Origin of the sequence: Pseudomonas taiwanensis, assembly GCF_013393345.1 — a bacterium.
In the GTDB taxonomy this organism is placed as follows: domain Bacteria; phylum Pseudomonadota; class Gammaproteobacteria; order Pseudomonadales; family Pseudomonadaceae; genus Metapseudomonas; species Metapseudomonas resinovorans_C.
On the sequence record NZ_QJRF01000060.1, the window covers coordinates 112,456 to 290,089 of the forward strand.

Consider the following 177,634-nt stretch of genomic DNA (forward strand, 5'->3'; position numbering starts at 1 on the left):
CTTAGCGAATTGCATCTGATGGACTTCGAATCGCAGCACCTGCTGCGGCATATCCATGAGCGCGATAGAACCCTGGCGAACTACCTCAAGGTCATCAACAAGCGCATCGACCTGCTTGGCCAGGCGCTTGCGCAGAGCTTGCTGCGCGACATCGGCCCGGCACGCCAGATCACCCTGTCCGAAGGCGGCCTCGGCTTCACCAGCGACCAGCCCATCGAACTCGGCACCCACCTGGCGATCAAGATGGTGTTGATGCCGCAGGCGCTTGGCCTTTTGCTGAGCGCCATCGTCATCCACAGCCAGGTCCGCGATGACGGCCGGTTCGATATCGGCACGGAATTCGACGCCCTGACCGACGCCCAGCGCCAGCTGCTGGCGCGCCACATACTGCAGAAGCAGGCCCAGCAGCGACGCCAGGCCCGTGAACGCGCCTCTCCTTCCACCTGAGAAACCCGCATGAAGCGTCCCGGACTGCTGCTGACCTGCCTCCTCCTTGCACTGCCCGTAGGCGCGGAAACCATCGAGATTCCTGTCGGCGAGCAAGGCGACCTGGGTCTTCGGCTGCCCGTGCGCGGCGAAAGCCAACGCGCGGTACTGGAACGCTTCGGCCTTCCCGATAAAGAACATCCCGCAGTAGGCAAGCCACCGATCAGTCGCTGGGACTACCGGGAATTCTCGGTCTATTTCGAAAGCGGACAGGTCATCGACAGCGTTCGCCACCATCAACCCAGAGCACCAAGGGAATAAACGTGACCCTGATCTACGGCCATCGAGGCGCCAAGGGCGAATGCCCGGAAAATACCTTGGCCAGCTTCAAGCACTGTCTTTCACATGGCGTGAAGCGTTGCGAGCTGGACCTGCATCTCTCCCGTGACGGCGAGCTGATGGTAATCCACGACCCCAGCCTGAAGCGCACAACCGGCCGCAGGGGCAAGGTGGCGGAACACGACGCCGGGGAGTTGGAGGGATATGACGCCCGCCTGGGCGGACCCGGCTGGCACCAGCCCTGCCCCATCCCACGCCTGGCGAGCCTGTTCGAACACTGCGACTTCGATCACTGGCAACTCGAAGTGAAGAGCGCTTCGCGGGTTCGCGCAGCGCGGACCGTGCTGGCGATCCAGGAGCTGGCTGAACGCCACGGCCTGCTGGACAAGGTGACCGTCACCTCCAGTTCCCGTGAGGTCCTGCGTGCCCTCAACCGGCTGACACCGAATCTGTCGCGCGGGCTGGTGGCGGAGTACGCCTGGCTCGACCCGCTGAAAGTAGCCAAGCACCACGGCTGCAATCTGCTGGCCCTGAACTGGACGCTCTGTACCCCGGAGCGCCTGCTGAAAGCACAGAAGGAAGGCCTGCACGTTTCAGTCTGGACAGTAAACGAGCCAGCCCTGATGCGGCGTCTTGCCGACTTTGGCGTAGACAGCATCATCACCGACTTCCCCGGTCTGGCCAGCACCTCCATCGGGGGGCGGTGATTCCCGCCGCGACCTCATTCGCCACCATGAAAAAACCGGCCACAAGGGCCGGTTTTTTCTTTTAGGCGTCGCCTGATCAGAAGCTCTCCCGGTTCGGCCAGCGCCATAGGCGCGTGTCACCGAGAGGGTCCTCCCCGGCCGGTTCAGGCGCCCGGCCGGTGCCGCTCAAAAAAGCCGGTTGAGACCGTCGAACGCCGCCACGCGATAGGCTTCCGCCATGGTCGGGTAGTTGAAGGTGGTGTTGATGAAGTACTTGATCGAGTTCGCTTCACCCTTCTGGTTCATGATCGCCTGACCGATGTGGACGATCTCCGAGGCCTGGTAGCCGAAGCAGTGGACACCGAGAATTTCCAGGGTCTCGCGGTGGAACAGAATCTTCAGCATGCCCACCGGCTCATGGGAAATCTGCGCGCGCGCCATGCCCTTGAAGAAGGCCTTGCCCACTTCGTAGGGGATCTTCGCCTGGGTCAGCTCGCGCTCGTTCTTGCCGATGGAGCTGATCTCCGGAATGGTGTAGATGCCGGTCGGCACGTCATCGACGAAGCGCCAGCTGTCGTTCTCCACCGCACTACCCGCGGCCGAGCGACCCTGGTCGGCGGCGGCACTGGCCAGGCTTGGCCAGCCGATCACATCACCGGCCGCGAAGATGTTGCTGACTTCGGTGCGGTAGTACTGGTCGACGTTGATCTGGCCACGGCTGTTGACCTTGATGCCGATGTTCTCCAGACCCAGCTTGTCGGTATTGCCGGTACGGCCGTTGCACCACAGCAGGCAGTCGGCCTTGATCTTCTTGCCGGACTTGAGGTGCAGGATCACGCCGTTCTCCAGACCCTCGATGCGCTCGTACTCTTCGTTATGGCGAATCAGCACGTTGTTGTTGCGCAGGTGGTAGCTGAGGGCGTCGGAGATTTCGTCGTCGAGGAAGCTGAGCAGCTGGTCGCGGTTATCGATCAGGTCCACCAGCACGCCCAGGCCGCTGAAGATCGAGGCGTACTCGGAACCGATCACGCCAGCTCCGTAGATAATGATGCGGCGCGGCGTGTGGGTCAGGCTGAGGATGGTGTCGCTGTCGTAGATGCGCGGATGGTTGAAGTCGACGTCCGCGGGACGGTAGGGGCGCGAGCCGGTGGCGACGATGACCTGCTTGGCCACCAGTTTCTCCACCACGCCGCTGGCGCACACCACTTCCACGGTCTGCTCGTCATGGAAGCTGGCGGTACCGAAGAACACGTCGACACGGTTACGGGCATAGAAGCCGGTGCGCGACGCGACTTGCTTGGAAATTACCCGCTCGGCGCTCTTCAGCACGTCGGGGAAGGAGAACCAGCGCGGCTCGCCGATCTGACGGAACAGCGGGTTGGTGTTGTACTGCATGATCTGCCGAACGGAATGACGCAGTGCCTTGGACGGGATCGTCCCCAGGTGGGTGCAGTTGCCGCCGACCAGGGGACGGTTGTCTACCACCGCCACCTTGCGTCCGGCCTTGGCGGCGTTCATTGCCGCGCCCTCCCCCGCCGGGCCCGAACCCAGCACCACTACGTCGTAGTTGTAGACAGCCATGCTTACTCCTCATAACGGGCCGGGGCGCCCTCTGGCGCCCCCGGCAAGGTCCGCGGCAATCGACACCGCGGAAATCGGAACCTGTTTCGGCGATCCTGGACGGGACCTTGAACTGGCGTGCAGCTTAGTCCAGCCGCCTGGCGCTGCACATTAGCGCTTGGTCGCGTCGTAGGCGAGAGCTGAATCCACTACATCACACGCGCGGCACACTTCCGGGACTCAGTTGCCCTCTTGGCCGAACAGCTCGCGGAAGCGGCTACTGCCATGACTGCGAAAGCCCTGGTGTTCGCGGATCACGAAGAACGCGGCGATGCCATGGCGTTCAGCGTAGACCCGGCCCGCCTCCGGCCCCAGCACCAGCAGCAAGGTGGACAAACCGTCCGCCCTCAGCACCGACCCATCCACCACGGTTACCGCCGCGAGGTTGTGGCTGATCGGCGCTCCCGTGGCCGGATCGAGGGTGTGCGAGTAGCGCCTGCCGTCCTTCTCAAAATAGTTGCGATAGTCGCCCGATGTGGAAACGCCGAGTCCATCGAGCTGGATGATCTTCTGCGCCACCTGGCGATCATCTCGCGGCGCTTCGATAGCGATGCGCCAGGGCGAACCATCGGGCTTGCGCCCCACAGCCTTCAACTCACCGGTGATTTCCACCAGGGCACTGCCGACGCCCAGTTCACCGAGGCGCGTCACCACGCGATCAACCGCATAGCCAGCAGCGATGCTGTTGAAGTCCAGTTGCACCGGCGCGTCCTTGCACAGCTCCTGGCCACGAATCGACAGGTGCTGCTGGCCTATCTCGGCTTTCGCAGCGGCGATGGCTTCGGCGCTGGGCACCTGATCGCCGCGGGACTGCGGGCCGAAGCCCCAGAGATCGAGCAGCGGTTCCACCGTCATGTCGAAGGCGCCACCGCTGTCCTTCGACAGGTCGCTCGCGAATGACACCAGTTCCAACATCGGACCCGGCAGTGCCGTACAACTGCCCGCTGGCAAGGCATTGAAGCGCGCCACTTCGGAATCGGCGCGGTAGGTGGACATCTGGCTGTCGACTTCCGCCAGGATGCCTTCCACCTCGCGGCGGGCCTGCTCCACCGAGGGGCCGGACGCGCTGCGCACGTACTTGACGGAGTAGCTGCTGCCCATGGTAGGGCCGCCGAACTGCTCCAGGCGATCACCGCACCCGGCCAGCAGGAGGCTGGCCGAGAGCAGCACGATGAGCCTGGTCATCGAAATCAAGCGTCAGAGAGCGGTGACCCGCGAGGTAGAGCGCTTGAAGTAGTAGCAGACACCGATCAGTGCCAGCCAGAACGGAATGGCGTACACCGAAACGTTGATGCCCGGAATCATCAGCATCACACCGAGGATCAGCGCCACGAAGGCCAGGCACAGGTAGTTGCCTACCGGGTACCAGAGGGCCTTGAAGAACGGCTGGATACCCTGGGATTGCATGGACTTGCGGAACTTCAGGTGCGACAGGCTGATCATCGCCCAGTTGATCACCAGCGCCGCCACCACCAGGGCCATCAGCAGCTCCAGCGCTTTCTGCGGGGCCAGGTAGTTGACCACCACGCAGAGGAGCGTGATCAGGGCCGAAACACCGATGGCCAGAACCGGCACGCCGCGGTCGTCGACCTTCATCAGCGCTTTGGGCGCATCGCCTTGCTCGGCCAGGCCGTAGAGCATCCGGCTATTGCAGTACACACCACTGTTATAGACAGAGAGCGCCGCCGTCAGCACCACGAAATTGAGGATGTGCGCCGCGGTATCGCTGCCGATCAGCGAGAATATCTGCACGAAGGGGCTACCACTGTAGGGATCGCCAGCGGCGCCCAGGGTTTCCAGCAGCTTGTCCCACGGGTAGAGCATCAGCAGCACGCTGAGCGCGCCGATGTAGAAGATCAGGATGCGGTAGATCACCTGGTTGATGGCCTTGGGAATCACCTTCTTCGGCTCGCTGGCCTCGGCGGCGGTAATGCCTACCAGCTCCAGGCCGCCGAACGAGAACATGATGATGGCCAGCACCATCACCAGACCTTCGATGCCGTTGGGGAAGAAGCCGCCATGGCTCCAAAGGTTGTCCACCGCCGCCTGGGGCCCGCCCTCACCGCTGACCAGCAGGTAGATACCCAGGATGATCATGCCGATGATGGCGACGACCTTGATCAGCGCGAACCAGAACTCCGCTTCGCCGAATACCTTCACGTTGGCCAGGTTGATCAGGTTGATCAACACGAAGAACACTGCGGCCGACACCCAGGTCGGCACTTCCGGCCACCAGAACTGGATGTACTTGCCCACCGCGGTCAGCTCGGCCATGCCCACCAGGACGTACAGCACCCAGTAGTTCCAACCGGCGAGGAATCCCGCATAGCCACCCCAGTACTTGTGGGCGAAGTGGCTGAAGGAACCGGCGACCGGCTCCTCGACGATCATCTCGCCCAGTTGGCGCATGATCAGGAAAGCGAAGAACCCGGCAATGGCATAGCCGAGAATCATCGATGGCCCCGCCGACTTGAGCACCCCGGCCGAGCCCAGGAACAGGCCGGTACCGATGGCGCCGCCCAGCGCGATAAGCTGGATGTGGCGGTTTTTCAGGCCCCTTTTGAGTGGCCCTTGGTGAAGGTGATGTCCTTCCATCTGGGTAATCCCCAAGCGATTCTTGTTATCCGATTACAGACCCAATAAATGAAAAACGGGAGCCCGAGAGCTCCCGTTTTTCAATTTCATACGCTTAGCGCGGGAAAGACGGCGGGTTGACCCCTGCCATGTCTTCCATCACGCGAACCACCTGGCAGCTGTAACCGAATTCGTTGTCGTACCACACGTACAGGACAACGCGGTTGTCATTGCAGATGGTGGCCTCGGCGTCTACCACGCCGGCATGGCGGGAGCCGACGAAGTCGGTGGAGACCACTTCCTGGGAAGCGACGAAGTCGATCTGCTTCTGCAGGTCAGAGTGCATGGCCATCTGGCGCAGGTACTCGTTGATCTCTTCGCGGTTGGTGGCCTTTTCCAGGTTCAGGTTGAGGATGGCCATGGAGACGTTCGGCGTCGGAACGCGGATCGCGTTGCCGGTCAGCTTGCCCTTCAGAACCGGCAGAGCCTTGGCGGCGGCGGTAGCAGCGCCAGTCTCGGTGATCACCATGTTCAGCGGCGCGGCGCGGCCACGACGGCTGCCCTTGTGGAAGTTGTCGATCAGGTTCTGGTCGTTGGTGAACGAGTGAACGGTTTCGACGTGGCCGTTGACGATGCCGTACTGGTCGTTGACAGCCTTCAGCACCGGCACGATGGCGTTGGTGGTGCAGGAAGCGGCCGAAACGATCCGGTCGTCAGCGGTGATCTCGCCATGGTTGATGCCGTGAACGATGTTCTTCAGGGCACCCTTGCCAGGAGCGGTCAGGATCACGCGGTCGATGCCGGCGCACTTCAGGTGCTGGCCCAGGCCTTCGGCATCACGCCACTTGCCGGTGTTGTCGACCAGCAGGGCGTTCTTGATGCCGTACTGGGTGTAGTCGATCGACGCCGGGTCGTTGGAGTAGATCACCTGGATCAGGTTGCCGTTGGCGGTGATGGTGTTGTTGGCTTCATCGATGGTGATGGTGCCATCGAACGGGCCGTGCACGGAGTCGCGACGCAGCAGGCTGGCACGCTTGACCAGGTCGTTGTCGGCACCCTTGCGGACAACGATGGCGCGCAGGCGCAGGCCGTCGCCGCCACCGGTCTTCTCGATCAGGATGCGAGCCAGCAGACGACCGATACGACCGAAGCCGTACAGGACGACGTCAGTGCCTTCACGGGCGCCGCCGTTCTGCTTGCCAACCACGTCGGCCAGTTCGTCCTTGGTGAACTGCTCGATGCTGCGGCCGTTACCTTCAGCCTTGAACTTGGCAACCATCTTGCCCAGGTCCACGGAAGCGCTGCCGAGCTTGAGCTCGCTCATCGCCTTGAGGATCGGGAAGGTTTCGTGAACCGAAAGCTCGGCTTCATCCGCCAGGCGGTGGCGAGCAAAACGGTGAGCCTTGAGGATGGCGATCACGGAGCGGTTGATCAGGCCACGGCCATAGATCGAAGTCACAACATTGTTGTTGCGATACAGCTGGCCAATCATCGGAATCATGGCTTCCGCGAGGGCTTCACGATCGATCCATTCACCGAGACACTGGTCGGGCTTCTGAGTCACGGGCAGTACCTTCCACATGTAGGGGATGAAAAAAGGGGCTACATTATGACGGCGCACGCAGGCGCCGGCAATCAGCAGCGGGCTCAACACTGACATCCGCTAGTCGGGATAGTTACAATCCGCCGATCTTTTTCCGACCGGAGCCTCTTGCCCGTGTCCGTATTGCGCCTCCCACCCCTCCCCTCCGCCGCCGGCAAGCAGCATTGGGGCAACCTGCCCGGTGCCGCACTGAGCCTGGCCATCGCCGAAGCGGCCAGCGCCGGCAAGCGTTTCACCCTGCTGCTGACCGCTGACAGCCAGACGGCCGAGCGACTTGAGCAGGAACTGGGTTTCTTCGCCCCGGACCTTGACGTCCTGCATTTCCCCGATTGGGAAACCCTGCCCTACGACCTCTTTTCGCCGCACCAGGACATTATTTCCCAGCGCGTCGACACCCTTTATCGGCTGCCGGGGGTCAAGCGCGGCGTGCTGGTGGTCCCCATCACCACGGCCCTGCACCGCCTGGCGCCAACGCGTTTCCTGCTGGGCTCCAGCCTGGTGCTGGATGTCGGCCAGAAACTGGATGTGGAGCAGATGCGCCTGCGCCTGGAAGCAGCCGGTTATCGCTGCGTGGACACCGTCTACGAGCATGGCGAGTTCGCCGTGCGTGGCGCGCTGATCGACCTGTTCCCCATGGGCAGCGACCTGCCGTACCGCATCGATCTGTTCGATGACGAGATCGAAACCCTGCGAACCTTCGATCCGGAAACCCAGCGTTCGGTGGACAAGGTGGAGTCCATCCGCCTGCTGCCGGCACGCGAGTTCCCGCTGGACAAGAAGGCGGTCACCGATTTCCGCGGCCGCTTCCGCGAGCGTTTCGACGTCGACTTCCGCCGCTGCCCGATTTACCAGGACCTGACCAGCGGCATCACGCCGGCGGGTATCGAGTACTACCTGCCGCTGTTCTTCGAGGAGACCGCAACCCTCTTCGACTACCTGCCGACCGATACCCAGGTGTTCTCCCTGCCGGGCATCGAGCAGGCGGCCGAGCAGTTCTGGACCGACGTACGCAACCGTTACGAAGAACGCCGCGTCGACCCGGAACGCCCACTGGTGCCGCCTGCCGAAGTGTTCCTGCCGGTGGAAGACTGCTTCGCCCGCCTGAAGGGTTCGCCCCGTCTGATCCTCAGCCAGGAGGACGTCGAGCCCGGCGTCGGTCGCGAGCGCTTCTCCGCCCGCGCCCTGCCCGACCTGGCGATCCAGGCCAAGGCCAGCGAACCGCTGGCGGCCTTGCGCCGCTTCATCGAAGAGTTCCCCGGACGGGTGCTGTTCAGTGCCGAGTCCGCCGGACGCCGTGAAGTGCTGCTGGAAATGCTCGCACGCCTGAAGCTGCGTCCGCAGGAAGTCGAGGGTTGGCCGGATTTCGTCAGCAGTTCCGAACGCCTGGCCATCACCATCGCACCGCTGGATGAAGGCCTGCTGCTGGACGATCCCGGCCTTGCACTGATCGCCGAAAGCCCGCTGTTCGGCCAGCGCGTGATGCAGCGCCGCCGTCGCGAGCGCCGCGGCGATGCCGGCGACAACGTGATCAAGAACCTGGCGGAACTCCGAGAAGGCGCCCCCGTCGTGCATATCGATCACGGCGTGGGGCGCTATCTCGGGCTGATCACCTTGGAAATCGAAGGTCAGGCCGCCGAGTTCCTCGCCCTGCAATACGCCGAGGAAGCCAAGCTTTACGTCCCGGTAGCCAGCCTGCACCTGATCGCGCGCTACACCGGCAGCGACGATGCCCTGGCACCGCTGCATCGTCTCGGCTCCGAAGCCTGGCAGAAAGCCAAGCGCAAGGCCGCCGAGCAGGTCCGCGACGTTGCCGCCGAGCTGCTGGACATCTACGCCCGCCGCGCAGCACGCGAGGGTTATGCGTTCAAGGACCCGACGGTCGATTACGCCACCTTCTCAGCCGGCTTCCCCTTCGAGGAAACCCCGGACCAGCAGTCCGCCATCGAGGCCGTGCTGGCCGACATGCTCGCCCCGAAGCCGATGGACCGGCTGGTTTGCGGCGACGTCGGCTTCGGCAAGACCGAAGTGGCCATGCGCGCCGCCTTCGTCGCCGTACACAGTGGCAAACAGGTCGCGGTGCTCGTGCCCACAACCCTGCTCGCCCAGCAGCACTACAACAGCTTCCGCGACCGCTTCGCCGACTGGCCGGTGACCGTGGAAGTGATGAGCCGCTTCAAGTCCGCCAAGGAAGTGGAAGGCGCGGCGCAGCAGCTCTCCGAAGGCAAGATCGACATCATCATCGGCACCCACAAGCTGCTGCAGGACGACGTGCGCTTCAAGAACCTGGGACTGACGATCATCGATGAGGAACACCGCTTCGGCGTCCGCCAGAAAGAGCAGCTGAAGTCCCTGCGCAGCGAAGTCGACATCCTCACCCTCACCGCCACACCCATCCCGCGCACCCTGAATATGGCGGTGGCGGGCATGCGCGACCTGTCGATCATCGCCACGCCGCCGGCGCGTCGCCTGTCGGTGCGCACCTTCGTCATGGAGCGGCAGAACACCGCCATCAAGGAAGCCCTGCTCCGTGAGCTGCTGCGCGGTGGCCAGGTCTACTACCTGCACAACGAGGTGGCGACCATCGAGAAATGCGCCGCCGAACTGGCTGAACTGGTACCGGAGGCACGCATCGCCGTCGGCCACGGACAGATGCGCGAGCGCGAACTCGAACAGGTGATGAGCGACTTCTACCACAAGCGTTTCAACGTGCTGGTAGCCTCCACCATCATCGAAACCGGTATCGACGTGCCCAGCGCCAACACTATCGTCATCGAGCGCGCCGACAAGTTCGGCCTGGCCCAGCTGCACCAGTTGCGCGGCCGTGTTGGCCGTAGCCACCACCAGGCATACGCCTACCTGCTGACGCCACCCCGCAAACAGATGACGCCGGACGCCGAGAAGCGTCTTGAGGCCATCTCCAACGCCCAGGACCTGGGCGCCGGTTTCCTCCTCGCAACCCATGACCTGGAAATCCGCGGCGCAGGCGAACTGCTTGGCGACGGTCAGAGCGGTCAGATTCAGGCCGTCGGCTTCACCCTCTACATGGAAATGCTCGAACGCGCCGTGAAGGCGATACGCAAGGGTGAGCAGCCCAACCTGGAGCAGCCGCTGGGGGGTGGACCTGAAATCAACCTGCGCGTGCCGGCGCTGATTCCCGAGGATTACCTGCCGGACGTGCATGCCCGCCTGATTCTCTACAAGCGCATTGCCTCGGCAGCCGACGAAGACGGACTGAAGGAACTGCAGGTGGAGATGATCGACCGCTTCGGCCTGCTGCCCGAACCTACCAAGCACCTGGTGCGCATGACCCTGCTCAAGCTGCAGGCGGAAAAGCTCGGTATCAGGAAAGTCGATGCCGGTCCGCAAGGCGGCCGCATCGAGTTCGATGCAACCACCAGTGTCGATCCGCTCGTGCTGATCAAACTGATCCAGGGCCAGCCCAAGCGCTACAAGTTCGAAGGCGCCACCCTGTTCAAGTTCCAGGTGCCCATGGAGCGCCCGGAAGAACGTTTCAACACCCTTGAAGCCCTGTTCGAACGCCTGACCCCGCAGTAGTCTGCGGAATGATTGCCCCTATTAAGGAACAACCCATGCGTGCCATCCGTAACTTCGCCCTGTTGCTCGCCCTGCTGGCTCCGGCTGCCTTCGCCGACGGCCTCTACTCGGTGGAGATGATCATCTTCCGCCAGGCCGGCGACCCCATCCCCGCCAGCCAGCCGGCGCCGGACGACTGGGCGGCGGACAGCCAATCCATCGCCGGCAGCGAGCGCGGGACCGCACTGGATGGCGAAGCAGCCAAGCTCAACCCCAATGCGGGCTACGAGGTGCTGCTGCACAAGGCCTGGTCGCAGAACCTGTCGGCCATGGAAAACAAGGTTTCGGTCACGTCCGGCGAGCAGCAGTTGGGGCACTTCCCGGTCGAAGGCACCCTGGCGCTCACCCTCGATCGCAGCGTCGATGCCCAGGCGGACTTCTGGATCAACCAGTTCGACGGCAGTGGCCTCATCAGCAGCAGCGAGCGCCTGCGCCAGGGCACCCGCCTGAAGAATGGCGAGCTCACCTACCTCGACCACGGCAACCTGGGCATTCTGATTCGCATCAGCCCGCTCTAAGGCGCCATGAGTGCCCTGCTCGACCAACTGAGGCAACTGGATTGGCGCCTGGATTTCGATCCAGGCGCACTTTCCCGTGGCCTCAAATACTCCACGGAAGACCGCATCCGGTTGCTCAGCCTGAGCGACAAGGCCATCGAAACCAGCTGCGAAGGCTCCGAAGGCCACTTCTACACTCAGCGAATCCGCCTCGCCCCCAAAGGTCTGGGCGTGGTCGGCAATTGCAGTTGTCCGGTGAACTACAACTGCAAGCACTGCGTCGCCGCCATCATCGTTCTGCTGGCGCAGCCCGCCGATGGCTGGCAGCCACCGCCCCCGCCAGCCGAGCGCCTGGTGGATGACCTGCAACCCATTCCACACCTGATCCTCGGCAGTCACGCGCAGAGCCAGTACGACCTGCGCAGCGGGCGTATGGTCGGTAGCCAGCAGCATCGTGCCGGACTGGTGTTCGACTACGGCGGCGCCCATACCCACGGCAAGATGGCGAAACCGGAGCGATTGCATCACCGCAGCAATGGCGAACGACTGGCCATTGCGCGCCACCCGAAAGCCGAACAGACCCTGCGTGACACCTTGCGCCAGCACGGTTTCAAGGAAGCCTTGCGACAGAGCCTGGCGCTGCCCGCCAACAGCGCGGAGATGTTCGAACTTCCGAGTGACGAGCAATGGCTGCACTTCATGCGGGAGCAATTGCCGGCACTACGTGAGCAGGGCTGGCAAATCGATATTCGTCCGGGCTTCCAGTTCGATCTATCCCAGGTCGAAGGCTGGTACGCCGAAGTGGAAGAAGCGCCCGGCCGTGAATGGTTCGACCTGGAACTGGGCATCGTCGTCGAAGGCCGCCGCATCAGCCTGCTTCCGGTGCTGCTACGCCTGATCCAGCGCAACCCCGAACTGCTCGATCCGCAGAACCTGCAGCGCCGCAAAGACGACGAACAACTACGCCTGCAACTGGATGCCACCCGCGCGGCGGATGGGCGCCCCCTGCAGGTGATGCTGCCCTTTTCCCGCCTCAAGCCGGTGCTGACGACCTTGGGCGAGCTCTACCAGCGGGACCAGGACCCGGCCCAGAGCCTGCGCCTGGCACGCCCCGATGCAGCCCGCCTGAGTCAGCTCGAAGGGCTGGACCTGCATTGGCAAGGTGGTGAAGAACTGCGCGACCTTGCACGCAAGCTGCGTGACAGCAGCACGACTGCCAGCAGCCCGCCGAAGGGCCTCAATGCCGAGCTGCGCCATTACCAGCTGGAAGGCCTGGCCTGGCTGCAAACCCTGCGCGAAGTGGGAGCCGGCGGCATCCTCGGCGACGACATGGGCCTGGGCAAGACCCTGCAGACCCTCGCCCATCTGCTGCTGGAAAAAGAAGCCGGCCGACTCGACCGCCCGGCCCTGGTGGTCATGCCCACGAGCCTGATCCCCAACTGGCTGGACGAAGCGGCACGCTTCGCGCCGGACCTGCGCGTCCTCGCCTTGCATGGCCCGGGTCGGAAGAAGGCCTTCGCACGGATGGCCGAGCATGATCTGTTGCTGACCACCTACGCCCTGCTACCACGGGACCTGGAACAGTTCACCCAGTTGCCGCTGCACGCTCTGATCCTCGACGAAGCGCAGTACATCAAGAACCACGCCAGCAAGGCCGCCCAAGCCGCACGCCAGTTGGAAGCACGCCAACGCCTGTGCCTCACGGGAACGCCACTGGAGAATCACCTGGGCGAACTCTGGTCGCTGTTCCACTTCCTGATGCCCGGCTGGCTGGGTGACAGCCAGGGCTTCCTGCGCAATTACCGGACGCCCATCGAGAAGCACGGCGACGCCACCCGCCTGGCGCACCTCAATGCCCGCCTCAAGCCTTTCCTGTTGCGCCGCAGCAAGGAAGCGGTGGCCACCGAGCTACCCGCCAAAAGCGAAATCACCCAGTGGGTCGAGCTCAGCGACCGCCAACGCGACCTCTACGAAACCGTGCGCCTGGCCATGGACCACAAGGTCCGCGACGAGATCGATCGCAAAGGTCTGGCCCGCAGCCAGATCGTCATACTCGAAGCCCTGCTGAAGCTGCGCCAGGTGTGCTGCGACGCGCGCCTGATCGAGGAAAGCGGTTCACGCTCACGCGGCAGCAGCTCGGGCAAGCTCGACAGCCTGATGGAAATGCTCGAGGAGTTGATTGCCGAAGGCCGCAAGGTGCTGCTGTTCTCGCAGTTCACCAGCATGCTGTCGCTGATCGAGGACGAGCTGCACAAGCGCTCGATCGAGTACGTGCAGATCACCGGCGACACGCGCGACCGCAGGACACCGGTCCAGCGCTTCCAGAATGGCGAAGTCCCGCTGTTCCTGATCAGCCTGAAAGCAGGCGGCACCGGCCTGAACCTCACCGCCGCCGACACGGTGATCCACTACGATCCCTGGTGGAATCCGGCAGTGGAGCGCCAGGCGACCGACCGCGCCTATCGCATTGGCCAGGACAAGCCCGTGTTCGTCTATCGGATGATTTCGCGCGGAACGGTGGAAGAGAAGATCCAGCTGCTGCAGGCGCAGAAAGCCGCGCTCGCACGCGGGATTCTCGACGGCCGTGAAAAGGAAGGCTGGCGGTTGGCGGAAGAGGACATCGACGCCCTCTTCGCCCCCTTGCCCCGCTTCGCCTGAGCCGGGGCACCGCAGGCAGGCATCACATCGAGATGCCGACCTGCGGAAAGCGACGCATCAGGCTTTCAGCACATGGGCCAGGACACTGCGGACCTTGCCGATACCTTCGGCCAGTGCCGCTTCGATCTCGGCCATGGTGATGATGCCGTCGGACTTTCCGGCGGCAGGATTGACCACCAGCGACAGGCACGCATAAGGCAGGTTCAACTCGCGAGCGAGCGCCGCTTCAGGCATGCCGGTCATCCCGACGATGTCGCAGCCATCGCGTTCGAGACGGTTGATTTCGGCAACGGTTTCCAGGCGCGGCCCCTGGGTGCAGCCGTAAACACCGAAATCGCTGTGCGGGTAGTCACAGGCATTCAGTGCGGCAAGCAGCTGGCCACGTAGCGCTTCGTCGTACGGGTGGCTGAAATCGATGTGGGTGACGTGGTCCAGGTCGCCCTCGAAGAAAGTGCCGATGCGACCCTGGGTGTAGTCGATCACCTGATGCGGTACCACCAGATGGCCGCTCCCCATGGCTGGGTGAATGCCACCCACCGCGTTCACCGCGATCACCGCCTCGGCGCCGGCATGCTTGAGGGCCCAGAGGTTGGCCCGGTAGTTCACCTGATGCGGAGGAATGCGATGCGGATGGCCGTGGCGCGCGAGGAACAACACATCGTGCCCAGCGTACTCACCATGAACGATACCGGCCGAGGGCGAGCCGTAAGGCGTGTCAGGGTGAAGCAGCGCTTTCATGCTCAGGCCTTCGAGCTGGGTCAGGCCTGTACCACCGATGATGGCGTAGACGGTCATGTCGGTTCCTCAATCGATCAATTGGGCTTCACGCAAGGCAGCAGTCGCCTGCAACCAGCGGGGGTCCTGGCGGTACTCGGTGCCGGGGAACGCGCGGCGGCGCATACGCGCGAGGCTGGCGGGCGGAGTTGCGCCCAGGCGCTGCAAGCGCTCCAGGGCCAGCTCGGCAGCGGCGCGGTCATTGCACACCAACCCCATGTCGCAACCAGCGGTCAACGCGGCTTCGATACGCTCGGCGGCGTCGCCCACGACATGGGCACCGGCCATGGACAGGTCATCGCTGAAGATGACGCCGGAAAATTTCAGTTCGCCACGCAGAATGTCCTGCAACCAGCGCCGGGAAAAACCGGCCGGCTGGCTATCCACCTGCGGATAGATGACGTGGGCCGGCATCATGCCGTCGAGTTCGGCTGCCAGGCTTGCGAAGGGAATCAGGTCGCTCGTGCGGATCTGCTCCAGGCTGCGCTCGTCGGTGGGAATCGCAACATGGGAGTCGGCCTCGGCCCAGCCATGCCCCGGAAAATGCTTGCCGGTAGCAGCCATACCTGCCTGGCGCAGTCCACGAATGAACGCACCCGCCAGTCGCGCGGCACGCTGGGGATCACCTTCGAACGCGCGACTGCCCACCACGGCACTGCGCTGGTGGTCGAGATCGAGGACCGGGGCAAAGCTGATATCCAGCCCTACTGCCAGCACTTCGGTCGCCATCAACCAGCCGCACTGCTCGGCCAACTGCTCGGCGTTATCGTTGTCGGCCAGTGCCCGCATCGCGGGAAGGCGCAGGAAACCCTGTCGCAGGCGTTGTACGCGGCCGCCTTCCTGATCGACAGCCAGGATCAGGTCCGGACGAACGGCACGAATGGACGCACAAAGCTCACGCACCTGGCGCGGGCTTTCGATGTTGCGGGCAAAGATGATCAGGCCGGCAACTTCCGGCTGACGAAGGATCTGCCGATCCTCAGCGGTCAGCCAGGTGCCGCCGATATCCAGCATCAGGGAACCTTGCATTAAAAATCCTTAAGAGAGTTGCGTCGCTGCCCAATCCGGGCAAGGCGCTTCGTCAATGCGTACCGCACAGTGGACGGGTACTCGATCGAAGAGTTCCAGCACATCCGTATTGCGCAGACGAATGCACCCGTGAGAACGGGGAACGCCCATGGGCTCGGTGTCGGGCGTACCGTGCAGGTAGATATAGCGGCGGAAGCTGTCCACGCTGCCGAGGCGATTGCGGCCGGGCTCTCTTCCGCTGAGCCAGAGGATGCGGCTCAGGATCCAGTCCCTTCCCGGAAAGCGCTCGTGCAGCTCGGCGCTCCAGACCTCACCCGTCCAGCGCCGACCACGCAGCACCGCCCCCAGGGGCAAGGCGGCGCCAATCTTCGCGCGAACCTGGTGCAAGCCACGGGGCGTGCAATTGGAGCCGTTGGTTTCACCCGCACCGTTGAGCGCGGTGGAGACAGACATGCGCAGCACCAACCGCCCCTCGGCAAAGCCGTAGAGCTGTTGGTCAGCGATGGAAATATGCAGAAGATCGAGGTTTTGCATGGGCCGCAAGCTTAGCTGATCAGCCCGCTCGCGCCCATAGGGGATTAAGCCTTGGCGGGAGACGCCGGGGCCTTGTTGCGCGGTTTCAGCATGGCGCTCGCCAGCACCTCATCGGTCACGCCAGTCTCGGCACGCATGCCGGCTGCCAGGAATGGCACCATCAGGCGCATGACCTGCTCGATCGAGGTGTTCACGCCGAAGTCGTTCTCCGCCATCGCACGCAACGCCTTGATCCCGGACATGCTGAACGCCGCGGCGCCGAGCATGAAGTGCACCCGCCAGAACAGTTCCAGCGGTGGCACCCTTGGTGCGGATTCGTTCACCAGCAGCATGTATCGACGGAAGACCTTTCCGTAAACCTCTTCCAGATACTTGCGCAAATGCCCCTGGCTCTGACTGAATGCGAGACCGAGCAGACGCATGAAAATAGAAAGGTCGTTGCCACTACGAGGCTTTACCGCGAGGGCCTGCTCAACGAGCATTTCCAATAGCTCTTCGAGGCTGGCCTTGCTTTCGGCCTTGGACTGGCGTCGATCCAGTTCACGCTCCAGACTCTGGCAGAATGGACCAAGAAAGCGCGAGAAGACCGCCTGGATCAGCGCTTTCTTCGAGCCGAAGTGATAGTTCACCGCTGCCAGATTGACCCCAGCTTTGCTGGTGATAAGGCGCAACGAAGTCTCGGCGAAGCCCTTCTCCGCGAACAGCTGTTCCGCAGCATCCAGAATGCGTTCTACGGTTTCCGACTGGGCCATGGCTCCTCCGCCTGACAAACACTTGTTTGAAACATACGTTTCAGCCGGTCAGCTTGTCAAGCCGCGTTCACCACTATCTGACGCAACGGTCATTCTTGCCGCGCAGCCACGGCATGAAGCTTTGTCGCTCTCTCTGCGCCCGCCTTCTGCCCTCCCCCCAAAAAAGAAGCGTTGCCAAGGCCGAATCACTGTATATAATCCCAGCAACTGTATAAAAAAACAGAGCGCCTCCATGCTGAAACTGACGCCCCGCCAAGCCGAGATTCTCGCATTCATCAAGCGCTGCCTTGAAGACAATGGCTTCCCGCCTACTCGCGCGGAGATCGCCCAGGAACTTGGCTTCAAGTCACCCAACGCCGCTGAAGAGCACCTCAAGGCTCTGGCACGTAAAGGTGCGATCGAGATGACGCCGGGCGCTTCCCGGGGCATTCGCATCCCCGGCTTCGAACCCGGCAACAACGAAGAAGACGGCCTGCCGGTGATTGGCCGGGTCGCTGCAGGCGCGCCGATCCTCGCACAGCAGAACATCGAGGAATCTTGCCGCATCAACCCCGATTTCTTCCATCCCCGCGCCGACTACCTGCTGCGTGTTCGCGGCATGTCGATGAAAGACATCGGCATCTATGACGGAGACCTGCTCGCCGTCCATAGCACTCGCGAAGTCCGCAACGGCCAGGTGGTCGTAGCTCGACTGGGCGAAGAAGTCACGGTCAAACGTTTCAAGCGTGAAGGCGACAAGGTCTGGCTGATTGCCGAGAACCCGGAGTTCGCCCCAATCGAAGTCGACCTGGATGAACAGGATCTGGTGATCGAAGGTTTGAGTGTCGGCGTGATCCGCCGCTAAAGGAGGCGTTATGCAGTTCCCGCAGTCGCTTGGTCGGTCGCAGCTCCCCCTGTTCCACGACGCCATCCTGGCAAATCCCGTGGCGCCGTTGCTGACCGATGTGGTCGAAGAACCCAGCAAGGAAGAACCCGAAGCGTTCAGCGAATTGTCGCTACGCGGTGCAGCCGGGCATTGCCGCAGCCTGCTCGCGTCGATATTGAGGGAACTGAGCGAAGAGAAAGACGCGCGCTGGCTGACATTGATCGGCGCACCCGCGGGCCTGTCCCGTGACTGGCTGCGCGAGTCCGGCCTCAACCGCGAACGCATTCTGATTCTTCAACCACGGGGAGAACAAAGCGCTCTCGAGCTGGCTTGCGAAGCCCTGCGTCTGGGCCGCAGCCATACCGTTGTGAGCTGGCTTCAATTGGGGCAACGAGCCAAACGCCAACTGGCCCAAGCAGCACGCCAGGGAGACGCGCAAAGCCTGAACATACTTCTTGGCTAAAAAGTTACGGGGCGCCTGGCGATTGCTGCGCCCATCTGACACAAGACGGTAACCGGATCAGTGGAAGATCTGGCTCCAGAGATCAGTGCAGGACGCGCGGACCATCCTGATGGTCCATCTCACCTTCAGCCAGTCGACCCGCCATCTGAACACCCACATTCAGCATGGCCTTGGCGACTTCCAGGTGATGCCCCTGAAGGAAAGCCTTGGCATCAGCGGAGAAGTCCAGCGTCACCAACGCCTCCTCGTCCTCAGCCCGGCGCAGAATGATGCGGCCATCAGGCAGTTCGACTATTTCCAGAAAGGACGTAGGCATAATTTCATATCTCCACGAAAGGCGGCCATTGTAGCAGCCAGCCGCCAGCACGCCCTAGCCCGTCGATCAAATCAGCACTCGCTTAGTGTTTCTCGGAAGCGCAATGCAAGCGATTTCAGATTCTGCCGCCACGATTCCAACACTTCGCGCGACAGTGGCATCTCTTCCTCATCTACGCTGACCGCGGTGATCAACGGTAGAGTCGGGTCGATCTTGGCCTGCTTCGGCGCCTGCGGCGGCTGGAACAATGCGCGATAGGCCGAAAGCAGTTCAGCCAACCATGTTTCACGTTGCTGGGCCAACTCCACCAGCTCAGCCAACTCGGGGCTGGGTGCGGCAGCCAATACTTCCGGCGTCAGCAGCAACTCGACGCGCGGCGCGCCGGCCTCGGGAAGACGGTAGTAGCCGGCGATTTCATGACACAGGCCGAGCAGCGCGCCATAGAGATGGAACAACACCGCCTCGCGCTGGGACTGCACCAATGCCTGGGCATTCATCGCCCTGCTTTCTTCCACCTTGCCCCATGACTCCAGGGACAGGCCAGCGAAGAAGATTTTCTGATTGGTGCGGGTGTAAAGCTCATGGGCCATGACGGCGCCCTCCACAGGTGACCCGGGCAGTATAAGCGCGCCCGGAACCGGGCAGTATAAGCGCGCCCGGAACCGGGCGCGCTACGGTCGGTCAGCGCTTGTCCTCGACCTTCCACTTGCCGCCATCGAAGAAAGCGCGCCAGCCGGTGGGCTTGCCTTCGACCTCGGTCTGCACATATTGCTCCTTGGTCTTGCGACTGAAGCGGATCACCGCCGGGCGCCCTTCCGGGTCTTTCTTCGGCGCATCCAGCAGGTAGTGGTACTTGGCATCCAGCTCGTCCTTGTGGGGAATCAGCTCCTGCACCAAGGGTGCACGGGTTTCGCGATTCTTCGGGAACTGGCTGGCCGCCAGGAACAGGCCGGAAGCGCCATCACGCAGCACATAGATGTCGTCGACCTTCTCGCACTTCAGCTCGGGCATGCGGATCGGATCGATCTTCGGCGGCGCAGCCTCGCCGCTCTTCAGCAACTTGCGAGTGTTCTTGCAACTGGCGTTGGTGCAACCGAAGAACTTGCCGAACCGACCCGTCTTGAGCTGCATCTCACTACCGCATTTGTCGCATTCCAGGCTCGGACCTTCGTAGCCCTTGATGCGGTACTGGCCCTGCTCGATCTCGTAACCCGAGCAATCCGGGTTGTTGCCGCAGATGTGCAGTTTGCGGGTTTCATCCAGCAGATAGGCGTCCATCGCAGTCGCGCAGATCGGGCAGCGGTGCTTGCCACGCAACACACGGGATTCCGACTCACCTTCGTCGTCCGCGGCGATCTCGTCGCCCGGGACCAGGTTGATGGTGGCCTTGCAACGCTCTTTCGGCGGCAGGCTGTAGCCCGAGCACCCGAGGAACACGCCGGTCGAGGCGGTACGGATCATCATCGGACGACCGCACTCGCGGCAGGGAATATCGGTCAGCGTTGGCTGGTTGGCACGCATGCCCTTGTCGGCGCCTTCGGCCAGCTCCAACTTCTTCCTGAAGTCACCGTAGAACTCGTCCAGCAGGTGCTTCCAGTCGCGCTCGCCCTGGGCGACGTCGTCCAGGTGCTCTTCCATGCCGGCGGTGAAGCCATAGTCCATCAGGTTGGCGAAGCTTTCATTCAGGCGCTCGGTAACGATGTCGCCCATCTTCTCCGCGTAGAAACGACGGTTGTGCACCGTGACGTAGCCACGCTCCTGAATGGTGGAGATGATCGCCGCGTAAGTGGAGGGCCGGCCAATACCACGTTTTTCCAGCTCCTTGACCAGGCTGGCTTCGGAGTAGCGCGCCGGCGGCTTGGTGAAGTGCTGGCTGGGTTCGAGCTTGAGCAGCTCGAGCAGTTCGCCCTCGCTCATTTCCGGCAGGACATCGTCCTCGCCCGGCTTGCTCTGCTGCGGCAGGACGCGGGTGTAACCATCGAACTTGAGAATACGACCCTTAGCGCGCAGCTCGAACTTGCTGGCAGCGACGCTAACGCTGGTGGACAGGTACTCAGCCGGCGGCATCTGGCAAGCCACGAACTGGCGCCAGATCAGGTCGTACAGGCGCTCGGCATCACGCTCCATGCCAGACAGCTGGGTGGGACGCAGATTGACGTCGGACGGGCGAATGGCCTCGTGCGCTTCCTGGGCGCCTTCCTTGCTGGAGTAGACGTTCGGCTTGGACGGCAGGTACTTCTCGCCGAACTCACCCTCGATGAAGCCACGCACCATGGTAATGGCGTCAGCCGAGAGGTTGGTCGAGTCGGTACGCATATAAGTGATGTAGCCGGCCTCGTAGAGACGCTGGGCCATCATCATGGTCTTCTTCACCCCGAAGCCCAGGCGGTTGCTCGCGGCCTGCTGCAGGGTGGAGGTAATGAAGGGCGCGGACGGGCGACTGGAGGTCGGCTTGTCCTCGCGCTTGGCCACGGTGTAGCTGGAAGCCTTGAGCTTCTCCAGCGCCGCCATGGCCTGGGCTTCGTTCAGCGGCTTGAAGGCCTCGCCGTTCTCGCGCGCCACTTCGAAACGCACCTTGGCGCCCTTGGCGGTGCCAAGATCGGCATGAACTTCCCAGTATTCTTCCGGAACGAATGCGCGAATTTCGCGCTCGCGCTCCACAACCAGCTTCACCGCTACCGACTGCACACGACCGGCCGACAGGCCGCGGGCGATCTTCTGCCAAAGCAGCGGCGACACCATGTAGCCCACGACGCGGTCGAGGAAGCGGCGCGCCTGCTGCGCATTGACACGGTTGATGTCGAGGTCGCCAGGCTGGGAGAAGGCTTCCTGAATGGCCTTCTTGGTGATTTCGTTGAACACCACGCGCTTGTAGCGGCTGTCATCGCCGCCGATGGATTCCCGCAGGTGCCAGGCAATGGCCTCCCCTTCGCGGTCCAAGTCGGTTGCGAGATAGATGGTGTCGGCATCCTTGGCCAGGCGGCGCAGTTCGTCGATCACCTTTTCCTTGCCGGGCAGGATCTCGTACTTGGCCTTCCAGCCGTGCTCAGGATCCACCCCCATGCGTGCAACCAACTGACGCTTGGCCTTCTCCTTGGGGGACAGAGCCGGCGCTTCACCAGCGGTCTTGCCACGCTTGGCCGGCTCCTTGGCGGTACTGGCCGAACCGCTGGTGGGGAGGTCACGGATGTGGCCGATGCTCGACTTCACCACGTACTGGTTGCCCAGGTACTTGTTGATGGTCTTGGCCTTGGCCGGGGATTCCACGATGACCAGCGATTTGCCCATGGATCGGTGTGTTCCTGATTGAAGAATGTAAAAGGCGGGTGCCGCCTGTCGCGGCACCGCTATATATAGTGGCCAGCGCGACGCGGTCAAGCGCGCCCCGGCTGCCTCGATGCCCGTCAGGGCTGAGAAAAGAGATTCGGCTCCGCACTCACCAAGGCGAAGCGCGCAATCTGCTCGCCATCCACCTGGACCGTTTCGGTGAACATGCTGAGCGGTCGCACCCAAAGGCCGAATTCGCCGTAGAGGGCCTGGTACACCACCAGCTCCTCCTCCGTCTCGGAATGTCGCGCAACACCGACGACGCGGTACTGCTGACCCTTGTAGTGACGATAGAGACCCGGTTGCAGGCTCATGATTGCCTCACAGTGATGAATGCAGGCTATCCCGCAAAGGTTGCGCATGGTGCCGCGTGATGCGACTCGAAACCAGCCCTTGCATGAAAATTCCTGAGAAGTATCTCCACATAAAAGCAAAAACCGGGGCACTAGGCCCCGGTTTTCTCATCTTGCGTGCGCTCAGACGCGCTCAAAGATGGTGGTGATGCCCTGGCCAAGGCCCACGCACATGGTGGACACGCCCAGATTACCGCCGTTCTGTTTCATCACGTTCAGCAGGGTGCCGGAGATACGGGCACCGGAGCAGCCGAACGGGTGACCCAGGGCGATGGCGCCACCGTGCAGGTTGACCTTCTGCTCCATCTTGTCGAGGAGCTTGAGGTCCTTCAGCACCGGCAGGGCCTGGGCGGCGAAGGCTTCGTTGAGCTCGACGAAGTCGATGTCGTCCATAGTCAGGCCAGCGCGTTTCAGTGCTTTCTGGGTGGACGGCACAGGGCCGTAACCCATGATCGCCGGGTCAACACCGGCAACCGCCATGGCACGAACGACGGCCATCGGCTGGATACCCAGGTCCTGGGCACGCTGGGCGCTCATCACGATCATGCAGGAAGCGCCGTCGGTGATCTGCGAGGAAGTACCCGCAGTCACGGTGCCGCCTTTCGGGTTGAACGCCGGCTTCAGGCTGGCCAGGCTTTCCAGGGTGGTCTCCGGACGAATGGTTTCGTCGTAGTCGAACACCTTCAGGAAGCCATTCTCGTCGTAGCCCTGCATCGGGATGATTTCATCCTTGAACTTGCCTTCGACGGTGGCCTTGTGGGCCAGTTGGTGCGAACGCACACCGAACTGATCCTGGGCTTCGCGGCTGATGCCGTGCATCTTGCCGAGCATTTCAGCGGTCAGACCCATCATGCCCGAGGCTTTCGCGGCGTACAGGGACATGTGCGGGTTCGGATCGACGCCGTGCATCATGCCAACGTGGCCCATGTGCTCCACGCCACCGACCACGAAGACGTCGCCGTTACCGGTCTGGATGGCCTGCACGGCGGTGTGCAGGGCGCTCATGGAGGAACCGCACAGGCGGCTGACGGTCTGGCCAGCGCTGGTGTGAGGGATCTGGGTCATCAGCGACGCCATGCGTGCGATGTTCCAGCCCTGCTCCAGGGTCTGGTTCACGCAGCCCCAGATCACATCCTCGACTTCCGCCGGATCGACCTTGGTGTTGCGCTCCAGCAGCTTGCTGATCAGGTGCGCCGACATGTCCTCGGCGCGGGTATTGCGGTGCATGCCACCCTTGGAGCGACCCATCGGGGTGCGACCGAAGTCGACAATGACTGCATCTCTAGGATTCAGGCTCATATTCTTCACTCTCGCTCAATTAGCCGAAAAACTTCTGGCCGTTCTTGGCCATTTCGCGAAGCTTGGCGGTCGGGTGGTACAGCGCGCCCAGGTCGGCGTACTTGTCGGCCAGGGCCACGAACTCGGCCACACCGATGCTGTCGATGTAGCGCAGCGCACCACCACGGAAGGGCGGGAAGCCGATGCCGTAGATCAGGCCCATATCGGCCTCGGCAGCGGTCGATACGATGCCGTCTTCCAGGCAGCGCACGGTCTCCAGGCACAGCGGGATCATCATGAAGTTGATGATGTCCTCGTCGGTCAGCTCACGCTGCTCCTTGACGATCGACTTCAGCACTTCGTAGGCAACCGGGTCGGTGACCTTCTTCGGCTTGCCGCGCTTGTCGGTTTCGTAGGCGTAGAAGCCCTTGCCGTTCTTCTGACCCAGGCGGTTGGCGTCGTACATGACGTCAACGGCGGTCTTGCCTTCCACAGCCATACGATCCGGGAAGCCTTCAGCCATTACATCGCGGCCATGGTGGCCGGTGTCGATGCCGACCACGTCGGACAGGTACGCCGGGCCCATGGGCCAGCCGAACTTCTCCATGATCTTGTCGATGCGGACGAAGTCGACGCCGAACTCCAGCAACTTGGCGAAACCGCCGAAGTACGGGAACAGCACGCGGTTCACCAGGAAGCCGGGGCAGTCGTTGACCACGATCGGGTTCTTGCCCATTTTCTTGGCAAAGGCAACGGTGGTGGCGACAGCCACTTCGCTGGACTTCTCGCCACGGATCACTTCAACCAGCGGCATCATGTGCACCGGGTTGAAGAAGTGCATGCCGACGAAGTTCTCCGGACGCTTCAGGGCCTGGGCCAGGTAGCTGATGGAGATGGTGGAGGTGTTGGAAGCGATGATGGCGTCTTCGCGAACATGGCCTTCCACCTCGGCGAGCACAGCGTGCTTGACCTTCGGGTTCTCGACCACTGCTTCAACCACGATGTCGACGTTGCCGAAATCACCGTAGGACATGGTCGGGCGAATCGCGTTCAGCGCTTCAGCCATCTTCTCGGGCTTCATGCGGCCTTTCTCGACGCGCTTGCCGAGCAGCTTGGAAGCTTCGTTCAGACCCATCTGGATACCCTCTTCGCGGATATCCTTCATCAGGATCGGAGTGCCCTTGGAAGCGGACTGGTAGGCGATGCCGCCACCCATGATGCCGGCGCCGAGAACGGCAGCCAGTTTCACGTCTTTGGCAGCTTCGTCGTACTGCTTGCCCTTTTTCTTCAGCTCCTGATCGTTCAGGAACAGGCCGATCAGGCTGGTGGCGACCGAAGTCTTGGCCAGCTTCACGAAACCGGCGGCTTCCACTTCCAGAGCCTTGTCACGACCGAAGTTAGCGGCCTTCTGGATGGTCTTGATGGCTTCGACCGGAGCCGGGTAGTTCGGGCCGGCCTGACCAGCGACGAAGCCCTTGGCGGTTTCGAAGGCCATCATCTGTTCGATGGCATTGAGCTTCAGCTTCTCCAGCTTGGGCTGACGCTTGGCCTTGAAGTCCAGCTCGCCGGAAATGGCGCGCTTGACCAGGTCCAGGGCAGCGGCCGGCAGCAGCTCGGGAGTGACAACGGCGTCAACGGCGCCGACTTTCAGGGCGTCTTCGGCACGATTTTCCTTGCCGGAAGCGATCCACTCGATGGCGTTATCGGTACCGATGATGCGCGGCAGGCGCACGGTGCCGCCGAAGCCCGGGTAGATACCCAGCTTGACTTCCGGCAGACCGATCTTGGCGACAGTGCTCATCACGCGGTAGTCAGCTGCGAGGCACATTTCCAGGCCGCCACCCAGGGCGATGCCGTTGATAGCGACAACGGTGGGGACTTCGAGGTCTTCGAAGGCGCTGAAGATCTTGTTGGCTTCGAGGTTGCCCGCCACCAGCTCTTCATCAGGCAGCTGGAAGTTATCGACGAATTCAGTGATATCGGCGCCGACGATGAAGACGTCCTTGCCGCTGCTGACGATAACGCCCTTGACCGAAGCGTCGGCCTTGATGGCTGCAACTGCATCACGCAGTTCATTCAGGGTGAGGCGGTTGAACTTGTTGACGGACTCACCCTTGAGGTCGAACTTCAGTTCGACGATACCGCCCTCAAGAGCCTTAACCGTGATGGCTTTACCTTCGTAAATCATCAACTGATCTCCACGGTTTGGGAAACTGGACTGTACGCATCGGAGCCAACCGGCGGACTCGCTTCCCGGCGCTGCCGGAGCATAGTCCCGATCGATCCGGCACACCCACCGATGCGATATTCGGGCTGTATGGCTAGAAACGTCATACAAGACAAACGCTTGATTCATACGCCCGTTTGATTTGGGTGAGCGCAGATTCAGGGAAAAGTCAGCGCTTGTCAATCGCGCAGCGTGACCGGCCGGCCACGATAAAACGGCTCTGCCACCAGCCTCGCCGCAACGCGGGCTGCACGGTCGAGACAAATTCACACTTTTGATTGCATCTCATCACGCTCACCGCGCATTGGCGGAAAAGCCGCCGGGAGGCCGCTGGCAAATTGCCTGTCCCACGGGTACATTCGTGCCACTCGATCCGCGAGGATTCGAACGCCAAAACAACAACAATCAAGGCCAATGGCCCACGGAGTCGTGCCAATGACGAGCCGCCTGCTTGCCATTCTTCTGGGTACCCTGCTCACCCTTCCCGCTTTCGCCACTGCTCAGACTTCCTCGGCTGACAGCCTGCTCAAGCTCCATCAGATGCGCCTCGCCGCCCAGCGCAGCCTTGGCGACTTCTATATGTACAACGGCATGGAGGGCGATCAGCGCTACGCGCGCCTGATCGACGAGTCGGTGCAGAAGGCGGATGCGCGCCTGAAGGAACTGGGCGAAATGCCCGGGGAAGCGTCGAAAGCCCTGCACGCCCAGTTGACCCAGGAATGGCAGCACTACAACAGCGAGCTGACCCGCCTGGTCACCTCACTCAAGCAACAAGGCTATACCGACCTGCAACCGGTGGCTGACCTGACCGCGCGCAACAAGCGCCTGATGGACCTCTCCAACGAGCTCTACGCCAGGATCCAGCAGGAAGGTTCGACCCAGGTCCCGTCCCTGACGCAGCGCAGCCGCGACCAGAGCCTGCTGATGCAAACCATCGCGGTGGACTACGCCTCCCGTAGCGCATCCATTGGCGGCAGTTTCATCGGCAGCAACGGCGGCAAGGGCATTGATGAGCTGGCCGGCCAGTTCGCCAACCAGCTGACCAGCCTGGAACAGGCCCCTCAAAACACGCCGGAGATTCGCCAGGCGCTGGATGGCATCAGCACCAAATGGCGCTACATCGAAAAATCGCTGAAGAACTACAACGAAAACAGCGTGCCGTTCCTCATCAACAAGTACTCGGACCGCATAATCGACGGCCTCGAAGACGTATCTGCCCGCTACTCCGCCGCCCAGAGCTGAGACAGCAATCGGCGCGATGGCATTCGCCCTCGCGCCCTCCCCTCAGGCCAGCGCCTTCAGCGTGTCGGCAATGCGCTGCAGGTCCTCCGCGGTCCCCCGCTCCCCCCAGTAGAGGGCAATCATCTGCGAGCTCGCTTCGACCTTGTAGACATCCTTCGGCAAGCCAGCCAGATGCGCCAGCACCGCTGCATCCTCGCAGGGCTCGCGCCACTGGTTCAGCCAGCTGCCTGGCTCGTTCTGCCAATAGCACCAGGCCTCGCGCCCGCGCAGGCGCGGTCGATGGTACTGCGCGCAGGAATGGGGAGGCTCCTGGACCAGCCAGTGCGGCCAGTCCTGGCGCGACAGCTGCATGGCCAATCCCATTCGCCGCGCTTGCAGCCGCAGTTCCATACGACCTCGCTGCCCCTTGGACGGCACCAGCCAGACCAACGGACTGAGCATCGCCAGAAGCAGCAACAGGACGATCCAGAGGGTCATAACGGTTATCTCCGCGCAAAAGCCTGTGTTAAACGTTTCGGAAAGCCATACTTGTGATCATGCGCAACCTTAAGGAGGAGTCACCCATGACCTACCAGCACATTCTGGTCGCCGTAGACCTGACCGATGAATGCCATCCTGTGGTGCGTCGTGCCCAGGCGCTGGCCCAGGCCAGCAATGCCAAGCTGTCGCTGGTGCATATCGTCGAACCGATGGCCATGGCCTTCGGTGGCGACGTACCCATGGACCTGTCCATGCTCCAGCAGCAGCAGTTCGAACAGGCCCGGGAGCGCCTGCAGGGCTTCGCCGGCATTTACTCCGAACTGAGCGCCGACCAGCGCCATCTGGCGTACGGCCAGCCTCGCCAGGAAATTCACCGCCTTGCAGAGGAACAGGGCTGCGACCTGATCGTTGTCGGCAGCCACGGCCGCCATGGCCTTGCCCTGCTGCTCGGCTCCACCGCCAACGACGTGCTCCACGGCGCGCCCTGTGACGTGCTCGCGGTCCGCCTGAAGAAACCTGAGTAAACCGACGCGACTCCGCGGGCGAAGGCTTCAGTCGAAGCCCTCGCCCGCGCTCATCACTAGCGGTCGAATCTTCTGCAACTGGGTTTCCAGCGAATAGGTCATGCTGGATGCCATGGAGAAGAAGGTCAGGAAAGCCTTGAGGTTGGAGTCCCCTTCGCAGGTATCGTGGATACGCTGCCAGAAGGCCTGATTCACCAACTGCAATTGCTGGAACAGCCGCACCAGCCCTTTCAGCTCCCAGTCCGCATGACGCCCTTCCCGAAGGTTGAAATACTGCCGCGCGAGGTAGAGCGAAACCGCCCGCAGGATGAACTCCTGATTGCTGGCGAATGGCAGGTGTTGCTGCGCCATCGGCTTGAGCTTGCCCAGGACCGGGCAGGCGCTGGTAGCCATGATGACCCCCAGCAGGGCGCGCAGGCCCTCCTCCAACCCGACAACCTTGGCGTATTCACGATCCGGCGTACGCACCCAGACCTGCACCTTCTTGAAGGCCGGCAATCCCTGGAAGTCCTCGATCACCCGGTGCAGGTCCACCGCAGCCGGGCAATGACTGTGGATCTCGCGGCGTAGCGGGCAGTTGCTGCACTGCTGGTGTTCCAGACGCGTCCACTTAGGCGCGCCAACAGCGCGCTCCTGGTCGTACTCACGATCCAGCTCGATGCGATAGCTGAACTCATGTACGTCATCCAGGCTGATGCGGTATTCGATGGCCATGGGCTCTCCGGCTCACTTCCTCAACTGTCTTCCAGTTCCGCCCAGCGTTCGATCAGGCGGTCCAGTTCCTTCTGCAAGCCATCCAGCCGTTCCAGCACCACGCGAGTCTGCTCCGGCGGACGCTGATAGAAGGCCGGGTCGGAAATTTCTTCCTGTAGCTTCGCCTGCTCGGTTTCCAGGGCTTCGATCTGCCCCGGAATCGCTTCCAGTTCGCGTTGAAGCTTATAGCTCAGCTTCTGTTTCGGAGCTTCGGCTACCGCCGCCTTGGCCATCGACGCAGGCTCGGCAGCCTTAGGCGCCTCGGCCTTGGCCTCGCGACCTTCGCCAACGCCCAGCAGACGCGGCGAACCGCCCTGGCGCAGCCAGTCCTGATAACCGCCGACGTACTCGCGCACGCGGCCATTACCTTCGAACACCAGCGTGCTGGTGACCACGTTGTCGAGGAACGCCCGGTCGTGGCTGACCATCAGCACGGTGCCAGGGAAGTTCAGCAGCACCTCTTCGAGCAGTTCCAGGGTTTCCACGTCCAGGTCGTTGGTCGGTTCGTCCAGCACCAGCAGGTTGGCCGGCTTGCTGAACAACTTGGCGAGCAACAGTCGTGCCCGTTCACCACCGGACAACGCCTTCACCGGCGTGCGGGCGCGCTGCGGACTGAACAGGAAGTCACCCAGGTAGCTCAGCACGTGGCGGTTCTGGCCGTCGATGGAGATGAAATCGCGACCTTCGGAGATGTTATCGATTACGGTTTTTTCCAGATCCAACTGGTGACGCAGCTGGTCGAAATACGCCACTTCGAGGCGAGTACCGATCTCGATACTGCCACTGGTGGGCTGGAGATCACCCAGCAGCAGCTTGAGCAGTGTGGTCTTGCCAGTTCCGTTGGCGCCCAGCAGGCCGATACGGTCGGAGCGCTGCAGCACCAGGTTGAAATCGCGGATCAGCGGCTCGCCGCCCGGATGGGCGAAGCCGACATTCTCCGCCACCATCACCTGCTTGCCGGATTTCTCCGCTGCGTCCAACTGGATCGTCGCCTTGCCCTGCCGCTCACGACGCTCTGAACGTTCGACACGCATCGCCTTGAGCGCACGCACCCGGCCTTCGTTACGGGTACGACGGGCCTTGATGCCCTGGCGAATCCAGACTTCTTCCTGGGCCAGGCGTTTGTCGAACAGGGCATTGGCCACTTCTTCCGCCGCCAGCTGCTGTTCCTTGTGCACCAGGAAGCTGGCGTAGTCGCCGTTCCAGTCGATCAGGTGGCCACGGTCCAGTTCGAGGATGCGGGTGGCCAGGTTCTGCAGGAAGGAACGGTCGTGGGTGATGAACAGCACCGCGCCGTTGAAACCAAGCAGGGCTTCTTCCAGCCAGGCGATGGCGCCAATGTCCAGATGGTTGGTGGGCTCGTCGAGCAGCAGCAGGTCCGGCTCGGCCACCAGCGCCTGGGCCAGCAATACCCTGCGGCGCCAGCCACCGGAAAGTTCGGCCAGGGTCTTGTCCGCAGGCAACTGCAAGCGGCTCAGGGTACTGTCCACCAGCTGCTGCAAACGCCAGCCGTCGCGGGCCTCGAGTTCCTGCTGGACGTGGGCCAGCTTGGTCAGGTCGGCCTCGGACTGGATGTGCAGGCTGAGGTGATGATATTCGGCCAGCAGTGCACCAACGCCAGCCAGACCTTCGGCAACCACGTCGAACACGGTGCGGTCATCGGCAAGCGGCAGCTCCTGGGGCAATTCGCCGATCTTCAAGGCGGGTGCACGCCAGATCTCGCCGTCATCGGCGAACTGGTCGCCCTTGACCAGACGCAGCAGGCTGGACTTGCCGGTGCCGTTGCGGCCGATGATGCACACGCGCTCGCCACGGGCGATCTGCCAGGACACCTTATCCAGCAGCGGCATGGCGCCGTAGGCAAGAGATACGTCGGTGAACTTGAGCAGCGTCATGTGGGGCCTCCGGGATAAGGGCGCGCATTCTACCCGACTTGCCACACCGTCTCTCGGGCATTTTTTACCGCTGGTTTCCCCTGCTGGCGCAATGCTTTAACCGGCTCGTCGCAGAAGCTAAGCTAGGCGCTATTCGATGTCCCGAAACGGGGCATTCATAACGATATATCTGCCTCGGAAGTGTCATGCGCGGTCGTCTGCTCAGCCTGTTTTCCTGTTTGCTCCTGTCTACGGTCGGCCTGCAAGGCGCTCAGGCCGCCTCGGCGTCCCTCACACAACAACGACTGATGTACGACGAGGCCAAGCGCGCCCTGGCCAAGGGTGATTCTGGCCCCTACCAGCGTTATGCCAATGCGCTGCGCGATTACCCGCTGGAGCCGTACCTGGCCTATGACGAGCTGACCGCCCGTCTGAAATGGGCGAGCAACGACGAAATCGAGAAATTCCTCGCCGAACACGGCGACCTTCCCCAGGCTGGCTGGATGAAGCTGCGCTGGTTGCGCTGGCTGGCCGAGCGCGGCGAATGGCAGACCTTCATCAACTACTACGACCCCAAGCTCAACTTCACCGAACTGGACTGCCTGTTCGGCCAGTACCAGCTCAAGCACGGCATGAAGAAGGAAGGCTACGCCACCGCCAAGAAGCTCTGGCTGGTAGGCAAATCCCAACCCGAGGCGTGCGATGTGCTGTTCGGCATGTGGAGCGCCGAAGGACAACTGACCGAGGAGCTGCGCTGGAAGCGCGCCAAGCTGGCGGCTGAAGCGCGCAATTACGGCCTGGCCAACCACCTGGTGAAAACCATGCCGCGCCTGGGCACCCAGGGCAAGCTGATGGTAGAAGTGGCGCAGAAGCCGCAGATATTGAGCCAGACCGGGCGCTTCGTTCCCGCCGATCGCCACACGGCCGATGCGGCCGGCCTCGGCTTGCGCCGCCTGGCACGCCAGGACCCGGAGAAAGCGCTGAGCCTGCTGGAGGTCTATACGGCCCGCCTGCCTTTCTCCAAGGAGGAGAAGGTCGCCATCGCCCGCGAAATCGGCCTGACACTGGCCAAGCGTTTCGATTCGCGCGCCCTGAAGGTCATGGCCCAGTACGACCCCGAGCTGCGCGACAACACCGTCAGCGAATGGCGTGCGCGCCTGCTCCTGCGCCTGGGGCGCTGGGATGACGCCTACCAACTGACCCGGCAGATGCCCGAAGACCTGGCCAAGACCAACCGTTGGCGCTATTGGCAGGCCCGCACCCTGCAACTGGCGCAGCCCCAGAGCCAGCAACCGGTTCCGCTGTACCAGCCGGTGGCCCGCGAACGCGACTTCTACGGTTTCATGGCCGCCGACCGTATCCAGGCGCCCTATCAGTTGAACAACAAACCTCTGGCCATTGATCCGAAGGTCATGCAGAAAGTGCGCAACACCGCCGGCATCCGCCGTGCGCTGGAGTTCCATGATCGCGGCGAGATCGTCAACGGTCGCCGCGAGTGGTACCACGTCAGCCGTCTCTTCGACCGCGATGAGATGGTGGCCCAGGCCAAGATCGCCTACGACTTGCAATGGTACTTCCCGGCCATCCGCACCATCAGCCAGGCACAGTACTGGGATGACCTGGATATCCGTTTCCCGATGGCCCACCGCTCGGCTCTGACCCAGCAGGCGAAGATTCGTGGCCTGCATTCCAGCTGGGTATTCGCCATCACGCGCCAGGAAAGCGCCTTCATGGCCGACGCGCGCTCCGGTGTCGGCGCCATGGGCCTGATGCAGCTGATGCCCGGTACGGCCAAGGAAACCGCGCGCAAGTTCGGCATTCCTCTGGGCTCGCCGAAGCAGGCGTTCAACCCCGACGTCAACATCCAGCTCGGCGCCGCTTACCTGAGCCAGGTCCACGGCCAGTTCAACGGCAACCGCGTGCTCGCTTCGGCCGCTTACAACGCGGGCCCGGGTCGCGTGCGCCAGTGGCTGAAGGGTGCTGACCACCTGTCCTACGATGTCTGGGTGGAATCCATCCCCTTCGACGAAACCCGCCAGTACGTGCAGAACGTGCTGTCCTACTCGGTGATCTACGGGCACAAGCTGAACGCCCCGCAGCCCCTGGTGGACTGGCATGAGCGATACTTCGACGACCAGTGAAACAAAGAAAAAGGGCGCCACGCGGCGCCCTTTCTCATCGTAGGGTGGGCTTCAGCCCACCAACACACCCTGCACCGATCCGCTACTCCAGCACTTCGACTTCCATCCCCACTTCCAGCACGCCGGCGCTGCGGTTGATCAGGTTCTGCCCAAAGTAGACCTCGCCTTCCCGCTCGCGGTAGGTCTTGAGGGTGGTCAGCGGTTCACGGTCGGCACTGCGCTCTCCGGTCGCCGGATCGATGGTGGTGAGAATGCAGCGGCTACAACCCTTGGCGACACTGAATTCGATACCACCAATGCGGATACGCTTCCAGCCATCCTCGGCGTAGGCATCGCTGCCCTCCACCACCAGGTTCGGGCGAAAACGCAGCATCTCCAGAGGCCGTCCTACCCGTTCGCTCAGGTCCTCCAGCGACGCCTGGCCAATCAGCAACAGCGGGAAACCATCGGCGAAGCCCACCTTCTCTTCCGGCAACAGACTGCCGGGTATGTCCCGCGCCCGGTGCTCCGGCACATGGACCAGACGGCACGCCTTGCCAAGGAAATCGCTGAGCCATTGCGCCGCTTCGTCACCGGCATCGGGCACATGCATCGGCGCGCCCCAGACGAAGGTGCCGCGCAGATTGTTGTCCGGTTCTGGCAGCGGCACGTCAAGGGCAGGCTGCCCCTGTGTGCTCAGGGTCAGGCCGCCGGCATCGTTCCACCGCGCCGACAGCTGGGACATGTGAGGAAAGGCGCGCTGGGTCAGGAAACGGCCGTTTTCAGCGTCCACCAGCATCCAGCGGCGGTCACCTGCCAGGCCCAGGGCATCCAGCCGGGCGTGTTGCAGGGGTTCGCCAATGGCGGACTTCATGGGGTAACGATAAAGGGAGGAGAGACGCAACATGGCTGGCTTCCTGATCAGCGTTCGAGCGAAACCCACCTTATACGCAGCCGACCCCGCTCACCTCAAGCTCATTGATCGCGCTTGAGGCGGTCCATCACCACGTCCACCAGCCTGTCGGGCTGGAACTTGGAGAGGAAGTTATCGCAGCCGACCTTCTTCACCATGGCATCGTTGAAGCTGCCGGACAGCGACGTGTGCATCACCACGTAGAGGTCGCGCAGACGCGGGTCGTTGCGAATTTCGGTGGTCAGGCGGTAGCCGTCCATTTCCGGCATCTCCGCATCCGTGAAGATCATCAGCAGCTTCTCGGTCATGTTTTCGCCGCTGTCCGCCCAGGCCTTGAGCATCTTCAATGCCTTCAGCCCATCGCTGGCCATGTGCATGCGCATGCCGAGCTGCGAAAGGGTCTCCCGCAGTTGCGTCAGGGCAACGCTGGAGTCGTCCACCAGCAGCACCTCGCGCCCCACGGCCATCTGCAGCAATGGGTTGCCCAGACGATCGGCGGATACCCGAGTGCTCATCGGCACGATCTCCGCCAGTACCTTTTCCACGTCTATGACTTCGACGATCTGCTCGTCCACCTTGGTGATCGCCGTCAGGTAGTGTTGGCGGCCCGCGCCACCAGGCGGCGGCATGATGGACTCCCAGTTGAGATTGAGGATGCGATCCACGCCACCGACCAGGAATGCCTGCACCGAGCGGTTGTACTCGGTGACGATGATGGTGCTGCGCTCGTCCGGCACCAACGGACGCATGCCGATGGCCTGGGACAGGTCGATCACCGGCAGCGTCTGACCCCGCAGGTTGACCACACCGCACACGAAGGGATGGCGTTGCGGGATCAGCGTCATCTTGGGCAGCTGAAGAACTTCCTGCACCTTGAACACGTTGATGGCGAACAGCTGACGACCGCTGAGGCGGAACATCAGGATTTCCAGGCGGTTTTCACCCACCAGTTGGGTGCGTTGATCGACGGTGTCGAGAATGCCGGCCATGGAACTTCCTCTGCTGCGAATGCGATATGGGCAGGACTGCCATGGCAGCGTTTCGGCAAAGCGCCGCAAAACTGAAGACATGGCACCGAGCCATCATGCCGCAGCCAACCCCATGACGCCAGCGCGCCCGGGGCTCAGCCTGGCAGCAGCAGCGGAGAGTCTTCGGGCAGATGCAACCGCAGCGCCCCCACCCGTGCGGAGACGCGCAGGCGCGAGCTTTCCAGCGGTTCGCCATCGAGGTTCAGGTCCAGCCCTTCCGCAGCTTCCACTTCTACCCACGGCAGGCGCGCGCTCACGGAAACCGCCTCCAGACCGAGGATGCCGCCGGACAGCAGTGTCGTCAGGGTGCCCACCACATCCTGGGGAGCCGGGATGATGCAGAGGTCCAGCAGCCCATCGTTCAGCACCGCCTGCGGACACAGCGGATGGCCACCGCCGGCCTGGCGTCCATTGCCGATGCCGAGCGCCAGGAACTCGCCCTCCCAGAAGAAATCCGGACCGCGAAAACGGCCCATGGCCGAATGGACTTCGGCGAAATGGGTAAGGCCCGTGAGGAAATAGGCAGCCCCACCGAGCACTTTCTTCAGGTCTTCGGAGGTGTTGGCCGTGATCTTCGAACCGAATCCCCCCGTCACCATATTGAGGAATAGATGGCCGTCTGCATCGCCCAGGTCGATCGCTCGCGGCGCCACATCCAGCAGGGCCAATGCTTCGACGGGTTCGAGGGGTACTCCAGCGGCACGTGCGAAATCGTTGGCCGTGCCCAAGGGCAACAGCGCCAGGCTGGCATCTCTATCCGCCCGAACCATGGCTTCGGCCACCTCGCGCAAGGTGCCGTCACCGCCCCCGGCGATCAGCGTCCGATAGCCCGCTGCCAGCGCTTCCCCCACGAGTCGGCGCGCATCACCCGCTTCCCAGGTGACGCGCACCGCCAAGTCCCACCCGTCCGCCCGGCGTGCTTCGATCACCGTTCTAACGTCGTCGTTGGTTGCCTGTTTGCCGTGCAGGATCAGCAAGGCCTTGCGCTCGCCCATATCACCTCCATCGATCAGGAATGGCCGGAGTATAGGACCGCAAGACTTCGACAATGACGCCCGTGCCGATTGTTCCAACGCCAAACCAATCGACTATTTAGATATCAATTGCGGAAAAATTGCGCTTTTGCACAGTTATATGATGATTGATCATGCCACCCATTCCTCCGGAGAACTCCCTCCGCGAGCAGACTGGAGAACTGAACATGATCGAAGTACGCCCCTTCACTGAACTGGGTGGAGCCCACCACGGCTGGCTCAATGCCCGTCATCACTTTTCCTTCGCCAGCTATTACGACAGCCAGCGGATGAACTGGGGTCAACTGCGGGTATGGAACGACGACGAGATCGCGCCCCACAGTGGCTTCCCGCCGCATCCGCACCAGGACATGGAAATCATCACCTACGTCCGCGAGGGTGCCATCACCCATAAGGACAACCTCGGCAACCAGGGCCGCACCGAAGCCGGTGACGTGCAAGTGATGAGCGCCGGCACGGGTATCGCCCACAGCGAGTACAACCTGGAAGACGAAACCACCAAGATCTTCCAGATCTGGATCATGCCCACCGAGTACGGTGCTGCGCCGTCCTGGGGCGCCCGTCCCTTCCCCAAGGGAGAGCGTGCAGGCAGCTTCGTCACCCTGGCGAGCGGGATCGATGAAGGCACCGACGCCCTGCACATCCGCGCCAACGCGCGACTCGTCGCCGCGACCCTGAAGGCAGGACAAAGCGCCGAGTACCGCCTGGAGAAAGGCCGCAAGGCCTACCTGGTGGCAGCCAAGGGCAAATACGAGGTGAACGGCGTTGCTGCCGAGGCCCGCGACGGCGTGGCGGTGCACGATGTGGAAGTGCTCAGCTTCACCGCCAGCGAGGACAGCGAAATCGTCCTGGTGGATGTGGCCTGACCAGGCGCTTTCCCTTGTGGGAGCGAATTCATTCGCGAGTGGGCCGCAACGCCCTGCTTCATCGCGATTGAAATCGCTCCCACTGGGGATTCCCAAATGCAGTCTCCCGAACTACGCCGGGTAGCCGGTGATATCCCTGATCCTCCGGTACAACGGCCGCAACTGCTTGTACATCCCCTGGTAAACCTCCCGGTACAACCGGTCATAGGTCCGCTGTGCCTGCGGGTCCGGCTGGAACACCTGACCTACCCGCGTCATGGCGCCAATCGCCGTCGGAAAGTCCGGGTGCAAGCCCAGGCCCACCGCGCAGTCGATTGCCGCACCGAGCCCCGAAGTTTCGTAGACGTGCGGCCGCTCAGCCGGCAGGCCGAAGATATCGGCGGTCAGTTGCATGGCGGCATCGCTCTGGGAACCACCTCCGGATACCCGCAATCGCGTGATGTGAGTGCCGGAACGTTTCTCGATCTGCTCCTTGCCCTGGCGGAGGGCATACGCAAGACCTTCGAGAATGGCGCGATAGATATGCGCGCGGGTATGAACATCGCCGAAGCCGATGATCGATCCCTTCGCCTCCAGACCCGGCTCACGGATGCCCGGCGACCAATAGGGCTGCAGCATCAATCCCATGGACCCAGGCGGCACGCTGTTGACCAGCTCGTCGAACAGCGCCTCCGGCTCAACCCCCAGCTCCTTTGCCCGCTGCATTTCACGCAGGCCGAATTCCTGCTTGAACCAACTGACCATCCAGAAGCCCCGATAGATCATCACCTCAGTGTTGAAGTGATCGGGAATCGCCGCCGGATAGGGCGGAATCAGCGGGATAGTTTCCAGGTACTTGCGCCGCGTGGTGTTGATCGTCGCGGTCGTGCCGTAGGAGAGACAGGCCATGCTTGGCTCCACCCCGCCGGCACCAATCACTTCACAGGCCTTGTCGGCACCCGCGGCAATCAGCGGCAGACCTTCCGGGATTCCGGTATGTCGGCTGGCCTCGGCAGTGATGCTGCCCAAGCGCTCGCCGGGCTTGAAGAGTTCCGGCAACTGCTCGCGGCGCACCGGCATGGACTGCCATTTCCAGTCACGCGGCGCGGCCCACTGCAGGCGCTTGTAATCGAATGGCAGATAGGCGACCTGGCACGCCACGGAATCGACGAAGCGGCCACACAGCCGGTGACTGAGGAAGCCTGACAGCAGCAGAACCTTGTGCGTTCTGGACCAGAGCTCCGGCTGGTTCTGCGCCACCCAGTTGGCCTCCGCCTGGGCACGGAAATAGTCCACCGTGCCCTCCAGACCGATCGCCTTGAACAACCATCCCCAAGGGCCCTTGATCCGCCCCTCCACCTTGGCCTGGCGCTGGTCGAGCCAGAGAATGGCCGGGCGCAATGGCTTGCCCTGCTCATCGACATTGATGACCGTGCCGCGCTGGGTGGTCAGGGACACACCGCGAATCAGGCTGCGGTCGATGTCCACTGACGCCCACAACAGCCGGCAGGCTTCACCCAGGCTGTTCCAGTAGTAGTCAGGGTCCTGTTCGGCCCAGCCAGGCTGGCTGGAGTAATAGGCCTCCAGCGGCACCTTGCCCTTGCCCACCAGGTTGCCTTGCAGGTCGAACAGCAGGGCGCGAACGCTCTGGGTGCCGTTGTCGATGGCCAGCAGATAACTCTTTTCGCTCACGATGCGTCCTTGTTCTTGTTATTCCGGCAGGCTGTAGCAGTGTCGCCAGAGCGCCAGGTAGGCCGCCTCTTCCTCTGCCCAGCGGGAATCGCCCCAACCCAGCAGCGGCTGGCACAGCGAGCGAATGCGCGGCAGCTCCGCGCGGGCCCCTTCCGGCAGCAACAGACCGAGGCGCGTCCGACGCAGCAACAGATCATCCAGATGCAGGACCAATTCGCCCTCCGCCGCCCAGGCCAGTTCGGCCCAAAGCGTATTGCTGCTTCCGACGCGCCCGTTGCCGAGCTTCGCGGCCCAGCGCGCCACTTCGGCAGCACTTCGCCCATGCCGCCCCACCAGACGCAGACGCTGGGCGGGCGACAGGTTCGTCGCGTCCGGAGCTGCGCAAGGCCGAAACACCAGGTCATCGCCCTCCTCCACAGTCCGGTCGACGAAGCCTGCGCAGGCATGCAGCACCTCAAGGGCCAGCAGGCGGAAAGTGGTCAGCTTGCCTCCGGCCAGGGTGACGCAGCCGGGCTCCGTCCAGAGGACGTGCTCGCGCTTCTCATCCGAGGGTTTCAACCGCGCCTCACCATCGCTCACCACCGGCCGAACGCCCGCCCAGGTGGACAGCACATCGCAACGGCCAATCCGGGCTGCAGGGAACTGCAGGGCACAGGCTTCCAGCAGGTAGCTGACTTCCGCCTCAGTGATGCGCGCGTCCCGGTCCAGGTCGTCTCGGTGGTCAAGATCGGTGGTGCCTATCACGGTCGCCCCTTCCCAAGGGAAAACGAAGACCGGCCGACCGTCGGTGGGATGCATGAAGCTGATCGCGTGGGCCAGCGGCAGGCGCCAGGCCGGAAGCAGAAGATGACTGCCGCGCAGCGGGCGAATGTGCTCCGTGCCCTGTGCAGTGCGCAGACGATCAGCCCAGGCACCTGTGGCCTGGGCCACCGCACGGCTGCGAAAAGTGAAGCGCTGGCCAGTCTCCAGGTCCTCGGCTTCCAGGCCGGTCACCCTGCCCTGGTCCCGCCGCAAACTCACCACACGCACACCGTTCAGGGCCTCGCCACCTTCGGCGCGAGCCTCGCCCAGCACTCGCATCACCAGACGGGCATCGTCGGTAACGGCATCGAAAAAACGGGTGCCCCCCTGTAAGCCACCTTCGGCCAGGCCAGGCACCAGATAGCGCAGTTGCTGCAGCGGGTAGTAAAAGTGGTTGCGATGCCCGGCGAGCGCGTCGTACACCGCCAGCAGGCCGCCGAAGATTCGAGGCCCTGGAAAACCGCCGCGGTGCGGCATGACGAAGCTCAACGGCTCCACTAGCCCTGGCGCTTCGGCCAGCAGGCGCTGGCGTTCACGCACAGAGGCACGGGTAAGGCCGAACTGGCCCTTGGCGATGTAGCGCAAACCGCCGTGGACCATCTTCGAGGACCGGCTCGACGTTCCCCAGGCAAAGTCCCGCTGTTCCAGCAGCAGGCATTTCCAGCCACGCCTGGCCGCTTCCCGCAGGATGCCGGCACCACAGATGCCGCCGCCGACCACGATCAGGTCCCACTCGCGGTTGGCCAGTTCGGGCAAGGCAGCGGCGCGCCAACCGGCGTTCCAGGCACCCATGTTCAATCCTCGAGCAGAACGCCGGGAGCGAGACGCTCCTCGGGGTCGAAGTGCTGTGCCAGGCTCCGCAACGCAGACATGCCCAGAGGCCCTTTTTCCACCGGCAACCAGGGGGCGTGGTCGCGGCCAACGCCATGTTGATGGCTGATGGTGCCGCGATTCTGCGCGATCACTTCGCTGGCAACGCGTTTGAGTTTGCTCCAGCGCGCCAGGGCCTCGGCGTAACTCGCACCGGGACGATAGACGTAGGTGGTGTAGATGCTCGATCCCTCGCCATAGACATGGGACAGGTGCGTGAACACGTGGACGCGCTCGCCTTCATCCGCCAGGCCATTGCGCAGGCTTGCTTCGATTTTGCCGAGCAGGCTGTCGACATTGACCCAGTCGGTGGCGGTTTCCAGGGTGTCCACCACATAACCTGCGCTCCACAGCGCGTGGCGTAGGTAGGGGAAACGGAAGCGATTGTGCTCCCACTTCTTGCCCAGCAAGGTACCGGTGAAAACACCACCGAAGTCCTTCAGCAGGCGCTTGGCCTGCTTCAGCGACGCGGCGTTCTGCGTGCGGTTGCCCGTGACGCCGAAGGTCAACATGCATTTCCCCGCGCCAGCACCTCGCAGGGCCAGGTACTTCTCCAGCAGCGCAATCTGCCCCGGATGGCCGGCCAGGGCCAGCTGGGTTTCCGTTTCAATGGCGTTCGACAGGCGCAGCATAGACAGCGGCACCCGCGCCTGGGCAAGGCGGCGGATGCCTTGGAGCGCCTGGCTCCAGCTGGGCAGGAAAACCGCATAGAAGGCTTCCTGATCGGCCAGCGGGGTGACACGCACCCGCACTTCGGAAATCACCCCGAAGCGTCCTTCGGAGCCGAGCACCATTTCACGCAGGTCCGGACCCGCCGCCGACGCTGGGAAGGTCGGCAGTTCCATGGCACCGGCGAAGGTCTCCAGCGTACCGCCGGCAAACAGCTGTTCGATGCGTCCATAACGCAGGGACTGTTGGCCACTGGAGCGACTGGCCACCCAGCCGCCAAGGGTGGACAGCTCCCAGGACTGCGGGAAATGGCCAAGCGTATAACCACGCGCACGAAGCTGGCTTTCCACCTGAGGGCCGTTGGCACCAGGGCCGAAGGTTGCGATCTGGCTTTCTTCGTCCAGCTCCAGCAAGCGGTTCATGCGCGCCAGGGAAAGCGTCAGCACCGGCCGCTCGCTGGCCTGGGGGTTGATATGACCCGCTACCGACGTGCCGCCGCCATAGGGAATCAGTACCAGGTCGCGTTCAGCCGCCAGGGTCAACAGCTCGCGGATCTGCTCCGGGGTTTCCGGGAAGGCCACGCCATCGGGGAACAGGCCGAAATCGCCCTCGCGCATGGCCAGCCAGTCTGGCAGGCTCTGGCCTCGGGCGTGGCGCACGCGGGTCTCGGCATCCAGGCTGATCAGCGGATGCGCCGCCAGGCGCGAGGCCGGCACGCGCGCCAGTACCTGCTCAAGAGTCGCATCAGCCAGCGGCTGGCCCATGCTGATGCGTTCGGCCAGGAAGGCCGCTCCATTGGCCGGCAATTCCACCACCGTCGCCTCATCGCCCCAGCCGTTCCAGCGTCGCATGCCGTTCTCCTTGTTCGGGTTGTTTCGAAGGTCTTGGATGGCTGCATATACTAGCCAGCCGCCCAAAGGCGTCACTGTCGAATCGGGACAGTGGCCATCGCCAATCAGGACATAACAAGAAAACGCATGCACGCCCTCGGCTATACCTCCGTTCCCGCCCTTCTCAAGTACCTGCGCCATGCGGAACAGCTTGGCCTGGAACAGGCCTCCGTTCTCGCTGCGGCCGGGCTCAGCCCCGAAGACCTCGCGGACAACGGGCGACGCCTGCCCAGTGAAGTCCACGAGCGCCTGCTGGGCCATCTGATCCGCGAGTCCGGCGATCCGCTCTTCGGTCTGCATTCAGCGCGCTACGTGCAGCCCGGCTCCTGGAGTGTGCTGGGCTACATAACCATGAACTGCGCCACCCTCGGCGAAGCCATGAGTCGCATCGCGCCTTACGAAAAGCTGGTGGGTGACATGGGCGTGAGCCGCATCGAGGCCGAGGGCGACCTGGTGCGGATGATCTGGAGTTGCCGCCACCAGGACCCGGCCATCCGCCGCCACATGGTGGAAAACGTGCTGGCCTCCTGGCTGCTCTATGCCCGCTGGATCGCCGATATGCAGCGCTCACCGAGGGAGGTGTGGTTCGAACACGCCCAGCCAGAAGGCACCCGCCCCGAAGACTACGAAGCAGTGTTCGGCTGCCCGGTCCATTTCGAACAGCCCTGCAACGCCCTGCTGGTCCCCCTTGAGTACCTCGCCGTACCCCTGCGTCAGGCCGATGCCAACCTGCTGCGCACACTGGAGGAACATGCCCTGGCACTGATGGCTGGGCTGGATAACGACGAGCCGCTGCCGCAACGAGTGAAGAATGCGCTGCGACTGCTGCTCAAGGATGGCCTGCCGCGCAAGGAACGGGTGGCAGAGAAGTTCCATATGACGGTGCGCACCCTGCAGCGCCACCTTCAACAGGCCGGTACGAGCTACCAGCAGATTCTCGACGAACTGCGCCGCGAACTGGCGGAGCACTACCTGCTGCGCAGCGATCTGCCGATCCAGGACATCGCCTGTTACCTGGGCTTCACCGAATCGCGCTCTTTCCACCGCAGCTTCAAGGCCTGGACCGGGCAGACGCCGGGGGAGTATCGGGAGGCGAAGAGGCAGGGCTGAAGGCAGGAACAAATCTGTGGGGGCGATTTCAATCGCTAAGCAGGACGCAGTCCTGCCATATGGGCTTGCATGGGGCAGCTGTGCTGCCCTTAGCGAATAAATTCGCCCCCACAAGGAAAGGCAAAACCCACGCAACTGCTAGGCCTGCAACTCACTCAACGGAATGAAGCGCAAGGTATCGCCCTCGGCCAGGGTGGTACCTTCCAGCACCTCTACCAGTCCCTCGGCCCAGGCAGCACTGCGCAGCACACCGGAGCTCTGGTTCGGGTAGATCACCGCGCGGCCGTTCTCCAGTCGCGCACGCAGGTACTCGCGACGATTACCCGGCTTCTTCCAGGTGAAGCCAGCAGGCACCACGAACCCCAGCGGTTCCACCTCTTCGACGCCGAGACGACGCAGCAGGTAGGGCCGCGCCAGAAGGCCGAAGGTCACCAGGGTCGACGCCGGATTGCCCGGCAGGCCGATCACCGGCACCCCACGGAAATGCCCGAAGGTCAGGGGCTTGCCCGGCTTGATCGCCAGTTTCCACAGCGCCAGCTCGCCCGCTTCGCGCAGCGCTTCACCCAGGAAGTCCGCCTCGCCTACAGAAACCCCGCCGGTGGAAAGAATCAGGTCCACCTGGCCCAGTTCGGCCAGTGCCTTGCGGGTCAGCTCCAGATCGTCGGCGAGGATGCCGGCGTCCACCACCGAGCACCCCAGGCGCTTGAGCCAGGCGATCAGTAGGCTGCGGTTGCTGTTGTAGATCTGCCCCAGCCCCAGTGGCTGGCCGGGTGACACTAGCTCGTCACCAGTAGAGATCACCGCCACAACGGGACGACGGCGTACCAGTAGCTCCGCAGCACCAAGCGAGGCGCACAACCCCATTTCGATGGGACCAAGACGAGTGCCGGCTGGCAGCACGGTTTCGCCGGTGCGAGTTTCCTGGCCACGAGCGCGAACGTTCTGCCCGATCTTCAGCGGTTCGAGGAAACGCACCCGACCATCGGGAAGGACTTCGGCGTTCTCCTGCATCTCCACCAGGTCCGCCCCCTCGGGCAGCGGCGCACCGGTAAAAATACGCGCGCAAGTACCCGGCTCCAGCGGCTCCGGTGCGCTGCCGGCAAGAATGCGCTGGCTCACGGCCAGAGGCTGACCTTGCCAGTCGGCCAGGCGCAAGGCGTAACCGTCCATAGCGCTGTTGTCCCACGGCGGCAGGTCGAGGCCTGCCACCAGTGGTTGCGCCAGCACGCGGCCATCGGCATCGACCAGCGCGACCGTTTCACAGGCTTCGATCGGTGCGGCCTCCGCCAGGTCGAGCAGACGCCGCAGGGCGTCCTCCACCGGCATCAGGCCAGGATGGTCGCAACCACTCATCCGCGACTCTCGCAGGCATTGGCCTGGGTCAGATGCGGCACGAAATTGCAGGGGCGATGACGGTTGTCCAGTTGCTCGGCGAGGATGCCGTCCCAGGCGGTGCGGCAGGCATTGGTGGAACCCGGCAGGCAGCACACGAGGGTGCCGTTGGCCAGCCCGGCCAGGGCGCGGGACTGCATGGTAGAGGTGCCGATATCCGCCACGGAGATCTGCCGGAAGTACTCACCGAAACCATCCACCTGCTTGTCCAGCAGGCAGGCAACCGCTTCGGGAGTGCTGTCACGGCCAGTGAAGCCAGTGCCGCCGGTGATGAGCACCACCTGCACATGATCGTCGGCAATCCAGGTGGCGACCTGGGCGCGGATCTTGTACAGGTCGTCCTTCAGCAGCACGCGCGCGGCCAGGTTGTGTCCGGCGGCGGTCAGGCGATCGACGAAGAGCTGGCCGGAGGTGTCGGTCTCCAGGCTGCGGGTATCACTGACGGTTAGAACGGCGATATTGAGCGGCACGAACACCGCCTCGGCCTTGTGACTCATGGCAGGCTTCCAGTTGTAGGTGTGAATGCCCGGTGTTATATCACAGCGCCGTCCCGGAGACCTTTCCATGACCGACCAGCCCTTGCCGCCCTGTTCCGTACTGCTGCTTTCCGGCGGTCGCGGCCAGCGTCTGGGCGGCCGCGACAAAGGCCTGGTCGAATGGCGCGGTCGCCCCCTGATCGCGTGGCTGCACGAACGGGTCCGCCCACTCACCGACGACCTGATCATCTCCTGCAACCGCAACGGCGAGCAGTACGCGACCTGGGCCGACCAACTCGTGCAGGACGACAGCCCGGACTATCCGGGACCGTTGGCAGGCATCCGCGCAGGCCTCGCAGTGGCCCGCCATGAGCACGTACTGGTCCTGCCCTGCGACGCCCCGCAAGTGGACGACAGGCTGATCGCCAGCCTCCTCGCCGCCGCCTGCGAGCGTCCGGTCATGGTCCGTCAGGGTGAATTCTGGGAGCCGCTGTTCTGCGTCCTGCCCCGTGCCGTGCTGCCGATACTGGAAGCCGGATGGCAGGCCGGAGAGCGCAGCCCGCAGCGCATCCTCCGGAAACTGGACCCAGTCGCGGTGGTCTGCGCGGAAGGCGATCCGCGGCTCGCCAACCTGAATACGCCGGACCTGCTGGGCCGTTCGCATCCTGGGAACTGAGTCAGATTTCTGGAACTTTGCCCGGAAGTTCTTCGTCAGAAGCTCGGTAAACCAGCGTACTCATCAAGGAGATGACGATGAACCAGCGGATAGTCCCCGCTTTCCTGCTCGCAATGGGTCTCTTCACCCTGGCCGGCTGCTCTTCGCCGACCGTGATCACCCTCAACGACGGGCGTGAAATCCAGGCCGTGGACAAACCCGATTTCGACGATGACACGGGCTTCTACGAGTTCGAACAATTGGACGGCAAGCGTGCCAAGGTGAACAAGGATCAGGTCCGCACCATCAAAGAACTTTGATTCTCGCGGCCCGCTCGCACTCTTCCAGCGAGCCGGGCCTTCACCCTCCCCCAGCAATCCCGCGTCATTCTTCGCCTCCTCACCCCGCAATGCAGCGAAATTAAAAAAATTCTCGCTAACCCCTTGTAGGCCAAAAGTTTTTCTGTAGAATGCGCGCCACACAACGGAGCGTAGCGCAGCTTGGTAGCGCGTCTCGTTCGGGACGAGAAGGTCGCTGGTTCGAATCCAGTCGCTCCGACCAAATCCCGAAAAACCCGCCTAAATGGCGGGTTTTTTATTGCCTGCGATTTTTGTCAGCGGCATGCGATGAGGATTCCAGGCGTGGAAGCGGAACGATCTGCGTCGGTCCGCGTGGCGGGTACTACTGGGGAAGAGCTACGTCCGGAAATAGCGGTCAGGACAGGAAGGAAGCCACGGCGGCTGCATCGAAGGGCCAGCCCAGTTCACCGCCGGTATCGCAACGGCGCAGGACCGGAATGCGCAGGCCATAGACTTCGACCCACTCTTCGCGCTCGGCTATGTCCACCAACTCCACCAACAAGCCGCGTTCGACGAAGGGCATGAGCACGCCCTCGGCGACCTCGCAGAGGTGGCAGCCGAGGGTGCCGAAGAGTTGGCATTCAGGAAGCATGGGGACGCGCCTCGAAGATCAGCGAGGCGCGAAGTCTAGCACGCAGTCAGGCGTCGGTGGACCTGCCCTGCCCCTTGTCCAGCAAGGGCTGCAGGCCATCCAGCAGCCTATTGTTCAGCGCCTCGGCCTTGGCCAGTTGAGCCGGATCGAAGCGCTCGTCCAGGTCGAATCCACCCTTGAGCAGCTGCTTCAGCGTGTCACGGCCGTTGTCGACCAGCTCCCCGGCGCTGCGCAGTGCTTCCAGCAGGCTGTTGGCGTAATCCTTGAGATTGCCATTGACCGCACTGGCCGCCCGGCCGCCCTGCTGGGCGACTGCGCCATAAGCATCTGTGGCCTGCATGACCTTGGTCTGGGTGAGGTGCAGTGACATGGACGCCAGTTGCTCGCCATCCATGTCCAGCGCCATGGCACGGTCAAAGGCGCCGGACAGATCACCGGAGTAGAACTTGCTGGAGATGCCCTGGACCTGGCCAAGCAAGTCGCTCAGTGCAGCCTTTTCTTCGTCGTCCAGCTCGCCTTGCACCTCGATCTGCCAGGCGCCGATCTGCAGGCTGGAAGACTGGCTGCTGCCGACCAGCAGTGACGTCTTGCCATCGCTGGCCGCCGCCAGGCTGCTGCGGGAGTAGCTGGCCGATGCCTGGGCGATCGAGATGCGCAGTTTGTCACCGTCACGGGTCTTCACTTCCAGGTCGAAGGTATCCGCCTGGGCCTGGAATCGCTCGCTGTAGCCGGCAACGGCCACGGTGCCGCCGGGCTCGGTCGTTGTCACAGGTTGCAGGTAGGTGTTCTGCAACTGGCCCAGGCCGTCCTGAATGCGGTCGAAGGTGTCATCGATATCCTCGGCCACCTTCCCGCCGAGTACGCCCAGGCCATCGAGAATCTTGCGCGCGTCATCGAAGCCTTTCTGAATCCCGGCGCGGGCCTGATCGAGCAGCCCCTGCAATTTGGCTGGGTCGCCGCCGTTGGCCGATTCGCTGCGCAGGCGCTGGTCGATGAAACCGAGCACTCTTTCCGCGACCTTCTCGGGGGTGTACTTGGAGGCCTTGTCGCTCAGGGCGCCCGGTTCCAGCCCCAACTGCTGGCCGAGTCGACCAGCCAGGGTTTCCTGCGCATCCACCTGCTTTCGCGCCAGGGCAACGGGCAAACCGGAAACAGCGGAACGTTGGGTGGAGGAAGCGAAAGGGGCCAGGGCATTCATAGCGGGGAATCCGGAGTCGGCGGCGTCCCCTGTTTGGCGGCCGAGGACCGAAGAACTTGAGCAGCTGTCGACGAGCGGATTGCGTCAGATACCGGCGGCGCGCATCAGTTGATCAGCCGCCTCCTTGGCCTCCAGTGCCTGGTCGCTCGGTCCCTCGATGTGGGCCATGCTGATCGCCCCCTCCATCAGATACTGGAGTTGGCGAGCCAGGCGCTCGGGCTGGGCAACCTCCAGTCGTGCCAGCGCCTCGCGGAAGTAGCGCTGGGTTGCCAGCTTGTAGGACGCCGCGAGGCGATGCACCGGATGGTCGCGATCATGGAATTCGCCCGCAGCATTGATGAAGGCACAGCCGCAGAATGGCTCCTGCCTCAACCACTCGGCCAGACCATCGAAAACCCGCAGGATGGCTTCCCGCGGCGGCAAATGCTCGAACGCCAAGGCCATGCGCTCGGCTGCCGGCGCAAAGCGTGATTCCAGGGCGGCGATAATCAGCTCGTCCTTGGATTTGAAATGCTTGTAGAGGGTCATCTTGGCCACGCCGGACTCGGCCAAGATGCGGTCGATACCCGTGGCGTGGAAACCTTCGCGATAGAAAAGCGCGATGGCGGTGTTGACCAGTTGATCGCGTTTGCTCGATGCCATTGCTGTCTCCTGAACCGCCGCATTATGCGCACCCGGCCTGATCGACTCAAACCGCGCGGGACGCGAGCCCGGAATGTCGCGAGCTTTGCGCTTGAAATATACAGACAGGTCTGTCTACTATCCAGCGCATTCCAACCAACGCGAGGGACTCGCCATGCAACTCCACGACTTCTATCTCTCCGGCAACTGCTACAAGGTCCGTCTGCTTCTTGGCCTGATCGGTCAACCGGCCGAACTGGTGAACGTCGACCTGCCCCGCGGCGCGCAGAAGCGTCCGGAGTTCCTGGCGTTGAATCCGCGAGGCCAGGTCCCGGTGCTGGTGGACGATGGCCAGCCGCTGGTCGATTCCCAGGCGATACTCGTCTACCTCGCGCGACGCTATGCAGAACCACACTGGCATCCGCAGGACGCCTTTTCCCAGGGGCAGATCGCGGGTTGGCTGAGCCTCACCGCCAACGAAATCCATAACGGTGTGGCACGTGCGCGAGTCGGCCTGAAATTCGGCCGGCCGGTGGACCTGGAGGACGCCCAGGCACGTGGCCGGCAGGTTCTGGAACTGGTGAATGCCCACTTGGCCAATCGCTCCTGGCTGGTCGGCGAGCAGCCCACCATCGCCGACGTGGCGGTGTACCCCTATCTGGCGATGGCCGAAGAAGGTGGCCTGGAGCTTGCGCCCTATCCGCACCTGAACGACTGGATCGCACGGGTCCGCGCCCTGCCTGGCTACGTCGACCTGCCCCGGTTGTAAGGACCCGGACGCCAACCTGACCTTTCCATTCCACCCCGGGAGCCGCCGGGCAGTGATCTCAGAAGCTGCCCGCCTCTATCGCTTCCTGCCTCAAGGACACTGATCAAATGCGCCTGCGTTCGTACTGCCTGCTCTTTCTGCTCGGCACCTTCAGCGCCATCTCCCAGGCCGATGGCCTGCGTTTCGCCCTGGTGAAGACCTCGGAAACCGAAACCCTGGACGCCTTCACCGTGGCGGACGGCAAATGGACGGAAAAAGTGAAGGCGAACCACGTCGCGGTGCTGATCCAGCATCACGCCGCTACCCTGCTGTTCGACACTGGACTCGGCCGCCAGGTGGATAGCCAGTTCACCCGCGAGATGCCCTGGTGGGACAAGCCGCTGATGCAGTACGGCGCCGTGAGTCCGGCCCGCGATCAACTGGACCGTGATGGCGTCCGGGTGGACCGCATCATCCTCAGCCATGTCCACTGGGACCACGCCTCGGCCCTGGCGGACTTCCCCGAAGTGCCGGTCTGGGCGCCTTACGACGAAATCGAATTCACTGAAATCGCCACGCCGCCTGCGGTCCTGCCCAGCCAGTTCGCCCACAAGGTGAAATGGCACCCCTTCACCTTCCTGCCGGTTCCCTTCATGGGCTTCGAGGAAAGCCTCGACCTCTTTGGTGATCGCAGCCTGGTGCTGGTGCCGCTGAGTGGCCATACACCGGGTTCGGTGGGCCTGTTCGTGACCCTGGACGACGGACGGCGCTTCTTCTTCACCGGTGATACCAGCTGGCGCCTGGAAGGTTTTACCGGGCCGAAGGAGAAGTTCTGGGTCAGCCGCAGGATGGTCGACAACGATCGGGAAGCCACCCGCGCTCAACTGCAGAAGGTCCACGACCTGCTCCAGCAGGAACCCGGGCTCACCGTGGTTCCGGCCCACGATGCCAGCGTGCAGGACAAGCTCGGCTACTACCCGCAATGGGTGCAGTAGACGGCCGACCATCGTCTAACAGACAGGAAATGTAACGAAATGCTTTAGTCAAATTGTTGTAACAGGACGACCCGACCGACCTGCAATCCAACGAGGAGACAATAACAATGAGCAATACCTCGCTTGCACGAGCCGTGGCCCTGGCCGCGCTCGGCGCCAGTTTCACTCTGCCGGGCATCGCCCAGGCCGAGTTCATCAAGGACAGCAAGGCCAGCCTGGAGCTACGCAACTTCTACTTCAACCGCGACTTCCGCCAGGACAATGCTCCCCAGTCCAAGGCCGAAGAATGGGCCCAGGGCTTTCTCCTGCGCTATGAGTCCGGCTTTACCGAAGGCACTGTCGGCGTTGGCGTCGATGCCCTCGGCCTGCTCGGTGTCAAGCTCGATTCCAGCCCTGACCGCAGCAACACCGGCCTGCTCAAGCGCGACCGCGAAACCGGCCGCGCCCAGGACGATTACGGCGAACTCGGCCTGACTGCCAAGCTGCGCGCCTCCAAGAGCGTGCTGAGGGTCGGCACCCTGCTGCCCAAACTGCCAGTGGTCCAGTACAACGATTCGCGCCTGCTGCCGCAGACCTTCAAGGGCGGCCATCTGAACTCGCTGGAACTCGACGGCCTCACCTTCGATGGCGGCCAGCTCAAGCAGGTCAACCAGCGTGACTCCTCCGACTACGAGGACATGACCATCGCCAGCGGCGCTGCCCGCGCCATCACCTTCCGTACTGGCACCACCAGCGACGAGTTCAACTTTGGCGGCGCCACCTACAAATGGACCGACAGCCTCTCTACCGGCTACCACTACGGCGAACTCGACGAGTTCTACAAGCAGCACTACTTCACCGTCCTGCATGTACTGCCGCTGGGCGACAAGCAATCGCTGAAGAGCGACCTCCGCTTCGCCCGCTCCACCGATGAAGGCACCAGTAACGTCGACAACAAGGCCTTCGGCGCCATGTTCACCTATGCCCTCGGCGGCCACGCCTTTGGCCTCGGCTACCAGAGCATGAGCGGCGATACCGGCTTCGCCTACATCAACGGTACCGACCCCTTCCTGGTGAACTACGTACAGATCGGCGACTTCGCCAACAAGGACGAGAAGTCCTGGCAGGCCCGCTACGACTACAACTTCGCCAGCATCGGCATCCCCGGCCTTACCTTCATGACCCGCTACCTCTCCGGCGACAACATCGACCTGGGCGTGGGCCGCGAAGAAGGCAAGGAGTGGGAACGCAATATGGACATCGCCTATGTGTTCCAGGAAGGTGCGCTGAAGAACTTCGGCGTGAAGTGGCGCAACGCGACCGTGCGCTCCACCAACTTCGGCAGCGACATCGACGAGAACCGCCTGATCCTCAGCTACGTGCTACCGCTTTGGTAATACCGCTCGCAAGAAAAAGCCCGCCATTGGCGTAATGCTGTTCACATAAGAACGCCGCTAATCCCTCACCGGGTGAGCGGCGTTCTTGGTTTCTGCAGCGGGGAAACGCTGTAGGAGCCAGCTTGCTGGCGAATGGGCGATATCCCGGAAAGCTTCGCGAGCAAGCTCGCTCCTACAACAACCGCGGCACCTCGTTGGCGGGGCTAACTGAACAGCATTACGCCAATCGGCGGGCTTTTTCATGTGCTCACTGTAGGTTGGGCGGAGCGAAGCGAAGCCCAACGCTTCAGGCACAGACCGCGGACCTCAATCCTGCGAAGTCGCCCCGATCTTGTGGATCGACAGGTCCGCGCCGTAGTACTCCTCCTCCTGGCTCAGGCGAATACCCCAGGTCGCCTTGAGCAGGCCATAGACCACGAAGCCGCCTACCAGCGCCACCAGCACGCCGAGGCCGGTACCGATCAGTTGGCTCACGAGGCTGACGCCGCCCAGGCCGCCCAGCGCCTCCTGACCAAAGATGCCGCAGGCGATACCGCCCCAAACGCCGCAAAGCCCATGCAACGGCCAGACGCCGAGGACGTCATCGATCCTCCATTTGACCTGGGTAGCAGTGAACGCCCAGACGAACAGGCCCCCGGCGATGGCGCCGGTCACCAGCGCGCCAACCGGGTGCATCAGGTCGGAACCGGCACAGACCGCCACCAGCCCGGCGAGCGGTCCGTTGTGCAGGAAGCCGGGGTCATTGCGTCCTACCAGCAGCGCCGCGACGGTACCGCCGACCATGGCCATCAGGGAGTTCACTGCCACCAGGCCGCTGACACCCTGCAGGGTTTGCGCGCTCATCACGTTGAAACCGAACCAGCCCACGATGAGGATCCACGAGCCCAGCGCGAGGAAGGGGATATTCGAAGGTGCGAATGCCACCAGACGGCCCTCGCGATAGCGCCCGTTGCGGTGCCCCAGCAGCACCACGGCACCGAAGGCCAGCCAGCCGCCTACGGCATGCACCACCACCGATCCGGCGAAGTCATGGAAGCTGGCGCCAAAGCTGCTCTTCAGCCAGTCCTGCAGGCCGAAGTTGCCATTCCAGATCAAACCCTCGAAGAAGGGATAAATGAAGGCGACGATCAGCAACGTGGCACAGAGTTGCGGGCAGAAGCGCGCACGCTCGGCGATGCCGCCGGAGATGATGGCCGGAATCGCGGCGGCGAAGGTCAGCAGGAAGAAGAACTTCACCAGGGCATAGCCGTGGTCGGCGGCGAGCACGCTGGCCGGCTCCAGGAACGTTACGCCATAGGCGATCCAGTATCCGACGAAGAAATAGGCCAGGGTCGAAACGGCGAAATCGGACAGGATTTTCGACAGGGCGTTGACCTGGTTCTTCTGCCGCACCGTGCCGACCTCGAGGAAGGCGAAGCCCGCGTGCATGGCCAGCACCATCACGGCGCCCATGAGGATGAACAGGGTATTGGAGCCGTGGATGAGGGTCTCCACGGCGCTGTTGAGGTTTTCCATTGGCGAAGGCAACTCCGGCAGCGAGGAAAAAGCACCAAAGCAGTTCAAGTCAGGTTCCGCGCGCACCATCCTGAAGCCGCCCCGCACCGCAACGGATCGCAGCGATCCCCCGATTTGGTGCAGGCCAACTGGCGCAAGAAGTCCCTCGAACGGCATTTCTTTTTGATTTTCATAGCGTTGAACGTCGGATTGACGTGGCGGAAAGCCCTACAGGGCGCCCCGTACCAGCGCATTCCGCCGCAACCGCGCACCAGCCCGATGCAAGCGCTATACCAGAGGTGCAAGTGGAAATTCCCCGTGAACCTTGGCAGATGGCACCTACTCTTAGGCATTGAGTCCTACAAGGAGAATCGACATGCCCCGTAAGACCGCAGCAAGCGCCCAGGACGAACTGCTGGCCGACTTCCAGACGTTGGTCAGCGATACCGAGAAACTCCTCCAAGACACTGCCAGCCTGGCAGGCGAACAAGCCGATGAGCTTCGTCTGCAGATCCACGACAGCCTCAAGCGCGCCCGTGACACCCTTCGCGATACCGAGAAGAACCTGCGTGAACGCGGTGAGGCGGCTTTTCAGGCCACTGAGGACTACGTCCAGGAACATCCCTGGCAGAGCGTCGGCCTCGCCGCAGGCCTCGGCTTCCTGCTTGGCCTTCTGGCCGCGCGGCGTTGACCATGAGTGAGGAAAACCCTTCCGCCCAGGAGGCGGGACGCGGTCCGTCGCCCAAGCGTCTGAGCGCGTCGCTGCTCGGCTTGCTGCACGGTCACGTGGAACTGTTCGGCATCGAATTGCAGGAGCAGAAGGCCAACAGTCTCTATCTGTTGCTATTCGGCGGACTCACGCTGGTCTTTGCCCTGCTCCTGCTGATCTGTCTCTCCGCCCTGGTCCTGGTCATGTTCTGGGATACCTGGCGTTTCGAAGCGGTCGGTGGTCTCTGTCTGTTCTACCTGTTGGCGACCATCTATTGCGGCTTGCGCCTTCGCGCAGCGGTCGACGATGACGAGTCGCCGTTCAGCGCTACGCTCGAAGAACTGGCCCGAGACCGGGAGCGCCTATTGCCATGAGCTTGCCGGAACTGCCCCGCAAGGCGACCCGTCGTGACATGCGCAAGGCGTTGATACGCCTGCGCCTGGAGATGCAGCGCCAGGAATTGCGCCACGAAACCCTGCTGCTGACGCAACCGATACGCCAGGCGCGGGACTTCACCCGTCAGCTGGACATCCCGCACGCCCCGCTTTGGGGCATGGCGGCGGTGGCTGTCCTGGGATTCCTCGTCGCGCGCAAAGGCAGTCTGCGGCGCGGCCTGCGTCTGGGCGGGGCGCTTTACCCCTTGCTGCAAGCCCTGTTGAAGCACCCTCCACGAAGCGGGCCGGGGTGATTCGCCAGGAACAGGAAGGCAACTGGCCACATTCTTGCTACGGGTGAGCGGCCCGTCGCACTCGGGATGGGCAACGCCCTGCGCGATGCGCAATCCCCTGGCCGTCCACTAAGGAGTCAACGTGATCGATGGGCAACCGCTCGCCTGCTTCCAGCCCTTCATCGATACCGCTACGGGGCTGATCGCCGGTGTCGAAGCCCTAGGGCGGCTGCGCCAGCCGGACGGTAGCCTGCAATCGGTCGGCCCACTCTTCGTCGATAACAGAATCTCCCCGGCGGCCCTGCGCCGCCTCGACCGACAACTGCGGGAAGACGCCCTGCGGCGCCTGCATGACGCACCGCCGGACTGGTTCCTCAGCCTGAACATCTCCCCCCGCTGGATAAGCCGCCTGCGCCCCGGCCAACCCTTGCCCAGCCTCAAGCAACTGCAGCGGTACGGTATTCCGGCCGAACGCATCGTCTTCGAAATCACCGAGCTTGGCGGCGCCAGCCAGCGCCTGGCAGACGTCGTCGCACGTTACCGGGAGGCCGGTGCGCGAATCGCCATCGACGATTTCGGTGCCGGCTATTCCCAGCTCGACCGGGTGCTGGCCTTGCAACCGGACATCCTCAAGCTCGACATGCGCCTGTTCCAGGCCGCTGCCCGTGGCGGCCCCAGCGGCGAAGTGGTGAAAGCACTGGCGCAGATGGCCGAGAAGACCGGCTGCTGGATCATCGCCGAAGGGGTCGAAACCGAAGCCGAACTGGACTTCGCCCTGGAATGCGGCTCGCGCTACGTGCAGGGCTACCTGTTTGCCGCACCGCGCCTGGAGTTCTTCGAGCCCCAGGCGTTCGTCCAGCGTTTCGCCCTGCTCCGCGATCGCTACGTGCAAAGCAAATTGGCCGAACGTGCACGACTGATGACACTGCGCCGCGGCCTCAACCAGTTGATGGCGCGGCTACGTGAATGGGCCGAAAGCGGTGCGCCGGCATCGAGCCTGGCCAGCCCGGAGGATTACCCCTGGCTGCTGCGCATCTACCAGTGCGACCGCAACGGTACCCAGATCACGCCCAACCTCCATTGGCAGCCAGGCGGCTGGCAGGAAGATGCAAGCTATCGGGGGCACAACTGGTCCTGGCGGCCCTACTTCTATCAACTGCTGGCCGAAGGCTGGGAAGAGCGCCGCCTGACCCTGTCCACCACGTACCGCGATGCCACCACCAACCAGTACTGCCTGACGGCCGGGCAATTCATTGACAATGGTCGCCGGCTGCTGCTGGTGGACGTGGACGCGGCCGGCCTGGCAATGGACTGAGTCGCCGGCAACCGCTTGGGTTAGAGTAGGCTCTTCGGCCACTGAACGGCGAGGACAGGCCTTGGACTGGCAGACCCTGCTCACCCGCGAACGCCTCGGCAAACCGGTGCACAGCACCGATGAGCTGGGCCGCAGCCCCTTCCACAAAGATCACGATCGCATCGTCTTTTCGGGCGCCTTTCGCCGCCTCGGACGCAAGACCCAGGTGCATCCAGTCTCCAGCAACGACCACATCCATACGCGCCTGACCCACTCGCTGGAAGTGAGCTGCGTGGGACGGTCCCTGGGCATGCGCGTTGGCGAAACCTTGCGTGACGCGCTGCCGAACTGGTGCGAACCGTCGGACCTCGGCGTCATCGTCCAGTCGGCCTGCCTGGCCCATGACATCGGTAACCCTCCTTTTGGCCATTCCGGGGAAGACGCTATCCGCCACTGGTTCGAGCAGGCCGCGGCACGGGGCTGGCTGGACGCCATGAGTGAGGCCGAGCGAGCGGACTTCCTCAGCTTCGAAGGCAACGCCCAGGGCCTGCGTGTGCTGACCCAACTGGAATATCACCAGTTCGATGGCGGCATGCGCCTGACCTACGCCACCCTCGGCACCTACCTGAAGTACCCCTGGACCTCGCGCCATGCCGAGGCACTGGGCTACAAGAAGCACAAGTTCGGCTGCTACCAGAGCGAGTTGCCATTGCTGGAACAGATCGCGGCCAAACTGGAGTTGCCGCGTCTCGATCAACATCGCTGGGCGCGCCATCCACTGGTCTACCTGATGGAGGCTGCCGACGACATCTGCTATGGCCTGATCGATCTGGAAGACGGCCTGGAGATGGACCTGCTGGACTACGCGGAAGTCGAGTCCCTGCTGCTGGGGCTGGTGGGCGACGATCTGCCGGAGACCTACCGCCAGCTTGGCCCCAAGGATTCTCGCCGGCGCAAACTCGCCATCCTGCGCGGCAAGGCCATCGAGCACCTGACCAATGCCGCCGCCCGCGCCTTCGTCGACCAGCAGGACGCCCTGCTCGCCGGTACCTTGCAAGGCGACCTCGTGGAACACATGCACGGCGCGGCCAAGCGATGCGTGCTCCGCGCCAAGGCCATCGCTCGCGAGAAGATTTTCCAGGACAAGCGCAAGACGCTTCACGAAATCGGCGCCTATACCACCCTGGAAATCCTCCTGAACGCATTCTGCGGCGCTGCGTTGGAACAACATGGCGGGCGCACGCCGTCGTTCAAGAATCAGCGCATCCTCGACCTGCTCGGCAACAATGCGCCTGATCCTGCCTGGCCGCTGTATCAGTCCTTCATTCGGATGATCGATTTCATTGCCGGGATGACCGACAGCTACGCAACCGAAATGGCCCGCGAAATGACCGGCCGATCCAGCCCCACCTGATCCAGCGCCCTCAGGAGACGCTTGATGCGTACGTTGCTCAGACAAAGCCTGCACTGGCACGCGGGCGCACCCGCATGGGGACCCGCCCTGGTTGCCGGCCTGGGCTGTGGGTTGCCGCTGGTGCTGGGCCTGTTCACCAGCCACACCGGCTTTCTCTGGGCCGCCACCGGCGCCTTCCAGGCATCACTGGCCAATCCCCTGCACCGTCTGGGCATGCTGCGCATGACGCTGCTCACCGGATTGGGAGCGCTCGCTGCTGGGACGGGCTTCTGGGTGGCGAGTCATCCTTTGCTGAGCCTGTTCAGCTTCGCCCTGACGGGGCTCCTGCTCGCCGCTCTGCAACGATTCGGCAATGAACTGGGCAAGCTCGGTGCGGGTCTCGCGGTGTGCCTCTGTCTTGGCCAGGGCCAGGCGGGGCTCGGCAACCTGCACAATGGCATGGCAGTGGGAGCACTGTTCGCAATCGGCGGGCTGTGGGTGATGCTGCTGGCCTTCGCCCTGCGGGCCTATCACGGGCTGCGGTTCTGGCCCGCGCTTCCCGGCCCGGGCAACCTGGCCAAAGTGATGCGTCGTCTTGCGCAACGCGTTTCCCATCGCCTCTGGGTCATACACGCCCTGGCCTGCAGCCTTGCTGGGGCGCTCGCAGGTCTTGCGGTCAACCTGACGGGCATGCCCCGTGGATACTGGCTGACGTTGACGGTACTGACCACGATCCAGATGGACCTCAACAGCAGCCTGCAACGTGGCATCCAACGCTGCGTGGGAAGCCTCCTAGGCGCCTTGATCCTGATCGGGATGGGGAGCTGGTTGCAGAGCCCTGCCCTGCTGGTGGCCTGCCTACTGCCACTGATCGTTCTCAGCCGGGCCTTCATTGCCCAGCATTACGGGCTGTTCGTGGTACAGACCACCGTATGCTTCGTGCTGCTGGCCGAGAGCCTGTCCCGTGACTGGCATCTTCCGGAACTGCGCCTGTACAACTCGCTGCTGGGCGCCGGGCTCGCGATGCTTGTAGCCTTCTTCGCTTATCGTGCGCGACTGCGCTGGGGCACCGGCCCAACGCCCACAATGGAAATGGCACGTCAGACCGAGTAACCCCGGTCGTCAGTCCTGCAGCTGATGCGCCAATTCGACCTGCACGCTGCCCAGGCTTTTCCAGACTGCCCGCGCTCGTCGCATCAGCTCGGGGCTCTCGGCACCGTTGTCATGGGCTCGACCAAAGGCCATGCAATGGGCCAATAGTGGCTCGGCGCCGATCAACTCCATAGCACCCTTGATCCTGTGCACCAGGCGCTCCAGGTCATCCCAGCGCTCAGCCTCCAGAAGGATGCCCATCTCCTCGGCATCGGACTCGTTGGCGCGGTACAGCTCCTTCAGCAGCATGCGGATCACTTCCGGCGAGCCCCCAGCAGTGTGGTCCAGCAAGCTCAGGTCCAGGCGGATGGGCTGATCATCGCTGCAAGGCTCGACCCCGTCGGGCAGCAGACGCTGGAGATAGCGCTGCAGGCCTTCCAGGCCGATGGGCTTGAACAGGCAATCGTCCATGCCGGCTTCGCGGCAGCGCGCCAATTCTTCCGGTTGGGCATTGGCAGTGAGGCCGATGACCAGCGCTGGATGCATGCCTCGCGCGCGCTCCAGTTCGCGAACACGCCGCGTCAATTCATAGCCATCCATTACCGGCATGTTGCAGTCGGTGATCACGAGGTCGAAATCCGATGCACTCCAGATAGCCAGCGCCTTTTCACCATTCTCCGCCTGCTCGGCCAACTGCCCCAGCAGCTCCAGTTGCTGGACCAGCATCATTCGGTTGACCGGGTGATCGTCCACCACCAGCACACGAAAAGCCCCCGGCGGCAGTTCCCGAGCCTCATGCAGCTCCGCAACCGGCGGCAATGGTGCCAGCGCTGGCAGAGCGAGGCTCACGGAAACACGTGTACCCTCACCCAGCCGGCTATACAGCTCGATACTTCCCCCCATGAGTTTCACCAGCCGGCGGCAGATGCTCAGGCCCAGGCCCGTACCGCCTTGCCCCGCCCCCACGCCACCGGCGAGCTGGGTAAATGGCTGGAACAGGCGCTGCTGGTCCTCTTGGGAAATGCCGATTCCGCTGTCCTCCACTTTCACGGTCAGTTGCAGTTGCTCATGTCCTTTGCAGGAAGCCTGTAGACGCACGCGAACCGTGCCCTCATCGGTGAACTTGATGGCGTTGCTGATGAGGTTCGACAAGATCTGCTTGAAGCAGGAGCCGTCCACCATCACATCGTCCCGGGACTGGAGGTCCAACTCCAACACCAAGCGCAACCCTTTCTGCCGAGCCAGCCCCTCGAACACACGGACCACGGACTCGATCAGCGCGCGCGGTGACTCGCGACTTGGCTCCAGAGTCATGCGCCCGGACTCGATCTTGGCGATGTCGAGAATGTCGCCGATCAGCGCCAGCAGGGAATCCGCTGACTCCCGAGCGACAAGAATGGCTTCCCGATCGAGATGCTCGCGCTTCAGGGCAAGCTCGAGCATCCCGATGATGGCGTTCAGCGGCGTGCGGATTTCGTGGCTCATGGTGGCGAGGAAACGGCTCTTCGCGACGCTCGCGGACTCTGCCTGCTCCTTGGCGTGACGCAGTTCATCCATCAGTCGATTGCGTTCGGTGATATCCACCCAGCCACAGATCAGGCCGCGAATCCTTTTCAAGGCATCGCGATAGGGAATGGCCCAGTAGGAAACCTCCAGGGTGCTGCCGAGCAGATGCAACTGATGGTCGCTGAACAGCGCCTCGCCCCTCTCCAGCGCGAGCCGGCTCAATCCCTCCAACTCCTCCAGCTCTGCCACGGTGTTCGTCTTGAGACCGGGCACTTCGGTCAACCGCAGACCGATCAGCGCCGCGCGCGGTACACCAAGGGCCTCGATGAAGCTGCGGTTGCATGTGATGGTGCGACCGTCCAGCCCGCGCACGGACAACGGAAAGGGAATCCCATCGATCAGTGAACGCTTGAATGCCAGCTGGTCGTTCAGGCGGCGCTCCTCCCGTTCACGCCGCCGCACCTGCCGGCGCAAGTACAGCGCCCAGGACGCGAACACGATCGCCACCAGCAGGAAAGCGAAGCCGATCTGGTAAAGCCGCGACCGATACTCTATCCAGCTGCTCGGCTCTTCGGCCTTGGTGTACCAGCGGTTGATGATGCTCCCCAACTCATCCGGCGAGATGGACAACAATGCTTTTTCGAGGATGCTTTGCAGTTCGGGCGCACTGCGAGTTACGGAGAAGGCGAAGCGGCCCGGATCGCGGCCGATCGTGTCGGCGATGCGGAGTCGCCCGGGAAAGTAGCGATTGATCAGGAAGGTGGATGAAGCCATGGCATGCACCGCTGCGTCGGCCCTGCCCTCCGCGACGTTTGCAAGTCCCTGGACAGCGGTTTCGACCTCTCGCAGCTCCAGCCTGGGGTAACTCTCGCGAATGTATGGGATCAGCGAGTGACCGGCAGGAACAGCCAGGACACGGCCATCGAGTTCCCCAAGCGTTTGCGGAGCGCTATCCGAGGCCCGAACCACCAGAACACTGCTGGTGCTGTAGTAGGGTCGGGTGAACCCGAGGTACTGGCTACGTTCGGGAGTGGAGAACAGCGTGGCGGCCATGTCGACGCGACCCTCCCGCAGATCCGCGAGCATGTCCCTGGCGGTGGACCTGGCACTGACCTCGAACTCGAGGCCAGTCCTCTGGTGGATCAGCTCCAGGAGGTCCGACACGATTCCGCGGAAACGACCCTGCCTGTTGAAGAAGGTCAGCGGCTCGAACGTCTCGTCGACCACCAGCCGGGTGGGACCGTGCTGCTCCATCCAGTGCCGTTCGCGCTCGGTGAGTTGGGGCCGGAGATTGTCCAGGAACATGCCCGCACCACCGCCCCAGCGTTTCGCGACGCCCATCCGTGCGGCGTCCGGGATGGCTGCGATCGCACTGTCGATAATCCGCTGTAGTCGTTCGTTGCCCTCGGCAAGGGAGAAGCAGATGCCGACGCCATCAAAGCCGGCGAAGTTCGTCATGCGCAGGTTGATGAGGTAGCCCTGTTTGATCAGGTAGTCGGCAGCCACGGCGTCGCCGATGAAGACATCGCTCTGATCGAACGCGACCGACTGCAAGGCCCTTCGCACCGAGCTGTACTTGACCGGCTGCGCATCGGAGTAGAGCCGGCGGAGTAACTCCAGGCTCGGGCCACCCTCTGAATAGGCGAGGCGCAGCCCGCGAAGATTACCGCTCGCGGCACGACGGTCGTCTATGCGCGTCACCATCACCGGCTGATGATGCATGTAGGAGATGCTCTGGATCAGGCCGGGGCTGGCAGCGTCGCCTTCCATGCTGTTGCCCAGCAGGTCGATTGTCCCGTTGCGCAGCGCCTCTCGCGCAGAATCACGATCCGGAAAACGCAACACCTCGGCTTTGACCCCGAGGCCCTGGGCGATCAGCCGCAGGAAATCCGCAGTGACGCCTTCGTAGTCCTGGCCACTCGCCGTGATGTCGAAGGGCGGAAAGTCCGGCTCGTTGGTGCCGACCCGTAGTACGCGCTTTTCCTTCAACCAGCGCCGGTCCTCTTCTTCCATGGGCACTACCAGGCTGGTGGACTCGGACCGACCTAACAGTTCCAGGGAAAGGTTCCTGTCGTCGCCAAGGCTGTTCGAGGACAGGAGTGAGCCCCCGAGCAAGAGGCCTGCCAGCAGGTAGAGAGTGCGCATGAAGGTTTCAGATCAGGGTGTTGCGGGAAGCGAACTCCACCAGTTCGATCAACGTCCGGGCGTTGAGCTTGAGCAACAGGCGAGTCTTGTAGGTGCTGACGGTCTTGTTGCTGATGAACATCTCTTCGGCGATTTCCTTGTTGCTCAAACCATTGGCGAGGAACTTGAGCACCACGAGCTCCCGATCGGAAAGGCGGCCGATCATCTCGACTTCATCGGGCAAGCCGATCTGCCGCTTGCCCGACTTGATCACGTCGCTGGGGAAATAGCTGTATCCGGAGAGGACCGCCCGAACCGCGGCGGTGACTTCGGCGAGGTCGCCTTCCTTGCAGACGAAGCCGGCCGCACCGGCCTGCATGCAGCGCGTGGCGTAGTGATTGGGGTTCTGTCCGGTCAGCACCAGCACCCGCAGAGGCAGGTCCAGGGCATTGAGCCGGACGATGACGTCCAGGCCGCCAAGCTTGGGAATGCCGATATCGAGGATCACCATGTCCGGCTGATGCTCTCGTGCGAGCGCTATCGCATCGACACCGTTGTCGGTTTCCGCCACCACCGCATAGCCTTCGCGGTCCAGCAACAGCCTGACGGCAAGGCGAATCACCGGATGATCGTCGACGATAATGACCTTGTAGGCGGACTCGCTTCCAGGCTCGAGGAAATCATCCAGATTGACCAGTTTGCTCACAGCATCGCCCCCTTGGCACGGTTTAGTGGCTGCCAAGATAGAGAAGCGCGTTGCACTGTCGACCCCCGAACGGCACAAGTCGAGCGAATCAGGACGAGCCCTACCGAAGCTTGCGTCCCGTCCTACAGGCACGGGCTGATTTCAATAGGCAGGACGGCCCGCTTCCCGCACGGCGAGTACCAAATCCACGGTCCCGCGTGCACACGGGAGAGCCAGGCTTTCGCGTTTTCCCGGATTATTTCCTCCCGACCCTGACATATCCGTCCTTCATGGCAGATTGCACGACGCGCGCAACAAGCCTCATCTATGCTGCTGTAGGCCATCAGGGACAGGGCTCAAGGAGCTTCCGCAATGCCGCAAAAGTTCGCTGAGCGTCGCTTTCCGCTGCACGTCCACATCAGTGCGCTCTTCACCCTGCTGCTGCTTATCACCGGCATCGTCCTCGGCCTGTTCAATTACCGGCAGACCAGCCAGATCATCCTGTCCAGCAGCGACGAGCTTTTCGGCCGCATCAGCGCGGAGGTGGAAACCGACCTGCAGCACACCTACCAGCCGATCCACCATCTGCTCAACCTGCTGGCCCTGAGCGACACCGACCAGAACCTGGACAGTGCCGCTCGCGTGGACGCCTTGCTCAAACCCCTGACCCAGGCACTGAAGGACAACCCCAAGCTGGCATCGCTGTATCTCGGTTATGACGACGGCGACTTCTTCATGGTCCGACACCTGCGCAGCGAGGCGCTGAAGAAGGCATTCAAGGCACCGGCGACCGCGGCCTACCAGGTGTGGAGCATCGAGCGAGACAACCAGTCCTCGGCGCGATCGATGACCTTCTTCGTCGACGACCAACTCAACCAGATCGCCAACCGCGAGGAGCCCAACGAGCGCTACGATCCGCGCGGCAGGCCCTGGTACTACCGCGCCCTGGAGCAGGATGGTGCGATCACCACGACGCCCTATGTGTTCTTCTCCAGTGGCGCCGTCGGTACGACATTGGCCCGTCCCAGTGGCGGTGATGCGGTGATAGGTGCCGACCTGACCCTGGAAGACCTGTCCGCCACCCTGGCCAGCCATCGCGTCACTCCATCCACCGAGGTGGTGCTGTACCAACCCGACGGCCGCGCCGTGGCCTATCCCGATACCAGCAAACTGGTGAAGCGACTCAACGGCGCTCCCGAACTGGGTGAGGTGAAGGACTTCAGTCCCCCGCTCGCGGCACTGATCGGACTCGCGGGACAGGATGACCTGCGCACCAGCCTGGAGATCGACGACCGTCGCTGGGTCCTCGCCCGCCAGCACCTCAAGGAGGGAGGCCCGCAGGGCCTGCAGCTGGCGATCCTCTCTCCGGAGGACGAGCTCCTGGATGATGCCTACCGCATCCGCTGGCAAGGCGCGATGCTGACCCTGGCCATTCTGTTGCTGTGCATCCCGCTCGGCGTCCTGCTCTCGCGCGTCGTGGTCAAACCCCTGCGAGCCCTGGTGACCCAGGCAGAAGCCATCCGCAGTTTCAACTTCAGCCTGCCTGCCATGGGCCGTTCGCCGATCCTGGAAGTCGACCAGCTGGCGGTGGCCACGGCACGAATGAAGGAAACCATTTCCAGCTTCCTCGAGATCGCCTCCAGCCTTTCGGCGGAAACCCGCTTCGACAATCTGCTGCGCCGCGTCCTCGACGAAACCATCGACATCAGCGAAGCCTCTGGGGGTCTGCTCTACCTGATCGACAACCAGAAGGGTCGCCTGGAACCCCACGGACTGTTCCTCAACGATCAGGAGCAGGACCTGGACGCCCACGGCATTCGCGGCTTCGGCCTGGAGAGTCCCGCCCTGCCCCACTGGCTCGACCTCCCGTCCCACGGCGGCCCCAGCCAGGTATGCTCCTTCGGCTATGACCAGGCCGGGGCCTACCGCGACCTGCTGCAAACCCTGGAAAGCCCTCGCGTGCATCTAGTCAGCACCGGCCTGCACAACCGCCAGGGCGTCACCATCGGCGTACTGGTCCTGCTGCACCGCGACACCGGCAAGGAGTCGCGCCCCTCCATCCTCAAGCCCGAGCGCATTGCCTTCGTGGAAGCCATCTCCGGCGTCGCCGCACTGTGCATTGAAAGCCAGCGGCTGCTGGAGAAGCAGAAGCAACTGCTGGACGCCTTCATCCAGTTGATGGCCGGCGCCATCGACGCCAAGAGTCCCTACACCGGTGGTCACTGCCAGCGAGTGCCGGAAATCACCCTGATGCTGGCCCGCGCTGCCGCCGCCAGCAACGAGACAGCATTCCGCGGGTTCAACCCCACGGATGAGGAATGGGAGGCGCTGCATATTGCCGCCTGGCTGCATGACTGCGGAAAGGTCACGACCCCGGAATACGTCGTGGACAAGGCCACCAAGCTGGAAACCCTGAACGATCGCATCCATGAGATTCGCACCCGCTTCGAGGTGCTCAAGCGCGATGCCTGGGTGCGCTACTGGCAAGCAATTGCCGAGGGTGCCGAGGAGGCCGGGCAAGCGCGGCTGCGCGACGAGGAGCTGGCCAGGCTGGACGATGACTTCGCGTTCATCGCCCACTGCAACCTGGGCGGCGAAGCCATGGCGGATGCCGACCAGGCGCGCTTGAAGGACATTGCCGCACGCACCTGGACTCGCACCCTGGACAACCGTCTAGGCGTGTCCTGGGAAGAGGCCCAGCGCTTGGCCCGCACCCCGCCCCAGCCGCTCCCGGTGGAGGAAAATCTACTGGCCGATCGCCCCGACCACGTGGTCGAGCGCCCCGCCAGTGAACTGCTCCCTCCGGACAATCCCTGGGGCTTCAAGCTGCAGGTGCCGGCACACAAATTCAATCGCGGAGAGCTGCACAACCTTTCCGTCGGCCGTGGAACATTGACCGAGGAAGAGCGTTACATCATCAACCACCACATCGTGCAGACTATCCTGATGCTCAATCACCTGCCCTTCCCGGCTCATCTTGCAAACGTCGCGGAGATCGCCGGCGGGCACCACGAGAAGATGGATGGCACCGGCTATCCGAAGCGCCTGACTCGCGAAGAAATGAGCCTGCCCGCACGGATGATGGCCATCGCCGATATCTTCGAGGCGCTGACCGCCGTGGACCGCCCCTACAAGAAGGGCAAGACGCTTTCCGAAGCGCTGGGAATCATGACCGGCATGTGCCGCAACGCCCACATCGACCCTGACTTGTTCGGCCTGTTCATCCGCTCCGGGGTCTACCTGGATTACGCCCGGCGCTTCCTGAAGCCGGAGCAGATCGACCAGGTGGATGAGACGGCGGTGTTGGCGAAAGCGGGGTTGGCTTGAGCACGTCTGGCCAGGATGCGGGAGGGAATTGTGGGAGCGATTTCAATCGCGATGCGTGTTCGAAGGTGTTGGCCGCCGAAGGTGTAGGAGAATCCGACTTCAACGCAGCGCTAGCTTGCATAACAGCAAGACACAAAAAAGGGCGCCACCAGGCGCCCTTTTTCATCCTTCAACCCAATCAGGCGTTGACGGAATTTTCCGGGTACCACACGTCGATCAGCGGGCTGACGGTGGAGCCGGCCAGTTCGGCGTGGCCCTTCTTCAGCCAGGCTTCGACCAGGTCACGCTGCTCAGCGGTAACCGAACCACGCTTGCCAAGGCAAACGAAACCGTAGTCCTCGGAACCGATGAAGCCCAGGCCATTGCCTTCGACCGCTTCGTCGATGAAACGCTCGAAGAACGCCGAAACCGCTTCCAGATCCAGGCCCTCCTTGTAGTTGAAGGTGAGTTCGAAACCCAGTTCCGCGATTTGACTATTTAGCAACCTTTGTCATTATTTTTTCAACGCCCCTGGAATGGGCCATTCAGACCGCCACGGCAACTCAATAAAAATGACAATTATCAAAGACACCCGGGCCATCCGCTCTCATCCTCTCGCTGCAATCGACCCAGAAGTGGCGAATCTTATTAACCATGGGGCTTCGCTCCACCAACGATCCTTCGGCACGAGTCACCACAGCATCAGTGTTCCCCTGCAGCTGTTGGAGGCCTACTGCGACATTGCCGGCCTGCGAATCACCATGGAAACGCTCAGAAGCTCAGCCATTGAGGCAATCATGCAAGGGTTCTGCGCCGCGATGGCAGGCAATGCTCTATTGGAGCAATCGGGACCACGGAACGTCGGAATTTGCCGTCGTCTCTACCAGTCGCTCACCTCGGCACGAGCGCGAGTTTCTGGCGCTCACGCTTTAGCTTGGGACATCTCCCTGTTCAAACCAGACCCAGCCGTGTGCGCGAGGATTGCTTCGACTAGTGATGACAAACGTTGGTACTGGAAGGGCTGGGCAATCCAAAGCCCGCACAAACGTGGCGTGTACCTGCGGCTCGGCCAGCTCGTAGTCCCTTATGGAAGGAAATTTGTAGAGGCCATCTTCGCAGAGGTTGAAAAAGACTTCCGTGGCCGACCTGCCTCATTTCACAACGAATGGAATGACATGTTCGACTACCTCGGCGAGCACCAAACCAGGTGGCCACGGAGGACCTTTAATACCGAAGAAGGCGTGAAAAGCTTCATGCAAGCCTTCACGATTGCTCACTTCACCAAGGCAGAGAAGGCCCAGAAGGACGCAAAATCACAAATCAAAAGCTGGAACACGTTTGTAAGCACGGTTGAGGTATGCCTATGCAAAACAGGGGTATGGGCAAACCTCTCGAAGCCTATCAAGAAGCCACCATCGTCAACCAAACGTGGATCTGAAACCAAACTAAAAGAGTGCGAAGACGGGCTGCTTGTCCAAGAGAAACTACTTACGAGCATTCCCCTTCACGTAACCGACTCTGAAGCCGTTGAGGTCCTCTTCTTCCACATTAAGAACGACCTAGCCACGGTTCGTGGCTGGGCAGCCCATCAGGCTGCAGACCTTAAATCCCGACAAGCTCGTCGTGTCCTGCTAGCTCAGAAAGGCAATCCGATTATAGAGTGCAAAGGTTCAAGTACCGCGAAAAAATATACGCTGGCCGACGTCTGCGCGACACTGGAGGCCACCAGTTCCGAAGTGCCACCTGCGTTCCTCTGCAAAGTCCATTATTGGGTCACTGGCGAAAACTGCAGTGGCTCAGAACTTGCCAACTATTACGGATACCCCGTGACAGGAAGCCTGTTCCCGCTTCAGTGCTTATTGGTGCTTGAGCATCCTGAAATCACGACCGAATTTCTACGGAGTTTCGAGCTTTATAATGAGCAAGGTCAATTGACGGGATTTGACGAAGAGAAGCGTTTACTCACTGGATACAAAAACCGCAAAAGATCAGATATGCGGGAGCAGGTAATCAAACTCAATGACATTTCTTTCCAAACAGTTAAGGACATCATCGAAATAACTAGCGTATGCCGGAGAAAGCTTCGTGCCCAAGGAGATGACAGCTATCGCTACCTATTTATCACGTCAGGCACAGCCTTTGATCGAGTTCGGCGGGCCAATGTAACGTACTGGAACAAGCATAAATTTCTTGGAAATCCTAAGTTGCGCGAACAACTAATCGCACAATTTAGTCCCCACAGCGACCTGCCAGCAGACGAGTTGATCGAGTTCATCAAACGGGTGCGACTGACCAAGATACGGACATCTAGGGCAGTTGAAATATTTATTCAGACCAAAAGTAGCGAGGCCATGTCTAAGGCCCTCGGCCATGAGCGTTACTATCCAGATCTTCTCAGCCACTACCTTCCGGATGCGTTACTAGCATTTATCAAAGCTCGGTGGATCCGAATCTTTCAGAAAGCTCTTGTTTGTGAAGCGATGAAAGATAGCCCGAACCTCCTTCGGGCGACGCAATTCAATACCATGAATGAGTTAGATGACTTTCTGGCCAACCACCGAATCAAAGAGATTCCGTCCCAGGCCTCCGACCCTGAACGCACAGAACAATGGGAAAATACCGAGACCAGTGAGGCTGTACTCTCTATCGGCGTGCCGTTCCTGGCTTCTCTGCTCTCACTCGAAGTGGCAGTCACAGCCTCCACCGACCGGGCCCGCGTATGCGGAAAAGCAGAATACTGGGCGTCGTTTGCAGACAAAATCAAGACAGAAATCAAAAAAGGATCTAACCGTCTACTGAAAAAACACCTGAATGCTGCATTGAAGCTGATCGACGCAAAAAAAATGGAGAAATTGATCTATGTCCCTGCTCACTGGGCGTGAATCTAGCACGGGGTATGAATTCCTCGATGAGTTTGGGGTAACAGAACTATCGCCTCATACGTCAGCACCTTGGCTGCTCAGTGACTTCGATGAGACTCTTTGGTCAATTTATATTAACAAAAAGAAATTATACGAACTTGATTGGAGTGTACGTCTTGGGGATGGCAGCCTATTAACTGACGACAACAACGAGGTACTACTCCGGTCATTGAAGCACCTGCTCATCATTGGCACGACGGGAGTCAACGACGAGTTTGCCACACTCGCGCCAGCGTCCCTAAAAACGCGCCTTTCATTCATATTAAAAATCATTGACTATCTGTTAATCCATGCTCAAAGCCTTAGTCTTATCCAATTCGGCCTTGGCGCCTTGAACGCCGATGAATTGAAAGGAATTCTCAACCATTTGGCCTCCTCCCCACGGGCTGAAGAGTCCGTTTATGCATGGCATGAACGCGCATCCGCTTTCTGTAATGCCCAACTGAGCAATATAATCTACAGCGAGGCCGAGGATTTTTTTGCTAAGTATCCAAGTATGCTGGAGGTTAACGATGATGAATGTGAAGATCTTAAACTCAATATCACCGTAGCTGAGATCCCGATGATTCGTGCGGCGCTCATGAAAGCTAATTTGTACTACGGAACCCACTGCCAGGGCTTTAAGGTAAATACTAAATTACTTTCGGAAAGCGTCTATCCAGACACGATCTACGGGCGGCAGACGCCAAAATCGTCTCTCGAAGTACTAAGCTTCTATCCCAGCGAAACCAGGTATAAGCGCGAATATCCGAAAGTCAAAGTAACCACAGGTGAATCCGAACACCTTATAGACACCGCGTACTTTTACTATCGGTATGCACTCGTGAATAGCGCAGCGCTCAGCACATTGGGGTTGCCGGCTCCCTCAGATACTCACACCATCATAGAGTACATTCCAAAACTCAACGAGGCTTCCCGGTACAGAAGTGTGCCTGCGAGCAACCTGCTAAAGCTCTTCCGTTGCAGTATAGATTTTCATGTCGAACATGGAAGGAAGGTCCTAAACGGCTTCATCAGAGTAGCAGCGCATTGCCACAGACAGAATCTCGCAATGACCCGCCTACCCGAGGCGGACTTTTTGAGGATTATCGGCCCGGAACTTGTCAGCTTCGGCGTTAAAAAGTTAGGCCTTTCGAGTTACCGTAGTAATAAATCTCCTCGAAAAGGTGGCGCAAAGCAATACTTCCAGCACTTACGCGCCAACCATGGACTGCTTGAGTTGGTGAGTGTCTACCTGGGCAGTGTCCAGTTGGCCGTTGGGATGCTCATGGCGCGGCGCATTGACGAGTTGGTCACTCTAGACGCCTCGAGATGCTTGGACGAAAGCAAATCATGGCTTGTCTTCAACCTAGCGAAATCCACCCACAAAGCCTTGGGGATTCGGCAGCGTGAGTCTCGGCCTATCGATGCCATTGCCGTCGAAATGATTGAGGAACTGCGCCGCTTTCAAATGATACTTAAACGCCTTGGAGTTATAAGCGACCTGACCAACTTGTTCGCGACTCCATGGTTGCGGGGACTCAAAGGACTGCAGGACTGCACACTGCACCTGTACCATCGCAATCTGGACTTGGCCTGTGACTACTTCGAAAGCGATATTAACGCTGCTGGGGAGCGCTACTACGTACGCCAACACCAACTACGCCGCTTTTTCGCCATCATGTTCTTCTACACGAATAGCTTCGGCGAGTTGGATACCCTTCGCTGGATGCTTGGCCACCGCGACATCGAGCACGTTTGGCACTACCTGACTGAATGTCTGGAGCCCAAAGATATCAGGGGAGCGGGCGCCCGCTATTTCGCTGAACTTGCTAAACAGGAGCGGTTGGAAAACTATCAAAATTTGCAAGATTTGCTGTTTGCGGAATTCGGCACCTCTAAATTTTCATTGGTAGACGAGCAGAAAATCGAAGATTACCTTTCGGCGATGCTTGAAGAAGGTAAAGTCCGGATTGAGCCGCAATTCTTCAACGATGAAAACGGCAAATCCATGAAAGTCCTATTTATTGTCAGCTAAAACAATGAGCACATTGCCTAAGCGCGAGTTGATCGACCAATCTATTGGGAACATTTTTAAATTACTTTCAGACATAGCGTACTCCCCAGGGAGCTATGTCGAAAATAAACAGGTTTTTAACGCACTGAAGAGCCAGGGAAATCTCTGCGCCCTCGATCTGGATTTCACCGTACAGGATGAACAGCTAGCAATTCGACCAATAAGCCTTAACACTCTCAAGAAAAGGCTCTCCGACAATTCCTCTGATATAAATTTTCAGCACCTGGATAAGCTTCGAGTGCAAGCACAGGCGGCAATACGAAAATTTAGCGAAGATTTGACCACCCCTAAGAAGAAGACCCGTTCTGCATTGGAGGATCAGATTGAGGAACTTAAGAAATCTGTCGCCACACTCCATGCAGTTAACATGGTTCTAATACAGGCACTGGAGGTTAACCGAAGGGATCTAATCACAATATCCGATACCCCCAGCACAGGTCTTCGACAAAAAAGGATTAACGACGCGATCAATCGGATCATCAAGATTTTAAATTTGAATCCTGCACCTTTCGACGACATCACTATTCTGTCCATGAAAAAGCATTTGCAGTCGGTGCCCAATGAAAAATAGAATCGTTGAGTATCCTGAATCAGCTCAACTTTTTAAACCTATTCCTATATTAAGACTCTACGACTATTTAACGCAGGACACGCTCCGAACGCTTGACGGCAGCAACATGCCCTTCATGACATGGCCGGATGGATCACCATGCCTGCAAGCAAATGCCTACATGATTAGAATCCGTATGCAATCCGGCCGAGGCGGGAACGGCCCGTCAAGACTCGGAAGCAAAGGTGGTACATTTGGAGAGTACGCGGGTCAGATTAGCCATTTGATCAGGTTCTGCTACTACAACAAACTCAATTTCATTTCTCTTTCGGACGACGATTTTTGTGAGTTCATCGATGGGCTCCGCAAGGAGACCAAACTCAACAACCCAAGCCAACTCAAGAGAAATGAGCGCACAATTTCCAGCATTGGCAAAAGGTGCTTGAACTTTCTATCACACGTTGGAGAAATGAACCAGCTGCATAATTTCGTTGGCATTGGTGGAACCATTGCTATAAAAATGGTCGATTCAACTGCCTATCGAAACGGAAAATCCTTCAAACGCTCCAGCGTCCACCATAGATCTTTCAGGACGGCCAGCGCCAAAAAGACTCGCAAGCCTATTGGCGAGGCGAGCATTGAAAAGTTGCGCTATGCAGTTGATGAGATATCCAACTCAGAATTTCTATGCAATCGTCGGCACTTGATGATTTCCTTGTTTGAGGAACTTGGTGCGCGACGAGGCGAAATTCAGCCTATTACCGTTGCCCAGGTATTAGCCGCCAGCAAGAAAAAAAAACACATAATTACCATCACCACTTTAAAGCGAGGAGAGACTGGCCTGACGCGCGAGTTAGAGCTGAGCCCTCCCCTGATTGAGGATCTCTTGACATATATTCGCGGCGATCGCCGCGAAATCATGAAACGATTTAAGGGCATTCCAGATCACGGCTTCCTGTTTGTTACCGAGCGCGGCGGACGCCCTTTAGGGGCAGACACGCTGACGACCGAATTTTCAATAATCCGACGCGCAGCTGGCATTGAGGAACAAGCTTGTGCACACCTCTTTAGACACGCCTTTTGTACCAACATTGTCGCCAACCTCATTGCTGAAACACAGGCGCTAAGCACCGACTCATTCAGACAAACGCTGATGACCAATAAGATGCTGGCCGAGCGAGCGATGTCCATGAGCGGCCATGCAACGCTAGAAAGCTTGCTTGACTATGTAGACGCCGCTTTCAGGGTCAAATCCAAATTCGAGCAACTCATCCACAACGTCGAAATCGCCCGACGTTATGAAGTCTACGAGCGCCGAAGAAAACGCCTTCTTCAGGATTTCAAGGCCGGCAAAATCAGCAAAGAAAAATACATCGAGCGCGAGGAGTCCCTCACAGCGGCAATGGATAGTGACCTTAAGACTGTGTAAGGCCCTCTCAACGCGCCGTCAAACTGATGGCCAATTCAGCCTGGCAATCCCACGCAGAATGCCTTCATCGAGTCTTTCAACGGCGAGTACCAGGATGAATGCCTCAACGAGCCACGATTCTGTTCGCTGGCAAAATCCAGAATTCGCACCGCGGCGTAGCGACGGGATTACAACGAACACCGACCGCACCGCACGATTGGCGATCTCACTCCGGAGGAATTTGCTGCGGAATGGCGAGCCAGCCAAGAGAAGATAAAGTCACTGCTTGCCGGAAAGGTGGAAGAGCTTCCACAAGAAAGTCAGCCTTGGGCTTTCTTGAATTCCCGTAACGATTAGTTGGCCTGCAGTTCTGTCACCTGAGGCAGAAGAGTGGCTGGATCGCACGCCAGCACGCTGGCGATACGGTATAGCTTCTCGACGGTGATATTCACTTCACCACGCTCGATGCGTCCCATATAGCTGCGGTCAATGCTGCAGGCCAGTGCCAATGCGTCCTGGGAAATCCGGCAGGACTTTCTCTGCGTCCGAATGCGTGTCCCCAACGCTTTCGCCAACTGATCCATGACCGCCTCAACTCCACTTGAGGCGGCACTATCCTGCGTTTGCCGACGCACAAACCACGGACTATAATCCGCATTTTTACGCTACGACCCCGTGGGTGCCCGCATGAGATCTGCCTCGTTCATCTTCGATAGGCGGCTGTATCAGCTGCTTCAGGAGGAAGGGCGCACGCAATTCACGACTCGTGACCTGCGGGATGCCTATGCCAAGCGCTTGGAGGGCATGACCTTTCGTCTCGGCAATGTGCGCCGATATGTGTATAAGCAGATCCGCCGAATGCTGCGGGTAGGCTGGCTCGTGCTTGACGAAGAGCGCCGCACGCGCGGGCAGGTCTACCACCTGCAACCAATCCCGGCACATTTGCAACTCGAGCTAGTAGACAACGGGTTCGAGAATAGCCTCAGCGAACCAAGGCAGGCGCCGCCAGTGCTTGAGCCGCCTAGACCTTCATTCGACGCGGAGCAGCACCTGGAAACGCTCCTCAAGGAGATCCGGCTCGACTTCCTGTCCGCCATGGGCGAGGCGGAGCGATTCAAGCAGTTACTTGATGACATGCCGGATCTGCGGGAAAAGGTCGAAGGCGAGTATTTGGAAGCCATGGACCGCAGCTCGCGCCTCTTGGGACACCTCCGTGCCGTCGAGAAGACGCTCAAGACACTTACTACTTCGCGATGACGTCATCCCTGAGAAATTGGCAGCGTCGCTGTATTGAAACGGCGCTCGAGCACTTCATTTCCACGCCGCATTTCTTCTGCCAGGCAACACCGGGCGCCGGCAAAACTCGCATGGCAGCGGAGCTGGCCCGGCGCCTGCGGGAGCAAGGCTTGATCGATCTGGTGCTCTGCTTTGCTCCGTCGTGCCAGGTGGTGGACGGCTTTCGCTCGACCTTTTCATCGGTGCTTGGCGGACGCTTGGACGGCTTGCTTGGCGCTTTGGGTGGCGCGTACACCTACCAAGCCATGGAGTACCGAGACGAGGCATTCTGGCGCCTCCTCGACGACTACCGCGTATTTGTCGTCTTCGACGAAATCCACCATTGCGCCGGTCATGATCCGCTCCTGAGCAACGCCTGGGGACAGCAGATCCTGCAACGGATCCAGGATCGTGCCGCTTTCACCCTGGCCCTTTCCGGCACTCCATGGCGCTCGGACGACCGTGCTATTGCCCTCGCGCGATACTCCTCTCCCGAGGGGCACCTGATCTGTGACTATCGCTATGGCTTGAAGGAGGCCATTGCGGACGGGGTGTGCCGTTCGCCTCGCATCGTCCTCCTCGACAACCAGAAGGTGAAGCTTACGGAAGAGTTGGGGGCCGAGAGCCTCGCCAGGCACTTTCCCAGCATTGTCAAGCTATTGGAGGAATCCCCCGTCACCTATGAAGACCTGCTTCGCCATGACGAGGTGATCGATCAACTGCTCGGCCTGGGATGCGAAAGGTTGGATGAGCTTCGCCGAATCAAGCCGGATGCTGCTGGCCTGGTGGTCGCCACCGATATCGAGCATGCCCATCAGATTGCCCAGACCCTAAAATCCAGGGGAGAAAGTTGCCGGGTCGTAACCAACCGAACCCCGGATGCCCAGCAGGTGATCAATAACTTCAAGCACAGCGACTGCCGTTGGATCGTCGCCGTGGGAATGATCAGCGAAGGCACAGACATCCCCCGCTTGCAGGTGTGCTGCTACCTCAGCCGCATCCGAACCGAGCTGCACTACCGGCAAGTGTTGGGACGGGTGCTGCGGCGTATAGGCGAGCCCGATGACAAGGCCTGGCTATTCATGCTCGCGGAGCCCACGCTCCAGCGCTTTGCGGAGCGCATTGCAGATGATCTACCGGATGATCTGGCGGTGCTGAGTCAGGTTCATACGCCTACTTCTACACCCGGCATTACGTCTGGCGGGCTGGCTACCGCTAACTATGTCGATGGCAGCAGTGGTACTGAGAGTGGGCAGGGTCTTGGGACAGGTTCGGTAGGCATCTCCTCGTTGGGTGATTTCGCCGCTGAGCCAAGCTATCAAATCAGCTTCTCGCAGCACTACCGGCAGCTGTTGGTGGCTTGCTTTTGACGGCCGATTGGTAACGGAATCAAATTAAACGCAGAGGCCATCGAGCTTGCCAAGGACCAGGTCAGTGAGATGCTCACCCATGAGAAGGCTGGACAGAATCGGGCCAGAAAGAGAAGAACTTCTTCGAAACTCGCGTCATCGAGTACTAGACCTACGGCGCACTGAGCTGGGATCAAAGCTATCTCGCGTAGTTTTTCAACAAACGCTGGAACGTTTTCACGATTGTTGGAACGGATGCACCAAGCGGTGCACAGCCGCTGCCTGGGGAGGCAGCGGCGCTGGCCATCGAAGGGTGGCTTTAGCAACAGGGCAAGGCCATTAGCCCCAAAGGAACTGGGGTAGAAAGGAGTAATCGAAAGGGCCGGTGGGCAATGCTCACCGGCCCTTTTCCTTGGTAACGGGAAAGACCTTTAGCCGAAAAGCGGCCATTGAAACGGCTCGTTGTACCATCGTTGCGCTCAAAGCTCCGTAGAGGCTCAGCGCCCGAGATGTCGGAGCCAGAGAGTGCCCGTTTCTGACCGGTCCTCGCCGCTAGCGAAGGCAAGCTAACAGTCCAGAACGGCCGGTCATTTAGCTAAGCAAACTTTACCCTTGAGGTCGCCAACTCCCACAGGCTGCAGTGCCATCAAAGATGGCTCTGCACTTCCGTACGCCGTTGTGCTGCACTCAACGTATTGGCCAGCAAGCAAGCGATCGTCATCGGCCCCACTCCACCAGGCACAGGCGTGATCGCCCCGGCACGCTCAACTGCACTTTCGAAGTGAACGTCGCCCACCAGCTTGGTGGTTCCGTTCTCCTGCTTGATGCGGCTGATACCGACATCAATGACCGTGGCCCCAGGCTTTACCCAATCGCCAGGAATCATCTGGGGAACGCCGGTTGCCACGACCAGAATATCGGCCTGCCGGCACCTTGCCTCAAGATCCACGGTCTTGCTGTGAGCGATCGTCACGGTGCAACGTTCCTGCAGTAGCAGCCGTGCCATGGGCTTGCCAACGATGTTGGACGCGCCAATCACCAGCGCGTTCATGCCAACAAGAGTGGGATGCAGGTTCCTCAACAGGAACATCACTCCTGTCGGCGTGCATGGCACCAGGGCATCCAGCCCGGTTGCCAGACGACCGGCATTAGTGATGGTGAAACCATCGACATCCTTCGCCGGGTCTATGCGCTCGATGACCCGGGTGACATCGATACCCGCGGGCAGAGGCAGCTGCACCAGGATGCCGTCAACGCGGTCATCACGATTTAGGGTGTCGATCTGAGCAAGCAGACGCTCCTCCGGGGTGTCGGCAGGCAAGCGGTACTCGAACGAGTGCATACCTACCTCTTCCGTCTGCAGCACCTTGTTGCGTACATACACTTCGCTGGCGGGATCGGTCCCCACGAGGATGACTGCCAGGCCGGGCGCGCGGCCGTGTCGCTTCGCGAATGCGCTCACGTCCTGCGCAAGGCGTTCACGCAATTGTCGGGCTGCGGCTTTTCCGTCGATCAGGAATGCGGACATTGTTTCTCCGGGTCTTACAGATGGAGCAGGCGCTGAAAGCCAGGGCCCAGGGCGACTCAGCTGCGGCGGTTGTCAGTTTTGTACGGTGCGGGTTGGACAGTGGCGCGAATAGGTAGTTGCGGCTCACCCGGATTACCCCAAATGACCGTGACCTCGGTTCCGACTTCCGCGTTGGCCACGTCCAGGGTGCACAGCGAGAGCATCTCGCGGAAGAAGTAGCTGTAGCCGCGCGAGGTGGAAACGCCGACCTCACGACCATTCACCAGCACCTTGTCGGCGTACATGAAGCCGCGTTGATCCCGGGGCATTTCCATGAAGGCATAGTGCTCGCCCTTCTGGAACAGGGACGCGAACACCTTGAGCACATCGTCGGGATTCCACACCAAGGTGCGAATCACCCGCTGCGGGCTGGCCACTTCCTTTTCCAATGCCGCGCGGCCGATGAAGTCGTGATCGAACTTGATGTTGCGCCCCCAGCCCAGCTCCACGGGGCTGCGGTACCAAGCGCTGACATCATCAGCTTCGAAGCTGCCGGCGACGTTGAAGGTGGAGGCGAACGCCGGCAGGGCCGCTTCGAACTCAGCGCGATACTCAGCCATGTCCTCGCTGAAGATCGCAGGAAGGTAGTCGGTCACGATGGTGGGGAAGCAGGCTTCCAGGTGGTTGATGAAGGCAGCCCGACCACCCAGCTTGCGGATCCCGAACGCTTCGCCGGCCCGCACCACGGCCTCATACACTTCGGCAGCGTGTTCCGCAGGCCCTTGCAGCTCTACACCAGGCTCCCCGGACATGCCCTGTCGCAGCGCGTAGACCTCATGCCCAGCAATCTTCACCACGTGTGAGTGCATAAACTTGATGTCCGCCAGAGCCACGCCCGTCAGCTTCTCGATCAATGCAGCTGCGTTGGGCCCAGCGACCTGGAATTTGAACCCTTCGACGACCTCCGAGCTGACGTTGTAATCCCCCTTGCGCAGGTGGAAGTCCATGAGGAAGCCTCCTCGACCGAAGAGCATGAAGTCATCCTCTCCCCAGCGACTGAGGATGCCCTCATGGATCACCTTGCCATCGCTATTGCAGTGAGTGACGTGCTTGGACTGCATGATGTCGAACTTGGCGAAGCTGTTGATCGAGGTATCGGAGAAGAGCTTCAACACGTCCGGCCCGCGGTAACGACGCTGCCAAAGGAACGACCAGTCACCGATATAGCAGTTGTCCTTCCAGGACATGCTCTCGTCGAGCCAATCCGTGTATTCCGGCTGACCCCAACGAGACGTGAAATAGCCCTCGGGAGTCTTTCTGAAATTCTTGGGAAGCATGTCTTTACCTCGGTTACGTCTACGAATTGTTGTTATGTGTGGCTAGGCGTCAGCCTTCGAACACGATGGTCTTGCGGCCATTGGGAATGACGCGGTCCTCCAGATAGGCGCGCACTGCCCTGGCCAGCACTCGTCGCTCGATATCACGCCCCTTACGGACGAGATCTTCTGCATTGTCGCGATGGGAGATGCGCTCGACGTCTTGCTCGATGATCGGGCCTTCGTCCAGGTCGGAAGTGACGAAGTGAGAGGTCGCGCCAATCAGTTTCACGCCACGCTCATGGGCCTGGTGATAGGGACGTGCCCCTTTGAATCCCGGCAGGAAGCTGTGATGGATGTTGATGCAGCGCCCTTCCAGCTTGCGCGAGAGGTCATCGGAGAGGATTTGCATGTAGCGAGCGAGTACCACCAGATCGGTCTTGGTGGACTCGATCAAGGCAAACAACGCCTCTTCCTGCTTGGACTTGTTTTCCCGGGTCACTGGCAGGTAGTGAAACGCTATGCCCTGCAGATCGACTGCGGCGTATCGCTCCTGGGGATGGTTGGCGACAACGGCCGAAATCTCCATTGGCAGCTCGCCGATCCGGCTACGGTAAAGCAGGTCGCGCAGGCAATGGTCATAGCCGGACACGAGCAGCATCACGCGCTTGCGCTGGTCCTGCGGACGCAGCGACCACTCCATACCGTAAAAATGGGCGATATCGGCGAATCCGGACTTGATGTCCTCGATCTCGAGTACCAGCTCCGTCCCGTTGTCTATCGCGTCGAACACCACTCGCATGAAGAACTGCTGAGTATCCAGATCATCGAATTGCTGCGCATCGAGGATGTTGCATCCCTGGTCAAAGAGGTAGCTGGAAACATCCTTCACGATTCCGGCGGTATTGCGGCACGACAACAGCAGAATGAACTTTGGATTGGACACAGCGGTCTCCGAGCTTCGTTTTTATTGGAGTGGGCGTCAGCGCAGCCGCACTGACGCCTGAGTCACTATAAAAACTCAACTGATTGAGATCCACGCATGCCGTAGATGCACGACATGAACGCCGTGCATAACCCTGAAATGCTCCAGTCAGTTCTCACACTCATCCGCGGAGCGCTCAGTGCGTCGTAGCAACTGCACCAGCCACACTAAAAAGTGCGAGCGAGAGCGTGCTGTTCGAGACCCCACCGAATGTCGATCAGCACGCTCGCCGGGTAGGGCTCGAGTACAGCGCCTACCCGCCCTACTCTCCTGGTGGTAGTCACCCTAGGCACCACGTAGAGCGTGGAGACGTCCCAGCAGAGGGAAAACGAGGGTTACATAGCCACCAGCAGCTGTGTCAGTTGGTACCCATGCTGCTGTACAGCAGCACTAGGGCAACTGAGTCGCCAACAGCTCGAAGCTCATGCTGCTAAAAACACGGAGCGCATTCGATCTATCGACATTTTGCAGCTTGGCCCCCGCCACCTCGAATATGACCACCGGAGCTAGCAGGTCCATGCATCGTTCTGGAATGGATATGGCAACACGTTCGGGGTGGCGACCTGTGAATCCTCCACGTAATGCCGCGCTGCTTTCTCCTGTCTAGGTGGTCTACCTACCGGGTTCAGCGCTGCTAAATCCCATACGGTGTTTCAAGTAACGAAATTCTTGGAATACCCTAATGCACCACAATCACAAAAATACCCAATCCCATGCGCAGCATTCATAACGAAAAGAAGCTCGACCTAAACCTCCTACCGGTCTTCGATGCTCTGATTCGTGAGGGCAGCGTGACCCGGGCCGCTGACAGCCTGGATCTCTCGCAAAGCGCGGTCAGTCACGCGCTAAAACGATTGCGGGACTTCTTCAACGATCCGCTGTTCATCAAGGTCGGTGACGGCATGAGGCCGACGCCCAAGGCCGAGCAGTTAGCAGTCTCGATACTGGAGGTCATCAGCACGGTACGGAACTCGCTACTCACCCAAGCTCGCTTCGACCCGAGCACGGCAATCCGTACGTTCAAGTTCTGCATGACCGACATGGGCGAACTCGTGTTTCTGCCCAGGATGATCCAGGAGCTAAAGCGCAGAGCACCACACTGCACCATTCAAACGCTGCAGGTCAGGCCCGAAAACATAGCTGCGACGCTAGAGTCGGGCGAGGCTGACCTTGCGATGGGATCGCAGCTTGCCGTAAACGACGAACTCTTCCAGCAGAATCTGTTCTTCCATAAGTTTGTCACGATCGTCAGTAGAGAAAACAAACAGGTCGGGGACTCGATCAGCCTTGAGCAATTCACCCGCATGAAACACATCGTGATCAACCTGGGGGGCAAGACCACGCACTATGATCGAGCGCTGGACGAACACGGTATCAAGCGTGGCGTGTTCCTGCTGACCCCCCACTACCTGGTCATTCCCATGCTGATCAAGAATGATCCTGAGCTGATTGCGACCGTACCAGGAGAGATCGGCCGTATCTTTGATGAGTACGGCTGGGTTCGACGCCTGAAACCCCCAGTGGATCTCGCGCCATTCCCAATTTGTCAGTACTGGCACCCCCGCTTTCACCACGACGAAGCGAATCGCTGGCTCAGGCAGTTGATGAAGGAAATCTACGATGACTTCCTACCGGAATCTGGCACTGCCTGGTGAAGAAACCGGTGGAATGCAGGGGCCGAATGAAGAAGAGCAATCGAAAAAGTCGTTGAGGGATGCTCGCCGGTCCTACTTGCCTGCTGTCGCTGCGCACTAGGTCACCTCCATTCCGAGATGGCCAGTACTGCTATCGAAAGATAGGACCATTCTGACACGCAAATGGCGACGCTATGGCTGTCCTGCTCCAACCAGAGGCATAGCCATGAGAACAAAAATAATTTCCATCGGCCTCGCAGCTACCATCGCCATCCTGCTGATCGTCGCTGCCGCCCAAACCACCCCGCAACGCTACACCGCAGACATCCCTGAAGCTTGCATGCATTCCAGCGTCAATTGCACATTGCCGCCGGGCTTTCGAGGCTGGCCTTCGATTCCGTGAGCCAGCCGCGACCGTAGTAACGCATACGACCTCCACGAGGCGCGCGACGAAGCCACGGACTTAGCATGGACAGGTGTTGCCCCGGGCAGAGAATTGACTTCCCGGGGCATAAGGCATGGCCAAAAAGGTGGCTTCGCTTGCTCTGAAGGAATTGGGGGGGAAAGGAGCAAGAGAAAGCGCCGGCGGGCAGCGCTCACCGGCGCTTTTTCATTGGCGGGCAGTTCGGCCTCCGACCTCTACCTTGGCGGCTAGAGGTAGCGACAAGCGCTTGTACAGAACACCGAATGCATCCTGTACAAGAGACACTAGGCAACAAGACGATTACTGATGGTTCTCACGCCAGTTTTTAGGTAACGGCCCAAGCGTAGTGCCGCCATCTACCAAATACTCACCGCCAGTAATAAAGCCCGAATCCTGGTGCGCAATAAACAACACCATACGGCTGATTTCTTCCGGCTGTGCCGCCCGCGGGATAGCCTGAATAGAAAGCATTCCACTGAGATCATGTGGCGCAGTCATCGGCGTGTGAACTGCCCCAGGGAACACCGCATTCACTCGAATATTGTCGTGAGCGAGCTCCAACGCCGCCGCCTTAGTCAGACCACGCACGCCCCACTTGCTGGCGCAATAAGCAGACGCTAAAGGATATCCCTGGACGGCGGCAGTGGAACCAATATTGATGATACTGCCGCGACCCAGTTCCTTCATTCCAGCGATAACAGAGCAGATTCCAAGATATACGCCCGTAAGGTTGATATCGAGCGTCCGTTGAAAAATGTCCTTCTCGCGGCCATCAAGCGGGTCAAAGCCAATAATACCGGCGTTATTAACTAATACAGAGACCAGACCAAAGGTGCGAGCCTGCTCCAGGGCAGCATCCCAAGACTCTTCATCAGTTACATCCAGAGTAACGAACATCGCACGTTCGCCCAACTCGTCTGCAAGCGCCTGGCCTTTGTCCTTTGCGATATCGCCAATGACAACATTCGCGCCCAGACGATGGAACGCGCGCGCATGAGACTCCCCCATGCCGCTGGCTGCGCCGGTAATCAAGACAGTTTCATTCTCGAAGCTCATCATCTTATTTATTTCCTTTTATGAGACTGCTACTTAGAACGCATGTACATAAGCGTTTCAGCCAGGGATGGCCGACTTATCATGCCTATGCAGGCTAGACAAACATTCCAAGTAATTCTCCCTATCTGAGGATAGGGGATTAAGCACTCCCACGCGCTTATCTTGAGCCTATGCACATCCGGAGCTTTTCCTGCATCGAATCGGCTTCACTAGAAAATACCGATAGTGACATTGGCGGCGTAGGGACTAGGGCTTACATCACCGTCTCTTAGTGTCCAAACACCGTAAGAACACGCTGCTCATCGATTCAAATCTGTCCAAGTTAACTGCAATAACGCAAGTGTTACGCGCCGTGGCGGCAATCTCAGTTTTTTATGTTCGAAGCTTGTAACTGGATGATAGCCGTGAACCTTTTGTTCGACACTTCAATACAAGAAAGTTGAGGAAATACCATGAGCAAAGCAAATCCGCAGCCTCTATACCACGTAGCGCAAGTACCGGACGACCCTCGCACCACCTCTTACACACGCTTCTTCTTCGAGCTTGAGCCCACGGAATACACCAACTGGATCGATGAGTGCGAGTCTTGGAAGAAAACTTGCTTCATCGGCGACTGGTCCCCGCTAATGAAACTGAAAATTACTGGGCCGGACGCTCTGCCTTTCTTCTCCTCAATTTCCGTAAACAGCTTTGCAAAATTCGACATTGGTCAAGCCAAACATGCGGTTCTTTGTAATGTATCCGGCAAGATAATGGGAGATGGCGTCCTGATGCGCATCTCCGAAGAAAGTTTCATTTACACCAGTGGGCCCGGAGTCGCCTGGGCGATGTATCAATTTGCAAAGGGTAATTACAACGCCAAGGCCGAAGTCGTTACCGAAGACTATTTCGCATTCCAGGTCCAAGGCCCCAACTCCTTGCTTCTCCTGGAGGAGCTCACGGGCGAAAGCTTGCGCGACATCGGCTTCATGCGATTCCGCCAGTCAAGTATCAATGGCATGACCTTCAACGTGCTCCGCCAAGGCATGGCCGGTGAACTCGGATACGAACTTCACGGCGAGAGCCACAACGGTGTCGAAATCTACAACACGATTCTTAAGGTGGGAGAGCGATATGGCATCCGCCGTCTTGGCGGACGCAGCAAGATGGTGAATCACGTCGAAGCCTGCTTCCCCACACCGACCGTGGACTATTTACCGGCAATGTTCGGTGACGATCAACGCGACTTTCTCGGTGTGATCCTGCAGAGCATGCCTTACTTCATGGAGTGGCTTGCTGTCGCCGGTAGTGCTCAAAGCAGGGACTTCACAACTTATGCCCGCACGCCGTTCGAGCTCGGCTGGGGTAAGAACGTGAAGTTCGACCACGAATTCATCGGTCGCGCCGCTCTAGAAGAAGAAGCGGCCAATCCACGTCGGACAATGGTCACTCTCGTCTGGAATGGCGAAGATGTATCCGACGTTTCAGCCTCGTTTCTGAGCAAGGACGCAGAGCCATACACCTATATGGAAATGCCCCGAAACCTGCTGGGTTTGACATGGATGGACAAGGTGCTAGTGGATGGACACGAAATCGGCGTTTCAAGCTCGCGATGCTACAGCTACACCTTCCGCGAAATGCTGTCGTTGTGTGTTATCGACCAAGAGTACGCGACCCCAGGTACGGAGGTTGTAGTGGTTTGGGGCCATCCCGGCACCCGTCAGAAGCACATCCGCGCCCGCGTCGCGCCTGCCCCCTACAAGAAGGACAATCGTCGAATCGACGTCACCGGCCTTCCTTCAGCGCAAACCGTCTGAAATTAACGCCATTTATGCCGGGGTCTCCCCCGGCATTCATTCCTCGGCAGGTCTCGTACGCCGCTCGCCTCGAATCTTCCATCGTCAGCCAAGGCGCAAACAATTCATTCTGATAGTTCACAGATGAAACCTGCCGAACATTTGATAAATCCGAGAAGTTATTATTAAGAGCTCTCCAAGCTCAGTATCACAAGAGGACCATAACAAGATGACTACCACTCTCGGTGATGAACGATTATCTCAACTGACAAACTCAGTCATTGCACAGATGTCTACAACACCCTCCACACGCCTACGCACGTTGATGGAATGCGCAGTTCGACATTTGCATGCATTTGCCATTGAAGCAAACCTGACACCTGAAGAATGGTTGACTGGAATCGCATTTCTCACAGCGACCGGTCAAATGTGTAATAGCGATCGACAAGAGTTCATCCTCCTCTCGGATGCCCTCGGTCTGAGCACTATCGTTAATCTGCTTCAGGATGGGAGTGGGGTAAACCAAGCCACCGAAAGCAGTCTGCTCGGTCCGTTCTATCGGGAGAATGCACCGAACTACCAGGCCGGTGAATCAATGGCACGCCGCTGCAATGGCCCCCAGCTTCAGCTCTATGGCCGAATCCTGAATACAGATGGAAATCCGATCCCAAATGCCACAGTGCAGATCTGGCAGACCGATTCAGAAGGGGTTTATGACATTCAGCGCGGACAGGAAATGGATACGCGGGGCGTCTACAGCACTGACGAGAACGGTTGTTACCATGCCTTCACGGTCATGCCGAAAAGCTACCCGCTACCTGACGACGGGCCGGTAAGACGCATGCTAGATGCCCAAAGTCGCCATGGGTACCGACCAGCTCATATCCACTACCTGATCAGCGCCCCCGAGCACAAAGAGCTCGTAACCGCCCTCTACATAGCTGGGGATTGCTACATCGATGACGACGCAGTCTTCGGAGTGAGTTCAACCACGCTGATCGTGACCCCAACCCTGGACAACAACGCTCCCCACCCTGAAGTACCAGCTATCTCGTACGACTTCCACTTGGCCCCTGGCATGACGGCAAGCGGTAGAATTGGTGCAGACGTTGCCACATTGAGTTTCTAGTTCGCCTTGCAAGCCCGCACGATGGAGAAAGGGCACGGTCTTCATACTGGCCGTGTCCTTATCCTCTGTCTTTGACTCTTTCCCGATGCTCGTACAATGCCACCGGAAGGCTAAGGCAGATTCGCGGCTAGGAACTCCGCCCCCTGGAGCAAGGCAGCATCACCCTCCTCCAACTCTGACGCATGGTTGTGCCAGAGATGGAACATATTCGGCCACACGTCCAATCTCACCCGCACTCCCATCCCACCTGCGTGCCTTGCCAGCCTAAGCGAGTCATCGAGAAGCAATTCGTTTGAGCCCACCTGTATCATCATGGGGGGCAATCCGATCATGCTGTTCTGCAGCACTGACACTCTTGGATCTACCGCGGAAATCTCTCCCAAGTAAAGAGAGGCGCAGTTCGCCAGCCACTCTGGGGTAAGGCAAATGTCGCTAGCTGCTTTGGTCGTGAAGCTCTCGTGCTGCAAACTGAGGTCGACCCAAGGCGATATAAGAAGTGCCGCTGCGGGCAAAGGTAGACATTGGCACTTAGCATCTTCCAGCAACGAAAGAATCAGATTCGCCCCTGACGAATCTCCTGCGAACACTATTTCTTCCGCAGCAATACCATTGCCAAGAAGCGCATGGTAAGCAGCAAGAATGTCTTCGCGTGCAGACGGGAATGGGTGTTCGGGTGCCAAACGATAGTCAAGGATCAACGCCCGTGCACCCGCCTGCAGAGCCAGATTGCCGGCCAGCCCCACGAAGGCCTCGGCAGATCCCAACACAAACCCTCCACCATGCACGTATACGAGTGTCCTGGACCCGACGTAGTCCTCTGGGATGGCCCACATCGCACTTACACCGTTCAGGTTAACCCGCTCCACCTGCATATCTGCCGGGGGCTGCAACTGTTTACAACGGGTATCAAAACTGAACCGCGTCAACTCCAGAGAGCTGAAATTCCGCATATGGGTATCAGGAAAATGCTGAGCGAGTGCTGGAGGTCGAGGCTGGGTCATGGCGGCTAGTTGTGACTCAATTGATGGAGGTGCTGGAGAGAAACACTCGTAATAAGAGGTTCCGGCTCACAGAGAGATGCTGCAATCTGGAGAATAGGAAGGGACAGCCAACGCAGTACCTATCGCAAGATAGTAATGCGGAGCCAGAGGAGACTTTCATGGGAGTGGTGCGAAGGGCCAATGCAGGCGCGCGCTCTTAGACCTGGTCACACCGCTGTTTAGCTCATATCCCAGCTCTGAACCGTGGAGACTTTAACTACGCCCCACATGGTCCCCTGTATAAAAAAGAACCCACCGGAGTGGGTTCAAAGGGTGACACTTTTAGGAGCCAATCATACAGCTTCGCACTTTTCCTTAAGCCGAATGTCCGCCTCAACTTTCTCCTTAGCTACCTTGCTCGGTTTCAGGAGGAAAGCCGCTAGACTCGGAAGTAGGATCAATGCACCAAACATATTAACGAGGAACATAAACGCCAGCAACAAACCCATATCAGCTTGGAACTTAATTGGCGAGAACATCCACGTGGCCACGCCAGCAGCTAGCGTCATACCAGTCAGCAACACCACCCTGCCAACAAACATCAGTGAACGTGCATACGCTTCTTCTAAGCTATACCCCATCCTCAACCAGAGCAGCATTATGCTAAGAATATATAGTGCGTAGTCGATACCGATCCCCACGCCCAACGCAGTAACTGGCAATGTGGAAACCTTAAGCCCTACCCCTACGAGCACCATCAGAGCTTCAGCCAATATACTAGTCAGCGCAAGCGGCAATATCGCTACCAATACCGCCCGCCACGATTTGAACGTTATTAGGCTCAGAACTATAACCGCGACATACACCCCCAAAAGCATCAGGTAGTTATTTTTTTTAACCACCTGATTAGTGGCTGCCTCGATCCCAGCGTTACCTGCCGCCAGCAAAAACTTTACTTCCTTAGTGTTTGACTCTGCAGCGAAGCGCTCAACCACCTCTACAGCTTGCTGTAAAGTCTCAGCTTTGTGATCGCGCAGGTAAGCGTAGACCGTGAGCATGTTGCAATCACCATTGAACAACCCACGCGTGGCCTGAGTCATAACAGTGTTGAGCACTACCTGATTAGGGACGATCTCAGCCCATTTAAAGCTACCTTCATTGAAAGCCGCCCCCATCTGACGCACTAGGTCGGCAAATGAATTGGTAGCCTCTACTCCAGGAAGCTGCTGCAGGCGCCCCTGCAGATCGCGCACAGCAACCACCGTATCGTAATCAGCGCACTGTTCATCAGCAGTAGTCACCATGATTGCCATCACGTCACTACTGGTTGAGTAGTTTGTGGTGATGTACGCATTGTCCCGGTTGTATCGTGAGTCCGGATTGAGCTCCGGGGCGCCAGCATCAAGATCACCAATCTTCAGCTGTGAGGCCAATATGGCCCCCCCGATAGCCAGGCATGATGCAACGCAGATTGCACCAAATGCCCAACGGCGCTGAGTGAACCGGACAAGCAGTCCCCACGGCCCGCTATTGCCATTTAAAGCGCGTTCTTCGCTACGAAGGGCACGCTCAGCGGCATGACGGTTGACGCCCGTATAAGTGAGCAGAATCGGCAACAGGATCAAGTTGGTAAAGATAAGGATAGCGACGCCAAGGCTTGCGGCTAGTGCCAGCTCCCTGATTGCCTGAATATTGACCATAAACAGAACAGCAAAGCCTACGGCATCGCATACCAGGGCAGTAAATCCAGCCATGAACAGACGTCGGAATGTGTTACGCGCAGCGTCCACTTTTGATAGCCCGCGCCCGACATCCTGCATCACGCCGTTCATCTTCTGTGCGCCATGGCTCATGCCAATGGCAAAAATCAAGAACGGCACAAGGATCGAGTATGGATCAAGGTGGAAGCCCATAAGCGGCAGCATGCCGAGCAGCCACAGTACGGCCACAAGGGAGCACAGCACTACCAGCATCGTGCTGCGCAGGCAGCGGGTAAACCAGTACACCATGACAGTGGCAATGGCGATTGCCACACCGAAGAAGATCAGAATCTCTACCAAGCCATCGATCAAATCCCCCATTACCTTAGCGAATCCGATGATGTAAATGCCGACGTTATCGCTTTCGTACTTTGCCCGGATCACCTCCAACTGCTTGGATAGCTGTCCGTAGTCGAGGCTCTGGCCAACCTGGGCATCGTACTCAAGGAGGGGCACAATAATTGCGCTGGATTGAAAGTCACTGGCGACCAAACGACCGACTTCCCCGGACCGCATAATATTGAGTCGCAACTCTTCCAAGCTGGCCTTTGAACCATCATAGGCGTCCGGCATGACGGGCCCACCGTCAATACCCTGCTCGGTTACTGCAAGCCAGCGCGTGCTGCGCGTCCAGAGTGATTGCAAATACGGCCGTTCGACCCCTGGCAGCGCAAAAATCTCGTCGTTGACTTTGCGCAGAGTATCCAGGTAGTGGGGGTCCAAAATGCTCCCAGATTTATTTTCCACAACCACACGAAGAGTATTCCCCAACCCCTTCAAATCCTTTTCGTGGGTAAGATAGTTCTGGATATATGGATGATCATGGGGAATGACCGATTTATAACTAGCATTCAATCCAAGGTAGCGTGCCTGATACCCTAGAAACACCGTTATCAGCAGGCAAAGGAGAAGGATGACTCCGCGATTCTCAAACAACAGTCGCTCGAGGAACGAACTATCACCAACTTTAAACGAACTAGAGGATGCCCCGGTTTGGAATTGCATTTTACTTTGCCTCCAGCTGAACAATTTCTACACCAAGAGGTCCCACAACCAACAACTTCTCCCTTGAAAGTTGAAGGATGTCAGCGACAGGCTGATTGGACTGCGCAAGAGGAGAGAACTTTTCTCCCCCATCTCGGCTTACAATGATCTGGCCGTTATCGCTACCGAGAACTACCGCACCATCATCCAATATCTCACTGGCCTGCAATGAGGCAGAGACACCGCTTTCAATTCTGCTCCAGCTCTGCCCATGGTCACTTGAACGCACCAAGTTACCTCTGAGACCAAACGCTAGAACATCACTGTTCTTGGTAACCACAGCACCAAACAATGTGCCCTCGTAAGGTTGTTGAAGCGCCCGGAATCGTTTCCCATCTTCACTACTCAGCAGCAAGCCCTGCTCACCGGCCACGTACAGAGGCCCCTGGGACTGTGTAAGAGCGTAGAAATGAAGACTTCCCGGGTTAACTTGCGCACTGTTTTCGGAAGTCCATGAAAGCCCCCCATTTACGGTGCGGTACATTAATCCATAGGCACCAGCAACCAAGACCTCTCTTGCGCCGCGAATGCTTAACGATAGAAATGGCTTGTCAGGTCCGTCCGCAACAAGATTCTGGGCACTAGTCAGCGCATCCAATGGCTGATCTACGGAAGAAGCGGTGCCAGCAGTGCTGTGGTGGACGGCTTCCGCGAGTACCAACTGCGCCGCCTGGATTCCATCGAGCTGACGGCTCCAGGTCTCCCCACCGTCCTCTGTGTGCAAAACCACCCCCAGATGCCCAACGGCCCAACCGGAAGTATCATTTGCGAAGGCAACATCGGTCAGCAGGACGCTCGCTGGTACTTCACGAGCCTGTCTCCAGGTAGCTCCCTGATCATCGGAAAGAACGATCAAACCTTTCTCTCCAACGGCCACCAACCTATTGCCGGCCCGTGCCGCTGCCAACAAAAACCCTTTATCTGGATGCTTGATAGTGACCGCCGGTCGATCTAGGACCACGGGCCGAGTACGCTCACCTGCATGCGCATGACTAGTGCACCAGGTAATCGACAATAGCAAGGTCAGCAGCAAGGCCTTTTTATTTGCACGCATAGCTTTGTCCACGGGGCGATTAAACCCCTATTTGTTATTATCTTTACGAGCCCATTACTCAGCGAATGAACTAGCCACCTTCACGCGGATCCCGAAGAATCCTAGCGTCTAGGCTAAAATCTACACCGACCTGAAGATCGCATAACCTATCTTAAGATAGACGCTATTCAATCCCTAAAAACACACAACCACCGCAACTACCCACAATATAAAAAAGCCCTCGCAAAGCGAGGGCAAGACCAGCCTAAGCTGTAAACTAGAAGCTTGTGCTTAGCGTAAGCGCTACAAAGTCACGACCGACATAACGGTTATCATCATCATTACCAAAGAATTTGGTGTAGTTAATAGCCGCTTGCCAAGTTTGCTTATAGGTAGTAGCCAGACCGACGGTGACGTCCCCGCCTTGGTTTTCCCCATAGTTGCCGAATGCCCCCGAGGTCGGGGACCTACCTTTGAACACATAACCAATACCGATAGGCACGGACAGATCAAGACTTGGAGCAACTTGGTAGTAATCCAAGGTAACCACACCACGTGCACCATAGGCGAAGCTATTCAAAGTGGTATCGCGCTGATCGCCATTCCGAGTAACCTTCGCCAATTTATGACCAGCAATCTCACCAGCAAAAGTTATATTGTCCCAGAGCATGCCTGCATTGCCGACATAAATGGCGGAAACCTGAGCATTCACTGTATCCCCCAAGGAGTCCGGCTGAAGGACACTGGTCGATACGCGCAGCGGGATATTATGGCGGTAACTGAGCTCGGCACCCAAATTGAGATTATCAATACTGGAGTTAACGCTAACTCCATACAGTTCGATATTCTCTTTATACTCCAGATGATAAGTACCAACAGAACCTGTTGCCGGATCAAATCCACCAGACAACTCCGTCATCACACGGGGTTCTTTGTAGTTGTAGCGAATAGCGTATAGCCCTAGGTCAAAATTGTATTGAGCCGGCCGCCAGCGAAGTGATACCCCAAATTGAGGAGCATCCGCTTCATCATCCGAGCCCCGGTAAAGGAACGCACCGGGCCCCACGATGATACGTTCGCCACCTTCGTCCAGGACGTCCGTCGACGCAAAGAACGTACCTACAGGCGGGAGGCGCGACTTTTCCCATTCAAACTGATAGAAGGCCTCCACCGTCCACTCATCGCTCAGCAGCGCACTCGCAGACAACTGGTTTACCGGAAGGAACACTTCCTGAGCCTTGATGTTAGGTACGCTGAGGGCCTTGTAGACATCGACCGGCGCCATAGCGGATGCAATGCCGTTGTCCGTAAAGAACAAGCTTTCGCCCCAGAGCAACGTGTGCCGCCCCAAACGGAAACTCAAAGGCATTCCACCTGGCTCGAATTGCGCGCCGACAAAGGCATTCATCAACTCAAAGCTTTGTCCTGCCCAGCGCTTGGTAGCAGAAGTAAATTGATCATTTTCAACACTGAATGGGTTGAACGTTTGAGGGGAGTCGTTACTGTTGCTGGAATTATAGACATCGTCATACCAGCCAGCGCCGCTCAAGTTCAACGTAAAATTCTGGTATTTCAGGTTGAGCTCTGTGAGCAGGTCCACCCGGTTCATCACCAGATCGCCCTCATCAAAATTTCGCTCAATCTCATCAGAGTTCGGATCGTTCAGGTTATTGGAGTTCCCACTCCCAGTCCTGACACCAGCGGTATACTTAACTGTATTTGTCCAGTCTGCTGTAATCTCAGGACCCAGATCGAACGCCATGCCCTGACTCACCGCACTAAACCCTACGCCCGCAACAATTATTGCCCCACGCGAAGCAGCTTTGATCAGCTTCGCTTCGCTCCCACGAACGGCATTTTCAAGAAAATCAGCGCAGGCACTTTTGCAGACGCGATTTATTATCATTGTTTTGCCTCCACACTTACGCGAAAGAAAAGCAGCAGTTGCTTTCCCGATGTATTTAAACGTACCAACCCGAAGGCTGGTAAATTTAAGATAGAGGCATTCCACCAACTAAAAAACCTATCAAAAGATAGTAAACGCTCGATATCCCGTTGATATCCAAAAAACCCTGCATGCACTCAACGCATGAGCCCCAACTGTCGAGCTCGGCTGGCCGCCTGCGCACGGCGACGCGTTCCAATCTTGTCAAATACCTGTTGCAGGTACCACTTTACACAGCCCTCCGTGATACTCAGCGCTCTACCTATTTCTTTGTTTCGGAGGCCTTCATCAACCAGTTGAAGGATCTCAATTTCACGCCCATTCAAAGCTCCCAGCACGTTTTCAACCACTGCTGGCTCGGCCCTCTTTACAACGGAGTTTTTTGTATCACGGAATGAAATTAATACTTCCTCTATGAACTCCTCGGCGGACTTTCCTTCTTCTCCGCTTGCTGACTCTGCTCCCATTAGCAGACCACTGAGCCAAGCTCCCTCGTCCGAGAAGGTGCGAATGAAACGCCCCCGAGCCGCAAGCTCTAGAGAGCGCTTAAGGTTTCGCTGAGCCCCGCGCTCATCGCCAGTTAGGACTAGCAAATGAGTGTGAACCACGTCCCAACGGAGGAAGTTGCGGGTAGCGTCAGCTTTAGCCAAATAGCGCTGCCAATGCTTGGCCAGATCCATCGCTTCGTTGAGTCGGTTCTGCGCAATGGCCACACGTACGCTGCAAAGTGCTTTTACCTCATCCTTGGTGGTCACACCCAGCGACGGCTTCAAATGACTGAATTGTCCAATCAAACCGTGTTTCCGGCCCTGTCGAATCATTTCATTCACTTCACCCATGCGTAACAGGCAGCGCAGGCGTTCAGCCAGGGCTGAATAATGCAGACGGTCAAAACCATGCTTGGCAGCGGCCACCTCGGCTTTGTCGAGCAAATCGAATGCGGTTTCTGGGTCACCATCATTGAACGCGAGACGCGCTGCGGTGAGCCATCCTGCGATCGCTTGATCCACGAAGCCCTCGGCCTCCACGTGCGGCAAGTATATTTCCAGCAGCCGACGCGCCTGATCCAGTTCGTTGCGCTCGTAATGCACTTCGGCCAGCGGCAGAGCAAGGATGGTTGCATAGGGTGACCCTACACCAGCGATCGACTCTGCTGCAGCGAGCGCTTTAGTGAGCCCAGTGATAACTGCCTCGGTTTGTCCGCCCATAAATCGGGAAGGACCAATTACCGCCTCATGCACAATAATGGAGAGTTTGCTTTCACCCCGACTTAGGTATTCACGCGTCAGGTTACTCAACCTTTCAATCTCATCGAGCTTGAAGCGCTCCCTCTGTGCATACAGCAATGCGTTGTAGATGCTGCCGCGAATGATGGGATGCGCGTCACTGTATTTCTCAACAAGGCTACGAGCCTGCGTCTCCAACAGTGGCGTATCGTCAATCATCATTGAAAGCATCGCCTCTCGGTGAAGAAGCTCGCTCCGCATTACCTCAATAAAATCCGGCGAGTACTTTGCTACGTACTCCGGATCACTGAGACAGCGCCTAGCCTGGGCGAGCAACTCCTTGGCCGTCTCAAACTTCCATAGATGAAGCATGGACCAGGCTTGCGAGATCAGAATCCGGGGATAACGACTAATTAGTGCCGAAGGAAGTTGCTCAACCATTCGCCAAGCGATGTCATCGCTTCGCTCGAAGAAAGCCACATGGTTATCTTCAATAATACTCGCGGCCAGCTCTTGGTCTCCAGAGCTCAACGCATGATTGAACGCCTTGAAGAATTCCTCTTTGAGCACGTAGAAGTCGCTTGCCTCCCGGTGCAAATAGCTCAGCTTGGCCCCATCATTTTCCGCGAGGTACGTGAGGAGGAATTCACGAAACAGGGTATGCAACCGATAAGTCTGTGACTTGGGGTGATCAGTAAAAACAAACAGGTCTCTGGACTGGCACTCCTTAAGCAGGCTCAGACCGTCTATTCGCTTGCTGACTATGGCACAAGCTTCGGGCTCCAAACGCTCCAGAATGGCACACGACACCAGGAAATCCTGGAGATTGGATTCCAGGGACTCAAAAACCTCTTCGAAGAAGAACTCCTGAAAAAGCGCTCTCTCCTCAACGCTGGTGAGATTGCTGAGCTGACCACTGCCCGATCGGATCGCACGGCTTAGGAGGTTCAGACCACCAACCCATCCCTCAATACGCTGAACAGGAGTCGGCACCTCTGAAAACAAGGAGGACTCCAGCCCCTGACTCTCAAAATGACAGGCGATTTCGTCTTCATCGAAAGCCATATCGTGGACATCCAGGTCCAACAACTCTCCTCGCATGCGAAATCGAGCCAGCCGAAGCGATGGTTGACCGCGCCCAGAAAGCAGGAAATGGAGGTTGGCAGGCGCCCGTTCCAACAGCTCGTCAATTGCCTCAACGACTGCGCCCTCTACGCACTGCAGATCGTCGATAAAGACGTACAAGGGCGTCTTGATGTCCCTTAGCTGCATCGCGCTACGCAGACAGGAGCCAGGGACAGCATGCAACGATGTCAGGTCGGCCCGGCGACAAAACACATCGCGCAACGCAATGAGCATCTCAGCGGCGTCGGCATCATTGCGACACCCGATCCAGAAGCATGCCGCTCCCGACGCTTGCAGCTCGATGAAATACTGCGACAGTAATATGGATCGACCATATCCTGCGGGCGCACGTAGAGAGATCACCCTCAGGCCCTGAGCAGCTCGAAGCTGTTTCATCAACCGAGGACGTACGATCAGTCCTTGGGTGTTAAAGGCTGGACTCCTGGTGGCCGACAGCGGCGTGCGACTTTCAGGCTTAATCGCGACGACGGGGGCAACTGCATAGGTGTCACGGTACATCTCGAACCTCCGTCAGGGCGGTAGGTAGCCTCTTGTAGTAATTCTTCAGCTAGTGAGAGTTTCGCTCACTAGCTTCTTCTTATCAGGTCGGCGCGGGCGGCGAGGCCGCATCATTGAATACCGAACAGAAGGGGGCACAGGAGCAGCCTGCCCCCCTTCTTTTCGTCAGCGCTGCGCGCTCTGCACCAAGGATTCCGCAGAATAGAAGGAGCGTGGTCGAGCCTGTCGAGGGGTGTAATGGTCACTCCACTCACCGACTACATACGCATTCTGCTGGAAGTCGATGTTCTGGAAAGGCAGTGCCACGATACCCGGCAGATCACAGGAAATGCTCGAGTACATGATGCCGCCGCGCCAGTGCTTGCCTTGAGTGTCCCACAGGTCACTCAACACGATGTTCCACGTGTCTTCATCCAGGTACAGGGTACGGCTCGCCACGGCGTTCCGCACACCGCTTCGCACTTTGCCTTCTACCTGCCAGACGCGATGCAGCTCCCAACGGACATGGTCAGGGTTGAAGAAGCGCTCACCAATCGCCGCATCCTGGCCGGCCTTGAGCAGCTTGTTGGTGTTGTAGGGGATGTACATCTCCTTCGACCCAACCAGCTTCCACTCGTACTGCTCTGGCGAACCGAAGAAACCGTAGGCTTCGTCAAAGTTGGCAACGCCAGAGACGAAGAAGTTCGGAGTGTCAAATTGCACGTTCGGCAGCTTGCGTACGCGGCGCTGGCCTGGCATGTACTGCCAGGAGCCGAAGGGCACGTTCTGGTAATCCATCGGCAAGGTCCCGACTGTAGCCTCCCCTACTCGACGTGCGGGAGCCTTAATCTCTGCGCGGGAAAGCTGCCAATGCTTGCCGTCGAACTGCGCCTCGCCATTCTGGACGTAGTACGGGAAGACGCGACTGGCGTCTATCCGAGCGGTCAGCGACTTGGAACCATTGGTGTCGACGACTATGAGGTCCGCGAGGGTGTCCACCGCCTCACCTTTCCACGAAAGGTAGTGGTTCCACAGCGCTTCACCGCCGGTTTTGGCGATCGGGAATGGGACGCCGCCATAGGCACCGTGCACCGCTTTATCGCTATCGCTAATCGTAGCGTTGGTTGCGTTCTTTTTGGTGTCGTCATACACCCACTGCGGCGCAGTCGCGGTCCGGTGAGTCGGGTAAACGTCAAGGCGGTAATCAGGATTGTTCTTCAGCAGGGTTTGAACACTGAGAGACAGTCGCCCCTCGTACTCAGCCATGTTCTTCGACGTGATGGTCAGCGTTGGCTTTTCGTCTGCGAAAGGCTCCCATGCCAGACTTCCCTTCGGGAGATTTGCAGGACATTGCGAATTATCCCCGCTCCACGCAGGAATGGTTCCCTCCGCATTGCCCGCTTTGACAGCCCCCATCGGGGTGAGCGTCGTGCCCAGCTGCTGAGCCTCTTGCGAAGAAACGGCGGCAGCGGCCATACCGCAAGAAACCTGAGCAATAGCGAAGACCAACGAGAGCTGCCAACGCTTGTTTGAAAGCAGATTTTGCATGTAATCCTCCGACCTTTCGGTCTTTCTTATTTTCACGCCTTGAGGATGCTTGGTTGGGTGCCTTTCGCCGGCCCCCCAGAAAAGTTGAGCTTTCTGACGGACCAACCAGCTGGCATCGCTTCACCTATCCCTGCGGCCTCTCCTTCTGAGTGGTTCCGTCGGAGCCGAACCGGTGAGCAATCAAGCACGCGTCTGGACGGTACCCAAGGCACCTCATGCATCCACCTATCGATGGATAGGCCGAGCCACAATCGGGAAGGCAACAATCGGGGACTGAAATCGTCGCAGCTACCGCAAAGCGGCGAAGCGTGCAATGCCGCCGGCCTCGAACAGGCTGAAGCGCCAGACCGGGTCTGCCCTAGGCCTTAAATGGAAATTGCGCCACGCAACTCAGCCCCCTTCGTGCACGCAGACCGGGATACCCCCGGGGCTAGGTATACCCAGCGGCGTTAAAAGCTCCTGATGGGCAATGTCGCGCAGAAGCCACGACCGTTCGCACAGCGATGGTATGGGCCGGCTTTGGAGCGAGGCGATCCGACGCCAGAGCGGTCACCCTGTCCTTAATGGAGAGTTCATTGCTCAATCTGCCCTGCCCGCGATCACCTGACCGAGCGCCTCGCTCGCTCGTATTCCGGTGGTGTAGATCGCCCCATCTATCTGATGGGAAGTAGGAGCAGCGTCGTACACGGCGCCACCTAACCAGCAGCTTCCCCCCCAACAAACGGGGCGCCACCACAGCCGACGCCGACCACAATGAAACTGAGCCTCCCTCTCCTGCCCGGGACGAAACAGCAGTAGGCCCCGCCTGAACCGGCAGATATGGCGACATAACTAAGAGTGTGGCCTTCACGCTGCAGAGATCCTCGATATGCGGGAGAAGAAAGCCAACGCCGGAAAGCACTATCTTTCGGCAGGTGATCCGCCTGTTAGACAAGCAGAACCTGACCGCACAATAAATTGAGGTAAATCACTGCAGGAGATTAAATCGAATCATGTATTGCTTCACTCAATAAATTTACTGCGCTCCACCCACCACTAACTAGTGCCTTTTAACGGGCTTTGCATTCGACTCCAGGCCCATTAAAAGCTCTCTCTTAAAGCAGCCAGAAGGATAATAAGATGCTGCAACGCGCCATATTATTTCTCGCAGATCTAAACGTTGGCAAAAAAATGATGCTGGCCTTCGGCTTGGTCTCATTGCTTTCCATCGCGGCAATTGCCATGGCCTTAAAGACAGCCGATCTTCTACTGGATGGCAATAGACAGAGCCAAGCAATCGGTGAACTAAACCTGCTTCTGCAGGAAGCTCGTGGAGCCGAGAAAGACTTCTCTCTGACGGGCAAACAAGAGAACGCTGACCTCCTAGAGCTCAAGCTCTCCAAGCTAGACATTCGAGTCAACGAAATCCTGGAAGACAGAAGTACAGTTAACCATGAGCAATTGAAAAAAATTCGACTCAATGCTCGTGCCTATCGAGAGCAGTTTGACCATTTCCACGCAACTAAGACTCAATCAGACTTAGCGTTAGCCGAAATGCAGAAACAAGCCGACAACGCTCGAATTCAACTTGAGTTCGTAGAGCTAGACATGTTCAGTGCTTTACGGGAATCAGTGAACGGTCAAGGCGAACTAGATCCAAACACCCTAACGTTTGCAGAAAACTCTTCGACGCTATTGCGCCTGCTCCTGCAAATGCGGGGCTATGAATTTGGATATGTTCAGTGGGACGATAAGCAAGAACTCTCCGCTTGGAAGGAGATAATGAGCGATGCCGAGGCAGATGTGTCGCGGCTTCGGGGCCGGATTGGCGAGGACCACCAGGACATCCTCCAGGCAGCACAAGAAGCCCTTACCAATTACCACTCGGCCTTCAAGCGATACAGTGAAAGCCGCGCAGCCAACCAGCACAGCGCAATGCAAATGCAAGAGCTGGCCGACCGCGTATTGCAGGGCGCCAATGAGGCCTTGAATAGCCATCGAGACTGGCTGGAAAACTATGCTGACACCATTCTGCATCTGCTGGTTGTCAGCGCCGGCGTCATTCTCACGCTTGCACTGCTGGCAGGATGGGGGATCCGCCAATTGATCCTGCCACCTCTCCATCAGACGCTGGACCTCGCCAAACGCATAGCCGCTGGAGACCTCAGCCAGAACATCACAACAGAGCGGCGCGACGAACTCGGTCAGCTTTACCGAGCGATGGGGGGCATGACCTCCAACCTGCGCGAGCTCATACGTCGGATCCTGGATGGCGTGGATCAACTGCGTGGTGCAGCGGGTGCGTTACAGGAAGCCAGTCAACAAAGTAGCGACGGAGCGCTTGACCAGCAACGCCAGACAACGCTAGCGGCTAACGCCACGCGCCAGATGGCGACCTCTGCCGAGGCGGTCGCCAACTATGCAGAGAATGCTTCCGGAGCAGCCGCAGATGCAAACAAGCACGCCGAAGCGGGCGAGCATGTAGTGCGTAAAAGCGCGGAGCAAATCGGCCGCCTTGCCAACGACGTGAAGTCATCCACTGATGTAATTAGGGACCTTCACCAAAGCAGTGAGCGCATAGGTGGCGTGTTGGACGTCATCAAAATGGTGGCTGAGCAGACCAATCTGTTAGCACTCAATGCGGCGATTGAGGCGGCTCGTGCCGGCGAGCAGGGGCGTGGCTTCGCGGTAGTGGCCGACGAAGTCAGGGCCCTAGCACGGCGAACTCAAGAGTCGACACACGAGATCGAAGCTCTTGTCGCAGAGCTGCAAGGTATTTCCTTGCGTGCTCTACAGCAAATGACCGAGAGCTCCGAGCTAAGCAACCAGGCAGTGGCGTACGGTGAACAGGCACGGCAGTCACTCAACCGTATCACCTCGGCGGTAAGCAGCATCGAGCTACTTAACGGACAAATTGCCGCCGCTGCCGGAGAGCAGAGTACCGTTGCGGTGGAGATAAGCCTGAACGTCGAGAATGTTCGCAGTGTTGCTAACCAAGGCGCCGATGCCACCCAACGTGTCGCGCTAGCCAGCACTGAGCTGACTCGCTTGGGCACGGAGCTCCAACAATTGGTTCAGCAATTTCGGATTTAGCTTTCGCGGTCCGAGACAGGCCAGCAAACCGCCGGGCATCCATCTTCTACGGCCATCCAAAGATAGGATCATTTCGATCCTGAGGCAGCACACCCTTCTGCCATCTTGGACGAACAGGGCTCGCCACCAAGAGATTGGAGAGTTTGATCAACCGCGCCTCTGTAGTCAGGGCAACGACTATTGGTTGGGCGCGCTTCATCACATGGTGCCCACTCAGCCCCCAAACCAGTGGATATTGGAATGATTTTCACCGTCGCAAACATACAAGCAACGTCGGATATTCGGTTCGACGTCAACGAGCGAGAGCTGCAGATCGTCTACACAAATCCACATCCAGGCAATCAGCGGCGCACACTACAGGTTCGCTTTGGCCCTCAAGCCACCAGAGAACTGGTTGAAGCTGTTCGTGCCCTTGACGCACAGCTCGACTCGCCACTGGATAGAATTCTTTCTTCGGATTAGATCGCTAAACCCGCGGTTGACGACCGCACGAGACAGCAGCGCTTGAGCAATTGGGAAACCTGCTCACGGGGCTTTCGACTCGAAGGCACGATGTGGCCTCGACGTCTGCAACGCGGCCATGGGATGGCTAGCGCGGCAGCAATACGCTAGGGTTGAGCTACCCGCCAGGCCACCTTGCTGCTGCAGAATTACTTCGGCATATTCCGCTGAGGGTACCAATACCAATAAGAAGAGCTATGGCCATGATTCCTGCCTCTACTAAGGACCAAGGGCCGCACAACCGTGACGCCCTTGAACCGAACCAGATATATCTGATCGCATCCAGACTGCAGCCACCGGTTGACGCTCGCAACCTTGTAGCCCGAGCGAAGCTAAGCAGCTTGGTACTATCGGGTGCGCATAAGACGCTGACGCTTGTGAGTTCGCCGGCAGGCTACGGCAAAACCTGCTTGCTAGCCGAGCTCCAGCAGGAGCTGCAAAAGTCAGGGATGCAGACTGCTTGGCTCTCGATAACCCCACTAGACCAGAGCCTGCCCGTCTTCAGTGCCTATCTCCGAGCAGCCATCGAGCTGGCATCCAATGTCGATCAAATCCATGGCCCGATTAGTCGGGTTGGCTCCAACACACTAAGTGAAGCCTTCAATCGAACCATGGCCCTGATTGAGGCCAGCGAAGAATCCCCGCTGTACCTCTTTCTGGATGATGTTCACCATTTGGCAGGCACCGACTCGGTGCGTCTCCTCTCCATGCTCATCGACCACACTCCGCAAGGAGTACGATTTGTACTCTCCTTTCGTGGCGAGCCATGTCTGTCAGTCGCAAGACACCGAATGCATGGCAAAGTGACTGACTTTACCAGCCAGGACCTACGTTTCGAAGAAAACGAAACGACCGCTTTGCTGGCGGCAGACGCAGTGACAGCAATCACCCCCGAAGACATTCGGTCCTTGGTACAGCGCCTTGAAGGGTGGGCAGGAGGTCTGAAGCTGGCTGCGCTGCTACTTAAGCGCACTCCCGAGCTTATTCAAGACCTAAAGAACTTTAGCGGCGAACGGCGCCAATTTGCCGACTTCTTCCTTCAAGATGTCTTGGCAGATCAACCTAACGACGTTCAAGAGTTCCTTATTTTGACGTCGATACTTTCCACCTTGAATGCTTCCACCTGTAACTTCCTGACGAAACGCACTGACGGCCAGCAAAAACTTCTTCAGTGTCTTTCCCAAGGGCTTTTTCTACTCCCATTGGATGACGAAAATCGGGACTTCCGACTACATCCATTATTCTCTGAATTCCTCTATCGCACACTACTGGAGCGATATTCAGATCGGGTGTCAGAACTTCACATCAGCGCAAGTCGAGTTCTTGAAAACACTGGCAATTTTAACGAAGCATTTAGTCATGCGATCCAGGCGCAAGATGATCTGCGGGCCGCTGAGATAATGAACTCTCATTTGGAGGAAATTTTTGACGCCAAGGAAGAAGCCTTAGCACTGGTCAAGAAAATCCCTATGGATACTATGATGGAGTATCCAAAGATTGTCATGGCCCATGTATGGAAGCTTCTGACACTTTGGCAGTTCGAGACTTGCAAAAGGCTGCTCTCTACACTCCGACAGCGCTTGGACGAGAAAGAGAGAAAGAATGGTATTAATGAAGAGTCTCGCGAGCTACGCCTCATTTTCCAGCATCGCGAAATGATGCTATCACTACTCTCCGACAACCTGGAAAACGTTGAAGAAAGTGCACAGTATTTAATTGATAACTATCATGACGCACACCCTCTTCTTAAAGGCAGCCTTTATAGTTCACTGATGTACGCTCGGCGGGAGCGCTTCAAGTTCGATGATATGGAGCGTCTTAACTCTCTCGCCCTCGAGTATTTCAGCAACTTTGAACGCGGGCTTACCGATATATACCACCAAGCGATGATCGGTCCCTCCCGATTCGTAGCGGGTCAGACGCGTCGTGCTATCGATGAATTAAATGCGGCTTTACAACTGGCTGAAAAGATTGACGGGAAAGGCTCACCATTAGCCGCGCTGATTGCCATGCATCTCGCCAAAATCCACTACGAGTTGGACGATCTGGAACAATCACGCGAGCTGCTCTCCCAATACCTACCCTCTGCGAGCCAAAGGGGCTTTGTAGATCAGGCAATCGCTGGTTGGCTAACCGCCGCACGACTGGCGATGATTGATGGAAAGCCCACTAAAGCCTTTAGCCTACTCGATGAAGCTGACGCCTTTGCTGCGAAACACCAGTTTGATCGCTTGAAGTTCTTCAGTCTTGCTGAGCGCTTGAAGCTTCTGTTGCGTCGGGGTGAGATCGATGACGTAATTCGCCTCGGTAAGAAGCATGGCTTGCGCGGAGAGCCAGCCGCAACAGTAGCACCGCACGCAACCTCTAGGAGCCGCGACGAAGCCAGAGCCTTAGCATGGACACGTGTTGCCCAGGCAGAAGATCGAATTCCCGAGGCACTAGGCTTGGCCAAGCAGTGGCACCGCTACCTTAACGGCAGAGATGCCGTGAGGAGCTGCCTCCGTTGGGAGTTGGTGATAGCCCACTTGCTACTCCTCTCCGGAGACAAACGGGCCGCACAGCGCACACTGAGAGAGGCGTTATCAACAGCCGAACCTGGTGGCTTTATTCGCTTGTTCCTCGATGAAGGTGCCTGGCTCGAAGGCTTGCTTAAAGAACAACTGGAGAGCACTCCTACTAGCGAGAAAACAGGAGACGCATTTGCTCTGACAGTTCTTGAACACATGGGCGGCAGCTCGAGCCAAGCGGCGAAGCTCACGGAGGCCGAGGACGTTCCAGTTATCGGCGCCTTTAATACTAGGGAAATGGAAATCCTGTTAATGGTCTCTGCCGGCATGCTGAACCGCGAGATAGGCAACAGGCTTGGTATGACCGAGGGATCGGTGAAATGGTACCTGCAGCAGATCTATGACAAGCTCGGAATCCGGCGCCGCTCTCAAGCGGTGGAACGCGCCAGGCAGTTGGGGATCATTCAGTAGATCGAAGCCCGGCCAAGCGTCCGAACTACGAAGGCGTCAGAACGCACGAAACAGCCTCTCTGACGCCGATTAACCTATTTCCACCACCGCGGAACAGGATGCAGGTAACCAGCGTTTTTTGAACGCGGTGCCTGGTCCAACAATCTGCACCTGCAGCTCTGCTTCACAGGCAACGCACGCCTTTTTAGAACCGCGAGGGAGAACCCTCGCCCACCTCGAGTAGCAGGTTCCTCCTTTGCCGTCGCGGAACAGATGCGAGCGAAATGTCGGCTTGTCTGCCCCCGCCAAAAAGAGCACAGCGCATGCCCTGCACTCGGCGCGAGCCAGTGCAAGGCCTTTTGTTCGGCGTCAGAATGAGCGTGATGCTCGAGGAATACGAAGATGGCCGCTTTCGCGAAAGCTCGGCGTTCGGAGATAAAAGAAGCGCGGAAATCTCCAGCAAGATAACCGCGCAAAAGGGTGAACGACTAAGTCAGACCGCAGCGCCAACGATGATGTCGGACATGCGTTGGAATCGCTCGATGTTGACGGCCTGCGGCAGCACGCCCGCAGTGAGGCAAGAGAAGCTGATGTCGAGTTGAGGATCTATCCAGAACATCGTCGTGCCAGCCCCATAATTTCCGAAGGTCTCGCGAGACGTGAGCGTGCCAAATTGATGATGCACGAGCTTCTCGCCACGCACGCTAAAGCCTAGCCCGATGTAGGCTGGTGGCGGGTTATCCCAACCAGCGCGAAGGGCCACGCCACGGTAAAGCTCGTTGTAGAGATCGCCAGTCCAGTTTTGACGAGCGAGCTCTATCATCCGCGGTGAAAGAATACGGGCTCCATCCAACTCGCCGTTCAGCCTTAGCATCTCGGCAAAGCGCCACATATCCGATGCAGTCGAAACTGCACCAACATGGGGGGCTTCGTTCACCTCTTCCTCGAACAAGCTGTACTTCCCGGGCTGGGTACGTCCCAGGACAGCAATCGGAACCACACCGCGCATGTCCGGAACGACTTTTCGGGCACGGAGATCCGGCCGCACGCCCAGCCATGAATCGACCATGCCCAGCGGTGCAAACAAGTCTTCATGGAGAATGCTGCGGAAATCTCGACCTTTGGGGTCAGTTCGCCTCAGCATCTCGGCTATCAGTATCTGGTTGCATGCGGGGGCGTAGTCGCAGCGCAGACCTGGATCGATAACACCGTGTACGTTCTCACAGACTGCAGCCAGGAGCTCATCGAGGCGGTCCTGATACATATCGGGCTTCGGGGTCCATACCCCTGGCATACCGGTAGTGTGGGTCAGCAGGTGGAAAAGTGTGGTCTTTTCCCTGGGCGCCCCCATGAACTCGGGAATGATGTCTTTGACCTTGGTGGTCAGGGCAAATTGACCCAACTCCACAGCTCGCAGAGCGAGCACGTTGGTAAACGCCTTGGTCAGCGAGAAAATGCTGAACACCGAGCTCTTGCTCAGACTTCTGGTGTGATCAGCATCCTCAAAGCCTATGGCCTCATCCAGACCAACCACGCCTGCACGTGATACGCGAATCACGGCACCGTGGTAGAGACCCTTCTCAACATCGGCGCGAATGACCGATTTCACCAGGTCAAGGCGCTCTTCTGACCATTGGCTCTTTGAATTCGAGATGCTCATCAATATCTCCGCAGATTATGCAATGCGTACGATTCAGGCCGGATTCTTCTCTTTCCAATCGAGAGCCTTTTGCACAGCCGCATCGATCAATGCATGGCGATCGGAAATAAAGCCGAATAGTTCAGGGTGCGGGAAGATGAAAAGCTCACCCTCTTTGATCGCATGAACGACCTGCTTACCCGTGTATTCAGGCGTCAGCCATGGAATCTGGACATTGCCGAAATGCTCAGTTTCCTCAAGCATTACGTCATGGAGCTTGCCGTCATTCAGCTCATTCGGACGATTACGCGAACTCTTGCCAATATTGGTCCGCACCGGTCCAGGGCAAAGCACACTTACGCCTACATTGGAGCCTTCGAGCTCCTGGCTCAGCACCTCAGAAAGGGCATTCACACCAAACTTGGTGACGCAATAGGAACCAAGCTCCGGAGTAGTAGCAAGGCCAGACATCGACGACGTATTCACGATATGGCCGCCGTCGGCATTGCTTTTCAGAATTGGGAGAAACGCTTGGACGCCATGAATGACGCCCCAGAGATTCACATTAATAATCCAGCGCCAATCGGAGATGGACAAATCGGCGATCGCCCCCATGGGCCCGACACCAGCATTATTGCAAACAACATGGACTGTACCGAAGCGTTCGACCGTGGCGCGAGCCAATGCCTCGACGCTTTCGTAATTACTTACATCAGTGCGAATACCTACCGCACCGATTTCCGAGGCAGTGGCTTGAAGGGTTCCCTCTTCGATATCAGCAATGACGACCGTCATTCCCTCAGCTATGAGCTGTTCAGCGATGCCTCTGCCAATACCGGAGGCGCCACCGGTCACGACAGCAACCTTTCCTTTCAAGTTTTCAAGCTTACTCATACACACCTCTTCTTGTAATTTATTCGTCAAGTATCAGCGCTTGGCCAATTGAGGATTAGTCAGAATTACGTTCCGAACAAACTCGTCAACTGAACCATCGCCAACAAATCCCAGTTGAAGTGCACCTGGAGCTTTAAGCGGACACTGCTTAAAAAGCGCCTCAACTTGGGGGACAGACTCACAAGTGACAAGCTCATAGACCTGAGGACCGTAGTAGTCGGCAAGTGCAGAGACAAAGTCCTTCATCTGCAGATATAGCGCAGGCAGCGTCCAGTTTCGTCTAGCGGGTAAATCACCAGCAGCTACTTCCCCAGCATGAAGAAGATTCTCAACGCAGCGTTTCAAGGACATCACCCACGTTCCAGACTCCGGCGCCATCGGAAGGGTGAATGGGCTACCTGCAGCCACCGAAAAGAACACGTCGCTCAAAAAGGCGGAGAGCATGGTCACGGAACCTGCGGGTCGCGCAACAATCCCCGACAGTCGCAATGCCACACCATCAATAAAGCCCGCCCGCGTATAGTCATTGATGAGAAGCTCACCGATTAGTTTATGCGTGGCATAACTAATCCCTGGATTTGGAAGCGTCTCATCATCGACATGTGAACCCCAAGGCGGAGAAAACACTGCAACAGAGCTTGCATAAACAACCCGCGGGCAGTTCCCTTGAAGACGTAACCGTTCAAGAAGCTCTATCGTAGCGTCAAGATTGGTTGACTTTCCGAGCTCGAAATTATCGACCGATTGTCGACCCGCAACAGTCGCAAGATGAAAGATGCGGTCCGGCTTTCCGTCCAAGATACGAGTCAGAGTAACGCCATCGTCCAATCGACCTTCAATTTGATTGACACGTGCGTCAGATATAGCGTGATCAAAAGCAATATCTGTCAGTACGAACGTATCATCGGGGGCCGCGCGACTTAACAGCTCCCAAGCAAGGGCGCTGCCCACAAATCCAGCCGCCCCGGTAATTAGCGTATGCACCGCTACCTCCAGACTTCAGATTACAATCTAGGCGCTACGGGATGTAGGCAATAGTACGAACTTCAATACTCTCTCGTGCAGGTGCATCGGGGCTGGTGTGCGGATCGTTGAATGAACTATGGGCGGCCCACTGCACGGCTTCAGCATCAGAGTCGACCATCTTGAACATCAAAACTTCTTCTGGGGTCATGGCTGGATAGAAATACCAGCGTTGCTCATCGCTGTAGGAGATATTGAATCCAAACGCAGGACTAACACCCGATCGAGTTGCTAGCAGTTTGCAAAGGTGCTGGTCCTCTCGAGAAATGGTAGAACCGTCCACTACCGCCAGCGGGTTACGGTCAATAGTCTTGAGAGGCCGCCAAACGTTGATGATCATCCACCGACCGGAGAGATAACGAGCCTTGTGCTCCTCGGGCGCATAGAGTTGAGCAATTGCGTGCGCGGTAGGTATGTCATAGTCGACATGGGTGTTCATGGCTGGGGTACGGGCATTCGTCTGACCACCCTCCGTAGCACCACGGACTTGCTCACCAAAAACCTTCACATATTCAGCACCGGTTTTTTCTTTAATGAGCTCAGCAACCTCGGCAAAATACACCGAGCGGACCTGATCCACATCGAAGAAATTGGTTACCGAACTATCAATTCGCCCGAGGGTAAACGCATTCTCCTCAAGGGACGCGTTGATGTTTCTCGCGTTGTGGATCCTGACATCATGGGGAATCAACCTGATACTTGCGTTTGCCTTTACGGCATCATCCATCACAGAAAGTTTTTGTGTCGGGTCACCAAAATTCATGACCACATCAACATGATCAATATTAACACCAGCAATATTAGCCATTTTCAATGCCCTCCAAGTTTAAACAGCATGAAGCTTGAGCGGGACATTGACCCAGCCCTGAATATTATTATTGATCAAGCGAACAGGATTACCTGCCAACTCAATTCGCTTTACTTTCTGCAGAAGAACCCTGAAGAGGCATTCAAATTCGACGCGGGCGAGTAGCTGGCCGGCGCAGCTGTGCACACCGACACCGAATCCGAGGTGGGGTCCCCGGCGCCGCACATCAAACTTTCCTGGTTGATCCCAACGGCTTTCATCCCGTCCGGCTGCTTTGAGGAAAACGCCGACCACATCGCCTTGCTTCAGCGGCATTCCTTCAAGTTCGGTATCGGACATGACCAATCGCCCCAGCATCCTAGGTGGCGGGTCAAATCGCAGCGACTCTTCGAAGGCCGCCTTCACAAGACTGGGATCCTCGCGCAGGGCATCCCATTGCTCCGGATCCTGGCTTAGGGCGTGAAGGGTGTTACCGATACCAGTCATCGTGGTGTCGAATCCGGCCCCCAGCAGGGTGAGGACAAGCAAATCGGCCTCTTCCTTGTTGATGACACCATCTTTCTCAAGCTGGTAGATCTTGCTAGCCATTCCCCCCGACGACACAGTTTCACGAGTTGCATTCTTGTCCATCCACGCGAACGCGTCCTCGGCCTCGACGATGGATTTAGTAAGAATCTCGTTGCGGGGGCCAGCACCATTGAACGCAGCAAGACCAAACTTAAGAATCTTTTCGCGCCCTTCGGATGGTAGGCCAATAATGTCCGGGAAAATTTTAAGAATATAACTAGCTGCGAGATCCTGAACGCCGTCCACGACTTGCCGTCGCAACATTTCGTCGACTATTACTTCCGCTTGGCGAGTAAACTCCGATTCCAGTCCCTTGATTCCTTCAGGACCGAGGATTTTCATAATTGCGTCACGTGCGCGCTTATGCTCCGGCGGATCCTCAGTAACCAGGATCCGTGGGACCAGCGATTGGTCATCGACACCAAAGGGACGGCCGGTCGAAGAGAAGATCTTCCAGTTACTCAGGACTGCCTGGGCGGCCTTGTGGCTACCGACGAAGAAGCAGTCATGTTTATTAAGCCGAACAACAGGACCAATCTTACTTACATTAATCTCTTCAGAGTTACGAATCGACTCCTCAGTCCAGAGATCAATATCAGTAGACGGGATGGAATCCCTAAACAGGCCAGCCATAATTATCTCCTCTTATTTTTTTTGCAGATCCAGTAACTGGACCGCCTACTCAAAGACCGCGACTTAGCACTACATAGGTTCCGAAACTATCAACACCTAGAAGGACGAGCACCTATCTAAGGATAGAGACAACCAAACCTAGAAACTAATGCCTGGATAAACTCGACATAACAGCTAGGCAGTTCCATTTTCGAGATCCCCGTGATCCAGATTGGTCGTGGGCGGCACATGTAGGCAGACAATATCCGCGGACTCACACTCAAAAGCCGGAAAGCGACGTCGGACCAAGGGGTCATGACCGGGTATCAAATGATCTGGAGAGTCCGCCAGCCGAGAAATAAGCCTATAACCATCCAGCATGTCACCCACATTAAATACGATGGGGAACGGAGAGTCTTCGAGAATATTTGAATAAAAATGACTAGCATCCGAAGCCAGCACCACCCATCCGCGCGAGGTATGAACACGCACTACCTGTAGGCCAGCGGTATGTCCACCAACCTTGTATACCTCGACCCCAGGAACCAACTCATAATCGCCATCATGGAACACGACCCTATTTTGGTAGACACCCCGAATAAGGTTGACCACATCTTCAACGTTGTATGAATGACGCAGTGGTCGATGCAGCATGTAACGCCCAGTTGCGAAGCTCACTTCATCATCTTGAATATGAAATCTTGCCTTGGGCAGTAGATCAATATTCCCAGCATGGTCGTAGTGGAGATGCGTGATGATTACGTCGTGGAGCTCATCAGGATTAACTCCAAGGTTTCTCAAGGAGTCGATAGGGCAACGCAACAACGCACGACCTCGTTTATCTGCCGCCTGTTGATTGAAGCCAGTATCGACCAGAATTGAATCTACTTCCCCCTTGATTAACCAAACGAAGTAGTCCATTGGCATTGCATGATCGTGGTTGTGATGGCAGTCAATAAAATTCTCGTGACGACTGCGGTCCACGCGTGCGTAACGCACCGCAAAGACTTCATAAGTTGGAAGTAAACTCAATTCCGGCCTCCCGCTTTTCTATACCAACTCCAGTAAAAAAGCTCTTTCAGGAGCCTTGGACAGTTTCGGCCTTGCGCAAACGGTCAACAATCCAGCGAAACTGACCGAGAGCTTGATCCGAAGAAGTTGGCACCATATCGGCGTCCGGCTTGAGATTCAGAACGCGCTGCTGAGCCTCAATCATGACGCGATCCTCTTCAAAGGCCATCCTGGCAGCTTTGAACATCTCGTCAGCCATCTCGTCATTACCGCGGATCGAATCGGGCCCCCAAGAGAAGAAGTATCTGGAGGTAGTCTCGGTAATGGCGGTGACGCCTTGACACGTCAAGGATTCAAACAGCGGTTTGTCGGTAGGAGGTTGATCACCCAAAAGTGCGGCGGTACCTGGCGGATAGACAGCGTTGTGCATGATCATCACGCCAGGGACATAGAATGTGTAAGCATTCCACATATCAACAGTGTCACCTGTAACACCACTAATAGTCGGCGGCGCCGGCTGGCTTACCACCCAGCGCTCAACTCGAACAGCTCGTTCAAGCCGGGTTACTTTCGGACGTGTACGAGCCCAGTCGAGACTCGAACCGAAGCTATTCGGGTGCACATACGAAAGGTGCGAGAAGTCCAGCAAGTTGTCGTTGATGTACTGATAATGCGCGAGGTAGTCGATTTGGCCAGATCGGAATATCCATTTTGGATCGTCAAGCTTGGCCGAGAGCGGGATTAGCGAAGGATCAGCCGATTCAGGATCACCCATCCAGACCCAAACCCAACTATGCTGCTCTACAACAGGGAAGCTTCGTACACAGGCTTTCGCAGGAATCGTTTCTTGGCCCGGAACTTCAACGCACTTTCCATTCGGAGCGAACTTGAGGCCATGGTACATGCAGCGCAGTGCATCACCTTCAACCGAGCCCAGTGATAGCGGCGCGGCGCGGTGGCAGCAACGATCCTGAAGTGCGACAACATCCCCTTTGCTATCACGGTAGAGCACGATCGGTTCGTTAATGATGGTTCGACTTACAGGGGTATCACCAGGAACCTCGTAATCCCATGCTGCGATGTACCAACAGTTCTTCACGAACATACTGTTTTCCTCTTCTTATTCTGAAGTCTTGAGAAAGGCCCCTAAGGGTCGCACCCAGATGCGCGAAATGCCTTATCCACCTTTATTGTGTGGTAATCGTCTAACTCAAAAACCTATCTTTAGAAAGCCCGGCGTGACGTACTTGATCGCCAAGCTCGGGTCATGCCGAATGAGCGCGTGCACCACGCTTTGGCAATACGCGCCTCACCTGTATGATTAGCGCAGCATCGCCATATATTTTTAAAATAGCGACTCGGTCCCAGGCGCTGGTTTCCGCGGATTGACGAGGCTGACCGAACAGGACATAAATTCCATCGCCTGCATTTCCAGGTTTAAGCAGGACACTAACTACGATCGGGAAGAGTCAGCACGTCGACTGAATCTATTTACACATTACCCCTTGAACCATCGCAGCACAGCAAGTGACTAGGACTGCCTTGTAGTAAGAGACAGGGAGAGATCCGCCCGCGCGTAATTAGCCCAGAAATCCGCTCGCAACATAAAGCACGTAATAGCAAAGCAATTTATTTCGTTGTTGCTTCGTAGCTAGTCATCCGGCGCTCCACCAGGCAGGACGCAACGCCGAATAACTACACCTTTCTGCATTCCCTATCTTTTCTCTCCTATCGAAAGATAGAGATGGTGGTTGCCTGTCTTTTTCTGTGACAGGCCGCCACTAACCAGCCCTCTCGATGGTCACGCCTCCGTGACCGCTCACGATCCCACCGTTGTTGCGCAGATCCTCTGCTACATAGGATTGCCGCCAATCTTCACGGTACGGACGCCCAGCGAGATCAAAGGTGGAAAGCATCGCTTTGCGCTTGTATTCCGAATTTCCGAGCATCGCGAAGAAGCCTGCCTCGTCCGCCTGGCGCTTGGCCGGCTCGCGCTCCTGCATTCGGCGCTTCAGCTCAATGGCAGTAGGACTGGCGATCTCAACGAAGCAGCGGCGACGTTCGTATGCATACCAATCCAGCGCGTCGTCCGCAGCCTGGTTATTGAACTGAGCGGACAGGGATTTGATAAGCAACGACGCATCCTGTACCCCGGAAGTGAGTCCCAGGCCACCAATTGGGTTGGTCGCGTGAGCCGCATCACCGGCTAGCAGCACCCTTCCGCTTCGATAGGTTTCAGCTGAACGCTGATGCACCCGATAGGAGTTAGCCAGCACCAACTCGTATGGCTCACTGGGATCAGGCAGGATTCGCTTGAAGCGCTCAGTGATACGAGCAACACGCTGCTCTTCAGTCAGTTCCGTGCTTTCGCCGTAGGCAACACGCCACAAACCGTCATTATTGATCTTTGCGACAACGCGCCAATCATCGGGATCGGCCACCATGTTGTTGTCGGCATAGTCGAACTTCTCGAAGTCGTAGATGAGGTTCGTCGCCATGAAGACCTCATCCCAAGTGAAGCCCTCGAACTGAACCCCCATGGCCTTGCGGACAGCGGAACCGGCGCCGTCGCATCCGATCAGCCAATCAGCGTCCAGGAACTCTTCGCAACCATCGCGCTCCAGCTGCAATTGCACTTTGTCGTCGGATTGGGTGTATCCCTGGAAAGCTGTCGCCCACTGGATCGTCGCATTCGGCAGAGCTTTCAGCCGCTCAAGGAGCAAGTCCGCGAGCTCATCCTGGCCGAAATGAAGGATGTACGAGTAGGGGGTGATTCCCTCCAGATCGTGAAAATCAAGCCCACCCTTTTGCCCAGACAACAGGAAGTGTTGAGTGAATCGGTAGCCAAAGGCGCCAATGCGCTTCGCGTCTTCCAATACCCCGACGTCATCAAGAACCTTCAGCGTGGAGGGCAAATAGACCATTGCCCGTGGAGATCGAAGAACCCCCTCCCCTTTGTCGATTACGGTGACTTCGGCTCCGGCCTGCGCTAGCCCCAATGCAATCAACAATCCAGTAGGACCAGCACCAACCACGACGACCTTGTTACCGGCAGCCATCTCAACCTCCTGAGATCTTTTTGTTATTGCCCGCAGAGCCATGAAATACGGTCGTGTCGGGCGGGAGGTTGTCAGTTAGAAGCGCAAGAGAGAGCGTTACACCTATCAAAAGATAGCGAGGGGATCGGGACGGAGCCGAGCGCTTACAGCGGAAAGGGACATCTCATGGGAAGGCCGGTGCTCGGGCAACGCTAATGCGCGCTGGCCACTCCTTCCGCACCGGCCCGGCAAAGCTTTGGATCCTATAGCGAAGCGGCACGAACGCAAAATTGGATCCACTATACCCCTTAGCCCTGTATGACGCGCAGCCCTGGTCTTGACGACTGCTTGGTGGCAAATAGCTCTGCATAGCCCAAAGTAGCGTTGGCATGCTCCTTCATGATCCCCTCCGCCCTAGCGCCTGCACCATGGATCAACGCGTCGTACACGGCGTGATGCTGCATATGGGCAAAATTAAATCGGCGGTATTCCCGCGCCATGTCATTACGGTCCACAGCTAGCGCGGTGACGGACGCGAACGGAAGGTGGTTGTTGCGCATCAGGGCCATCTCGATGGCGGGATTCCCGCTGGCCTCAATGATCAGACTGTGGAAGCGCATATTCAGATCCTGATAAGCCTCCAGGTCATCGTCAGTGACGAATCCTTTCGCAAATAACAGATCCCCTTCTTCCAGGCATTGCTGAAGGCCCCGCAGGCACTCCTCGGACAAGCCTCGCTCAGCGGCCTGCCGGGCCGCCAAACCTTCCAGCACCCCCCTGACCTCAACCGCCCCCGCAATTTCCTCGGGACTAACGCCCCTGACCAGATAGCCCCGGGCACCGGCCCGGCTCAACAGGCCCTCCTGCTCCAGCGTGCGAAAAGCAATACGCACCGGCGTCCTTGAGACCCCAAGCGCCTCAGCAGTGGGTATTTCAGCCAGCCTTTCGCCAGCCGCGAGTTCGCCAGAAGCGATCATTTTTCGAAGGGTCACGAGGACATGCTGCCCGGGCTTGCTCATCTTCAACTCCCAAAAAAGGACTACGCACCTGCGTATTGGATTCAAAAATCCCGGTTGACATCTTACCTCGGCGTATGGGCAAACTAAATTGGATCCAATAACAACAATCCCGCCTGGGAGGAGTCAATCATGTTCCTGAAGAACGCCTGGTACGTTGCGTGCACACCCGATGAGATCGCCGACAAGCCACTGGGGCGGCAGATTTGTGGCGAGAAGATCGCCTTTTACCGTGGCGTCGAAGGAAAGGTCCATGCAGTAGAGGATTTCTGCCCTCACCGTGGCGCCCCGCTTTCGCTTGGTTTCGTAAGGGACGGACAGCTCGTTTGCGGTTATCACGGCCTGGTCATGGGCTGCGATGGAAAGACCGTCTCGATGCCCGGTCAACGAGTGCAAGGCTTCCCTTGCATCCGCTCCTTCCCGGTAGTCGAGCGGTACGGCTTCATCTGGATCTGGCCAGGCGACGCCGCCCTTGCCGATGCCAATGAGATCCACCACCTCGAATGGGCTGAAAGCCCCGACTGGGCTTACGGCGGTGGCCTTTACCACATCCAATGCGACTATCGACTGATGATCGACAACCTGATGGACCTGACGCACGAAACGTACGTGCACGCGTCAAGCATTGGCCAGAAGGAGATCGACGAAGCTCCGGTTGCCACTCATTCTGAAGGCGACACAGTCATCACCTCGCGGTTCATGAGCAACATCATGGCCCCGCCCTTCTGGCAGGCGGCGCTCCGCGGCAACAATCTTCCGGACGATCAGCTCGTTGACCGCTGGCAAATTTGCCGTTTCACCCCTCCCAGCCATGTGCTGATCGATGTTGGCGTGGCGCTGGCAGGCAATGGTGGAATCAATGCGCCCGCGAATCTCAAGGCCAATAGCATCGTGGTCGATTTCATTACACCGGAGACAGAAACGTCGATCTGGTACTTCTGGGGAATGGCCCGGAACTTCCAAGCCCAGGACCACGCACTCACGGAACGCATCCAGGAGGGCCAAGGGAAGATCTTCGCCGAAGACCTCGAGATACTTGAGCAACAGCAACGCAACCTGCTGGCCTACCCCGAACGCAAGCTGCTCAAGCTGAACATCGACGCAGGTGGCGTCCAATCCCGTCGCATCCTTGATCGACTCATCGCTCGTGAAAGCGCCACGGAGGTCATGTGATGGAAGTAGTCGTCACTGCAATCGCAGTCGAAGCGGAAGGTATCAAAAGCTTCGAATTCCGCAGGGCCGATGGTGCGCATTTACCTGCATTCAGCGCCGGATCTCACATCGACGTGCGCACCCCCGATGGTCACCAACGCCAGTACTCGCTCTGCAACTCCCAGGATGAGCGAGACCGCTATCTCGTCGGCGTGCTGAAGGAACCGAACTCACGGGGTGGCTCCAAGTCGATGCATGAGCAATTGGAGGTCGGCGCCCGGGTCGAAATTAGCGAGCCGAAGAACCTGTTTCCACTCCACAACGCGACCAAGCGGAGTCTGCTGTTCGCCGGCGGCATCGGCATAACCCCGATCCTCTGCATGGCGGAGCGCCTGGCAACAATTGGCGCCGACTTTGAGCTGCACTATTGCTCACGCTCTGACGACCGAGCGGCGTTTGTCGACCGCATCAAGTCATCGTCCTTTGCAAGTCGCGTGCATTTTCATTTCGACATCGGCCCCGAAGAGCAGAAGCTGCAGGCCAGCTTCGTCCTTGGCGAGCCAGGAGATGGCGTTCATCTATACGTCTGCGGCCCTGGCGGATTCATGGACTTCATTCTCAACACCGCGCGGGATAGCGGATGGAGCGAAGACCACCTCCATCGGGAATACTTTGCTGCCCAACCAGCGTCCGCGCCAGGTGCGGATCAGGCATTCGAAGTCCAGGTCAGCAGCACCGGTGAGGTGTATACCGTTCCGGCAGAAATGAATGTTGTCCAAGCCCTGGCAGAGCATGGAATCGATATCCCCTATTCTTGCGAACAAGGCATCTGCGGTACCTGCACTACGCGCGTACTAGGTGGCGAGCCGGATCATCGCGATATGTTCCTCTCCGCGGAGGAAAAGGCAGCGAACGACCAGTTCATGCCTTGCTGCTCTCGAGCCAAAAGCTCCCGCCTCATCCTAGATCTTTGATCCTCTCTGCCCATGCTCAAACCGGCTTCATTGGGTCGGTTTGAGCCCATCACCCCCCTCTCCGAGTAGTTAGCCGAGATCAGGCTATCCAAGGATAGGTGTCCTAACACACAGCACCCTTCATCGTGTATCTGCCAATAACAATAGTGCAGGAGTACTTCGATGAATTCGATGACGTGGGGCGATGCCCGTGTGGACCATTCCGGTTTCCAACGAGACGAGTACGTTGTCGAAGGAACTCGGACTATTGTCTACAGCGCTGGTCAGGGAGAACCCCTCGTGTTCTTTCATGGTGCCGGCACCTGGCACGGCATCGACTTTGCCCGCACATGGATCGATCGTTTTCGCGTCATCCTGCCCTATCACCCCGGTTTCGGTGAGTCAGACGATAGTGAGTCAGCCAGTAACTTCCAAGACTACATAGATCACTACCGAAACTTATTCTCCCTGATGAATCTAAGTCGATTTCATCTCGTCGGCTTTTCCCTCGGCGGCCGACTGGCCGCTGAGTACGCGGCCGAAAACACTGAGCAAATTACGAAACTGGCTCTAATTGCTCCAGCTGGTCTCGAAGTGGAAAACATCTCGCTTCCTGACCTTCGTGAAGTAAAGCCGGAAGAATTCCCTGCCTACATGGTGAACGATCTCTCCACGCTCAAGCGTTACCTTCCTGACGGCTTCGATCCGCAGTTCATGAAGATGAGAGAAAGAGAGACGTCGTCGACAATGCGACTGCTTTCGGATGGTTTCAACAACTTATCAATGCCTGAGGTACTCCAGAAGCTGAGCATGCCCTCCCTAATTGCATGGGGACAGGAAGATCGGCTTCTTCCAGCCCCCCTCGCTGTGCACTGGCAAAAATACGTACCTAATGCACAAATCCAATTCTTTGCAGATGCAGGGCATCTAGTTCTGGACGAGTCCGTCGTTGCCAGGGAAGCAGTTGCGAAGTTTCTTTCAGCCACACCGAACAAGAACGAGCAGTAAGCCTGCTTGCTAGGAGTACCCCATGTCTGCCGAATTTCTAGATCTGATAATTTCCGCCATTAGATCGGAAGCTAAAGACACTCTTTCGTTTGAACTTAAGTGCGCAGACGGAAAAGAACTGCCCGAATTCGCACCAGGTGCCCATCTCGAAGTTCACCTCCCTAATAGCCTGGTTCGTCACTATTCGTTGTTCAACGACTCGACTGAGCGCAAGCGATATCAAGTCGCGGTGAGCCTTTCCCCCGAGAGCCGGGGCGGCTCTAGCTTCCTTCACGGTGGCCTCAAGGTTGGGCAAACCCTGCGAGTCCGGCCTCCGCGCAACAATTTCCCGCTAGTCGCTGACGCTGAACACTACAACTTCATTGCCGGCGGGATCGGGATCACCCCGATGCTTTCCATGGTTCGCTGGTGTGAACGTCAAGGTAAGAGTTGGCACTTGCACTATCTCGCCCGCACGAAATTGAGAGCCGCATTTTACGAAGAGCTTCTGGGCTTCGACAGAGAGAAAGTCACATTCCATTTCTTGGACGACAGTAACGGAACCCAATTTGATGTCGAATCGGCAATCTCACAGATGCGCTCCGATAGCCACATCTATTGCTGCGGACCTATGCCGCTCATGCAACGCGTTGAGCAAGCCGCTTCAACTCGTCCTTCTGACCACGTTCACTTTGAATGGTTTAGTGCTCGACCAAAGGACGAATCAGAAGTCAACGACGGGTTCAAACTGATTATCAAGAGTACCGGACAGGAATACCTAATTCCCGCGGACAAAACCATTCTGGATGTCCTCGAAGAAAATGACTACATGATCCCTTACTCCTGCCGCGAAGGCATCTGCGGTAGTTGCGAGGCAACAGTTGTATGCGGAACACCGGACCATCGAGACACTGTGCTTTCGGACGAAGCAAAAGCAGCAGGAAAAACCATGCTGGTTTGCGTTTCGCGCTCTAAAACACCTGTTCTTGAACTGGATATCTAACAGCAGTAGTGCACAGCATCGTCGATGCATCCATGAAAGCGAAATAAAACTTCAAATCTATCTTTCGATAGATGACCTGCGCGGTCCTACAAGTATTTTTACTGATGTGCTGCAGCAATATTAATAAGAGGTCAGTGAGGAGATCCGATGCAACCATTTTCCTACAACGCACTTCCTGCGCGTGTGATATTTGGCTTCGATACGCTTCGCCAGGTTGCTGAAGAAGTTCAGCTACTTGGATGCAAACGCGCGCTTGTTCTATCAACGCCGCATCAAAAGGCAGAAGCGCAGCATTTATCGGATTCCCTCGGGGAGCTGTCAGTCGGTACGTTCACTGAGGCCACCATGCACACTCCCGTCGAAGTTACGGCGCGGGCGGTGGAGCACGTCAAGCGCCTAGACGCTGACTGCGTCATTGCTCTTGGGGGAGGATCGACAATCGGCCTTGGCAAAGCCATCGCACTTAACACCGACCTTCCCCAGATCGCCATTCCGACCACTTATGCCGGGTCGGAAGCCACCCCGATCCTCGGCCAGACCGAAAAGGGTATCAAGACCACACAGCGGACCCTAAAGGTCCTGCCGGAAGTCATCATCTATGACGTGGAGCTTACCCTTACCCTCCCGGCGCAGCTGACTGTCACGTCCGGTCTGAACGCAATTGCTCACGCTGTCGAGGCGCTGTATTCGAAAGATGCCAACCCACTGATTTCGATGCTTGCCGAGCAAGGCATTGCCGCAATTGCCCGCGCCATTCCTCGCATCCATGCCAACCCAAATGATCGCGAAGCACGCTCCGATGCCCTCTTTGGCGCTTGGGCGTGCGGTACCTGTTTAGGCGCGGTAGGCATGTCCCTGCACCACAAGCTGTGCCACACGCTCGGCGGCAGCTTCGATCTACCGCACGCGGAGACCCATACCGTGGTGCTTCCTCATGCGGTTGCCTACAACGCGTCGGCTGCTCCGGAAGCCATAGCGCGTGTTGCCCGAGCGCTCGGAGTCGATGACGCAGCCAAGGGGCTGTACGACTTGGCCACCAAGCACGGTGCTCCGAAAAGCCTCGCTGACATCGGCCTTCGTAGAGAAGACGTGGCGCGCGCGGCTGACATCGCCTGTGCCTCCCCTTACTGGAACCCCCGAACGATCGAACGAGCAAGCATCGGCGAGCTCCTCGAAAACGCTTTCCTCGGCATCCGTCCTAACTCCAACTAAAACGCGCCTGGAGAACCTCATGGAAATCAATCCGCATATCCTCCGCCATCACCACATTACCCTGAACGTCGGCGGTGCCCAGGAAGACTACGACTTCCACACCAAGGTGCTCGGACTGAAGAGCGTCAAAAAGACCGGTCTCTACGACGGAAACGAGCCGATTTACCATCTCTACTACGGGAACGACCTCGGCGAAGAAAGCACGCTGGTCACCTGCTTCCCGATGCGTCAGTCCGGTCGTAAGGCCCGCCGTGGCTCTGGCCAGGTCAAGACTCTCGCCCTTTCGGTACCAGTCTCCTCGCTTAGCTTCTGGGAGAAGCATCTTTCCAGTTTCGGGTTCAAGCCGGCCTTCATGGAACGATTTGGCGAGAAGCTCCTGCAGTTTGCCCATCCATGCGGCATCGTCTATGAGCTAGTTGGCATTGCTGACGACAACCGCAAGCCGTACTCCAATGGGGCTATCCCAAGCGAATTTGGTATTCGTGGAACCCACGGCATTACGGTCACGGTTCGCGATCTGGAGAACTCCTCCGAGTTCATGCACTACGGCTGGAGCGGGAAGCAGCGAGAAGTCGATGGTGCATTCACCCGCTTCGAGGTGGGCAATGGTGGTACCGGCACCATCATCGACTTCGAGCTCGCACCCAATCTGCCGCAGGGTTCCTGGGCCTATGGCGAGGGCACCGTTCACCATTGCGCCTTCGAAGTCTCCGACCTGGAGATCCAACGCAGCGTCAAGCTGCATCTCGAAGGCCTTGGTTATACCGACGTTTCCGACCGCAAAGATCGCGGCTACTTCGACTCGATCTACGTTCGCACGCCTGGTGGTGCCCTGTTCGAAGCCTCGGTGTCCAAGCCTCAGGGTTTCCTCGTCGACGAGTCGTACGAGAATCTCGGCGGAACAATCCAGATTCCGCCACAGCTGGGCGCCAATGCTCAGGAAATCGCGGCATACCTCGAACCACTCAAGTACTGAGGACAGAGGCATGTCTCCGACCCCACACCTGGACCAACCTGCTCACGAGTTCGGCCCGGCACCAGAAGCTACCGGCATGGCGGTAATTCTGATCCACGGCCGAACGCAAGGACCGCAGGACATGGTCGCGATTGCCGATCGCCTCAACGTGCAAGACGTTTCCTACGTAGCGCTGCAGGCGAGCGACAACAGCTGGTATCCCGACAAGTTCATGGCACCGCTGGAGAACAATCGGCCGCATCTCGACCACGCTCTCGCGCGCGTGGAAGTAGCAGTCGGACGCCTTGAAGATCGTGGCATTCCCCGATCCCGAATCGTCCTACTCGGTTTCTCCCAAGGCGCATGCTTGGCCTGCGAATTCGTTTACCGCAATCCAACTCGTTGGGGCGGATTGGTCGCCTACACCGGCGGACTGATTGGGCCGGAGCAAATGACCTGGTTACTTGATCGGAAGCTGCAGCGGACCCCTATCTTCCTGGGAAATGGAGATGCCGATCCGTGGGTTCCTCTAGCCAGGACCGACCAGACCGCAACCGTCTTTGGCCGCATGGGCGGCGACGTGGAGCTTGAGACTTATCCAGGGCGCGAACACGCCGTCTGTGACGACGAAATCGCCCACGGCCGAGCAATCATCCAGTTGCTCAAGCAATCCGTTTCAGCACAAGTAGACAGCAGAGGAAGTAACGAATGAGCTTACCAAGCATTGGCTTCATCGGCTTGGGGACCATGGGCGAACCAATGGCTACCAGGCTGGTAGAAGCAGGTTATTCGCTGACGGTTTTTGATCTCAACACTAGTTCGGTGAGCCGCCTCGTAGCGATGGGCGCAACCTCCGCCCACAGCCCGGCCGAAGTTGCAGCTCAAGCCGAAATCGTACTCGCCAGCTTGCCGACCCCCGACATCATGCTCAAGGTCGCTCTGGGTGAAAACGGCGTCTGCAACGGTGGCAAGGTCCGAGTGTTCATCGACCTGTCCACATCTGGCCCGCGGGCAGCCAAGCAGCTTGCCAGCGGACTGGCAGCACATGACATCACAGCGCTCGATTGTCCTGTGAGTGGCGGCGCGGCAGGAGCCCGCAAAGGGACGCTTGCCTTGATGGTGTCGGGTCCTGAGCGCGAGCAAGCGGAGACGACCCCGATCCTGAAAAACCTCGGGAAAGTCATTTCCTGCGGTAACGAACCAGGTCTGGGTCAGACGATGAAGTTAGTGAACAACCTGGTCTCGGTCACGGCTTTGGCAGTTTCCTGCGAAGCCTTGGTAATGGGCGTTAAAGCCGGGCTGGACGCAAAGGTCATGCTCGACGTCTTCAATGCTGGAAGTGGCCGTAACAGTGCAACCACCGACAAGCTCCCTCGAGCGATCCTCCCTCGCACGTTCGACTTCGGGTTCACCACCGGCCTGTCACTGAAGGACACCCGCATCTGCCTGGAAGAAGCCGAGGCCATGGGTGTGCCGATGCCCGTCGGGAGTGCCGTGCGGCAGGTTCTGAACATGACCCGCGCAACTTACGGCGAGGGAGCTGACTTCACTCGAATTGCCTGCCTCATCGAACAGTGGGCGGGCATCGAAATGCCTGCGATTCAAGTCCAAGACAACGCATAGGAATAGAGAATGAACCGAGAGCTTTTTGAAAAGGGCTTTGCCAATCGTAAAGCCGTACTGGGTGCAGAACACGTCGAGCGTTCTTACGCTGCAGCGGATAGCTTCAATAAGCCGATGCAGGAGCTGGTTACTGAGTACTGCTGGGGCGCGGTATGGGGTGATGAAACCCTCCCGTTCAAAACGCGGAGCATCATCAACCTTGCTGCACTGACAGCGATGAACCAACACCACGAACTGGGCGTCCACGTGAAAGGTGCCTTGACCAACGGTGTCACTCGGGAAGAAATCCGTGCTGTGCTAATGCAGGCTGCAATTTACTGCGGCGTGCCGGCTGCTCTTGCTGCTTTCCGAGTAGCCAGCGAGGCAATCAAGGCTTGGGATGCTGAACACGCCTGAGTCATCAAAGAACCCGCTCTGCAATGGAGCGGGTTCTGATCCAAACCTCGTGCATCAAAACGACAGTTGCGAGTTCAAGACCATGAGTCCTCATCAGTTGCGTGACGACTCTCCTTCCTAGCCTGTCACGCCCTACCCCTGGGGCAATCGTTCGATAGGTGTTCTGAGGCATTACCACTGCAATTGTTATACGAGCCCGAGTGCACGGTTCGTTGCTGTGCGGCACAAGCACGACCGCAACCAACAAAAAATCCAAGTAACGAGGAACATCTGGAATGATCAAGTCTCGCGCTGCGGTGGCCTTCGCCCCCAATCAGCCACTGCAGATCGTTGAAGTCGACGTAGCGCCGCCCAAGGCGGGCGAAGTCCTAGTGCGCATCGTGGCGACCGGCGTCTGCCACACCGACGCCTACACCCTGTCCGGTGCTGACTCCGAAGGCGTGTTCCCCTGCATCCTCGGTCACGAGGGTGGTGGCATCGTCGAGGCCGTAGGTGAGGGCGTCACCTCGCTGGCGGTGGGCGACCACGTGATCCCGCTCTATACGGCCGAGTGCCGTGAGTGCAAGTTCTGCAAATCCGGCAAGACCAACCTCTGCCAGAAAGTGCGCACTACCCAGGGCAAGGGCCTGATGCCCGACGGTACCAGCCGTTTCAGCTACAACGGCGAGCCGGTCTACCACTACATGGGCTGCTCGACTTTCTCCGAATACACCGTGCTGCCGGAAATCTCCCTGGCGAAGATTCCCAAGGACGCCCCGCTGGAGAAGGTCTGCCTGCTCGGCTGCGGAGTGACCACCGGCATCGGTGCCGTGCTCAACACCGCCAAGGTAGAAGAAGGCGCCACCGTAGCCATCTTCGGCCTGGGCGGTATCGGCCTGGCAGCGATCATCGGCGCCAAGATGGCGAAGGCCTCACGGATCATCGCCATCGACATCAACCCGGACAAATTCGAGGTGGCCCGCGAGCTGGGCGCTACCGATTTCGTCAATCCGAAGGAACACAGCAAGCCGATCCAGGACGTCATCGTCGAGCTCACCGACGGCGGCGTCGACTACAGCTTCGAGTGTGTCGGCAACGTCAACCTGATGCGCGCCGCGCTCGAGTGCTGCCACAAGGGTTGGGGCGAGTCCGTGATCATCGGCGTGGCGCCCTCCGGTGCCGAGATCAGCACCCGTCCGTTCCAACTGGTGACTGGCCGCGTCTGGCGCGGTTCGGCCTTCGGCGGCGTGAAGGGCCGCACCGAACTGTCGAGCTACGTGGACAAGGCACAGCAGGGCGAGATCCCTTTGGACACCTTCATCACCCACACCATGACCCTGGATGACATCAACAAGGCCTTCGACCTGATGCACGAAGGCAAGAGCATCCGAACGGTTATCCAGTTTCAAGACTGAGTCTAACGACCCAGTTATCCAAGGCCGAGAGCAATGCTCTCCAGCCATCTTTAGACCCACAAAGAGAAATCACAAGATGTCCATCTTCACGCACGTAACTGTTGGCACCAACGACCTGGCCAAAGCCCGTAGCTTCTACGACAACGTTTTGGGTGCGCTGGGTAATAAGCGCATTGCAGATCTTGGCGAAAATGGCTCCATCTGGGGCGTAGACGCTCCGTCCTTCTTCGTACTGAAACCTGCAAACGGCGAACCTGCCAGCGTAGGTAACGGTGTCACTGTTAGCTTCGAAGCACCCAATCGCGCCGCCATTGATGCTTTCCATGCCGCTGCCCTTGCTGCCGGCGGTAAAGACGAAGGTGCTCCCGGCCCGCGTGGTTGGGCTCCGAACGCATACGCCGCATATGCTCGCGACCTCGATGGGAACAAGCTGGCGGTTTACTGCTTTAAAGCTGAGTAAGCACATCAGGCGCCTAACCTAAGGCGCTATCGAAGGCGCACTGCCGTTGCATGCATGTGCGCCCTCCTCCGAAACCAATAATCACGAACTTTCAGTGGTTCCTCTGGAAACCACCGAATCCCGAAACACTCGCATGAGTGGAAGGAGTTGGCATGTCTGGTAATCGTGGTGTCGTTTATCTCGGTGCGGGCAAGGTCGAAGTGCAGAAGATCGACTACCCGAAAATGCAGGATCCCCGCGGCAAGAAGATCGAGCACGGGGTGATTCTGAAGGTGGTCTCCACCAACATCTGCGGCTCGGACCAGCACATGGTGCGCGGCCGTACCACCGCCCAGGTCGGCCTGGTGCTCGGCCACGAGATCACCGGTGAGGTGATCGAGAAAGGCAGTGACGTGGAAAGCCTGAAGATCGGCGACCTGGTTTCCGTGCCGTTCAACGTAGCTTGCGGCCGCTGCCGCTCCTGCAAGGAAATGCACACCGGTGTCTGCCTCACAGTCAACCCGGCCCGCGCCGGCGGTGCCTACGGCTATGTCGACATGGGCGACTGGACCGGCGGCCAGGCCGAGTACGTGCTGGTGCCCTACGCCGACTTCAACCTGCTCAAGCTGCCGGACCGCGACAAGGCCATGGAGAAGATCCGTGACCTGACCTGCCTCTCCGACATCCTGCCCACCGGCTACCACGGCGCGGTCACCGCCGGCGTCGGTCCGGGTAGCACCGTGTATGTCGCCGGTGCCGGTCCGGTGGGCCTGGCCGCCGCCGCCTCCGCGCGCCTGCTGGGTGCCGCCGTGGTCATCGTTGGTGATGTGAACCCGGTGCGTCTGGTGCATGCCAAAGCGCAGGGCTTCGAGATCGCCGACCTGTCCCAGGACACCCCGCTGCACGAGCAGATTGCCGCTCTGCTGGGCGAGCCGGAAGTGGATTGCGCCATCGACGCGGTGGGCTTCGAAGCGCGTGGCCATGGCCATTCCGGTGCCCAGCACGAGGCTCCAGCCACCGTGCTCAACTCGCTGATGCAGGTCACCCGTGTGGCCGGCAAGATCGGTATCCCCGGCCTCTACGTCACCGAGGACCCGGGCGCTACCGATGCCGCGGCGAAGATCGGCAGCCTGAGCATCCGCTTCGGCCTCGGCTGGGCGAAATCCCACAGTTTCCACACCGGCCAGACTCCGGTGATGAAGTACAACCGCGCGCTCATGCAGGCGATCATGTGGGACCGCATCAACATCGCTGAAGTGGTGGGTGTGCAGGTCATCAGCCTGGATGACGCACCGCGTGGCTACGGCGAGTTCGATGCCGGTGTGCCGAAGAAATTCGTCATCGACCCGCACAAGACCTTCAGCGCAGCCTGATTCGCTTCTACCGTCGACGCCGCGATTTGTGCCTGCGGCGTTAACCTTTAGGAGCCTTCGGGCTCCTCTTTTTTCCCGCAATCAAATTAACGAGTGAGCATCCGGTCCCCGCTGACTGCCCGTCCCTCTCACGACCACAGGGCACGCCCAATCGTTGGAGTAAGTAGGATTGAGCAGAATTAACGGCACACGGCCCACTCACTTGGGACACACAGCGAGCACATCCGTTTGAACCTTCAAGATGCCACCTTGGCCCTCTTCCTCACCGCTCACATCCATGGCACCAATGCAGCCATCAAGGCCACGGCCAAGCGCTGCGCCAATTGCCTTCCCCACAGTAAACGGGACTTGATGCTCTCTATCATTGACAGCACCGAGCCGCTCAAGCTGGTCAGGTACATTGCTGAAAACCTGGACTCTGTCGATATGGGGCAGATCGCGCCTTAAAGATCAGCGACAGTTGCCATTACCTGAATTGTGCCTACGGGGTAAGGAACGGAACTCTACCCCGCTCTCCGGTGCTAGAAATGGTATTTGTCGAACCGAGGTTTAAAGGGTTCTGCGCAAAGGTCTGCTGGAGCAATAGGATGCGCGGGTGCATTAAGCTGACGCACACCACCTCATCCACTACGGGTACCATCCCACCGCTGGGACTTGTTTAGGGGACGCATCCTACATAGAGCGCAATGCTCCCTTCCAGTCCATGGCGCTGCCCTCTTATCACCTGCCGATTAGGCGTAGTGTCCGCAAAATCACCAAAGCAGCATCATATAGCCACCACGGTGCAACTGTAGCGTCAGAAGACGTAGTGGGCACGGTCTGAATCAAAGTAAAGCGATTGCTCTCGCAGCTCACACGAAGACTTGAAGCGATCTACGAGTTGGCGAATACTGGATAGCTAACTGACACAAGGCATCGCAGTTTGACTTTATTGGACGCCACCATTGCCCTCTTGCTCGCCGCTCAGATTCACTGTTCGGATAAAGCAATCAAAGCTACGGCGAAACGCTGCGCTCAACGTCTTCCCCGCAGCAAACGGGACGTGATGTTCTCCATCATCGACAGCACCGAACCACTCAAGCTAGTCAGGTACATAGCTGAGAATTTGGACTGATGGCATCGAACATTGCGTTCCTTGCAAATTGACCAAGGGCAATGCCCAGCGCCAGAGTAATTTCACGCGCAACCGGTTAACTGCGGTGTCTATTTGCATCACGCTAAGGAGAATGCAATGAGCAAACTGGCCGAATTTAAACGCCTGGAGGCACAGCTCGCGGAACAACTTGCCGCGCTGAACAGCCTCAAGAACGACGCAGAACTCAAGCGCGAAATTGAGTTTGAAACCAAACTCAGAGCGCTTCTCGATGAATATGGCCTTGGGCTAAAGGCAGTAATCAACATCCTTGATCCAGGTCGCGCGAGCACTCCGCTGCCGGCTCGGAAAACTCAAAGGCGCGAGCGCACCGTCAAGGTCTACAAGAATCCGCACACCAATGAAGTGGTCGAGACGAAGGGCGGTAACAACAAGGTGCTGAACGCTTGGAAAGCCGAGTATGGCGCAGCGGCAGTGAAATCTTGGCTTCAGTGAAGCCTTGCTGCTTTAGGTCGGTGACATCCGACCTAAAGCAGCCAAACCGGTTTACTAGCGCCGCAAACCTCCAGAAATCGTGATCATTCTTGGAGCGCTGTCGCCCCACTCTTGGCCGTCCGTGTAGGAGCATGTGGAAGGAGAACCTCACATGCCAACACAAGGCGCTGCGCATACGAGAAAGCTGCTTCGCGCACCCGGGCCTCAGAGAAGTAGAAAATCCAGACAACAGCCATGACCAAGGCCACCCCAATGGTGACAGCCTCCCCCGCCCCAAGTAGTGCCTCTGGATGTGCGACAGCATCTAGCCGCTGCGCCCAGGAGCTGAGCCCTAGTCGCAGCATCACCCAAGCGACAACCCCCAGGCACATCAGCAGTCCTAGCCAACGCACACCAAAGCCATTTCGACGATAGCCGTAAGTCACGTTGGCTCGAAACAGTAAGTCGAACTTCTTCTTATCTCTCGTCGCCTCCCGAAGCCAGTTGCCTGCTGCCGCATAGACTGCGTCTGCAGCCCCTGGATCCGCGCCCTCGATCTCCCTTGACGGGAACACCACCTTTAGCTTCCTCGCCAAGAAATCGTGATAGCGTCGTTTGGACACCGAATCCAAGACGTCGTCGTGGTGACGGAGAACCTGGACACTGGGCACGCCCCCCCACCGCAACCAGAGGCCCTTCTCCTTGCCCTTGCCCAGGCTGCGAGCAATGTCCGATAGGAGATACAACCCACCCACGGCGCCCGCCAACCACCACAAGCCCTTCAGTTGGAGCATCTGATTACCGTACAGCGCGATGGCCATGACCGCGAATGGCAGGAGGCACAGCAAGGCGGGATAGAGACGTGCCTGGCGCTCATAAGGGTCAAGCAGGAGCGTAGCCTTAGCCAGCCCACTACCCATTAGCTGCAGGCTGTTCATTTCTCGACCTCATGGTGGAAGGGAACATATTCCAGAGCTCCATACCCATCTCGCTTTGGCATGTTTCGTTGATGCCGGATAGATTGGCCTTTGGTTTGTGCAACCCTGAAGCCACGCCGAATGAAGGCGTTAGTCACCACGCGCTTGGGATGAGTTGGCGCCTTCGCCGAAGCGGACGCAAAGGCTACTCGCCGGGGTACGACGGAGTCGTCTGGCGACGGCTCACCCACGACCAAATTCAGTGCTTCCGTGGACACGTTGTGGCGCCCGCCATGGTGGGGAATTTGCACAAAGTCGACGGCAGACGGGAGATGAATACCCTGACCGATCGCGAAATCGGCTGAGGCCTTGAGCGATTCCACGCCAGCATCACCGGTCAGCAGATAGCCGCGACCATCGTAACTGCCAAACACAACCACACTACTTTCATTTTCAGCGCTGGTGGTCACCGCTTCTGGCAGATACTCCAAATCCCAAGCACTGGCAACGAACTGAACAGCTTTGCGCCCGAAATCCTTGAAAGCCTCCACCACGCTTTCTACTTTCAACTCAGGAGACTTTTCGAACGCAGGAATAAGCTCATGGACATATCGATCTCGCGTCGGCGACAGCACCTGGAAGATGCCTATCCGGCTACCCGCGAAGGGCTCCCGAACCGGAATGCCCCGCTCAACAGCAGCCTGTTCCAGGCGATAGGCAGCGCTCATTTTGCGCTGTAGGCGCTCCGCCAGGCTATTGTCAGTAATACGTCCGTCATGGAAGTAATGCCGAATCTCGCTGCTGTACTGCCATGGGCGATGCATCCACACCTCCCCCACCGAAAGTGTCTCCACGAGATGCGTCAGGCCCCCGGCATGGTCGTTGTCCGGATGAGAATTGACCAAGTAGTCCACATGGTGTGTCCCGAAATGCTTTTGGATATGGTCGACCAACGCCACACCATATTCTTGGGTGCCTCCGTCGTAGACCATTACTCGGAAGCCATCACCTTCCCTCCAACGAATCGCGATGGCGTCACCGCTGTGCTCCCCATTCCCCACCGGTAAAAAATCGATTTCGATACCCGCTGTCATTCCATTGCCCTCGAACCCTGGTTTTGAATGGCCCAGTTAAAGGCAGTGCAGCACCCTTCAATGGACCAGTGATGGCGTAATAGTGGCGATCACTAGGAATTTCAAGGGGAGGGGTGTCAACGAGATAAGGTCGAAGCTGCACATGAGGACTGAAGGTGACGCTGAAAATAGCCAGGGCAGTGAAACGCTCGCGCCGAACATCTCGCCGATGCTTGTGCCGCCTTTGTCGCACCGTAAGCCGGGGTACCGGCACGTGAAGGAGGTTCAGCCATCGGCATACGTCGAACTAGCGATGAAATCCCTCTGCGCCCCCAGCCGGTGCTCAAACCTCCTCAATACGAACTAGCACAATCTGCTGGTGCTCGGCAGGCGGGGCATCGGATTCAGTGATGTTCAAGCGCCTCATCAAATAGTAGAGCTGAGCCCGTCGGGTTCGAATTCTCGCCTCACCTTCCACCATGTTGTAGTCGCGAGAAATAGCCGACTTCTTCGCCTCGGAATAGCTTGGATTGGGCCCGATAACCACATTGACAAAGGAGTTCCACTCAATGTCCTCAGGGACGGGATCCGCGGGTTTTGAAGACGTACCCACCGAGAATATCCGGCCGAGGACAAAATCTTTATGTTGTTGAGAGGAATAGCAGTACGCCCGCAAATGCCAACGATAGCCATCCTGGGCAAACGCTAATGGAAAAACCAAGCGATCAGTTGGCTCGGGATTACTCATGGACTGGTAGCCAATGACGATAGCCATTTGCTTCTGAATTGCTCGAAGCAGAGGAATGAAGTTTTGCGGATCAATCTTTCGGCTGGGGTACGGAAAGAAATCTACCGGCGGTGCCCAGCCCACGAAGCTGTCGCTATGGGCGACGGTCCCCGTATTACGCCACAACAGTTCGCTTAGGTACTGCCCACAATCCTCCTTAACGAGTAAAGGCTGGAAGCCCTCTGTAGCGACATAGGTCTTCTGCACCCGATCGTAGTGCATGTTCGCCGGAGCCAGTTCCTGGTATTTCGAAAAATCCAGAGAGGCTTGAGGCACAGAGATTTTGAAGAAACCGGTCAGGTCGGCGCGGTTCACTCGCCCTTCCCAGAGGAGACGAAAGTCGATGAACTCCAGCCGCCGCTCTTGACCCCAACGCCCTTGGCGAGACGAAATTTCACTCATGTCATTGATTTTCCTAGGCTTTTAATGGGGATAAAAAATATACGGACAAAAAGTAGACCGAAATAAAAACTATACGTATCCTAGCCGTCAGACCTGAAGCTAGCAATCGCTCCATAAGGGGGACACCATGGCCGCGAAAATCACGTTCTTTCCCGTAGACAACGGTGATATGACCTTGGTGCGCCTGGCGGACACGCGAGTGACCACCCTGCTCATCGACATCCACATCCGCGTCGCCGCCGACGATCCTGCGGATCCTACTCCCGATGTCGCCAGCGAGCTGCGTAAGCGGCTCCAGTTTGATCGAGAGGGTCGCCCTTTCGTGGACGCCTTCCTGCTCAGCCATCCGGACAAGGATCACTGCAGCGGCCTGCGAAAACACTTCTGGCTGGGGGATCCAGACGAGTACCCCGATGATGAGCTCCCGCTAACGGAGAAACGCATTCTAATCAGAGAGCTTTGGTCCTCTCCGATGGTGTTCAGACGCCGCTCGAAAAATCACACACTCTGCGAAGACGCCCAGGCCTTCAACGCCGAAGCGCGCCGGCGCGTGAAGTACTGGCGCACCTATCATTCCGCCGGAGATGGAAACCGTATTCTGATCATGGGCGAGGATGAAAACGGTAAGACCGATGACCTGACTCCGATCGTGGTTAAAGCAGGTGAAACCTTCTCGACGATCAATGGCGACTCGTCGAGCTCGATGTATTTCTCAGCGCGTCTGCTAGCACCGGCGCCCAAGCAAGCAGATGAGAAACTTGAAGAAACCCTATCGAAGAATCACTCCAGCGTGATTCTCAATTTGGAAATTTTCCCGACGATTCTGGCCACCAAACGCACGCGTTTTCTGACCGGCGGCGACGCTGAAGTCGCGATTTGGCAACGACTGTGGGACAAGTACCAGAACACCCCGGACGTCTTGGCGTACGACCTGCTTCAAGCGCCCCACCACTGTTCCTGGCACTCGCTGTCCTACGATAGCTGGTCAACCTACAAGGAAGAGGCAGAGGTCTGTGAAGAGGCGCGAAATGCGCTGAGCCAAGCTCGCGAAGGCGCAACTATTGTCGCCAGCAGTAAGCAGATTCTGGACGATGACAAAGATCCACCGTGCATTCGCGCCAAACGTGAATACCAGTCGATCGTCAGGCCTGTGGATGGAACCTTCCTCTGCACGGGAGACGGAAAGCGCCCAGAACTTCTCGAACTAGAAGTGCAATCCGGCGGCAGCCTGGTTCGAATTGCCGCTGGCGTTATCGCTGCAACCGGAAGTGCAGTTGCTGCCGCGGCGCCTCGCGCGGGACGCCCATGAGCGAACTCTTCGAATGGGGAAGCACTCTGAGCGGCGGGGAGGCAGAGTTGTGCTACCCGATGACAGTTTCTCTCCTGCGCGCCTGTGAGCTTAATCCGTACATCGACGTCATCGAGCTTCGTTGGGACGACGAAGGCGGTCGACGAACTGAGCTCATTGTGGTTGATGCGAGTGACGCGACGGTGGCACGTGATAACCCGGCGGGAATTCGTCGTACTGAGCGACTGGCAATCGCAGTCAACCCTGACCTTCGCGTACCCGTGACCGTCCGCACATTGCGCAAGGACTTCCCCGCGCTTTCGCATCAGCACCCTACGCCTACCGACTCGCCGCGCATCCTGTGCTTGTACAACGTGGCCTGGAGCAGTGTCGAGCGTGCTTGGACTCCGGAACGCTTCCTGGATCGTATGTTCTGGTGGCTCAGGCAATCTGCAACACAGAACCTGCACCGCGACGACCAGCCCCTCGAACAGCTTTTCTATATGAGCCCGTACCAGCTGATCCTACCGGCTAACCATCTGGAGTTCGCAAAGGGGGACAACAACTACTTGGGCCTTCAGAGGGTGCCCTCCCCTCCCTCTGCACCGATTACGCTTCGGGCTCAGCCCGCAACTGCCGATGAGCTAGCTCAGCAGGGCCTGAAGGGCCTGCGTGTGCTCCCCTTGATGGTGGAAGGGGTCGGTTCATCTGAAGTTGTAGCGTTCCCAACCGATCTGGGGCAGCTTCAAGAACGTCTGATAGCCTGGGAAAGCAATCTCTGCGTGCCCTTGGCCGAAGCCATCGGGCAGGCGATTCCAAGTGAGGGATTATCAGCCAAGAATCAGCGGGAGGATGAAGCGTTTCTGATCCTGGTTTGGGTCCCTCGCATCCGCAATGGCGAAGTCGAACGCCACGATATTCTCTGCTACGCGGTCCCCGCCTCATTGTTCGAGCTCGCCACGGCATTCGAGATCATCGGCCAAGCCGACGACCACGGCCGCTACTTCCGCACCCAACTTATCGGTCACACTCCTGGCGCGCCGGAGACTGACGCTTGGCGTTCGATTCCGGTCTTGCCGGTCGAAGTACGCGTGGCCATGGACAAAGAGCGTGCACGCCGCCTCTCGGCCATCGATAGTACTGCCGCGAGCTTCAACGGCGTTTTGGCCGGCGTCGGCTCACTCGGAGGATTGCTCGCCAACCTCTGGCAGCGGGAAGCCTGGGGCGACTGGACTTATGTGGATCCAGACCAGTTACTACCCCACAACTTGCCGCGCCACGTTGCCTTCGATTTTGGGCTGGGCCAGGCGAAAGTCAGTGTTATGCGGTCCCTCGCCCAGCACGTCTATCCCGATCAGCCGGTACCCAATGCTATCGCGACCAGTATTACTGAGCGTAGCGATACAGTCCTGGCCGCACTTGCCGCCGCCGACCTACTGGTGGATGTCACCACAACCCTGGATACCCCCCGGGAAATCGCTCTGCGCGACGAAGCGCCAAGAACCGCCAACCTGTTCATTACACCTTCGGGCAATGGCTGCGTCCTCCTCCTTGAAGACACAGAACGCACCACGCGAGTCTCCGCCATGGAGGGCCAATACTATCGAGCCATCCTCCGCAATGACTGGGGAGCCGGCCATCTGAAGGACCACGCTGGAGATATGTGGGTCGGCGGCGGCTGCCGAGACATTTCCGTCCAACTCCCCTTTGACCGCATCCACCTGCACGCGGGAATACTCTCCCGCCAGCTACGGAAATCCGTGTTGCAGGATGAGGCTCGTGCTTGCGTCTGGTCAGTCGATGAGGAATCGGAAGGGGTGACCTGCCATGAGATCGCATTAGCGCCCGTACGATCGACGACCCAGGCCGGTTGGTCCGTCATTTATGACGAGGCGATCATCCAGCAGCTTAAGCACATCCGCGAACTCGCCCTGCCCAATGAAACGGGTGGGATTGTCTTGGGCGTCACTGATTTTGCTAGCCGAACCATTGTCCTGGTCGAGGTATTGGGTCCACCTGCAGATAGCCAAGCCAGTCCATCCCACTTTGTCAGAGGCAAAGCGGGGCAGGAAGAGGCACTTCAGGAGGTTCATCGTCTTACTGCAGGCCTGGTGGATTACGTGGGCGAATGGCATTCCCATCCACGGGGATGTCCAGCGACGGCCAGTGCCGATGATCGTCGGCTGCTTGAAACAATGTCCGACTTGCTATCGAGCGAGGGGCTTCCGGTGGTCATGCTGATCGTGGCCGATCATGAGGTGTCGATCCATGTCCGCTGACCCTCACGTCGCGGTGCCGTGGCAGCAGCGGCGTCCAATCAATCGTCGCACCTGAATAGCACGACTCGAGCCGTCTCTTGCTCAAGGTCACACGAAGAGTTCATCGACCATGATTTTTATAATCGTTCTCTACTTGCTTGCGCTGCTGGTAGGAGCCACCTATTCAATCGGTGCGATGGCACTCGGTTGGCTAACGCAGCCATATGAAGTGCTCCGCATCCCCTTGATGTGCGGGGCCATTGCCTGCGTCGGGGGATGCCTTTACTGCGTCAGAGCGGTGTACTTAAACAAATGCGTGTACAAACGTTGGGATCCAGACTGGTATGCCTGGTATTTCCTCAGACCGATTGCCAGCACAATATCTGGGGCAATTAGCTATCTATTCCTGAAAGCAGGCCTACTTGTGCTCGAGTCGAGCGCCAACGCAGGGGCAAGCGAAATTGGCTTCTTTGCACTTGCCTTCATAGCTGGTTTAAACGTCGACAAATTCGTCGCCAAGATCGAAGAAGTCGCCAAGGCCGTATGGGGCATAGAGAAAACCAGATCTGCTGAATCCATCCCTGGCCGGAGCAGCGGGCTCGAACAATGAAGCAGACCCCATATCGCTCAGTTGATAGTCCAGTCACGACCACAGCGAACTATCTATCAGCTGAACGTGTGGGCAACAGTTATGGTTGGGCTTGATGGCCCGTAGGCGATTTTCTGAACGACCGGAGCTCACCAGGCTTAGGAGTAGTGCTGGACACGGTCACATGGGCACACCATCCAAGGTGGAAATGATTGCGCTGGGCGGCTGAGACTCTCTAATTCCCCCCTCCGCAGCGAATGCCTACTAGCAATGCGACATCAAAGACCCCATATTGATCGCGCGGTGATTGGTGCTAGTGGAGGGCGCCAGCGATGGACATCGACATCAAGCGGCGAACCCAGGAGCTCATTCACGCCCGCCAGCAGAACCCAGCCTGGCAGCTACTGGCAGCCCGTCGCGCTCCCCTCGTCCTCAGCTGCCTGCAGAATCTTTTCGAAAAAAACCGAGACGGAATCGCTTTCGAAGATGCGCTGACTGGCTTGGCCGAACTCCTCGAACTACACGCCAATAACGACGCCTTCAATGACGATGGCGAAGATTTCAACGCCTCAGCGCGCAAAGAACTTCGCAGTTGGATCAAGCGGGGCTTGGTAGTCGAGCGGGACGGCCAGCTGTACGCCACCGACGCGCTGGAAGCGGCAATGCGCTTCACCGCGAGCTTGGGCGCGCGAATCATGACCTCGACTGCCTCGCGCTTATCTATGGTGCAGCGCGAAATCGAAAGCTTGCAGTCCAGCCTCAACCCGGACCCTCGCAGCCGCGCGGACCACATCAAGCGAAAGATCACCGAGCTCGAAGCAGAGCTGGAAGCCGTCAATGCTGGACACGTTCCTGTTCTGCCCCCCGTAGAAGCCACCGAACGCATTCGGGAAATCTATGGCCTGGCAACTAGCCTGCGGGCTGACTTCCGGCGCGTCGAAGACTCGTACCGAGAGGCTGACCGGCGACTGCGGCAGTCCATCGTCAGCGAGAGGAATAACCGCGGCGATATCGTCGACAAGATGCTGAACAGCCACGACGACCTGCTGGAAACACCCGAGGGCCGAGTCTTTCACAGCTTCCAGCTGCAGCTCTCGCGTTCGGCGGAGTTGCAGAACATGAAGATGCAACTGCGCGCCATCGCCACCCACCCCGTGACCTCGACCGCACTGAACCGTCAGCAGCAAACCGAGTTGCGCTGGCTGATTCTTCGATTGGTGGAAGAGTCCGCAGGGGTCATTCGCGCCCGGGCCCGCAGCGAGCGAGACGTGAAGGGCTTCCTCAAAACAGGGCTGGCCGCCGAACACCATCGCGTGGGCGAGTTGATCAACGACATCCTCCAGCAGGCGTTGGATTTGGATTGGAGCAGCGCAGACACTCGCCGCACACCCGCCCCTATTCCGCCCGTTGCGGTGGCCTTCCCCAACCTGCCGCTGATTGAGCGACTACGATTCAAGGCCCTGGCCGGGAACGAGGAGCAGTCACTCGAGCTAGCCCCGGCTGCACTGGACCTGACAGATCTCGATGAGGACTTCTGGGACGCTCTGGATGGCCTGGACAGACAGGCACTAGTCACCCAGACACTCGAGGTGCTGGAGACCAGCGGCCGTCCCATGAGTATCGCGGAGCTCGCAGTTCAGCTCCCCCCGACACATGACCTCGAGACTCTCGCGTTGTGGCTCAGCATGGCCCGGGAAGTCGACGTCCCCATTCTCGACGACCGGGAGCAGGTCGATGTCGTTGCCCGTGAGGGTGTCGGTTTACGTTTCGAAGTTCCTCGAGTGCAGTTAGAAGCCGCACCGCTACGGCAAATGGATTGGGAGGTGTGAGATGGGAAACGTCTTCGATGAGTTAGCGGCCCGCAGGGAGCCTGAGGATGCTGATGAGCAGGAAGGCGGCGTGGTCGCGGAAGTACCCTCCCACACCGCGGCAAACCCTGAAGACCAGGCGAGCTACACGCCTGTTCAGTTAAGAGAGTGCAGTCAGGAACTGCTGCGAGTCGGCCTGCTCGAGGCTTCAGCCAAACCCAATTTATATCGGATTGCCCTTACCCAAACTGGCGCGATCAACACCATCTTCGAACCCTTCGATCTGGCGCTTCGCATTGACGAGATTCGGGGCCTCGCCTATCTCATCGTGTCTCAACGAATCTTTGCCGACGACGAGGATGAATGGTCCCATCCCTTGGTCCGTAAACAGCGACTCACTCTGGAGCAATCGCTGTTGCTGGCCCTCCTTCGTCAGCACTATGTCGTATACGAGCAAGAGGCTGGCATCGGCGGCGGAGACGCTAAAGTCGCACTTGAGGAGTTGCTGCCGCAGCTGCAGCTCTTTCTCGGAGCCCTAGGCAGTGACCAACGGGAGCAGACTCGCCTGCGTAACCTCCTGGAGCAGCTCAGAGCCCATGGCGTGGTTTCAGAGGTCAACCAGCACGACCAAGTCTCGATCAGGCCGATCATTGCCCATCTTGCCAACCCCGAGAATCTGGTGAGCCTCCTTCAGGCGCTCAAAGCCAAGTCCCGATCCGCCCAGGAAGCCGGCGCGACGAAGCCCGAAGAAGCCGAGGAGGTGAACCGTGACGATGCCTGAAGCAACAAACCTGGTGCTCAGGGATCTGATCCCCGACACGCCCTATCTTCTGACTGGAATCGACCTGTTCAACTGGGGCTCCTTCGGCAATCGGCATACCGCGGAGATTGATTTGCGGGGCACCGCGATCATCGGCCAGACCGGTAGCGGCAAGACAACGTTGATAGACGCCTTCATGACCCTGATCACTGCTCAACCGCGCTACAACCTGGCGTCGACTGGTGGGCACGAAAGCGATCGGGACCTCGTGTCCTACGTTCGAGGGGTCTCCGGGGCTGGACGCAGTGGCGACATGGACCACATTGCCCGTCCGCAGAAAACCGTCACCGGCATTGCCGCGCGCTTTAGGAATGAACAAGACACCTTGTGCATCGGTGCCCTGTTCGCATTCGATGGAAGCAGCTCATCCCCTTCCGACCTGGATCGGATATGGCTCTTTTCCCGGGTGCCGGGAATGGGGTTGGATGATTGGCTTGAGCATCATCATGTCGGCGGCAATCGTGCGCTGAAAAGCCTGGCAAAGGAGACCCCGGGGCTGTTCGTCAACGAGAGCAAAGTCCACTATCTGGCTCAGCTGAGGCGCTTCTTCGATGTTGGCGAGAATGCGTTCACCCTGCTCAACCGGGCAGCGGGGCTCAAGCAGTTGAACAGTATCGACGATCTCTTCCGCGAACTGGTGCTCGACGACCACTCTGCGTTCCAACGTGCGGCTGAGGTAGCTTCGGAGTTCGACAACCTCACCGCCATCCACCAAGAGCTGGAGGTCGCACGCAAGCAGCGAGACTCGCTGCTTCCAATCGCACCTGCATGGCAATCACACAACGACCTTTTGGAACGGAAAAACCAGTGTGCCGAGTTGTTGAGGATCGCCCCCATCTGGTTTGCGACGAAGGCATACCAACTCTGGGGAACGCGACTGCAGAGCCTCAATGAGGAGCTACGGAAGAACCAGGACCGTCGGGATGAGCTGGAGCCTCAAAGGAATGCCCAGGCAGCGCTCGAACAGACCCTGCGAGATACCTATTTGCAGAGCGGCGGCTCCAGCATCGAAGCCCTAAGAGAAGAGATCAATTGGCAGCGAGGCCGATGTCGAAATCTGGAGGGCGCCGCTGATGAGTACCGGCGTGTTGCTCGGAAGCTGGAGCTAGATGAAACGATTTCAAGGGAATCCTTTCACGCGAACAAGCTGAAAATCGACTCGCTCGCGCCGCAGCTCGAATCGGACCTGAAAGCACTGGAACAAGCTGCTTGGGATCAAGGTGTTCTACTGCAGGCACAAAGCAAAGCTCTCGAGGACCTAGAAAGGGAGCTACACGATGCCAAGTCCCGACCCAATTCGAATATCCCCTCTGAACCCAATCAGTTTCGAACGGCACTGGCCGAGTACCTTGGCCTGGACAACACGGCCCTACCGTTCCTGGCCGAGTTGGTGGAAGTCAAAAGCGAGGAAGCACAATGGCGAGGTGCAATAGAACGCGCGATTGGCGCCCATCGCTTACGCATTCTGGTACCGAGTGAATCGCTCAAGTCCGCTCTGAGATGGGTAAACGGTAGGCACAACGACTTCCATGTCCGCCTGCTGGATGCTCGGGAGCCCAAGCAACCTGCAGTCTTCTTTGAGGATGGCTTTACTCGCAAACTGACTTTCAAACCGAAGTCCCCCTACCTAGCCGCCGTGAAGAAGTTCCTGAGCGGCATCGATCGCCACTGCGTCGGATCCGCCGAAGCGCTCGAGGGCACTGAGCATGGCATGACCGCTCAGGGCCTCATGTCGGGGAAAGCAGGCCTGTATGACAAGCAGGACAATATCCGCTTGGAAAAGGGCTGGCTTACCGGCTTCGACAACTCGGATCAGCTCCGAGAACTGGCCCTGCGCTTGATCGAGGCGCGCGAACTCGCCAAGGAGCTGAAAGAGGCCTGCGAAGCAGCCCAAGCCAAAGCGAATCTCGCCAGACAGAAGCACGGCCTACTCGAGCCGTTTGTGCTGCTGCGCTACGACGATATCGACCTGCCAGGTGCAGAACAGGCACTGCAGTCACTACAAGAACGCCTGAAACTGTTAGAGGCCCCCGACTCAGATACCGCCCAAGCCAAGGAGCGATGGTCGGAGGTTAAATCGCAGCTTACAAAGCTCGATGAAGCCCTCAATGACCTAAAGATCAATCAAGGGGTACTCGCGCAGGATGTCGGCGCCTGCACGGAAAACCAGTCCCATGCATACAGGCGCACCGGGGCTGGGCTTTCAGACGCGCACGTATCGCTTTCCGAGGAGCATTTCCACCTACCGACCGATTGCGAGGCAAAGTCCGTATCGGATCACGAACAGTCCGCGTTGCGCGGGTTAGTAGCCCAACAAGACAAACTGAGCGAGAAAATTCTGGAAAGCTCCAAGACTCTTGTCCGCCTCATGGAAAACGCAAAGAAGGAAGACCAGGGCCCACTCGTCGATGTACGCACCGAACTGGAGGATGTGCCCAGCTACCTCGAGCGGCTGAGGATACTGATTGAAGAAGCTTTGCCGGAAAAGCAGCAGCGCTTCCTGGACTATCTGAATCAGTCCTCGGACCAGGGCGTCACGCAACTTCTCCGTGGCGTCGACAATCAAGTGTCCATTATCGAGGAACGCATTGGCGAGCTAAATGACACGATGCGCCGTGTCGATTTCCAACCTGGCCGATATCTTCGATTGGAGCCCAAGCAAGTCGTTCACGACCTGCTCAAAGCACTGCATGCTGCTCAACGCGTACTGCTCACAGCAGCGTTGAAGGACGACCAAGGCGAGAGCCACTTCCGCGCCTTGGCTCACATCATCAACATGCTCCGCGATGCCAGCGAGCGTAAGGCCACACTAGGAGCCAAGGCGCTACTGGACCCGCGTTATCGGCTGCATTTCTCCGTCTCGGTGATTGAGCGCGAGACAGGAGCGACCATCGAAACGCGTACCGGTTCGCAGGGCGGAAGCGGCGGCGAAAAGGAAATCATCGCCAGCTACATCCTTACAGCATCGCTCAGCTACGCCCTGTGCCCAGATGGAAGCAGCAAACCTCTTTTCGGGACGATCATTCTCGATGAGGCCTTCTCCAAGAGCTCCCAAGCCGTGGCTGGCCGCATCATTTCTGCCCTCAGGGAGTTCGGTTTGCATCCCCTCTTTGTCACCCCCAACAAGGAAATGCGACTGCTGCGGGCCCATACCCGCTCGGCGATCCTGATTCATCGCAAGGGGCAGCAATCGACCATGACTTCGCTGTCTTGGGAGGAGCTGGAAGCCGCAAAGCCAAGGGAATCTGACCAGCAATGAAATCGCCTAGCGATTGGTCCCGAAAGCTTGCGAAACAATGGCAGCAGGCCGAGTTGCGGGAGGCGCGCCTGCTGCACCCGGGAAGCTGGCCATTGGAGCTGAGGATTGGAAAACCCAGCACAGAGGTCTTTACCCAGGAGTCCGAGCGCGTTCGGCAGCATGTTCAGGCCTGGCGACAGGTCACCATTGGCTATGTGGATTTTCGTCCTGAATCCTATCGTGCCGGCAGTGAGTCGATTTCCATGCCGCACACCTGGAAACTGAGAACACCTTCGGAGTGGGTACAAGCTACTCAGGATGCAGTCATTCAGTCGGAATTTCAGCGCCTAGCACAATTGGTGAAGGCCGTCCCGGATCCCCAGTTCCGAGCGTTAATGGTACGCCAGCGGCGTCTGGTGCTGGATCGCCCACCGGAAGAGGTTATCCGCTGCGCCGAAGTGGCGATGCTTCTGGAGCAAGGTTGCGCGGCAGGACGTCCGCTGCGGGCCCTAGCGACAGGCAACATCGACAGCAAGTTCTTCGAGCGTAACCGGTCCCTAGTCACACAGTTCCTTAATCTTCGTTTCGACGGTCTGACCTCCTCGATGGGGCTTGAGCGATTTCTTGGCGCCGAGGAATTCACCGATCACTGGCTCCTGTTGGTCCCCTTGGCCGCTGGACTTCTACCCTTCGATCAACAAAGGGCCCCTGTTCAGTCACTTACGTCGATGCCCGCATCGGTCAGCCACATCGTCGTGGTAGAAAACGAACGCTGCATCCACCAACTCCCGCCACTTCCTGGAACTGTTGCCATCCTGGGAGCAGGGCTGAATCTGGAGTGGATGAAAGGCGATTGGCTGGGCAGACGGCGAGTAGCCTACTGGGGAGACATGGATACGTGGGGCCTTGCAATGTTGGCCAAGGCCCGCATATATCAGCCAGAGCTGGAATCAGTCCTCATGTCAGTCGAGCATTTCGAACATCACCAAGCGTCACTTGCCGTCATTGAGCCCTCGACGGCCGGAGCCACGCCACCTCCGGAACTCAGCGAGGACGAGAAAGCTCTCTACAAACATTTGCTGGAGGTAACACGAGGGCGCCTTGAGCAAGAGTTTCTACCCGTGGAACTGGTCTCCAGCGAATTGCGTGACTGGCATAGGAGTGAGTAGCACATCCTAGGACGGTGAAATGCATGTAGCTATTCAGCTGCGTGGGCCACCCAGGTAGCGAGATCGCTTGCCCAATCCCGAAGGTGGCCTGATACATAGTGACGATACCGGGCACGTGTGCTTCTCGTATACAGTGCGGCAAAGAACCGAGCAGCACCAATACGGTCGCGGCGATGCACTCGGCCAAGAAAATTAGGCGCACCCACGGACCTTAGCTGTTGGAAGGAGCGACTACGGCACCGTACTGAGCCCCCCTCCATGTCCAGCCTGAGCTGCTCGAGCTGCCTGATCGATCGCCCAATCCCGCAACTGGCCGGGGACATAGAGACGATAGCGAGCGCGTGTCCCACCGGTGTAGAGGGCGGCAAATAGGCGCGCCGCACCCACTCGATCTCCCTGACGCACGCGGCCAAGCAGATCAGGCGCCAGCATTACGGAGTCGACTTCCATATTCTTGGCATGGCTGACCATCCCCAACAAATACCGCGCGGAATCGGGCGCCACTTGCGTGAGCAGCAACTGGTCGAAGTCGGTTGTCGAATAGCCTTTGGCCAACATGCGATCTATGCGGGTGAAGGAGGGATCATCATTCCCCATCGCCTTACGCAGATCGTCCCACGTTCGGTACCTAAAGAGTGCCCCGTAGCGAGGGCGAAGGCCCTCGTGATAGAGGCGGATGCAATCCGAGACAAACCCGCGGAAGCTTTCTTGAGCCCCAGGCAATAGCGCGAACGGAGCATTCTTCGCACTCAGGCGCTGCGCCCACTCAAAGATTCCCCATTCAGAGCCCACCAGGATTGTCGACGGCTCCGGCGGAACATCCAGCCGATCATAAAAGACCGTGCGGGTGTCGCGCTGCCGATTCCCCTCCAAGGGATGGACATGGACCAGGGGATTTTGGCTGAGCAAGGCATTGATGGCCGATTCAACCTGACGCCCGGCCCGAACACTCTGAAAGACCTCGCGCTTGCGAATGTTCTCGCCACGGCTGGGCACAATGCCGTCCAGTCGCTGACACGCATCCCCGAGCGTAATCACAGGAATGTCGCAACGCCGCAGAAACTGTTCGAGGGGCGCGGGAATCTCATGCGCCTCGTCGATGATGATGTGCGTAAATCCCGGTGGGACGCACGCCTCCTCAGACAAGGAAAGCTGTTTGAGGCGGTGGTAAATGAACACGGGCAGCTTTTGACGAGTAGAGCGTGGCTCGCGGACCTCGTCCCAAAGCCGGTTCGCGTATTCCACTAGGACATGCTGATCCACGTCCGACAGTTTTTCTCCGGTCCTGGGTAGATGTCGGGTCGAGATGTGCAAATCAGGCGAGTGGCAGTACCGCGAGACTGTGCCGAACGCAACCGAAGCCACCTGCCGTGCCGACATTCCCGCCACCGGTAGGATACTCAGATCCTGCACGAGAAGATCTTCGTCTACCTTCGCCTTGGTGGTCGTTCCCCATTTGAGCCTATTCGGGCACGTGCTGTCATGCAGCAGTACCTCCAGTGCAAACTCGCCAAACGTTTTGACCTGGTCGTCTTTCTTCCCGACCCGCTTCATCACGGCATTACGCTGGTGCTTTGTCAGAGCCAGAATCAGCGGTCGGTGCTCTGCCAGAAGGTCCACCATGCGCTCGATCAGGTGGGTCTTGCCGGTACCCGCCAGCGCCTGCAGATGGAGATTCTCGTGCAGTTCGTTTGCAAAGAAGCGGAAGCTCCTCGCCTGCTGATCCGTCAGAAGGAAAGTCTTCCCTGCGGGGGTGGAGAACTGCTCCGTATAAGGATTTATGGCAGCCGAATGCCGAGAGGAGAAATCGAAATCCCATTTGCCGTCAGCGAGTAGGAATTTGCGCTGCGCCACTGAGTCCGGGTCGAGGAGCCGTAGCCCCCAGGACGGCAATTGTTCGAGGGCAGAGGCGAAGGCAGCCACCTGGAATCGCGGAACCATTGCAGCACCAAAGGTGCCCTTGCCGCCCAGAGAATCCATCTCAGCCGCCGACGTAATCAGATCGCTTAACAAGCGCTCACCGTGGACCGCAACCGATCCCTTCGTCGCCAGCATCGGCAGCTTCTGGATTAGCGTCACAGCAGCCACTTCCGCAGCGGGCCAGGCAGGAAAGCAGTCCGCGGCAACAAAGGTTCCGTTCACCAGTCCGTCTGATTGCTCCTCAGTTAGGGGCAGAAACAAGCTAGCAGCATCATCAGGCATTAGGCGCTCCAAACGTGAAGCATGAGGTCTTGAAGAAAGGCGAGCAGATCACGAGGAGGCCGGGTCCCTGCCCCGCCAAGACTCGACCCGCTCGGGTGAGGCTACGTAAGCTATCAAAGCCACCCGTCAGTTTCACAGAGCCCCCCTGCCTGACCTTGCTCGACGCCACGGTGGCGCGCTTCACTGTGCCCTCCCCGAACTGGAGGAGGTGACCAAACGCTTTGGGTGGGATTTCAGAATTTGACTGGAGCGCCTTGCGCTGACGCACCATGGTTATGCCACACTTAGAAAGGTGTCAGGTCTAACGCCTTTGCACAGCGCGAAAACTCTCAACAGGGTTCGATCTGAGCTAGTCTGCACACGAGCAACCAGCAGCATATTGCAGGCCAGCAGTTGTGGAGCCCGCCCAGAAGCAGTAAACGACTGAGGCTTGTCGGAGGTACGGCAATGGGTGGACAAATGCGAGAGATGCTGATTGACTCACCCATCGGGACCTCTATAATCCCGAGAATTTTTCTAAGGCGTCCCCGTGACGCCTTTAGCATGCCCGAATCACGCACCAAGACGTGTCCAAAGGGCCACAGCGCAGAGACAGGAAAAGGAGTTGACTGCGATGACGACTGATCGTCTGTTTGACAAGATTCGCAATCGAGTTGGCGAGACACGAGAGCAGCGTGAACGTGCGACCCGTGCCCGCATGAATGCTCTCAATGAGAAGCTGGAGCGTCAGCTTGCCTCTCAAGCCATGACTGCGGAAGTGCTGGCCAAAGCCTGCAGCCTCTAACTTCTTCTGTTCCACGAAGAGCAGCCTCACCGGCTGCTTTTTTTTGCGCGATCATAATGACTCCATACCTCGTTTCCGGTTTTCAGAAAGCCACCCTCAGTGCCTTGATCCGCGAGTGCTTCGGCTACGACTTTGCTGACATCTTCCTAAAGGGTCAGGTCACCTACCTATTTAACTACCTCAAAGAGCGCGATTGCGTCTCTATGCTTTTGGAACCCGAGTACATTGATCGCGAGTTCCTGGAGGACTACTCCCGGTATTACGTGAAGCGTTTCGGCAACGACAGCTATGAATGCGGACGCATTCACTTCTTCAGCCGAAGCATCGACCACAAGCACCTAGATCTTCTCCTGCAAGGAAAGGTCGCTGGTGACCTGACCATTGAGGATCTCCAGAAACACTATCTGGGCTTCATGGTGGTAAAGCCGTTGAGCCGCACCTTCGTGGGCAAGACTTGCCTGCAGCTGACTGGCGACAAAGGCGTGGGGGACGGGACCAAGAAGAAGATCGCCAAGCGCTACGACGTGAACCTCTTCGGCATCAAACTGCATGTCGATTCGATCGCCTTTCAGGAACAAGACAAGGTTGTGGCTGCGTGTGCTACCACCGCCATCTGGACTGCGCTGCATGCGCTCCCTTGGAGAGATGTCAAACACATCCCGTCCTGCAGTGAGATCACCATCAATGCCTTGAATTTTGTCGAGGGTTCGAACAATGGCTTCCCCAACAAGGAGCTGACGAACAAGCAGATTCAGCGTTCCCTGGACGTAGAGGGTCTTCGTTATCATTCGACGCTGCTTCTGAACGAAAGCCGTGAATGGTTCCGAGCCTGTGCCACCTCCTACATCGATAGCGATCTTCCCCTAGTTCTGGTTGGTGAGGTGTACTCCATCAATCGAAAAAGCGCGACGGAGGAAGAGGAGTCAAGTGAAGAGGTGATCGCCCTCACGAAGGAGGGCGGTCACGCTGTGACTGTGCTCGGGTACGATTTCAGGGTCGGCTCGAACCTGCTCTACATCCACGACGATCGTCTTGGGCCCTATGCGCGTGTGGAACTGGTGGAACTGGCGAGCTACCGGATGCCAGGGGAGCCAGCCGAGCTGAAAAATCGTTGGGGATTAGCGTTCCGCCAAACGGCTGACTTCGGCGAGACATGGTTGCCAGAGTACGAAATCCTCATTCCAGACGCTTGCATCGTGCCTGCAGAGAAGAAGGCCCGTTTGTCCTTCCAATATGCCCACGGCACAGCCCAAGCTATCACTGATCAGATCCGCCTCTGGACGGATCCTCTACTGGACTCTAAGGAGAACCAGCTCCAACCGGGTCCTGTGAGATTCAACATCAAGCTCTCCTCAATTTCTGAAGTCAGAGAGCACGTGCGCCAGCACACACTGGGGTACTTGGGCGGCGAGACTCTCCAAGTTGAGGTCGATGAATGGGTTACATTTACTGAAACGGACCTTGAGAGGTGGCACGAGGATCGCATCCGCATTTTGACCAGCCCAATGGCCAGGCTTCAGTGGGAAATAGATTTTTTCTGGGGCAATAAGGAGATCTTCAAGGTTCTTCTGGACGCGACAGACATTCCTCTAGGCAAGGCAGTCTCTGGTGTGTATGCAAGCGACCCTCTGTACTCTGAGCTGTTCTTCGGACTGTTCCGCAAAGCAGAGATTCCTGAACGAGAAACCGACAACGCGCATTTCTACGGATCATTCCTGAAGGCACTTGAGCAGCGCGACCTCGACTATGAAAGCCATCTGAACAAAGCATACGGGGCACTAAGAGCACCGCTCCGCCTGGAGGAGAGCGAAGTCTCCGACTCTGGCAAGGGCCTAAACCCAACACTTGAGCACTACTTCGACCCCCAGGAAAAAGAACTGGCAAAAATCTACCCTGAGATTGTCAACGATCCAGTCATGCGGAATCTGATCTGGGCTATTGGTCGCGACGGCAGCTTGTTTGTGGCAGAAGATCTCGCCAAACCGAAGCTGGGCCATCCCAGTATGACGGGACTGCAGGCGGCCCGCATCGCAGGCGAAATGTGGTGGACGGAAGTAGATGGGAAGCCCATCTGGCACGTCAACCACTCGTCAGGTCGGTACAGCCGAGACTACGTTACCCCCGACAAATACCTCGCAAACGCTGTAAGAAAAATTGCATCGTTCTTCGAGGATAAAATCGATTTTGTAGCCAAAGGCCTTAGTCGCCCTCCCTTGGTGGAAGCAAGGATGAATAGAGAGAAGGAAGAAGCGGAGAAGCGTGAGTTGGTTCAGGCGTAATCACTTTGGCAGGCCGTAGCGCGCCTGCCGAGCCCTATATCCCACTACTGCACATACGAACGCCACCGTCGCTCACCAACTCGGTTGTGTGGGCGAGAGTGTCCGTCCGGTGCTTAATGTAGCTGCCATTCCATTTCCTCGAGCAGCTGCTGATGCTGGTGTTTCTCGATTTTGTTTTGGATCCTCTCCGTGCTGGAACGCGAAATTACAATCACATAAGTGCAGCCCCCGAAGGGAGATCAGGTGGCCGAGCTGCCGCCGTCATTGAAAAAATCATCGCGAGCCACGCGCCCGAAATTCTCGAGGTCCTTGTCGCCATCCTCAAACATCGTGTTCACCATACGTTCGCGTCTCAAGTATGCAAGCGTCTGGAAGAAACAGGGTTCGCACAGATGGACCTCATAGCGTTCACCATCATGGGCTGAGCCATAGCCCCAACTGGCGCGAAGCGTGCCAAATTGCAATCCATATCCTTCAACTCGCGTGCTGGCGCCACAAACATCGCACAGGACATCACTGACCGATTCGACCCGTTCCATCGCAGTGATCTTCATCGAGAACCTCCCACCAGGGTACATGTAGGCCTTCGTTTATCTAGCACACGATACTCCTGTAGGAATTTTGCTCGGTGGGGTGAAGTGCTCCCCCCGAATACGGCCCTTCGGTGCATCGGACCCGCAGCCGAGCTTAGGCTCACCACACAACTACGCTCCGTCTGCGAGAACAATCTGCCACGGACGCCTCATCAGCTCCTGGCAGGCTATTGCCCCGCCGCCGAAGCAATACCCGACTGGTTGATTGAATGTCACCGGAGTCGCGTAGCCCAGGGCCTGTCCCCGTTCGTTCCAAAGGCCACCGCCACCTGCCCGCAGCAACGCGTGACCCGCCACCACATCGTGGGGCGACACCGCGTACAGCGACACCGCCGCGATCCCGTCTCCCGCTGCCACCCGGGCAAGCCGATAGGCAATGCTCGGCATGGGGTGGAAGGTGGCGGGCGCACAGAGCTCGGCGTTCTCGTTGGGCCAGGCACGCGCGGCGAGACTGACGAAGACTTGGGCACCTTCCGCCAGTCCGCCTGATGCGACATTCGGCGCAATCAACGCGCCATTACGGAGCAAGTGCCGCATCCCCTCGACCCATGCCATGCAGTCGGCGCCGTGCGCCGTCAGCGGCGCATAGACGACGCCCAGCACCGGCACACACTCTCGTAGCAAGCCTACGGAAATCGCCGAGCCCAGGTTCCCTTGCAGGAAGTCGCGGGTGCCATCATTGGGATCCACGACCCAGCAATAGTGGTGCCCCGTCAGCTGCACACCGGTTTCCTCACCGACAAAGTCGCAGGGGAGCAGCGTCTTCAATCCCTGGCGCAGCATGACCTCGACCTCGCCATCAATTTCGGCCTTGTCTCCAGCACCTCTAGGACCACCGGGTCGCACCACCTCAGCAGCGATCAGGCATCCCGCTTCCCGTACCAGCGCGATCACCGCATCGAGCAGCGCTCGATCGACGCCCTCGCGAGCTAACGCCTCCGGTGACAACGGGACAGGTCGTTTACGCATGCCGGAACCCTCGAAGGCGGCTAGCAAAGGGGCTAGCTGGCAGTCACGCCGGGTCGTTAACGGCGACCCTAAAACTTAGGGTCAGTGATAGACCCCATACTCGATGCGCTCAAGAAAGGTCTCGAGCACTTCCAGGTCCTCTGCGTTGGCGAGCATGTCGATTGGACGCCGCCGCTCGAGCCCCAACGCGGGCGCCTCCATCCACCGCTCGGCGGCCTCTCGACTGCCGAAAACTTGCGTGGCGCGCTTCATTACTTCGGCATACCGCACAGCAAAACTCTCAGTCATGGTGGTCGCTCCTCTCCGGGCTATGCAGGCGCCCGGTCCCAGTTAGCCAAGCCTAAACTCCCTGCCCTCTTACGCCGATGCGCTGATGGGTGCTTGGGTAAGTCCAAGCAGGTCGGCTACCCTCCTGCCGGCAGGCTCGCTCGCGCGTTCCCCACCTGCCCCCTCATCCACCGGGCAAATCGGCCCCAACAACCGACAAGGGGCCCTTCACTGCGAGCGGCGCAGTTCGCCAAACGGCATCTCCGGCTCAACATAGCGCAAGGCGGCCTTAGCATCGCGCCAGCCGACGTAACTCATCAGCGCCTTGGCGCTCCACTGGTTGCGACTGGCCCACGTGGCAAAGCCACGGCGCAACGAGTGACTACTGAAGCGCTCGCCCTGCAAGCCACTGCGGACCATCGCCCGACGGAGGATGCGCGAGATGCTGTAGGCGTGTAGTCCGGCCTCCGCCAGGTTGCCCCAACGGTCCACCGCACGAAACACCGGGCCTTGGCGCAACCCGGATACCGCGAGCCAATCAAGATAGGCTTCCACCGGACACAGACGTTTTAACGCCGGCACGGTGAACGACCGTCCAGTGTTGTCGCGGTCGCCCTTGCTGCTGGGCAAGAACAAGTCCATCCCCTCCCCTGGCCGCACCTCGACAAACTCCACGCGCAGCCGGCACAGGTCATCGCTGCGAAACGCCCGCCAGAACCCGAGCAGGATCAGGGCGCGATCGCGGCGGCAGCTCAACAGCGCATGGTGGTCGACTTGTTCCTGCGCCACCAGCCAGTCGATGCAGCGGGTCAACTCGGTCAACTGCAAAGGCTCTGCCTGCCGCTCGAGCCGCGGGTGCAGAGCCTGGATGCCGCGCAGCACCTCCCGCACCTGCGGTGCCTTGGTCGGATCGACAAAGCCCTGACTGAGGTGCCACTTGGCCAGGGCCGCGAGGTTCGCGCGCAGGGTCGAACTGGCCAGGGTCTCAGCGTAATCCGCCAGGTAGCGCACCACCGCCTCGCTGCTGGCGGGCAGAAAACCGCCCCAGGTTTCCTCGAAATGCGCGAGCGCCTGCTGATAGCGGCGCTCGGTGCTCGCGCGCCGCGCGGCCTGCCGGTAGCGCTCCACTTTCTCCGTCACCGCCTCACCCTCCTGCGTACTGGAAAAACTGCCTTCATCGCTCTCCACCTCCGCTGAGGTTTGAGAATGCCCCATTCACAAGCGTCAGTTCGTCCGGCCAAATCCCCTAAATTCGAGTGCTGGTACAGCTGTACTTCCATACTCCATGTCACACCACGCAATCGTCGGAGTGACAGCGCCATGGCGCGTAGCGGCATCAACAAGGCGTTAGTGCAGAAGGCCCGGGAAGCACTCCTGGCACGCGGGGTGCGTCCCAGCATTGACGCCGTGCGTATCGAACTGGGGAATACGGGGTCGAAAAGCACCATTCAACGCTACCTCAAGGAACTCGATACGCTTCCTGTAACCAACGGTCCCGGCTTGAGCGAAGAGATCACCAGCTTCATCTCCGGTCTCTCAGACCGACTCCGTCAGGCGGCCGAAACCTCCGTCGCGGCGGAGCGAGAAGCGGTCGCTCGCCAACAGCAGGAATACCGCAGCCATCGGCAGTTCAGTGCCGAGCGGATCGAGCAGTTGCGAGCGGACAACAACCAGTTGCGGCTCCAACTCGACAGTCTGAACCACGACTGCGGCCTCCTGCGCAGCCAGCTCCATAGCAATGAAGTAGATCGCACGCGATTGCTGGAAGCCCAAGCAGGTTTGCAGCAGCTTCTGGACGAACGCGCCGCTCAATTGCGCTCGCTGGAAGACAAACATCAGCATGCGCGTGATGCCCTGGCCCATTTTCGGGAGGCCAGCCAGGTGCAGCGCGAGCAAGAGCTGCAGCGTCATGACAGGCAGACTCAACACCTACAAGCTGAAATCCGGACACTTCAGCACACCCTGTCAACTCGATTAGACGAGCTCGCGACGCTGAATCGGGATAACGAGCGGCTACTGGCTGCTAGCACCGAGCAGGTCAAGCAACAGCGCCTTCTGACCCAGGAACTACAAAAACAACGTGCGACAATCAACACCCTGCAACAAGACTTGATCAACCGGCAGACTGAAAGAGCGGCTTTGGAGGAGCGTCTCCTGCAAAAGCAATCCGAGTTAGCACTAATGCAGCAACACGGAGAGCAACAACGTGTACAACTAGTCCAGTTACAAAAGCACGTTCTGAAGCACTCCATTGCGGCGGATAACCCGGCAATCGAAGCCTCTTCAAAATCAACCAAGAGCAGCACCATGGATAGCGGGTGATGCAGGCAACCTCGCAACCATAGTTACCAATGAGTAGCCGCCCTAGACGACTAATATTGAGCTTTCCACAACGCGAAAGTGCTCCAACCTCCAGCGAAGTGACTTTATCTCTTTCTGCCACGCTTCCAGAGCGCATACATGACGACGGATTCGCGCCGCTATCCAATCAGGTTTCTTATGTAGCAGCAGATCGGGAAGCTCTTTGAAGTCATGCGGATGGTTAATCAGCATTGCCATAAATATCGATAGATCCCGCCCTTTATCGTCGAACCACCCTCTACCTGTCAACTCGCCAATGAGTTCTCGGTACTCATTCACACCAGCATGAAAATATTCAAATGAATGCGGCCAGTCCGAATGATTCTTTAGTTCGTAGAGATCTTGCCGCCAAATAAGCGAATCGACTATCTGATAGAGTTCGCCAGCAATATACGACAACGGAGAGGTAACACAGAGCACCTGCAGATACTTAGTAAACAAGAGACTAGCACGCACTCGACTTGCAGTATACCTAGCCGACTTGGTACGAATTATTAGAAAAAGAATACTCAAATAGTTCAACGACACACACCTGGACAACCAGTCAATCCCCTTAGATGTGGCAAGATCCAACTGAAGTTCCTCACCAAGCTCACTAGAGAGCGCTCCCCAAGATTCCCCACCCCGAGCGTTGGCGCACAGAGTCGGCCAAAGAATGTTACTCAACACCTCACGAAGAAGCGGGTAACGGACGGTTAACTCGGCTTGCAAGTGTTCGGAGAGGACTCGTCCTTTGAAAAACAGCCTCCAGTTTTTTTCACTTGGTTCACAGTAGCCCTGCCCACACTGGTGCTCATACCAGCGAGCCAAGGCAGCTCCGCTGTGGTCGACTCCAGCCTGCTCCGCCAAGGTATGGACTAACAGTTTGCCCAGTGTCTGCCGGATCGGCGGATCAAGTTCACGAGGCGTGTAGTAAGGCGCGGTGTACACGGTATGTCCCCCCGGTGCAAAGGATGTAATTCCGTACGTAAGGTTTTAGTACCGTTTGCTGTACACGGTGAGGTCGCCGACGCATGCGCAAACTTTTTACCCCGAGATAGAGCGATTTCAAGCCCGTAGCAGGGGCTAGCGGGAGTATGACCAGGGGGGGATGCTAGTAGTACGCGGACATCGCTCCGCGGTCCGCAAAGCCGCTTCAGCGGTGATTCTCAGAAAAGGTGACAAATATCTGGGGCCTGCAGAGAGACCCCGCACATAAACCATCTGGATGGCGTAACTCTAGCCAAACACAACCGGTAGATTCGATTCGGAAGGGTGGGTCGCTATGATCTCAATACCGGATGAACTGAAAAGCACACTCTCTTTGTTGCCAGGTCCCAAACTCCGCCGGGGTAAGTACGGCAAGCACGTCACCTTTATTCCTTCACGCAAGAACGGTGGAAACGTCGCCTGTGAGTCGCTTCTCGAAGCCGCGTTTTGCTTGGAGCTTGAGCGCCTCCCGATTATTACCGCCTATCACTCGCAGCCATTTACTCTAGCACTGACCTCCAGCCGGCAACGCTACACACCAGATTTCGTAGCACGGCTTCGTGACAAACGCCTGATCGTTTATGAAATAAAAACTAACTCAGCGCTCAGCGACGCCCCAACGCGCGACCGGCTGAGCTACTTTAAGACCCTCTTTGCCCAATGTGGTTATCCATTGGAGTGCATTGGTGACAGCCAATTTTGGCACCCTGTCAGAACACCTAACTTGCACTTCCTCTATCACAAAAGTTTTGGATCTGATCGGAAATCGGCTTCCCACGTTTCCTCACTCCTTTACGGGTCGCCACACGGAAAATTGACTGTCCAGGAACTCCTCGACAACCACGCACCTCCCCAAGACATTGCTTTTGCAGTGTTCTATGGGCTGGTCGTAGCCGACCTTCAGCGCCCTTTTGGCATCCAGACACAGCTTCAGTGCAGAGGCGACAATGCATAGTGAGAGCGGAGGCGAAAGCAATAGCGACCGCACCAACAGCTTGGAACTCAACGTTGGCGAACGCTACCAGTACCGTATGCAGTTGTTTGAGATCATCGCCATTACCGGAAAACACATTCAACTCAGAAGCGTCCAGCAACGGAGAAATATTTGCTTCCAAAGCTACGACACACTGGCTTTAGCACACCGGAGAGGATACTTCTTCAAAGTACAAGAAGCGCCCTTATTGGCAGAAGCCAACAAGATCATAGCCGGACTTACAGAAAAAATCAGAGCGCGACTAAATAGACGCTTGGCCTATGTCCGCGGAATTTTGGAAAAACTAACTGGATCTCTACCGAAAGCACGAACCCAAGAACTTGCCTTGGAAATCTGTGCTCAAATCGGTGATACACATCCCCCAAGTTACACCTGCATATACAATTGGATGACAGCCTACCTTCGCTCCGGAGAGAATCCAATAGCGCTGATATCATTGCGGGCGAAGAAAAAGACGTACAGGGTACAAAAACAGCCAGAAGAAATTCAAGACCTCATAAACTACAACATTGAATTACTGTACCACTCCGAGACGCCTGCAACTATCGGCGCAGTAGTTGAAGCGATAACATTCAGTATAGAGGACCTTAACAGTAAACGATCAAGCGCTGACCAGTTAAGGGTACCTAGCGAATCTACGCTTCGCCGAATTATACGTGAACTCGACAAGTACGAAACAGAGTTTTATCAACTTGGTCGTCGCACCGCAATTAAAAACCAAAGTTGGAGTAAGATAATTCGCAGACTGCGCCACTTACTGGAGCGCGTAGAGTGCGACACCCAGGTTCTGGATATTATTGTCGTCAATGCTTATGGGGAAGTCTTGGGAAGGCCTTATTTAACAGTTGCCCTTGACGTCCGTTCGCGCCGCATCATTGGCTGGGACATTTCCCTGAACCCTCCTAGTATCGAGAAAACGATACGCGCAATCAAAATGTCACTTTCTAGTGAGCACGAACGCAATGGCTTGGCTTTGCTCTATGTCACTGACAATGGTCCTGAGTTTGTTGCTAAAAAACTTCGTGATTGCCTGACCTTACTGGGGGCCGAAATCAGGTTCTGCGAACCGGGAGAGCCTAACCAGAAGCCATTCGTCGAGCGGTGGTTTAAGACACTTACGACTGGACTTATCCATCACATGAAGGGAACTACATTCTCTAATATTCAAGAAAGGGGCGAGTATGATTCGGAAGCAGAGGCCATCTTCACCTTGGAACAACTTCGCGCGGCCTTCCAAGACTGGCTTGACTCTGTCTACCACAGTGACTTTCATCGTGGCCTGGGCACATCGCCTGATATATTTTGGGAAGCCCATACCGATCCCGCTTTCCCTGCAAAAAGATACTCTAACAAAGATTTAAAAATGCTTTTTCTTAGTAAAAAAGTCGCCACTCCGGTTAATGGCCGCATAGGTTTTGAGAATTTGCAATGGACTGGTCCTGCCGTAGCTTATCTCAGCACATTGAATAGCAAAAAAGACAAACTTACACTTTACTATGACACTAGTGAACTTGGAACCGCCTGGGTGTGCCACCCCGATGCCCCGGACGATATATATAGCATAGATGCTGTAGACCCTGACTACCAGACCGGTTTAACCATGCACATGCACCACTTGGTTATGGCAGAACTCAAAGAGAAGGAACGGACATTTGATTTTAGAGAAGCGAGAGACAATCGTGTACGAATCAATCTCAGGCTAGCTAACTCAAAAGGAAAGCGTGCCCGAAAGAAACACGCACGTCCAGAAGAATACAATTCATCCAACTCTATCGCTCTCACCTCAGATAATGGATCGGCCAATAAATCAAAAGGCCACTCCAAAATCGATCCCCAGAAACACTTAACCAACAGCCAGGTTCCCGCTGTCGCTCAAGTCATGGAGGTGCACATTGACCATAGACATAGATGAGATAGATAGGAAAGTTGGATTATTTGAGAAGAAGGTTGTCTTCTATCCCAGCTTTCGAACAGCTTACGCGATCCTCGAAAAATCGGTGGAATGTACCCGGCGCCGAGGCACTCCTTCATCCGCCATCCTAATCGGCCCGTCAGGAAGCGGAAAATCAACTCTGCGCGAATTATTTTGCGAGCTATATTCAAAGTCTAAATTAGAAGTGGATCCCGACGGACTATATCAGACACTTCCGGCTCTCCAATGTGAGGTCCCGGCTGAAGCAACCATAAAGTCGTTCGCGAAAGAATTGCTGCTTGGTTTGAATTGTTCTGACCTTCGAGGAGACACCGTAGACTTGGAGTTTCGCATCCTTGAGCTCCTGAAAACCCGCCGAACAGCGTTCATTATTATTGATGAATTTCATTTACTAGCAAGACCAGAGACTATTAAAACAGCTAGCCATGTGACCGACTGGCTTCTCAGCCTGCTCAACAGATCCAAAATCCCCATAATAGTAGTGGGGAAGCCTAACTGTAAGGATGTAATTTACAGAAAGCCTGAACTTGCAAGGCGTTACCCATTCGTCGCAGAACTCCAACATCTAAGCTTTGACGAAAATAAAAGCTCTGAATACATAATGACGCTACAGTGTTTGGATCAGGAACTTTACAGCATAGGAGATTTAAGAAAAGGAATCCACTTGACTGACCCAACTATTTCTACGCGCCTCTTTGTAGCAACACAAGGAAATCTTGAGTATTTGAGACTTATACTTTCAAATGCCTTTCAAATATGCCTAGAGCGTGGAGACCGAGCACTTTGCCTTTCTGACTTTATCGATACTTGCGCATTTCTTGATTTAGACCACAGCCTATCAAATGATGATAACCCTTTTGAAGTTAGCCTTACAAAATGTTATTCCATTATTCAAGACAATCTTAAATGAAAGATTTTGCCTTTATTCCACTTCCGTTGCCGGAGGAAAGCCCAACTAGCTTACTGAAGCGTGCGGCAATCAGAAACGGCTATCGCTCCATCGATGAATTTCTTTCATTCTATTTCCAAGATTTGCCTGTCCGAGGCAATTTACTTAGGCAAGACACTATCGTAACTGAACGCCTAACTTATCAAGCAGGAGAGTATGGCGAACTGTTAAAAACCGGCTTCTATAGAGCCACTCACAAGGTCCTAACAAATTCTAATCTACTAATAAATAATATCGAAGTTAAAAAGCGCCTGATCCGATTTAAGGGAGCCGCCATATGTAGCGAATGCTGCGAGGAAGGCTGGGAAAAAAACACAAAAGATTTTTCACTCGCTGAGAATTGCCCTTATCACTCGCGAAAATACCTATTCTCTTGTTCGAAATGCCAACGCAATTTCACATGGCGCAATCAAATAACAACCGAGTGCAAATGCGGCGAACAAATCAAATCGCCTCAATGTTCCGAAGCGGAAGTTCGACCGGAAAAACAACTACTTCGATTGCTAAGAAGCAACTCCCAACACGCGTTTGATCTGTTTTCATCCACACTTCAGAGCCTTGGACTAGGAAGCAAAAATAGTAACCCGTTCATAAACAGAAGCATATTTTCCACCGCATTAGCCATAGCTCTGGAGGATATGGACATGATCATTCCTGGTCTTCAGAGGCTATTCAGTAATGAAAGCATCATTGACGAGCGCTTCCTCTCCACTAAGCTAAGCCACCTCACTCCGCCACATATAAAGTCATTCATATTAAACAAACCACCTAGCGCGAGACCAGCCAACCAACATGCTTCAGACCCAACATTCTCGTTAACTACACAACAACTTCTCGCCTATTTAGGTATAAACAACAAACAATGGAATACTATTCGTACTCACAAGCTATTCCCAAAAAAAGAAAAGCGATGCTGCACCTACAGCCAACAAGAAGCAGCAGCAATTAATCAGATTATTGAATTAATCGCCAAGCAGCGCGAATCTGCTCGACTGAAGAAAGAAACAAGTATCATCAATCTATCCACCGCCGCTCAACATCTCAAAGTAGACCGACATGTGTTCAGAGAATTGGTAAAATCCGGTTTGCTTGGCAAGAAAATTAGGCAAATTGACGGTTTTTACGCGGTTTCAGCATCTGCCATTGAAAGCTTTAGCTGCAAATACGTCTGCATTCAAACAATTGCTAAAGAAGCATGCTGTTCTCTTAACACTGTTAGAAAAGCAATTAAACAACTCGCCACTCCCACAATTTCGCTGGCGCCCAACTCAAAATTCACCACCGTAATACCTAAAGAGTCCGCCCAACAAGTCATAACCGCAATCCAAGCCCTCCTCCCATCATATAAGCGCGGAGTTCGACATAAGCTTTCCGCTAAGCTCCAAGTCATAGAGAGCGACAAAACAACAAACCATTATAGTACGACTGAAGCCAGCAAATTGCTTGATATTGACAGAACAACAATCAGACAACTAGTAAGAAATGGCATACTAAATGCTACTTATAGAACTAAGTTTTCGGAGTACCTGATTCCCAAAGATGAAATAGAGAATTTCAATAAGAAATATATGAACGCATCCGAGGTATCTGAAACCCTGCTTCTGCCCCGCAAAAAGACCACAGATATTTTGGCTGCCCACGGGATCACGCCGGTAATTGCCAGATCAGCGGGCAGTTGCGACATAACACTATTTCACAGAAGCGACATACCCATAGAATTAATTAAAGAAACAGAAACCAATACCCAGATTCTCTACAAAGAGCACTCAAGCAACAGACTGATAAAGCTTTCCGAGGCAAGCTCCTTGACAGGAATTACAATTAAAAGCTTGTCTATGATTACGAAAGCCATCGTCCTACCCTTTCGCCCGTTGCACTATCAATCAATAAAAAAACTCTCCTCTATCGAATTTAAAATGGTGCTGGACTACTACAAAAGCACAACTCCAGTATCGGAAATACTGGATAAGTATGGAATACCTCCTCAATCTTTCACCCAGCTTTTTATTCTAAGCAAATATGTTAAGCCTATCAGAATAAATGGAAACTGGTATCTAGATGCTAAAGATAAAGAGAATGTTATTAAGGTCCTAGAAGAATTTTGCACATGCACTCAAGCGGATTTTATGCTGGGTGCCCCTCCAAGATACACAAGAAACCTGATCATAGGCGGAAGGATTCAGCCTGCAACTCCTCCCCGCGGGATTCCAATACATCCCACTCTAATAGAGAGAAATCTGGTAACACACTTTAAAGACAATATTATTAATGAATAAATCTGAAATAAGCGAAATAATTAATTAGAACATCAATACCGATCCAAAACGTACATATTCCACGCGCCATTTCTGGCTACCTCCCCCGTCGCGAACAACCGCTCGACACTATTGCGCTCTATCAGGACCCGACACAATTATAAGCTTTGATCCCAATCCTCCTGGAAATCTCTGCTTAGTCGCCCCTGATTCAGCTCTAGCTGACAGCGAATTAGGCTCTTTCACTTTTCCTGACAGCTAAATTCAGCCTTGGCTGAAAACCTCGCTCCTAACTCATTGATTTTAATAGCTGTGATTTCACACGCATCTAACAAACTATGTCTCGCGTAGTTTTTCAACAAACACTGAAACTTTTTCACTGAATGTTGAAACGAATGCACCGAGACGGTGCATAGCCGCTGCCAGGGGAGGCAGCGGCGACAGCCATCCAAGGCTGGCTTTCGCTGTTAGGTCGAGACCATTGGCCCCGAAGGAATAGAGGGCAGCAAAGAGTAAACAACAGGGCCGGCGAGCATTGCTCGCTGGCCCTTTTTACTGGCGGGACAGTTCCGGCTTGGGGGAAAAGCAGCCGTCACCTTCCCGTGTAACTTACAACCTCAGTTTGATTCCGCCTGGCTATCACAAGCCAGGATCATCGATGTACCAGGGGGTACGCCGAATTGGACAAACAACGAAAGACCAAGCCCCCAAATGGGCGGTACGACACCAACGACGAAACGAAACGAATCGTCTGGACTCAGGCTGCCGGTCACTGCGAGCTATGCGGCACCGATCTCACATTCGACTACCGCGCAGGCAAGCCAATGAAGTGGGGCGAGGTAGCCCACATCCTACCGGCCAGCCCCCAAGGTCCGCGGGGGCGTAAGGACCATGACGAAGCAAAGGCGCAGGGGCTCACCAACGACAGCGCCAACCTCATGCTCCTCTGCCCAAGCTGTCACAAGAAGATTGATCGTGACGCGGATGGCTACCCGGAAAATGACTTGAGTGGCCTGCATCAAGCCTACCTCGAACGTATCCGCCTCTTGCTTCAGTCCAGGTCTTTGCGGATGCAATGAAAGCTGATGACGAGCGGCGGCCGATCGATACGTAGCAGGGGCTACATACGGGTCTAAGCTGAGTGTATTCCCTTAGGGTCAATCTCTAATGGCTACCCCTAGCAAAGACACTCGCGCAGATGGTGCCTCAGTGGCAGCGGAGGCAGGCTGCAGTCTTCGGGAGTTGGAGCGACTTAACCGAACGCTCGAGACCCTTAGTGCAGGCAATCGTATGCTTCTGCGCTGCTCAAATGAGCAAGAACTACTGAGCGGCATGTGCCGCGTAATAGTAGGAAAAGGCTATTATCGCTATGCCGGTGTTTGGAGTGCGCTAAACGACGATGGCTATCCCCTAGTTCATATGGCGTATGCACTCAGCTCTTCACATAGCCTTCAGGAGGCTGAATTTTTTAAAAGCATTTCGCTTTCGTGGGCAAATCCAGAAAGGGGAGGAGCCGCAGCTATCGCTGTCATTACAGGTAAAGCCTGTGTCGGCCGCAATCTTCTTACCGACCCTGACCACGCTAAATGGCGCGAAGACATGGTTCGTCTTGGTTATGGATCGGTTACTGCCTTTCCATTGCGGGTAGATTCAGTTGTCGTAGGATCTCTGTGCATCACTGCTACCGAACCTGAAGTATTTGATGAGTCTGAAGTTTCTTTGTTAGGCGAGTTGGCTGATGATCTGGCGTTCGGGATAGAAAATTTGCGCATACGTGCAAAGCATCAAGCTGCAGAAAAAAAAATTCATCAAATGGCTTACTACGACTCACTTACCGGACTACCTAATCGAGAGATGTTTTATGAAAAAATCAAGTCAGCCATTATAGAGTTCAGAGAGAAAAATCGCCCGCTCGCAGTATTGCTTCTAAAGGCCAAAAATTACCACGAAATCAAGGACACCTTTGGACACATACAGGGAGACAAGTTACTACAGGAGATTGCCAACCAGCTCTGCGCGACAATACTCTCGAGTGGATTTGTTTCTCGCGTAGGCGAGGCCGAATTTGCTATTCTTTATCCTCATGCGGACGCAGAATGCGCTATTCAAATGGCGCAAAAGCTTAATGCATTATTTCATTGTGCGCCTGACTCTTCTGGGCTAACCCACTATACAAGGGTGACGATAGGAATTGCGTTGTTCCCCGGCCATGGTGTTGAGCCGGATGCATTATTTAGGCATGCACGAGCTGCTATGTCCGAGGCGAGGCGCACAGGACGCGACTATGTGGTATTCGCGCATAGCCTTGATGAGGCATGCACCAACCGGTTATTACTGACGTCGGACTTGCGTGAAGCGATCAAGCTTGGCCAGCTAATACTCTATTGCCAGCCTAAATTCAGTTTAGCTTGCTCGTATCTATGTGGAGCTGAGGCACTAGTGCGTTGGCGGCATCCGGTTCGGGGCATGGTGCCTCCCAGCGAGTTTGTGACACTTGCTGAATTCACCGGACTGATTACTACACTCACCTTTTGGGTTCTCGAAGCTGCATTTAGACAATGCTTTGCATGGAATGAGTCAGGTTTAAACATTCCGCTTTCCATAAATCTTTCGGCGCAAGACTTATGCGACACCAGGCTAGTCACCAAGATCGAAGGTTTGATGGCGACTTGGGGGGCGAAATCGAATTGGATACAGTTTGAGGTTACTGAAAGTGCGCTCATGGAGGACCCAGCTAATGCGCTAGAAACACTGCGGAAATTGAAAGGAACAGGGGCTCAGATTGCTGTCGATGATTTTGGAATTGGCTATTCCAGCTTGAGCTACCTACAAAATCTGCCGATAGATGCAATTAAGATAGATCAGTCTTTCGTTAAGCAAATGGCCGAGCACCCGAAGGCGGCTGCTATTGTTCACTCTACGATTGAGTTAGCGCACAGATTGAATTTAGAGGTAATTGCTGAGGGCGTTGAAAACCAAGAGGCTTGGGAGCGTCTCGTGAAGATGGGATGCGATGTAGTTCAAGGTTACTACATAGGAGCGCCAATGCCTGCGGAAGCTTTCGGAGATTGGCTGGAGCACTCTAAATGGAAGTAATTTGAGAAGTGATAATCCAGTCGCTTGAAAACGGGACGTTACCCCCCTTAAACCGAAGAATCGGAAGAAGTGGTAATTGGCTCGAAAGCAAAGCTTATCTCTGTAAAATGGATTATTTTTATATAAATATATTGCCCACCATTCGAGCGGCAGTAAGTAGCTCCTAACTCTCAGCACATCAAATCGAAAAGCCCCCTGGGCGAAGCCTCAGGGGGCACGATTAGATTAGATTGCTAGCGCTAGATTCAGCGATTAGGAAGCGCAATCTTGGGAGCGACCTCTTTAGCGATCAACTCTAGCGACTGAAACCAGGGCGCCGGATCATCATAGTAATCATGCGCTTCTACCTGTAGCGTTCCCCAACCACCTGTTGCTTCAAACAGCGCATTGATCTTCTCCTTCACGGTATCGGGCGAACCGACCAGGAAGACGTGATCCACCAAGAATTCAAGATCAGCATTAGCCGGATCGATACCTGCATCCTTGGCATACCCATCCATCATGCCGAAACGACGCCAGATGGGGATCAGGTAGTGCTGGAAGCAGTAGCCGATCGGTCCTTCCATCACCAAACGCTTGGCTTCCTTGTCGGTTTCAGCACAAAACACAGTGTGGGATACCGCATGACGCGAACGGTCCGGGGTATGGCCCGCTTTAATGGCCGCTTCGGAATAGACTTCCCAGTGTCTCTTCAGTGCATCAAGACCAGAAAAGATCGAAACCGGCTTGAAGTTGCGCTCACCGGCCAGACGCATGGACGGCGAGTTGTAGCTGAAACCGGTTACCGCGATCTCAGGTGCCTTTCCCCCCCAAGGACTGAAATCCGCCAGCTTATGCTGTTCATCACCCTCGGCACCTTCAAGCTCTTCCGGATACCCCGCATCCCAATACTTACCTTCATAGAAGAACGGCTCACGCTTCCAGATCTTCTCCATGATGAACAGTGACTCTCGCACCATGTCGTTCAGGTCCTTGGTTTCGTCTCCACCGCTAGCCGTGTTGGACTGGCCGGCGTTGCGAATTCCGTGCATGTAGGAGGCTTGCGGATAGGCGCCAGCACCAATACCGAGGAAGTAACGGCCTTCCAGAATGCGTGACAACCAGCCGATCATGGTCGCTAGTTTTGCTGGATGCTGATGCGGCAGCAGGTGGGCCATAGGCCCGAACTTAATGTTCTTGGTTTGCAAGGCTGCAGCGGCGATTAAAAGTTCAGGGTTGGGGATGTTCTCCCATATTTGCGAGGCGTGCTCGGAGATCATCATTGAATCGATACCGACGCTGTCCGCCTGCACGGCACTCTGGATGCCCCAATCAAAGGTCTGCTTGGCTGTCCGGCCAGGACGCATGTAGGGATGAAAGATCAAACCAGTTTCCATTGCCATAATTGTTGTCTCCTCTAGATGGGTAATAGGCAAGGGAGGCATTAGCCTGTGTCTGCGGGCAGGTGCCAGCAGAGGCGACTATAACGGCGTTATACTGATCAGTCAACCATCGCGTTGATTGCTTTTTAATGCTTGTCACCCCAACATTCGCTAAGCTGGATCCCTGGCGTTCCTAGATCGTTCCTGATGCCGAATACCACACGAGCGGGAGCGAGGAGGAAGAGCCCTAACGATACCTTTTGCCCACCAGGATTAACCCAAATCGGCTCAGGGATTTATTGAATTTTATGCACAGGTTAATCAGATGAAATCGATGGTTTCTCCCAGCATTAAGGATCGCCTCAGTGACACCCTCGAAGTGAAGAAGCGCTTGCTGCAGGTAGCTCGGCACCTACTGAGTACAGAGGGACGCGAGGGGGCAAGCTCTCGCGCAATCTGCGCCCTGGCAGGGGTCGGCGCACCAACGATCTATCATTACTTCGGCGATCTGACAGGGCTGCACCGGGCTGCCATTGATGAAACCTATGTGCAAGTAGCCGAAGCCTATCAACAGGGAGCGAAGGAGCGCGGCCCCCAGCAGGGGTTGAGAAACGGCTGGGGCGCTTTTAATCACTTTGCTCATCAAGAGCCACTTATGTGCAGGATAGTTATCCAACAGATCCTAGCCGGCGAGCCTCCGGCTACCGTTGCGGAAACGCTGCGGACGGTAGAGAACGACCTATCGCGGCTATATGAAGAAGGTGTCCTGAATTGCCCCGCTCATGAAGCAGTTCAATTATTATGGATAGGCACACTGGGAACAGCCTGCTTTACATCAATCAAAAAAAATGAAGAGCATGAAAGTTACCCAGCATTACAAGAGAAAATGGTGGATTTAGTCCTTAACGCGTTGTTTTTAAATAAGATCCAATAACTTTAAATGGACCCCTGGAACATCTGGATAGTTCTTACTTTTGATTGCACTCGCACACTTTCATCATGGATTAAGCGCTTACATAGCACGACCAGTAACTCCAATTGTATTAAAACTGGTCGATACCAGGATCTTGCCGTCGCGAACGGCATGGCGGCAGTGGCTCGAACTCACGCCTGAGCTTGGGCTTGCCCCGCCCCCATCCCGCTAACTTCAGCACGGCCTCAAAAGTCGTGGAGTGACTGGCGATCCCGATAGCCGCCTGGAAAAGCTCCATTGGCTCAGCCTGACAGGAAAGCTTGTGTGACAGGGCCAGTTGAAGGAGAAGTGGGTGTTTCTCCGCGGAAATTGTCGACGGTCGTCCAGCCTTGGTCATCGGCTCGCCCCGGGTAGGAGCCAATGGATTACTTGATTTTGTCTGCACCCTCTTAAGGAGTGTCTGGCACAGCATTCCGGTTTCAAGATGCGCTTCACGCCGACCAGCGCAGCCTGGTTGTCTTTTATTGCGCAGCGGCAACTAGCGGTCGCCCTTGACCACTAGGTGCGCCGGCTTGTCATGGCACAGGGCATTGGCCTGATCAACGCGGATCCGGTCGAGCACCTCACGGCCATGGCGGGCGAAGACATGAACAGGTCGCATACCACCTCCGCGCGTGGGCAATGCCATTTCACTTCCATATCGAAGGCGGTGTTCATGTCCATAGCCACTGACGCGAACCGTTAGCACCACTCGCCGAGCAGTTCGAAGAACAGCAAGATCGCCTACAGCTGTTGCCGCGGAGTAGCGATGGCCCTTGTACAACGCAAATGCGAAGAAATGGCCCCATCGACTGCCTGCTTCGCCCCACATCCGGCACCGACAATGATCGGAGTTCACTTCCCTTCGACACGCGCCACCTGTCAACACCACCGTTGACCGGAAAGGAACGTCGATGCTAGGGTGCTCGACGAAGGCTCCACACGCGGCCGTCGTCGCAAAGCTCTTCAACGGAATGGTAAGCGAACCTGCCCGAGCAATTTGATCCAGCTCTCCGGCAGTACCTTAAAATCTCGCTAAAGGCACTATTCCTGGAACCAACGCGTTAATTGGCGTTGGTCGGATTCGAATGCAGACAATCAAATAACAACAAGGGTCGCATCGCCTTGAATCACGAACAGGTTTCAATAGAAACACACGATGGCAAGTGCCAGGCGCACATCTTCAAGCCAGAGGGTCAGGGCCCATGGCCCGCCGTGATTTTTTGCATGGATGGCTTTGGCATCCGTCCCACATTGTTCCAAATGGCTAGGCAGCTCGCACAAGGCGGCTATGTCGTATTACTACCTGACCTGTTCTATCGAGCTGGCCGCTATGGGCCATTGGCGCCTGCAGAGATTTTCAGAAGCCTCGATGTCATGGGCGCAATCGGCCACCTACTCGCCTCAACGGACAATCACAAGGCGGCACAAGATACGCAGGCATTCATAGACTACTTGGACACCCGCACCGATGTTGCTAGTCCCAATATTGGGACAACCGGATATTGCATGGGTGGTGGCATTTCTCTCTCCATTGCAGGCACATATCCGGATCGAATTTTGGCTGCTGCGAGCTTCCATGGAGGCAATCTTGCTACGGATGCTGAAACCAGCCCTCATTTACTGGCGCCATCAATCAAGGCGCGAGTCTATGTCGCCAGTGCCGATAGAGACGACTACTACTCACCACAAATGGCGAGGCGTCTGGAGAAAGCGCTGTTAGATGCGGGCGTCGATCACCGATGTGAAACCTATGCAGGGGCACTACACGGCTTCGCCGTACCTGACTTTCAAGAATTCAACAAAGAAGCTGCCGCGCGCCATTGGCGTGAGCTTTTTGGCTTGCTTGACACGACACTGATTTTTTAAAAGATACAATTTAGTCATTTTTATTTAGCAGACACAAGACGACCACCCTTAATTGCAACGGGCGCTCACATGCTGACATCGAAAAGCCGCAGAGCTACAACTGAATGCCTTATGCATCTAATTGATGCGTTGGAAGGACACTCCAAACCCAACGCACCAGAAGAGAATTTAACTGCGCCCCCCCTAGTTAAGCGTGCTTACCGCGCATTGCGCGAACATGTGCAAGCGCAAGATCATAAGCAGCAACAACAGACTGCCCTCGCCAGCCAGATAGTTTCGTTAACTCAGCAGCGAACCACTACCACGAACGAAAAACTTCATGTCGATCAACGCATTGAACTAATTAGCCTAGCCAGCAACGAAGGACTTTGGGATCTTCCGGTGAAAAATGGAGACCCCGTAAATCCAAATAACTCCCTTTGGTGCTCAACACGGTTTCGCTCATTACTTGGACTGGATGACGAAAATGATCTATCCGTGCAACTAGGAACTTGGATTCAGCGCATACATCCTGCCGACCTGAAACCTACAACGGATGCATTGAGCAAATATCTAAAAGAAGGCCGAGACGACGTTACTTTTCGCACTGAATACCGACTACGTAATGCCGCAGGCGATTATGTCAACGTTGAAGTAAACGCAAGGGCCTGGCGTGACGCGAAAGATGTACTGATACGCATGGCCGGCACTATACGTGACGTACAAGTACAGCGCGATCGGGATTACGAACTGGAGCGGACGCTTGAGCGATTCGAGATTGCCAGGGAGATAATCAGCGACGGTCTCTGGGATATGGAGGTGATAGGCGGCAACCCACTGAATCCTCACAATCCCCTATGGTGGTCGCAACAATTCCTTCAAATGCTTGGTTTCGAAGATCCAGATGAATTTCCCAATGTTCTCGAAAGCTGGGTTTCTCGCATCCATCCAGACGACAGACAAAATGTGTCCGATTTGTTTGGCGCACACATAAACGACAGCAGCGGTGGCACCCCGTTTGAGGCGACCTACCGAATAAAATTGAAAAGCGGCGAATATCGCTGGTTCAGCTCCCGGTGCAAGACACTACGAAGCACTGACGGAAAGCCACTCCGGATAGCAGGCGCGTTGGTAGACATGCACTCCCAGTACCAAGAGGAACAATTGCGTGAGGAGCGGGAGCTGCAGGGTAAACTCATAGAACGAAATCTAAGTAAGCTTACCGAGATTGTCGGTGCCATCCAAGCCATCGCTAGCCGCACAAATCTACTCGCCCTCAATGCGGCAATTGAGGCCGCACGTGCTGGTGAGGCTGGACGAGGATTTGCAGTAGTTGCCGATGAAGTCCGCAAACTTGCCACACGAACAAGCGAGGCCACTCAACAGGCGGCTGAAATGCTTGCCACGCAGAATAACAATTAAAACACCTCTTACGGGCAACACATTCCGAAGCAGTAAGAATTGTACTAAAAGGCAACCCAAGCATCACAGCAACACTAGCGGCTTTATTAGCGCAAAAAAACGCACCCTATACAACAAATCATCTAGACAAACTACATATGTCGCAAAATTATCAGACGAAAGTGCACGCCCTCCGCTCCAACACCCAAAAACAGCAGCACTTGGCTGCGCAATCTCAAAACTCACTCTTCACATCGACTGCGGCCTTCAATCTAAGCGCATCACATGCTTAGGGATAGCATCGAACCACCAAACCGGCATTTTTAGATAGGGTATTTTTTAATGCACATCGCACAGGTTTTTTTGCTTATTTCATCCTAAATGCCTGCATCCCTATACTCGATTCAACTAGCTCGCCAATGAATGACGTACCGGCCACGCAAAACAACAAGAGAACCAGCCATGAGCGACGTAGCTCTTAATCGTGCCCAAAGTAATCCAATGCAATACCGCGGCGATGGCCTTCCCAGCATGGAGGGTACGACTATTGGATGGCACGAATTCCTTCTTTACGGCACCGATGCTGCCCTATTCCTCAAAAAACTCACCATTCCTTTGCAAGGCACCTTGGCTGCCTTCGCCGCCTATGCAGATGAGATCATCGGTCGTCTGATAGGCACGGTCTCCTCCATTCACGAGCAACAACTGCTGACTTTTGGTTGTAAGTTTCCATACCTGTCCAGGATCACTCTGCGCCTTTTAGGCTTGCTTCACCGAGAAAACTTCGTCACGTCTCCGTACCTTGGAAAGCTCAATCACTATAGCCTTCGCTCACAAGTACTGCCGATCGCCGAATCTCATCGCCATATCGATATCGACAACTTACCTGTCTACTCGGTTTCACCGCCCCCTTTTACCTAGCCCCTTCTCTACCAAGTACACGAAGTCAAACCTGACTGTAAGAGTGATCAATCAACCTCTTTATAAACCACCCACAGGAAAATATACATGGGCGCTTCAACTCCTAAAGTAAAGCTCTTAATCAACGGCGAATTTGTCGAATCGAAAACCACCCAGTGGCGTGACGTAGTCAACCCAGCCACCCAGGAAGTCCTGGCCCGCGTGCCCTTCGCCACCCAGGACGAGATGAACGCCGCCGTCGCCGCCGCCCAGGACGCCTTCAAGACCTGGCGCAAGACCCCGATCGGCGCCCGCGCTCGCATCTTCCTCAAGTACCAGCAGCTGATCCGCGAGAACATCAAGGAGCTGGCCGCCCTACTCACCGCCGAACAGGGCAAGACCCTGCCGGACGCCGAGGGCGACGTCTTTCGTGGCCTGGAGGTGGTAGAACACGCCGCCAACATCGGCACCCTGCAGATGGGCGAACTGGCCAACAACGTCGCCAACGGCGTGGACACCTACACCCTGCTGCAACCGATCGGCGTGTGCGCCGGCATCACCCCGTTCAACTTCCCGGCGATGATCCCACTGTGGATGTTCCCCATGGCCATCGCCTGCGGTAACACCTTCGTCCTCAAGCCCTCCGAGCAGGACCCGCTGGTGACCATGCGCCTGGTCGAGCTGGCGCTGGAAGCCGGCATCCCGAAAGGCGTGCTGAACGTGATCCACGGCGGCGTCGATGCGGTAAACCTGATCTGCGACCACCCGGACATTAAGGCCGTGTCCTTCGTCGGCTCCACCAAGGTGGGCACCCACGTCTACAACCGCGCCACCCTGAACGGCAAGCGCGCGCAATGCATGATGGGCGCCAAGAACCACGCCATCGTCCTGCCCGACGCGAACAAGCAGCAGACCCTGAACAACCTGCTGGGTGCCTCCTTCGGCGCCGCCGGCCAGCGCTGCATGGCCCTGCCGGTCGTAATCCTGGTAGGCGAGGCGCAGACCTGGCTGCCGGACCTGGTGGAAAAGGCCACGACCCTCAAGGTCAATGCCGGCGTCGAGCCGGGTACCGATATCGGCCCGGTGGTGTCCTGCGCGGCGTTGGACCGCATCAGCGGCCTGATTGCCACCGGCATCGAGGAAGGCGCCAAGCTGGTCCTGGACGGCCGCAACCCGAGCGTACCCGGTTATCTGGAAGGCAACTTCGTCGGCCCGACCATCTTCTCCGGCGTTACCCCGTCGATGACCATCTACCGCGAGGAGATCTTCGGGCCGGTGCTCTGCGTGGTGAACGCCGCCTCCCTGGACGAGGCCATCTCCTTCATCAATGCCAACCCGAACGGCAACGGCACCGCGCTCTTCACCCGCTCCGGCGCCGCCGCACGCCACTTCCAGGAAGAGATCGACGTTGGTCAGGTCGGCATCAACGTACCGATTCCGGTGCCGGTCCCGCTGTTCTCCTTCAGCGGCTCCCGCGCCTCCAAGCTCGGCGACCTCGGCCCCTACGGCAAGCAAGTGGTGCTGTTCTACACCCAGACCAAGACCATCACCCAGCGCTGGTTCGACGAGAGCGATGTCGGCGGCGCAGTGAACACAACCATTACCCTCAAGTGAGGCTTCAGGGGCGGGCTATGAACCGCCCCTGATTAAGGAGACCTCTAAATGGCATTCGAATCTCTACTTGTTGAAGTCCATGGCCGCGTTGGCCTGATTACATTAAACCGACCCAAAGCGCTCAATGCGTTAAACGTCAATCTGATAGACGAAATCAACCGGGCACTAGACGGCCTGGATCGCGATCCCAACGTCGGTTGCATGGTGATTACCGGTTCTTCCAAGGCCTTCGCGGCCGGCGCCGACATCAAGGAAATGGTCGACATGGCCTATCCGCAAGTGTTCCTTGATGACTTCTTTTCTGCAGCAGATCGCATTGCAGCCCGACGCAAACCCCTGATCGCCGCTGTTGCTGGCTATGCGCTGGGTGGCGGCTGCGAGCTGGCGCTGATGTGCGACTTCATCTACGCCGCTGACAACGCTCGTTTTGCCCTGCCAGAGATCACCCTTGGTGTTTTACCCGGGATCGGCGGAACCCAACGCTTGGCTCGTGCCATTGGCAAGGCCAAGGCCATGGAGATGTGCCTAAGTGGTCGACAAATGGATGCCCAGGAGGCAGAGCGCGCCGGCTTGGTTGCACGCGTACTGCCGGTTGAGCTCCTCCTCGAGGAAACGCTGAAAAGCGCTGCAGCCATAGCAGAGAAATCTATGCCGGCAGCCATGCTGATCAAGGAGTCAGTTAATCGCGCCTTCGAAGGCAGCTTGGCGGAAGGTATCCGGTTCGAGCGTCGAGTATTCCACTCCACTTTTGCCAACGCAGATCAAAGGGAAGGCATGAGTGCCTTCGTTGAAAAGCGTACTCCCCACTTCATTCACCGCTGAAATTTCTGGCCCTACCTCAAGAGGACGCCAACATGCATATCGGATTCCTTGGCCTCGGCAACATGGGCGGCCCCATGGCCCGCAACCTGCTCAAGGCCGGCCACACCCTCACCGTATTCGACCCCTCGCCGCTGGCGACCGCCGCACTCGTAGAGCTCGGCGCCCGCACCTCCAACAGCCCGGCGGAGCTGGCCCGCGATGGCGTCGCCGCGATCATCACCATGCTGCCCACCGCGGCCCACGTGAAGGATGTCTACCTGGGCGCCGAAGGCCTATTGGCCAACGTCCAGCCGGGCGTGCTGCTGATCGACAGCTCGACCATCGACCCGCTCAGCGCCCGCGAAGTGGCCAAAGCCGCCGCCTCCCAGGGCAATCCCATGCTCGACGCGCCGGTTTCCGGTGGCACAGGTGGCGCGGCGGCTGGCACCCTGACTTTCATGGTCGGCGGCACCGTCAGCGCCTTCGACGAGGCCCACCTGCTGCTCGCCGCCATGGGCAAGAACATCGTCTACTGTGGTGACACAGGCAACGGCCAGGTGGCCAAGATCGCCAACAACATGCTGCTAGGCATCTCCATGGTCGGCGTCGCCGAAGCCATGGCGCTGGGCGTTGCCCTGGGCATGGACGCGAAAGTCCTGGCCGGCATCATCAACACCTCCAGCGGCCGCTGCTGGAGCTCGGAAATCAACAACCCGTTCCCCGGCGTGCTGGAAAACGCCCCGGCGTCCCGCGGCTACAGCGGCGGTTTCGGCACCGATCTAATGCTTAAGGACCTAGGCCTGGCCACCGAAGCCGCGCGCCATGCGAAACAACCGGTGGTGCTCGGCGCCGCGGCCCAGCAGCTGTACCAGACCTTCAGCCTACAGGGTCACGGCGGCCTGGACTTCTCCGCAATCATCAGCCTGTTCCGTCGGGAAGCCTGAGCATGAGTGAGCACGAGGCACCGGTACTGGCCAGTGTGCGCAACCGCGTCGGTCACCTGACCCTCAACCGCCCGGCCGGGTTGAACACCCTGACCCTGCCCATGGTGCGCCTGCTACAGCGCCACCTGTGGGCCTGGGAACTCGACCCGGACATCGTCGCGGTGGTCATTCGCGGCGCTGGTGAGAAAGCGTTCTGCGCCGGCGGCGATATCCGCATGCTCTACGAGAGCCATGCCACCGGCGACAACCAGCACCAACTGTTCCTCGAAGAGGAATACGCGCTCGACGAATACCTGCACGGCTATTCCAAGCCTGTGATGGCCCTAATGGATGGATTCGTGCTTGGCGGCGGTATGGGCCTGGCCCAGGCCGCGTCGCTGCGGGTTATCACCGAGCGCACCCGCATGGGCATGCCGGAAGTCGGCATCGGCTTCTTCCCGGATGTTGGCGGCAGCTACTTCCTGCCGCGCCTGCCCGGCGAACTGGGCGTCTACCTGGGCGTCATCGGCTGCCAGGTGCGCGCCGCCGATGCCCTCTACACCGGACTGGCCGACTATTGCCTGCCCAGCGAACGCATCGCTGAGCTGGATCAGGCGCTGGACACCCTCAACTGGAGCTTCGCGCCGCAGGAAAACCTCCACCAGTTGCTGGCCGGCCTCGCCACCGAGCGCATCCCTGGATCGGAGCTGAAGGCCTATCGCCAAGTTATCGACGAAATTTTTTCACTTCCCAATCTCAAGGAGATCCGCACGGCGCTGCAGTCCGACACCCGGCCCGGTGTACAAGATTGGGCAGAGGAAACGCTCCGCCTGCTCAACAAGAATTCCCCACTCGCCATGGCTGTGACCCTCAAGCTGCTGCGCTGCGGTCGATGCCTTAGTCTGGCTGACTGTGTCGATCTTGAGCTGCATCTTGACCGCCAGTGGTTCGACAAGGGCGACCTGATAGAGGGCATTCGCGCCCTGATCATCGATAAGGACAAAAACCCACGCTGGAACCCACCGAACCTTGAGGAGTTACAGGATGAACGGGTGAAAGCCTTTTTTGCAGGCTTTCATACCCGTCGAACCTCTGCAATAGCTGCTAAGCGGCCAGAAACTTAATAGCGCCAGGCACGACCGATCCGCTGGAGACCTTTAATGCACGATATCGAACTCACCGAAGAACAACACATGATCCGCGACATGGCGCGGGACTTCGCCCGCGCTGAAGTCGCGCCCCACGCACAGGCCTGGGAAAAGGCTGGCTGGATAGACGACGACCTGGTGCAGCAGATGGGCGAGCTGGGCCTGCTCGGCATGGTGGTGCCCGAGGAATGGGGCGGCAGCTATATCGACTATGTGGCCTATGCCCTGGCGGTGGAAGAAATCTCCGCCGGCGACGGTGCGCTCGGCGCCCTGATGAGTATCCACAACTCCGTGGGCTGCGGGCCCATCCTCAACTACGGAAGCCAGGCGCAGAAGGACTTGTGGCTGCCGCAGCTGGCGAGCGGCACCGCCATCGGTTGCTTCTGCCTCACCGAACCCCAGGCGGGTTCGGAAGCGCACAATCTGCGCACCCGCGCCGAGCTGGTGGACGGTCACTGGGTGCTGAACGGCGCCAAACAGTTTGTCAGCAATGGCAAGCGTGCCAAGCTCGCCATCGTCTTCGCCGTGACCGATCCGGAACTGGGCAAGAAGGGCCTCTCCGCATTCCTGGTCCCCACCGACACCCCCGGCTTCGTGGTGGACCGCAGCGAGCACAAAATGGGGATCAAGGCCTCCGATACCTGCGCCGTCACCCTGAGCGATTGTCGCATTCCGGAAGAGAACCTGCTGGGCCTGCGCGGCAAAGGCCTCGCCATTGCCCTGTCCAACCTCGAAGGCGGCCGCATCGGCATCGCCGCCCAGGCCCTAGGCATCGCCCGTGCGGCCTTCGAGGCGGCGCTCGGTTATGCACGGGAACGGGTGCAGTTCGGCAAGCCGATCATCGAGCACCAGAGCATCGGCAACTTGTTGGCAGACATGCACACCCGCCTCAACGCCGCGCGGCTGATGATTCTCCACGCCGCCCGCCTGAAGAGCGCCGGCCTGCCCTGCCTCTCGGAAGCCTCGCAGGCCAAGCTGTTCGCCTCGGAAATCGCTGAGCAGGTGTGCTCCAGCGCGATCCAGATCCACGGCGGCTACGGCTACCTGGAGGACTACCCGGTGGAGAAGTACTACCGCGATGCGCGCATCACCCAGATCTACGAAGGCTCCAGTGAAGTGCAGCGGCTGCTGATCGCTCGGGAAATGGCTAATTACACTTTATAGAACCTCTTGTGGGCGCCTCAGCGGTGCCCACAAGCGCCCCAACTATGCACCCATGATCATCACAAACATCCAAGAATCGCTAGAAGCAGTACCTCTGGCGGCGAATAACACTGTTAGCTGTAGCCACATCGATGAAGATCTGATGTCCATGTCCATTACTTTGTTTGACGAGCTGCAGCCATCCACTCTCAGCCAACCTATAAGTACTACTGGCTCCCCAAAACGCTATCAACAAACACGCGAGAAAGCTCTGGAGCTGTTCGCTAAGCGTGGCTATAGCCGAGTTAGCATGCGTGATTTGGCAGAGTTCATGGGCATTCGTGCCGGCTCTCTCTACAACCACATCGAAAGCAAAGAAGCCTTGCTGTTCGAGCTAATCGAGGAACTATATGAGCAGTTGCTAGATGGCGCGCTGGAATTAACCCACCGGGACGTCTCCCCCACAGCACGACTGCTTCTCCTCACTGAAACCCATCTCCAACTACACAACGGTATGGGCGCACACTTCCGTCTGGCGGAGTACGACGTACACTACCTCAATAACGATCACCAGGAACGGATCCTAAAGTTGCGTCAACTCTATGAGGCGGTGCTAATAAAAACCGTTGAGCAACTAACTGGAGAGCCAGCATGCATGCTCCGACGCGCCGGCCTAGCTAGCATCGTTTCACAGCTTAACCAGTTACCGGCTTGGTTCGGAGAGGCACCAACTGGCAATACGGCAAAGTTTGAGATGCTGCGCGAAATGATTATTGGATCCATACGAGGCGTGCTCCAGGCCACCCAGCGTGTAGCTAACTCGGTAGCTCAAACCGGTGGCAGATAGCTCATCGATGTTGACTCGCCCATCAGTAGCGGCTGGTTAAGTTCGACGCAGCCCCGCAGGTATTCGGCTACCTGAGTAATACGACGGAGTTTACGTAGATCCTCGCTATAATAGATCCAGAACTGCCGCACTACCTCGATCTCACCCGGAAGAACTTCGCACAGACGCTGGTTCTGTCCTGCTAGAAAGCAGGGAAGAATTGCAAGCGCTCTTCCCTCCAGCGCTGCATGGTAATGAGCAATCACACTAGTACTACGCAGTTGGCGTACCGCTCCGGGTACAAGGTCATTTAAGTAGAGAAGCTTGGGGCTGAAGGCTAAGTCTTCAACGTAGGAGATGAACGTGTGCCCGGCCAAGCTTTCGAGGCTGAGAATCGGCGCATGATTGGCCAAGTACTCAGGAGTGGCATACAAGCGAAGACGGTAGTCGCAAAGCTTAGAACAGACATACGGCCCCCGTTGCGGGCGCTCCAGCGTAATAGCGATATCAGCCTCGCGCCTAGACAAGCTCACAAAGTGTGGCACCGGGAGGATATCCAATGAGATGTGTGGATGGCGGTCTTGGAATCGACTCATATGTTGAGTGATGAAACTGGAGCCGAATCCCTCAGTGCAACCGATACGCACATGCCCAGACAGTTCCAAGCCAGCGCCTGAAACTTGCTCGCAGGCTGCCTGTAGGGTGCTTTCAAGAGTCTCGGCGTAGCTCAGCATGCGCTGCCCTTCTAGCGTGAGCACAAAACCCGCAGCCCTAGATTTCTCGAATAGCAGTGCACCCAGGTTCTGCTCCAGAACACGGACTCGACGCGAGACTGTGGTGTAGTCAACGCCCAGCCTTCGAGAAGCAGCACTGGCGGTACCGGTGCGCGCCACTTCTAAGAAAAAGCGCAGGTCATCCCAATTTAGACGCTCGAGGCTGGCGCGATTTGGCATATTTTCCTCCAGTTCGCACGATCAGGGCTTAGCTAGCACGACCCAGAGCAGTCGCGCCTCTTTTATCAACGCAAATGTTGACTCGCGAGAACCTTTACACCCTCTCGACAAAAAATCAAGTCCGACCGAACGCCGCCAGCCGCAGCGGGAACCTACACGCGCGTTCAAACAGATTGAGATGTCCTGAGGGCATTGAACAGCATCGCTAGCTGCGCCGTATTCTTGGCAGGGCCAGGGACTCGTCCCCCTCACACATTTTAGGGCTGGACCATCCGAACGCTTGACCGTCCCGTATAAGGTTCACGGGGCCACTATCAGACCACCGTCAAGGGGAATAACCGTCCCAGTAAGATAGGCGCTTGCACGGGAGATTAAATAGATGGCAGTGCCGCCAATATCAGTTGCACTGCCAAACCGATGAGCAGGTATACCATCCAACACTGCGCGCTCAACTTCAGCATCAGCGATGACCCCGGCGGTCAGGTCGCTTGGGAAAAAACCCGGGGCAATGGCGTTAACGTTGATGTTCCGCGAACGTAGATCTGATGCCAGCGTGCGGCTAAGCTGATGAATGGCAGCCTTGCTGCAACCATAGGCATAGGCGCCCCCGAAACTTTTTCCGAGAATGCCACCCACTGAACCGATGTTGATTATACGTGCCGGATCGTCAGCTGTGCCGGCCTTCTCCAGCAGGGGACACAGTGCCTGGATCAGGAGAAACGGCGATTGCAGGTTGAGGCTCATCACCGCAGACCAGTCTTTCTCTGTGACAGAACCCAGTGGCGGCGCATGAAATACACCGGCGTTGTTAATCAGCGCGTCCAGTTTGGAGCAGCGGGCCTGCACGGCGCGAAACAGATCAGCCAGATGATCATCGCGCACAAGGTCACACTCAATGAATTCGAACCCCCCGTACTCTGCCAGTTCATTGTTCAGACTGTCTGCCGCAGCATGATCGCGCCCAGCGACCATCACCCGGCAGCCTGCCGCTACCAGGCAGCGGGTAATCATTGCACCGATGCCCTTGGCCCCACCTGTAACCAACACTGTTTTGCCGGCGACGGAAAACAATCCAGAAATGCCATTCCAAGACATAAATCTGAGCTCCTTGTCAGTTTAGTGCTACAAGATGTGAAATGGCTGCCAAACAGCAGCCATTTGCGGTCGGATCAATACAGCAAAACAACGCAATTTGATCCTTAGTGCGACCTGCTTTGATTAGAACTGGCAAAGCTAGGCGGAGAAGACCACCACCTAGCCTTTCGTTCTACGATGTTTTGACGCGGGGAATCACTTCTTGCGCCAGTCGCTGCAGCGACTCGAAATAGGGTTCCGGGTTGTCGATATTGTCATGCGAGTTGACGATGACCTGACCGCAGCCACCAGTGCGCTCGATCATTGCCTCGATCTTTCGCGTCACGGTTTCCGGCGAACCACAGAGCCAGACATGGTCGGCAAGGAAGTCCATATCTATCTGACTGGGATCAATATCCACACCAGCATCCGCGATGATGCCCGGGAACAGATTGAACTTCTTGTAGATCGGGAACAGATAGTGCTCCCAAGTCTTGGCCATGCCACTGGCCTTGGCGCGCCGGCGGGCCTCAGCATCGGAGTCGGCAATGAAGATCTCCCGCGTCACACGGAAGCGCGACGTTTCCGGAGTAAAGCCCTTGGACTGCATAGCTGTGGCCCAAGTGTCGTAATGAGAACGCATAACCTCATGACCACCGAAGAAGGAGATCGGGCTGTAGTTGCGCTCACCAGCCCACTTCAGCGACGAGGAGTTTTTGGTCAGACCGGTAACGGCAATTTCCAGTGCCTCGCGGCCACCCCAGGGGCTGTTGTCCGCGATCTCCACATCGTATTCGGGCATGGTATCCGGCCCAGGGAAGCCGGCCTGGAAGAACTTGCCCTTCTCCATGAAAGGTTTGCGCGCCCAGACCTTCTCCATAAGATCCAGCGCCTCAAACATCTGCTCTTGCAGCGGACCAATGCCTTCGAAACCGTGCAGGATGGCATCGGTGTGATGCCCACCGGGCGCCACACCAAGGAAATAGCGACCCTCAAGAATCTGTGACAGCCAACCAACCTGAATCGCCAGACTGGCCGGGTTGTGATAGGGCAGCAGGTGCGCCATCGGCGCAAAACGGATGTTTTTGGTGATCGGCGCTGCGGCACCGATGATGATCTCCGGACAGGGAATGTTTTCCCAAGCCAGAGTCGCATGCTCACCGATCATGAAATCGGCAAAACCCGCCTCATCACAGACTTGTGCCAGCTTGAGAGACCAATCAAACATCTCCCGCGCAGTGCGGTGAGGAAGATTATAGGGAGTATGGAAAAATCCGCATTGCATAGTCATTACCTCTTGTTATTGTTTAGCCTGTCAGACTGGCTTGCCAGGCAAACCAGCCATGCAATCACTTAAACCAACGTGCCTTCGGCATCCTTGGTCGCGAAGCGAGGAGCCACCAGGCTGGCAAACTTTTCCAGTTCCTCGTTGTTCTGCTCCGGGTCCAGGTGACCCTGACCGAACATCAGGAACAGCTCGTTGAAGCCCAGGCGGTCGTGGGCGCGGCCGATCTGATCGGCGATCTCGTCAGCCGAGCCGATCAGCACGTTCGGCATTTTCTGGCCGAACGGAATGAACCACTTGTCCCAGAACCACTTATGCTCGGCCATCAACTGCTTGGCCTTGTCCTTGTCATCGGTCAGCATCAGGAAACCGCCCCAGGCAGCAACATCCTCACGGGCAACCTCCCGCTCGTGCTGGCGTGCGGTATCGGCATAGCGGGTCCACAGGGCATCGCAAAAGTCCAGGTCGGAAGCCAGCACGATTGGCTTGCCGCCTTCCCGGGCCCACATGTCGACGGTGCGCATGCTGCCGGCAAAGCCGCCGTAAATTTTCGGGTGGGGACTCTGGTAGCACTTCGGCGCAATGCCGATCTGGCGCACGATGCCATCTGCATCCATGCCCTTGCCCATGCTGGCATAGGCCGGGTGACCGGCAGAGCCGCCATTTGGCGGGAACTCCCAGTGTTTGCCCTTGTGGCTAAACACGTCATTGGCCCAGGCCTTCTTGATGACCTGCAGCGACTCCTCGAAGACTTCGCGGTTCAGCGCATCTTGCTCGTCGCGGGCCTTGGCGTTGTCCGGCGTAGTGGCGCTGACACCCGGACGCGCAGCATAGGAGTCGACCCAGCGCGCATGGTAGCCACGGGTGAAACCAACCATCAGGCGCCCTTGGAGCATGTGGTCAAGGGTGGCGATTTCTTCGGCGATACGCACCGGGTTATGGGTCGGCAGGGTGTACCCCATGATGCCGGCCTTCATCCGCTTGGAATGCAGGCCCACATAGAGACTGAACATGCCGGGATGGTTGTTGATCTCAAAACCTTCGATCTGCAGGTGGTGCTCAGGCTGGCAATAGCCTGCATAACCAAGCTCATCCGCCAGACGAACGTAATCACGCACTTCGGATAGAAAGCGCTGATACAACTCAGGACGCTGCCCAGCCATACCCGCTTCCAGCTCATAACGACGACCGATTACACCTGTTTGCATCAAATGAAACTTCATTGCG

142 protein-coding genes, 1 tRNA gene and 6 pseudogenes (1 of these 149 cut by a window edge) are annotated in these 177,634 nt (G+C 57.9%); 82 read left to right on the plus strand and 67 right to left on the minus strand.

The window, feature by feature from the left end; translation table 11 throughout:
* The 3 genes in view from DM872_RS13690 to DM872_RS13700 are tightly spaced (at most 9 nt apart) and all read left to right on the plus strand, a layout consistent with a single transcriptional unit that may run on beyond the window.
* A protein-coding gene (locus tag DM872_RS13690; RefSeq protein WP_179060132.1) for a PilZ domain-containing protein crosses the window boundary here: on the plus strand, positions 1–447 show its 3' portion. The gene continues 138 nt to the left of window position 1, outside the view; only the last 447 of its 585 coding nucleotides appear in the window; its start codon lies beyond the left edge, outside the window; the stop codon is at positions 445–447.
* Positions 448–456: 9 nt separating this feature from the next.
* Positions 457–747 carry a phosphodiesterase gene (locus DM872_RS13695; protein ID WP_179059999.1) on the plus strand — a complete coding sequence of 97 codons (291 nt, stop codon included), beginning with the start codon at positions 457–459 and terminating at the stop codon, positions 745–747.
* Positions 748–749: 2 nt separating this feature from the next.
* Positions 750–1,472: a glycerophosphodiester phosphodiesterase gene (locus tag DM872_RS13700; protein WP_179060000.1), complete on the plus strand. Its 723-nt coding sequence runs from the start codon at positions 750–752 to the stop codon at positions 1,470–1,472.
* Between the two features lie 165 nt (positions 1,473–1,637).
* Here DM872_RS13700 and sthA read toward each other — a convergent pair whose 3' ends face one another.
* The 4 genes from sthA to DM872_RS13720 all read right to left on the minus strand — a co-directional run bounded on the left by sthA (position 1,638) and on the right by DM872_RS13720 (position 7,227).
* Positions 1,638–3,032, minus strand: a complete 1,395-nt coding sequence (sthA, locus tag DM872_RS13705; protein ID WP_077525338.1) for a Si-specific NAD(P)(+) transhydrogenase — start codon at positions 3,030–3,032, stop codon at positions 1,638–1,640.
* A 219-nt stretch (positions 3,033–3,251) separates the two neighbouring features.
* Complete coding sequence (locus tag DM872_RS13710; protein WP_179060001.1) at positions 3,252–4,256, minus strand: FAD:protein FMN transferase; 1,005 nt, start codon at positions 4,254–4,256, stop codon at positions 3,252–3,254.
* A 12-nt stretch (positions 4,257–4,268) separates the two neighbouring features.
* Positions 4,269–5,666, minus strand: a complete 1,398-nt coding sequence (locus DM872_RS13715; protein ID WP_179060002.1) for an amino acid permease — start codon at positions 5,664–5,666, stop codon at positions 4,269–4,271.
* A 94-nt stretch (positions 5,667–5,760) separates the two neighbouring features.
* The gene (locus DM872_RS13720) at positions 5,761–7,227 is read right to left on the minus strand and encodes a glyceraldehyde-3-phosphate dehydrogenase (protein ID WP_179060133.1); all 1,467 of its coding nucleotides are present in this window, start codon (positions 7,225–7,227) and stop codon (positions 5,761–5,763) included.
* 135 nt (positions 7,228–7,362) lie between these two features.
* Here DM872_RS13720 and mfd point away from each other — a divergent pair, with 135 nt between their 5' ends.
* From mfd to DM872_RS13735, 3 genes are read left to right on the plus strand one after another with little or no spacing between them, the layout of a single operon-like run.
* Complete coding sequence (mfd, locus tag DM872_RS13725; protein WP_179060003.1) at positions 7,363–10,803, plus strand: transcription-repair coupling factor; 3,441 nt, start codon at positions 7,363–7,365, stop codon at positions 10,801–10,803.
* A 35-nt stretch (positions 10,804–10,838) separates the two neighbouring features.
* Positions 10,839–11,360, plus strand: a complete 522-nt coding sequence (locus DM872_RS13730) for a CsiV family protein (protein ID WP_179060004.1) — start codon at positions 10,839–10,841, stop codon at positions 11,358–11,360.
* Between the two features lie 6 nt (positions 11,361–11,366).
* Positions 11,367–13,997: a DEAD/DEAH box helicase gene (locus tag DM872_RS13735; RefSeq protein WP_179060005.1), complete on the plus strand. Its 2,631-nt coding sequence runs from the start codon at positions 11,367–11,369 to the stop codon at positions 13,995–13,997.
* Between the two features lie 57 nt (positions 13,998–14,054).
* Here the strand turns inward: DM872_RS13735 and DM872_RS13740 are convergent, their stop codons facing one another.
* Genes DM872_RS13740 through DM872_RS13755 form a run of 4 tightly spaced genes read right to left on the minus strand, consistent with a single transcriptional unit; the run spans position 14,055 to position 17,086 of the window.
* Positions 14,055–14,792, minus strand: coding sequence for an S-methyl-5'-thioinosine phosphorylase (locus tag DM872_RS13740; protein ID WP_179060006.1), 738 nt, complete (start codon positions 14,790–14,792; stop codon positions 14,055–14,057).
* Between the two features lie 9 nt (positions 14,793–14,801).
* Positions 14,802–15,800 (minus strand): beta-N-acetylhexosaminidase, encoded by a 999-nt coding sequence (gene nagZ, locus DM872_RS13745; protein WP_179060007.1) that lies wholly within the window; start codon positions 15,798–15,800, stop codon positions 14,802–14,804.
* Between the two features lie 9 nt (positions 15,801–15,809).
* Positions 15,810–16,334, minus strand: coding sequence for a L,D-transpeptidase (locus DM872_RS13750; RefSeq protein WP_179060008.1), 525 nt, complete (start codon positions 16,332–16,334; stop codon positions 15,810–15,812).
* A gap of 44 nt (positions 16,335–16,378) precedes the next feature.
* Complete coding sequence (locus DM872_RS13755) at positions 16,379–17,086, minus strand: TetR/AcrR family transcriptional regulator (RefSeq protein ID WP_179060009.1); 708 nt, start codon at positions 17,084–17,086, stop codon at positions 16,379–16,381.
* A gap of 232 nt (positions 17,087–17,318) precedes the next feature.
* Here DM872_RS13755 and lexA point away from each other — a divergent pair, with 232 nt between their 5' ends.
* Both lexA and sulA read left to right on the plus strand, forming a co-directional pair.
* Positions 17,319–17,930, plus strand: coding sequence for a transcriptional repressor LexA (gene lexA, locus DM872_RS13760; RefSeq protein WP_179060010.1), 612 nt, complete (start codon positions 17,319–17,321; stop codon positions 17,928–17,930).
* A gap of 10 nt (positions 17,931–17,940) precedes the next feature.
* Positions 17,941–18,414 (plus strand): SOS-induced cell division inhibitor SulA, encoded by a 474-nt coding sequence (gene sulA / locus DM872_RS13765; protein WP_077525347.1) that lies wholly within the window; start codon positions 17,941–17,943, stop codon positions 18,412–18,414.
* An 82-nt stretch (positions 18,415–18,496) separates the two neighbouring features.
* On the opposite strand, the gene DM872_RS13770 is transcribed toward sulA, so the two are convergent.
* From DM872_RS13770 to fadB, 6 genes are all read right to left on the minus strand, one after another.
* Entirely contained in the window at positions 18,497–18,730 is a 234-nt protein-coding gene (locus DM872_RS13770; protein ID WP_077525348.1) for a hypothetical protein, read from the minus strand.
* Positions 18,731–18,801: 71 nt separating this feature from the next.
* Entirely contained in the window at positions 18,802–19,320 is a 519-nt protein-coding gene (locus DM872_RS13775) for a DUF6586 family protein (protein WP_179060011.1), read from the minus strand.
* Between the two features lie 91 nt (positions 19,321–19,411).
* Complete coding sequence (topA, locus tag DM872_RS13780) at positions 19,412–22,018, minus strand: type I DNA topoisomerase (RefSeq protein WP_179060012.1); 2,607 nt, start codon at positions 22,016–22,018, stop codon at positions 19,412–19,414.
* A gap of 116 nt (positions 22,019–22,134) precedes the next feature.
* Positions 22,135–22,371 carry a DUF1653 domain-containing protein gene (locus DM872_RS13785; protein ID WP_179060013.1) on the minus strand — a complete coding sequence of 79 codons (237 nt, stop codon included), beginning with the start codon at positions 22,369–22,371 and terminating at the stop codon, positions 22,135–22,137.
* A gap of 162 nt (positions 22,372–22,533) precedes the next feature.
* The gene (gene fadA / locus DM872_RS13790; protein WP_179060014.1) at positions 22,534–23,709 is read right to left on the minus strand and encodes an acetyl-CoA C-acyltransferase FadA; all 1,176 of its coding nucleotides are present in this window, start codon (positions 23,707–23,709) and stop codon (positions 22,534–22,536) included.
* A 19-nt stretch (positions 23,710–23,728) separates the two neighbouring features.
* Entirely contained in the window at positions 23,729–25,876 is a 2,148-nt protein-coding gene (gene fadB, locus DM872_RS13795) for a fatty acid oxidation complex subunit alpha FadB (RefSeq protein WP_179060015.1), read from the minus strand.
* Between the two features lie 474 nt (positions 25,877–26,350).
* On the opposite strand from fadB, the gene DM872_RS13800 reads away from it, so the two are divergent.
* Positions 26,351–27,157, plus strand: coding sequence for a hypothetical protein (locus tag DM872_RS13800; protein WP_179060016.1), 807 nt, complete (start codon positions 26,351–26,353; stop codon positions 27,155–27,157).
* Positions 27,158–27,199: 42 nt separating this feature from the next.
* Here DM872_RS13800 and DM872_RS13805 read toward each other — a convergent pair whose 3' ends face one another.
* Positions 27,200–27,634: a hypothetical protein gene (locus tag DM872_RS13805; protein WP_179060017.1), complete on the minus strand. Its 435-nt coding sequence runs from the start codon at positions 27,632–27,634 to the stop codon at positions 27,200–27,202.
* 86 nt (positions 27,635–27,720) lie between these two features.
* On the opposite strand from DM872_RS13805, the gene DM872_RS13810 reads away from it, so the two are divergent.
* Positions 27,721–28,161, plus strand: coding sequence for a universal stress protein (locus tag DM872_RS13810; RefSeq protein ID WP_077525355.1), 441 nt, complete (start codon positions 27,721–27,723; stop codon positions 28,159–28,161).
* A gap of 27 nt (positions 28,162–28,188) precedes the next feature.
* Here the strand turns inward: DM872_RS13810 and DM872_RS13815 are convergent, their stop codons facing one another.
* On the minus strand, positions 28,189–28,875 hold the full coding sequence (locus tag DM872_RS13815; RefSeq protein WP_179060018.1) for a DUF6901 family protein: 687 nt from the start codon (positions 28,873–28,875) through the stop codon (positions 28,189–28,191).
* 20 nt (positions 28,876–28,895) lie between these two features.
* Positions 28,896–30,809 (minus strand): ATP-binding cassette domain-containing protein, encoded by a 1,914-nt coding sequence (locus DM872_RS13820; RefSeq protein ID WP_179060019.1) that lies wholly within the window; start codon positions 30,807–30,809, stop codon positions 28,896–28,898.
* Between the two features lie 185 nt (positions 30,810–30,994).
* Here DM872_RS13820 and DM872_RS13825 point away from each other — a divergent pair, with 185 nt between their 5' ends.
* Positions 30,995–32,929, plus strand: a complete 1,935-nt coding sequence (locus DM872_RS13825; RefSeq protein ID WP_179060020.1) for a transglycosylase SLT domain-containing protein — start codon at positions 30,995–30,997, stop codon at positions 32,927–32,929.
* Positions 32,930–33,011: 82 nt separating this feature from the next.
* Here the strand turns inward: DM872_RS13825 and DM872_RS13830 are convergent, their stop codons facing one another.
* From DM872_RS13830 to yegS, 3 genes are all read right to left on the minus strand, one after another.
* Positions 33,012–33,815, minus strand: a complete 804-nt coding sequence (locus tag DM872_RS13830; RefSeq protein WP_179060021.1) for an MOSC domain-containing protein — start codon at positions 33,813–33,815, stop codon at positions 33,012–33,014.
* 68 nt (positions 33,816–33,883) lie between these two features.
* The gene (locus tag DM872_RS13835) at positions 33,884–34,810 is read right to left on the minus strand and encodes a chemotaxis protein CheV (protein WP_179060022.1); all 927 of its coding nucleotides are present in this window, start codon (positions 34,808–34,810) and stop codon (positions 33,884–33,886) included.
* Between the two features lie 134 nt (positions 34,811–34,944).
* Entirely contained in the window at positions 34,945–35,844 is a 900-nt protein-coding gene (yegS, locus tag DM872_RS13840; protein ID WP_179060023.1) for a lipid kinase YegS, read from the minus strand.
* A gap of 206 nt (positions 35,845–36,050) precedes the next feature.
* Here yegS and DM872_RS13845 point away from each other — a divergent pair, with 206 nt between their 5' ends.
* A complete protein-coding gene (locus tag DM872_RS13845) occupies positions 36,051–36,749 on the plus strand; it encodes a pirin family protein (protein WP_179060024.1) in 699 nt (232 codons plus the stop codon).
* Between the two features lie 111 nt (positions 36,750–36,860).
* Here the strand turns inward: DM872_RS13845 and DM872_RS13850 are convergent, their stop codons facing one another.
* From DM872_RS13850 to DM872_RS13860, 3 genes are read right to left on the minus strand one after another with little or no spacing between them, the layout of a single operon-like run.
* On the minus strand, positions 36,861–38,420 hold the full coding sequence (locus tag DM872_RS13850) for an FGGY-family carbohydrate kinase (RefSeq protein ID WP_179060025.1): 1,560 nt from the start codon (positions 38,418–38,420) through the stop codon (positions 36,861–36,863).
* An 18-nt stretch (positions 38,421–38,438) separates the two neighbouring features.
* Positions 38,439–40,013, minus strand: coding sequence for a glycerol-3-phosphate dehydrogenase/oxidase (locus DM872_RS13855; protein ID WP_179060026.1), 1,575 nt, complete (start codon positions 40,011–40,013; stop codon positions 38,439–38,441).
* Between the two features lie 2 nt (positions 40,014–40,015).
* Entirely contained in the window at positions 40,016–41,611 is a 1,596-nt protein-coding gene (locus DM872_RS13860; RefSeq protein WP_179060027.1) for an FAD-binding oxidoreductase, read from the minus strand.
* 126 nt (positions 41,612–41,737) lie between these two features.
* Here DM872_RS13860 and gliR point away from each other — a divergent pair, with 126 nt between their 5' ends.
* Positions 41,738–42,760, plus strand: a complete 1,023-nt coding sequence (gliR, locus tag DM872_RS13865; protein ID WP_179060028.1) for an AraC family transcriptional regulator GliR — start codon at positions 41,738–41,740, stop codon at positions 42,758–42,760.
* A gap of 138 nt (positions 42,761–42,898) precedes the next feature.
* On the opposite strand, the gene DM872_RS13870 is transcribed toward gliR, so the two are convergent.
* Both DM872_RS13870 and moaB read right to left on the minus strand, forming a co-directional pair.
* Entirely contained in the window at positions 42,899–44,113 is a 1,215-nt protein-coding gene (locus tag DM872_RS13870) for a molybdopterin molybdotransferase MoeA (RefSeq protein WP_179060029.1), read from the minus strand.
* Positions 44,110–44,649 (minus strand): molybdenum cofactor biosynthesis protein B, encoded by a 540-nt coding sequence (gene moaB / locus DM872_RS13875; protein WP_179060030.1) that lies wholly within the window; start codon positions 44,647–44,649, stop codon positions 44,110–44,112. The genes DM872_RS13870 and moaB overlap by 4 nt, the downstream gene beginning before the upstream one ends.
* Positions 44,650–44,716: 67 nt before the next feature.
* Here moaB and mobA point away from each other — a divergent pair, with 67 nt between their 5' ends.
* The 3 genes from mobA to DM872_RS13890 all read left to right on the plus strand — a co-directional run bounded on the left by mobA (position 44,717) and on the right by DM872_RS13890 (position 45,844).
* Complete coding sequence (gene mobA / locus DM872_RS13880) at positions 44,717–45,304, plus strand: molybdenum cofactor guanylyltransferase MobA (protein ID WP_179060031.1); 588 nt, start codon at positions 44,717–44,719, stop codon at positions 45,302–45,304.
* A 77-nt stretch (positions 45,305–45,381) separates the two neighbouring features.
* Positions 45,382–45,603, plus strand: a complete 222-nt coding sequence (locus tag DM872_RS13885) for a YgdI/YgdR family lipoprotein (protein ID WP_179060032.1) — start codon at positions 45,382–45,384, stop codon at positions 45,601–45,603.
* Between the two features lie 164 nt (positions 45,604–45,767).
* A tRNA-Pro gene (locus DM872_RS13890) sits at positions 45,768–45,844 on the plus strand.
* 153 nt (positions 45,845–45,997) lie between these two features.
* On the opposite strand, the gene DM872_RS13895 is transcribed toward DM872_RS13890, so the two are convergent.
* The 3 genes from DM872_RS13895 to DM872_RS13905 form a co-directional block, all read right to left on the minus strand.
* Entirely contained in the window at positions 45,998–46,234 is a 237-nt protein-coding gene (locus DM872_RS13895; protein ID WP_077525371.1) for a glutaredoxin family protein, read from the minus strand.
* Positions 46,235–46,280: 46 nt separating this feature from the next.
* Positions 46,281–47,432 (minus strand): DUF5610 domain-containing protein, encoded by a 1,152-nt coding sequence (locus tag DM872_RS13900; RefSeq protein WP_179060033.1) that lies wholly within the window; start codon positions 47,430–47,432, stop codon positions 46,281–46,283.
* A gap of 84 nt (positions 47,433–47,516) precedes the next feature.
* Positions 47,517–48,074 carry a TetR/AcrR family transcriptional regulator gene (locus DM872_RS13905; RefSeq protein WP_179060034.1) on the minus strand — a complete coding sequence of 186 codons (558 nt, stop codon included), beginning with the start codon at positions 48,072–48,074 and terminating at the stop codon, positions 47,517–47,519.
* A 154-nt stretch (positions 48,075–48,228) separates the two neighbouring features.
* Between DM872_RS13905 and DM872_RS13910 the strand changes: the two genes are divergently transcribed.
* From DM872_RS13910 to DM872_RS13920, 3 genes are all read left to right on the plus strand, one after another.
* Positions 48,229–48,822, plus strand: a complete 594-nt coding sequence (locus DM872_RS13910; protein ID WP_179060035.1) for a glutathione S-transferase family protein — start codon at positions 48,229–48,231, stop codon at positions 48,820–48,822.
* A gap of 107 nt (positions 48,823–48,929) precedes the next feature.
* Positions 48,930–49,796 (plus strand): MBL fold metallo-hydrolase, encoded by an 867-nt coding sequence (locus DM872_RS13915; RefSeq protein ID WP_179060036.1) that lies wholly within the window; start codon positions 48,930–48,932, stop codon positions 49,794–49,796.
* Between the two features lie 107 nt (positions 49,797–49,903).
* Positions 49,904–51,172, plus strand: coding sequence for an OprD family porin (locus DM872_RS13920; RefSeq protein ID WP_179060037.1), 1,269 nt, complete (start codon positions 49,904–49,906; stop codon positions 51,170–51,172).
* 306 nt (positions 51,173–51,478) lie between these two features.
* On the opposite strand, the gene DM872_RS13925 is transcribed toward DM872_RS13920, so the two are convergent.
* Positions 51,479–52,687 (minus strand): ammonium transporter, encoded by a 1,209-nt coding sequence (locus DM872_RS13925; RefSeq protein ID WP_179060038.1) that lies wholly within the window; start codon positions 52,685–52,687, stop codon positions 51,479–51,481.
* Between the two features lie 355 nt (positions 52,688–53,042).
* Here DM872_RS13925 and DM872_RS13930 point away from each other — a divergent pair, with 355 nt between their 5' ends.
* From DM872_RS13930 to DM872_RS13955, 6 genes are all read left to right on the plus strand, one after another.
* On the plus strand, positions 53,043–53,357 hold the full coding sequence (locus tag DM872_RS13930; protein ID WP_179060039.1) for a DUF883 family protein: 315 nt from the start codon (positions 53,043–53,045) through the stop codon (positions 53,355–53,357).
* A 2-nt stretch (positions 53,358–53,359) separates the two neighbouring features.
* Positions 53,360–53,749 (plus strand): phage holin family protein, encoded by a 390-nt coding sequence (locus DM872_RS13935; protein ID WP_179060040.1) that lies wholly within the window; start codon positions 53,360–53,362, stop codon positions 53,747–53,749.
* The gene (locus DM872_RS13940) at positions 53,746–54,063 is read left to right on the plus strand and encodes a hypothetical protein (RefSeq protein WP_179060041.1); all 318 of its coding nucleotides are present in this window, start codon (positions 53,746–53,748) and stop codon (positions 54,061–54,063) included. The genes DM872_RS13935 and DM872_RS13940 overlap by 4 nt, the downstream gene beginning before the upstream one ends.
* Positions 54,064–54,184: 121 nt before the next feature.
* A complete protein-coding gene (locus DM872_RS13945) occupies positions 54,185–55,357 on the plus strand; it encodes an EAL domain-containing protein (RefSeq protein WP_179060042.1) in 1,173 nt (390 codons plus the stop codon).
* A 61-nt stretch (positions 55,358–55,418) separates the two neighbouring features.
* A complete protein-coding gene (locus DM872_RS13950) occupies positions 55,419–56,750 on the plus strand; it encodes a deoxyguanosinetriphosphate triphosphohydrolase (RefSeq protein WP_179060043.1) in 1,332 nt (443 codons plus the stop codon).
* A gap of 24 nt (positions 56,751–56,774) precedes the next feature.
* On the plus strand, positions 56,775–57,842 hold the full coding sequence (locus DM872_RS13955) for an FUSC family protein (RefSeq protein ID WP_179060044.1): 1,068 nt from the start codon (positions 56,775–56,777) through the stop codon (positions 57,840–57,842).
* A 9-nt stretch (positions 57,843–57,851) separates the two neighbouring features.
* On the opposite strand, the gene DM872_RS13960 is transcribed toward DM872_RS13955, so the two are convergent.
* Together DM872_RS13960 and DM872_RS13965 are read right to left on the minus strand one after the other, a co-directional pair.
* Positions 57,852–61,472, minus strand: coding sequence for a transporter substrate-binding domain-containing protein (locus tag DM872_RS13960; RefSeq protein WP_179060045.1), 3,621 nt, complete (start codon positions 61,470–61,472; stop codon positions 57,852–57,854).
* 7 nt (positions 61,473–61,479) lie between these two features.
* Positions 61,480–62,148, minus strand: coding sequence for a response regulator transcription factor (locus DM872_RS13965; RefSeq protein ID WP_256873410.1), 669 nt, complete (start codon positions 62,146–62,148; stop codon positions 61,480–61,482).
* 360 nt (positions 62,149–62,508) lie between these two features.
* On the opposite strand from DM872_RS13965, the gene DM872_RS13970 reads away from it, so the two are divergent.
* A complete protein-coding gene (locus DM872_RS13970; RefSeq protein WP_179060047.1) occupies positions 62,509–65,463 on the plus strand; it encodes an HD domain-containing phosphohydrolase in 2,955 nt (984 codons plus the stop codon).
* Positions 65,464–65,641: 178 nt separating this feature from the next.
* On the opposite strand, the gene DM872_RS13975 is transcribed toward DM872_RS13970, so the two are convergent.
* The gene (locus DM872_RS13975; RefSeq protein WP_179060048.1) at positions 65,642–65,947 is read right to left on the minus strand and encodes a YggL family protein; all 306 of its coding nucleotides are present in this window, start codon (positions 65,945–65,947) and stop codon (positions 65,642–65,644) included.
* A 67-nt stretch (positions 65,948–66,014) separates the two neighbouring features.
* Here DM872_RS13975 and DM872_RS13980 point away from each other — a divergent pair, with 67 nt between their 5' ends.
* From DM872_RS13980 to DM872_RS14000, 5 genes and pseudogenes are all read left to right on the plus strand, one after another.
* Entirely contained in the window at positions 66,015–68,324 is a 2,310-nt protein-coding gene (locus DM872_RS13980; RefSeq protein ID WP_179060049.1) for a hypothetical protein, read from the plus strand.
* Positions 68,302–70,380, plus strand: coding sequence for an integrase (locus DM872_RS13985; protein WP_179060050.1), 2,079 nt, complete (start codon positions 68,302–68,304; stop codon positions 70,378–70,380). The genes DM872_RS13980 and DM872_RS13985 overlap by 23 nt, the downstream gene beginning before the upstream one ends.
* Before the next feature lie 4 nt (positions 70,381–70,384).
* Positions 70,385–70,990, plus strand: a complete 606-nt coding sequence (locus tag DM872_RS13990) for a hypothetical protein (protein WP_179060051.1) — start codon at positions 70,385–70,387, stop codon at positions 70,988–70,990.
* Complete coding sequence (locus DM872_RS13995) at positions 70,980–72,398, plus strand: site-specific integrase (protein WP_179060052.1); 1,419 nt, start codon at positions 70,980–70,982, stop codon at positions 72,396–72,398. The genes DM872_RS13990 and DM872_RS13995 overlap by 11 nt, the downstream gene beginning before the upstream one ends.
* A 33-nt stretch (positions 72,399–72,431) precedes the next feature.
* Positions 72,432–72,734: pseudogene (locus DM872_RS14000) on the plus strand (integrase core domain-containing protein); the annotation flags it as partial.
* Here DM872_RS14000 and DM872_RS14005 read toward each other — a convergent pair.
* Complete coding sequence (locus DM872_RS14005; protein ID WP_179060053.1) at positions 72,731–72,961, minus strand: helix-turn-helix domain-containing protein; 231 nt, start codon at positions 72,959–72,961, stop codon at positions 72,731–72,733. The pseudogene DM872_RS14000 and the gene DM872_RS14005 overlap by 4 nt on opposite strands.
* 103 nt (positions 72,962–73,064) lie before the next feature.
* Between DM872_RS14005 and DM872_RS14010 the strand changes: the two genes are divergently transcribed.
* Both DM872_RS14010 and DM872_RS14015 read left to right on the plus strand, forming a co-directional pair.
* Positions 73,065–73,634: a hypothetical protein gene (locus tag DM872_RS14010; protein WP_179060054.1), complete on the plus strand. Its 570-nt coding sequence runs from the start codon at positions 73,065–73,067 to the stop codon at positions 73,632–73,634.
* Positions 73,631–75,022 carry a DEAD/DEAH box helicase gene (locus DM872_RS14015; protein ID WP_179060055.1) on the plus strand — a complete coding sequence of 464 codons (1,392 nt, stop codon included), beginning with the start codon at positions 73,631–73,633 and terminating at the stop codon, positions 75,020–75,022. Before DM872_RS14010 ends, DM872_RS14015 begins: the two co-directional genes overlap by 4 nt.
* A gap of 625 nt (positions 75,023–75,647) precedes the next feature.
* Here DM872_RS14015 and folD read toward each other — a convergent pair.
* The 3 genes from folD to purU are packed head-to-tail and all read right to left on the minus strand — an operon-like array spanning position 75,648 to position 78,770.
* On the minus strand, positions 75,648–76,529 hold the full coding sequence (folD, locus tag DM872_RS14020; protein WP_179060056.1) for a bifunctional methylenetetrahydrofolate dehydrogenase/methenyltetrahydrofolate cyclohydrolase FolD: 882 nt from the start codon (positions 76,527–76,529) through the stop codon (positions 75,648–75,650).
* A 56-nt stretch (positions 76,530–76,585) separates the two neighbouring features.
* The gene (locus tag DM872_RS14025; protein WP_179060057.1) at positions 76,586–77,845 is read right to left on the minus strand and encodes an aminomethyl transferase family protein; all 1,260 of its coding nucleotides are present in this window, start codon (positions 77,843–77,845) and stop codon (positions 76,586–76,588) included.
* 49 nt (positions 77,846–77,894) lie between these two features.
* On the minus strand, positions 77,895–78,770 hold the full coding sequence (gene purU, locus DM872_RS14030; RefSeq protein ID WP_179060058.1) for a formyltetrahydrofolate deformylase: 876 nt from the start codon (positions 78,768–78,770) through the stop codon (positions 77,895–77,897).
* A 752-nt stretch (positions 78,771–79,522) separates the two neighbouring features.
* Here purU and DM872_RS14035 point away from each other — a divergent pair.
* Complete coding sequence (locus tag DM872_RS14035; RefSeq protein WP_179060059.1) at positions 79,523–80,464, plus strand: LysR family transcriptional regulator; 942 nt, start codon at positions 79,523–79,525, stop codon at positions 80,462–80,464.
* Between the two features lie 703 nt (positions 80,465–81,167).
* Here the strand turns inward: DM872_RS14035 and DM872_RS14040 are convergent.
* Positions 81,168–81,926: an SDR family NAD(P)-dependent oxidoreductase gene (locus DM872_RS14040; protein WP_179060060.1), complete on the minus strand. Its 759-nt coding sequence runs from the start codon at positions 81,924–81,926 to the stop codon at positions 81,168–81,170.
* Between the two features lie 449 nt (positions 81,927–82,375).
* Here DM872_RS14040 and DM872_RS14045 point away from each other — a divergent pair, with 449 nt between their 5' ends.
* Positions 82,376–83,719, plus strand: coding sequence for an aminomethyl transferase family protein (locus tag DM872_RS14045; RefSeq protein WP_179060061.1), 1,344 nt, complete (start codon positions 82,376–82,378; stop codon positions 83,717–83,719).
* A gap of 208 nt (positions 83,720–83,927) precedes the next feature.
* The gene (locus DM872_RS14050) at positions 83,928–84,827 is read left to right on the plus strand and encodes a dioxygenase family protein (RefSeq protein WP_179060062.1); all 900 of its coding nucleotides are present in this window, start codon (positions 83,928–83,930) and stop codon (positions 84,825–84,827) included.
* A gap of 110 nt (positions 84,828–84,937) precedes the next feature.
* On the opposite strand, the gene DM872_RS14055 is transcribed toward DM872_RS14050, so the two are convergent.
* The 6 genes from DM872_RS14055 to DM872_RS14080 all read right to left on the minus strand — a co-directional run bounded on the left by DM872_RS14055 (position 84,938) and on the right by DM872_RS14080 (position 95,986).
* Entirely contained in the window at positions 84,938–85,777 is an 840-nt protein-coding gene (locus DM872_RS14055) for an alpha/beta hydrolase (protein ID WP_179060063.1), read from the minus strand.
* Positions 85,778–86,160: 383 nt separating this feature from the next.
* On the minus strand, positions 86,161–88,572 hold the full coding sequence (locus tag DM872_RS14060) for an efflux RND transporter permease subunit (protein ID WP_179060064.1): 2,412 nt from the start codon (positions 88,570–88,572) through the stop codon (positions 86,161–86,163).
* A gap of 1 nt (position 88,573) precedes the next feature.
* Positions 88,574–89,665, minus strand: coding sequence for a WD40/YVTN/BNR-like repeat-containing protein (locus tag DM872_RS14065; protein ID WP_179060065.1), 1,092 nt, complete (start codon positions 89,663–89,665; stop codon positions 88,574–88,576).
* A gap of 256 nt (positions 89,666–89,921) precedes the next feature.
* Positions 89,922–91,655, minus strand: a complete 1,734-nt coding sequence (locus DM872_RS14070; RefSeq protein WP_179060066.1) for a DUF1302 domain-containing protein — start codon at positions 91,653–91,655, stop codon at positions 89,922–89,924.
* Between the two features lie 71 nt (positions 91,656–91,726).
* Entirely contained in the window at positions 91,727–94,459 is a 2,733-nt protein-coding gene (locus tag DM872_RS14075) for a LuxR C-terminal-related transcriptional regulator (protein WP_179060067.1), read from the minus strand.
* 165 nt (positions 94,460–94,624) lie between these two features.
* Positions 94,625–95,986 (minus strand): DUF1329 domain-containing protein, encoded by a 1,362-nt coding sequence (locus DM872_RS14080; protein ID WP_179060068.1) that lies wholly within the window; start codon positions 95,984–95,986, stop codon positions 94,625–94,627.
* Between the two features lie 1,221 nt (positions 95,987–97,207).
* On the opposite strand from DM872_RS14080, the pseudogene DM872_RS30915 reads away from it, so the two are divergent.
* The 4 genes and pseudogenes from DM872_RS30915 to DM872_RS14095 all read left to right on the plus strand — a co-directional run.
* A pseudogene (locus DM872_RS30915) lies at positions 97,208–98,203 on the plus strand (HAMP domain-containing protein); the annotation flags it as partial.
* A 150-nt stretch (positions 98,204–98,353) separates the two neighbouring features.
* Positions 98,354–99,058: a methyl-accepting chemotaxis protein gene (locus DM872_RS30920; RefSeq protein WP_373273714.1), complete on the plus strand. Its 705-nt coding sequence runs from the start codon at positions 98,354–98,356 to the stop codon at positions 99,056–99,058.
* A gap of 240 nt (positions 99,059–99,298) precedes the next feature.
* Positions 99,299–99,520 (plus strand): hypothetical protein, encoded by a 222-nt coding sequence (locus DM872_RS14090; protein ID WP_179060070.1) that lies wholly within the window; start codon positions 99,299–99,301, stop codon positions 99,518–99,520.
* Positions 99,521–99,762: 242 nt separating this feature from the next.
* Positions 99,763–102,537 (plus strand): LuxR C-terminal-related transcriptional regulator, encoded by a 2,775-nt coding sequence (locus DM872_RS14095; RefSeq protein ID WP_179060071.1) that lies wholly within the window; start codon positions 99,763–99,765, stop codon positions 102,535–102,537.
* Positions 102,538–103,009: 472 nt separating this feature from the next.
* Here DM872_RS14095 and DM872_RS14100 read toward each other — a convergent pair whose 3' ends face one another.
* From DM872_RS14100 to DM872_RS14140, 9 genes are all read right to left on the minus strand, one after another.
* Complete coding sequence (locus DM872_RS14100) at positions 103,010–104,176, minus strand: serine hydrolase domain-containing protein (protein WP_179060072.1); 1,167 nt, start codon at positions 104,174–104,176, stop codon at positions 103,010–103,012.
* Positions 104,177–104,209: 33 nt separating this feature from the next.
* Positions 104,210–105,049 (minus strand): SDR family NAD(P)-dependent oxidoreductase, encoded by an 840-nt coding sequence (locus tag DM872_RS14105; protein WP_179060073.1) that lies wholly within the window; start codon positions 105,047–105,049, stop codon positions 104,210–104,212.
* 33 nt (positions 105,050–105,082) lie between these two features.
* Complete coding sequence (locus tag DM872_RS14110; protein WP_179060074.1) at positions 105,083–106,033, minus strand: NAD-dependent epimerase/dehydratase family protein; 951 nt, start codon at positions 106,031–106,033, stop codon at positions 105,083–105,085.
* 34 nt (positions 106,034–106,067) lie between these two features.
* Complete coding sequence (locus DM872_RS14115; protein WP_179060075.1) at positions 106,068–106,880, minus strand: CmcJ/NvfI family oxidoreductase; 813 nt, start codon at positions 106,878–106,880, stop codon at positions 106,068–106,070.
* An 18-nt stretch (positions 106,881–106,898) separates the two neighbouring features.
* Entirely contained in the window at positions 106,899–108,080 is a 1,182-nt protein-coding gene (locus DM872_RS14120) for a cytochrome P450 (RefSeq protein WP_179060076.1), read from the minus strand.
* A gap of 174 nt (positions 108,081–108,254) precedes the next feature.
* Entirely contained in the window at positions 108,255–109,091 is an 837-nt protein-coding gene (locus DM872_RS14125) for an N-acyl homoserine lactonase family protein (protein WP_179060077.1), read from the minus strand.
* 46 nt (positions 109,092–109,137) lie between these two features.
* Complete coding sequence (locus DM872_RS14130; protein ID WP_179060078.1) at positions 109,138–110,175, minus strand: aromatic ring-hydroxylating dioxygenase subunit alpha; 1,038 nt, start codon at positions 110,173–110,175, stop codon at positions 109,138–109,140.
* 676 nt (positions 110,176–110,851) lie between these two features.
* A complete protein-coding gene (locus DM872_RS14135) occupies positions 110,852–112,129 on the minus strand; it encodes an FAD-dependent oxidoreductase (RefSeq protein WP_179060079.1) in 1,278 nt (425 codons plus the stop codon).
* Positions 112,130–112,416: 287 nt separating this feature from the next.
* A complete protein-coding gene (locus DM872_RS14140; protein WP_179060080.1) occupies positions 112,417–113,127 on the minus strand; it encodes a GntR family transcriptional regulator in 711 nt (236 codons plus the stop codon).
* Between the two features lie 129 nt (positions 113,128–113,256).
* Between DM872_RS14140 and DM872_RS14145 the strand changes: the two genes are divergently transcribed.
* The 15 genes from DM872_RS14145 (at position 113,257) to DM872_RS14210 (ending at position 126,199) form a co-directional block, all read left to right on the plus strand.
* On the plus strand, positions 113,257–114,297 hold the full coding sequence (locus tag DM872_RS14145) for an aromatic ring-hydroxylating dioxygenase subunit alpha (RefSeq protein WP_179060081.1): 1,041 nt from the start codon (positions 113,257–113,259) through the stop codon (positions 114,295–114,297).
* On the plus strand, positions 114,294–115,250 hold the full coding sequence (locus DM872_RS14150) for a PDR/VanB family oxidoreductase (protein WP_179060082.1): 957 nt from the start codon (positions 114,294–114,296) through the stop codon (positions 115,248–115,250). Before DM872_RS14145 ends, DM872_RS14150 begins: the two co-directional genes overlap by 4 nt.
* 162 nt (positions 115,251–115,412) lie before the next feature.
* The gene (locus tag DM872_RS14155) at positions 115,413–116,237 is read left to right on the plus strand and encodes an alpha/beta fold hydrolase (RefSeq protein ID WP_179060083.1); all 825 of its coding nucleotides are present in this window, start codon (positions 115,413–115,415) and stop codon (positions 116,235–116,237) included.
* Positions 116,238–116,259: 22 nt separating this feature from the next.
* A complete protein-coding gene (locus tag DM872_RS14160; protein ID WP_179060084.1) occupies positions 116,260–117,219 on the plus strand; it encodes a PDR/VanB family oxidoreductase in 960 nt (319 codons plus the stop codon).
* A gap of 147 nt (positions 117,220–117,366) precedes the next feature.
* Positions 117,367–118,431 (plus strand): maleylacetate reductase, encoded by a 1,065-nt coding sequence (locus tag DM872_RS14165; RefSeq protein WP_179060085.1) that lies wholly within the window; start codon positions 117,367–117,369, stop codon positions 118,429–118,431.
* 19 nt (positions 118,432–118,450) lie between these two features.
* Positions 118,451–119,407, plus strand: coding sequence for a VOC family protein (locus DM872_RS14170; RefSeq protein WP_179060086.1), 957 nt, complete (start codon positions 118,451–118,453; stop codon positions 119,405–119,407).
* Positions 119,408–119,417: 10 nt separating this feature from the next.
* Positions 119,418–120,098, plus strand: coding sequence for an alpha/beta hydrolase (locus tag DM872_RS14175; RefSeq protein WP_179060087.1), 681 nt, complete (start codon positions 119,418–119,420; stop codon positions 120,096–120,098).
* Positions 120,095–121,009 carry an NAD(P)-dependent oxidoreductase gene (locus tag DM872_RS14180; protein ID WP_179060088.1) on the plus strand — a complete coding sequence of 305 codons (915 nt, stop codon included), beginning with the start codon at positions 120,095–120,097 and terminating at the stop codon, positions 121,007–121,009. Before DM872_RS14175 ends, DM872_RS14180 begins: the two co-directional genes overlap by 4 nt.
* A 9-nt stretch (positions 121,010–121,018) precedes the next feature.
* Entirely contained in the window at positions 121,019–121,405 is a 387-nt protein-coding gene (locus tag DM872_RS14185) for a carboxymuconolactone decarboxylase family protein (protein WP_179060089.1), read from the plus strand.
* Positions 121,406–121,680: 275 nt separating this feature from the next.
* A complete protein-coding gene (locus tag DM872_RS14190) occupies positions 121,681–122,799 on the plus strand; it encodes an S-(hydroxymethyl)glutathione dehydrogenase/class III alcohol dehydrogenase (RefSeq protein ID WP_179060090.1) in 1,119 nt (372 codons plus the stop codon).
* Positions 122,800–122,875: 76 nt separating this feature from the next.
* On the plus strand, positions 122,876–123,259 hold the full coding sequence (locus tag DM872_RS14195) for a VOC family protein (RefSeq protein ID WP_179060091.1): 384 nt from the start codon (positions 122,876–122,878) through the stop codon (positions 123,257–123,259).
* A gap of 152 nt (positions 123,260–123,411) precedes the next feature.
* On the plus strand, positions 123,412–124,611 hold the full coding sequence (fdhA, locus tag DM872_RS14200; RefSeq protein ID WP_179060092.1) for a formaldehyde dehydrogenase, glutathione-independent: 1,200 nt from the start codon (positions 123,412–123,414) through the stop codon (positions 124,609–124,611).
* A gap of 249 nt (positions 124,612–124,860) precedes the next feature.
* On the plus strand, positions 124,861–125,058 hold the full coding sequence (locus DM872_RS14205) for a DUF7740 domain-containing protein (RefSeq protein WP_256873399.1): 198 nt from the start codon (positions 124,861–124,863) through the stop codon (positions 125,056–125,058).
* A gap of 484 nt (positions 125,059–125,542) precedes the next feature.
* Positions 125,543–125,725, plus strand: coding sequence for a DUF7740 domain-containing protein (locus DM872_RS31080; protein ID WP_444860449.1), 183 nt, complete (start codon positions 125,543–125,545; stop codon positions 125,723–125,725).
* Positions 125,726–125,842: 117 nt separating this feature from the next.
* The gene (locus DM872_RS14210) at positions 125,843–126,199 is read left to right on the plus strand and encodes a histone-like nucleoid-structuring protein, MvaT/MvaU family (RefSeq protein ID WP_179060094.1); all 357 of its coding nucleotides are present in this window, start codon (positions 125,843–125,845) and stop codon (positions 126,197–126,199) included.
* A gap of 83 nt (positions 126,200–126,282) precedes the next feature.
* On the opposite strand, the gene DM872_RS14215 is transcribed toward DM872_RS14210, so the two are convergent.
* The 3 genes from DM872_RS14215 to DM872_RS14225 all read right to left on the minus strand — a co-directional run bounded on the left by DM872_RS14215 (position 126,283) and on the right by DM872_RS14225 (position 129,357).
* Positions 126,283–127,116: a hypothetical protein gene (locus tag DM872_RS14215; protein ID WP_179060095.1), complete on the minus strand. Its 834-nt coding sequence runs from the start codon at positions 127,114–127,116 to the stop codon at positions 126,283–126,285.
* Entirely contained in the window at positions 127,113–128,189 is a 1,077-nt protein-coding gene (locus DM872_RS14220; RefSeq protein WP_179060096.1) for a ComEC/Rec2 family competence protein, read from the minus strand. The genes DM872_RS14215 and DM872_RS14220 overlap by 4 nt, the downstream gene beginning before the upstream one ends.
* Positions 128,190–128,511: 322 nt before the next feature.
* Positions 128,512–129,357 (minus strand): WYL domain-containing protein, encoded by an 846-nt coding sequence (locus DM872_RS14225; protein ID WP_179060097.1) that lies wholly within the window; start codon positions 129,355–129,357, stop codon positions 128,512–128,514.
* Positions 129,358–129,484: 127 nt separating this feature from the next.
* Here DM872_RS14225 and DM872_RS14230 point away from each other — a divergent pair, with 127 nt between their 5' ends.
* From DM872_RS14230 to DM872_RS14260, 7 genes are all read left to right on the plus strand, one after another.
* Complete coding sequence (locus tag DM872_RS14230; protein WP_179060098.1) at positions 129,485–130,666, plus strand: metallohydrolase; 1,182 nt, start codon at positions 129,485–129,487, stop codon at positions 130,664–130,666.
* Positions 130,663–132,924 carry a Mov34/MPN/PAD-1 family protein gene (locus DM872_RS14235; RefSeq protein WP_179060099.1) on the plus strand — a complete coding sequence of 754 codons (2,262 nt, stop codon included), beginning with the start codon at positions 130,663–130,665 and terminating at the stop codon, positions 132,922–132,924. The genes DM872_RS14230 and DM872_RS14235 overlap by 4 nt, the downstream gene beginning before the upstream one ends.
* 109 nt (positions 132,925–133,033) lie before the next feature.
* Positions 133,034–133,513, plus strand: coding sequence for a hypothetical protein (locus tag DM872_RS14240; protein WP_179060100.1), 480 nt, complete (start codon positions 133,034–133,036; stop codon positions 133,511–133,513).
* Positions 133,514–133,824: 311 nt separating this feature from the next.
* Positions 133,825–135,321: a DUF3375 domain-containing protein gene (locus DM872_RS14245; RefSeq protein ID WP_179060101.1), complete on the plus strand. Its 1,497-nt coding sequence runs from the start codon at positions 133,825–133,827 to the stop codon at positions 135,319–135,321.
* Position 135,322: 1 nt separating this feature from the next.
* Positions 135,323–136,081 carry a DUF4194 domain-containing protein gene (locus DM872_RS14250; protein ID WP_179060102.1) on the plus strand — a complete coding sequence of 253 codons (759 nt, stop codon included), beginning with the start codon at positions 135,323–135,325 and terminating at the stop codon, positions 136,079–136,081.
* Positions 136,074–139,379, plus strand: a complete 3,306-nt coding sequence (locus tag DM872_RS14255; RefSeq protein ID WP_179060134.1) for an ATP-binding protein — start codon at positions 136,074–136,076, stop codon at positions 139,377–139,379. Before DM872_RS14250 ends, DM872_RS14255 begins: the two co-directional genes overlap by 8 nt.
* Positions 139,376–140,527, plus strand: coding sequence for a Wadjet anti-phage system protein JetD domain-containing protein (locus DM872_RS14260; protein WP_179060103.1), 1,152 nt, complete (start codon positions 139,376–139,378; stop codon positions 140,525–140,527). Before DM872_RS14255 ends, DM872_RS14260 begins: the two co-directional genes overlap by 4 nt.
* A 231-nt stretch (positions 140,528–140,758) precedes the next feature.
* Here DM872_RS14260 and DM872_RS14265 read toward each other — a convergent pair whose 3' ends face one another.
* Entirely contained in the window at positions 140,759–142,729 is a 1,971-nt protein-coding gene (locus DM872_RS14265) for a helicase (protein ID WP_256873401.1), read from the minus strand.
* Positions 142,730–143,342: 613 nt separating this feature from the next.
* On the opposite strand from DM872_RS14265, the gene DM872_RS14270 reads away from it, so the two are divergent.
* Both DM872_RS14270 and DM872_RS14275 read left to right on the plus strand, forming a co-directional pair.
* Positions 143,343–143,513, plus strand: a complete 171-nt coding sequence (locus DM872_RS14270) for a hypothetical protein (protein ID WP_179060104.1) — start codon at positions 143,343–143,345, stop codon at positions 143,511–143,513.
* Positions 143,514–143,569: 56 nt separating this feature from the next.
* Positions 143,570–145,792 carry a hypothetical protein gene (locus DM872_RS14275; protein ID WP_179060105.1) on the plus strand — a complete coding sequence of 741 codons (2,223 nt, stop codon included), beginning with the start codon at positions 143,570–143,572 and terminating at the stop codon, positions 145,790–145,792.
* 239 nt (positions 145,793–146,031) lie between these two features.
* Here the strand turns inward: DM872_RS14275 and DM872_RS14280 are convergent, their stop codons facing one another.
* The 4 genes from DM872_RS14280 to DM872_RS14295 form a co-directional block, all read right to left on the minus strand.
* Positions 146,032–146,346 (minus strand): hypothetical protein, encoded by a 315-nt coding sequence (locus tag DM872_RS14280; RefSeq protein WP_179060106.1) that lies wholly within the window; start codon positions 146,344–146,346, stop codon positions 146,032–146,034.
* A 150-nt stretch (positions 146,347–146,496) separates the two neighbouring features.
* On the minus strand, positions 146,497–147,354 hold the full coding sequence (locus DM872_RS14285; RefSeq protein ID WP_179060107.1) for an inositol monophosphatase family protein: 858 nt from the start codon (positions 147,352–147,354) through the stop codon (positions 146,497–146,499).
* Positions 147,355–147,435: 81 nt separating this feature from the next.
* Positions 147,436–147,642: an antitoxin Xre/MbcA/ParS toxin-binding domain-containing protein gene (locus DM872_RS14290; protein ID WP_179060108.1), complete on the minus strand. Its 207-nt coding sequence runs from the start codon at positions 147,640–147,642 to the stop codon at positions 147,436–147,438.
* Between the two features lie 207 nt (positions 147,643–147,849).
* Positions 147,850–148,761 (minus strand): site-specific integrase, encoded by a 912-nt coding sequence (locus DM872_RS14295; RefSeq protein ID WP_179060109.1) that lies wholly within the window; start codon positions 148,759–148,761, stop codon positions 147,850–147,852.
* 180 nt (positions 148,762–148,941) lie between these two features.
* Between DM872_RS14295 and DM872_RS14300 the strand changes: the two genes are divergently transcribed.
* Positions 148,942–149,943 carry a DNA-binding protein gene (locus tag DM872_RS14300; protein ID WP_179060110.1) on the plus strand — a complete coding sequence of 334 codons (1,002 nt, stop codon included), beginning with the start codon at positions 148,942–148,944 and terminating at the stop codon, positions 149,941–149,943.
* Positions 149,944–149,985: 42 nt separating this feature from the next.
* Here DM872_RS14300 and DM872_RS14305 read toward each other — a convergent pair whose 3' ends face one another.
* Positions 149,986–150,912 carry a hypothetical protein gene (locus DM872_RS14305; protein ID WP_179060111.1) on the minus strand — a complete coding sequence of 309 codons (927 nt, stop codon included), beginning with the start codon at positions 150,910–150,912 and terminating at the stop codon, positions 149,986–149,988.
* Between the two features lie 334 nt (positions 150,913–151,246).
* Between DM872_RS14305 and DM872_RS14310 the strand changes: the two genes are divergently transcribed.
* From DM872_RS14310 to DM872_RS14335, 6 genes and pseudogenes are all read left to right on the plus strand, one after another.
* The gene (locus DM872_RS14310; RefSeq protein ID WP_179060112.1) at positions 151,247–151,906 is read left to right on the plus strand and encodes a TnsA endonuclease N-terminal domain-containing protein; all 660 of its coding nucleotides are present in this window, start codon (positions 151,247–151,249) and stop codon (positions 151,904–151,906) included.
* Positions 151,899–153,857: a DDE-type integrase/transposase/recombinase gene (locus tag DM872_RS14315; RefSeq protein ID WP_179060113.1), complete on the plus strand. Its 1,959-nt coding sequence runs from the start codon at positions 151,899–151,901 to the stop codon at positions 153,855–153,857. The genes DM872_RS14310 and DM872_RS14315 overlap by 8 nt, the downstream gene beginning before the upstream one ends.
* A complete protein-coding gene (locus tag DM872_RS14320; protein WP_179060114.1) occupies positions 153,838–154,788 on the plus strand; it encodes a TniB family NTP-binding protein in 951 nt (316 codons plus the stop codon). Before DM872_RS14315 ends, DM872_RS14320 begins: the two co-directional genes overlap by 20 nt.
* Entirely contained in the window at positions 154,785–157,103 is a 2,319-nt protein-coding gene (locus DM872_RS14325) for a helix-turn-helix domain-containing protein (protein WP_179060115.1), read from the plus strand. The genes DM872_RS14320 and DM872_RS14325 overlap by 4 nt, the downstream gene beginning before the upstream one ends.
* Positions 157,104–157,762: 659 nt before the next feature.
* Positions 157,763–158,128: pseudogene (locus DM872_RS14330) on the plus strand (HNH endonuclease); the annotation flags it as partial.
* Positions 158,129–158,372: 244 nt separating this feature from the next.
* Positions 158,373–160,178: a putative bifunctional diguanylate cyclase/phosphodiesterase gene (locus DM872_RS14335; RefSeq protein ID WP_179060116.1), complete on the plus strand. Its 1,806-nt coding sequence runs from the start codon at positions 158,373–158,375 to the stop codon at positions 160,176–160,178.
* Positions 160,179–160,423: 245 nt separating this feature from the next.
* Here the strand turns inward: DM872_RS14335 and DM872_RS14340 are convergent, their stop codons facing one another.
* The gene (locus DM872_RS14340) at positions 160,424–161,560 is read right to left on the minus strand and encodes an LLM class flavin-dependent oxidoreductase (RefSeq protein ID WP_179060117.1); all 1,137 of its coding nucleotides are present in this window, start codon (positions 161,558–161,560) and stop codon (positions 160,424–160,426) included.
* Between the two features lie 304 nt (positions 161,561–161,864).
* On the opposite strand from DM872_RS14340, the gene DM872_RS14345 reads away from it, so the two are divergent.
* The gene (locus DM872_RS14345; RefSeq protein WP_179060118.1) at positions 161,865–162,473 is read left to right on the plus strand and encodes a TetR/AcrR family transcriptional regulator; all 609 of its coding nucleotides are present in this window, start codon (positions 161,865–161,867) and stop codon (positions 162,471–162,473) included.
* A gap of 520 nt (positions 162,474–162,993) precedes the next feature.
* Here DM872_RS14345 and DM872_RS30510 read toward each other — a convergent pair.
* A pseudogene (locus DM872_RS30510) lies at positions 162,994–163,235 on the minus strand (transposase); the annotation flags it as partial.
* A 381-nt stretch (positions 163,236–163,616) separates the two neighbouring features.
* Between DM872_RS30510 and DM872_RS14350 the strand changes: the two are divergent.
* From DM872_RS14350 to DM872_RS14390, 10 genes and pseudogenes are all read left to right on the plus strand, one after another.
* Positions 163,617–164,360, plus strand: a complete 744-nt coding sequence (locus DM872_RS14350) for a dienelactone hydrolase family protein (protein ID WP_179060119.1) — start codon at positions 163,617–163,619, stop codon at positions 164,358–164,360.
* Positions 164,361–164,471: 111 nt separating this feature from the next.
* A pseudogene (locus tag DM872_RS14355) lies at positions 164,472–165,467 on the plus strand (PAS domain-containing protein); the annotation flags it as partial.
* A gap of 69 nt (positions 165,468–165,536) precedes the next feature.
* Positions 165,537–165,740, plus strand: a pseudogene (locus DM872_RS30925) (methyl-accepting chemotaxis protein); the annotation flags it as partial.
* Between the two features lie 462 nt (positions 165,741–166,202).
* Positions 166,203–166,661 carry a hypothetical protein gene (locus DM872_RS14360; protein WP_179060121.1) on the plus strand — a complete coding sequence of 153 codons (459 nt, stop codon included), beginning with the start codon at positions 166,203–166,205 and terminating at the stop codon, positions 166,659–166,661.
* 87 nt (positions 166,662–166,748) lie between these two features.
* Positions 166,749–168,254: a CoA-acylating methylmalonate-semialdehyde dehydrogenase gene (locus DM872_RS14365; protein ID WP_179060122.1), complete on the plus strand. Its 1,506-nt coding sequence runs from the start codon at positions 166,749–166,751 to the stop codon at positions 168,252–168,254.
* Positions 168,255–168,302: 48 nt separating this feature from the next.
* Positions 168,303–169,076, plus strand: coding sequence for an enoyl-CoA hydratase (locus DM872_RS14370; RefSeq protein ID WP_179060123.1), 774 nt, complete (start codon positions 168,303–168,305; stop codon positions 169,074–169,076).
* A gap of 32 nt (positions 169,077–169,108) precedes the next feature.
* Positions 169,109–169,999, plus strand: a complete 891-nt coding sequence (gene mmsB / locus DM872_RS14375; RefSeq protein WP_179060124.1) for a 3-hydroxyisobutyrate dehydrogenase — start codon at positions 169,109–169,111, stop codon at positions 169,997–169,999.
* A gap of 2 nt (positions 170,000–170,001) precedes the next feature.
* Positions 170,002–171,102, plus strand: a complete 1,101-nt coding sequence (locus DM872_RS14380; protein ID WP_179060125.1) for an enoyl-CoA hydratase/isomerase family protein — start codon at positions 170,002–170,004, stop codon at positions 171,100–171,102.
* 36 nt (positions 171,103–171,138) lie between these two features.
* Complete coding sequence (locus DM872_RS14385; protein WP_179060126.1) at positions 171,139–172,290, plus strand: acyl-CoA dehydrogenase family protein; 1,152 nt, start codon at positions 171,139–171,141, stop codon at positions 172,288–172,290.
* Between the two features lie 52 nt (positions 172,291–172,342).
* Positions 172,343–173,116 carry a TetR/AcrR family transcriptional regulator gene (locus DM872_RS14390; protein WP_256873404.1) on the plus strand — a complete coding sequence of 258 codons (774 nt, stop codon included), beginning with the start codon at positions 172,343–172,345 and terminating at the stop codon, positions 173,114–173,116.
* Here the strand turns inward: DM872_RS14390 and DM872_RS14395 are convergent.
* From DM872_RS14395 to DM872_RS14410, 4 genes are all read right to left on the minus strand, one after another.
* Positions 173,098–174,048, minus strand: a complete 951-nt coding sequence (locus DM872_RS14395; RefSeq protein ID WP_179060127.1) for a LysR family transcriptional regulator — start codon at positions 174,046–174,048, stop codon at positions 173,098–173,100. The genes DM872_RS14390 and DM872_RS14395 overlap by 19 nt on opposite strands.
* Positions 174,049–174,348: 300 nt before the next feature.
* Positions 174,349–175,143, minus strand: coding sequence for an SDR family oxidoreductase (locus DM872_RS14400; RefSeq protein ID WP_179060128.1), 795 nt, complete (start codon positions 175,141–175,143; stop codon positions 174,349–174,351).
* Between the two features lie 172 nt (positions 175,144–175,315).
* The gene (locus tag DM872_RS14405; RefSeq protein ID WP_179060129.1) at positions 175,316–176,407 is read right to left on the minus strand and encodes an LLM class flavin-dependent oxidoreductase; all 1,092 of its coding nucleotides are present in this window, start codon (positions 176,405–176,407) and stop codon (positions 175,316–175,318) included.
* A 68-nt stretch (positions 176,408–176,475) separates the two neighbouring features.
* The coding region (locus DM872_RS14410; RefSeq protein ID WP_218649258.1) for an LLM class flavin-dependent oxidoreductase at positions 176,476–177,634 on the minus strand (1,159 nt) is incomplete at its 5' end.

Excerpts from the sequence above, each read along its gene's own strand:
- DM872_RS13695 (WP_179059999.1), top strand. The coding sequence starts at position 457 with ATGAAGCGTCCCGGACTGCTGCTGACCTGCCTCCTCCTTGCACTGCCC.
- sthA (WP_077525338.1), bottom strand. The coding sequence starts at position 3,032 with ATGGCTGTCTACAACTACGACGTAGTGGTGCTGGGTTCGGGCCCGGCG.
- DM872_RS13710 (WP_179060001.1), bottom strand. The coding sequence starts at position 4,256 with ATGACCAGGCTCATCGTGCTGCTCTCGGCCAGCCTCCTGCTGGCCGGG.
- DM872_RS13715 (WP_179060002.1), bottom strand. The coding sequence starts at position 5,666 with ATGGAAGGACATCACCTTCACCAAGGGCCACTCAAAAGGGGCCTGAAA.
- DM872_RS13720 (WP_179060133.1), bottom strand. The coding sequence starts at position 7,227 with ATGTGGAAGGTACTGCCCGTGACTCAGAAGCCCGACCAGTGTCTCGGT.
- DM872_RS13730 (WP_179060004.1), top strand. The coding sequence starts at position 10,839 with ATGCGTGCCATCCGTAACTTCGCCCTGTTGCTCGCCCTGCTGGCTCCG.
- DM872_RS13735 (WP_179060005.1), top strand. The coding sequence starts at position 11,367 with ATGAGTGCCCTGCTCGACCAACTGAGGCAACTGGATTGGCGCCTGGAT.
- DM872_RS13740 (WP_179060006.1), bottom strand. The coding sequence starts at position 14,792 with ATGACCGTCTACGCCATCATCGGTGGTACAGGCCTGACCCAGCTCGAA.
- nagZ (WP_179060007.1), bottom strand. The coding sequence starts at position 15,800 with ATGCAAGGTTCCCTGATGCTGGATATCGGCGGCACCTGGCTGACCGCT.
- DM872_RS13750 (WP_179060008.1), bottom strand. The coding sequence starts at position 16,334 with ATGCAAAACCTCGATCTTCTGCATATTTCCATCGCTGACCAACAGCTC.
- DM872_RS13755 (WP_179060009.1), bottom strand. The coding sequence starts at position 17,086 with ATGGCCCAGTCGGAAACCGTAGAACGCATTCTGGATGCTGCGGAACAG.
- lexA (WP_179060010.1), top strand. The coding sequence starts at position 17,319 with ATGCTGAAACTGACGCCCCGCCAAGCCGAGATTCTCGCATTCATCAAG.
- sulA (WP_077525347.1), top strand. The coding sequence starts at position 17,941 with ATGCAGTTCCCGCAGTCGCTTGGTCGGTCGCAGCTCCCCCTGTTCCAC.
- DM872_RS13770 (WP_077525348.1), bottom strand. The coding sequence starts at position 18,730 with ATGCCTACGTCCTTTCTGGAAATAGTCGAACTGCCTGATGGCCGCATC.
- DM872_RS13775 (WP_179060011.1), bottom strand. The coding sequence starts at position 19,320 with ATGGCCCATGAGCTTTACACCCGCACCAATCAGAAAATCTTCTTCGCT.
- topA (WP_179060012.1), bottom strand. The coding sequence starts at position 22,018 with ATGGGCAAATCGCTGGTCATCGTGGAATCCCCGGCCAAGGCCAAGACC.
- DM872_RS13785 (WP_179060013.1), bottom strand. The coding sequence starts at position 22,371 with ATGAGCCTGCAACCGGGTCTCTATCGTCACTACAAGGGTCAGCAGTAC.
- fadA (WP_179060014.1), bottom strand. The coding sequence starts at position 23,709 with ATGAGCCTGAATCCTAGAGATGCAGTCATTGTCGACTTCGGTCGCACC.
- fadB (WP_179060015.1), bottom strand. The coding sequence starts at position 25,876 with ATGATTTACGAAGGTAAAGCCATCACGGTTAAGGCTCTTGAGGGCGGT.
- DM872_RS13800 (WP_179060016.1), top strand. The coding sequence starts at position 26,351 with ATGACGAGCCGCCTGCTTGCCATTCTTCTGGGTACCCTGCTCACCCTT.
- DM872_RS13805 (WP_179060017.1), bottom strand. The coding sequence starts at position 27,634 with ATGACCCTCTGGATCGTCCTGTTGCTGCTTCTGGCGATGCTCAGTCCG.
- DM872_RS13810 (WP_077525355.1), top strand. The coding sequence starts at position 27,721 with ATGACCTACCAGCACATTCTGGTCGCCGTAGACCTGACCGATGAATGC.
- DM872_RS13815 (WP_179060018.1), bottom strand. The coding sequence starts at position 28,875 with ATGGCCATCGAATACCGCATCAGCCTGGATGACGTACATGAGTTCAGC.
- DM872_RS13820 (WP_179060019.1), bottom strand. The coding sequence starts at position 30,809 with ATGACGCTGCTCAAGTTCACCGACGTATCTCTTGCCTACGGCGCCATG.
- DM872_RS13825 (WP_179060020.1), top strand. The coding sequence starts at position 30,995 with ATGCGCGGTCGTCTGCTCAGCCTGTTTTCCTGTTTGCTCCTGTCTACG.
- DM872_RS13830 (WP_179060021.1), bottom strand. The coding sequence starts at position 33,815 with ATGTTGCGTCTCTCCTCCCTTTATCGTTACCCCATGAAGTCCGCCATT.
- DM872_RS13835 (WP_179060022.1), bottom strand. The coding sequence starts at position 34,810 with ATGGCCGGCATTCTCGACACCGTCGATCAACGCACCCAACTGGTGGGT.
- yegS (WP_179060023.1), bottom strand. The coding sequence starts at position 35,844 with ATGGGCGAGCGCAAGGCCTTGCTGATCCTGCACGGCAAACAGGCAACC.
- DM872_RS13845 (WP_179060024.1), top strand. The coding sequence starts at position 36,051 with ATGATCGAAGTACGCCCCTTCACTGAACTGGGTGGAGCCCACCACGGC.
- DM872_RS13855 (WP_179060026.1), bottom strand. The coding sequence starts at position 40,013 with ATGGGTGCCTGGAACGCCGGTTGGCGCGCCGCTGCCTTGCCCGAACTG.
- DM872_RS13860 (WP_179060027.1), bottom strand. The coding sequence starts at position 41,611 with ATGCGACGCTGGAACGGCTGGGGCGATGAGGCGACGGTGGTGGAATTG.
- gliR (WP_179060028.1), top strand. The coding sequence starts at position 41,738 with ATGCACGCCCTCGGCTATACCTCCGTTCCCGCCCTTCTCAAGTACCTG.
- DM872_RS13870 (WP_179060029.1), bottom strand. The coding sequence starts at position 44,113 with ATGAGTGGTTGCGACCATCCTGGCCTGATGCCGGTGGAGGACGCCCTG.
- moaB (WP_179060030.1), bottom strand. The coding sequence starts at position 44,649 with ATGAGTCACAAGGCCGAGGCGGTGTTCGTGCCGCTCAATATCGCCGTT.
- mobA (WP_179060031.1), top strand. The coding sequence starts at position 44,717 with ATGACCGACCAGCCCTTGCCGCCCTGTTCCGTACTGCTGCTTTCCGGC.
- DM872_RS13885 (WP_179060032.1), top strand. The coding sequence starts at position 45,382 with ATGAACCAGCGGATAGTCCCCGCTTTCCTGCTCGCAATGGGTCTCTTC.
- DM872_RS13895 (WP_077525371.1), bottom strand. The coding sequence starts at position 46,234 with ATGCTTCCTGAATGCCAACTCTTCGGCACCCTCGGCTGCCACCTCTGC.
- DM872_RS13900 (WP_179060033.1), bottom strand. The coding sequence starts at position 47,432 with ATGAATGCCCTGGCCCCTTTCGCTTCCTCCACCCAACGTTCCGCTGTT.
- DM872_RS13905 (WP_179060034.1), bottom strand. The coding sequence starts at position 48,074 with ATGGCATCGAGCAAACGCGATCAACTGGTCAACACCGCCATCGCGCTT.
- DM872_RS13910 (WP_179060035.1), top strand. The coding sequence starts at position 48,229 with ATGCAACTCCACGACTTCTATCTCTCCGGCAACTGCTACAAGGTCCGT.
- DM872_RS13915 (WP_179060036.1), top strand. The coding sequence starts at position 48,930 with ATGCGCCTGCGTTCGTACTGCCTGCTCTTTCTGCTCGGCACCTTCAGC.
- DM872_RS13920 (WP_179060037.1), top strand. The coding sequence starts at position 49,904 with ATGAGCAATACCTCGCTTGCACGAGCCGTGGCCCTGGCCGCGCTCGGC.
- DM872_RS13925 (WP_179060038.1), bottom strand. The coding sequence starts at position 52,687 with ATGGAAAACCTCAACAGCGCCGTGGAGACCCTCATCCACGGCTCCAAT.
- DM872_RS13930 (WP_179060039.1), top strand. The coding sequence starts at position 53,043 with ATGCCCCGTAAGACCGCAGCAAGCGCCCAGGACGAACTGCTGGCCGAC.
- DM872_RS13935 (WP_179060040.1), top strand. The coding sequence starts at position 53,360 with ATGAGTGAGGAAAACCCTTCCGCCCAGGAGGCGGGACGCGGTCCGTCG.
- DM872_RS13940 (WP_179060041.1), top strand. The coding sequence starts at position 53,746 with ATGAGCTTGCCGGAACTGCCCCGCAAGGCGACCCGTCGTGACATGCGC.
- DM872_RS13955 (WP_179060044.1), top strand. The coding sequence starts at position 56,775 with ATGCGTACGTTGCTCAGACAAAGCCTGCACTGGCACGCGGGCGCACCC.
- DM872_RS13960 (WP_179060045.1), bottom strand. The coding sequence starts at position 61,472 with ATGCGCACTCTCTACCTGCTGGCAGGCCTCTTGCTCGGGGGCTCACTC.
- DM872_RS13970 (WP_179060047.1), top strand. The coding sequence starts at position 62,509 with ATGCCGCAAAAGTTCGCTGAGCGTCGCTTTCCGCTGCACGTCCACATC.
- DM872_RS13980 (WP_179060049.1), top strand. The coding sequence starts at position 66,015 with ATGACAATTATCAAAGACACCCGGGCCATCCGCTCTCATCCTCTCGCT.
- DM872_RS13985 (WP_179060050.1), top strand. The coding sequence starts at position 68,302 with ATGTCCCTGCTCACTGGGCGTGAATCTAGCACGGGGTATGAATTCCTC.
- DM872_RS13990 (WP_179060051.1), top strand. The coding sequence starts at position 70,385 with ATGAGCACATTGCCTAAGCGCGAGTTGATCGACCAATCTATTGGGAAC.
- DM872_RS13995 (WP_179060052.1), top strand. The coding sequence starts at position 70,980 with ATGAAAAATAGAATCGTTGAGTATCCTGAATCAGCTCAACTTTTTAAA.
- DM872_RS14005 (WP_179060053.1), bottom strand. The coding sequence starts at position 72,961 with ATGGATCAGTTGGCGAAAGCGTTGGGGACACGCATTCGGACGCAGAGA.
- DM872_RS14010 (WP_179060054.1), top strand. The coding sequence starts at position 73,065 with ATGAGATCTGCCTCGTTCATCTTCGATAGGCGGCTGTATCAGCTGCTT.
- DM872_RS14015 (WP_179060055.1), top strand. The coding sequence starts at position 73,631 with ATGACGTCATCCCTGAGAAATTGGCAGCGTCGCTGTATTGAAACGGCG.
- folD (WP_179060056.1), bottom strand. The coding sequence starts at position 76,529 with ATGTCCGCATTCCTGATCGACGGAAAAGCCGCAGCCCGACAATTGCGT.
- DM872_RS14025 (WP_179060057.1), bottom strand. The coding sequence starts at position 77,845 with ATGCTTCCCAAGAATTTCAGAAAGACTCCCGAGGGCTATTTCACGTCT.
- DM872_RS14035 (WP_179060059.1), top strand. The coding sequence starts at position 79,523 with ATGCGCAGCATTCATAACGAAAAGAAGCTCGACCTAAACCTCCTACCG.
- DM872_RS14040 (WP_179060060.1), bottom strand. The coding sequence starts at position 81,926 with ATGATGAGCTTCGAGAATGAAACTGTCTTGATTACCGGCGCAGCCAGC.
- DM872_RS14045 (WP_179060061.1), top strand. The coding sequence starts at position 82,376 with ATGAGCAAAGCAAATCCGCAGCCTCTATACCACGTAGCGCAAGTACCG.
- DM872_RS14050 (WP_179060062.1), top strand. The coding sequence starts at position 83,928 with ATGACTACCACTCTCGGTGATGAACGATTATCTCAACTGACAAACTCA.
- DM872_RS14055 (WP_179060063.1), bottom strand. The coding sequence starts at position 85,777 with ATGCGGAATTTCAGCTCTCTGGAGTTGACGCGGTTCAGTTTTGATACC.
- DM872_RS14060 (WP_179060064.1), bottom strand. The coding sequence starts at position 88,572 with ATGCAATTCCAAACCGGGGCATCCTCTAGTTCGTTTAAAGTTGGTGAT.
- DM872_RS14065 (WP_179060065.1), bottom strand. The coding sequence starts at position 89,665 with ATGCGTGCAAATAAAAAGGCCTTGCTGCTGACCTTGCTATTGTCGATT.
- DM872_RS14075 (WP_179060067.1), bottom strand. The coding sequence starts at position 94,459 with ATGTACCGTGACACCTATGCAGTTGCCCCCGTCGTCGCGATTAAGCCT.
- DM872_RS14080 (WP_179060068.1), bottom strand. The coding sequence starts at position 95,986 with ATGCAAAATCTGCTTTCAAACAAGCGTTGGCAGCTCTCGTTGGTCTTC.
- DM872_RS30920 (WP_373273714.1), top strand. The coding sequence starts at position 98,354 with ATGGCGACCTCTGCCGAGGCGGTCGCCAACTATGCAGAGAATGCTTCC.
- DM872_RS14090 (WP_179060070.1), top strand. The coding sequence starts at position 99,299 with ATGATTTTCACCGTCGCAAACATACAAGCAACGTCGGATATTCGGTTC.
- DM872_RS14095 (WP_179060071.1), top strand. The coding sequence starts at position 99,763 with ATGATTCCTGCCTCTACTAAGGACCAAGGGCCGCACAACCGTGACGCC.
- DM872_RS14100 (WP_179060072.1), bottom strand. The coding sequence starts at position 104,176 with ATGAGCATCTCGAATTCAAAGAGCCAATGGTCAGAAGAGCGCCTTGAC.
- DM872_RS14105 (WP_179060073.1), bottom strand. The coding sequence starts at position 105,049 with ATGAGTAAGCTTGAAAACTTGAAAGGAAAGGTTGCTGTCGTGACCGGT.
- DM872_RS14115 (WP_179060075.1), bottom strand. The coding sequence starts at position 106,880 with ATGGCTAATATTGCTGGTGTTAATATTGATCATGTTGATGTGGTCATG.
- DM872_RS14120 (WP_179060076.1), bottom strand. The coding sequence starts at position 108,080 with ATGGCTGGCCTGTTTAGGGATTCCATCCCGTCTACTGATATTGATCTC.
- DM872_RS14130 (WP_179060078.1), bottom strand. The coding sequence starts at position 110,175 with ATGTTCGTGAAGAACTGTTGGTACATCGCAGCATGGGATTACGAGGTT.
- DM872_RS14135 (WP_179060079.1), bottom strand. The coding sequence starts at position 112,129 with ATGGCTGCCGGTAACAAGGTCGTCGTGGTTGGTGCTGGTCCTACTGGA.
- DM872_RS14140 (WP_179060080.1), bottom strand. The coding sequence starts at position 113,127 with ATGAGCAAGCCCGGGCAGCATGTCCTCGTGACCCTTCGAAAAATGATC.
- DM872_RS14145 (WP_179060081.1), top strand. The coding sequence starts at position 113,257 with ATGTTCCTGAAGAACGCCTGGTACGTTGCGTGCACACCCGATGAGATC.
- DM872_RS14155 (WP_179060083.1), top strand. The coding sequence starts at position 115,413 with ATGAATTCGATGACGTGGGGCGATGCCCGTGTGGACCATTCCGGTTTC.
- DM872_RS14160 (WP_179060084.1), top strand. The coding sequence starts at position 116,260 with ATGTCTGCCGAATTTCTAGATCTGATAATTTCCGCCATTAGATCGGAA.
- DM872_RS14165 (WP_179060085.1), top strand. The coding sequence starts at position 117,367 with ATGCAACCATTTTCCTACAACGCACTTCCTGCGCGTGTGATATTTGGC.
- DM872_RS14170 (WP_179060086.1), top strand. The coding sequence starts at position 118,451 with ATGGAAATCAATCCGCATATCCTCCGCCATCACCACATTACCCTGAAC.
- DM872_RS14175 (WP_179060087.1), top strand. The coding sequence starts at position 119,418 with ATGTCTCCGACCCCACACCTGGACCAACCTGCTCACGAGTTCGGCCCG.
- DM872_RS14180 (WP_179060088.1), top strand. The coding sequence starts at position 120,095 with ATGAGCTTACCAAGCATTGGCTTCATCGGCTTGGGGACCATGGGCGAA.
- DM872_RS14185 (WP_179060089.1), top strand. The coding sequence starts at position 121,019 with ATGAACCGAGAGCTTTTTGAAAAGGGCTTTGCCAATCGTAAAGCCGTA.
- DM872_RS14190 (WP_179060090.1), top strand. The coding sequence starts at position 121,681 with ATGATCAAGTCTCGCGCTGCGGTGGCCTTCGCCCCCAATCAGCCACTG.
- DM872_RS14195 (WP_179060091.1), top strand. The coding sequence starts at position 122,876 with ATGTCCATCTTCACGCACGTAACTGTTGGCACCAACGACCTGGCCAAA.
- fdhA (WP_179060092.1), top strand. The coding sequence starts at position 123,412 with ATGTCTGGTAATCGTGGTGTCGTTTATCTCGGTGCGGGCAAGGTCGAA.
- DM872_RS14210 (WP_179060094.1), top strand. The coding sequence starts at position 125,843 with ATGAGCAAACTGGCCGAATTTAAACGCCTGGAGGCACAGCTCGCGGAA.
- DM872_RS14215 (WP_179060095.1), bottom strand. The coding sequence starts at position 127,116 with ATGAACAGCCTGCAGCTAATGGGTAGTGGGCTGGCTAAGGCTACGCTC.
- DM872_RS14220 (WP_179060096.1), bottom strand. The coding sequence starts at position 128,189 with ATGACAGCGGGTATCGAAATCGATTTTTTACCGGTGGGGAATGGGGAG.
- DM872_RS14225 (WP_179060097.1), bottom strand. The coding sequence starts at position 129,357 with ATGAGTGAAATTTCGTCTCGCCAAGGGCGTTGGGGTCAAGAGCGGCGG.
- DM872_RS14230 (WP_179060098.1), top strand. The coding sequence starts at position 129,485 with ATGGCCGCGAAAATCACGTTCTTTCCCGTAGACAACGGTGATATGACC.
- DM872_RS14235 (WP_179060099.1), top strand. The coding sequence starts at position 130,663 with ATGAGCGAACTCTTCGAATGGGGAAGCACTCTGAGCGGCGGGGAGGCA.
- DM872_RS14240 (WP_179060100.1), top strand. The coding sequence starts at position 133,034 with ATGATTTTTATAATCGTTCTCTACTTGCTTGCGCTGCTGGTAGGAGCC.
- DM872_RS14245 (WP_179060101.1), top strand. The coding sequence starts at position 133,825 with ATGGACATCGACATCAAGCGGCGAACCCAGGAGCTCATTCACGCCCGC.
- DM872_RS14250 (WP_179060102.1), top strand. The coding sequence starts at position 135,323 with ATGGGAAACGTCTTCGATGAGTTAGCGGCCCGCAGGGAGCCTGAGGAT.
- DM872_RS14255 (WP_179060134.1), top strand. The coding sequence starts at position 136,074 with ATGCCTGAAGCAACAAACCTGGTGCTCAGGGATCTGATCCCCGACACG.
- DM872_RS14260 (WP_179060103.1), top strand. The coding sequence starts at position 139,376 with ATGAAATCGCCTAGCGATTGGTCCCGAAAGCTTGCGAAACAATGGCAG.
- DM872_RS14265 (WP_256873401.1), bottom strand. The coding sequence starts at position 142,729 with ATGCCTGATGATGCTGCTAGCTTGTTTCTGCCCCTAACTGAGGAGCAA.
- DM872_RS14270 (WP_179060104.1), top strand. The coding sequence starts at position 143,343 with ATGACGACTGATCGTCTGTTTGACAAGATTCGCAATCGAGTTGGCGAG.
- DM872_RS14275 (WP_179060105.1), top strand. The coding sequence starts at position 143,570 with ATGACTCCATACCTCGTTTCCGGTTTTCAGAAAGCCACCCTCAGTGCC.
- DM872_RS14280 (WP_179060106.1), bottom strand. The coding sequence starts at position 146,346 with ATGAAGATCACTGCGATGGAACGGGTCGAATCGGTCAGTGATGTCCTG.
- DM872_RS14285 (WP_179060107.1), bottom strand. The coding sequence starts at position 147,354 with ATGCGTAAACGACCTGTCCCGTTGTCACCGGAGGCGTTAGCTCGCGAG.
- DM872_RS14290 (WP_179060108.1), bottom strand. The coding sequence starts at position 147,642 with ATGACTGAGAGTTTTGCTGTGCGGTATGCCGAAGTAATGAAGCGCGCC.
- DM872_RS14300 (WP_179060110.1), top strand. The coding sequence starts at position 148,942 with ATGGCGCGTAGCGGCATCAACAAGGCGTTAGTGCAGAAGGCCCGGGAA.
- DM872_RS14310 (WP_179060112.1), top strand. The coding sequence starts at position 151,247 with ATGATCTCAATACCGGATGAACTGAAAAGCACACTCTCTTTGTTGCCA.
- DM872_RS14315 (WP_179060113.1), top strand. The coding sequence starts at position 151,899 with ATGCATAGTGAGAGCGGAGGCGAAAGCAATAGCGACCGCACCAACAGC.
- DM872_RS14325 (WP_179060115.1), top strand. The coding sequence starts at position 154,785 with ATGAAAGATTTTGCCTTTATTCCACTTCCGTTGCCGGAGGAAAGCCCA.
- DM872_RS14335 (WP_179060116.1), top strand. The coding sequence starts at position 158,373 with ATGCTTCTGCGCTGCTCAAATGAGCAAGAACTACTGAGCGGCATGTGC.
- DM872_RS14340 (WP_179060117.1), bottom strand. The coding sequence starts at position 161,560 with ATGGCAATGGAAACTGGTTTGATCTTTCATCCCTACATGCGTCCTGGC.
- DM872_RS14345 (WP_179060118.1), top strand. The coding sequence starts at position 161,865 with ATGAAATCGATGGTTTCTCCCAGCATTAAGGATCGCCTCAGTGACACC.
- DM872_RS14360 (WP_179060121.1), top strand. The coding sequence starts at position 166,203 with ATGAGCGACGTAGCTCTTAATCGTGCCCAAAGTAATCCAATGCAATAC.
- DM872_RS14365 (WP_179060122.1), top strand. The coding sequence starts at position 166,749 with ATGGGCGCTTCAACTCCTAAAGTAAAGCTCTTAATCAACGGCGAATTT.
- DM872_RS14370 (WP_179060123.1), top strand. The coding sequence starts at position 168,303 with ATGGCATTCGAATCTCTACTTGTTGAAGTCCATGGCCGCGTTGGCCTG.
- mmsB (WP_179060124.1), top strand. The coding sequence starts at position 169,109 with ATGCATATCGGATTCCTTGGCCTCGGCAACATGGGCGGCCCCATGGCC.
- DM872_RS14380 (WP_179060125.1), top strand. The coding sequence starts at position 170,002 with ATGAGTGAGCACGAGGCACCGGTACTGGCCAGTGTGCGCAACCGCGTC.
- DM872_RS14385 (WP_179060126.1), top strand. The coding sequence starts at position 171,139 with ATGCACGATATCGAACTCACCGAAGAACAACACATGATCCGCGACATG.
- DM872_RS14390 (WP_256873404.1), top strand. The coding sequence starts at position 172,343 with ATGATCATCACAAACATCCAAGAATCGCTAGAAGCAGTACCTCTGGCG.
- DM872_RS14395 (WP_179060127.1), bottom strand. The coding sequence starts at position 174,048 with ATGCCAAATCGCGCCAGCCTCGAGCGTCTAAATTGGGATGACCTGCGC.
- DM872_RS14400 (WP_179060128.1), bottom strand. The coding sequence starts at position 175,143 with ATGTCTTGGAATGGCATTTCTGGATTGTTTTCCGTCGCCGGCAAAACA.
- DM872_RS14405 (WP_179060129.1), bottom strand. The coding sequence starts at position 176,407 with ATGCAATGCGGATTTTTCCATACTCCCTATAATCTTCCTCACCGCACT.